The organism is Pseudoalteromonas sp. SR45-1, assembly GCF_014163655.1.
Taxonomy (GTDB): domain Bacteria; phylum Pseudomonadota; class Gammaproteobacteria; order Enterobacterales; family Alteromonadaceae; genus Pseudoalteromonas; species Pseudoalteromonas distincta.
This window is the reverse complement of the sequence record NZ_JACJDR010000001.1, coordinates 57,672-288,357: the sequence shown is the minus strand read 5'-3', so window position 1 is coordinate 288,357 and position 230,686 is coordinate 57,672. Positions and strand designations below refer to the sequence as shown.

Below are 230,686 nucleotides of genomic sequence, written 5' to 3'. Positions count from 1 at the left end.
CCCCATATGCGCCGGATTTACGATTCGGTAAACGCCAATATTGGCTAACAAGGCAAAATAGGAAATATAATGACTGTTGTTCATAAAGATAATGTAACGGGCGATCACTTTGTAGTATGTGCGCTGTATAAGTTTGTAGGTTTACCTGAATTTGAAGCTATCCGTAAGCCATTACTAGAAGTGATGGAAGCAAATGAAGTACGCGGTACTTTATTGCTCGCTGCCGAAGGTATAAACGGCACTGTTTCTGCAAAACGTGAAGGGATAGACAACTTATTAGCATGGCTAGATGAGCAACCAAATTTAAAAAACATCGTTACAAAAGAATCTTACGACGATGAATGTCCGTTTTACCGTACTAAAGTAAAACTAAAAAAAGAAATTGTAACAATGGGCGTTGAAGGCGTAGATCCGCTTAAAGTTGTGGGTAGCTATGTTAAGCCAAATGAGTGGAACGCACTTATATCTGACCCTGAAGTAATTTTAATAGATACACGTAATGATTACGAAATTGAAATTGGTACATTTCAAAATGCGGTCGATCCAAATACCAAAACGTTCCGCGAATTTCCACAGTGGGCAAAAGAAAACTTAGACCCTGAAAAACACAAAAAAGTGGCGATGTTTTGTACAGGTGGTATCCGCTGCGAAAAATCGACAGCCTACATGAAAGAGCAAGGTTTTGATGAAGTTTATCACCTTGAAGGCGGTATCTTAAAATACCTAGAAGAAGTGCCAAAAGAAGAAACCATGTGGGAAGGCGAGTGTTTTGTATTTGATAATCGCGTTGCGGTTGATCATGACCTACAAAAAGGCTCTTATGATCAATGCCACGCGTGTCGTATGCCAATTACAGAAGACGAAAAGTTAAAGCCTGAATACATGGAAGGCGTCTCTTGTCATCATTGTATTGAAGAAGTTACGGACGAACAACGCGCACGTTTTGCAGAGCGCCAAAAGCAAATAGAATTAGCGCAAGCGCGTGGTGAGGGCCATATTGGTAATGAAGCACAAGCTGTTTTACAGCAACGTAAAGAAGCTAAAAAAGCCCAAAAAGACGCTCAGCGCGGTAAATAAATTTTTACAATAAGTATTACATTTAAAGAGTCTATTTAGGCTCTTTTTTTGTGCCCAAAATTGTGCAGTAATTGTTTTCACACCCCGATGATAGTGTTAATCTGCAAAATAGATTTAGTCATTTTAATGCGCATACAGGAAGGGATTTATGCAAGCCGAACAAGTTGAAATCGCACAATTTTTAGCACAACATCCTCCTTTTGATGACTTACCTCAAAAAGCGCTTAATGAGCTAGCTCAACAAGTAGAAGTGGCTTATTTTAGAGCAAAAACAGATATATTGAGTTTTGGACAAGACATTTCTGACTTGTATGTAATTAGAAGTGGCTCTGTAGAAATGTACCGCCGAAATGGCGAGCTGTATAATCGTTTGGCTACCGCAGGTATATTTGGTCAAATGGGTTTATTGATGAACCGTAAGGTACGTTTTCCTGCAACTGCTCTTGAAGATACGTTAGTATATTGCATAAATGTCGAGCTATTTAATCGTTACTGTGATCAGTTTGATGCGTTTGCTGATTACTTCGAAACAGACGGTAACGTGCGTTTGCATCAAGCTATTGTCGAGCAAGCCGATGGCAATGACCTGACAACCGCGAAGGTAAAATCATTAATTCACAGAGATGTAGTCACCGTAGATGCAACCTCTACGATACAAGATATCGCTAAATTAATGACCGAAGAGGCGGTATCGTCAGTGTTGGTAACCGATGTAAATAAACCCATAAATGATGACCCAGAAGAAGATGATGGACAAGTAGTTGGTATAATAACCGATAGGGATTTACGCACTAAAGTAGTGGCTAAAGGGCTTGCCTTTAACACGCAAGCAAAAGACATTATGTCCACTAACTTAGTACTATTAGATGCTAATGACTATATTTTCGAAGCTGTATTGGCCATGCTTAGAGATAACTTACATCATTTGCCAGTAGTACAAAAAAGACGCCCAATAGGAGTTATCTCCCTCTCTGATATTTTGCGTTATGAATCCCAAAGCAGCTTATTACTTGTACGTGGCATACTGGCTCAACAAACAATAGAGGATTTGGCGCATTATGCACGCCAATTGCCCAATGTGTTTGTTCGTATGGTGAATGAAGATGCAAACTCACACATGGTTGGTACAGCCATGGCTGTTATAGGGCGTACATTTAAACAAAGACTACTTGTATTAGCAGAAGAAAAGTTTGGGCCACCTCCTGTTCCTTACTGTTTTATTGCTCTTGGCTCAATGGCTCGAGACGAGCAACTTATTGTAACCGATCAAGACAACGCGCTTATTTTAGATGACAGTTATGACGATGAAAAACATAACGCGTATTTTCAAAATATTGCCGATTTTGTGTGTGATGGTTTAGCGCAGTGTGGTTACACTTACTGTGATGGAGAAATAATGGCGTCGTTTAAAAAATGGCGTAAAACTCGCTCACAGTGGTTCGATCAATTTGCAGATTGGATCGCGCAGCCAAAACCACAAGCATTGCTTAATAGTTCTATATTTTTTGACTTAGACGGTGTGTGGGGTAAAACCAAGTGGGCCGACGAGCTTAGAATATTTATAGCAAAACAGAGTAAAGTAAATCGCGTATTTTTAGCTAATATGGCAGCAAATGCTAGAAATAGAACACCTCCACTAGGTTTCTTTAAAGGCTTTGTTATGGAGCATAATGGCCAACATAAGCGTTCAATGAACTTAAAGCGAAGAGGGACTGCACCTCTTTCTGATGTTATTCGCGTGCATGCATTGGCAATTGGTTCACGTAAACAAAATTCGTTTGAGCGACTAGAAGACATTATTGAAGCGAAACTTTTACCACAGGGTAAAGCGCAAGATTTACGTGATGCACTTGAGTATATTGCCATGATGCGAATTCGCCATCAAGCGTGGCAAATAGAGAAGGGCGAAGAGCCCGATAACGACTTAGATCCACATTTACTTTCTCCGTTCGAGCAACGAAACTTAAAAGAGGCATTCGCCATTTTAGAAAAAGCACAAAGCTATTTAAAATTTAGCTACACAGCAAACTCTGGTGTGAAGTAGCCTATGAATCCGCGTAATCATAAAGCAATTGATTGGCAAGCTAGGTATAACGAGCTTGCCAATAGCACCAAAAATAAACTCTTAAAACACTTTTATGCGGGTGCTTATAATCAAGACAAAGCTGCAATAAAAGACGTACCTTTTGTAGCAATGGATTTTGAAACAACAGGCTTAAATAGCCAAAACGACGATATAGTGAGTGTTGGTTTAGTGCCGTTCAATTTAGAGCGCATTTATTGTAAGCACAGTCGGCATTGGGTTGTGCAGCCTAGGCGCAACCTTCATGAAGAGTCTATTTTAATACATGGAATAACGCACTCTGAGGTGGACGACGCCCCCGACTTTAATCAAATTATAGAGCCTTTACTTGAAGCGCTCAGTGGTAAAGTTGTCGTGGTGCATTATGCCGCAATAGAACGTCACTTTTTAAATAATGCGTTATTGTTAAGGCTTAAAGAAGGTATTGAGTTTGCACTTGTTGATACAATGGAAATAGAAAAAAGAGCACTAAAAGCAAGGCAGGGTTTATTAGGGCGATTGTTTAACACAAAATTAGGTTCTCTTAGGCTAACAGATTGCCGTGCGCGTTATTCCCTACCAGCATATCAAAATCACAATGCGTTAACGGATGCACTTGCTACAGCAGAACTTTTACAAGCGCAACTGAGTTATCATTATCGTGTAGATACTCCAATCTCAGAGCTGTGGTTCTAGCTTTTAATGACCAAACAAAAAAACGCCGCAAAAATTGCGGCGTTTTCGTTACTAATTAAAAGTGTTACTTACTAAAAGTATTATTTAACTGGGCGAGGCTCAGTTCGTAAACCTAAAACTAAACTTAAACACATAAATAATAATACAATAGTAAATGGCAAGCCTGTGGAGACAGCGCCTGCTTGTAGTGCTTCAATTGCTTGTGTGCCACCAATCCAAAGTAAAGCAGCTGCAATTGCGCCCTCAACCGATGCCCAAAATATACGTTGTGGTACCGGTGCATCAATTTTACCGCCAGCTGTAATTGAATCAATTACTAATGAACCAGAGTCAGATGACGTAATGAAAAATACCAACACTAATAAAATTGCAATAAACGATAAAATATTAGATAAAGGTAATTCATCAAGCATTTGGAACATAGCTAAAGGTACATCAGTTAAACCATTAGTGCCTAACGCACCAACACCATTAACTACTTGATCAATCGCAATACCACCGTAAATAGACATCCATAAAACAGTAACTAGAGTAGGAATAAGTAAAACCGCAATTAAGAATTCACGAATTGTACGACCACGTGATACACGCGCGATAAACATACCTACAAACGGTGACCAGGAAATCCACCAAGCCCAGTAAAACACAGTCCAACCATGCATCCATGTTTCGTCTTCACGACCGTGAGGATTACTCAATGGAATAATATTTTCTACATAGCCCATCACGGTAGTGGGTACATTACCCATTGCTACAGCAAAGCCTACTAAACATACAAACAATAATAATGAAAACGCAATTAGCATATTTACATTACTTAGTAGTTTCACACCACCGTCAATACCACGAACCACAGAGACAATGGCTAAAAGTGTTACACCCGCAATAACTAGAATTTGAGAGCCAATGCCACCTTCTGTACCAAATACATGGTTAATGCCTGCAGAAGCTTGCTGCGCACCTAAACCTAAAGATGTTGCAAGGCCAAATAACGTAGCAAGTACAGCTAAGATATCAATGATATGACCAGGCCAACCCCAAGCTCTATCACCTAATATAGGGTAAAAAATAGAACGAATTGAAAGTGGTAAACCTTTGTTATAGGTAAAAAATGCAAGAGATAAACCAACAACAGCGTAAATAGCCCAAGGGTGAAGACCCCAATGAAACATAGTTGCGCCCATTGCTAATTTTGCAGCTTCTGGTGTATTAGCGGCTACATTAAGCGGTGTTTCGTACCAACCAGTAAAGTAAGCAACTGGTTCAGCAACGCCCCAAAACATAAGGCCAATACCCATACCGGCAGCAAATAACATAGCAAGCCATGAAACGCGAGAGTGAGAAGGTTTAGCGTCATCACCACCAAGGCGAATATTACCGTAAGGAGAAACAATAAGTGCTAAACAAAAGAGTACAAAGAAGTTAGCAGCCCACATAAATAGGGCATCAAAATTATTAATAATATCGGTCTTGATACTATCAAGCGCTGTTTTTGCAGTTTGTGGGTCGGTAACAAGTATGGCGATTAAAAAGATGACAATCAGGCCCGCACTAGTTCCAAAAACAGGGTTGTGAATATCAAACCCCCACTTTTGTACGTTGTCCTGACCTACGGTGTAATCCGTGTTGTCAATACTATATTTGTCATGATTTTCCTTCATGCAATACCTCTTTAGTTGTCCTAACAAGCCAAAATAAATTCGGCGTCATATCGAATTACATTAGTCTTTAAATATTAAGTAAAAAGTAATACCGTAATTATTTGAAGACTAACTAATTTGAAGCGTGATCATACAGCTAGTAGTGTATGAGTTAAATATTAAATGTAAATGAATTTGTATTTAAAACGCTGTTTATATGGCCAAATTCATGATTTTTTCATTTAAAAGCCCTAAATTTAAAAATTCAGTGAACGTTAAAATTTAGTTTGCTATTAAAAGTATTAATTTACTTGGTTAAGTAAAAAAAGATCATTTTTAAGTAGCTTAATTAATGCTTAAATATTAGGGCTTGTTAGTCTTTTAGGATTGAAATTTGTTAAGTCTAGTCGCGATTTAATCGCTCCTAGATTTATAGCTTAGCGGTTCGGTAACAGCTTATGCGTTATTTTTCATGCTTGCATGCACGTAAGAATAATTAAAAACCGGCTAGCGAAGAGCAAATTTCTCTTCAAGGCTATTATAAATTTATAAGCCGATAAGCACCTTTAATCAAGTTGTAATATGAATATGATTTAACACAACATTAGGGCATGTTGAATTTTGGCGATTGAATTTACAGTAGTATGTTTGGTTTTTAGGCAAGGCAGAGCCTATGTAGTGTGGTTATTCCCCATAAATAGGCGATAACGCAGCATAAATACCAAACATACACTGCCCTTTGGGTTCTTTCTAGGGACGATTAACTCTTTGTTACTCGGTTTTTACTTAGCCCACTAGGTTACAAACCTCGTGCCGCGATTTAATCGCCTCTAGATTGAACAAATTTCAATCCAAAAAGCTCAGCATGCCCTAAGCTATATTTTATAAATAGATAGGCAAAGGATTAATACTATTATGCGTGAAAGCGTTACAAACGATACCAATCAAAATGTACTTGTTAAACGCTTTTGCAGCGTTAGAGACGAAAGCCTAGCTATTATTGAGCCACTCACTATAGAAGATTGCCAATTACAAGCTATGGCTGATGCCAGTCCTACTAAATGGCATTTAGCGCATACCACGTGGTTTTTTGAAACATTTTTACTTAGTGTTCATTGTAAACAGTACGCAGTGTTTAACCCTCACTATAAAATGCTTTTTAATTCTTACTACAATGGGATTGGAGAGCAATTTAAACGGGCAAACAGAGGAAGCTTATCTAGGCCAGGTTTAGATGAAGTGCTAGCTTACAGAGAACATGTAGATAGCCGCGTGATTGAATTACTTAAGACTGACGTTAACCCGCACATTAAAGATATTATTGAACTTGGGTTACACCACGAGCAACAGCATCAAGAACTAATGCTTATGGACATCAAATATAACTTTTCAGTAAATCCATTATTTCCTCAATATAAAACATCGCTTTTAAATAGCCAAAAAAAATCAGCTGATATTAAACCCCTTAATTTTATCAATTTTGAACAAGCCATTATTAATATTGGCACAAATGCCGACGATGAATTTGCATATGATAACGAGTGCCCCAAACACCAAGTACTAATTCATCCATTCAGTTTTGCTAATAGATTGGTCACTAATGGTGAATATTTAGACTTTATAAATGCCGGTGGATATAGCAATCCACAATATTGGTTAAGCGACGGTTGGGCGCATATTCAAAACACTCGTTTAACGCATCCATTATATTGGCATTACATAAATAACGAATGGTTTGAGTTTACACACTATGGATTGCAGCCTTTAAATTTAAGTGCTCCCATCAGCCATGTTAGTTATTTTGAGGCCAGCGCCTACGCTAATTTTGTAAAGGCTCGCTTGCCTACAGAGTTCGAGTGGGAATATGCAGCTAAAAATACACCTTCAACAGACACTAATAATAACTATCTAACACCACAACAAACAAAAGATGATACTGAAATACACCAGTTAACGGATTCATGTTGGCAATGGACAAACAGTGCATATTTGCCATACCCCGGTTTTAAGCCTATTGAAGGAGTAGCAGGGGAATACAATGGTAAATTTATGAATAACCAAATGGTGTTACGGGGCGGGTGTGTGTTTACCCCTCAAGACCATTTACGACAAACATACCGAAATTTTTATTACCCACATCAAGCGTGGATGTGCAGCGGGATAAGACTAGCTAAGGATATAGTATGAGCCAAGTAACAGCGATTAAACAAAGTAACATAACCGACACTGAATTTTTAAACGACGTGATAAGCGGATTAACTCAACAACAAAAAACGCTTCCGTGTAAGTATTTTTACGATGATAAAGGTGCTGCATTATTCGAGCAAATAACATCCTTACAAGAGTATTATGTTACACGTACGGAGTTGTCTATTTTAGAGCAATACTCGCAGTCGATTGCTCAAATGCTACCTGAAAATCTCTCTATTATTGAGCCTGGGTGTGGTTCGGGTAAAAAGGTCGCGTATTTATTAGCGCACATGGCAAACGTAAAAACCTTCGTACCGTTTGAAATTTCTGAGGAGATGCTCAGTTATTCACTTGCACATTTGTCGCCATTATTTCCAGATTTGGCCATTTCGCCATTACTAGGAGACTTTACACATAGCCAAATGGTTAAACAGCTAACCAAAGACACCGCTTTAGATAGTCAAACCAATTTGGTGTATTTTCCAGGCTCTACTCTTGGTAATTTTGCCCCAGTTAAAGCTATAGAAATTATGAATAATTTCCATCGTTTATGTGGTGTAAACGGTTATGTATTAATTGGGGTTGATTTAGTAAAAGAGCGCCAAGTGTTACTCAATGCATATAACGATAAAGCGGGAGTCACCGCCGCATTTAATAAAAATTTACTACAACGTATTAATAACGAGCTAAACGGCACATTTAATATAGATAACTTTAGCCACGAGTCTCGCTTTAACGAGCAACATAGCCGTATTGAAATGCATTTAGTAAGTAACTGTAATCAAAGCGTGATTATAAATGATCAGCAAATAGACTTTATTGAAGGCGAAAGTATCCATACAGAAAACTCCCATAAGTACACGCTCGAATCGTTTAAGCAGCTTGCCGCGCAAGCTAATTTAAAGTTAGAGCAAACATGGCAAGACGATAGTAACTATTTTGCATTGTGCTTATTACGACCGCTATAAACGTTTACTTAATATGTTTAGGGCGTGTTGATCTTTGATAGTTGAATTTGCAGCAATATGTTTGGTTTTTAGGCAAGGTAGAGCCTATGAAGTGTGGTTATTCCACATAAATAGGCGATAACGCAGCATAAATACCAAACATGTGCTGCGCTTCGGGTTCTGCCTAGGGGCGATAAACTCTTTGTTGCTCGATTTTTACTTAGCCCACTAGGTTACAAACCTCGCGCCGCGATTTAATCGCCCCTAGATTGAACAAATTTCAATTCGCAAAGATCAACACGCCCTAGTAAATGACAACTTTAGCATTGCTAAACTCATAGCTTAGCAATGCGCCATTATTTGATTGCTGTATAAGTTTAGCTTTATTTAAACCATGCAGTCTAAATAGAAGGGGGGCAATAATAGACACCGCAGAGCCCGTTGCACTGTCCTCATTTACTCCAAACTGGGGTGCAAAGTATCTAAAATGCGCTATAGCATTTTTTTTGTCTATATTTTTTATACTAAGCGCTATAACAGCATTTTTATGGAGTTTACTCAACGCTTTAAAATCAACGTGTAAGCTTTTTAAATCGTCTTTTTCAGCGTCTTTACTAAACTCTTTACTAAATTCTTTATTAAATTCTTCATTAAATAATACAACCGTATAACCGTTTTTATCACCGGTACTGTAGGCTGCTTTTATTGCGGATGAAAACACACTTTTTAACTCACCTTTAGCTAATTCGCTTTTTTTAGGCTCTATACTTTTTAGTAACAACTGTGCGCGTTGTTTTTTTACTCTTATAGTAAAGCGCTCATTACTCATTGATGTAAATACTTCAGGGCAATAACCAAAATACTTTATTAAAAAATTAGCGGCCGCTAAAGTACCATGCCCACAGCGTTTAATTTCACTTGTTTGGTTGAACCAGCGAATATTACAATGGCGTTTAGTTATCTCATTTTGATTTAAAAATACGGTAGCAGGGTGGTTTGATTGTGATGCAATATATTGCATTGTTTTTGATGTTAACCCAATTTTATAAATAACAATTAAAGCACTTGAGCCTTTTAAGTTATTTGCAGGGCTATAAAAAACAGATTCGGTGGAAGTGAGTTTTATACAGCGAAGCGTAAGCCATTTGGGCTTACGCTTCGTTAAACAAAGAGTGTTATCCTTTGCTTGCATACGCGTCGTTATGAACGCCCGCAGCACGACCTGATGGATCTGCATTGTTTTGGAACGATGCGTCCCATGCAAGTGCTTCAGGAGTCGAACACGCTACCGATTTACCATGTGGTACACATTTAGCTGATGCATCACCAGGAAAGTGCGATTCAAAAATAGTACGGTAGTAGTAAGCTTCTTTTGAATCTGGCGTATTAATAGGGTATTTAAATTTAGCATTTGCAAGCTCTTGATCGCTCACTTGCTCATTTACAAACTCTTTTAACGTATCAATCCAACTGTAACCAACACCGTCTGAAAATTGCTCTTTTTGGCGCCATAAAACTTCATCAGGCAAGTAGCCATCAAAACCTTCACGTAAAATGTGTTTTTCAATTTTGCCATCTTTACACATTTTGGCTTCAGGGTTGATACGCATAGCAACATCAACAAATTCTTTATCAAGGAACGGTACACGTGCTTCAACGCCCCATGCTGCCATTGATTTATTAGCACGTAAACAGTCAAACATATGCAGTTTTGATACTTTACGGTTTAGCTCTTCATGAAACTCTTGTGCGTTAGGGGCTTTATGGAAGTATAAGTAACCACCAAATAGCTCATCAGCACCTTCGCCAGATAACACCATTTTAATGCCCATCGCTTTAATTTGGCGAGCCATTAAGTACATAGGTGTAGAGGCACGAATCGTTGTTACATCATACGTTTCAATGTGGTAAATCACTTCACGCAGAGCATCAATACCTTCTTGAATGGTAAAAATGATAGGGTGGTGAATAGTACCAATCATGTCAGCTACTTTTTGAGCAGCGGCTAAATCAGGTGAACCCTCAAGGCCTACTGAAAAAGAATGCAACTTAGGCCACCATGCATCGCTTTCATCGTTATCTTCAATACGTTTGGCAGCAAAACGCTGGGTAATAGCAGAGATAACCGATGAGTCTAAACCACCAGAAAGTAATACACCGTATGGTACATCACACATTAGCTGGCGTTTAACGGCCGCTTCTAATGCATCTTTAACGTCTTGCGCTTGTGCGCTGTTATCTTTAACTGCATCAAATGTTTCCCAATCACGCTTGTAATAAGGCGTGATTTTGCCATCTTTGCTGTACAGGTAATGCCCTGGTGGAAATTCTTCAATATGCTTACAAATTGGAGAGAGTGCTTTTAGCTCTGAAGCAACGTAAAAGTTACCGTGCTCGTCGTGACCAGTGTAAAGCGGGATAATACCAATATGGTCACGGCCAATTAAGTAAGCGTCATTTTCTTCATCATATAAACAAAATGCAAAAATGCCATTTAGATCATCTAAAAAGTCAGATCCTTTTTGTTTATAAAGCGCTAAAATAACTTCACAGTCTGATTGAGTTTGAAAAGTAAAATCAACATCTAGCTCTGCTGCAAGTTCTTTATGATTATAAATCTCGCCATTAACCGCTAAAATATTTGTTTTTTCAGGATTGTATAAAGGCTGTGCACCGCTTGATACACCAACAATAGCTAAACGCTCATGTACTAAAATAGCTTTTTCAGATGCATATACACCAGACCAATCTGGGCCACGGTGTCTAAGCAGCTTTGACATTTCAATTGCTTGGGTACGCAATTGAGCGGGATCAGATTTAATATCTAATACCCCAAAAATTGAACACATAGTAACTCCTCATTCCTATTATGTGTGCAGCAAAGCCAATTTGCTGTGCTGCGAAACCTTGTTTTATCAGAAAAAATTACTCAAGTCACATAGCTTTTACAATTAATTAAGAATAATTTATGCACCAAGTTATATGTAACCGCACCAAAGTGGTCAAGGCGTGGTGCCCGCTGCTATTTTTACGTCGTTATTATTGTTCAAAGCTTGTGCAATCATCACTTTTAGCGCGTTAATAACAGTGTCTTCACACATGCTTGGTGCGCCATTGTGGTGCACAGCTTGGCTTGGTAAATAAGGAATATGCACAAAGCCACCCTTCATTACAGCGCAGTGATCATTTATGTAATGCATAAGACCATACATAACGTGATTACACACATACGTACCTGCCGTATTGGAAATGGCAGCAGGTATATTGCTGTTGTGCAGTGCTTGTAACATACGCTTTATTGGCAAGTTAGTGAAATAGGCATCAGGGCCATTTTTTTCTATTGGTGAATCGACAGGTTGCTTACCTGCATTGCCTTTAATGCGTGCATCGTCAACGTTTATTGCAATACGCTCAATTGATATTTCGCTGCGCCCACCAGCTTGACCTATACATAAAACAACCGCCGGATTGTGCGACTCAATGGCGTTTATAAGCTGACTAATAGACGTATTAAACTCATAGGCAAGTTCTAGTGTACATATTTTATGTTTCATGATGATAGTTTCATCAAGTTTTTGCACTGCTTGCCAAGAAGGATTGATAGTTTCGCCACCAAAAGGCGCAAAGCCGGTAATTAATACACACGCCATAGAAGAAGTTGATTTAGTCATTACACACCAAGCTATACATTAAAATAATATTAACGGCGAGTAAGGTAACTGCCGTCTGAATTTGAACCTTTATTACATGGTACTTATCTTTTAAGTCTAAAAGAGCTGTAGGAATAATATTTAATTTGCTGTCATAGGCGTCATTAACGTACCGCAATTGCCGCTATACATGCAGAGCGCAACTAATGGAGCAGGGCTTGCGCAATGACCTTCAATTAAAAATATACCTACACAATACAAAACAACCAGTATTAAACGATTATCAGGGCCAATAATTTAAGTCGAACATAGTTTTCCTATTTATTTTTAGAATATTTTTATAGGTTATTTTTAAGTGCAAGGCTCAATTGATGTAGGTGTCCGTCAAGTTTCTGCTTCGCCTTCGCTGCTTCTTCAAACGTTACATATTTAAACTCAACAGTATCTAAAGGTCTAAACTGTGCAAATTGACGTAAGTCGGCTTCAATAACAGTCCCTAGCAGAGGGTAGCCCCCTGTAGTTTGGCCATCATTTAGTAACACAATTGGCTCTCCACTTGGTGGGAGTTGAATACTCCCAGGGCTCACCCCTAATGATGGCAAAGAGTGCGAATGCCCCAAATTATTTTTATGCTCAAGCCTTACACCCATTCGGTTACTATTATTGCTGACTTTAAAAGCGGTAGACACAAAGTTGCTTAGTAAAGGCTCGCCTAATAAGTCGGCATGAGGGCTTGGATGCAGGCGTATAAGTTTGCGCTGGGCGGGAGCAATTGCGCCTACCTTTATAAACTCTCCATAATAAGGAGTAATAGGTATTTCATCACCAGTGGTGAGAGATCTACCTTCAAAACCACCAAAACATGCGTTTAAATCTGTAGATTTAGAACCCATAACCTCAGCATTTTGTATACCGCCTTTCACTGCTAAATAAGCTCTTAAGCCTGCTCTACCAGTAGCAAAACTTAGGACTTGTTTGTTTTTTACTGCGTATGTCCAACCAGGATAAATTGAATATCCATCAAGGGTTGCTTGCAAATCTGCACCATGAAGCGCAATTACTGTGTCGCAGGTAAATTCCAGTTCGCACAAACCCACAGTTATTTCTAAAACGGCATCATTGTCGTTATTGTTAAGTAATCTATTAGCAATGATTTGTGCAATGGGGTCTAAGCTACCCGCTTTGCTTACACCTAAATGGCGGTAGCCCTCACGGCCAAAATCTTGAATTGTAAGTAATACACCACTTTTAAGTACTTTAATCATGATTTGCTCCTTTATTAACGTGCGGAACAAATTCAAGCGTATCGCCTGGTTGAATTAAACAAGGTTGCTCAGAGGTCGAATCAAACAAAGCAGTATCTGTATGACCTATTATATGCCAACCACCTGGGGTATCTGCGGGGTAAATGCCGGTTTGTGCAGCACCTATCGCAACAGAGCCTTTAGGAACTTTAATGCGTGGCTCATCACGTCTTGGTGTATGTAATTGCTCATTTAAGCCATGTAGGTAAGCAAAACCGGGCTGAAAGCCTAAAAATAAAACGTGGTACTTGGTTTTACTATGAATATTAATAACTTCATCGGCACTTAAATTATGATAGCGAGCCACGTAATTAATGTCCTCACCCTTGTATGAGGTTTTGATTAAGTGATGCTGCCCCTTAAAAGTACTCGTTTTAATATCATTCCACAGCGAAGGTAGCACTTGTAACCACTTATTTAAGTGTTTATCTGATTTTAAATAGAGAGTGAGCGAGTTCATGGCCGGCACCAAATCGCTAAATTCATCAGTGCTTTTACAGTGGCTAGCTAAAGCCCAAATTTTTTTTTGAATAGAGAGTATATCTGTAGCGTCTAAATGCGATGCATCAAACAGTAAACTACTGTTTGTTAATGCATAAATATGAGGAGCTGGCTTCATTAAATAAACCTATTTGTACAACATAATTTAAACGTAACACAGTTTTATTAATTTATTTACACCATTGCGACTAAGTGGTTATGTTTATTGCCCAACTTACTTTATGAGTAGTTTTATATTCAATTAATCGTATTTAACTTATTGAAGACCAAAACTTAATACGCTTCGTACTAAATAAGTAATTAGGTTGAAATGAAAATTAGGATAAGGAGGTCTTAGTTAGCACGCACTTGTTTAAGAGGTACTTTATGAAACACCAGCATTTATTATATTTATCAGGCGCTGCTATTATATTTAGCGCAGGCAGCTTTGCTTTATCTATGGAAAAGGTTGAGCACAGTAATGTAGAAGCCACCATGCATGTAGAAACCATTGTACTTGGATCGGGTTGTTTTTGGGGAGCGGAAAAACGCTACGAAGCGCTTAATGGCGTTATTGATGCTGAATCGGGGTACGCTGACGGCAATGGCTTTAAAGCTACCTACAGAAATATTACTGATCAGTCTCGTCGTTTTGACGAGAACAATTATGCTGAAGTTGTACAAGTTATGTATAACAGCAATATAATTTCAGCTGAAGATCTCTTAAAAAACTATTTTGAAAGTCACAACCCTACGCAAAAAAATCGCCAAGGTAACGACATTGGTACGCAATATCGCTCAATTGTATTAACGACTACTGATGCGCAAGCTAAAGTAGCTGAGCAAGTTAAATCGCAATATCAGCAGCTTTTAACTGATGCAAGCTATGGCAAAATTGAAACAGTTATTAAACCGCTTCAAGGTTTTGTATCGGCAGAAGAGTATCATCAAAATTATTTAGAAAAAAACCCTAATGGCTATTGCCCAGATCACTCTACCGGTGTTGTTTTTAATAAAACACCTGTAGAAAAAGTAGATAACACTGCTTTACTAGCAGGAAAGCAAATAGTGGTACTTGATTCACGTGAATACTGCCCATATTGTGAAAAGTTTAAAAAAGCAGTCGCAAATGATTACAAAGGAACAATACCAATGTCGTTTCGCCATGCTGACCAACTTGATGATTTAACTATTAAGTCAGCCACGTGGGCAACACCAACCATTTTGTTTTTAGAAAATGGCGTTGAGGTATATGGCCGTCAAGGTTACGCAACGCCTGAAGAGTTTTATAAAGCATTAGGCGCTTTTAAATTAGGTAACAGTGATGCTTATAAAGTTGCATTTGATGCACGAACAGATAGACCTTACTGTAAAGAGTACAAAGAGTTTAAAAACACACCTGACGGTACTTTTGTTGATAAATTAAGTGGCGAGCCACTATTTGATACAAGCGATAGGTTTAACTCAGGTACTGGTTGGTTGTCCTTTACTCATCCTGTAAAAAACAACGTAACACAGCACGACGATAGCAGCTGGGGCATGACACGCATTGAGCTTCGCTCTAAAAGTACAGGCATACACTTAGGGCATTTATTTCCAGGTGAAGGTCCAAGAGGTCGCGATCGTTACTGTATTAATGCAACAGTCCTTGATTTTGTACCGAGAGATAAAAGCTAAACCCTTTCTTTGCTAAGCCTGATTTTAATCAGGCTTTTTTTGCATAAAACAAAATAGGCTTATCATAATCTTTGCAAATTTGTTAAAATTAAAGCGTGCAGCTAATTGTCAACAATATTACTTAGGTTATTAATGAATCAATTTATAAAAATAGCAACGCAGTTAATATATTTGCCATTCGCTTTACTGCTTTTAATAAACAACGCTAAATCAGCGACTCATTACGTAGTAGGCGTAGAGAATATAGAATACCTTCCATACTACGATGGTAGTGGGGCTGATAACCGCGACTATTATGGTTTTAGTCAAAAGTTACTTACCTTGTTTGCCCAGCAGCATGACTTTAAGTTTGAGTTTTACACACTACCTATTAATCGACTTTACAAAGAATTTGTGGAACATCGCCATGTCGACTTTAAGTATCCAGATAACCCTAGCTGGAAACCAAGCTACAAAGCTTCATTTATTGATGTAAATAAAATTATTTATTCGCAGCCAACCGTTGTGACTAAAACGGGCATTGCGAGTTTAAATAAAAATATCACTATTGATGAATGCATTAGTTTTGCAACGGTAAGAGGGTTTACGCCTCAAAGCTTTAAACCGTTAATGAATAATGAAAACGTTGAGTTAATAGAAACAGCTAACGTAATTGAATTAATAGAGTTGCTTTTAAAAGAGCGAGTGGAGTGTATTTACATATCTAACGATGTATTAAATTATAACCTCCAAAAATACTTTAAATTAACCCGACCTGTTTATTTTCAAAACGAATTGCCGACAGATTTACAAGCCTTTTTATTATCGTCGATTGACTACCCTGACATAATCAAGAAATTTAATACCTTCTTGATTTCACATAAAGTGCAAATAAGTAAATTAAAAAAAGAATATCAAATTAAAAATTAACTAAAAAAGCCCCGTAAGTTATAACTTACGGGGCTTTTAAAAGTATTAAACTTATATTGCATATCATGTGGTTTGTGCCAAAAATAAAAACAGTTCAAGCCAAGTCACCACCTAACTTGAACCGCTTCTTCACACTGACAACATCTTCACACACAATATAAAGATTCTGTTTACTACGCGTTGGTAGCTTTGTATTACATATCATGTGGTTTGTGCCAAAAATAAAAACAGTTCAAGCCAGGTCACCACCTAACTTGAACCGCTTTTTCACACTGACAACATCTTCACACACAATATAAAGATTCTGTTTTCGGATTCGAAGTTTTGTATTGCATATCATGTGGTTTGTGCCAAAGATAAAAACAGTTCAAGCCAGGTCACCACCTAACTTGAACCGCTTTTTCACACTGACAACATCTTACACACACAATATAAGATTCTTTTCACTGCTACGTTTGAGTTACTAGAACTCTAAAGGTTGCATTTATTGCTCTTAAGAAACAATTTAACTAAGTTGTTTTGAGCTGATAAAGCAACTTTAATATTTAACTTTATTTTCGACAAACGATAAAAACGAAACCAATGAGTGAAAAAAATTAAACTATAGACTTTAGTCTAATGCGTGGTTTTAAGTTTATGTATTTAAATAAAAATATTATTCAAAAATTTAAATTAGATTTAAGCGAACCATTAATACAACCCGTAATTAGGTGTATTAATAAACCCGCCTAACAAAGGATTATTCTTGGATTTTTCTAAATGTGCTTACAACCCACTTTGCAAATAAATCAAGCGGGTGATTAGGGGTACTTGATTCGTGCTGCACTAAATAGTATTTATCTTTAGTTGTTAAAGGCTGTTCAAATAATTTATACAACCATTGCTCATCTAACCAACTTTGGCTAATTGGCAATGGAATAAGGGCAATCCCCATACCTTGCTGCGCTGCACGGGCTACACCAAACATGCTATCTATTTGAATAATCTGCGAGGGAGAAAAGTCATCAATACCCGCTTTTTCAGCCCATTGGTGCCATGCCCAAGGACGAGCTTTGTGGAGGATCAGCGGGACTTGGTTAAGCGCTTGACGATGATCGTCCCTCCATTGATCGAGCAATTTTTTATTACATGCAGGAATATATTCAAGGTTAAACAACTCAGTCGCTAACCCTTCAGTAGGTTTACCAGAGGACAATACAATAGATAAATCGCTATGACGCGTTAATTCTTTGCGTGTTTTAAGCGTGTCCATTTGCAGGTTTATATTAGGGTGCTCTGACGTCCACTCACTTAATTTAGGCATGAGTAGTTCGCTAGCAAAAAATTCAGGCAAGGTAATCGTCAAATTTGTATTTTGCTGCATCTGACTAAATTCATTAATGGTGCTCTCTAACATTGTGATGATAGGAGAAACAGCATCAAAAAAGTTTTTACCCGCTGTGGTTAAGCTAATTGAACGCGTTTTACGTTGAAAAAGCTCAATACCAAGTTGTTCTTCAAGTTGTTTTATTTGATGGCTTACCGCAGACGGCGTTAAGTACAGCTCATTAGCTGCATGCTTAAAACTTAGGCTTCTTGCGGCAAAGCAAAAAGAGCGAAGGCCACGAATAGGAGTTTGCATGTTTTCCAGAATTATTTAATTTATTGAGACGCCTTACTTAGGCAAAATTTGAACCAACTATTTAATGTTTAAATATCAATAGGTTAAAAATAAAATTAACGCTAGTTCACAAAAAGGGTGCAGGCTATCCACAAAATAGTGCAAAGAATCTAAGCGCTTACATTTAGTTTATATTTGTATTATAGATAAAATTTACTACAGATGTATGAATGACGGTAAAAATAATGACAAAAGATAAAAAAAATCCCTCTTGCGAGGGATTTTGGGTAACTCAGCGCCATTGGCACTGGGAATGAGGTCGGTACAGGGTAAAGCGTTATTTTAAGCTAAAGCCTAAAAAACCATTTCTGGAACTTCACCGTCAATAAGTAATTTACCTGCTGTTTTACTAATGATTTCATCAACAGATACGCCCGGAGCACGTTCTAATAGATGAAATGCGCCGTCTTTAACTTCTAATACGGCTAAATCTGTCACTATTTTTTTAACGCAATTAACGCCAGTAAGCGGTAAAGAGCAGGCTTCTAATAGTTTAGAGTCACCATGCTTACTTGCATGGGTCATAGTAACAATAATGTTTTTCGCGCCAGCGACTAAATCCATCGCGCCACCCATGCCTTTAATCAGCTTTTTAGGGATCATCCACGATGCGATGTTGCCATTCTGGTCAACTTCAAATGCACCCAGAACGGTTAAGTCTACATGACCACCCCGTATCATGGCAAAACTATCTGCACTATTAAATATGGCTGCACCAGTGGCTGCTGTCACGGTTTCTTTACCCGCGTTAATCATATCGGCGTCTAGCTCTGCTTTAGTCGGGTACGGGCCCATGCCTAAAAGGCCATTTTCGGACTGTAACATAACTTCAATATCATCTGGTACATAGTTTGCGACGAGTGTCGGAATTCCTATGCCCAAATTTACGTAGTAACCATCTTGAAGTTCTTGTGCAACGCGCATTGCAACTTGTTCACGTGATAATGCCATAATTTTGCTCCTGCTTAATCTCGTGTTGTTACACGTTCAATGCGTTTTTCAAAGCTGCCTTTAATAACGCGATTTACAAAAATACCCGGGGTATGAATTTGGCTTGGTTCAAGCTCGCCCGGCTCTACAATTTCTTCTACTTCGGCAACGGTAATTTTACCAGCTGTTGCCGCCATTGGATTAAAGTTCATGGCGGTGTGTCTAAACACTAAATTACCAAAGCGGTCGGCTTTCCACGCTTTAACAATAGCAAATTCACCCGTTATAGATTCTTCTAAAATATACGGGCGACCATTAAACTCTTTTACATCTTTACCCTCAGCCACAGGAGTACCGTAACCGGTAGCGGTGTAAAACGCAGGTATACCCGCGCCACCAGCACGCATTTTTTCAGCTAATGTACCTTGAGGCGTAAGCTCTACATCAATTTCGCCACTTAATAACTGCTGCTCGAATAGGGCGTTTTCGCCAACGTATGAGGCAACTACTTTTTTAATTTGTTTGTCTTGTAATAAAATACCTAAACCAAAGTCATCAACACCACAGTTATTAGATACTACGGTTAAGTTTTTTGTTTGCATGTGCTTAATTTGTTTAATTAAGCCCTCAGGAATACCACATAAACCAAAACCACCGGCGATAATGGTATCGCCGTCTTTTAATCCTTCCATTGCAGCTTCGTAACTAGAAACTACCTTATCAAAACCGGCCATGAGTCTCTCCTCATTGTGTGCTATTTGTTGTTAACTATCTTTAATCATCATTTCATAAGATAGCTATTTAACCTGAACTCTGGTTAATAGATTTACTAACATATGAATCAGGGTGATATTTAAATTTATTTTCTCTAGCCAGAGATTTTCAGTGAAAACAAGGCGAATTTACGCGTCAATAGCTGGCCTATTGCAAGTAAATTCAACGCAGTTAGTGCTGAAAATAGCTGCTCGAGATAGATTTATTATCCAGAGCTCAGGTTATTTTGTGTGCAGTGCCACAGATACTTTGCTCACAGGTTGCTTACCAAGTGCTTTGGTTATCTCCCAGCCAGCGTCACTTAACCTTTGTAAATCAATTGAGTGTTCAATGCCAAGCCCTTGCAGTAAGTAAACTACATCTTCGGTGGCAACATTTCCTGACGCCCCCTTAGCATAAGGACAGCCACCAAGGCCCGCAACTGCCGCGTCAACCGTTGCAATACCTAGGCTTAAAGCTGCGTAAATATTTGTGAGCGCTTGGCCGTATGTATCATGAAAATGCACGGCCAACTTGGCTTTATCAATGTGCGTTAAAAGTAACTCGATTAATTGCGTTACTTTTTTTGCGGTGCCAACACCTATGGTATCGCCAAGGCTTACTTCGTAACAGCCTAAATCTAATAGCTTTTGCGATACACTTAGTACTGCTTGCGGGTCAATATCACCCTCATAGGGGCAACCGAGTACACAGCTTACATAACCACGTACGCGAATATTATTAGCTTTAGCAAACGCCATTACTTCGCTAAAACGTTCAATACTTTGCTCAATTGAGCAGTTGATATTTTTTTGACAAAACGACTCACTTGCAGCGGTAAATATAGCAAACTCTTTAATGCCAACAGCGTGCGCTGCTTGTGCACCTTTTAAGTTAGGGGTAAGGGCGCTTAAATTTACATTGGGTAAATCAAGGGCTGATATTACATCCGCTGAGTCTGCCATTTGTGGCACCCACTTAGGGGAGACAAACGCGCCCGCTTCAATATCTTTTAAACCTGCAGCACTTAGGGCGTTAATAAGCGCTACTTTATCGGCTGTGCTTACTGTTTTTTCGTTTTGTAGGCCGTCTCGCGCGCCAACTTCAACAATACGTACTTTACTTGGAAAGGCACTCATTATGCACCTTCCTCAGTTGTATCTTCGACAATAGCAAGTAAGGCTCCATGCGTTACTAATTCGCCTTCACCAAAACAGTAGCTTTTTAAAATGCCGTCATGCGGTGCGTTTAGCGTGTATTCCATTTTCATGGCTTCGATAATAACAACCGCATCGCCTTTGGTAATTGTGCTACCAATGTCGATTAAGTGCTTAACTACTGTGCCATTAAGCGGCGCCGCAAGTGGCAGTGCTTCACTTTCGTGCGAACTAATATAATGTTTATCAACTAGCTCAAGCTTAGTTTGCAGTGCTTTATTCATCACTGTCACACTATTGCCTACCGTAGTTACGTGCGCGCTATGTTTTTCACCGTTGATAAATACACTGCACAGATTATTATTTAATGTGCCTTGTAGTTTAAATACATGCTCGTTATGCGTAATACTATAACCCGCTGCTGTTTTTATAGCGCTTAGCTGTAAATCGGCAAAAGGGACTTTAATTACTTGTGGTGCATTGAGTGTAAAACCACTCAGCTGTTGCCACGGGCTTGCACTGCTTTGCGTATTTTGGGTATTAGTTAACGATTCTAAATACGCAAAAGCAGCAATAAGCTGACTTGCTTGTAATAACGATTCGTTAACCGCAACTAACGAATCACCTTGCTCTGCAATAAAGTGTGTACTTGGCGCACCTTGTTTAAACGTAGGGTGGCTTGCTAAATTATGTAAAAAGCCAATGTTAGTGCTAAAACCTGCTAAATGAAATTGCTCAAGAGCGTGATGTAAACGGCTCAGTGCTTGTTCGCGATTGTCGTCGTGCACAATAAGTTTTGCAATCATCGGGTCGTAAAACGGGCTGATTTCGTCGCCTTGTGCAATGCCTGTATCAATGCGTACAAATTCACTGTTAAGCGGTGTGTGTAGTGCTTCAATAGTGCCCGAACATGGGATAAAGTCGTTGGCTGGATCTTCTGCGTATATACGCGCTTCAAAGCTATGACCCTGCAATTGAATATTACTTTGTGTCATTGGCAATGTTTGCCCACCCGCAATATTAATTTGCCAATTGACTAAATCTACACCCGTTACCATTTCGGTCACTGGGTGTTCTACTTGAAGGCGCGTATTCATTTCCATAAAGAAAAATTCATCGCCACACAGTAAAAACTCAACCGTACCTGCGCCTCTATAATTTATAGCCAGTGCACAACGTACAGCCGCTTCGCCCATTTCTTTGCGTAGTTTGTCAGATAAACCCGGAGCAGGGGCTTCTTCAATTACTTTTTGATGACGACGTTGCAAAGAACAATCACGATCGCCTAAATAAACACAGTTGCCATGGTTATCTGCAAATACTTGCACTTCTACATGGCGAGGTTGGTTTACATAGCGCTCTAATAACACTAAGTCGTTACCAAAACCGGCAATCGCTTCACGTTGCGCACCTTGTAGTGCGCTCATAAAGTCTTGTGCTTTTTCAACCACACGCATGCCTTTACCACCGCCACCAAAGGCCGCTTTAATGAGTACAGGGTAGCCAATTTTTTCAGCTTCACTTTGTAAAAAAGCAGGGTCTTGCTTATCACCGTAATAACCAGGCACTAACGGTACATTAGCAGCTGCCATTATTTCTTTAGCGCGGGTTTTAGACCCCATTGCTTCAATGCTACTTGCTGGTGGCCCTATAAAAGCAATGTTATTAGCTTCGCAGGCTTTAGCAAATTCGCTGTTCTCAGATAAAAAACCATAGCCTGGGTGAATACAGTCAGCGCCGCAGTCTTTGGCAACTTGTAAAATTTTGTCTGCTACTAAATACGAATCTTTACTTGGCGCGGCACCAATATGGTAAGCCTCGTCAGCCATTTTTACGTGCTGGGCATGTTTGTCTGCATCAGAGTAAACCGCGACCGTGGTTAAGCCCATTTGTTTTGCGCTGCGCATTACACGGCACGCAATTTCTCCACGATTGGCAATTAGTATTTTTTGTAATCGTTGTGTCTTCATAATCAATCCTACAGTTGCCAAGCGGGTGGGCGTTTATCAAAAAAAGCACTTAGCCCTTCTTGACCTTCTTCAGATACGCGAATTTTTGCAATACGCTCTGCGGTAAGCTCAATGAGTTCATCGGTTATTGGTTTATTTGCTACATCGTTAATTAATGCTTTTGCGGCTTTTACTGCAACAGGTCCGTTATCAATCAGTGTTTGCAGCATATTACCGAGCGCGCAGTCTAAATTACCGGTTACTTGATGAATTAAGCCAAGTTGCTTAGCAGTATGGGCATCAAACACTTCAGCCGTTAAAAAGTACCTGCGAGCAGCGCGCTCACCAATGGCTTTAATGACGTATGGACTAATAACCGCCGGAATAAGACCCAGCTTTACTTCACTTAAACAAAATTGCGCATCGTCTTTACTAAGGGCTATGTCGCAACAGGCAATTAAGCCCAGTGCACCACCAAAAGCAGCACCTTGCACAGCACAAATTGTAGGGTGGGGCGAGCTTGCCAATACCTGCATCAACTTAGCTAATTGCATTGAATCAGCTAGGTTATCGGTGTAGTTGTTATCAGCCATTGATTTCATCCAGGCTAAATCGGCACCGGCTGAAAAGTGTTTACCTTCTGTTTTTAAAACCAAAGCACGAATATCAAGCGTATTTGCATGTTCAATACACTGAATAAGTTCGTGTATTACTTCACTGTTAAATGCGTTTCTTTTTTCTGGGCGACTTAACACAAGTACAGCCACATTAGATTTTGTTATTTGTAGTGTTACTGACATTTTGCGCTCCGGTTACATTCTAAATACGCCAAATTTCGAATCACGTTTTGGTGCGTTATTAGCAGCCGTTAGCGCAAGCCCTAATACATTACGCGTATCGGCAGGGTCTATAATGCCGTCATCCCACAAGCGTGCACTTGCGTAATACGGATGACCTTGCTCTTCGTATTGATCAATAATTGGCTTTTTAAAATCACTGATTTCTTGCTCGCTCATGCTTTGGCCTTTGCGTGCTAAACCATCTTGTTTAACTTGCGCCATTACACCGGCTGCTTGCTCGCCGCCCATTACCGAAATACGGGCATTAGGCCACATCCACATCATGGTTGGTTCAAATGCACGGCCACACATACCGTAGTTACCTGCGCCGTATGAGCCGCCAATAAGTACTGTGAATTTAGGCACATCAGCACACGAAACCGCCATCACCATTTTAGCGCCGTGCTTAGCAATACCTTCGGCTTCGTATTTTTTACCCACCATAAAGCCGGTAATATTTTGTAAAAATACTAAAGGAATATTGCGCTGAGCACACAGTTGAATAAAGTGCGCGCCTTTTTGCGCCGACTCACTAAATAAAATACCGTTATTAGCCACTATGCCAACAGGATTGCCGTAAATACTGGCAAAACCGGTGACCAGCGTTTCACCAAAGTAACGTTTAAATTCATCAAATGATGAGTCGTCCACTGTGCGCGCTATTACTTCGCGTACATCAAATGGCTTTTTAAGGTCGGTGCCCACAATGCCGTAAAGCTCGTTTATATCGTAACGGGGTGGTTTTACATCATCTAGAAGAGGGGCCGTAGGGCGTGTATAATTAATACGCTCAATACATTGGCGCGCAATAGACAGCGCATGGGCGTCGTTTTCAGCGTAGTGATCGGCAACACCCGAAATTTTACAGTGCACATCGGCGCCGCCTAACTCTTCGGCTGTTACTTCTTCGCCGGTTGCTGCTTTTACAAGGGGCGGACCTGCTAAAAATATAGTGCCTTGATCTTTTACAATAATACTTTCATCTGCCATTGCAGGTACGTACGCACCACCTGCGGTACATAAGCCCATTACTACAGCAATTTGTGGAATGCCTTTACCCGACATACGGGCTTGATTGTAAAAAATACGACCAAAATGCAGCTTATCTGGAAATACATCATCTTGCTCTGGCAGATTTGCACCGCCCGAATCCACCAAATAAATACATGGTAAGTGGCAACGCTCGGCGATATCTTGTGCGCGTAAATGCTTTTTAACGGTAAGCGGAAAATATGTACCGCCTTTAACCGTGGCATCGTTTGCAATAATCATGCATTCAACGCCTTTAACACGGCCAATACCGGCTACAACGCCTGCACAAGGTATTGCTTGTTCGTACACACCAAAGGCAGCAAATTGCGAAATTTCTAAAAACGGTGAGCCTTCGTCAATTAATGTATTTATGCGGTCGCGTACAAATAATTTACCACGGCCTTCGTGGCGCTCTTTTAATGCAGCGCCTCCGCCTTGGCTAATTGTTGCTACTTTACTGCGTAAATCATCCACCAGCGCTGACATATTTTTATGGTTTTGCACAAACGTTGGGTCGTGAGGATTAACGCTCGATTTTAAAATAGTCATGGTTTAATCCTTAACGGCTTTCTGTGAAAAGTTCGCGGCCAATAAGCATGCGACGAATTTCGGATGTACCTGCACCAATTTCGTATAATTTAGCGTCACGAAGAAGACGACCCGTTGCGTATTCGTTTATGTAGCCATTGCCACCTAAAATTTGAATTGCATCTAGCGCCATTTTAGTTGCTAGCTCTGCGGCGTATAAAATGGCACCGGCGGCATCTTTACGGGTTGTTTCACCACGGTCACAAGAGCGAGCTACCGTATACACATATGAGCGCGCAGCATTCATTTGTGTATACATGTCGGCTACTTTGCCCTGAATTAACTGAAATTGACCAATAGGGGTGTCAAACTGTTTACGCTCGTGAATATACGGTACTACTATATCCATACACGCTTGCATTATGCCAAGCGGGCCAGCTGCAAGTACTACGCGCTCGTAATCAAGGCCACTCATAAGTACTTTAACGCCTTCGTTTAAGTTACCTAAAATGTTTTCCTCTGGCACTTCGCAGTTTTCAAATACCAGCTCACAGGTGTTTGAGCCGCGCATGCCTAGTTTGTCGAGCTTTTGCGCCGTTGAAAAACCAGGAAAGTCACTTTCAACAATAAACGCGGTAATGCCTTTAGCGCCGGCATCTAAATCTGTTTTAGCGTAAATAACTAACGTGTGTGCGTCTGGGCCGTTGGTGATCCACATTTTGTTGCCGTTTAAAATGTACTTATCGCCTTTTTTTTCGGCTTTGAGTTTCATCGATACAACGTCAGAGCCCGCATTAGGCTCGCTCATTGCAAGGGCACCAATGTGCTCGCCGCTAATAAGCTTAGGTAAGTATTTTTCTTTTTGAGCTTGTGACCCGTTACGGTTAATTTGATTAACACACAGGTTTGAATGTGCTCCATAGCTTAAGCCAATAGATGCACTAGCACGGCTTATTTCTTCCATAGCAATAACATGTTCTAAGTAACCTAAGCCTGCACCGCCAAAGTCTTCAGATACGGTCATGCCTAGTACGCCCATTTCGCCCATTTGAGTCCAAAGTTGATTTGGAAAAGCGTTATCTAAGTCCGTTTTTTCAGCAAGCGGGGCAATCTCCTGTCTCGCAAAACTGTTTACGTGGTCGCGGATCATATCGGCGGTTTCGCCAAGGCCAAAGTTCATTTCTTTATATAGTGAAATAGTGCTCATGATTCATTCCTGTGTGACGTGTGTGTTGTCAGTGTGTTGTTATTTTAAAAATAAACTTACTCGTCTATTTTATTAAGCGTGTCTCTGCAGCGGCGCTCGGCCGTCACCAACTCCATAAGAACAACTTTAATGTCGTCCATTTGTTGAGATAGGTCTGCTTTTTTTTCTGAAATAAGGTCAAGCATAGTAACCAACTGCTTAGCGCTTGATTTATCTGCGTCGTACAGTTCAAACAAACGACCGGTTTCGGCCAATGTAAAGCCAAGGCGCTTACCACGTAATATTAGTTTTAAACGCACTTTATCGCGTTTTGAATAAATACGGGTTTGACCATTACGTTCTGGCGTTATTAACCCTTGGTCTTCGTAAAAGCGAATAGAGCGGGTTGTAATGTCAAATTCTTTAGCGAGTTCGCTAATGCTAAATGTTTGTTCATTACTGGCCGGCATTTTGGCTGAGCTTGCAAAGTTTGTTTGATTATCTGGTTTCATAATTGTATTTACCTCATTCGAATAACTCCAATATAAGTGAAGTTTACGTAAAGGTAAAGCTTGGTGTGGTTTGAAACTATTTATAAAGGGATGTTTAAGCGAGGTATTGATTTATATTATTAATATTCAATGGGTTATTTTTATTTTATCAGTGTAGTCTAACCGATGGAAAATAATCCTTACACTTATAAAACTAAAAATTAAGCTGTTTTTAGTTGACGTTGGCGTAAACGTTAGTATTGTGTAAGGGTATTAAATAATAAATGAATACTAAATTAATAGAGCAAATATACTAACAACTATTTGCATATAAATACAATGGAGTTAGTTATGACTTTAGAATCAGTGGTAATTGTAGCAGCAAAACGCACCCCAATGGGTGGTTTTATGGGAGCGTTAAGTGATGCGCAGTCTACCGAGCTTGGCGCTACCGCCATTGCAAGTGTACTCACACAAACTGGTTTAGCTAATGATGCAATAGACGAAGTAATTATGGGCTGTGTATTACCAGCAGGCCTTGGGCAAGCACCTGCACGCCAAGCAATGTTAAAAGCAGGCCTTGCACTTAGCACTGGCGCTACAACAATTAACAAAGTATGTGGCTCTGGTTTAAAAGCAGCCATGCTTGCAAACGATTTAATTAAAGCGGGCTCAATTCAATCTGCTATTGCTGGTGGCATGGAGAGCATGACAAATGCACCGTACTTTATACCAAAAGCGCGTGGCGGTATGCGCATGGGACATGGCGAAATAAAAGATCACATGATGAGCGATGGCCTTGAAGATGCTTACGACAACAAAGCAATGGGTTGTTTTGCACAAGACACCGCCGACGAATACGGCATTGGCCGCGAGCAAATGGATGCGTTTGCATTAGGCTCATTAAGTAAAGCAAAAGCAGCAATACAAAATGGTAGCTTTGATAACGAAGTTGCACCCCATACAATGCAAACACGCAAAGGCGATGTAACAGTATCGATTGATGAGCAACCAGGTAACGCCCGCCCAGAAAAAATCCCTACCTTACGTGCAGCTTTTAAAAAAGACGGCACTATTACAGCGGCTAATTCATCGTCAATTTCAGACGGTGGCGCAGCGCTTATATTAATGAGCGAATCAAAAGCAAAAGAGCAGGGCTTAACACCGCTTTGTAAAATTGTGGCGCACAGCACGCATTCTCAAAAACCAAGTGAATTTACAGTAGCGCCAGTAGGGGCTATGAACAGCGTGCTTGAAAAAGCAGGTTGGGCTGTAAACGATGTTGATCTTTGGGAAATTAACGAAGCATTTGCCATGGTAACCATGCTGGCTATTAACGAGTTAAAACTTGATGAAAGCAAAGTAAACGTTAATGGCGGTGCATGTGCATTGGGTCATCCAATTGGTGCAAGCGGCGCGCGTATTTTAGTAACGCTTATTCATGCCCTTAAAAACCGAGGCCTTAAAAAAGGCATTGCGTCTTTATGTATTGGTGGCGGTGAAGCGGTTGCTATGGCCGTAGAAGCGTATTAACTAGGTATTTAATAGTTATAAGAAAGCTGTACGAATAACTATAAAAGCGCTGCACTAATAATACTAACAAAGCGGCGCTACCAATTTTAAAAGAGAACACACAACTCACACACTAGGATTTAATCATGCACCAAGTTCCACTACTTATTAATGGCAAATTTATTCAATCAGCGTCAAAAGAGCTTATCGATGTTATAAACCCAGCAACTCAAGAAGTACTTGCACAAGTGCCATGTACCACAGAATCAGAAATGGACGCGGCAATTGCCTCAGCTTCTGAGACGTTTAAAACATGGAAAGACGTACCTATTACTGAACGTGCTCGCATTATGATGAAGTACGCGGCGCTATTAAAGGAACATCATGATGAGCTTGCTACCATTATTTGCCATGAATTGGGTAAAACATTTGAAGATGCAAAAGGCGATGTTTGGCGCGGTATTGAAGTAGTAGAACAAGCAGCAAACGCACCATCATTAATGATGGGTGAAACAATGGAAAACGTAGCGCGTAAAATCGATACGTATTCTTACATGCAGCCACTTGGCGTATGCGCGGGCGTAACCCCGTTTAACTTCCCAGCAATGATCCCTCTTTGGATGTTCCCGCTCGCTATTGTGTGTGGTAACACCTTTATTTTAAAACCGTCAGAGCAAGATCCACTTACACCAATGCGCTTAGCTGAGCTATTTATTGAAGCCGGCGCACCAAAAGGCGTATTACAGGTTGTTCATGGTACAAAACCACAAGTAGACCGCTTACTAGAAGATAAAGCAGTGCGTGCTATTTCGTTTGTAGGCTCGTGTGGTGTAGGTGCTTATATTTATTCTAAAGGCACACAAAATCTTAAACGCGTGCAAGCGTGTGTTGGCGCTAAAAACCACATGGTTATTATGCCTGATGCAAGTAAATCGCACGTTGTAAACAACCTAGTAGGCGCATCTGTCGGTGCTGCTGGCCAGCGTTGTATGGGTATTTCGGTTGCTGTGTTTGTAGGTCAAGCAAGTCAGTGGGTAGATGAAATAAAAGCAGGCTTTGAAAATGTACGCCCAGGCGTGTGGGATGATGCAAACGCGGCATACGGTCCACAAACATCAAAAGCAGCAAAGGCACGTATTTTATCACTCATTGCTGGTGGTAAAGAGCAAGGCGCTACCTGTTTAATTGATGGCTCTGACTTTACGGTTGAAGGGTATGAGCAAGGTAACTGGGTTGGTCCGACGTTATTTACCGATGTAACCAAAGAGATGGATTTATACAAAGAAGAAATATTTGGTCCAGTACTAGCGTGTATGTTTGTAGACACGCTTGAAGAGGCAATCGCCCTTATTAACGACAGCCCTTACGGTAACGGTACCTCGTTATTCACGTCAAGCGGCGCAGTGGCTCGTAAATTCCAACACGAAATTGAAGTAGGCCAAGTAGGTATTAATGTGCCAATTCCGGTGCCACTTCCGTTCTTTTCATTCACTGGTTGGAAAGGCTCGTTTTACGGCGATACTCACACGTACGGTAAGCAAGGTATTCGCTTTTACACAGAAACTAAAACAATTACATCACGTTGGTTTGAAGACGACATTGCGTCGGGCCCAAACATGAGTATTAACTTAAAATAATCGTAATTAAAAAATGAGTAAATAAAAGAATAATTAATAAAAAAGATGGGCGCGAAGGCTACTTCACACACAACACACACATAAGCCTTCGCCGCTCATCACAAACTATCCCTGTAACGGGAAACACTAACAACACAACTAACAAAATTAAAGAGGTCTACCATGGACTTTAACTTATCTGAAGATCAACAAGCCTTTGCACAAACTGCACGTCAATTTGCCGAGTCAGAACTTGCGCCCCATGCCGCAAAATGGGATCGCGAACATATCTTTCCTAAAGACACGATTAAAGCTGCGGGCGAGCTTGGTTTTTGTGGTTTATACACGCCAGAGGAAGCAGGCGGCCTTGGTTTATCTCGTTTAGATTCGAGCATTATTTTTGAACAACTTGCTATGGGTTGTACCGCAACAACGGCCATGTTGACCATTCATAATATGGCCACCTGGATGGTAGCAAGTTTTGGTACCGATGCCGTAAAAGACAAATACGTTGAGCAATTAGTAATGGGCGAGTTACTTGCCTCTTATTGTTTAACTGAGCCAGGCTCTGGCTCAGACGCCGCATCACTTAAAACCAAAGCCGTGCTTGAGGGCGATGAGTACGTTATTAACGGCTCAAAAATGTTTATATCGGGCGCTGGCGAAACTGAAGTGCTAGTTGTAATGGCACGTACAGGCGGCGAAGGCGCTGCGGGTATTTCGGCATTTGTAGTGCCTGCCGACGCAAAAGGCGTTGAATACGGCAAAGCTGAGGAAAAAATGGGTTGGAACGCACAACCAACACGCCTAATTAGCTTTGAAGATGTACGCATTCCTGCGCATAACTTGTTAGGCGCAGAAGGCGAAGGCTTTAAATTTGCGATGCAAGGTCTTGATGGCGGCCGAATTAACATTGCCACATGTTCAATTGGTACAGCGCAAGCGGCGCTTAATACAGCCCGTGAATATTTAAAAGAACGTACACAATTTGGTAAACCATTGGCTGCGTTTCAAGCATTGCAATTTAAAATTGCCGATATGAACACCGAACTTGTAGCTGCGCGCCAAATGGTAAGGCTTGCTGCATTTAAACTTGATAATAACGACGTTGAAAAAACCACTTACTGCGCCATGGCTAAACGTTTTGCTACCGATGTTGGCTTTACTGTGTGTAACGACGCACTGCAAATTCATGGTGGTTACGGTTATATAAAAGAATACCCGCTTGAGCGCCATGTACGTGATGTACGCGTTCATCAAATTTTAGAGGGCACTAACGAAATTATGCGTGTGATTATAGCGCGCCGTATTTTGGCTGAGTCTGCAAGCGACGTTTTATAAGGAGCAATGTATGTCAGAATCTAAATCTAATCCGAGTATTGAACTTACAACTGAAGGTCATGTTGCTATTTTAACTATGTCTAACCCGCCAGCAAATACCTGGACAAAAGACACCCTAGTTGATTTAAAAAATACCGTTAATGAGCTTAATAATAATAAAAATATTTATGCATTAGTACTGACTGGTGAAGGCGAGAAGTTTTTTAGCGCAGGTGCCGACCTAAACGTATTTGCTGGTGGCGATAAAGGCGTAGCCGCCGATATGTCGTGTGTATTTGGTGAAGCATTCGAAGCGCTTACTAATTTTAGAGGCGTGTCGGTTGCAGCCATTAATGGCTATGCAATGGGCGGCGGGCTAGAAGTGGCGCTTGCGTGCGATATACGTATAGCTGAAGAGCAAGCACAAATGGCGCTCCCTGAAGCTAAAGTTGGCTTATTACCCTGTGCGGGTGGTACACAAAATTTAGCATGGCTAGTAGGCGAAGGCTGGGCAAAACGCATGATTTTATGCGGCGAGCGCTTAAAAGCTGATAAAGCCCTACAAATTGGCTTAGTAGAAGAAGTAGTACCACAAGGTGAAAGCTTTGCGGCAGCATTAAAACTTGCCAACCAAGTGGCCGATCAAAGCCCTACCTCAGTTGCTGCGTGTAAAACATTGATTCAAAAGGGGCGTCATCAACCAATGGCAAGTGTATTGCCTCTTGAGCGCGAGTTATTTGTTGGTTTATTTGATACCGAGGATCAACAAGAAGGCGTAAATGCCTTTTTAGAAAAACGCCGCGCTAACTGGGTAAATGGCTAATGAGTGCTTTAACATTATTAAATAGCGCCGATGAGCCCGTGGTTTTTGAAACCGCAACCGCAGAAAACGGCAGTTTAATTGGGCTTATTACACTCAATGCGCCAAAAGCCTTAAATGCACTTAATTTTGAGATGATCAAATTACTTGAGCCGCAATTGCGAGCTTGGCAAGACGATGATGCTATTGCAATGGTGTTGTTAAAAGGCGCAGGCGATAAAGCATTTTGTGCTGGTGGCGATGTTGTGAGCCTTCATCGTGCGATGGCGCAAGGTAAACCAACAAGCTTAGTTGAAGAGTTTTTTACGCTTGAGTACAAGCTTGATTATCTTATTCATACCTTTGATAAACCTATCCTCGTTTGGGGTAACGGCATAGTAATGGGTGGCGGTTTAGGGCTAATGGCCGGTGCTAGCCATCGCGTCGTAACCGAAACATCACGCATTGCCATGCCAGAGCAAACCATAGGTTTATACCCTGATGTAGGCGGTAGTTACTTTTTACATAAAGTGCCACAAAGCGTCGGGTTATTTTTAGGGCTAACGTCGGCATCAATTAACTGCGAAGACGCACGTTTTGTATCACTTGCCGATCACTTCATCGACAGCACTAAATATGATTCCATGCTTGCGCAAATTTTAGCAGCTAAATGGGGCAAAACCGCAAGCTTAAATCATGAGCGTTTAACTAAGTTATTAACCGATTTAGACAACCAATCTGCGCGTATGCCAAAAGGCAATATAAAAGCTAATTTAAAAACAATTCAAAAGCTGGGTGAATTTACAACCTTGCAGGAGCAAGTTGATTATATTTTAGGGCTAACCACTGATGATAAGTGGCTACAGCGCGCTCAAAAATCACTTAAACACGGATGCCCACTAAGTTGTGCACTCGTTAGTGAGCAATTAAAAACAAGTAAAGGCAAAAGCTTATTAGCGTGTTTTAAAATGGAGCTGGGTATGTCGGTTCGCGCTGGCGAAGTAGGTGAATTTCAAGAAGGTGTAAGAGCGCTATTAATAGATAAAGACGGCGCGCCTAATTGGCAGTACAAAACACTTAGTGATGTCCCACAAACAATAATCGACAGCTTTTTTGCTAATCGCTTTGGCGAAAACCACCCACTCGATGGCTTAGACACGCCAATACACAAATAAAGGAAAGACGATGACTAAACTCAATATCGGTTTTATCGGCTTAGGCAATATGGGCGGCCCAATGGCGGCTAACTTAATTAAAGCTGGACATACTGTGAGCGTGTTCGATTTAAACCAGTCGGTCGTAAATGAACTTGCAAGCAAAGGCGCAAAAGCTGCGATTGATGCAAAGCAGTGTGCAACCAATGCTGACGTACTTATTAGTATGTTACCTGCGGGCAAACATGTTAAATCGCTGTATTTGGGTAATAACGACGACAGCGGTTTAATTAACGTGCTGAGCAAAAATACATTAGTAATTGATTGCTCAACAATAGATGCAGAATCAGCACGTATTGTAGGCAGCGCACTTGGCGAGCAGAGTATTAGCTTTGTAGATGCACCAGTATCGGGCGGCGTTGCAGGCGCAACCGCAGGCACACTTACTTTTATTGTTGGCGGCGAAAAAGCAGCGTTTGATAAAGCAAATACAGTGCTGAGTGATATGGGTAAAAACATATTTCATGCAGGCGATATTGGCGCAGGGCAAGTAGCAAAAATATGTAATAACATGCTACTCAGTATTTTAATGGCAGGCACCAGCGAAGCACTGCAAATGGGTATAAATAACGGCCTCGATCCTAAAGTACTTAGCGACATTATGACTGCAAGCTCTGGCCGTAACTGGACGCTTGAGCTTTACAATCCTTGCCCAGGTGTAATGGATACCGCACCGGCTAGTAACGATTACAAACCAGGCTTTATGGTTGATTTAATGGCTAAAGACCTAGGACTTGCCATGGAAGCCGCGCAGCAAAGTAATTCATCAACCCCAATGGGTTCAATGGCTAAAAATTTATACACTATGCTACAGCACCAAGGTGCGGGTAGTGATGACTTTAGTGCCATTTTTAAACTGTTTTCTAAGTAGGAGCAACGCGTGGAAATTAAAAATAACACGGTAGTAATAACCGGTGGCGCACAAGGTTTAGGCTTTGCAATGGCGCAAAAGTTTGCACTTATGGGTGCCAACATTGCTTTAATAGATATGGCGCAAGACTTATTAAACAACGCATGCGAGCAATTAACGCAGCTTGAAGGTGTAACTAGCAATATTAAAGGTTATGCCGCAAACGTAACAAATGAGAGCGAAGTAGAAAACGTATTTAATACCATTAATAGCGATTTTGGCCACATTGGTGTGCTTATAAACAACGCCGGTATTTTACGCGACGGCATGTTTATAAAAGCAAAAGACGGCAAAGTGGTTAAAAAAATGTCCCTTGAGCAATTTCAATCAGTGATTGATGTAAACCTCACCGGCGTATTTTTAGCAGGGCGCGAAGCTGCGAGCCACATGATTGAATCAGGTAAAGGCGGCGTAATAGTTAATATGTCGAGCGTAGCGCGCGCGGGTAACATAGGCCAAACAAACTACGCGGCATCAAAAGCAGGCGTAGTGGCACTTACCACCACATGGGCTAAAGAACTAGGTCGTTTTGGTATACGTGTAGGCGCTATTGCACCAGGTGTAATAAGTACCGCCATGACCGACGCCATGAAGCCAGAAGCCAAACAACGCATGCTTGCGGTAACGCCAGTAGGGCGCTTAGGCGAAAGCGAGGAAATTGCCCATACTGCACAATACATAATCGAAAACGACTTTTTTACCGGTCGCGTGGTGGAAATAGACGGCGGAATTCGTTTGTAAAACGAACTGGATTAAGGTTGATTTAAAAAGCATGGCGCTTGTGGGCTGTGCTTTTTTGTTTTAAATAGGGGAGATTTATAATCTTGAAAAAGGGCTGATAACGGCGTTGGCAATTTGTTGTAAAACATGAGTAGGATACCCGTTGAATTAAAACGTAGAACATTCTAGCGTTATGAATAACTCATTAACTGCGTTAAAAACTTCTCATATAGACAAACAATATAACTAAATTTTTGCCTTGTTACTGAGATATTTATAATCTTGAAAAAGGGCTAATAACACCGTTGGCACCTTGTTGTAGTACATGGGTATATATTTGTGTAGTACGCACATCACTATGACCTAGCTGTGTTTGTACTGTGCGTATATCAGCGCCGCTTTGCAGCAAATGCGTAGCGAATGAGTGGCGCAAAGTATGTGGGGTAACGTGTTTGTTAATATTTGCATCAAAAGCGGCTTTTTTAACAGCGCGTTGTAATTGCTTTTCATCAATATGATGGCGCCTTAATTGTTTACTCTCGGGATCAAGACTTAATTTATGTGATGAAAATAAATGTTGCCAGCCCAGCTGCTTATTATGATTTGGATATTTTTTACGTAACAAATGCGGCATGTACGCACCGCAATACAAAGGGTTTTTAAGATCTAATTGTAGATAACTATCAACTAATTGTATTTGGGAACGTAATTGCGGTGTGAGCTCTACGGCAAGGGTTACAACACGATTTTTGCCTCCTTTGCCATCCCAAATTCGAATGCAGTTATAGTCAAAGTCAATATCGTGTACCCGTAAACGCAGTACCTCCATTAAGCGCATACCGCTAACATAAAGTAATCCACAGGGTAAATAATGCTTTGCAGAGCACACTTTAAAAAAATTATTTATTTCTTGCTGTGTTAAAACTACCGGTAGTTTAGTTGCTCGTTTGCTCTTAATAAAACCTAATGATAATGAGAGTGGTTTTTTAATAACTTCTTTAAATAAAAAGCTCAATGCATTTAAGGCTTGCGCTTGAGTGTTAGGAGCAACATTTTGTTGGTTGACAAGGTGGTTTAAAAAAAGTTCGACCTCATTGTCTCCCATCGTTGTTGGGTGCCTCATAGAGTTAAAGCGAATAAACGAAGATATCCAGTATAAATACGCTTTAACGGTACTTTTAGCATAACGCTTTAGATACATTTGTTCGACTATCATAGTTAAAAAAGGTGATTTCATGATATGAATCTCTAGCAAAAGTTAACTGTATATATAGACAGCACTTATTGTTTTGTCCAATATTACTGATCTCCACCATTTCGCTGCATTTTCGCACTGATTAAAAATAATTTTCAGTTAACTAATTGTTTACAGGTGTTTATTTGATGGTTAAGATAAATGCATTGTAATATATGGACATTTGTCGGTTTATAAAACGACAAATGTCGTAGACAAAGTTGTTAGCAATATATGGAGTTAGTAATCAAATGGATAATTATGCGTCAAGGTTTAGCTGGCATGAAGCGGTAAATAAAACAACAAGCTCTTATGTTATCCGCGTAATTGGAAGGATGAAGACCACCTAACAAGAACACTTCTGACAGCATTGCGAGATGAACACTCAAATGTACAGATTGAAAGTGAAAAGCTTATTGGGAAAAATACGAAGTGTCATTGGGATGTATATAAAAATACTAAAGAACAAGGGATTGAGCAAAAACATGGTGATATTGGAATCCTTGTTCAATTGCATTTTGATGATGATAAAGTGCTAGAAGGGGTGGCTTTTTTAGAAGCAAAACGTATCTACCGTAACACTAAAGATGATTCAAAATCTAAATTTGCGGCATTAGACAGTGAACAGCTAGAAAGATATTGCAGCAAATCTCATTTTCACAGAACTGTGTTTTATGATGTTACTGAAAATAAAGATGGTTTAGAAGCTTTTTCTCTGACAATCCCCACACAACACCTATTAACAATTAATAAAAATAATCGTGAAGTATATCCGTATTGTGAATATTTTTCTTATTGTTTAACCAATCGTTATTTTCAAGGCTATGAACTAGATTTTACAAAATCTTCTATAGATGATGTAAAAGGCTTTTTAGATGAAAATGGTGGGGTTGATTACCTAATTGTTGCGCAAGTTACTTTAAAGCCAGAGCTAGAATTGAAACCTGAAATGATAGAAATAAATAGAAAAATTTATAGTCGACTTGAAAGCCCAAAACCAGATAATACACCGAGAATGACATTTGGAAGACGTTAATTGCTAACAAGCCATTCAAGCAGGACTAAAACAGTTGGCTACTGCTCGTGCCTCGCTGAATTTAGCCAACAATTTTTAGCCTCTTAATGGGGCGTTATAACTATATGGTGATTTATGTACCAACAACAAGATAAAAAAATTGCCAGGGAAGCTGTTTTAGGAGCTGCTATAAACTCACTGTGTAGTGAAAGGAAAACTAGTACTCTGGCACATCGAGACCACATGAGAAACGTTCGTGATGAACTTATTTCTCGTGGTGGTCGAGATCTAAAGGCTGCGCAATGTTTGAGTGATGAAACGATAGTTCGCTGGGAAAAGTTTTATGACTCAATGATTCAATCAAAAAGCCCAGAGAATCTAAAAATAGCGTATTTGTCAGGGCCAAACCCAGAAAATGACCTCAGAGAGATGACTAAATTAGGTGTTTTACCAGAAAATATTTGGGCATTTGAAAGTCACGCTAAGACTTATAATGAGGCTGTTGTATCCGCTTTATCTTCAGAGTTTCCGTTTATTAAGCTGATAAAAGCAGGGGTGGGTGATTTCTTTCAAGCATCTCCTCAAAAATTTGATATTATTTATCTTGATTTTTGTGGGCCTCTACCAAGTAAAAATAAAAAACATAAAACGTTAAAGACCATTTCAAATATTTTGTCTCACCATACTTTAAATTCACCAGGTTCATTGATTACAAATGTATGTTTACCTACCGAGGAACAGGACTCGGAGTCTAGGGCACTTATAATTAAACTAGTCGGTTTATATCTATATCCTAAATCATTTCTCGAATGTAAAGAGCACGACAATAATATTACAGAGGGAGCTTTAACTCATGGGCATGATTTAGATGATTGGCTCAAGATAGTTGAAGGTGACCTTGATAACTATTACGGTGAGTATATTACAAGGCTATTAATTGATTTGGTTTTAGAAATCACACCGTACGATAGATTGTCGAGTAGTCATGTTTTATTTAATCATCTTTTTGATATATCCGATAAAGCAAAGTTAAAAGAAAGTATCGATTCACTATTTAAATATGAAATATCTGAAGAGGAAAGAAATCGACTTCAGGAAGAAATGGAACAGTTTACTGTAAGTGGTGAGGACTTCGTAGACTTCCTAAAAGACCCTAGCCTAGAATTCTATAACATTATTCAAGACGAGTCTGTCTTAGAAGAAGAAAATGAAGATGTTGAAGATGATGGGATTTATGCAGGGGACGTGTTGTGTGAACCTAATAACCACTCTTTATTATGGACTTTAGGTTCATTAAGTCAGATCTTAAACAAAAAAGACAGTTTCTTCCCTGATGAAATACATAAAGATTCCGACTTCAAGAAGTATGCTCAACAGTTCATCCTTCAATTAAGTTCAAAAAATGATGAGAAAACCTTTATTGATAATATGTGTAAAGCAAACTTTCTCCTTTCTGAGGGTAATGGTGAGGAAAAGTTTCATAGCCTTTCAATGAAAAGGTTGAAAGGTGTAGATTGGATGAATAATTATTATCAATTCTGTGACTTCTTCTTGTTTCACCAAGTTAAAGAAGTGCTATTTAGGCAGTTAGCCGTACCCTACCATGTTAACGTTCAAGCAACCAAACGGTGGAAATATACAGCGAAAGACACACCAATGTATATGGATATGCTTATTCTTGATGAATGTCGCTATCTGTATGATTGGATGCCAACAATTGACATGATGAGTAATAGCCTTACTGACATTGAACGCCAGCTTAGTTTTAGGTTTATCTTGGATGCAATTAGTAAACATAGAAGGTATCTGTCGACAGAGGTCTTTTATGGTACTGCTTGTGTAGGAAGTAACAACAAAGGTTTTAGAACCAAAATTTTGGAGCCTAGGCTGATAATATAGTTATAACAAGTCATTTAAACGGAAAATTAACAGTTGGCCATCGTCTTCGCGATTTTAGCCAACCATTAATTTCCGCTTAATGAGGCGTTATATGCCAAACAGAGTATGGAGTACTATTGGTGACACGAGAAAAGTTTCGAACAATAAATCAAAAGCTCGGTGTAAATAAAGCCGCTATATCAGAAATAAAGACGCAACTAAAACCTAAAAAACCTAGAGACTCGGTGAAGATAAAGGGTAAGGATATTGTTGTTCGTAGACCCAAAATAGTTGCTAATTTACCCAGTAAAGTAGTTTTAACAGACTCTACATGGTAGTTTGTAGAAATATACCTTCGATCTGAAAAGCAAGACGATGCTTTGTTTTACTGGGAACAAGAAAAAATAACAGTGACACCCATCCTTAATTTTGCTCTTTTTAAAAAAATAACAGTAAAAAATAACAGTGAAAAAAATAACAGTGACACCCATCCTTAATTTTGCTCTTTTTAAAATTAAGGACTACGTTTTGTTTAGTCTAAAAAATAAGCAGGGTGTCTTATGGCTATCGCAAGAAAGCGTCAAGTAAGTTTGGTTGATACAAAATACTATCACTGTATTTCACGCTGTGTTCGTCGTGCATTTTTATGTGGGGAAGATCGTTTTACTGGTCAATCTTATGAGCATCGACGAGGGTGGGTTGAAGATAAGCTGCTTGAATTAGCTAAAGTATTTTGTATTGATGTATGTGCTTATGCCGTAATGAGTAATCACACCCATTTAGTACTGTATGTAGATGATAAGAAAGCAAACAGGCTGAATGATAAAGCGATTGTTATTCACTGGCACAAGCTGTGCAAAGGCACATTGTTAACGCAAAAGTACATACAGGGTGAAAGGCTAAGTAAAGTTGAGCTTATCTTTTTTAATCAAACAGTAAAGGAATATCGAGAGCGCCTATCAAGTATTAGCTGGTTTATGCGGGTGTTAAATGAAGACATTGCCCGCAGAGCAAATAAAGAAGATAACAGCACAGGGAGGTTCTGGGAGGGTAGATTCAAATCGCAAGCATTACTAGATGAAGCAGCACTTGCAGCCTGTATGGCCTATGTTGATTTAAATCCCATTAGAGCTAAAATGGCTAACACACCAGAAGAGTCAGACCATACCAGTGTACAAAATCGCTTAACATGCGCGGCAGAAGGTAAACAACCTAAGCAGTTACTACGTTTTGCAGGCATGCCACGTCAGATTATGCCTAAAGGGCTGCCGTTTGAGCTTAAATCGTACCTTGAACTCGTTGAGCTAACAGGGCGAATAATACGAGAGGATAAGTGCGGGCATATTGATAATATGAACCTTCCTTTACTAGAAAGGCTTAATATATCCCCAGATAACTGGCTAAAACTCACTACGCAATTTACGCGCGTATTTCACGGCGCAGTAGGCAGGCCGACCTCACAAGCAAGTTACTGTGAAAACTTAAAGCGAAAGCGGCGAGCGAATATCAGTAACTGCGAAAAGCTATTAGCATAAATTAAAAACCATTCAGTAAAAGTTAAAACAGATACTTTTATTAGTGAATAATTAGGCTGACACTCATTCTAATTATTACGAAAAAAGCCAACTAAAACAGTATGAAGTTTTCATTGTTATATAATGAATCACGAAAAAAAGCTGAGCCATGTAGGCATAATGAAAGCAAAAATAGATAGCCGAATCGGAAGACAATAGCTGTTTATTAAATAATGGCAAACGACTCGGCTGTATAGAACCGGCTTTCCTTTAAGTAAAAAGCGAAATATTATCGTGAATAAAGGGATGAACAAACTGACCTTACGAGGTCAGATGAAAATGAATGCCTTTACTTTATTGTGTGGAAACTGTATTGCCTTGTTCATAAAATACAGTTGCAAAAGACGATGCATTGAGAAAGGGAGGCCCTTTTACCCTAAATTAAAGCTACTCAACCAGCCGCAACCCTTTCCAAAACGCCAATTAAAACAACACCAAATTCCCACTTTATATTCTGCATAAAATACAGTAATCGATTGAACCAAAATAGGAACTCAGCTATGGTTTGTTTATCAATAAAAATAAATAAAAAACGAGTTAATCTACAGATTCGTTATGTTGCTCATGAAGAATGTGGGCTATTCTACTCAAAATAAGGATTTTTTATGAGTTTATTTAAATTAGTTAGTTTATTGATCAAGTTTAGTTGTTTGTTGTTGCTTTTAAGCGCCCCAAAATATCTTCATGCTGAGGATAAAGCCTACCCTCAATTTAGCGGTTATTCACCTAAATCTAAGTTAACAATAAACTTTGAACCTGTGAACATATTATTAGAATCGAATGTTCTTGATATGGGGCCATCCAGAAGAATAAATGCTAAACTTGACAAACCTCCGATAGGTACTAGGTTAAGAAATGTTTTCCCCAGTGCTACCCATAATGAAAGTAACAGATTCACATATGAGTTGATAAAATCTCCTAAACAAAAAAGTTTAGTCAATGATGTTAAAAAATATTTAGAATCATTGCCCGAGAAAAACAACCTTAATTTATATTCAAAACAAGAGCAATTGGCCTATTGGCTTAATCTTTATAACATTACTTTAATTAACGAAATTGTTAAGCGGTATCCAATAGTTAGTTTAGAAAAAATATTAACTGGTCCTGACTCACTATTGGATAAAAAGCTAGTGAATATTGGTAGTCTTCAGTTGAGTCTCAGTGACATACAGTATGGGATTTTAGATAAAAACTATAGTAAAGAACCTTTAATTATTTATGGATTATATCAAGGGTATATCGGCAGCCCAAATATCAATAAAAAAGCCTTTTCAGGTAAAAATGTATATAAGCTATTAAAAAATAATGCAACAGATTTTGTCAATTCGAATAGAGGTACAAAAATTGATTCTCTAAATAGTTTAGAGGTCTCAAGTTATTATGCGAGAAATGCTGATTATTTTCCTAATTTTAGCAATGACCTCAAACTTCATCTGTTGCAATTTGCTGATAAAACAACCCAAGAAATAATAAATAAGTCGGATAAAATTGAACCCATTATAAACAATTGGGCAATTGCTGATCTATTTGGAAGTAAAAGAGTCTTTGGTGGGGGCATGTCTACTAACTCAGCAGCATCAATAGGAATGTCAAGAAATTATGCGTTGACCGATAAAGTCACTAAAGACGCGAACACAGGTGGAAAGTTCAGACTTTCAGCTAGAGAAATAACCAGGTTAAAGGAGTTAATGAGAGTAAGAGCTAAGAATTACGGTGAGACATCCGTAACGATAACAGACCTAGAATTACAAGATGAAAACTAAAATTTACAATATATGAACAGTAGCTCAGTATGGTGAGAAAAAAAACAAATAAAAAACGAGTTAATCTATAGGCTTGTTAGGTATACAAGGAAGTATTGAGTCTGGTGTTGATCCTTAAAGAAAAATTCAAAACTATTTTTGAGTCTACTTTCTTAATCGTTGTATTCTTACTTTGTGGGTTGGCAATTAGTGATATCCTAATTCAGCCGTTTGCAAAACTCGTATTCATATCTATATTCTTTTTAGCATGGTTTATATTGCTAATTTATGGCTTAATTTACAAAGAGTCTTATATGTTTAAGTGTTCTGTAAAAAGTAGATTATTGATATACTTAGCTGAGCAGTTTATATATTGTTCTTTGATCATAATTACAGGTATTGTTCTCTTTCGAGCAGTGTATACCTAACAACACCTCTGAGGTGGACAGCAAGCTCTAAAGCTCACTTCCCACCGCAAGCTTTAACAGTGGTGATCTCTTACTTTTCAATGCCGTTAGGTAAGTTGATTCATCTTAGGGCGTATGTAGATTTAAACCCTATTTTACTTATTTAGTTCTTTTCTTATAATTTCAGCCCCAGCGCTCAAGGCATTTAGTTTACCTCTGGCTATATGGTGAGGTAGTGGAGCCATGCCGCAGTTTGTACACGGGTAGAGTTTGTCGGCATCTACAAATTGCAGTGCTTTACGTAGCGTATTAGCTACTTCTTCTGGCGTTTCGATAGTATGATTTGCTACATCAATTGCGCCTACCATTACTTTTTTACCGCGAATGAGTTCTAGTAAATCCATTGGTACATGCGAGTTATGGCACTCTAGTGAAATAATATCGATTTTAGATTGCTGAAGTTTAGGGAATGCTTCTTCGTACTGTCGCCATTCACTTCCTAGTGTTTTTTTCCAATCTGTATTGGCTTTAATGCCGTAGCCATAGCAAATATGCACTGCGGTTTCGCATTTAAGCCCTTCAATTGCGCGCTCTAAACAGGCGATTCCCCAGTCGTTCACTTCATCAAAAAATACGTTAAACGCGGGCTCATCAAATTGGATGATATCAACGCCTGCGGCTTCTAATTCTTTTGCTTCTTGATTGAGAATTATGGCAAATTCCCACGCTAGTTTTTCGCGGCTTTTATAATGATCGTCGTATAATGTGTCTATCATGGTCATAGGGCCTGGTAGTGCCCATTTGATTGGTTGCTTGGTTTGCTTGCGTAAAAATTTAGCGTCTTCAACAAACACAGACTTTTGGCGGCTCACAGGGCCAACAACTGTAGGTACGCTTGCGTCGTATCGGTCACGAATTTTTACTGTTTTACGTTTTTCAAAGTCAACACCGTTTAGGTGCTCTATAAATGTAGTTACAAAATGCTGCCTTGTTTGCTCACCATCGCTAACAATATCAATACCTGCTTGTTGTTGGTCGAATAATGACAAGCGTAGGGCGTCGTGTTTTCCTTGGGTTAATTCATCACCTTGTAATTTCCAAGGTGACCAAAGTGTTTCTGGCTCTGCAAGCCATAAAGGCTTTGGTAAACTGCCAGCGGTAGATGTAGGTAGTAATTTTTTCATAATAAATAATGCCGTATATTTTAGTTAATTATTAAACGGAGCGTTAAGCGCGTTATTACTGGTTGTTACTATTAGTTGTTATGACAGATAGCGAGTAGAGAATTGCTCAAGAACCGTTTGGTACGGCTTGATAAAATGCTCTTGTGCAAACTTGCCTTGTTCATTTGCTAACTTGCCGCGCTCTTCTCGGTCATACACAATTTGCGTTAGTGAGTGATCCAAGTTTTTTAAGTTTGGTTTATATGATTTACCCGCTGTTGCATTGGCATTATAAATCTCTGGTCTGTAGATTTTTTGAAACGTTTCCATCGTACTAATGGTGCTTATAAGCTCAAGATTGCTGTAATCATTAAGTAAATCACCAAAGAAAAACAATGCTAAAGGCGCAGCACTATTTGGCGGCATAAAGTAACGTACCTGCAAGCCCATTTTTTTGAAGTATTGCTCAGTTAAAGACGATTCATTTGGTTCGTATTCAACGCCAAGTACCGGGTGTTGGTTTTCGGTGCGGTTGTAGGTTTTGTTATCTGACACACTTAGGCATATAACCGGTGGTTTTTTAAAGTTTTGTTTGTATGTATCCGAATTTACGAATGACTGAAATAGCTTGCCATGTAAAACCCCAAAGTCATCAGGAATACTAAATTGAGGCTTTCCTTTATTGTGCTCTTGTAGGAGTACGCTAAAGTCGTAGTCGCGCACATACGATGAAAAGTTGTTTCCTACAATGCCTTCAATTCGCTTATTAGTTTTATGGTCAACAATATTTGTTTTTAATATTTCGATTGATGGGAAGCTTTCGCCGCCGTCTTCAATACCTATCTCAACAGAGACAATTTCAAGCTCTACAGCATAACGCTCACCTTTGGTGTTATCCCAGTGGGCTAGGGCATTAAAACGGTTGTTAATCATGTTTAAGGCGTTACGCAAGTTTGCTTTGCGGTATTCACCTCTGGCTAAATTAGCAAAGTTGGTTGTGATACGCGTATTAGTTGATGGATGATAATTTTCGTCGAGTGAAACGCTCTTAATATTAAATGTAAAATCTTTTTTCATCGTGTTTATATCCAATTTTATAATTTAAACCTGATTGATGCTCTGCGCTTTATTAACCTTGCAACTTACTTAGCTGGCTTAGCTGGTTTAGGTATTCAGCGGCTTTAAGTTGTTAGTAATAGTGTTTAGCGCTAAGGGATGAGTAATTTATACGTGGATTGGCATATGAAGAAAAACGGTTTAATTTCACATAAAACATGAGTCATATTCATTAATCATTATTGTTAAATTCGATTACGTAGTAATTGACGAAAAAAAGGCACAAATCGATAAAAATAAGGCATGGATGTTTAGCCGTTTAGACTTCTTTGGTGCTGGCGTGTACTTTATTCATGTTAAACATGAGGAATATTCAAAGGGGTTTTTTATTGCTATAACAGTACATTAGCCAAATTTTTAGTAGGTTAAGTCGTTGCTTGTACTAAGAGTCATCACTGGGAAAGTTTTAATTCACTATAAAAGCAGATACTTCAGCTCATCTAGCCTAAATGATAAACCGACTTTTTTGAGTACGTATATAAATGCTTGTAAATTAATAAAAGCGTTATTAGTCATATTAGTAGCAATGGTAGTACGTTAACTAAGTTATACTCGTTTTTCATCACTTCACCTATTGAGTATTCGTGGATATCAAAGGCACTTGTATTGCATCAACTATTGATGAGCATGGCCCTGTTTATGTATATCAAACAAAAAAGAATCTAATTCTCAGCTTTGACGGAAAAATTTATCAAAGCTGTATTAAGTTAAATAATATTAACGGGTTAAGCTTAGCTTATACGCAAGCTATGATGGCTGCGCTTTTTTTTATACCAAATTTAAAAACCGCGATGATAATGGGACTTGGGGCGGGCTCTATCGCAAAAAGTCTTTATCATGCGTTTCCCGCGCTGACTATACATACCGTTGAATATCGTAAAGCCGTTGCTGATATGGCTATAAAATATTTTGAAGTTCCCGTGTCAGAACGTTTGTTTATTCATATTGATGATGCGGCAAACTACATGAAAAACACGCAGATAAAAACGGATGTTATTTTTTCTGATTTATATAGCTCAGATGGGATGGAGTCAGATCAGGTGCAATCATCCTACTTACGCGATTGTAAAAATGCGCTCACTTTTGATGGTGTTTTAGTACTTAATATTTGCCATACCAAAATTGGGCAGAGGGAAGCGTTTGATCAACTACTTGAGAAAGAATTTGCAGGAAAGATTCTTAGTTTTATTATTGAAGGCGGTAATAAAATTGTGCTCGCTTTTAACAATAGAATGCCTGCACTTAGTGAGGATGAATTACTTGCTAAGGCTCACGCGTTACAAAAATTAATAAACGTACCAATGACGCGCTATGCAGGGCTTTTATTTAATTAAAATGGTTAGTTTGATGTACTGTTAAATGGGGCGTTTAAATCCATTCATCTATCTGTTGTTCATTTAAACTTGGTTAAACTAATCATACTCTGAATAAAAATAATAAAGTACGTACTCGTACGGAAACACTCATACATGGATTACTGTAAAAATATAATCGCTAAATTTATAAGCGCGATGCAAAAGCGGCCTGGATTATTGGCTGTGTTGGCGTTTTTGTCGGGCGTTGCTAGCTTTGTACTTGTAGATAGAAAAGAGTCTTTTTCGCAATTTATTGCAATATTTTTACTTATTAGTTGGTTGTGGCTAATTATTGATAATTGGCTGCGTGATAAAGTAGAAGAAAAGTTTGGTGTGGCTGTATCTCCTAATGTAATGCGTTTTGCGCTACAAATGGTGCAACAAGAAAGCCTATTTTTTGCGTTGCCATTTTTTTTAGCTGTTACGCAGTGGGATCATCCTCAAGCAATTTTTACTTCCCTTATTGCTTTGTGTGCAGTTATATCGGTTATCGATCCCTTTTATTATAAAAAACTTGCTAGAAACCGCACGCTATTTAGCGTGTTTCATAACTTTGCTTTATTTGTTGTTTTGCTTGTTACGTTACCTATTTTGTTAAACCTTACAACGAGCCAAAGTTTAGCTGCCGCACTTGTAACTGCTGTAGTGGTTACTCTTCCGAGTTTAAACAATTTAATGCCTAATGCTCGCTGGTGGCGTTTTCCTATTCTTGTATTGATTTTATGTGCTTTAAGCACAGCAGTGTGGCAATTAAGAAGCTATGTGCCTCCTGCAGCACTGCGATTAACCGATATTACGTTAGCTCATGAAGTTGATTTACAGCATAAAAAGCCAGTAGGGAGTATTAAACACTTAGATTCTTATACGCTGCACCATCAAGGTTTATATAGTTGGACTGCTGTTAAAGCACCAAGAGGCTTAAACGAAAAAATATTTCATGTGTGGCTTCATAATAAAAAAGAAGTTGATCGGATCACGTTAAATATAAACGGTGGGAGAGAACTAGGTTATAGAGCGTGGACACACAAAGTAAACTTTCCTAAAGACTCTGTTGGTAAGTGGCAAGTAAAAGTAGTCACCGAATCAGGTCAGTTAATAGGTTTAACGAAATTTACTGTTACACCTTAATGATGGTAATAGGTTTGTAATCTAATAAATATTTGATAGGCTATTTTTACAGTGTTTATTGGATGAACGTTATGAGTTTTGCATTTGATCTGTTTATTTGGTTAATGGTAGAGACTATTTTAGGTTTTTTTATTTACTCAACAGGTTGTACTATTTTAAAAATAGTTACCTTTGGTAAGTTTAAAAGCGATATTACCGATTACGTATCGTTTAAGGCGAATAAAGCTAAAAATGTTTATTTAATTTGTGTGCTCGGGTTTAGCTTTTACGTGCTATTAATTGGCTTTGTTGCCTACATGAGTCATTAAATTATAATTACATGAATAATAATACATTATTTACAGCAGGCATTTTAAGCTTTATAGCATCACTTTTACATGTAGCCTGTGTTTTTGGAGGGCCTGACTGGTATCGCCTTTTGGGTGCTGGTGAGCAAATGGCTCAAATGGCAGAGCAGGGTAGTATGTATCCTACTTATGTAACTTTAGCTATTTCAGTTATTATTGCTATTTGGGGCTTTTATGCGCTCTCTGGTGCGGGCGTCATTTTAAAACTGCCACTTTTAAAAACTGCGCTCGTATTAATAACCGCAATGTATTTAATACGAGGTATTGCGGGTTTAATCATTCCTTTTTTAACTTCAAGCCAAATCGTTCATCAGAATTCTATTCAATTTTGGATTATAAGCTCGATAATCTGCTGCATTTATGGGTCATTTTACTTATTTGGTACCCTTAAATTGTGGCGAATAAAAAATGTATGAATGCTAGATTTCCTGATCTTTTAAATTCAAATTATTAAATACTGATAGCTTATTTTTATATTGCGAAATACTATGTGCGACTATTTTTTACGCGCATATATTTTGGCTTTAGGTATCTATAAATGAATAAAACGTTATTGAGTACTTTGCTTGCAGCTCTTATTTGTGCATCTCTTTTAGCTAAAGTGCAGGCCCAAGACGTTCATGCACTTGAGCCTGAATTAGGTGTTGGCGGAAATATTAAGCTAGATGAGGCAAGTACAGCTTATGTTGATGACGGTTTTGATTTTCATGTGCATCCACTTTGGGAAAGCCGATATGTAAGTGAGGGCCGTGACAATTTAGCGAGTAAAGGTATTGCCTCAATCGCAACTGAATTCAATTATAATGAAATAACTATTATTCCGTGGGTTGCGACGGGTGTTGATAGCGATTATACCGAGTTTAACTTAAATGCTATTTACGCAACTCAGTTATTTAATACCGTTGATATGTTTATTGGTTACAACCATTTAAGATCCCGTGAAAATACCTCTAATGCTCACGACAATGAGGTTAGCTTAGATTTTTCGTATTTTTACGATGATAAATTTCAGCTCACTAGCAGCGCATATTATTCGTTTGATTCTCAAGGCACATTTATAGAGCTTGCGATAAACAAAGGCTACGAGATAAATGAAGCTGTTAATATCGATTTTCAAACGGGGCTAGGGTTTAATGCAGGTTATGTAAGTGATGGCCATAATGGTATTAACAACCTTAAGCTTACAGCTAACGTATCGTATAAAGTTATTAAGCAGCTTGAAGTATACGCATATACTAGCTACACCATGGCAATTAATAAAAATGCTGAGCGCTTTGTGGGTGATCAAACCTTAAAAAACGTGTTTTGGAGTGGTATTGGTCTGAGCTATCTATATCGTTAAAAGTTAGCAGCACAATAAAATGGTTGTGCTGCTTATTAAGAGTTTATCAATAAAAATTAGCCCTAAATTTACATAGCTTTATTAACGTTGGTTTTTAAATCACTCTTTTTTTTTTCGTGAGTGTGGCTTTTTATAGGGGCGGAAATTCCATTATCAATTTTTTGAATCGGCTGGCTTCGTACGCACATTAAATCATCAGCCATATACTGGCAGCTGCCAATATATAAATCGTTATGGCCGCCTTCGTATTTACATGATTGAGATTTTACTTTATCTGCGCAAGCTTTAACTGCAACACCATTTAACGGCCCTGCATGAGCATTTAAAAATGTGGGTGCTGCAAGTAAAGCCATACCAAACACGCTTAAACAACTACTTTTTATAAACATAACAACTCCTTTTTAATGCTTTTCAGGATCATGGCCTGGCGGTGGACCGTTGTGATCACCCGGTGGTCCACCTGCAGGCCTAACTGATTCTCCATGTAGGCACCCTATAAACATATTTTCGCTAGGACTGGCTGCGTGGTAGTGATAACCCCTTACTTTATCTGTATTACCTCGGCATTCATCAAGTGACTCTTCTTTACCGCTTGTATCACGCATTGCATAAATACCATAACCGTCTATTGCATAACCTATAAGAGGTGCATGTCCATCTTCTGTAGCAGCTGAGTCAGTACAACCAGTGGTAGAGTGATAGTGATAACCTTGGTGTAAATTTATATGGCCACCACAATCATCAAATGCCGCAATGGTATAGCTCTCTAAAATTGCATTAATTGGAGCAGGCCCTGATAGCTCAGTACCGTCTAGTGCTATACCTACTGTTCTTAATCGGCCAGTATCAGATGCTGGAATAGGTGTAACAGGAATTAAATACGTTAATGAAAAATTATCTTCTAAATACGAAAGTTCACACTCAATACAATTTTGTTTATATTGCTCTTCAACATCAGGGCGAGCTGCACCAGCGCAAGACTCTTTTGTAGCTGTATATCTAATTTCATTTGTTTTAGTGTCGTAAAGTACCCACTTTTCATCGCCGTAGTATTCATCAAGCTTGAGAATAAATTGGCCTGTTAAATCAACTAAATCACCAGTACCTTCTTTACTAAACCAACTGCCAGTTACATCAGCGCCATCGGTCGATGTGCGCGGGCAAAATGGACCTGGCTCTCTACCTGCGGGTGCGCCTGATGTAATTAACTCATAACACTTAGTTTTAGTTCCTTGCGCCGTTTCGCAATCAACAATGTTAGGCTCAGATAAAAAGGCCCCTTTTTTAAACATAGATAAATTTATTGTTTGATTCGTTTTTTGTACTTCACTAAGAGAGCTACTGACTTGCTTAGTATTTTTATTAGTTGGTGAGTCGTCGCAGCCACTTAGAGTTAAAACTGTTGCGGTAACAATGATTGCAAACGCGCTGTAATTATTTGAGCCCATTACTTGTATCCTTTTCAGTATAGGTTTTGGTGTACTTATACTGTGGCATATTACTGGCTAAATGTGCAAAAAGTATGGAGAACGACAAAATAAGCACATGATACAAAACCTTTAACAGTGTGTGGTTGCTAAAGCGCAGTTTTAAATTTAATTATTAGTGTTTTAAATTAATAAAAAACGGATATGTGTAATACACAATAGCTAAAAGTGTTAGTGTTTAGCTGTTATTCAATACATATGAGGGTTACATATGAAGTTTTTAGTGTTTTTAGGGACAGTGCGTAACAGCACGCCACCAAAACCAGCTCGCTTAGGAGAGAGAATATCTAAAGCCTGCATGGAGTGCTTAAACGAGCAATTCTCCGAACATGAGTTTGAGCTTATAGATGCACTTGATTACCCAAGTGAACAAGTTTTTAAACCGCATTTTGCCTATGCTCAAGGTAAGGCGCCTTCAATGCTAAATACTTTAGCTGATAAAATTAAAGCGGCTGATGGATATGTAATGGTTAGCCCTGAATATAATCACAGTATGAGCCCAGCTCTCGCTGACTTACTTAATCACTTTGGTAGCTCACTCTTTTCGTACAAACCCAGTGCTATTGTTACTTATTCTGCTGGGCAATGGGGTGGACTCAGAGCGGCAATAAGTATGCGCTCGTTTTTATCAGAGCTTGGCTGCTTACCTGTATCAGCAATGATCCACGTACCAAAAGCACAAGAAGTATTTAATGATAATGGATCTGTGCAAGTTGGTGAAGAGCAGTCATCGTGGTTTAATTATTTTCACCGTACTTTTGGGCAATTGGTTTGGTGGGCGCAAGCGGCTAAAAATCAGAGTGGCGTTGAAGATCCTGAGCAGATGCTAAAAAGCTTTAAATCAAATCCATCGCAGCGAAATGCCCCATAACGAATACTTTTAAAATATAACAAATTTAGCCCTTGACTGGGCTAAATTTGTTTCTTTTATAGAAACTTAAAATATATAAATGTTACTATTAACATCTACTTATAAAAAAGGATGTTATATCTTGAAATACCTTACTCTTTTAAGTGTATTAACACTTAGTGCTTGCAGCTCTGTACAAAACTTACCGGCGCTTGGTGAAGGCACTACTGTTAACTCAATAAATCAACTTCGCATTGTTGAGTAACATCAGCCAGCTTGTTGAGGCATCGGATTAATTACTAAGATACTTATTGGCTAAGGGTATGTTTTACAGTGGTACTGTTTTTATATACAGTGCCACTGTAAATCTCAATGAATACTAAAATAACAAGCTTAATGTTAGTCGCGCTGTTCTTGGCTCTATTGGATGAAAGTGGTTATCTTCAACGCCTTGTGCTGATTCGCCAGGTAAACGCGATGCATAATAGTAATCTATATCGTGGTCGGTGCTATTAAATAAGTTAAGTAATTCAAAGTTTACTTTCCAGTGAGTCTGCTCATAGCTAATTGCGCTATTTACTACTGTTAAAGGCTCCGAACGCTCGTCACCATCGCTAGTTAATGTACGTTTGCCAATATGGCGAACTCTAACTGATGACTGCCATTGCTCACTTAAGTGCCAATTTAAACCTGTACTTGCAACAACCGGAACAGCACCTTCTATATAATCATTATTGTCATTAATATCTAAACGTGAATGCGTGAACGAGGTTTCTGCGTCGATACTAAAGCTGTCGTTAATCCAATAATAAGCGCTTATTTCTAATCCGTAACGCTTAGATGCATCACTTGGTTCTGTGTTACCCGCATCGCCAACAAATAAAAGCTCTGAGTCGAGTGTTAGCCACCAAAGTGCAGCTGATAGATTAAACTTTTGCTCATCAGCAAATCGGACGCCTATTTCAGCGCCTTCACTTTTAACTAATAAGTCAACTTGCTCTGCTTGCTCACCGGTAACAGGGTCAATATTAATAGTAGATCCGCGCGCATCATTTGAATGAAAAGATTGTCCCCAATTAGCATATGCAGCTACTAAATTTGTAAAACGGTAATTTAAACTCCCTTTAAAACTTACTAAATCATCCTTTGCTTTTCCTGAATTTACGGCGGTAATACTAGTTACGTTTGTATCAAAATAGTCGTACCTAACGCCAACGGTTGCTTCAAGTTTTGGAGTAAGTAAAAGTTTAGACTCCCAAAAGCTTGAGTAGCTCGTTTGCTTTAGTTCATCTTGCCTAACCGTACTAAGTCGCTCTCTTGCTTGTGTGTTATAAAGCCCTACGTTATCTATGTCGTCGTGGCGAAGCTCAATACCTACGGTATGTTGTATGTTTATATCTGATGTTTTGGTTTCAAACTGGTAGCTTATATCTGTTCCATAAATATTTCGGCTATCTTGCTGATTAAACTGATCGCCATTAATTGGATCATTTAAAAAATAACTAAAATTTGAATACAGGTTTAAATCGTAATTAATTACATAAGCGCTGGCTTTTATATGCTCGCCCTGCCAGTTACTCGATAAGCTATAACGGCTAGAGCTACCGCCAAGTGTGGTGTCAAGAGAGCCTAATTGAGTAATTAAATTTTGTGATATAGCGCGCTGTGGAATTTGATCTGCTGAATTCCATGTATTGTCGTATGCCATGGCACTTATTGATAAGTCACCATTAAAAGCTTTACCAACATAGCGCAGTAGGGCATTCTTTTTATTTACATCTTCGTTTATATCATCCCATGGGCCGTCATAGCCTTGCCATTCTGCCGCTGCAATGAGCTTACCTGTTGCAATGTTAGTAGATCCCAGTACAACAGCGCGTCTATAATTATCTTCTCCTATACTGAGTTCAACTTGGTGATGTTTTAGGTTATCAGCAAGTTGAAATTGAGCACTACCAGCGGTTGAAAAGTCACCTTGGCTTGCGCTATATGAGCCTTTTTGATAGTTAATAGTTGAAATAGACTCAGGGATTATAAAGTTTAGGTCGGTGTAACCTTGTCCGTGGCCATGGCTGCGCATATTAATTGGCATGCCATCTATGCTGGTGGCAAAGTCGGTGCCGTGATCTAAATTAAACCCCCTAATAAAGTACTGATTAGCTTTACCAGAGCCGCTATGTTGAGTGACCGCCATACCTGGGATTAACTCTAACATTTCGGCGCTTCTTAACATTGGGCGCTGCTGAATTTCACCTTGACCAATAATACCGCTAGATGCGCTGATTGACTCACCAATTAGCCCATCTCTGTGACCATAAACGGTTAATTTTTCTATGTTTGCATAGCTATAACCACTATACAAAGTGCCTAGCGCTAAAATTGCTAATGTTCTCATGACTAAAATCCCTATCTAATGTATTTGTTATTAATGCAGCTATGTTAAATACGGCTTAGATAATTTATTGGATGCAACATTTGTTGGTTATTTGTAATTATTTAGGGGTGAGTAAAGATGGGTAACTTAAAAACTACGCCGCACGCTATTGTAATCTTATTACATAAAACTAATAATCGAGTGCTTTAAATAACTGTATAACACTAACAGACAGAGAGCCCGTATTGAAAGCCAAAGAAATCCGCAATTTTTATATCAACGAAGAGCAATCTGTTTATTTGCTTTCGCACCGCGATGCTAAAAAGCACCGTCAGTGGCTTAACATTTGTATTAAGCAGTTAACACTGCTGGGGTACAAAAATGTAGAAATGATTGGCTCGGGTGCTTTTGGTTTTGTGTTTGCAGGAGATGACGATAACGGCTTACCTTGGGTATTTAAGTTTTCGCGTATTACCCTTGCCCAAAGTGTGCGTGACCGCTTAGAAGATGAAGCGTATATGCTTTCGCAAATTGATAATCCGTTAGTGCCTACCTTTTATGCTTTTGAACGTATTAAAAAACAAGGGATTTTAATGATGGCACGCGCCATTGGAGAGGACCTTGAAAAAGTATCGCTTAAAACAGGGCGCTTTAGTGCCGCGCAAATAATGGCGCTCGCGGTTAGGCTTCGTAATGTACTGGTTGATTTACGCAGTCATAAAAATGGCATTAGCCCACAACCTATAGTGCATGGCGATATAAAGCCTTCAAACCTTGTATGGGATGCAAGCACTGATGCGCTGTCGTTAGTCGATTGGGGTAGCTCTGTGTATGCACAGTTAGATAGTGATGGTAATCCTATTGCGAGTAACTTTATGGATTTAATGTCGGGCGATTTAAGCACAACGAATGCGCGTATGGGCGATGTGTACTTTATTGGTGAAGCGCAAATGTCGGGGGAGCAATCATCCCCACGATTTGACGAACAAGGTGTAGCCGCTACTTTATATGCGCTAGCGTCGGCGCAGTCGTGTCGCTTTGGTGCGCAAGCCATCCCTGCAAGCAGCTTAGGGCTCCCAAAAGAGCTGGCTAAGGTGATTGATGGCATGCTGTCAAAAAGTAAGGCCATACGTGATGGTGCTGGTGATTACTTTATGCGTAACATTACAACTATGGCCAAAATGTATTTACCTGAGCTTGATAAAAAACAAAGAAAAGCAGATATTCCTTTTTGGTATGGCAACGACGAGCAGCCCGACACGGTGGTATATAGTTCACGAAAACAGTTTTTACGCCAAGCCGATCATAACCAGCAATTACTAGATATAAACGACGCGCAACTTGACCGTTATTACAAAGAGTTTTTGTTTGATACAGGCGATACCGAAAAAGCATTTTTAGCATCTATAAGCCGATTAGCTAAGTACCCTGTAGTAGGTGGGCTTAGTTTTCATTGGAGAGATGAGTCGTTATTTGTTGAATCGTCTTTAATTATGCATGACGAATCATTGGGTGATGCCTTTAGTGATGCGATTAATAATACAGTTATGCTTGCGCAAGCGATTAATCAAAAAGGGCTATTTAAGTGCTGTTTGTTTGATGCCCGTAAAACTATTCAACTAGAGCGAGATGGCACGGGGGCATTTAAGTTTGATAGCCTACCAGAGCTTGAATACGAAGTAGTAAGTATGAAAGCAAATGACATAACCCGCCCGCATTCATACTTTGAAGACGGTAAAGACCCTGACGAGCAACTACAGCTACCTAAAAAAGTTATTAAGTGTGTATTTGAGCTTAACCAAATTCATCATACCGGTTGTATTATTTTTGAAGCACTGCCGGACAGAATGAAGATTCACCATTACTACCGCTTACTCGATTCGAGCAAAGAGGTTGAGTTTAAACGCCTTCTTAATAAACTTATGCAATACGCAGTAAATATTACGGACGTGGGTGTTGCGGGCTTTATGAAGTTGCCATATAAAAACACCCGTGAGTTTAGTTTATGTGAGCAGCAACAAGAGCATTACTTTCCTAAAAACCCCAAGCTTGTATCTTTATAGAAAGAACCCTTCACTAAAGAGTGTTAAATAAGAAGACAAAGATAAAAAAGAGCACAAGTTTGTTCAAATTGTACTCTTTGCTACTTAATTATTTGGTAAGTATTACTAATTATTAAAACACCTTACTAAAGGGCGACGTTGGTGATAGCTCAAATTGATGAGTAAGTTTTTGCGTTATATTAGTCGCTGTTATTTGATAATGCTGCTTGTGCTCATTGTTACTAAATAGCTTAACGTTAAAGTTAACTTTGGTTAATTTACTGGGCATAGAGTAGCGCCCAGTAATGGTTACTTGGTCTATATTGTCGCTTTTATGTGTATGCGACGCTTCTGGGTTTAGCAAAAGTCCGTCAATAGTAAATTTATACTGATGATCCGCTAAATAAACGTTCTTTTTAACTCGCTTAGTTATTAGTTTTTTATGAGCGTTAAACTCAATTATTGACACTTTGCCATCCTTGTTTTCATCAACCCCTTTAAAAGCCGACATAGGGATTGAAAGCACAATAAACACGTTATTATCAACAAAATTCAGCGTACCGTGCTCTGCAACCATTAAATGCGCGTTTGCTAATGTTGATGTACTCAATAAGCCCAATGTGGTCACACTTAACAGATAATTTTTCATATAAGGCATAACTTACTCCTAATTAAACTTCGCCTTTAACGCAGCGTTGAAAAAACGGGTAAGTGTCTGTTGCGTAGTAGTGGTATATCCCATCAGGAAACTCAGGTGTTACGCCAACGCGGCCATTACATTCATCTAAATCACCAGAGCCTGCTACGTATTCCCAATCTTGTGCAAATGTACCTAATGGGTATATATCGGTAGAAGGGCGGTTTGCGCTTACAGATGTTATGTGTTGGTAGCTACCGGTCATTACGGTTAGCGCTGAAGTTGCATCATTTGAGTCTGCATAGCCGTAACGTGCATATATAGGAAAGCCATCTGCTGCCCAGCCTATTAGAGTCATAGTGGAGCTATTGCCACCTCGCAGTGTTACAAAGCCTTCAGGCATACCATGATAATGATATGTGCCATCGGGTTGTACGTGTGCATTGTTGTCGTCTGTTCCAAAATTAAACGTGTCTTGGCTTAAAGCTTCTATATTCCAATTACCGCTGTTGTCGCTTAAATCACAATCGGTGCCTGAATCATCGCAACTTCCGCCTGTGCCGGCGTCTATTTTAATGCCGTTAAGTACAACACCTATCGTTCCACGAGGGCCACCAAGCATGGTTGCTTGTGTTGTTTCTACAGGCTCAAGTGTGTAGCTTTCATTTACTGATTGTTCAGAAATAGTATTTGGGTTATCGGCATTAGGGAATGTACCTACTTCGTGATCAGGTATGCCATTAGCGACTATGTCGCGTGTAGTTCCTGTGCATGACCAATCTGCAGCGCTGGTGGCCTGTACTGATACTGACTCGTTATATTCACTGTAGCTATATTCACAAAGCACGCCTTGGGTTGAGCTACTCGTACCTGTACCGTTATCTAAGGTGGTTGGTGATGAATCTGTAGTTGTTGAGGTATCAACTATGCCTTCGCCATCTCCGCAAGCAACTAACGATGAAACAACTAGAGCCAAGGTGCTTAGTTTTATAGCATTTACCCTATTTCGATTATTATTAAGTGCGTGTAGTTTCATTGCTGCTTACCTGATCAATTAAGTTACTCAAACAATAATCAGCAATTGTGCAAATAATGTGTAAACAATGATGACAAATTAGCAATGATGTAAATAGACGAAGTATTAAAGCTAAGTTGAGATTTAACTTTATTGGATTGTGTTTTATTTTAAAAATTCAAAAAGTTAAACTAATGCAAAAATAGCTAATATAAAAGGTTACCTTAATGGCTAAAACAAAACCTGTAGTGACGTTACAAAGTCACGGTATTTACTCTAAGTGGGATAGCGAAAGCAAAGCATTGCCACAAATAGAGCAATTTACAACACATGTAATAGCTGAGGTAGATGTTGAGTTTGGCTTAATCGTAAATATTAAAAAGGGTAAAGGCGAAAAGCTTCACTATTGTATATATCATCCAGATATTCCAGACAGTCACGGTGATGTAATGGACCCCTTTGAAGGCGATGTATACGTTAAAAACAGTGATTGGAACTTTTATTTAGGCGACACGCTTTGGTTGCCAATAGAGAATAAATTGGGTGATTGGCGTATGACGATTGAGCTAAATGGGAAAATTATTGCTGATAAAACTTTTAAGGTGGCATTAGAGCTAGAGCGTACTGAAACAGATTTTTGGAAAAACCGAGGCTATTGATTTCTATTTTTAGCTATATGGTGTGGATGTAATAAAAATTAATAAAAGAGAGTTGTAGAGCCATTTAAAATAGCTCTACAAAATTAAATTAGCGTGTTTAGTTACCCCAAGGGTTACTAGAATTAGAGCGTTGTTTGCGATCACGAGCACGTTGCTTTGATGCTTTTTTTTCCATAATACGTTTTGCGTCACTAAAACTTAACTCACATGGCTCACCAGGTTTATGATCAGCTGGGATCACGCGATCACGTGGCGGTAATTCGTATTGCACATCATCAGGTCTAGGTAAGTTTTTTAGGCGATAAAGGTAAAAGTTATCTACTTTTTCTTGTGCCCATTGTGTTTTACGTAAAAATTTAACCGCTGACTTTATATCAGGATTGTTTTTAAAGCAGTTAAGTTGTAAATAAGCGTGTAGGAGCTCCCACCCGTATTGTTCAACCAGCTCTTCAACCACTTGTTCTAATTTAACGCCTTGCAGTGGATTATTACTGAAAAGTTCTTGGTTGCTCATAGGTGTTGCCTCGTTATTAAAATACAAATTGCATTATAAATTTAATAACGAGGCTTTAACAGAGTAAATAGCTTAACTTTGACAATTAACTACAACACGACCGCGAATTTTGCCTAGCATAAGTAGCTCTGCGTTATCAATTACGTGTTCTAGTGATATTTCTGTCGAAATTTTATCTAAATAATCAGCGTTTACTAATTTTGCTAAACGATCCCACGCTTCAATTCTGTCGGCTTTAGGGCGCATTACGCTATCAATGCCTATTAGTGACACACCACGTAATATAAATGGGGCAACTGAGGCAGGTAAATCCATGCCTTGGGCAAGTCCGCAGGCGGTTACTACACCCCCATACTTTAATGATGCACAAATATTAGCAAGTGTATGGCTACCTACTGAATCTATTGCCGCTGCAAAGCGCTCTTTTTGCAAAGGCTTACCAGGATTTGAAAGCTCGTTTCTGTCAATTACCTGTTTAGCACCTAACTCTTTTAAATATTCACTTTGATCTAATCGACCCGTAGCTGCTGTTACGTTGTAGCCAAGCTGGTTTAATAAATAAATAGCAAAGCTGCCTACGCCACCATTGGCACCTGTTACAAGTATTTCGCCAGATTCAGGGTTTATTCCTTGTTTTTCAAGAGCTATAACACTTAGCATAGCGGTATAACCGGCTGTACCTATTTGCATCGCTTGTTTTGGAGAAATACCTGCAGGCAAGGGGATTAGCCAATCGCTATTAAGTGCCGCTTTTTGAGCAAGCCCGCCCCAATGTTTTTCGCCTACACCAAAGCCATTTAATATTACGTTATCGCCGTTTTTAAATTCATCGCTGGTGGAATTTGTAACCGTACCCACTAAATCAATACCTGGCACCATAGGAAAACTGCGTACAACGGGGCCTTTACCAGTAATTGCTAAACCATCTTTATAGTTAAGTGTGCTGTATAGCACGTCGATAGAAACGTTTTCGTTTGGTAAATCACTGCTTTCGATAGTCTTTAATGAGGCGCTGTAGTTATTATCTTCTTTATTAATAACAATGGCTTTAATTGGGTTACTCATGGGATATCCTTTTAGACCGATCGTCTTTTAAGTGGTAAATAAAAACGCATTAGGTTAATAATGCGCGTAAAAACATTTCTGTATACAAAGTAAGTGGAGTATTTGATTTTGTGAGCTTGGCGCGCATAACCGCACCTTCCCAGCCAATCCAAAAGTACTCACTCATCAATTTTGTATTTACATGGCTTGCAATAGTGCCTTGTTGCTTAGCTTGGTTTAAGCAAACCTCTACATGGTTTTGCCAAGCGGTGTAGCTTTGCATTAATCTGGTTTTAAACTCATCACTTAAATGATTAAGCTCTTGATTTAAGTTACCTACTAAACAGCCACGTTTGTAATCGTATTTTTTCATTCCTTTAATTGCGCTTTGGGTAAAATTAACGATTCGCTCAAGTGGGGGAACATCTTCTTGCTGTAGGTAATGGGTAAGCTTTGCAATAAAGTAACTGTCGTATGCATCAACTAGGGCAATGCCGTAGGCCTCTTTACTTTTAAAGTAATGATAAAAGGAGCCTTTAGGTACAGCCGCTTTTTTTAAAATAGTATCGAGCCCCGTGGCGCTAAAGCCAAATTCAGTTAAGGTTTCTAGGCCCGTACGAATAAGTAACGCTTTGGTATCGGCGTTCTCTCTGGCTATTTTAGGTGGGCGACCACGGCGTATTGGTGTTGATGTATTTTTGTTCATGTACATATATTAGACCGATCGACTTTAAATAATCAAGCATAAATTTAAATTGTTTAAAAATACTTCAAGTTAGGGGCGGGCTACTAATTTAAGATTAATGAAATAAAAGTGTCACGATTACATTTTTGTTTGGAACTTAGTCAATATTAGTCGGTCACAAATAAAGCACATAAGTGCTTTTTAGCGATTATTGAGTCGCATTTTATTTAGCATAAAACCGGTCAAATTAAATGTTGTATGACCACTTACTTTTTTAAATGTTAATTCATTTTTGCATCAGCAGCTTAGTTAAAGTCAAACAATTTAATTGCTTTTACGATTTGAATTTTACATTTTTATTAACTATTCATTAAATGTAGATTTCACTAATGCTACACAATATACAAATAAAAAGGTGAGGATATTACCGATGAAGAGACAGAAAAGAGATCGTTTAGAAAGAGCTCATTCTCAAGGTTTTAAAGCAGGTTTAGCAGGTCGCTCAAAAGAGCTATGCCCTTATCAACAAGTAGATCCCAAATCAGAGTGGTTAGGAGGTTGGCGTGAAGCGATTGAAAACCGCAACATGTACAAAACCTAAAATCAATAATCGAATTTAAGCAAAAAGGCCTCCACGTTGGAGGCCTTTTTGTACGCATTTAAAAATTAAAACGCGCTAGTGTCTTGGAACAAGCCCACTTTTAAATCTTTTGCTTCGTAAATTACTCGGCCATCTACTTCTACAGTGCCATCTGCAACACCCATGAACAATTTACGTTTAATTACGCGTTTCATTACAAGGCGGTAAGTTACTTTTTTATTAGTTGGTAAAATTTGGCCAGTAAATTTAACTTCACCCACACCTAGCGCACGGCCAAGACCAGGGCCACCAGACCAACCTAAGTAAAAACCAACTAGTTGCCACATAGCATCTAAGCCTAAACAACCTGGCATTACTGGGTCGCCTTTAAAATGACAATCGAAAAACCAAAGGCTAGGGTCAATATCAAGCTCAGCAACAATTTCGCCTTTCCCATGAATACCGCCATCAGCAGTAATAGAGGTAATGCGATCCATCATTAACATGTTGTCACTTGGTAAACGGCAGTTACCTTCACCAAACATTTCACCTTGACCACACAGGATCAACTCTTCTTTTGTATAGCTATTTTTAGGTTCCATAACACTTATCTTCGCTTAGAAATTGCCAAGTACTTTAGCGTACACTTGTACGCTAAACAACTCGGAGCAGTTAAAAAATCAAAATATTGCATATTAAATCATCAATCAATCAACGCGATTGGTTTTTGCACTATAAAACCGCGCAATTACAATCAGAAATCATTATAATTAACGCTGTCTTATAACCAGTCTAAAGGAAGTTTATGATCCTTTTTGTTAACTCACTAACTGTGATTGATTTTTCTTACTTATGTAACAAACGCGGCGCCGTTGGCGAGAGCTGGATTGTTGATTTAACTTTGCACGGTAAACTTAACGAAGAGTCTATGGTTTTAGACTTTGGTTTAGTTAAAAAGCAAATTAAAGGCATTATAGATGAGTGTATTGATCACCGTTTAGCAATTCCTACAGGGCTTAATGGTACTGTATCTGAATTTGACGAGCATAAAACACTCGACTGTACATTTGGTGAAAATAATCACTTAGCTATGAGCGCTCCTCATCAAGCTTATTGCATGATTAACGCAGATGAAGTAACTGTTGAATCGGTTACCAAATTTTTAATTGCGACTATTTTACCGAAGCTACCAGATAACATCGAAAAAATTGAGCTGTCTCTTAAGCCTGAACACAGCCAAAGTTTTTACTATCATTACAGCCATGGCCTTAAAAAGCATGACGGTAATTGCCAGCGTATTATTCATGGGCATCGTTCTCAAATTGGTATTAGCCTAGATGGTATTTCTATGCCGCGCTTGCAAAAAGAATGGTCTCAAAAGTGGGAAGATATTTACTTAGCCACCAGTGAAGATCAAATTAACGCTGCTGATTTAAAACACATAACAGCCAAAGCGGGTGATGTATGTTTTGCTTATATATCGGCACAAGGCTATTTTGAAATGGCTATAAGCGAGTCTCGTTGCGACATTTTGCCAGTAGATACCACTGTAGAATGTATTGCTGAACATGTAGCTGGCCAAATTAAAGCCCAATACCCAGAAAAAGCAGTGAAAGTAACGGCTTATGAAGGTGTTGGAAAAGGATCGATTAGTTATGTTTAAAACACTTTTAGCAACAGCGCTTGTTGCCTCTGCTAGCTTTAGTGCTATGGCGCTTGAGTTAAAAGGACATTTAACACAAGGCGGTTTAGTTACTGGAAAGCTAGAAAACGCTAAATCAGTAAGCTTAGATGGCAAAAGCTTAAAACTTTCACCAAAGGGTGACTTTGTATTTGGTTTTGGTCGTGACGCTGAAACTACTCATACTTTAAAATGGGTAGATAACAATGGTAAATCGCATTCACAGCCAATAGCTATCACAAAGCGCGAATATAAAATTGATAAAATTACCGGCGTAGCTAAAAAATATGTATCTCCACCAAAAGAAGTTAGTGCGCGTATAAGCCGCGAAGCAGTTGCTGTGCGAAAAGCCAGAGAAGTAGACTCTGATTTATTGTACTTTTTAGACCCGGTTTTAAAGCCTGCAGAAGGGCGCATATCGGGTGTTTATGGTAGTCAGCGCTATTTTAATGGCGAGCCTCGTCGTCCGCACTTTGGCTTAGATATCGCGAATAAAACGGGCTCTCCTGTTTACGCGCCTATTAGTGGTACCGTGGTATTTGCTGAACCTGATTTATACTACTCTGGCGGAACATTAATTATTGATCATGGCCATGGTATTACCTCAACTTACATTCACTTAAGTAAGCTTGATGTTAAAGTGGGTGATAAAATTGAGCAAGGTAACAAAGTGGCTGAAATTGGTGCAACTGGACGTGTAACGGGTCCTCACCTAGATTGGCGTTTTAACTGGAAAGGCGAACGCCTTGATCCTGCATTACTAATGCAAGATACATTAGCAAACAAAAAGTAGAGATTATGACTGACGTAAATCGCGATGCAATAATTGCTCAGCGTATTGAAGACTCAACCACATCGGTAACTAAAACCGTGTTTCCAGGGCGTACTAATCATCACAATACTTTATTTGGTGGTGATGCACTGGCGTGGATGGATGAAGTGGCATTTATAGCCGCGACTCGTTTTTGCCGTAAGCCTTTGGTAACTATATCTTCTGATAGAGTCGACTTTAAAGAAGCCATACCTGCAGGTACTTTTGCAGAGTTAATAGCTAAAGTAGTGCATGTAGGTAACACCAGCTTAAAAGTTGACGTAGATATATTATTAGAAACTATGCACAAAGACGATAAGCATTCAGCCATTAGTGGCAGCTTTACCTTTGTTGCAGTTGATGATAACCACAGACCGACTCCGGTAGTATGCGATAAAATGATTTATGGTTTTGATTAACTTAAAGCTTTGAATATGCGCTAAAGTAAATTTATATAAGCACCTTAATTGGTGCTTATATAACCCCATTAAAAGAACACATCATACTAAGCATTCATAAAGTATAACCTCAAGAACAGAGTGAGTATTAACTAAAAAAGTAATCAAACTGAAGGGAATTGATAGGGGTGAGAGTTGTTGGATTTGGATACTAAAAAGGTATGCTTTTAACATACCTTTTTGGTTATATTTAGCTTTTAATTACATTTATTAATACTTACATAAATACTTTTTAAAGTACCATTGCTGCAATCCAGCCAAATATCAGCAGCGGTATGTTAAAGTGAATAAACGTTGGAATAACAGAGTCTCTAATGTGGTCGTGCTGGCCATCGGCATTTAAACCCGATGTTGGGCCAAGCGTTGAGTCTGAAGCAGGAGAGCCTGCATCACCTAAAGCGCCCGCAGTACCAACAAGCGCAGCGGTAGCCATAACAGAAAAGCCAAGGTCTAAACATAAAGGAACAAACAAAGTTGCAATAATAGGCACTGTTGAAAACGAACTGCCAATTCCCATTGTAATTAATAACCCGACTAACAAAATAACACCGGCGGCCAAAGGTTTATTACCATCAAAAAGGGCGGCTGCGCTGTGTACTAAGCTTGCTACATCGCCAGTGGCTTGCATAACCGATGCAAAACCTTGTGCCGATATCATAATAAAGCCAATCATGGCCATCATCGCAACGCCTTTACTAAATACGTCGCCGTTTTCTTCCCACTTAACTACACCAAAAACACTAAATATCATTACACCTACTAAGCCACCTAAAATCATTGAGCCACTTAGGTTTTGTGCAACAAGTGAGGCAAGTACTGCAAAAAGCCCCACAATCATTACTTTTTTAGGGTTTTCTACCTCAGCAGATTTACTCACAGTTGTTAATGGGAGCTCGGTGTATTCGCGGCGTTTTTTGTAGGTAATAAATACCGCAATAAGTAACCCAATAAACATACCTAATGCAGGAATTATCATCGCCACAGGGACTTGTGTATTTACAATGTCTAGGCCGTTATCAACTAGGTTTTTGTGCAAAATAGAATATAAGTAAATACCGCCAAAACCATAAGGAAGCACCATGTAAGACGTTGCTAATCCAAATGTTAAAATACACGCTATAGCACGCCTGTCTAATCTTAGCTGATTAAAAACAACGAGTAACGGTGGGATCAAAATAGGAATAAACGCTATGTGTACAGGTACTAAGTTTTGCGAAGAAATTGCACAACCTAAAATAATTAATAAAATGAAGTAACTTAAAAATGTTTCATTACCGCTGCCTTTTGCATTTACTTTAGCAAGTAGCTTATCAGCGAGAATACGTGTTAAACCCGACTTAGAAATAGCAACGGCAAACGCGCCGAGCATAGCATAGCTTAGTGCAATTTCAGCCCCAGCTGAAAGGCCAGAATTAAACGCATCTACACTTTCTTTTATACCCAAGCCTGCAGTAAGACCTGCAACTAACGCGCTTATGATCATGGCAACAATGACGTTAACGCGAGCCAGAGATAGCCCGAGCATTAAAATAACGCCTATAACAACAGCATTCATAGTATTCTCTATTTGGAAATTTTAATTAATTTTATCAGATCTTTAGCCTGAGTTTTACGCTCTTTCGTAAAAGGTTTTTTACCATAGCGTACTTGGTTAAATAACTGCCTAAAAGTGTTTATAGATTGTGCAGAACGAGGAAGTTGATCAGCAAAAAAGTCTAACTGCTGACTCGGTGTTAAATTATCGGGTGTATTTATTTTTTGTTTTTTAGCCCATGCTTTTACTTCATAAAACTCTTTAACCATAGGCGCTAATTTAGACGGGCGTTTTGGCAAGTTTAAATAAATAAAATAACCTATAAAACAAAAACCAGCTGTTAGTAAAACTATTAATGGTACAAGCCAAATGTTTTTACTACCAAAAATCGATTTTAAAAAATCATTTTGTTTTTCTTCGTCAAAACCAAGTACCCAGCTAGACCATTGATAATCGAGGTTTTCAAGTTCCAACCTTAACCAATTAATAGCGGGGAAATTACTTAAACTCACTAAACCAAAATCAAGGTTACTTTTAAATTCGTCATTCAGCTCTTCGTTCTGCGAAAGTGAGCCATTTAAACGCTCTGGTGCAACAACGGCGGTTGCATCAAAAATAACCCAACCTTCGTTTTGTAAAAATACTTCTACCCAAGCGTGTGCGTCGTATTGGCGAACAGTGAGCGTATTATTATCTTGATTTAATTCGCCACCTAAATAGCCACTTACTAGTCGAGCGGGTATACCTGCGGTTCTAAAAATGTACGCAGCGGCACTGGCATAGTGGCCACAAAAGCCACGTTGATTATCAAATAAAAATTGATCTATGGTGTTATCGCCGCTCATAGGAGTGGGTGTTAATGTGTAAGTAAATCCCGTACCTGCAAAGTACTGTAATAAGCGATTATAAAAATCGCGGTCAGAGTGTGTATTTTGCTTTAAGTTTTTAGCAAGTGATGATGTTTTTACATTCTTTTTATTGGAGAGGTATTTGTAGCGTTTTTCTTCAAATTCGCCAAGCGGTAAAGTTGTGAAGTTAAAGCTATTTACATTGTATTGTAAGTTTTTAGCTTGGCGACTTTTTTTACGCAATAAACCTAGCGAATTACCTTCAACATTTGGTGAGTTACTACTTGAATACGCTAAACCATAGAGCCATTTTTGTGTAGCAGGCTCTGTAATAACTGAGTAGCTTGCAATAAGTTGCTCATCATTTTCGCTCTGCGTATTTGTTTTTACATTATTATATTTTAAAAAGTCAGACGTAAGCCACGCATTGCCATTAAACTCATCATGGACTATTGCTCGCCAATAATAAGGCGCTACAGGTTTTTCTTCGTTAAATATAGCTCTAAATACAAGCTCGTCAGAATTTGAAAGCTTAGCAATATCGAATGGATCGACTTGTTCAGAAAGCCCTGTTTTAGCAAGCTTAGGTCCAGGAAGCTGCCAAAAGGCGGGCATTTTTGGTAAAAAAAGCAGTAAAAATATAGCTAACGGAAGCGCTAAAAGTAGCAATTTACCACTTTGCTTAGAGGCGATTTTTAAATTATGTTTGGACTCGAGTAGGCCAAGTACTGCAAAGTTTAATATGTATAAACTACTAACAGTTAAAGTCGTTAAAATGCTTTGGTTAAATAAATACACAGATGAGAGTGAAAAAAACGTAAGCGTTGTAATTACATGATAGTGTTTTTTGGTTTTAGCCTGTAGCAGCTTAAATAAACTAGCAAGTAGCAGCATGGCCACAAATAAAATAACCGTATCCGACATGCCTACTGTGTAGAGCATTAAACCGAGTGACACACCTGCGAGTATATTTGCCAGCCAAGCATTTGGCTTTGGTTTATTACTCAGCGTTATGTAAAAGTTCCATGCACAAATAAGTGAAAGTACACCAACAAAAACAAGCGGTAAATGTGATACAAAAAATACAATCAAACATGCATATATAAAAGACAGCGAATAATTTATTACTTTTTCGTTTTTAAGTATGTCCATTACACATCACCATTAAATGAGCATAAGAATTCTAAGCATTGCTGCTTATGTTGCTGTCCGGTATTTGTATTTATTGTTTTATTCGGTAGCTTTAACATAAAAGGGGTGTTTTTCTCGGTTGCTTCACACACTAAAAAGCATAACTGGCTTAACCGTTGTTCTGTATCTCCATTCATTAACGTAAAATCGAAGAGCGCATTCGCTGTTTTAAAGTCTACAAACTCTTTAACTAACAACTGCTGTGTTTTTGCGTAATGCTTCCACGACACTCTTTGCAAGCCCATCTCAGGTAAATGTGGGATAAGAGACTCAAACTCTTCGCTACCAAATTGTGTAGAAATACCTTTATCGGCTTGCTCATCAAGCATAGAAACATGCGCATCACAGTGAACCTGTTCAAGTGACGGGTACACAAATACTTCTTCTTGTAATTGAATGTAGCTCCAAACAGTTATCAAACCAAAGGGATAGTTACTCGCTATTTTAATACGTTGCACTGAGTACTTACCGCGTGAGCTGTAGGGTAAGTTGAGTGTAAGTACCTGAGGTTTACTATCAACTTGGCCGGTATGTTTGTGAGTTTGCTCACTACCTTGATATGTTAAATTAATAGATTGGGTTACTGAAGGGCTTTGTAATTCAAATACAATACTCGGTTTTTGAGGAGCGTAGCTGTTAAATGCATCTTTAAATTTAACTGTTAAGCCTTTAGCGTTACTGTAGCCCATTAATACAGCAATAATCATTACCACAAACATAAGATAAGACATTATTAAAATTAAATTATTTTGATAATTAATGCCCATCACAAAGTTTAAAATAGCTACAACTATAAAATACCAACCAAGGGATGATGGCAATACATAAATTGTTCTGTGTTCAAGTGTAATTGAGTTTTTTAAATGTTTATTTTTTAATAACTTATTAAATACACTTTGCTTAAATGATTTAAATAAAGAAGGGCGCTTAGCTGTTTTTTTTGGCATAAAAGTTTATACCGGAACTAATACGTTTTTTAAAATATCGTTTACTTGCGCTTCACCTGACTCATTATGCAAACCTAATCGATGCTGACACACACTTGCAAATACGGCTTGAACATCTTCTGGCATTACAAAATCACGACCATCAATAAAGGCCCACGACCTAGCCGCTTTAGCCAGAGCCATACTAGCACGAGGTGATAACGATGATGCAAAAGCGTTGCTTGTGCGTGTGTAATTAACAAGCTCTATAATGTAGTCAATAACCGGGCTACTTAAAGTAATTTGGCTTATCTGGGATTGAATTGCCGCTAACTCTTGTTGGTTAATACGCTTAGGTAATTGGCTGTAATCTCGTTTTTGCATTTTCAAAATTAAGCGTTTTTCGGCTTCTTTAGGTGGAAAACCTAAGCTAATGCGCATTAAAAATCGGTCTAATTGCGACTCAGGTAACGGGTAGGTACCTGATTGATAAAGCGGGTTTTGTGTTGCTATCACAAAAAATGGATTTGGCAGCGTATATTTTTTTCCATCAACTGTCACTTGCTGCTCTTCCATTGCTTCAAGCAACGCACTTTGTGTTTTGGGCCCTGCGCGGTTTATTTCATCAGCTAAAACAACTTGGCTAAAAATAGGGCCTTTATGAAATGTAAAACTGTGCTCAGTAGAATTAAACACGTTAGTACCCAAAATATCAGCAGGGAGAAGATCACTGGTAAATTGTATACGCTGATACGATAAGCCTAACACAGCTGACAATGCATGAGAAAGAGTGGTTTTTCCCATGCCAGGCAAATCTTCAATGAGTAAATGCCCTTCGCTAAATAAGCATGTAAGTGCCAGTTTTATTTGTTGTTGTTTACCAAATATAACACTCGAAAGATCGTCTATAATCGCAGTAACAGTACTATGCATGCTAACCTTATTATTATTCTATTATTTCAAGACGCTTCATTACAGTGTCTACTTTTTTTGTATTAAAAGGTTTTGCAATAAAACCTTTAGCGCCCATTTCCCACGTGTTTTGTACGTTTTCGAGACTATTGTGGCCCGAACACATAACAACATGAGTGTGCGGGTAAGCACTATTAATGTATTCCAATATCTCTGCACCGTTAGAGTCTGGTAAATCTACATCTACAAATATAACGCCTGGCGGTTTATTGTCCATAATAGGTTTGGCAGAGCTAAAATCAGCACTTTCTAATATATCTTCAAACCCTAAGTCAGTTAAAATTTGGTTTAGATAATCACGAATTTCCTTAACGTCATCAATAATGAGGATGGGCTCTAGCGGGCGAACAAATTCCATATGTAGGTTACTTCTATTTTGAATACATCTAAGTGCTTTAATACTAAGCTAACCCCATCATAAGCTCAAGAACGTTACTTAAAAAACACCAATAAATAAACTGTTTATAGGTTTGCCCAACAACGTATTTTTAAAGGATTATCTGCTCTCATATCTTCTACTAACTTATATTTTCATTAATTGTAATGAACAATAATGACGTATTCATAAGAAATTCCTTAATCCAATACAACATTCCATCAAAATTTGATGTAACAAATTTGCTACTTAACTTATTGATTCAAAAATATTTACATATGAATTCGATTTTTTGTAAACGTTTTGTAATAAAAAATCGTTGACCTTCTAAATTCATTCTGTGATTATGCTCAGCAGATGGGCTTATGCTCACAAGTGCAGTTTCATTAACCACTTAATGTTTTGCTCAGTCAGCCTCATCTATACACACTGAATTAATACCAATTTCATTAAATGAAAATGCAATTTAATAAAGTTGGCATCACACACCACACTAAATAAAGAGCTTATTATGTTGAATAATAAAAAGACTAAATTTGCAATTTCTCTCATAGCGGCAGCTATGGCTACATCGGCTCCAGCACAGGCTGATATTTCTGAATATTTAGATCGCGTTGACGTAGACTTTTTACTAATGCAAAACTTTCAGTCAATTCAGGCTAAAGATGGTGCATTTCGTCCAGAAGATGAAGAACAAGAATCAGGATTTGGCCGTATTAGAGCTAATCTAATGCTTAAATTTCATATTAACGAGTTCATCACTGCCGATATAGATATTGCAGAAGAGCCTAATGACTTTGGTGGCGAAGATCGTGACTTTTCATTTCACAACGATTTTGCAGGTGTTGAATTTGACTTACTAGGTCTATATGGCACACCAAAAGAAAACGCAAATTTAACACTGCGTTTGGGTAATATTGGTGGCTCACCATTTCAATTTAAAGGCTTTCAAGACGGCGCAGATAACCAAAGTAATGCACTTATTGGTAATGGTATTACCGATTACGCAACCGCAGAAAACGGCGCACAGCTAAGTTACAGCGAAACTTTCGATAGTGGTGTAGTACGTGCTTATAATGTTACAGGTCACATTACGACTTCAAGTTTCGGTGAAGCATTTCAAGAAGACAGAGGTTATAACTACCGACTTCAAGGTACTCTAGAATTTGAAGGTGGCTTTAAAGCAGGCTTAAACTTATTAAAAGCGAATCAGGGCGACCAGTTACGTTTTGAAAATGGCGTAGCAAGTCTTGATGGTGTAACCACAACAAACTATCGCTTTGGCGATGGTGAAAACTATAATTTCTCAGCGTCACCTTCAAACGAGCGTGACACTCACGTTGGCGCAATGCCAGGGCTTGAGCAATCAATCATCCAGCTTAACTTAGCTTATCAACCATCTGACGAAACTAGCTTAATTTTTATGGTTGGTAAATCGTCTGATGATTACACATTTGCAGATGCCGCTGGTAATGCAGTTGCCGGTATTACCTACTTTGGTACAAACGGCATAGCTGATGAAAATGGCACTACTTTTGATTCAAACAGTGTAATAGAAGGCGACTCATCGGTTGAGTACTTCGTGTTTGAAGCACAACAATATCTAATCCCTAAAAAGCTATATGTAGCGGCTCGTTATGCAGAAGCCGATAACACTTCCGACTTAATTGAACAAACAGACAACACAGTAGAGCGTATTCAAGTAGCCGCAGGTTACTGGTTTAACGATAAAACGCTTTTAAAAGTTGAGTATGTTAACCAAGAAGAAGGTGTTAATTCGGGCGGCCAAATCGGTAAAGGATTTGACGGCTTCACTTCTGAAATATCTGTTAAATTTTAAATCATTATCCAACTAGTCTAACTATTTAAACAAAGGACCTAAAAAGGCACTTTGCGGGCAGTTTTATGCGTTAAAACTGCCATAAATAGAATTGGTAATAGATTGAAATTTAATAGCACTTGTTAAAACATAACGTGTATGGGGAATACCCGATGAAAAATAAATTAATTATGCTCGCGTGTGGCTTTATAAGCATGGGCGCTGCGGCAAAAGAAACAATCACAATAGCGACTGTTAACAATGGTGACATGATCACCATGAAAGAATTAAGCAGTGACTTTACCAGCCAAAACCCGGATATAGATCTAAAATGGGTTACTCTAGAGGAAAACATTCTTCGCCAACGTGTCACAACCGATGTTGCAACAAAGGGCGGCCAATACGATGTTATGACCATAGGTACTTATGAAGTACCAATTTGGGGCAAGCAAAATTGGCTAAAAGAGCTGGATAATTTAGGTGAAAACTACGATTTAGACGATTTAATTCCGGCAATTCGAAGCGGTTTAACGATTAACGACAAGCTTTATGCTGCGCCATTTTATGGCGAAAGCTCAATGGTTATGTACCGCACTGACTTAATGGAAAAAGCAGGGCTGACAATGCCTAAAGCCCCAACATGGGACTTTATACGCAAAGCTGCTAAAGCGATGACAGATAAAAAAGAAGGTGTTTATGGCCTTTGTCTACGTGGTAAAGCAGGTTGGGGCGAAAACGTTGCGCTTATTACATCCATGGCAAATTCGTTTGGTGCGCGTTGGTTTGATGAAAATTGGAAACCTCAGTTTAATACCCCAGAGTGGGAAAATACCCTTCAGTATTATGTCGATGTGATGAAAGAATCTGGTCCTGCTGGTTCATCTGCAAACGGTTTTAATGAAAACCTTGCACTTTTTCAAACCGGAAAATGTGGTATTTGGATTGATGCAACCGTTGCAGGCGCATTTGTTACTAACAAAAAAGATTCAGAAGTTGCCGATAAAGTAGGGTTTGCACTTGCGCCAGATAACGGTCTAGGTAAACGCGGTAACTGGTTATGGTCTTGGACTTTAGCCGTACCGGCAAGCAGCAAAAAACCAGATGCCGCAATGAAATTTATTAGCTGGGCAACATCTAAAGAATACACACAACTTGTAGCCGATAAAAAAGGTTGGGCAAAAGTACCGCCAGGTACACGTAAATCACTTTACAGTAATCAAAAGTACATGGACGCAGCACCGTTTGCGCAAATTACTTTAGATTCTATTCAATCTGCAGATCCTAAAAATCCGACAGTTAAACCAGTGCCTTATGTAGGTATTCAGTTTGTTGCTATTCCTGAGTTTCAAGGAATTGGTACAGCTGTTGGGCAACAATTCTCAGCAGCATTAACTGGCCAAATGACCGTTAAGCAAGCGCTTAGTACGTCTCAGCACCTCGTTGAGCGAACAATGCGTAAAGCTCGCTATCCTAAATAGCATGTAATGGGCGGGTAAGTACTCAAACTTACCCAATATTTTATGTCAATTCTATTTACTTGTTAGTTATAAACACTATCAAGGGTTTCTGATTTTCACTTGATAGTTAACAAGTAAATAGAATTGGCTTTTTTAAGGTCACCTTTATGGCAACAACTAACTCGCGCACGCTTGCTCGGTTTATGCTTCTTCCTAGTGTAATTTTATTACTTGCTTGGATGATAGTTCCGCTGTGTATGACATTGTATTTTTCATTTATTGATTACAACTTACTCGTTCCAGGGGATAAAGAGTTTGTAGGCTTTTTAAACTATGAATTTTTCCTAACTGATCCGGCTTTTTTTGAATCATTTTTTAACACGCTTTACCTAGTAACTGGGGTTTTACTTATCACTATTTGTGGTGGTATTGGCTTAGCCATTTTACTAGACCAAGCAATATGGGGACGAAATTACGTTCGCATTATGGTACTAGCCCCATTTTTTGTAATGCCAACTGTGTCGGCATTGGTATGGAAAAACATGCTAATGAACCCAGTTAATGGCTTATTTGCACATTTCGCGATTTGGCTTGGCTTTGAACCTATCGACTTTTTTGCTCAAATGCCGTTATTTTCAATCATCATAATTGTGTCTTGGCAGTGGTTACCATTTGCAGCATTAATACTGCTAACAGCAATACAATCATTAGACCGTGAACAATTAGAAGCGGCTGATTTAGACGGAGCTGGGCCATTTAGTAAGTTTTTTTACATCGTTTTGCCGCACTTATCGCGCGCTGTAACCGCTGTTATTTTAATCGAAACTATATTTTTACTGTCAATTTTTGCCGAAATATTAGTTACAACAAGTGGTGGTCCTGGTTATTCGTCTACCAATATAACGTACTTAATTTACACGCAATCACTACTTCAATTTGATGTAGGTGGCGGTTCGGCAGGGGGCATAGTTGCAGTAATAATTGCAAATATTGTCGCTATATTTTTAATGCGCTTAATTGGCAAAAACTTGGAGGGTTAATTATGACTATAAAAGATAGCCGTCGTTCCAAACTAATTTATACCATTGCTGCATGGACAATAAGCGGCATGATTTTCTTTCCAATTTTATGGACGTTAATCACCAGCTTTAAAACGGAAGCTGAAGCAATTTCAGCAAGTCCAAGCTTATATGCATTCGATTGGACGCTCGAAAATTACCGCGATGTACTGTCGCGCTCGCCATACTTTACCCATTTTTGGAACTCTGTAGTTATATCACTAGGTTCAAGTTTACTGGGGTTATTAATTGCGGTACCTGCTGCGTGGTCTATGGCGTTTGTGCAAACTAAAAAAACAAAGCACTTATTAATGTGGATGCTTTCAACCAAAATGTTACCACCAGTTGGCGTACTTATTCCTATCTATTTATTGTTTCGCGACTTTGCATTACTCGATACAAAATTAGGTTTGGTTATTGTAATGACACTCATTAACTTACCAATAATGGTATGGATGCTTTACACCTACTTTAGAGAAATACCAAACGAAATACTTGAAGCTTCTCGTATGGATGGCGCAACAATTGGTGAAGAAATATTCCATGTTTTATTGCCAATAGCCTTACCGGGTATAGCCTCAACGCTATTACTCAATGTTATTTTGTCGTGGAACGAAGCGTTTTGGACACTTATTTTAACCGCTGCAAATGCTGCACCTTTAACGGCATTTATTGCCAGTTACTCAAGCCCTGAGGGGTTATTTTACGCTAAGTTATCGGCAGCATCTGCCATGGCCATTGTGCCAATTTTAATACTTGGTTGGTTTAGTCAAAAACAATTAGTGCGTGGATTAAGTTTCGGCGCAGTAAAATAGGAGAATACACATGGGCAGCATCACACTAAAACAAGTCACTAAAAACTTTGATGAAGTTAACGTAATTAAACCGCTCGACTTAGAAATTAAAGACGGTGAGTTTATCGTATTTGTTGGGCCATCAGGCTGTGGTAAATCTACATTACTTCGTATGATCGCAGGTCTTGAAGATACCACCAGTGGTAATATAGAAATTGACGGCATTGACGCTACAAAAACACCGCCTGCAAAAAGAGGCTTAGCAATGGTGTTTCAATCCTATGCGTTATATCCGCATATGACAGTGCGTAACAATATTGCTTTTCCTTTAAAAAGAGCCAAAGTTAGCCCTACAGAAATCGAAAGTAAAATTGCTAACGCCGCTAAAATTCTTAATTTGACCGATTATTTAGACCGAAAGCCAGGGCAATTGTCGGGCGGTCAGCGCCAGCGCGTAGCAATAGGGCGCGCAATTGTACGCCAACCTTCGGCATTTTTATTTGATGAACCGCTTTCGAATCTTGATGCGTCATTACGTGTAAATATGCGTTTAGAAATATCTGAATTACATAAAAGCTTAGCTACAACAATGGTTTATGTTACGCACGATCAGGTTGAAGCCATGACAATGGCAGATAGAATCGCGGTATTTAATGCCGGTATTATTGAACAGGTAGGCACACCTTTAGAGCTTTATAAAAACCCAGTAAACAAATTTGTAGCTGGTTTTATTGGCTCTCCAAAAATGAATTTTATAGATGCTCCACAAAATGAAAATGCGAATGTTAGTTGTATTGGTATACGACCAGAGCATATAACACTCTCTACTGAGCAAGGCACGTGGGCTGGTACTGTCGGTGTAATTGAACATTTAGGGTCTGAGAGCTTTTTACATATAAATATTGAAGGCAAAGGGACCGTAACAGTAAAAGCAGATGGTGATTGTCCGTTAAAATATGGCGACAGTATTTACCTAAGCGCACCGGATGATAAAGTATTAAAGTTTGATAATAACGGTTTAACAATTCGCTAAAGCCAATCTTTAATTACCTTAAATAGCACCTTTATAAGGGTGCTATTAACTAAATTCTAATTACATAATCCTATGAAACCTAGGTATTTTTTATTAAGGAATGGTATATTTAAAACTATAAATAACAAAAACGTTATTGATAAATAGATAATCCAAAATTAATAAAATAATTTATATAGCAGCACATATAATTAAAATTATGTAATGAAAATAAGGACTTAGTTTTCCTTCTATTTTAAGAGGTTTACGTGGTAAAGCTATCAAATACAGAAATTAGAAAGCTAGATGATGCAGCCAGAGCAGGGTGGTTATATTATGTTGGCGGTAACACACAAGATGAAATTGCCAAAAAGCTAAATATATCTCGTCAATCTGCACAAAGAATGGTCGCATTATCTGTGAGCCAAGGATTAATTAAAGTTAGACTTGACCACCCGATTGCTAAATGTATGGATTTGGCCGAAAAATTAAAAAGCCGTTTTGGGTTAGATTCGTGTGAAGTTGTACCGAGCGATCCATCTGAACCTTCATCTACATTAGGTTTGGCTCAAGCTGGCGCGGCAGAAATAGAACGTCATTTAAAATCAGAACAACCCAAAGTACTTGCTATGGGAACCGGTCGAGTTTTACGTTCATGTGTGGATGAGCTAAGAACCGTTGATTGTCCGCAACATAAAATTGTAGCCATGCTAGGTAATATGGCTTTGGATGGATCGGCTTCACCTTATGATGTTGTAGTAAGAATGGCCGAACACACCAATGCAAAACATTATCCAATGCCATTGCCAGTTTTACCAAGAAGCATTGAAGAAAAAGAACAGTTGCACGCACAACAAAATATTACCGGTAATTTAAAACTCGCTAAAGATGCCGATGTAACATTTGTGGGTATTGGTAGCTTAGGTGAAAAGTCGCCATTACATATAGATGGTTTTATTGATGCGCAAGAACTTAAAGAGTTACAAGATCTGGGTGCTGTTGGTGAAATGATTAGTTGGGTGTTTGATAAAAACGGTAAGCTTTTAGATTGCACAGTTAATCAGCGTGTAGCAAGTACGCCATTAAAAACAAATGCTAACAAACAGATTTATGCGATAGCTGCTGGTGAAGAAAAAGTGTTAGCCATTTTGGGCGCAGTAAGGTCAAACATGATCAGTGGATTAATTACTAACGAATATACAGCTGAGCGATTACTTAGTATTGATTAAACAAATTGATAAATAAAGTATCTGTATTAGTAATACTAGTTATTGTAATAAAAACACTTAATGTCCGATACCGTCTAGTATTGGACATAGTAAGGGCGCATTTAGGCGCTCTTTCTATATATACATTAACTACCTATAATTTATATTATGTTAAATGGAATAAATAAATACATAACCAAGTTACTCACCTTCATTAATTAACGTATAAACGCGATATTTTGACTATTTAATAAGCATTAACCTACTTATCTTAATAGTTAATGTTTTTCCCATTTACGCTATTAGCTTCTTGAACATATAAAAATACCGCTTGGTTATTAATATATCCAAGCGGTATTAACAATAACTTCCTAGTAGATATTTCATCCAGTAAAATTCAAGATGTTGAATTTAATGGCTTTTTAACTATCCTACTGATGTACTTGCTGAGACTTTAGAATTTTTTATCATTCATAAATTCACTAATAAGCTCAGATACTTTATCTGGATATTCATCAACAACCCAGTGAGCGGCTTTATCTAACCAAATTAATGATGAATTTGGAATGGCTTCTTCTAACATTGGTGCATATTTTGGCTTTTGAAACTTGTCTTCTTCACCCCATAATATGAGTGTTTCATGAGGTAAGCTTTTAAGATCGCCCGCAATAGCTTGTGTATATTCTTTATTGAGCCTGCGCATGTTACTAAATAAAGCGGCTTTTCCTTGCTCGTTGCTCCATGGTTTCAAGTATATTTCCATTAACTCTTCAGTCATTACGCTAGAATCGTATACACCTTTAGGCATGAAATCTCTTAATGTATCAACAAATTCAGCTACACTTGTCTTTTCTTCTACACCAGGTTCTAGCAAAGGTTCAAATTCTGGTATTGGCCAAGAATCAAAACATACACTATCTATTAAAACTAATCCGTTTACTTTATCAGGATGATTTACCGCCATTAATTGAGCAACACCACCACCAATATCATGTGCAGCAATATTAACTTTAGAAATACCGAGTTCTTCCATAAACTTACACATTATTCTACATTGCGCATTTATAGATACATCGGTGTTAATTGGCATATCTGATTCACCAAAGTTTAGTAAATCTGGTGCTATTACCCGATATTTTGATGCAAGTTTTGGCATCACATTTCGCCATAAAAATTTATTAGTCGGAATACCGTGTATCAATAATAAAGGTGTTCCTTGTCCCATTTCTTGATAAGCAATTTGATGACCTGCTACTGTAACGTACTGTGTTTTGCTCATAATTTTGCCTCGTTAACTTTAAAAATTATAATATTTCGTGAACTATAAAATTGGAATATAACCTTATAAAGCAAATACCATCCCAAGATGAGTATTTTTTAGTTATTCAAAAATTATAATAATTTAAAGTCAAACCCAAACCCAAACCCTTGTAATACTTGGGCTCTAGGCTAAGTAAGTTTATTTGTTTTTTATTATTATAGAGTTTGATAATTGTGATTGTTAAACCACTTTATGAAGTGTGAAGCGTTTGCTCTTAAATATGCAACAATTACAAAAGCGAAGTTGCTACTAATTTGAAGAAATTATTCTTATTAAATAGTTTTTAGTAAGTAATAAGTAATAAGTAATAAACAGCGAACCGCCCTACTATTGCTATTAATCACTTTAAGAAAGATCTAATATTTTCAATTAATACACCTTGCTTAACTGGCTTTAATAACAAACCATTAAACCCAAGCTTTATATATTTATTATTACTATTTTCGTTTTCACTAAATGTATGCGCAATAATTTTCGTTGATGATGCATCAGCGTGCTTTCTTATTTTTAGCATTGCGTCGGTGCCCGTAAACTGTGGCATGACTATGTCCATTAAAATAATATCGTAAATATTTTGAGAAACCATTAATAGCGCCTCTATTGCACTGGATGCAAAATCTATTAATATGTTTTCTTCTTTAAGCATTTTTCTTATTACTATTTCTATTAGTAAGTCATCATCTACTAAAAGTAGTCGTTTAGTTTTATTTATTGGCGTTACTTTAAACTCGATAACTTCTGCCATATTTTCATTAATGTTTTTCATTTATTACCCCAGCGGCTTATCTTTTTAAAATACGTGTTATTTGGTTTATTAAAACACCTTGTTTCACTGGCTTTAATAACATGTCATCAAAGCCCTGATTTACATATTTAGATTCTGTATCGGGTGTCGATGTATGCGCAATTATTTTAGTTTTAGAATTATCACTGTGTTTTTTAATTTTTAACATAGCGTCAGTTCCCGACAATTCTGGCATTACTATATCCATTAGAATAATGTCGTAACTATTTTGCGAAACCATCAACATAGCCTCTATCGCACTGCATGCGTAATCTATTATGATATTCTGATCTTTTAGCATTGCCCTAATCACAATTTCTACAAGTGGATCGTCATCAACAAGTAGTAGCGTGTTTTGGTGATTTTTAGTCACTAAACTCGCTTTTACTAAATCAGTATTTAATGAGCTACTTGGTACTTTTTGCACATTGTCTTTATCTTGCTTCGTTACTTTGTTTACCAGCATAGAAAGCGTTATCGTTGATTTATTCGCGTTACTACTTACAGTTATCGCTTTACCACCTAACATTTTAAATATTGAGATAAAAAACTTTAACTCTAATGAAACGTCTTTATCATCTATGAGACGTGCTATATCATCACCCGATATACTTTTAAGCTCAGTTATAAAGTAACTACTGTCGATTAAATTGCTTAATGAAAAGTCTAGGTGTAAGTAATTACGGTTACTTTCATTTTTAATCTGAGCGTTAATAGATAGCGTTGTATTATTTGACGAATCCAAAACCTCTGTCACTAACTGAATAACCAATTGAGAAATTAACTTTTCATCGCTTACCACGGTTAACCCAGGCGTAATATTATTTTTAAGAACTATTTTTTTGTTTTCAGCTTCTTTAGTTAAAATCGAAATATTATTATTGATCATATGATTCAGGTTAACGTTTTTGGCCTGCAGTTTTAACTTACCTATTTCCGATTTATTTATATTTACGAGTTGTTGAATTACACTTTCGAGCTGGTCGCATGCATCAGAAATATTCCCCACATTGTTTTTAAATTCGTTAAAGCTTATTGGATCTTTAGATATTTCAACTAATGACTTTAAAGATGATAAAGGCGTTTTTAATTGACGGCTAAGCCTTGTAACAAATTTTTCTTTTAATTGATTTGTCTGTTTTGATTTTTCAAGAACATCAGCGAGTAAACATTCTTTTTGATGTGCCTCTGTATCATCTCTAAAGTAGCAAACGAAACCATTAAAATCTGTATGTCTTTGTAATACAGTTATCCACTTCCCGTCTGTAAAACCTATATCTATTAATTGGTTACGATCATCATCAAGCTTATGATGTTCATGGTAGTGATTTATAATATTATTCTGCTGCGCAATACTTACCAGCTGGCTATACGATAGCTGACTATTTTGTTTATTCACTTGTGCAAATAAAAGGTTAAATGCATTGTTGGTGATCACAGGAAATTCGTGGCTATTAAAAATAGCAAACCCATGCGGCAGTGCATCAAGAGAACTTGAAAAAAGCTCTTCTCTATTGAGTATTAACTGATTTTTTTGTTTTATTTCGTTGTGTAAACGTCTTGGCAAACGTAAAAAATAATACACAAAGGCAAATACACAAAAAGAGATTAACCCTAATCTAATTAAACTATATTTAGTTATTTGTGGGCGTACTATTTTATTCATAGGTTGCACATGTAAGCGCCATGTAGGTGGAAAACGACTACTTAAAGCGCTAATACTATTTTTAATTATACTCGGGCTAACTTCTCCTTGTTCTCCTAAAGTAAACTGTGGTGTTACTATAAAAACGTTATAATTTTCAGTGTTTAATTTGCCAATAACGGCTTTTAAAAACTTACTTAAATCAAATGCTGTAAGTGTATAAATAGATCCTTGTTTAATTTTTATTTCAGAAATTAAGAAGGCCGTATCTGCAACAGTAAATACTTCTACTGCTTGTTTATTCGCTCTATTATTGAGTTTTTCTAACCAGTTTTTAAATCCATACGCGGCTAAATCAAAATTATTTTTTGACCAAAGTGCAAGTTGGTTATACTCAGAATCAAACACAATATACCCTTTATAAGTTAAGCTTTGTGAAACCTGACTCTGTACTAAATCATTAAGCTGCTCTTTTGTATAGCTATTTTGGCTTTGTAAAAAGCCTGCGATAACTAAATCTTTTTGCGATATATATAATCCTTGATTATCAAATCGCTCTAAAGCATTAAATAACGTTTTACGTAATTGCTGAGTTTGTTCATTGTAATTACTTTGCAGCTCCTTTTTTTCTATAGTATAAAGCAGTAATGCAGTGAATGAGCATAATACTAATGCAATTAAGAATGCCACGGGCGCTAAACTAAATACATGAATATACTTTTCCCCATAATTTTTTTTCACAGGATTAGTAATTTGATTACTTACTGAATCTGAATTTTTATTTAACTGTGTCTGCAATAATTGAGCAAATGAAATAAACTGATTTTTTTGTGAACCTATTAATGTTTTAGGTGCTAAATCAGCCATCAGCACTACGCCAATTAATTTATTAGTGACACTATAAATTGGATATTGTGCATAAAAGCGAATTAATTTGTGCGTGTTGTTTGATACATCATCAAAAAAAGTATCTTCAAATAAATATAGTTTTTCTTGTGTGCAGCGTAGTTGATAGCTTAATAACTCATTTTCGACACTTTCTTTATCGTTGCAGGTTATTAACTGCTCTGAATAAACCTCTCTAAAATCGATAAATTTAACAATTGGAACATCATAAAACTGTTTTAGTAGCGTTAGCGTTTCTTTAATTTCTGTTGATATTTCATCAGTTGGTGTATCTGCTAAATTAGCATGTGAGGTAAATATATTTGAGGCGTTCATTGACGTTCTCCTTCCCCTTTTGGGGGAGTATGTATCCACGTTGTCCTGTTTTGGCCGCTATGTACTGGCAGTAAAACTTTAAATGGTGGCGTTAAACTACTAAGAGCAGGTTCGCCTGTGGTGATATTAATTACTTGTTCTGCATTAACTAAATTAAGTGATGTTTTGCAATATGTAATACCTGGCTCAATCCCTATTAAGCTCAGTGTTTCACTAATGATAAGGTTATTTACTAAATCGATACCGACCACCTCAAATGTGGTTTGTAAAATAGTGAAAACAAGTGTTTCTACAATGTTTTCATCATCTTCTAAGCGTGTACCTTCTGGGCAGCATATTGTGCCAAGCTCTATATCAACGTTTGTGCCTATACCTACTAATGAAAGCGCATTAAGGGCTGTATTTAAAAGCGGTTCTACCTGAGGTAAATATAAATCAAGTATGTCACCTTGCGATTCGTACCCTGTTTGGCATGTATCACACGATTGTGATAAACCTTGATCGCTTGTACCTAAAAGTGGATTTCCTAAAGCTGTTACTCCAACTAAACAACTGCTGTCGGCTGGTTGCTTATCTATTTCAAAGCTTTCACAAGGTGAGCCTGTTACTACTTTTTGGGATACATAACGAGATAGAATTTGTTCACTATTAGCAGGGCATTGTTGTGGCGTGCTTCTTAATAACTGACCAATAACGCTGTTACCTAACTGCCCTATTGCGTAATTTGGACCTTGCTGCAGCGCATTTATATAACTTACATTACCGGTATTATTTAACTTGCTGACACCTTTGCTGTCTGTTGCTTCGTCGCTTAAGCCCTTTAAACACGGGTTACCTTGGCAATTTGGAGCATCGTAATAAACAGCTTCTCGCGAGGTAAACCTATCATCTCTTATGCCTATTAATGCCCTGTACGTGTTGTTTGCTCCACGATCTGTATAAAAAATAAGTGGTGCTTGATGCTCATCAAAACTTACTGCAATACCGAGTGGTCTATTGTTAGCATCAACTACAGTAATTTGATTATCTACCTTAGTTTGATGGCGCTTAATAAGGGCATCCCTTACTAAAATCACCCCACCAATTGAGCCAATAATTAAAATAGTTATAATTAATATAAGCTCAATAGTAAGTATGTACCCTTGTTGATAATGCTTTTTCATATCAGGCTCCTATAACACTTCTACAAGCATTTTAAGTACGTTCATTACTTGTAATGCTGCGGGAAAAAACACCAATACTAAAAACATCGGAAAACAAATTAAGATAATGGGAAAGGTTGTGTGCATCGCTTTTTTGTTTACCTTTTTAGCGAGTAAAATGTTCTTTTTTAAAGCTAGGCCTTCAAGTTGAGCCTCTACTGCTTGGATAAGTGGCGTACCAAGTTTTGACCCTATTAACATTAAGTTTGCGAGTTTTTTAATTCCTAATACGCCGGTTCTTTCAAAAAGTGAATTAAATGCAAATTCACGATCTTTACCTGCACTTAGTTCGAATAAAAATAACTTTAGCTCTTTGTATAATGGGTGTTTTTGACTCAATCCATGATCAACCGCCAGTGCAAATGAACGTTCTAACGAAAACCCGGCGCGCATGTAAACCAGTAACACCCGTAAAAAAAACTCTAAGCTGTTATTTATAGTGGTTTGACGTTGATTTTTACGTAATAAAAACCAGCATTCGGGTGCAAAAAAACACATAAAACACAGTAATAATTTAATCGATTGGCTCAGCTCATACCCTGTTAGCTCTATAACCGTAAATGCACTAAAAGTAGCAGCCACTTTAAAGCAGTACAGGCTTATTAATATTTTATTAATTTGAATCCCTGCTTGTCTTAGTTGACGTTTAGAGATGATAATTAGCGGATACCAGTTAATGTTTTTAGTATCGGGTTTATCTAATTCGACTTTAAGCGATTGCCTATGAATATGGATAAATGAGCCCATACTTACTAAAAGCCCGATAAGTAAAAGTATATCAATCATAATGTTACCCTTAAGCTAAGGCGTAGCCATAAAAAGCCAAATAGCTGACAAAGAAGCGCAACCGTTATAAATGCAATCCCATTAGGATCGTTTAATAATGGTTCAAACCAGGTTGGATCGGTATAGCTAAATAAAGGAATTAGTGCGTAAGGTAAAAAACCACTAAACACAGCAGCGTATTTAGTACCGGAAAGCTTAGCTTTCAGCTGTTGGCGGTCGAGAGTTATTAGCGACATCATGTTGCATACGCTTTTTAGCATGTCGGTCAAATCGCACTGGCTTTGTGTATGTGTAATGATGCTATGAGCAAACAATCTTACGGTTTCGCAGTTGTATCTTTCAATTAATGGGGCAAACGACGTTTCGGCATCACTACCCATGCTCATGCGTTGTATTAGTAAGGTGCTTTGTTTTTTTATATATGGGTCTGCATGTTCATCAGCAAAGTGCATTGATTGCTGTAGCGATAGCCCTGTGCTTAAACACGATTGTACGGTTTCAATAAATTCTAAAAAGTGATGCTCAAATTTTGCTAATTTATAATGAGCCAAGTCAATCACAGTTATAAAACAGGTTACAAAAACCACGATTGAAATAATAAACGCGCTGGTTGATGCCTCTGGGTAATATAATTTAGCTAAAAACCAGGAGCTACTAGAGAGCGAGCACGCCATGCTTATAAACCAGGCGTTACTAATATTTAAACCAAGCACTCGTAGTGACAGAGTAAGGACATCTTTTTCTTCTAAAATATCTGCTTTTTTAGTGCTTTGGTTGCTTTTATTATTCACATACAAAGAAGCCAATACACTCGCAGCCAGTACAAAAGTTATAACCGCCGCAATAGCTAATAAATAATCAAGTTTAGTCATTGTTAGCCTCCGGGTTATTGTGCAGTAATGCTTTCAATTCTTGTGCATTTGCGCCTTGACCTTTCATAAACTCAATAACACTTGAGTTATCTATTAAATCACTTTGTACTGGTTCTGCTTCGTTAATACTATAAAGCGGGCTAAATTGTGCCCCGCCATTAACACGCTTAATTTCACCAATACTTTTTAGAGTGCGGATGCCATTAGTTGAGCGAGAAACATGAACTATGAGCTGAATACTCGACGCGATTAGCGAACTTGTATGGGTATCGCTCAGTTGTGCATTGTGTAACTGCACTAAGGTAGATAAACGAATAACGGCATCATTTGCACTGTTAGCATGTATGGTCGTCATCGAACCTTGGTGGCCACAGTTCATTGCTTGGAGCATATCGATTACTTCGCCTGAGCGTACCTCACCTACAAGTATTCTATCTGCGCGCATTCTAAGGGCTGCTTTTACTAAATCTCTTAGGCTTACTGCACCTTTACCATCGCTGTTAGTGTCGTGGGCTTCCAATTGCACAACATGGTTGTGATGCAAATTAAGCTCAGCGCTTTCTTCAATGGTTACAACACGTTCGTTTGGATTAATTGAGTTGGCAAGTACGTTCAATAATGACGTTTTACCAGCCCCCGCATTGCCACAGACTAAAATATTAACGCCTGTTTTAACTGCACTTTTTAAAAATAATAAGATGTTTTTATCTAAAAAATGGTTATTAACTAAAAAGTCATCGTTTATTTTTTTATGATTAAACTTACGAATAGACACAATAGCGGCGCCGGTACACGCAGGCGGTACAATAATATGAACACGGCTACCATCTTTTAATTTGCCATCAACAATTGGCATAAGCGCATTTACCTGGCGACCACAGCCATCAAGTAAGCGATCAACAAATCGGCGTAAATGGCGTTCGTCATCAAACTTACTGGCTGTGCAAAGTAGTTTGCCTTGCTTATCAATCCATATATCTTGCGTGTCGTTTATTAAAATATCACTAACCTGATCGTCCAGCATAAACTGTGCAATAGGTCCCAAGCCTTGAATTTCATCAAAAACAGCCTGCACAACCTGCTCTTGTTGATGTTGGTTAAATGAAGATTGATTAAATTGTGGAATTTCACTGCACAATGCAGAGATTTTTTCGAGAACATTACTTGATAAAAGCGCGGTTTGTTCTTGTTCGTACTCTTCGATAACGGCATCGTGCAATAGCTTTTTAAGCTCTTCAAAGGTACTTAAACTGGTTTGAACTTCTTCATGTTTGCTTGATAAATTAAACATAAAAACTCACTTAGCTACATATACAGCTTCATTTTTAACGCCTTTAACCACTTCGATTGTGCGACTGGTTTGTAAGCGTGAAAAGTTTTGCAAACGACCTTGTTCAATGTCATAAGCGCTATGCACAATAATTGAAACTTTGTCGGCGTTATCTATACCCGCCAACGAATAAACATCTTTTGGAAGTACCGCAAGGACTAACGAAACACCGCCTGTAGCAGAATTAGACTCTTTAGCTAAGTTATCCATTACGCCATTTTTTTCGGCTTGCGATTTAGGGCCTTTTGAAACACCAATGAGCTGTACATCACGGGCAACTGTTCTTACTAGACGATTAGTTTTAGCGACTATGTCGAGTCGGTCACCTTTGTGTATACGCGAAAGCGGGATATCTAAGGTGTTTAGTTTTAAAGTATATAAAACACGCCCTGCTGGTATGGCTTCTGATAAATTTTGGCTTTTCGCTCTGATAAAATCGGTGTCAAACAAGGGTTGTTCAACCATTTTATTAGTTGCTAATTTTTGACCAATTAATGCACGTGGGTTTTGAACGCTCAGTGCAATATTTGAATAGTTACTTGGATCTATACTCTTTTGCTCAACATCGTGAACGGTTACTGTTTGACCGGCCGACATATTTTTGTTTACTACCCAAGCTGTTACGCTATTTTCATCGTTTACCTGTCTAATACCCAAAGCCGAAGCTAACATGCCAGAGGTGATGAGTAATGTGAGAGCCGCTGTGGTTGCGCCTTTGTTACTTTTACTTTTCATAATATTCCTCCGGAGTAACTTTCACTGCCACAATTTTGTGGCAGTGAGCCTTAAGCTTGGTATTCAAACCTGGTTACCTTGCGTTAGTTACCTTGTGAACCGCCTGCTGCTGTACGTGTTGCAGCATCGCCGCTTGGTGTTGCATTAACAAGTGCGGCACTTTCACTAAAGTCTGATGCAACAAAAGTGAATGAACTACCATCGCCTGCGTACACGTCAACTGAATCTACAAACCCAGAGCCAGACACTTCAGCTGTGCCTTCGGCGTTAATCATGCCGTCAAATACATAGCTTTGGTCAAGTGAGCCAATTGCTTCAGCTACATCTTCAAGCTCGCTGGTTACAGAGTCACGTAATGTAGATAAACCAATTACAAGTGCTGCTACCATTGATGTAGAAAGAATGATTAGCTCTGACGTTAGTACAAAACCTTTTTGCTTTTTGCCATTTAAGTTATGTTTAATAGTTTTCATAATCGTAGCCTTTAAATTAAAAGAGCTTATGCTCACTTTATATATAGCGAGGACCATGCCAATTTAAAATGGCTATTAAATACAGGTGGTTATAGTTTTTATGTGTGTGTTTTTTAGCTTTTTTTATTTTTGATTTGCAAAATGCAAATCAATATTAAAAAATAATTTTTAGATACTTAATGTTAGAAACGCTCTGTTAAATTATTAAAACTAATAGGTATTCAAAAAGGGTTAAATATTAGAAGCAGTCTTGTGGGGTAACTTATAAAACGTATGATTAGCGTAAGCTCTACTACTATTTTTGATAAATAATAAAGTGGTTTTGGCTCCTTAATAATGCCAAATTTTAGGTATAAAAAAAGGCCCGAAGGCCTTAAGAATAACAATTACCTAAAACAGAGAGTTTACCGCGCCTAGCAAGTGCTTTTTGATGCGTGGGTTCGACACGTAAAACTTGCTCATAGTAGCCACAGGCCAATAAATTATTAGCATTCGCTTCTTCAATTAACCCTTTATGGTAAAAATAGGCGGTGCTATTTAAACCAAACTTAACCGAAAGCTCTAAGTAATTTAAAGCTATAACGTAACTGCCCTGAGCATAATGTATAGAGGCCATTTGTAGGTATGGTGAAGCATGTGTACCAAAAACATCAACGCCGTATTGGGCAATGCTTTTTGCTTTAGCTAAATTACCTTGCTCTATTGCTAACGTAACCCCTAAAGTAATTGCGTTTAACGGCGGGTTAGCTTTATTAAGCAAAGTGTTTATAACCTGTTGAGACTGATTAGCACGGCCACTTTTATAAAGTACATATGCCGATATTGAAAGTATTGCCGTGTTATCGGGGTGTTCAAGCATTAACTGATTCACCTCATGCACAAGGTTCAAACAGTCACTTGCATTAATACCTTCGCACATTAACGGTAGGGCATTTAATTGGTATTTTTTTACTATGTCACCCAATGCGTTGTAAGGATTTACTGTTGGCTTGTAATCAATATGAGCGCAACCCGATAAAGTAAGCAGTAAAATAATATAAAATATTTTCATAGCCCTTGCTCCTGTATGTAGCTAAGTACCTGGGTGTCTATATTTGCGTGTTCCCACGAACGTAATGTGTTAATTGGTTCACGCACCAGATTTGGAGTTACAACAATTATCAGCTCACGGTTGTTTTCACTTTTGCTGGTTGTTTCACTTAACTTTCCAAGCATACTATTGCCGTTGCCATCAGGTACAAAGTCGTGGCTTGCATTGTTATCAGTGCTAATTAAGCCACCAATGATAAGAGGCTGCCCATCTTTTAAACGCGTTGACGTTTGCATGCTGCGTGTATTAAATGCACTACTGTTTAAACTGCTGCCTGTGCTTTGTGCAATTTCGGCTGTTAACGTGGTATCGGGTAGTGAAATTACTGGGTTTAGATCAAGTGTTATTCTGTCTTTGTCGTCAACCATAGCGCGCACATTTAATTCAACTCCGAATGATTTAAATTCCGTACCGCTAAACACCGACCCACTACTACCTTGCTGACCGGTTGTAATGCCAGATGGGCTATAACTTGTAGGTACAGGTACTTCACCACCGACTTTAAACACGGCACTTTCACCGGCTAAAACCGTGATTGTAGGGCGAGAAAGCGTTCGCGAAATACCTTCTTGTTCAAGTAATGAAAACAACATATCAATGGCAAACTGTGAGGTAGAAAGCTGTAAGTTATTAGTTAATTGACCGCCAATTAATTGCAGCGCATTTTCTATTGTTGCAGAGCCAGATTCGCGATTAGTCATACCGTCACGGCCAAACAAGCCCGCTTCTTTTTCATACCCATTAGAGAGCACGCTAATATCTGGGCGCCATTGCTTTAACCTACGTTGATTTACTTCGTATAATTGTACCGACACACGAACTTGCGGTAAATCTTCAACTTCAATGCTCGACAAAACTTTACCGCCAGCCACTGAAAGAAGCGTTGCTCTTGCAATATTAGAACTCACATTACTTAAGTTTAATCCTGATGTAGCATCGTTTATTAACCCACCCGACTCGTTGGCAAGCACTTCAATACCTGCGCTTTTATCCTGCGTTGCGCCGCCCATTAAATTATTAGGATCAAGAGGAGATCTCTGAGTTTGTAATGCTTGCTCTGGTTCGAATAATTTATTAATTGTATTTAATAAGCGCACTAGCTTTATTTGATTTTTTACAGAGCCTGACAGTAAAAATACATCGCTATCATCATTTGATAGCTCATCAACCGAGATGCGTTTAATGGTCACTTTATCTGCGCCCATTGATTTAATTACTTCGCTAATACGTTCTTCTTTTGGCTTGGGTGCTTGAGTTACTTTTATTAAATTAATAATAGCGACTTTGCTCGAGTTTTGAGAGGTACCACCGTTTGCGTTACCCAATCCTTGCAAGCGTTGAGCGAGAGAATTAAACATTCCTTGATTAGGGTTTGAGGTAATAACGGGTTGTGATGCTTGTGAGCTACTGGCGTATAGATAGTTTTTTGCAGCTTCATAAGCGGCATGACGATAATTTATAGTAGGTACTTCACCGCGTAATACAACAGCATGGCGATCAGGTGCTATGGTTAGTTGCACGTCAGGGTGAATATCGTTTAAGGCATTTTCCAGTACGCTATAGTCTTCGGTAACACCAAGTAAAAATGTTTCCGAGCTTTTATCGTCGTACCACACCATCATAGATGTACGGCCTAACTTTTTAGCTAAAATTAGTAGCTCGCGACCATTAACCACGTTCACATCAAGCGTTGTTTCGTGGCCAAGTGCTATACGCGAAATATCACGGGTAAACACAAAGCGAGTATGTGTCCATTTAACTAAGTGTGATACTTTTTGTACCCGCTCACCATTTGCATTTTCTATATAATCTAAATGACTTTCACTGCCTACGGCGCTAAAAGATATTAGTAATAGTATAAAAGTAAATTTTAACATAAGCCTTTCCCTCAATTTGCTTAATGTATAGGTAGCAAGTATGAGACCAAACGCTTTTGTATTTATTATCAATGCATTAAGATGTGTAAAAGTGTGTTTTATTATTTTGATTCGCAAATTGCAAATCAATAATTCATGAAGGGTTTAACCAAGAAATGAGAGTAGAGGCAGGTGGCGCAAAGCGAATAAAATAGGCTCTGCGCTAATTTTAGTTAATGCAAAGCAGCTGTAAATGGGATGCTTTCACAGATTTTAGCTTCTGCTGTAAGTAACTCTTCTAGGCGAGTATCAACTTCTTCTTTATCAAAGTATTCGTAAGCAAGCTCTACAAAAAGGTTTTTATGTTTTTCTTCTGACTTGGCAATCGCAACATAAAAGTCTTTTTCTTTACCCTCAGGAAGTGCTTGTGCAACTAAAGAAAAACGCTCGTGACCACGTGCTTCAATTACACCGCCAACCAGTAATCGGTCCATTAAAAAACCATCACGACCATGTCTAAACAGTGCACGTATTTGTTTTATGTACGGGTCTTTTTTGTCGTCACCTAAGTTTACATCGCGCTCTAAAAGTAACTTAAGCACTTGTTTAAAGTGTATTAATTCTTCTAATGCTAAGTCGGTCATGGCTTTTACTAATTTACGTTTGTCTGGGTAATGCGAAAGCATAGACATAGCCATACCCGATGCTTTTTTTTCTGCAGCGGCATGATCTTGTAAAAAAGTATTAAAGTCAGCAAGGACAACTTCGGTCCATTCAAATGGGGTGTGGTATTTTAATTCAAACATGTTCTGTACAACTTAAATAATAATGCGGGGATTTTAACGTATTTGATTTAAAAAATCTTGTAAGGCAGTAATTTATCTATGCGCCCTTTAGCCGTAGACTCAACTTTTAACGGGTGCTTAATATCGTTCCATGCGGTGACTTTTCCGCCCACATTCATTTTTTCAAAATCAGTTTTATCACTTTCTAACCCTAAAAAATTACACAACTTTTTGTAACTATTAGGCTTTGCTATATCAATGGATAAAAAATCGTCGTCACGGTTATTAAAGTACGTTTGAGCATCATTAAAATGTGTATCATAACAGTCTGCTAAGTAACTATCGTCGCTAATATTATCAAGCGAAAGCTCACTAAACGTATTTAAATAACAGCGTTTTATATGAATATTAAAGCCCCCGTCGCCGCGCGTTAAATTAGTGTGCATACGCGTTAAAAGCTGCTTTATTGAAGGTAGCCATGCACTCAATTCGCGCTCTAAATAAATAAACTTAGAGTCTGGGTAATGAATATCAAGTGCTTTAAAGTCGTTAAATATGGGAGTGTCGGCAATCGCGTTAGCATTTTCAAAACAAGCATTAGTATACGCGGTATGCGCCGTTGTAATGCCGAGCTCTAAAAATGCGTGGCACACACTGGTTGTGCCGGTACGCGGTAAACCTATTATAAATATTTTGCTCATTAGCTTTTCTTTAATTAGCCACGTGTTACTAGTAATACAAAGGCGCTGATAATCATGACTAAAAATGTAGTAATAGTACCAATTTGGCGATATTTAAGGCTTTTTTCTACTATGCCTAAATTTTGAAACACACGCCCTACTAATAACGCACCACCTAATATATGGCAGTAATGGCTAGCAAGCCCTTGGTACTCTGCTAAAAAAAGCAAAATTAAAGCAAATGGCACGTATTCCATAAAATTTGCGTGGGCACGCACAGCACGTTGTAGCGTTGCATTACCGTTATCACCAAGCGATATTTGCTCCGCACGGCGCACTTTTATTACGTTAAAGCTTAAATAAATGTAAAAGAATGCGAGTAATGCAGCATAAGTTGAAATGATCACGGCGTTTTCCTGTTATTTTTATCGCATAAATATGCGCTCTATTATTGTGGGCGTGATAATAACACATAAATTTGAGCAGCATTATCAGAAGTTTAATAATTGCCTATGCTAAGCTAGAGGTATCAAGTTAGTAGAAAATACATAAGGATTTTATGTTTGTACCTCGTAAAGTAGCCGACAGTTACCGTGAAATGATTAACAGTATTGGCTTTTACCCTTCGATGCTTTCAGTGGGCTTTTTGGTATTTGCCATTATTACAATGTCGGTTGAATATTTAGCCCCTGTTGAGCAGCTAAAATCGTTTATATCGTTTGTACTTGTAGATAGCGCCGAAAACGCGCGGACTATTTTAAGCACTTTAGCGGGGAGTATTATTTCGCTTACCGTGTTTAGTTTTTCAATGGTAATGGTGGTTTTAAATTCAGCCAGCGCGAGTTTATCGCCCCGCGTAGTGCCAGGGCTTATTACGCGCAAATCACACCAAATGGTTTTGGGGTTTTATTTAGGCAGCATAATTTACTCTATTATTATGCTTATAAATATTAATAAGCTTGATGGTGGCAGTACGGCAATTCCTTCAATAGGTGTGTTGTTTGCACTTGTTTTTGGATTGATTTCATTAGGTTTGTTTGTATTTTTTATACACTCAATCTCACGTGCTATTCAAGTTGATAACGTGTTAAATGGCTTGTTTAGCCAAACTAAAAACGAAATTAAAACAATAATACAAAGACAACAAGAAAACCCAGTTGAGGACTTTCCAGACTTTAGCAAATGGCATTCGGTTAGCAGTAAAACAGAAGGATATTATAAAGGCGTACATACCGATAAGCTGTGTGCCATTTTGGCTGAGCAAGATATAAAGGTGTATATATCTGTAAACCAAGGCTATTTTACAGTTAAAGGTTACCCGTTTTTAAAATGTAATAAAGAGATAGCAAACGATGAAGAGCTGATTAATAAAATTCTCGACTGCTTTATTTTTTATATAGAAGAGTACATTAGCGATCATTACCGTTATGGATTAACGCAAATATCAGAAATTGCAGTTAAGGCAATGAGTCCAGGTATCAACGATCCCGGTACTGCGGTTAAATCAATTGATATGCTGAGTATTTTACTTATTCAACGACTTTCAATTAACGATATTAACTACTCGTTTAAGCACAGTGATAATGCCCCATTGTTGTACCTTCATGAAACAAGCTTTGATGAGTTATTACATGACAACTTTACACCGCTGCGTAATTACGCCAAAGGCGATGCATACGTAATGACAAACGTGCTTGAGGCATTCAAAAATATTTTGTTTATTGCCCATAAAGATACCGATGCACGAAACAGTCTATTTAATTACTTAAATGCGATTGTTGATGACATAAATGAACATGTAACTAATGAATACGACAGACGCGAAGTGACTAATATGCTCAACTCTATAGCGCGTATCAGCCAAGAGCAAGGTGAGAAGTTGGTGGCACGTTTTGAGCACCACCAAAAATAAAAACTTAAAACATAGTTTAATCTATGTAGTACACAGCGTAGCTTGACGCTGTTACTTTAATCTCTCCAGCATGGTAGGCATCAGGTACATAGTTACTTGGTGCGCTATCAGCCATCATTACTTTTTCTGCGCGCATATAAGGCTGCGACTGCACATTGAGTGGACTTAGTGACGCGCTGTATAATCCTTTTAAATCAACGTCATAATCTTCACTAAACTCTTTTGCAGCATCCCGTGCGTCTTTAATTGCTAACTTTTGCGCTTTTTTATGCAGCTCGTTGTAGTTGCTTGCTAAAAATTGCGTTTGATTAATTTCGTTAATACCGTTGTTAACTAAGCTTTGTAGTAACTCAGGGTATTTATTTATATCGCTGAGTTTTACTGTTAACGTACGAGAAACCTTAAAGCCTTTAAATTCTTGATTACCGGTAGTGCGGTTGTATTGGCTATCACGGTTTATTGAAATTTGCCCTGCGTTTATATCTCCCTCTTTTACACCAATCTCTTTTACGAGCTTAATTGCCTTGGCGATAGTTAAGTCGGTTTTATTTTTAGCAGCAATTAAGTCTTTATCAACTTCGGTAATACCTACACTAAGCTGTACGTAATCTGGCATTGTAGTAAGAGTCGCTTCGCCCTTAACATAAATATGAGGAGCATCGGGAGTCGCTGCCGCAAGTGCATCAAAGCTAAGTACGTTTAAAGCCAGTGCACTACCTATAACAAGAGTCAGTGTTTTCATTAAGTCGATCCTTTAATTATGTAAAAGCAAGTAAACACCGTACGTGGTTAATAAAATATGAACAAGCACAAAAAAACAGGCAATTGCCTGTTTTTTGTTAAGCGTTGTAACTAATGCTATTACGCCATTTACTTTTAATTACTTTTAATTACTTATAAACCTAATTAAACACTACAACGTTTATAGTTACGGTATTTTGGTAACCAGTAATTTTTGTCGATTGCTGCCCATAATGCGTCATCCGTAATCTCAAGAGCAACGCCCTCTTCGATTGCCTTTTTAGCGATGGCAAATGCAATACGTTTACTTAGCGTTTCAATTTCAGTCAAGGCTGGTAATAAACTACCTTTACCTGTGTTTGCACGCGGCGACGACTCTGCAAGCATTTCGCTAGATACACTTAACATTGCATCTGTAATGCGTGTCGCTTTAGCGGCAATAACCCCTAAACCAATACCCGGGAAAATATAACTGTTGTTACATTGTGGGATTGGGAACGTCTCGCCATTGTACTCAACAGGATCAAATGGGCTACCTGTGGCAACAAGTGCTTTACCGTCAGTCCACTTAATCACATCAGCAGGATGCGCTTCTACTTGCTTAGATGGATTACTTAATGGGAAAATAATTGGCTGTTCACAACCGGCATGCATAGCGCGTATTACTTGTTCTGTAAATAAGCCAGGTTGACCAGAAACACCAATCAAAATGTCAGGCTCAGCACAGTGCATAACATCAAGCAGTGATGCGTACTCGCCGCTGTACGTCCAATCACTTAACGAGCCTGTAGGTTGTGCAAGTGCTTGTTGGAAATCGCGTAAGCCTTCCATACCCTCACTAAGCAAACCAAAACGGTCAACCATAAATACTTGGCTACGCGCTTTTGCTTCTGAAATACCTTCAAAAACCATTTGGCTAATAATTTGCTCAGCAATACCACAACCAGCAGAGCCTGCACCCACAAATACTACTTTTTGCTGGCTTAGGGTTGAATTTTTAACACGACACGCAGCAAGTAAAGAACCGACCGTTACAGCCGCAGTACCTTGAATGTCATCGTTAAAGCTACAAATTTCATTGCGGTAGCGCTTAAGTAATGGCATTGCATTTGGCTGTGCAAAATCTTCAAACTGAAGTAATACATTTGGCCAGCGACGTTTAACCGCTTTAATGAATAAATCTAAAAACTCATCGTATTCGTCTTGAGCAATTCGCTTATGGCGTGCGCCCATGTACATAGGATCGTTTAAAAGCTTTTCGTTATTAGTACCCACATCAAGCATTACAGGCAATGTGTATGCTGGGCTTATACCACCACACGCTGTGTAAAGTGACAATTTACCAATTGGAATACCCATGCCACCAATACCCTGATCGCCAAGGCCTAAAATACGCTCGCCATCGGTTACAACAATAACTTTTACTTTACCTTTGGTAGCGTTGCGTAAAATGTCGTCAATTTGGTAGCGATCTTCATACGAAATAAATAAACCACGTGCGCTGCGATAAATGTCAGAGAATTTTTCACAAGCATCGCCCACTGTCGGTGTGTAAATGATTGGCATCATTTCTTCAAGGTGGTCACGCACTAAACGGTAGTAAAGTGTTTCGTTGTTATCTTGAATCGCACGTAAGTAAATATGCTTATTAAGGTTGTCGGTAAAGCTAGAATACTGCTGATAACAACGCTCAACTTGCTCTTCTATTGTTTCAAAGCGAGGAGGAAGTAAACCAGCAAGATTGAAATTTTCGCGTTCTTTTTTACTAAAGGCGCTGCCTTTATTTAATAGCGGTGTTTCAATTAGGCCAGGGCCAGAATGATGAATATATAAGTAGTTAGGATCAGTATTAGTTGTCATATTTCCAGGCTTTAACGGAGTCTTAAGTTATGATCTGTCATTATCAGTGTTAGAGGTTTAATTGCAACGACAATTAAGCTAGTCAGACCATTGAGAGAAAATACATGCGGGCTTCACTGCCCGCATGCATATTATACATAATTTAAAATTTGATAGTGGCGTTATTATCAGTTAAATCAGATAACGCAACACCTTCACGGCGTGGATCAGCTCCGCCGTAAAGTTTGTCATTTTTAACTTCAACTGCGTGTAAGCCCGAGTTTAAGTCAATAATACGTACATTGTGGCCGCGTTTAGTAAGCGCAGGCGCAATGGCTTCAATAGCTGTGCCTTTTTCAAGGCTGGTATAATCGTTACGATTTGTTGTACGCGGTAAGTTAATAGCGTCTTGCGCTGATAAATTCCAGTCAATAACACCCACAACAACTTGTGCAACGTAATCTATGATACGACTACCGCCAGGTGAGCCTACAATTAAACGTAAGCTGCCATCTTTATTAAATACCATTACCGGTGACATAGAGCTACGCGGGCGTTTACCAGCCTCTACACGGTTTGCTACAAGCTTGCCGTTTTTACGTGGCGATAACGAAAAGTCAGTTAGTTGGTTATTTAAAATAAAGCCATTAACCATAACCGTAGAGCCAAACGCCATTTCAATTGAACTAGTCATCGAAACGGCATTACCTTTACTATCTACAATAGAGACATGAGAAGTAGAAGGTAACTCGTATGAATCATCCATTGCATAACTTAGGTACTCTACTGGATTACCGGCTACGGCTTTTTGGTCTGTTTCGGTAATTAATTTAGCGCGTGAGGCAATGTAATCTTTGTTTAATAGCTGTTTTGTAGGTACTTGCGTGAAATCGGGATCGCCCATGTACATATCGCGATCGGCAAATGCAATACGCGAAGCTTGGCTAAAGTAATGAATCGCCTTTTCGCCATTTGGTTTAAGTGCGCTCATATCTTTATGCTCAAGTAGGCCAAGCATTTGTAGCACAGCTACACCGCCACTACTTGGTGGCGCCATAGAACACACGTTATAAGCACGGTATTGTATACATACCGCATCGCGTTCTTTACTTTTGTAATCTGCTAAATCTTGCACACTTAATTTACCAGGGGCTATTTTAGAGTGCTGTACAGCATTAACCATTTGTTTAGCGTTTTCGCCTTTGTAAAATGCATCAATGCCCTGCTTTGCAATGTCTTTGTATAAATCAGCAAGCGGTTGATTCTTTTTAACACTACCTACTTCAATTAACTTACCATTTGGGTAAAAGTATTCGTTAATAATCGGCATACTCAATACACCAGGGTTTAATTGGCGTGCTAATAAGCCATGTAAACGCGGCGAAATTACAAAGCCTTGCTCTGCAAGTTCAATAGCCGGTTTAAAAAGCGCTTCCCATGGCAATGTACCGTATTGTTTATGCGCGCTTGCAAAGGCGTGTAAAATACCAGGCACACCAACAGAGCGTCCGCCTACTACAGCTTCAATCCATTTAACGGCTTTACCGTGCTTATCTAAAAACAGCGTTTCGTCTGCATTTGCAGGTGCTGTTTCGCGGCCATCAAAACTAGTCAATTTATTGTTTGCTTTGTTGTAGTACATCATAAATGTACCACCGCCAATACCTGAGGATTGCGGTTCAACTAAAGTAAGCACTAGTTGAGTAGCAATCGCAGCATCTACGGCACTGCCGCCTTGGGCTAAAATTTGTTGACCGGCTTTTGAGGCATATGGATTTGCCGCAGCTACCATGTATTTATCACCTTGCACTACTTTTTTATGGATTAATCCGGTAGCAGCTTCAGGTTCGCGAGTTTCAATTTGAGTTGCTTGCTGTGCAAATGAAGGCAGTGATACTGCGCACAGTCCAATGGCAAATAATGAGTTAAGTTTAAAATGCATAAAAATACTAAAAACACTTAATTACGTAGTTGTATTTGGCATCTTAAAGTTAAACGGGCACAATATGCAAAAATTTTGACTAAAAAAATATAATAAAATGCTTAATTTACCTATTCAACCTCGTTATATATTACCGCCTATTATTTTGCTGCTTTTTAGTACCATTTTTGCTGCATTTGATTTAAATAGTTTACTTGAATTTAACCGAAGCCTAATTGATGATGGCGAACTGTGGCGAATCTTTTCTAGCCAATTTGTTCATGCTAATTGGGCTCATTTGGGACTAAATGCCAGTGGTGTTTTACTAATATGGTTACTACATGGCGAATACACATCACCTACTCGTTACGCCGTTAATATAAGTGCGCTGGCACTGTGGTGTGGACTTGGCGTGTATTGGTTTTGCCCAAGCATACATATTTATACCGGATTAAGTGCTCTGCTGCATGGCGTAATTATTTGGGGGGCAGTTAAAGATATAACTGTAGGGCTTAAGTCGGGGTATTTATTATTTATAGGCGTATGGATTAAAATAGCTTTTGAGCAATTTAGCGGCCCTAATGCTGATATAGGAAAGCTTATTAACTCCACTGTGGCTATTGATGCACATTTAATTGGTGTAATTGGCGGGACTCTGCTTGCCATACCACTGGTTATAGAGCTCTTTAAAAAGAAAAAATAAAGTTAGATTTTGTTCAACCCAATAAAAACGCCGCATTAGTTAACTAAACCAATGCGGCGTTTTTGTTTTTATAATTAAAGCTTAAAGCGTTTCTTTAAATAATTTATGAATACGGCGGTATTCGTCTAACCAGCTTGAAGGCTGTACAAAGCCATGCGGTTCAACAGGGAATATAGCTGTTTCAAAGTTTTGTTTTTCAAGCTCTATTAAGCGCTGTACTAAACGCACTGAGTCTTGAAAAAACACGTTATCGTCAACCATTGGGGCATTAATTAATAAACGTTTGTTTAAGCCCTCAGCGTAATAAATTGGCGAGCTGCGCTCATACGCAATCGGGTCAACATCAGGATGGTTTAATATATTAGCTGTATAACCTGTATTGTAATGTGCCCAATCGGTAACAGGTCTAAGTGCCGCACCCGATTGAAACAACTCAGGCGCGGTAAACAATGCCATAAAGGTCATAAAGCCGCCGTAAGAGCCACCATAAGTGCCGACTGCTTTGGTATCAACGTTGGCATTTTGCGCCATCCATTTAACGCCATCGGCTAAATCTTGTGTTTCAGGCGTTCCCATTTGACGATAAATTGCGGTGCGCCAATCACGCCCGTAACCTTTAGATGCGCGGTAATCCATATCCATTACTATGTAACCTTCATCAGCGAGCAATGAATGAAACATAAATTCACGAAAATAAACCGAAAATCCCATATGTGAGTTTTGTAAGTAACCCGCGCCGTGGTTAAAAATAACTGCTTTGCGATTTTTACCTACTTCACCTTCAACGTAATCAGCTGGGTAGTACACTTTTGCGTATATTGGTTGTTCGGTATGGCTCGATGGCACAGCAACAATTTTAGGTGCAGTTAGCTTTTTAGCTAAAAACTCATCCGACACTGTATGAGTTAATCGCGTTGCTTTTGTATTGGCTTGTGCGTCAGCTACATAAAGCTCATTAGGCATCGTAATTGTAGAGTGCTTAAGGAGTAACTTAGTTTCATCTGGGCTCAACGTGTAATCGGTCATGCCGTTTAAGTCAGTAACTTGCTCACTCTTACCAGTTTGCGGGTTAACGCGGTAAATTTCGTACAGACCTGGGTGTTCAACATTCGCTTTATAATAAATTGCGCTGTCGTCACTTGTAAGCGTTAAGTTAGAAACCTCAAATTGGCCTTGTGTTAGCGCGGTTGCACTACCATTAACTGGTTTTTTATAAAGCTGGCTGTAACCCGACTCTTCCGATAGGTAATAAAGCGTGTTCGAGTTATGTAACCACCCAAAGTCGTTAAACGCATAAGCAATCCATGCGTCGTCATGCAGGCGATGTTGCGACACAAGTTTGTTGTTTTTAAAATCTACAGTAGCAAGCCAACGGTCTTTGTTGTCCCATGCTTCGAGCATGATAGCCACTTGCGAGCCGTCATCGTTCCATACTATTGGGCTTTGCTCAAAACCCCAGTCCATAATAAGGTTAATACCACGAGGTGCCTTTTTAGACTTATATGTTTTACCATCACGTGCATAATTTTCTTTTTTAACTGCGGCTAAAACATCTTCGTCAAAGCCCGGTAAGGTATTAAAGCTAAGTGATGTTTGCTCTTTGTTAGTTAAATTGATGTAGACAAGCTTTGAGGTTTCTTCTTTAGCGTCGGCTACACGGCGGCGTGCTTTTTTAGGTTCTATAGTGGCGTCATTTGTAATGTAGTTAGGCATAATATCGCCATCACCACGCCAGTCTGTTTGCTTTTGTACAACGACTAACAGCGCATCACCATTTGGCGAAAGCTGCGCTTCTGCAACGGTATTTCCTTCGCCTAAGTAATAAGCTGTGTTAGCAATTGAATCGTTTTTTTCATTAATTTGCTCACTGCGTGCTTGCTTATCTTTTTTATTTTTTTGTTGAAGCGCCACAAATTTAATCAATTTATGCTGCTCTTTAGCAATATACGTGCTTGGCTCTTCAATACCTTTTGGCTCATCAGCAAGTTTTAAGTTAGCAAGCTCGCTCGTTAAGCCTGTTTTTAAATCAACTTTAAAAAATACATTGCCTTGGCGGTAAACTAAATCGCCATTATTTAAAAATTGTGGCTTTGACTCGCCCGCTGATGTAGCTGTAATTTGTTTAAGTTGGCCGGTTTTTAGGTTTTTAACAAATACATTGCCTTTAAATGTGTAGGCCGCCATTGTTTTATTTTTAGAATAAACGGCTTTATTTGAACCCACAGTATGAAGTTTATTAAGAGCTACTTGCTCTGCTGTTTGGCTAGTAACCGATTGGCTAAATAAATCGCGTAGTGTATTACCCTGCTCTTTTTGAGCATAAATAATAGTAGACGAATCGCTCGCCCAGTAAGCACCCTCTGGCTGATTACCCATCCAATCCGGATCGGCCATTGCTTGTTCTAGCGTTATTTTTTGTGAGCCGATATCTGCTGGCGTGTTTACAACCGCAGCAATTTTAGTTGCTGGTAAAGCACTTTGCTGTGTTGAAGAGGTATTAGCGGTAGCGCTACAACCTGCAAGCATAACACTTGAGGCAACAGCTAAGGCCACTAACGTTTTAGATGAAGAAAAATTAAAAATCATAGTGCTTCTATACGGTTATTATAATTAAACCGTATTTAAGCAGAAGCACTTAAGTTATTGCAATTTTTTAAGATAAATAGCCATTAAACAGGGTAAAGCTCAGTTTACTAGCGCTTCTCTTGTTAACAGGCGTTATTCAATTACCAAATCAAGCCAAACCATGCGGTGATCGCTCGATGCGTTTCTATCTTTAATTAAGCGATACTCACTACTCATTTTAGTAGGCCAAAACACACCACCGTCCTTAATTTTTAAACCATAGTTTGATGGTAAAACGTAATCAACACGGGCTTGCCAATTAGCACTGTAATTTTGTGCATATGGCACATCATACTGCTCTTTAGCACCTTCGCTTTTTGGAACAAAGCTTGCGTTGATAAGTGGGTTTTTAAGTAATTGGTCGGTGGTATTTGTACGGGCTTTGTCTCCCTCAGGGGCTGCATTTAAATCGCCTAAAATAACAAAACGAGAGTGAACTTTTAAACCGCCCTTTTCGCCTTTATCGTCATAAATATACTTAGCATTTGAAACGTAATCGGCAATTAATCTTACTTCATCGTGGTTACGCTTGCCGTTTCTATCCTCTTCACCGTCAAATACAGGCGGTGTTGGGTGAGATGCAATAACATGAATTGTTTTATCATTTATGCTGATAGGTAAATCCCAAAACGATTTAGAACTGAGTCTAAGTGCTTGCCATTCTTGTGCGTTATACCAGTGTTCACCTGTTTTAGGCATCACAGGCATTTGTGCATTTGGCATGTCTTTATATTTAAAGGTTTGAAGGGTTCTTACTTTATCAAAATTAATTGGGTATTTTGACAAAATAGCCATACCATAATGCCCTTCAAAAAAGCCAAAGCCTTGTGCATCGCCCATCACGCCATTTTTATTGCCATCGTTATCTAAATCAAACTCGGTAGCTAGGCCTGTATTTACTGGTGCAATATAAGAGTAAGGGTAGTTAATAGCGGCTTGTTTTTGCTGACCTACATTTAAATAATGCTGATTAAAGTATTCAATGCCTTGCTCTTTTGGGATGTAATCAAATTCGTTAAGTAAAATAATATCAGGGCGAACACGCTGAATAATTTCCGCTATGTTCTTAATTTGCTGGTGGTTAGCTTTAAGTGCATTAACTAAAGCATCACTTTTAACTTGCTCACCTTTAGGCGTGTGATTAGTTGCATCCATACTTACATTAAAAGTTGCAACACGAAGAGATTCCGATGCAAATGTATTTAAGCTAAATAATGCAGTAATGGCTAGCACGCCAGATATTGTTTTTAGTTTCATTGTTTTACTTCACAAATTTAAAATTAGACTTTAACAGTATTACATATTCAAAGCCCATTTTTATGACAAAAAAATACCGGCTTAAGCCGGTATTTATATAAAGGTATGATAACTATTCACTGAGCACTAAATTGGCAGCTGCTTTTAAAATACCAGGATAATCTTGCTCTGGTAGGTACTCTGTAAGTTCACCAAGTTTGTCCGCAAGCTCACTCATATTAACAGCTGATACATTAATATGGCCCATTTTACGACCTGGCTTAGCTGTTTTACCGTACCAATGGCTCGTTACATCAACCGTTTTTAATACTTCACTTGGAATACTTGGTTGGCCTAATACGTTTATCATCGCGGTAATGTGTTTAAGCTCTGTATTACCAAGCGGTAAGCCTGCAACAGCACGCATGTGGTTTTCAAACTGCGAGCAATGGCAACCTTGTTGCGTCCAGTGGCCAGAGTTATGTACGCGCGGTGCAATTTCGTTAACGAGTAACGTGCCTCTTACATCAAAAAACTCAATTGCTAATACGCCAACGTAGTTAAGCTCGTTTGCTATTTTTGTAAATGCATCGTTTGCTTGAGCTTCAACACTTTGATTATTTTTACCGGCAATAGAAAGCGTTAATACACCATTTGTGTGCTCGTTTTCTGTTAGCGGATAAATAGCAACATTACCGTGTTTGTCGCGCGCACCAATAATAGATACTTCACGATCAAACGGAATCATTTTTTCAGCAATAATCGTATGTGGCGCAAGCTCGGTGCCCGATGCAATAAAATCAGCCATTTGTGACCAAATCTCGTCTATTTGATCATCCGATTTTAAACGCCATTGGCCTTTTCCGTCGTAACCCGCTTGGCATGTTTTAATTACAAGTGGTTTACCTAGAGTTTTAACGGCAAGTTCTAAATGCGCTTTTTCAGTAATTAATTGGTACGGCGCACAAGTTACGTTTGTTTTATCAAGCAATGCCTTTTCAAGCGAGCGATCGCCACCGGTTTTAATAGCGGCTTTACCTGGGTAAAACTTATTACTGTTACAGCAAAGGGTTAAAACATCATCAGGAATGTGCTCAAACTCGGCAGTAATGGCATCAGCGTTTGATATTGCTTGCTCAAGCGACGTGTTATAAACCTCACCGGTTAGCGGGTGCATAATTTGTTTACTGCCTACATCGTACGCAACAACGTTTAAATTAAGCGGCGCTCCTGCAAGGCTCATCATACGTGCAAGTTGCCCTGCACCTAATATTAAAATATTCATTATTACTCTGCAGGGTTTGGATTAGCTAATATAGTGTCGGTTTGAGCTTTACGAAACGCTTCAATTTTTGCAAAAATTTCTGGATTTTGACATCCTAAAATTTGTGCAGCTAATAAACCCGCGTTTGCTGCGCCCGGCTCACCAATTGCAAGCGTACCTACTGCAACGCCTTTAGGCATTTGGCAAATAGATAAAAGTGAATCAACACCATTTAATGCTTTTGATTTTACAGGTACACCAAGTACAGGAAGCGACGTAAAAGCAGCCGCCATACCAGGTAAATGCGCTGCGCCGCCAGCACCAGCAATAATAACTTTAATACCACGTTCTGCGGCTGAACTTGCGTAATCAGCAAGTAATTGAGGAGTGCGGTGTGCAGACACGACTTTGGTTTCGTACTTAATGCCAAAATGCTCTAGCATAAGTGCTGCATGTTCCATGGTTGGCCAATCTGATTTTGAACCCATAATAATGCCAACAGTCATAAATACTCCTCAGTAATGTATTTTAAAAATAGCGGACTTATGTCCGGTTTTAGGCGGGTATTATACCCAAACCAAGTTTAATTGCGACTCACAAAAACAAAAAAAGCCATGTTTAAACATGGCTTTTTAGAGTTAACGGGTAAATAGCTAATTAAGCTTCTTTACTCGCTAAGTATTCGGCGTAGTTGCCTCTAAAGTCGATAACTTTACCGTCTTTAATTTCCCAAATACGGGTTGCAACCGATGATACAAACTGACGGTCGTGGGAAACAAACATCAATGTACCCTCGTAAGCTTCAAGGGCTAAGTTAAGCGCTTCAATTGATTCCATATCCATGTGGTTAGTTGGCTCATCCATTAACAATATGTTTGGCTTATGCATCATAATTTTACCAAACAACATGCGGCCTTGCTCACCACCTGAAATTACTTTAACTGATTTTTTAATATCGTTTTGAGAGAATAACATACGGCCTAAGAAGCTACGAACCACTTGCTCGTCGTCGCCTTCTTGTTGCCATTGCTCCATCCACTGAAACAAGTTCATGTCGGTGGCAAACTCATCAGCGTGATCTTGCGCGTAGTAACCAATATTCGCGTTTTCTGAGAACTTAAACTCACCAGCTTTAGGTGCTAGGCGCCCTGCTAATGTATTAAGTAATGTTGTTTTACCAACACCATTTTCACCAATAATAGCAATACGTTCGCCAACTTCTACTAAACCTTCAAGTCCAGAAAACAACGTATTGTCGTCAAAACCTTGTGTTAAGTTTGTCATTTCAAGTGCGTTTCTGAATAACTGCTTTTCTTGATCAAAACGGATAAACGGCGTTTGGCGTGAAGATGCTTTAACTTCGTCTAATTGGATTTTGTCGATACGTTTAGCACGCGATGTTGCTTGCTTAGCTTTAGATGCATTAGCAGAGAAACGAGATACAAACTGTTGAAGTTCAGCAATTTGGTTTTTCTTTTTCGCGTTTTCGTTAAGTAATTGCTCACGTGCTTGCGTTGCTGCAAACATGTATTCGTCATAATTACCTGGGTAAATACGAAGCTCGCCGTAGTCAATGTCGGCCATGTGTGTACACACAGAGTTTAAAAAGTGACGGTCATGCGAGATGATTATCATGGTACAGTCGCGCTGATTTAACACGTCTTCTAACCACTTGATGGTGTAAATATCCAAGTTATTAGTAGGCTCATCAAGTAGCATAATGTCTGGGTCTGAAAATAATACCTGTGCAAGTAGCACGCGCAGCTTAAAACCCGGTGCAATTTCTGACATTGGGCCAAAGTGTTGGTCAGTGCCAATACCTACACCTAATAAAAGCTCACCTGCTTTAGATTCTGCAGAGTAACCATCCATTTCAGCAAATTCAGTTTCAAGATCGGCTACTTTCATACCGTCTTCTTCACTCATTTCAGGTAAAGAGTAAATACGGTCTCGTTCTTGTTTAATTTCCCACAACTCTTTGTGGCCCATAATCACGGTATCGATTACTGAGTATTCTTCGTAGGCAAACTGATCTTGGTTAAGTTTAGCAACGCGTTCGTTAGGATCAGTACTTACATTACCTGCAGACGCTTCGAGCTCACCACTTAAAATTTTCATAAATGTTGATTTACCACAACCATTTGCACCGATTAAACCGTAACGGTTACCATCGCCAAATTTTGCTGAGATATTTTCAAATAATGGTTTAGCACCAAATTGCATGGTGACATTAGCTGTACTAATAATAGCGCTACCCTCCAAAGGAGTAATGATGTATTTAAATTGCGCGCAGTTTAAACCAAAATGGCCTGTTTTTCTATGAAAGTTTAAAAGCAAACCACTGCGTTTTAGCCATTTATTATGGCTATGTAGTTAGTAGTAAAAATAACGGATTAGATTTAATGGTTTCGTTAATTTTTATTCAGCTTATTCTTATTAAAATCCATAAAGTATGTTTTATAAACGGGCATAAGAGATTAGAAATTACGATACAAATTAGAGTAAAAACACTTTTAACGTATTTGTGTGTCTACTTAACTCATTTTTGTTCACCCTATAATAATAAAAAGTTATATTTATGAAAATAAAGTACTTTTAGAGCTTTTACACTAGTTACTACTTTTTAACCAAGATGAAATTAATTCAAATTACAATTTTTATACATCGTTAATTTCTCATCCTATTTACCTATCAAATCATTAAAAACATAAACTTTTGCAACACCTGAAAAACAAAATTAACCTTTAGTGAATATCCGTTAAGTTTAACGATTAATTTTATTGAGTATTTTTCACTTTTGAGCCGTTTATTGCTTTGTTAGTCTTCGAATCTGAATTTTTACCTACGTAAAAAATTGACCAATTTACACAGGGCAACACACAAGATGAGCAAAAAATTAGCGACGCTTATTAGCGCAAGTATTGTATTCGCACCCGCTGTTTCGGCAGTTGAATTATACAAAGATGACAAAAATACTGTTGAAGTTGGTGGATATCTTGATGTGCGTGTAATTAATACACAAAACGAAACCGAAGTTGTTAACGGTACCTCGCGCATTAACTTTGGATTTACCCGAAAGCTTAAGAAAGACTGGACCGCACTCGCACTCGTAGAATGGGGTGTAAACCCTGTTGGCAGCAGCGATATTATTTATAACAATCGTTTTGAGTCTATCCAGGATGAGTTTTTATACAACCGTTTAGGTTACGCAGGGCTTTCGCACGAAAAATATGGCCAACTTACCATTGGTAAACAATGGGGTGCATGGTACGACGTAGTTTACGGCACAAATAATAGCTTTGTATGGGATGGCAATGCGGCTGGTGTTTACACCTATAACAAAGACGATGGCGCTGTTAATGGCACTGGCCGTGGAGATAAATTAGTGCAGTACCGCAATAGCTATAACGATTTTAGTTTTGCAGTACAAGCGCAGCTTAAAAACAGCGAATTTTATACCTGTGACGTCACCGACATTTCAGAAGAAGAATGTGAAGCACTTTGGAACTCTGGCGATAGTGCAGCCCAAGAAGTTGAATTTAATTACACATTTGGTGCGTCTGTAACTTATACCCCAACTGACATGCTAACACTTACAGCAGGTGTTAACCGTGGTGAGTTTGATTTAACGTTTGGCGATGGTTCTACTCGCAATGTTGAAGATTTAATTTATGGTGCAGGTATTATGTGGGGCAACATTGATGAGCCCGGCCTATACGTTGCAGCCAACGTAAATAAAAACAAAAACCACGACACAGATAACATCGGTCGCTTAATTAAAGACGCAATCGGTGTAGAAACATTTGCATCTTACCGCTTTGATAACGATTTTCGCCCTTTTATTGCCTACAACGTGTTTGATGCCGGTGATGATTACGTAATTCAGCCAAACTTTAACGCCGATCCTAACGATGTATTTAAGCGTCAGTTTGCTGTTATTGGCCTTCATTACCTAATTGACGAAGCTACTATTGCCTACATAGAAGCGCGTAAGGACTTTAGTGACTTCGAAAGTGATAACGACGATCAACAAGCACAAATGGAGCAGTCGGAAGACGACGGTATAGCATTTGGTTTTAGATATAAGTTCTAAATATAAGCTCTAAATATAAGTTTAAAAACGACTACAACTTCCCTAAGCACAACCCTTTTAGCCCTTTTGACTTTTTTAATTGGGCTTTTTTATTCCGCCATACTTTTTTTAATACTTGGTTTTACATTTAAGGCTATTTCAACAAATGCATTAACAGCCGCATTGGTATCTGCTTTTTTAAATTGTAATAGCACCGGAATTTGCGTAAATACATCGCTCAATTTTATAAAATGGCACCCTTTACTATACAATTTACGTACGCAATAAGGCGCAATTGCCACACCAAGGCCTGCAGCCACTTCGGTAACTAATGTTTGCATATGTCGAGGTTGGCTAATAATGTTCGGTGAAAAACGAGCTTGTTTGCATTGCAAAATGGTTTCATCAAAAAGACCAAGTGCTTCCTCTCTATTAAAAATGATAAATGGCTCATTTTTTAGTTTAACTAAATCAATGTTTTTATAATTTGCCAGCGCATGGTTTTGATTAACTATGGCCACTAATGAATCTACATAAATAGTATGACTTACAAATTCATCATTAATCGAATCAGGTAAAGGCCGTGAAAAACCCACATCAATTAAATCATTTTTAAACGCATGTATCTGCTCAGTTGCGGTCATTTCAAACAATGTAACGTGCACGCTTGGGTATTGCTGTTTGTATTCTCGAACCAGTGCTGCCATAAAGGCTAAACATGCCGAGCTTAAGTGCGCAATATTAAGTGTACCTACCTGCCCGTTGTGGGCACGTTTAACCTGAGTTTTAGCTTTGTCAGCTAGAGCCAAAATAGCGCGTGCATCTTTTAATAGCTGCTCACCCGCTTGAGTTATTGCAACATCGCGTGAATTTCTTATAAACAGCACAACATCAAGCTCGCTTTCGAGCTGTGCAATATGCCTACTTATTGCAGGTTGCACGGTGTGTAGCTCTTTGGCCGCTTCTGAAAAACTCTGATGCTTAGCCACGCTGACAAAACTTTTTAATGTTTTAATATCCATTACGCACCTTAAATACATTTTTTGTATAGATTCTATAAAATAATATCATTTTTGTTATAGGTGAAGAACTCATACCATAGCGGCATGAGTTAACAACACTAGACAGCTATGACCAAACCCAAACAAAATCAGTCATTAAGTCGATTTATTTTATTACTAATGACCACTGCAATTGCCGCAACAGCAGCAAACTTATACTACAACCAGCCTATTTTACCGCTTATAGCGAACGAATTTAATTTAACTGATTCACAGCTTGGGAGTATTCCCGCGCTTACACAAATTGGTTACGCGTTTGCGTTATCATTTATTTCTCCTTTGGGTGACTCGATTGCTCGCAGGCGTTTAATTACTATTTTGTCGAGCTTATTAGTAGTGGCTTGTAGTGCAGCAATGCTTGCACCTAACTTACCTTTATTACTTATATCGGTATTTTTAATTGGTGTAAGCGCCAATATAACCCAGCAATTAATACCCTTTGCAGCATCGCTTGTATCGAGCGAGCAAAAAGGTGCCACGTTAGGCACATTAATGATGGGCTTAACTATCGGTATTTTACTTTCAAGAACGTTAAGTGGATTTGTAGGTGAGCAATTTGGTTGGCGAAGTGTATTTTTAATGTCGGCAGTACTCGCAGCATTATTTGGTATATTACTGCGCGTGTTTTTACCTAGCAATAAGCCACACACTAATTTGCGTTATTGGCCTCTCATTAAAAGTACGTTGGCGTTGTTTATTAAACATAAATCACTGCAGCATTTTACACTTTCGGGCGCATTTTGGTTTGCATCATTTAATGTGCTTTGGGCAACACTTGCAATTTATGTTAGTGATGAGCCATTTAACTACAACGCTCAACAAGCTGGTTTATTTGGTGTAATAGCATTGGCTGGCGTAATAGGCGCTAAGTCATCGGGTAAATGGGTCAGCAAACTAGGGTCTAAAGCTCTAATTATGATTGCACTTACGCTTGCGGCAATCGGCTTTGCTATTACAGGTTTGTTTAATGGCAGTTTAGCGTCGTTGGTTATTGGTATTATTTTAATCGACTTTGCCATATTTAGTGCGCAAGTGGCTAACCAAGTGCGTGTTTTTAGTATTGAACCCACTGCGCAAAGTCGCATAAATGGAATTTACATGCTGGGTTATTACATTGGAGGCGCTGTTGGCTCAATGGTTGGTGTTAAGGCATTTGCACTTTATCAATGGCCTGGCGTTGTTGCTGTAAGCATTATATTTATTTTGCTAAGTGGCATTTTTAATTCATTTGCTAAAAAGTAATCGCTTAAAACTTAAGGAGTAAAAATGAATACATTGAAAACAGCGGGTAGCTTTACATTACTGTGTATTGCCAGCTTAACTATTATGGTGGGAACCCTACTTGCGCCAGGTTTAGTAAGTATTTCACAAGGATTAGGTATAACCGATAACACCGTACTTTTAATTACGTTGCCATCGTTAGGAGCTGTGGTGTTTGCGCCCTTCGCAGGAAAATTAATTGATAAATACGGCGCTTATAAACTTTTAGTAATTGGGTTATTTTTATATGGGGTTGAAGGTGCCAGTGCTTACTTTTTAAAAGGCCCAACGCTTGTATTTGCTAATCGATTTTTACTCGGCGGTATAACGGCAGTGGTTATGGCAAGTTGTACGGTTTTAATTTCTGATTGGTACACAGGCGAAGCACGCCTTGGCATGATTGCAAAACAAGGTATGGCGATAGAGTTAGGCGGTGTTATATTTTTATTTTTAGGTGGATTATTAGCCTCGCAATTTTGGGCGCTGCCATTTTCACTTTATTTAATAGCGTGGGTATTTTTGGCTATGCTTTTATTGTTTGTGCCAAATAAAAACTCAGTGGCTAGTAATAACGATGAAGTGTCAGAACATCTACACCACAAAGCTAATAATGGCCTCACGTTAAAAAGCGTTTATGTAATTTCAACACTCGCGATGACCATATTTTTTACGTCTACTGTGTTACTGCCCATCGTAATGAACGAGGAAAACTTTGACGAATCACAAATAGGCCAACTACTCGCATTTATATCTTTAGTGGCTGTAGTTACTGCAGGCTTTATGCCTAAAATAACAAAGAAGCTTGGTGAGCCCAAGGTTTTGGCATTTGCCTTTTTAGCGTTTAGTTTATCGTATATTTGTTTTACACAAGTAAGCACCCGACCTTTAATTTTAGGCGCAATATTAATAGGTATAGGATTTGGTTTTAGTATTCCGCTTTTAAACCATATGACGGTAGAGCTCAGCGATGTGAAAGTACGCGGCCGTAACTTATCGTACTTTACGATGGCTGTATTCTCGGGTCAGTTTTTTACCTCATTTATGGAATATATACCTGGTGGTGAGAAAAACGTATTTATAATTTGTAGCGTTTCAGCATTTATAATTGCACTGGTATTATTTTTTAAACCGACCAAAGCAAAGCAGTCGTAACTTACAAAAGAGCATTTTTATAAATGCTCTTTTTTTATCTAAACTTCCCACTTTACTATTTGCACTACTTCCCTGATTACTATTTCTAATTTGACTCTATTGCTAAGTTTAGCATTATAATAACATTTAGTATGATGTGTTCTTTCTGTAAAGCCACCAGCTAACTTATATTAATTGCATTAAGAGTATATAAAGATGGTGAAACTATATTGAAATTGCAAAGTGCTTGCACTGATTATTGCTGATCACAAAGGCGTAAGGCTAATTAAAAGCAGTAACAAATAGGTGTGATATATGCTCATAGGTACTGCCTGTATTCTAACTCAACACCTACGCACTGTGTAAAAATAAATTAAAACAACTCCCTTTGTAAGTCGTTAATAACATTAAACTAAGTAAAGTGCTATGAAGCTGATTCGTTATCATAAATAGTTAAAACACCGGTAGCTGTATATGCATACAGCTACCGATTAAACCTATCTAACCTACTTTTTAATAAACTTACTAAAACCAGCTAATGCCTTTGATACACTCAGTGTTGGATTATCTGAATGCTCAGCACCTTTGTTTATAGCACTTTGCCATAGAAGGTTATTGTTAGGGTTTGCTGTTAAAGCGGCCTCTAAATTACTAAACGCTTTTAACATTAGCGGATGCTCTGCCCCACCCACCGAAAGATATAAATAAGTAGACGACTTAACTTTGTTATCTTGAGCACTTAAAAACGCTTCTAAATTATTAACTACGGTCATATCGTCATACCAAGCCGCAGGGCTAAAAGCAAAATAGCCATTAAACAATTCAGGCTTTGTATGCAGTGTATAAAGCACAAAGCTACCTCCTGCCGAAAAACCACTTAATACACGGTTATTACTAAGCTTATATTTTGCTGATAAATAAGGGAGTAACTCAGTTTCAATAAACGCTAAAAACTTGTCGGCTTCACCATTTGGTTCAATAAGTGTTTCATGCTCTGGACGCGCTTGTATATTTACATCTTGGCGGGCATAAGGAGGTACTAAATCGCGATTACGTGTATCTGTAAAAAACAAATTAGGAATAGACACCAATATAGCCTTATCCCCTTTTTCGCTCTTAGCTTGTTTTGTAAGTGCTTTATCCCATGTATCTAAATTAAAGTTACCATCGGTTTTAATAATTAACGGATACGCTTTTTTAGGATTGTAATTAGCGGGCAATCTTATAAACACTTTGCGCGACTCATTAAGCACGCTTGAGTTAATTGTTACATCTGTATAGGCCGATACATAATGGTTATAATAACGTATAGCTAAAATACCAATAGCAAAAATGACTACGGCTAAACTTAAATTAATAATATAGTGTTTTGTTATTTTTATTGCCATACGGCATTCCTTTCAATGTTTAGGAGTTATTTAATCGAGCTTAACCCATTGCTTTATTTCCAGCGCGGTCATAATAAGCTCAACCGAAAACGCGGCTAAAATCATCCCCATCACACGCGTTAAAATAGACGCGCCGCCAGTACCAATTAGCTTAATAATTTTACCCGAAAGCAGCAACAGTATTAAGGTAATACCCAACACACCAAGTGTAACAAGCGCTGTGCCTATTTGAGTAGTAATTGGGTGTATGTGGTTATCGGTAAGTAGTATTACCGCCAAAATAGCGCCAGGAGTCGCCGTTGCAGGTATAGCAAGCGGAAACACGGCTATATCGTGATCGGGGTCTTGTTTGGCTTTGTTAGAATCGTTTCCAAAAATCATTTGCAGGCCAAACAAAAACAATATAATTCCGCCCCCTAACTGAAACGACACCAACCTAATTCCCATCGCATTAAGTATTAGTTGCCCTATTAAAATAGAACCCAATAATACGCCCCCGGCATAAAGTACCGTTTTAAATGCAGTTTTACGACGTTGTTGATCAGTTAAATGAGAAGTAAGCGCAGCAAACAGCGCCATAGTGCCTATTGGGTCAATGGTCGCCCAAATTACAAGCGCATCTTGAGAGAGTTTTTCTAGCATATAAAATCCTTGTTAAGCGTAAATGTTTAATAAAACACGGGTAACAAATTCATTTGCTTACGCTTAACTATAATAGAAAGCCGCTATTTTTTGTATTTTATTTACTCAGCTTTAAGGATTGAGGATTGAGGATTTAAAAAAGGTAAGCACTTATAATTGCCGTCTTGAGTTAAAGTGATTTATGCCAAATAGAATTTTCTCTTAAACTAAAGCCCAGTTTCATAAGTAAATTATGGGAACGTGCATTATGTGCACTCACCTCAGCAGACAAATGTTTAAGCGGAATATGCTTAACTAGAGTTTCAATAAAACCGGTCACCACTTCAAACATTACGCCCTTATCCCAAAAGTCAGGATGCAGCTCAAATCCTATAAACGCACTACTTTTACACGGGGTTAAATTATAAAGCCCACAAGTACCCATTAACTTTCCAGATATATTATGTTCAATTGCAACTCGAATTACTTCACCTTCGTAATATGCACTAATATCATCTTGTATTAATTGTTTGATTTGCGTTTTGCTAAGTGGTGTTTCGTAGTCGTTAAATTCTGACACGTGCGGGTGATTTAAAATATTAAATAAACACGCTGCGTGTTTGTGGGTAACTAAACGCAGCGTAACGCGCTCAAGCTTTGTGGTGTTAAACATTTTATTTAAGTGGTTAGTTAAATTAGCTCTTTATGGGCACGCATTATTAACTTACCATACCCTATTAACAAGCATTATCTTTAAAGCAAAAAGAGTAAGAGAACGTAATGAGTGACGATTTTAAAGTAATACAACCCACTACCACAGTATATTGCCCAAAGCGCGGCGAAGGCTGGACCTTAACAGGCATTACTAATATTAACGAGTTTACCTCAGTAATGTTTGACGGCACACGCTATACGCTTCCAGCACGCGAAATAGTAGAAGAACTTCTACCTAACCAATTAGCGCGTGAGCAAAATAGCTAACCAAACACATACACAGTAAAAAGGCTGCAATTTTGCAGCCTACTATCTAATTAACGAGTTAAAATGCATCGTCTTCGCTGTAAACATTAACGTTTAGCTCGTCATCATTTTCAAATACCACAAACGAAATAGGCTTACAGCACACTTGGCAGTCTTCTATGTATTGCTCATCAATATCTGCTGCATCAAGTAATACTTCTATACTTTCTCCACAATAAGGGCAACTTATTGATGTTTCTGTTAACTGGTTCATTTATCACCTGCTAATTTATATCACGGATGTTGTCACTTTAATGAACACGTAAGCATAATTCAACACCCCATTAAATAACGCATACTTGGCTAACCCAATTAAACCGTGCTACTAACTTAAATAGTGATCTTGTTACTAGCCTTATCCCTATAAAACTTGTCAAAGTGCAATATTTTTCACCATATATAAGTTGGCCAGCCCTCTACAATGAAATTGTATTAGCACTTAGCGGGTCTAACTTTATAAGTATTTATAAACTCACAGTACAGATGGATAATTTTATGAAAAAATCACTTACGCTTGCATTAACATCTGCCGTTATTTTGTTTAGTACATTTTCCCATGCAGCTAAAACCGAAAAAGCCGTTCTAGCTGGAGGTTGTTTTTGGTGTATGGAAAGTGACTTTGAAAAACTAGAAGGCGTAACCGATGTAATATCGGGCTTTACTGGCGGTAAACTTAAAAACCCGACATACAATGGTAATCATAAAGGCCATTACGAGGCCGTAGAAATCACATACGATCCGGCCATAGTTAGCTATCAGGGCATACTTGATCATTACTGGGTAAATATTGATCCCTTTGATGCCAAAGGCCAATTTTGTGATAAAGGCCCTAGTTACTTAAGCGCTATATTTGTACAAAACGACGAACAACGTAAATTAGCTGAAAAAACAAAAGCTGCAGTAGTTGCCGAGTTCCCAAATCTAACTGTGGTTACACCTATACTAAACGCAAGCACCTTTTACCCTATAAAAGGGAGGGAAAGCTTTCACCAAGATTATTACAAAAACAATCCAATCCGATACAACACTTATCGTTGGCGTTGTGGTCGTGACAGCCGCCTAGAAGAAATTTGGGGCGACAGAGCAACCCATTAATCGCGTTTAATCAGGTAATCCACTGTAAAATATTAAAAGGCTGATTTAATTATCAGCTTCTTAATATTTTAGTTATTGCGAGATTCTTTAATAAATCGATATCTAAATTCAGATAAGTAACCAACAATGCTAACAAGCAAAGCAGAATTAAAATCACCATTCACAAGCTGTGTCCAAACATTTCCCTCTCCATTAAAGCTAATGTAAATAACCATAATAAAAGCAACAAACGCTGAAACTTGATACATCCAAGAATATTCACCAAAAAATTTCTGTGTCACACTTTTTTCTTTTAATTTATCTTCCACAATTAATCTCCATTTTATATTGCTATTAAATCCTAGCTATAACATAGGCAAAATAAGGAATTTATAATAAAGGTTTATTTATACACCGTCTATTTCATAAAGCCTTTGTTATTAAGCTAAATGCTTGAATAGCAAATAGGATACGTGGTACTTCGCTTTAAGTGGACAGCACTGCTTGACTTAAGATACTCAGTTTTAGGATTCATTATCAATAAATAGCATATTCTGTTTCCTAAAGCAGGCTGTTTATCTACTAAATCAAATACAATAAATTGCACTCCTAGATTGATATAAACAAAATTTAACAGCTGGAGTTACACAAAATGTTTGCCAACCAATTACAACTAGCGCGTGCTCTAGAGTTACCAACACGACAAGCCATGCTTTACCGTGAACCAGCAGTACAAAACTTTTGGATAAACAACACTGACCTAATTGCAAACGCGTGGAGCGAATGGGAAGCAACATCAATAGATAGCTCAACGTTTACGCTAGACGACACACTACTTGATAAAAACATACGTGAAGCAGTAAAACAAGCATGGGAAGATCCATCAAAAGAGCTAGCCGTAAAAGCGTTATTACACGAAGTAGCGCCTGATGTGTTTCAATTTCAATTTTTTGATCCTGAGCGCCTAGCAGTATTACGCGGATATTTAGAACAAGTATGGAATTCGCAAATCCCTATGCGCCCGCCATACGGCATAGTGTTAAATCGCCGTGGTGCCATGCTTGATAGCCGATCAGAAGGTTATTTAGCCGCGCCAAACTTTCAGGCATTTTATAACGAAATACTAAACACTTATATGCGCCCTATTTCGCGCTTATTGTTTCCTGAAATAATTGGCTACGATACGCAAACATTTGGCTTTTCAATTTATTATGAGCCAAATACAGATTCGTCAATTCGCCCACATACCGACGCATCAACTGTAACGCTTAACATTAACTTAAACTTACCAGGCGAAGAGTTTACAGGGTCACAAGTAGACTTTTATCACCCGTACACAGGTGACATTAAATCACTTACCTTTAAGCCTGGTACTGCCATGTTACATCGAGGCAATATTGCACACGCAGCCAAGCCTATTACCAGTGGCGAGCGAACTAACTTTGTATTGTGGTTGTATGGGGAGCGCGGTCGATTACCAGCACAAGGCGCACCACGCATTCCTGTTGATGCTAAACAGCGCTGGACTAACCCAAACAAACCAAATGATGGCTATGCACCATTTTAAATAATCGCTTTTAAAGTTTTAAATACAAATGGCTGCCTAATTTAAGCAGCCTTATAAAAATAAAGCTTATCCAGTAACCAACACGTTTTAAGTTTAGTAATATCAAAAAACCGCCCTATTCATAATCTATATTGTCGCCACTTATAACAATAGATAACACAAATTTTCCGCCTTGCTTTTCTTATGTCCCAGTACTTCGCTTAACAAAGTACAAAATTTAAGAGGATGCCATGTTTTTTTGTATTTAATTGATAAGCCACTGTAATGCTTAAGTTGGTAATTTAATAAATTGTGCTATCTTTTTACTATCTACATTATAAAAATACGAGCTAACATGTTGTTCCGAGGTACAATTGCCATAGCAATATTGGCAATTTCTGCTGCTAATAAAACCTATGCAAACGACATAGATGTACAATTTAGTGGTTTTGCATCCTTAACACTCAGCTACACGGACGATTCAGATATTGGCTTTGCATCGAGTTATTCAAATGTCAACGAATCTGGTTTTTCAGCAACGCGAGATTCAATTTTAGGTGGGCAGGCTAATATATCACTCTCAAAAAATTGGGACTCTGTGTTTCAAGTAGTTATTCAAGATCATGCCTTTAAAAGCTTTGATAATTTTTTAGAGCTCGCCTTTGTGCGCTATCGCCCTACCCGTCATTGGGCCATCCGCGCAGGCAGGTTAAATAGCGACCTTTACTTACTATCGGAATACCCTTACGTAGGATATGCCTATTTATGGGTGCGCCCGCCTCATTCGTATTACTCATTTGCAAACATTGCAGGTAATTTTGATGGAATAGACGTTGAATACAGTAAAGCCATTAACGATGGCTTCTTACGCTTAAAACTCGCTTATGGTAGCTCCACAGCAAAGATACAAGCCTATAATGACGACTTTTTTATTGATTTTGATAACTTAACAACCCTTAGTGCAACATACTCTTTAGATGCATGGACAATGCGTTTTTCGTTATCAAGGTCAAACTTTGGCGATTATAAACTAACCGCGTTGGACGAATTTATAACCGCACTCGATTTAGTACCACAAAGTGTATGGCCGCAAGCACAAAGTATATCTAACAAATTTAACACCAAAGGCAACAGCATAGAATACGCAGCCTTTGGCGTTACTTACGATAATAATAATTGGCTTATTCAATCTGAGTTAGGTATTTCAGAATCCGATTGGATAATAGCTCCATCTGTATTTAGCACTTATATTAGTGCGGGTTACAGAGTAGATGATGCAATATTTTACACAGGCTTTACGGCAGCTAAAAATCGCCATGATGTAGTTGAAGTAAACAGCCCTATTTTCCCACCAGGTACTCCTGAGCAGTTTTCAGTACCCATACAACAACTCGCGGTTGCCACTCAATCTTCAGTTCAAATTACAAATGTTCACCAGCACTCTATTAACGTAGGCGTAAAATGGCATTTTTCGGATCGTTTAGTATTTAAAGCGCAGTTAGACCGCTTTGATATAAAGCCTCAAGGTGCGGGGCTATGGAGCCTTAGTAATCCTGCTGATGCAAATAAAAGCAACAAAGTACATATACTCAGTTTAAATGCTAGTATGGTGTTTTAGTTATGATAAGCGCTCGTAATCTAGGTCTTAATGTAATGCTCCCCTTATGCCTGCTTTTTGTGAGCTTTTATGCTAAATCTACAGAGTTTGTTGTAGTGGTAAATAAAAGCAACGCAATTAACGCATTATCAAAACGGGAAATAATTGATATTTACATGGGTAGGTATTTAACTTTTCCTGATGGTGAAACGTCAAAGCCACTCGATTTGCCCGCCCAATCAGCATTAAAAAACGATTTTTACTTAAAACTGGTCAATAAAGACGAGCAAAAAATAAATGCGTATTGGGCAAGGCTTTTATTTTCAGGGCGCGCAAAGCCACCCACGCCTTCAACATCGGTAGAAGACGCAATAAACAAAATAGCAGCATCACAATTTGCTATTGGCTACATTCCGCTATCGCAAGTTACAGATGCAGTAAAAGTGGTATACACATTTGATTAAAATTATTAGCCAAAAACTCTACATACGCGTCGCTATATCAATTGCGTTAGTTGCTATTGTTGTGTCTTTAGTCTCATCTATGCTCTCTTATTACTCAGGCTTTAAAGAGAAAAAAAATACAAATTACCTACTTGTTCAACAGTTAGCGCAAACAATGGAAAAAACAGCCGCTATTGCCGCTTACTTAAATGACAAAGAATTAAGCCAAGAAATTATTAACGGCCTACTCAGTAACGACTTAGTGCAAGGTGCAAGCCTAGAAGGAGAAGTAAACCCTAAAGGAGAGATAGATTTATTTATAGCAAAAGGCTCTACTAACAAAAAAAATGAAGCTGTTTTAATTAAATTAGTTCACCCCTTTATAGAAGACACTTTTATAGGTGTACTTGCCATATACCCTGACGATAACTTTATTGAACAACAAGCACAGTCAGCGCTTATAAAAGAATTTATCTTAATGCTGATTCAATCCATTGTTATCGCATTTTTTGTATCGCTGGTAGTTCAGCGCTGGCTTACACAACCAATTCAAAACCTAACCGACAGCTTTGCTAAAATAAATCCAAGCGAGCCAGAAACCCTTAAAATGCTAACCTTCAAGCAAGGCAAGCGGGACGAAATAAGCCGTTTAACCCAAGGTATAAATGCCTTAATGCACGAGCTACATTTAACTATTAGTAATGAGCAAACACTGCGTAAAAAAACTCAAGAGCTAGAAGCTAAATTTAGACTTATTTTTGAACAAGCCAGCGCAGGTATTTGTTTACTAGATGACAAAAACATTATCACCACCTTTAACCCTGCATTTAAGCATTACTTTACCGTACCTGGTGAAGAAGAATTACCAACCTTGCATTTTCCTGAGTTACTTAGCAATGTAGACGAATTACAAAGCCTACTGGCAGATATTCGCTCTGCTAAAAACCCACCACAAACCACCTTAGATGTAGAGTGTAAAGTTTGCTATAAAACGGTATGGTTTCATTGTTTGTTTGTAAGGTTAACAGACCAAAGAGATACCAAACGAAACCCCAAACAAGAGCAGCTAGTAGAAGTAATTTTGCACGATGTAACCGAGCGCGCAGAACGCGAACAGCAAACCCGCTTTGAAGCCGATCACGACCCACTCACTGGCTTATTAAACCGACGCGCCGGTGAAAAACGCCTTAAAAAAGCACTACGTGAATGTATTAAACATAATGAACATTTAGTGCTTATGATGATTGATTTAGATAAGTTTAAACCCATTAACGACACCTACGGACACGAAGCCGGCGACAAAGTTCTAATTGAAATAGCGCACAGATTTAAAACACTTTTTCACGAAAAAAACGATATGTGTATCCGCCTAGGCGGTGACGAATTTATTGTTGCAAGGCAGGTTAATACCTACAACAAAGCAGCAACGCGTGAGCAATCAATCGCATTGCTAAACGAGTTACAACAAGACATTTATATTTCACAAAATAAAACATGCACCGTGGGTGCAAGCATTGGTATTGCAGTCGGCCCGAATGATGGTGAAGAGCTACTCGAATTAATGATCAATGGTGACAAAATGCTTTACCACGTAAAAGAAACAGGCCGAGGAAAAGTCGCCTTTTACGACGATATAAAAAATTAGATATAATGAATTAGTAATTAGATAGCGAAAGCTATAGCATTTTTATGGCTTTCAAATAGTCTTTATTATAAAAATACGTCGCTAAACCAAATTTACATCCAAACCTTTAAAGTAAATTGAACAATTAAGTTTTTGATTGCTAGAATGCCAACCTATTTTTCTATCAAGAGATACAATGGCAAATTTCAATACTCATCTTAATACTGCAGTCATCATCACAGGTTTAGGCTCGGCCACTTTATTAACTGCAGGCCATATTGATTTAAACGGCGCACTTTGGTTATGGTTTTTAGGTTCAATTGGCGGCTTATTACCCGACATAGACTCAGATAACTCAACCTCGCTCAATACTATTTTTAACTTATTTGCACTGAGCGCTGTATTACTGGTGCTGCATTACATAACCACCGAGCTAATAATCGAAATTAGTTTTATAGAGCTAATCGTAGTGCCGTTATTGGTGTACGGGTTTATGAAATACATTATTAGGCCTATTTTTGAATGGATAACCGTGCACAGAGGCAGCTGCCACTCATTATTATTTTTAGTGCTATGCGCGCTGTTAACAACGCAAATAACGTGGCAACTAAACGAGCAAACAACCACACAAGCAGCCACCTTTGCTTGGTTAACAGGAGGGTTTATTTTAATCGGTGGGTTAATTCATTTATTACTAGATGAAATTTACAGTGTAGACTTAAGCAATGTCACCATTAAACGCTCCTTTGGCACCGCGTTAAAAATAGCTGACTTCGATAATAAATTAATTACATTGGCATCGGTTATTGCAATTACAGGTTTAATCTATGTAGCCCCGCCTACAGAACAAACTATTACCGCATTAAGTGATTGGTCGCATTTTAGGCTTTTATCTTAATAAATAACATTTATAGGCTTAGTCACACAAAATACCCATAAATATTGTTTGTGGGTATAAATGCTTATTTAAGTGATTGTTTTAATTTACTTTCTAATAAACAGCCAGCTTAGTTAGTCGAAATCACCCCAATATTTAATTTAAAGGTTAATTCACAAAAAGGATAAGAGTCACTGAATTTTTAAAGGCTTAATAGCTTAACTCAATGCGGCTTTGCCAATTTAAGTTCATTAAAAGCGCAAGTTTTACTCTATTTGATATTAATTATTATTTTTATTAGTTTTAGTGAAATAATTACCCTGCTTTACCTGTCTTATAGCAGCAATACTTTCATCTGTTTGATGTATGCAAAGCAACTGCGACTTTTAAAGCGTCAAATATAAAATTATAAGAGGTCCATAATGGAATTTACACATAAACGCACCACCCTAATTACAGCATCGTTATTGTTAGCGTTGGCGATAACTCAGGCTATTTTTACTGCCCTTTACAGTGCTGAAATTAGCTTTTCAAGACAGTATGCATGGGGACTAGAAGCCGTGCTGTTTACTGTACTTGTGGCCTTTGCAAGTACCACTATGGTGCAAGCTAAAAACGCTCAACTAGGTTGGTCGGCTATCACATTTAGCGCAATATTAAACATAGTACAGGTAAGCATTGGCCTAACGTTGTTTTCAACATTTGGAAAAGTTGCAGGCACAGTAGAGGGTGCACAACCTTTAATTGGTGGCGTGGTTTCTTTGTCATTCATGATTTACTATGCAGCTAAGTTATTATTAGGATTAGCAGCACTTGTTTTTGGCCTGTCTTTTATAGCTAAAGGCGGCAAAACAATTGGCGGACTTACAGCCTTAGCTGGCGGAATTGCAATGCTTGCCAATGGTATTTTAATTACCTTTGGCCGTGATGGATTCCTTCCATCAGCTGTTGCTGGCGCTTCAGGCATGATTGCAACGTTACTTTTAGCAATATGTTTAATAAGCCTTTACCGTAAAGCAGACTAAGGTTTAATACCTTACAAGTAATGTGCTTATTTAAATAAGTTATAAACATCGGCGTTTATTAGAGATGCTAATTCGCCGATGTTTACGTTTAAAGTATACGCTCAGCGCATTCCTAGTTTGTTCCCTCTTAGTAATCTAAAGACTAATTCACAAAGAGGCTATGAGGCGCTTCGCTTTTAAAGAGGATAATGGCTTATATCAAAGCGATTTAACTCAGTTAAGCTTTGGTGTGTAAAGTCAAGATTTGACTTCATTTATTCTCGTAAATTCTTGTTACTTACGCTTTTTAATAAATCGAATTTCGTAATGATATAAACAGGTTCTTTTTTACATTCGACTTTATAAAGATATTGATTTTTAAGAAAATTAGTTTTTTCTTTTATTAAACTAATTTGCTCCCACGGTATTAAAAAACTCCTGGGAAATAGTAGAATCAACATCCGTTTTTGGCTTATAAATATACCTTGCTGAAATGATTTGATATTTAGCCAAGTCCGATATTCACTGCTTTTCTCACGAGAAATATCTGCCACATTCGTCAAGTACATACTGCTTGATTTTAAAAGTGAGGAATCAGAAATAATTAAATCCGTTTTATATTCTCTAGCTAGTTTAGGGTAAAACCCAATAATGCTTTGGATATAATTGACTAAAATATAGAACAATAAAAATAAAATTAAGCATATAACAAAGTCCATTTTTTAATACTCCGAAAACTTGCTCTGCACTGCTGACTAAGCTGAAATTTAAGATGGGTGTCTTGTTTATTTAAAACGGTCTTCTCCACATAAAAATGCACGACGAACACAGCGTGAAATACAGTGATAGTATTTTGTATCAACCAAACTTACTTGACGCTTTCTTGCAATTGCCATAAGAAACCCTGCTCGTTTTTTGCACTAACTAAAACGTAGTCCTAAATTTTGAAAAGAGCAAAATTTAAGGTGGGTGTCACTGTTAATCCCTTTCACTGTTAATCCCTTCTTTTTGAACTAACTAAAACGTAGTCCTTAATTTTAAAAGAGCAAAATTAAGAAAGGGTGTCTTATTAATTTCAGAATGGGTGTCTTATTAATTTCTTTTTCTTATTAATTTCTTTTACGTTGGCCATTAAGCGCTACTTACCGTCATCCCATGAATTTAAAAAATCAGCTAATACATCGCCATGACAACTTTGAGGTTTGCAAAAACATCCCAATCGCTTTCCTTCTAACTTATAAACCTCGGATTTGTCTTTATTAAGAAATTTTTCATAATCAAAATCGTATTTATATTTTCTTATAACTTCTTCTCGACTATCGCCTTCTTCATACATCGAATATGGATTACCCCAGTAAGATCCACGACCAATATACTCATATTCTGAAGTGGATTTTTGAGAAGAAAACTGGCTATCTTTTTTGATATTAATCACACGAGTTATTTTAATTTGAATTTTACGCAATGGAATTTTATTATTTTCCAGTAGTAGAGTCTCATCCACAAATTCTTCACCATCATCAAATATAATGGCATGAGTAATGTTGTCCAGAGCAATTTCAGATATTTGTGATAAAGCTACACTGGTGTTTTCTTGTGAAAATAACCGATTAATCAAGTTATTATGATCATCCAAATACAAAACTGAGAATAAGTTTATATTCTCAGTTATCCTTAGGACTTTTCTTTTAAATTTCTCAAAGCAATTAAATTGCTTTGGATAAAGAATTAAAATATTTTTCATTTAATATAAGTGCTTAACTTTCAAGTCTAACTCTGAGTTTTCGTTCAAGTAATCCACAACTAAGCGCCTATGGCATAGGTGGGGCTCATGCTCACTGCATAGTAAACAACCGTGGTCTAATAAAGTAGGTTTTACCGTCTTTTCTATCTGTCGCTGAGACATCAAATTTAGAAACTTGTCCTCATATTTTTCCCATGGCATTTCACCTTTTTTATAAAGGCTTAACATATCTTTTGTTGGTGCAAGTTCTGGAGTATGAATATATTCTGTACCACACAACTCTTTTAAAAAGAATTTTAAATCGTCTCTTTTCGCAAAGCCCGCAAGTTGCGAAACATTGTTCAAACGCACATCAAGTAATGTTGAAACATTGGATGCTTTAATAAAATTAAAAAAAGTTTCTGCATTTTTTTTAGTAAATCCGATAGTAAAAATATCCATTTTACCCCCTTAAAAGATAGTGGCGACTAGTTTATAACAATTGCCTTGAAATTCCTCTCCGAGACTTACACATATTACCCCACAAATTTTCGAGAAATCGCCGAAAAGATTGTCAAAATTTGGATCTGTTGCAGGTAATTCATAATCAAACTCGTTATATTTGAAAGATATTTTTCTTTTATCATCTTTCATATACAACTGAATATTATCAACTTTTACTAAGTAAAGTGACTGTTCAATTTTAATTGTTCCAAGTTGAATTTGAATATATGGAACACGATTTCCTTCCCCCCAAAGACTATCAGGATGGTCTAGGTGATTATTTAACTCGTTTAAATCAATAGAGTAATTTTGACGCCAAACAGTATCGTCAATTAGGTAGTTTTCTGGCTGATGGGTTAAAGGAACATGGCGAGAAAAATTCATGAATATTTTCTGTAATGGCTTTACAGTAAAAGTTCCATATGGATTTTGATATTTCGCCTGATTATGGTTAAGTTCTGCACCAGCTTCATTTGAAACTGGTCGAACCCACTGGCCACTCGCAAGGTATTTCCCTGCAATACAGTGTTGATGGTGTTTTATTGAATTAGCTAAAACAAGAATTTCTACTTGGTTCATAATGCCTCCATGCTGATGATACTCGACTTGCGTTTAACGCTTACATAAGCGGAAATTTGTAGTTGGCTAAAATTTTTGAGGAGCGAAAACAGCCAACCGTAAATTTTCCGTTTAATGTTCTTGTTAGCTTTGGTTGTTATGAACGATAAATCTTGCACGCTCATATAGTTCGTCAAATGTTATAATCTCGGGGTTTGATGTATTTTTACGTAATAATTCAAACGACCTCAGTTTGTCTTTATTCACACCATTATCAGATACAAACTCATCCATACTTCCGATTACCAAGTATGATTTTGGTTGATAATTAAAGATTTCTTCACCAGTAGGATCCCCTACTTTATCATTAGGGGTAATTTTACTCGATAAATTTTCCACGGCCGAAGCAACAGTACCCTGTACTTGTGCAATAGCTCCCGCCAGTTCTTTTGATGGTGCCCAACATCCAGACCTATAAGGTTTTGTCTCAAGTAAATCTGTTGCATGAGTTTTAATTTCTATAAAGCAAAGGTTAGATATAATACCTTTTGTTTTCATTAACGCATCAACACGTTTACCGTGTGATACTACGCTAAACCCTTGGACTACTTGTTCTAATTTCCTGTCATCTAAACCAGACAAGAATATGTAACCTAACCCATAACCAAATATCCATGGGTTTTTTTCAAAGTATTTTTGCCAGAGACCTTCATTAGTACAGCCTTTTCTTTTTTTAATATCATCAAAATAATTTTGGTCAATTAGAAGCTGACTATATACACTCAACTGCTTCTTTCTGAAACCTACAGCAATTAAGTCCTCCGTTGTCACTTCTGATTTCAAGGCTTCAGCAAATAGCTCTTGGTTTTCAGTAACAAAGGTTTTTGCTTGGTGAGTTGTTAAAGCTATTTTTCTAAGTTCTTCATCCGTAATATTGACTTTAGATCTAGTTTTAAAATCTACAGCCTGAATATTTGCTAAGAATTCACAAAAGCGACCAATCTCTTCATCGACAAAAGAGAAACCAGAGCCATAAGGTTGACCTGTTTCTGTCATAAATTTTTGAACTGTGAGTACAAAAGTTTGTCTTGTATCCTCAAGAAACTTAGCTGTTATGTATGTTTTAGCATCTTGTTTCTTCCGTAGAACAACTTCATCTCGCTCTTTTACATATTCGTAACCATCTTCTGATGGAAGTATTTTTGAAGCTATCCGAACTCTACGCTCCTTATTTCCGAATGATTGGAGAGAAGGACTTATATATGTTTTTCCCGGAAGGGGATTTTGATAATCATCCATGTTCGATTCTACTCCGAAAAGCTAACAGCTTATTGAACTCCAATTTATTAGGTTATAACCCCTCTAAACTGCGTACATTACATTGTTAAATAATTACACTAAATAACTCTACTGGTAACAACGAACTACAAGGGTTGTTTAATGACCATTGTTATTTAGCCCCAAAACGACTTTCAATAATGTTATGGGACAAAACTTACATGGCTATATTTATACACAGCCATTAATTAAATCTATTTTTATTTAAAGCTGAAAGCTTTATAACCCGACCCTTTAAAATCGTGTATCACTCTCGCAAGGTTTTCCATCCCCATCACCATCCATTTTTGTATTTGGGCAGTTATTTATAAAAAACACAGCCTCTTCGCGTGAGCGCATTTCAGTACAATATTGCCTGCCATCACACGTAAAATTTTGCGTGCTTTTAGGAATAACGATTTTTGGATATTGCTCATCAAAGGTGGCTAAATCGGCGTTGGTGATAACAGGTGTTTGGCTATTAAATTGCTCGTTACTTTGATAATGGTTGTATTTATTTACTGCGACAAAGCCAAGCACAGCGATAATGCTAATTGAGGCAACTTTGCCCAAAAAGCTACTGGTAAAATTAGATTTGGCAATGCGATGCGGCTGTTGATTGTGTTTTTGGTAAGGTGCTTTAAGCTCTGCAACGCCTTCTATACGGCAGTTAATTGCTTTGGTTTTACCGTCGGGCTGCGTAGCAACTTCAAAATAAATGGTGTCGCCAACTTTTGGCTTGCGGCTCATGTGTTTGAGCGCTGATATGTGTATAAATGTGTCGTGTTCTAGGGTGTCTGATTTAATAAAACCAAAACCTTTGTCGGTTTTCCACGACTTTAACAATCCTTTGTGCATGTATCCGCCTGTTATGCTTAAGCTGCGTTTTACGAAAATTCCATTTAGTTAACACTTGTTATTATACGTTCCTAAATTAAAACCATGCAACTAAATATTCATATTGCGTTAATTTTACGCTTTACCTACTAAACCAAATTATTAAACTTAACTATTAAACTAAGTTATTAAATTTAGCTGAAAAATAACCGTGCTAAAAACAACTAAACCTCAACTTATTTTATTTATAATTTACGGCCAAATGTCCTTTAATTCACATCAACCATTACGCACTCACCTACCAACTTAACAGCTTGTTTACACTAGGTTTTGTCATTAGCTATTTCTATCTGAATTAACCGTTTTTAGTACGATTTTTCATTCGTTATTTACTTAATTTATCTATACAATCCACACCTTATTTTTACGCACGTATTTTAAGTGATTATCTCATGCTATTAACGATTGTTTATATTATTGGTATTACCGCAGAAGCCATGACTGGCGCACTTAGCGCAGGACGAATGAAAATGGATTGGTTTGGCGTAGTGCTAGTAGCCAGCGCTACAGCAATTGGTGGTGGTAGCGTTCGAGATATATTACTAGGCAATTACCCGCTTACGTGGGTACAACACCCAGAGTATTTATTAATTACCTGTATTGCCGGCATTGTAACTACATGGCTGGCTAAATGGGTGGTTAAATTTAAAGGTATATTTATGCGCTTGGATGCCCTTGGTTTAGCTGCCTTTAGTATTATTGGTTGCCAAGTGGGACTAAATATGGGGCTGCATTACGGTATTTGTGTAGTGGCTGCGGTTGTTACGGGTGTTTTTGGTGGGTTACTGCGTGATTTAATATGTCGCCAAGCGCCACTTGTATTACATAACGAGCTATACGCGAGTGTATCGTTACTTGTTGCCTGCTTATTCTTGGCACTACACCATTACAATATTGATGACAACATCAGCATTATTGCAAGCCTTGTTGCAGGCTACTTAATACGAATGGCGTCAATACACTTTAAATGGCGCCTACCTACCTTTAGTTTGTTAGAGCAGCACGCTAAATAAATTAGGCTTTAATACAAATTAAGGCAGGTAAAAAGCCTGCCTTAATTAATATAAGTTCTACCGCCTAACTTTATTGCTCGCTTACATCACTTAACGCGGTTTTTAAGCCGCTGTTATTTTGCTTAAGTACGCTAAAACTGCCATCGGTTTCTAGCACTACAGCGGCTACATCTTCTATGGCTAGTATACCAGCGCCACGAATAGCGGCGCGAATTTCTGATTTTGTTACCCGCTGTGATTTAAGTGCAGCCGTGCAGTATTCACCATCACTCATTAAAAGCGTGGGTTCTGCTTTTATAAGCGCTGCAAATTTTGACGAGCGCACACTAAGCCACGTAATAATATATTGCAGCCCTATTAATACTACAAAGGCAAGTATGCCGTCAGCTAACGGAACACTTTTTGAAATAATCACCGAGGCTAAAATAGAGCCCAGCGCAATGGTGACTATAAAGTCGAACACGTTCCATTTTGAAAGCGTACGTTTACCCGATACACGAAGCCAAAACACCAGCGCGATATAACCCAGTACACCTATTGTAAGTACACGTAATAACCCCTGCATATTATCATAAAACATAGTGGTTCCTTGCTATTAAAGGTGGCAATTAGCTTTTACTTATAACCCTACATGGCGCTAAGTTAAATAACGATGAATAAAGTGCCTGCATCTACTTTGTTAGTTGTTTTACAAACTTAATTTTACTTAGCTCTGTGCTTTGATTATCAACGTAGCCACAAACATGATAATCATTGGTGATTAGCATAGTCAGCATTTGAGGAAACCGGTTCATCGATTTTACGTGTATATCGGTAAAGCCTTGTTCATAAGCCCACTTTTCTTGTTGGACAAGTAATTTTTTAGCAATACCTAATCTACGATAGTTAAAATGCACTCCACCAAGCCAACTATAAAATTGTGTATTAGATAGCTCATAGCCAATTTTAAAACCAACTAATGTATCTTCTTTATGTGCTACTAATATCAATGTTTTTTTGTTTTCTAAACGGTTACGTAAAGTGTCACTATCAATGGCTGTTAGTAGTTCAGGGATATATTCACTCACTGCGGTTATATCATCAATGGTGCCTGTGGTTATAGTTATAGCCATAAAATTCCTTGTTTTTATTATATGATTTGACCTAGACAGTTTAAATTTAAACTACGGTTGATTATGATGGTTTAAGCATTATATCTCTATTTTCGCTTTTTAATTATTAGAAAGGATCACCATGTCTAACTATAACGAATCTCCAGAACAAGTTGAACAGGCCACTCAGGGCTTTGTTATGCAACAAACTATGTTACGTATTAAAGATCCAAAGCCGTCGCTCGAATTTTACCAAAATGTATTAGGTATGAAGCTGTTAGGTAAGTATGATTTTCCTGGTATGAAGTTTACGCTTTACTTTTTAGGCTACGAACAAGAATTACCGCAAGGTGATGATAGAACTAAAGCAGAATGGGTGTTTCGTCGCCCTGCGCTAATTGAGTTAACCCATAACTGGGGCACTGAAAGCGACGACAGCTTTGAGGGCTACCACAGCGGTAACCAAGAGCCCAAAGGCTTTGGCCATATTGGTATTAGCGTACCGGATGTTTACGAAGCCTGTGAGCGCTTTGCAAAATACGATGTTGAGTTTGTTAAAAAACCAGATGATGGCTCAATGAAAGGCTTAGCATTTATTAAAGACCCTGACGGCTACTGGATTGAAATACTATCTGCCGAAGGTATTGCTGATATTATTCTTTCTCAGTAATAATAAGCTGCTGTAAAAAGATCTTAGTTGTTCTCCACCAGCAACTAATTACCAATTTAGAACCACTGGTTTTGTTACCTTGCTTTTAAGTGAGGTAACCCATTTAAAACGTTTTAGGTAATTAGTTACCCGCCCCGCTGTATTTTAAGCATAAAAGGAGATTTAAATGCTCATTGGCATCATAGAAGATCATCAATTAGTAAGAGACAGCTTTAAAAAGCTTTTAGAGTTACAACCAGATTGGAAAGTAATTATTGAAGCCTGCAGCGTAACAGAAGCCAAGCTGGCTGTAGAGCTTGAACAACCTGATATATTTATTGTTGATATATCGCTTAACGGCACTGAAACTGGCCTTTCTTTTTTATCGTACCTTGAAGAGTCTTTCCCGCATATTAAAAGTATTGTTGCCTCCATGCACGACCACGAACCTTATGTAAGCAATGCTTTGCGATTAGGCGCTTTGGGTTATGTGTCTAAGCGCTCTGCCTCTGATGAACTAATAGATGCAGTTAAAGCGGTCGCTTTAGGTAAAAGATACATTAGTGAAGACGTAAATTTTTCGATGAGTAGCGAAAATTTAGCATTAACTGTGCTTACTAACAGAGAGCTTGAAGCCCTTCCGTTATTTTCTAAGGGGTTAAACGCTAAACAAGTGGCGCAAATACTCGAAATAATGCCTAAAACAGCACATGTACACAAAGCAAACATATACAGCAAACTTAATGTTACTACCTCGTTTGAACTGCTCAAAATTGCAATTGATGCGGGAGTAATACAGTTAGATGAACTTACCTAACGTTTCTTCTTTATCTAATGTTAGTTTTACTACCGCATACAAAGAGGTAGCTAAACAGTTATTGGTGGGGCTAATTTACTTTATTGCTTCACTTGCCGCTTTTTGGGTTAGCCAAAACCTTGAAACAGTACCAGAGAGCAGCGCGATATTTATTCCCGCAGGCGTAAAAATTGCGTTTTACTTACTCACTCCAACACGCTATTGGCTCACCTTATGGGTTGTGTCGCGCGCCTTAGCTGCACAGCTTGGTTTAACATACAGTGGGGTTTGGGAGTTTGATTTATTTCATGGCTTTTGGCAGGAGCTTTGTTTTATAGCGCTTGTTTATGTGTTTAAAAATAGCCGTTGGCCGCCAAGCATTAACTACAGCCTAGGTATACTTTCGTTAATACTGCTTTGTGTTGCGAGTACATCTATAAAGTGGTTTTTGTTTGCCAGTGCGTTTGAATTTACAAATGTATTGGTTGCAAAAGAGCTACTACAGTATCAGTTAAACATGTGCTTAGGCGATATTACTGGCTCGTTGTTAATTGCCCCTTTTATTATGTTAATTTACGATTCTAAATACAGTTTTAACACAGTCAGGCTCACTAAGTTATTTGGCCTAGTAGCCACTTTAGTGTGTTTTATATTAATTATATTTTTTGTCTATGCGGTTCGCCCAGACACCTACCCGCTATTAAGGCTTGCATCGTTATTACCGATAATTTGGTTTTCGTATAAGTATGGCTCGTTAGGGGCTGTAAGCAGTGCAGCGCTTATTAACGCGTTAATAATTGTTGAAGCAAGCATTACGCACGAGCCTAGCAATACCTACATTAGCCAGTTATTTATTTTAGCAAACGCAATTACCAGTATGGTTTTAGGCGCTGCAATTACTGAGCTTAAACGTAAAAACAACGAGTTAAAGCAAACCAATAAAGAGCTTAAAGAGCAGCTAACTCAAAACACGGCGCTGGCTGCCAAAATGGTGTCGGTGCAAGAAAACGAGCGAAAGCACCTTTCGCAAGAGTTGCATGACGAATTAGGGCAAAACCTAACGGCATTAAAAACAGATTTAGCTATTTTGTCGCACCTTAGTAACGAAGATACCCAATCGTTTGTGACTACATTAAAAAACAATGCTAATTCGATGTATGACTCTGTTTATCAATTAATGCATTATCTTCGCCCGCGTGAGCTAGATGAACTCGGTTTAGAAAAGGCAATAACACAAGGGCGACTAAAAAACTTACTGCACAAGGCAAATATTAGGTATCAGCCACAATTTAAGTTAGATAATAGCCTTTCAAAAGATCACGAAATAGCTATTTACCGAATTTGCCAAGAAGCAGTAACCAATTGTATGAAGCACAGCAATGCCAGCAAACTGATTATAAATATAATAAACAGCGACGAATTTATTGAGTTAACAATTAGCGATAACGGGACTTTAGTAACCCCAACAGATAACTCAGGTCACTACGGTTTAGCGTTTATAGAGGAGCGCACTACGGCATTAGGCGGCACTTTTAAGGTGTTTAAACAAAATGGCTTTACCATTAAAGTAAAGCTGCCTTTGAGTTTTGATGGCGCAATTAACTAGCAAACATGAACTTGTTTGGTATAAAACTTTTGCCTTAATTGGCCTTCGTCAAGGTGGTCGGGATTAACTTGGATCTCGGCTTGATTACCTAATAGCTGTAATAGCATGCCTTTTGATATTAGATAGTTGCCTAAACTTGATTTTACAATCACTTCTTTGCCTATGGCTTCTTGTAAGCGTGGCGTAGGTAGGCTCGGATGGCTAATTGGTTTTAAGCCCTCAGCTGAGGTAAATAAGTTTATGCAATGCTCTTTAGCAGCAACAATACTTTCGTTTTTACTTTTAATTACATCTACATTATTTAAAAAATGAATTAGTGCTTGGTTAGCCCGATCAAACTCTGCTGATACGTCATCTATATTGCGGGCGGTTGCCCATTTTCGCACAACTATATATTCGTTTTTTTTAACACGAATTAAGCTTATTGAGGCTCCGGTCATTCTGCTATTCCACTCAATGCGGTAGCAATCAGTTCCTAAGCTGTGAAGCAACACGCTCATGCTTCCAAAATCCTTTGTACTTTCATCAATCAAGCTCATTTTCGATCCCTCACTTGCAAGTTACAAGGAGTGTATAAACGATTACTTAAGTAATAAATCATCCATATTCTTAATCGCTCTAGGAAAATGGCTTATATAAATTTTGGATTTAGTGGCTTGCAAGTCAATAACTAATATTACATATAAAAAAGCGAGTGGTTTAGCTAACTGCTAATAATAAATTTGTAAGTGATTTATAGCTTATTTATAAGCCCAGGCATCGGTTATTGTTACTTGGCACTTGTTATAACTAGCCGCTTGTTTTTGCGCAATACCTCTTACTCTAAAGTTTGTTGAATCATTAGGAAGTATTATTAGGTCTTCGTCGGTTATTGATAGCGTATCGACTAGCGTGTTTTGATCTGTTAAAAAATCGACCTTAAACTTTATATTTTTAAAGGCGAAGTTTGATTCGTTTTTTACCTGCCCTATACATGCAACATACAATGCATCGTTTTCATTTTTAGTATTAATTTGGCTTACATTAGCGATTAAGTTTTTTTGTGCTTGGTCTTCAAGCCCTGCTACATAAATATTTTGATAAAAAATAAACCCAAAAATACCAACAATACTGAGCGCTAATGCACCAATAATAATGGGATTGTTTTCTAAGTTAGAATATTTAGCTTGAAGTGAGGTGCATTGCGGGCATTTTTTAGCCCGTGAATCTATAGTGCTAAAGCACATAATGCATTTTTTAGTGTGTTGCACCTTTTCCACTACAATAACCGTCCTTGTTAAGTATTAAATGTTAAGTATTAAAACCAGCAGCATTGCTGACTTTAAGGTATTTTAGTTTACTCATGCTAAAGAACCCCGTAAACACATATAGCTTAAAAAAGTAACGATTTTATAAACCAACATAAGATACTGTATATAAATACAGTTCATTGTATTTTAGCATTTTAACGTAAACATAAAAAAGCCAGCGGTTAAGCTGGCTTAGAATATTTACTAACTTACATAGTTACTTGCGTAGTGCGTCTATTCGCGCATCAAGCGGCGGGTGCGATGAAAACAGCTCAGCAACACCTTTGCCACTTGCAATACCAAAAGCCATCATTGAGCCTTCTAATTGCGAAGGATGGTTTTGCTTTAATCGCTCAAGGGCGGAACGCATTTTGTCAGCACCAACTAGTTTTGCTGCGCCGCTGTCGGCTGCAAACTCACGTTTACGGCTGTAACTTGCAACCACTATGCTTGCTAGTACACCAAATAATACTTGGAATAACATATCGAATAAAAAGTATGTCCAGCTACTGCCGCCCTCTTCTTCATCGCTATTAATAAAGTTATCTACAATGCCTGCCAGTACTTTTGCGGCAAATATTACAAAGGTATTTACCACGCCTTGTATTAGCGTAAGCGTTACCATGTCGCCGTTAGCCACGTGCGATACTTCGTGGGCAAGTACGGCTTCGGCCTGATCTTTGGTCATGTTGTGCATTAAGCCTGTGCTTACTGCCACTAACGAGTTGTTTTTACTTGGGCCCGTTGCAAACGCGTTCATTTCTGGGCTGTCGTAAATAGCCACTTCTGGCATTTTGATACCTGCTTTTTGTGCTTGCGCAGATACCGTTTGTACAAGCCAATGTTCGGTTTCGTTTCGAGGCTGCGTAATTACGTGCGCGCCTGTTGATTTTTTAGCGATCCATTTCGACATAAATAACGAAATAAACGATCCACCAAAACCAAATACTGTGGCTATAAGTAAAATTCCGCCAAGGCTACGATGGCTTAAGCCCAGCGCACTCATTATTATTGAAAGCACTACACCTAATACCAACATAACCGCTAGGTTAGTTAATAAAAACAAAAATATACGTTTCATATTGTCCTCACAAAAATAGGTTTGATCACCGAACATAAAATTAAATTAGGTTAAAGCAACCACTGCGTTATGACACACTATGTCATAACGTTAGCGCTATTCTGTGACAAACTATGTCATAACACAAGTGTTATTTATGTGTTTATTGATAATTTTTTTAAGAAGGGTTTTACAGCAAATTTAAGACTAAAGTTTCTTTATAAGTCAGCTTATTACAAGCTGTTATTAAGCTCTGCCATATCAATTGGAAAACCACGCTCGTGTGCCAATATGCGTGCAACTTCGTCAATTTTGTCGCCGCTATTATGTTTAAGGTACGACCATTGGTGGGTACTTCGGTGATGATTTACAGCAGGATCGCTACTTATTATTCCTAATTTTATAAACTCACCCACTATTTGATCTGCCGCTATTAACGTTGACGATGCTTTTACATTTTCGGCCCGTGCGTAACTAATATGCGAATATAAACTTACATCGGCTACGCGCAAAGTGTCGTCATCCCCTGGGATTTGCTGCCCGCCATACAAGGCATTATTTTGTTTATTAGCAGTTTTAAACGCAGGGACAAACTCGGCTACATAATCAATTGCTGTTTGGGTACGTGTTTGCAATGCTGCTTTGTCCCAGCCATCTTTAATATAATGCAGGTATTTATTGGGAAGTTTAGGTTGTGCGCTCATTGGCGTGGCATCAGCTAACCCATCACTAAACAATGTAATGTTGTTTGTCATGCCATGTATTTGAAAGTATCCGTTAGGGTAAGGGGTTAGCTGCGCCATACCTTCTGGCGTACCACGGTTACCATAAATAATTATTTCGGGTATTTGCCCACCAGCACCTTGCCAATGAGTAATGTAAGAGGCTTTAAATTCAACCATGCGTTTTACATCTACCCCAACGAGGTCGTCAATAATACCGGTTTGAAAACCACACGCATTAATAAGGTAATCTACCTCAATGGTTTGTGTATCGGCTTGTGTATTGGTTGAAGTATCAGGTTGTTCATCAAGGCTTGGCTCTGATTGATATTCAATGCGCCACTTAAGTGTTTGCTTATCATTATTGGTATTTATAACTGGCGATACATTTTTAACACTGGTGCTTGTTAAAACGTGAGCGTGTTTGTACTGTGCAAGGGCGAGTTGTGCACTGGCCGATAAACGAAAAATATTCCAGCCATATTCTTGTGCAACGATAAGCGGAAACTTTAGCTTGTCTAAATCTAAATGCTTAGCAACGGGTATCATCCACTCATCTAACGACGTGGGCTTGGCTACTTGTTTTTGCTTAGCAAGCTTTAGCATTTGCTCATAACTATATAACTGATAATAATGCTCAGGCTCGCCTAATACTTTATTAGCGCTGTCTTGCTCTACAAGCTCGCTGTAGGCTTTTACTAATTTATTTAAACGCGGAAATAAGTCCTCCGGTGAATCGTCATCGCGCTTGGGCACTGCAAATACTGTGGGGCGAACATCGATGGTGTAAGGATAAAGGCGCGCAATATCTATACATTGCTTGAGTAAATCTATGCAGTCTTCGTCGGGTATTTCACGATATAAGTTGCCACCCGCATGCAAATGGCACATTGGAGGGCCATCAATTAACGACTTTTTCTTTTCAAGCACATAAGTTTCTAGCCCTAACGCAGCAAGTCTAATGGCTATTGTGGCGCCAGCTGTGCCTCCACCTATTATACCTACGCGTTTTTTAGGTAAGCCATAGTTTAGTGCCTTTGGCTCAGCGCTTACGTGCGCATCTGGGGCGTAGTTTTCAATAAATGGGTGCGTCATATAGTCGTTATGTCCTTAGTAACATTGTCTTTAAGCAAGCTATGTATTTATAAACGTTTATATGTGTACTAAGGCTGACTATTTCAAGATTTACCTAAAAAAGTAACTTTTTTTTAAAAACCACTTAAGTGTTTATAGATAACGCACTAAGCAAGCTTTTGTATATTTGTAACTTAGGAGTTTGCTCGCTGTAGGGGCTTATAGCAAGTATTGGAAACGGTAAACGTGCTTTAAGTGAATCAAGGTTTGCTTGGTACTCGTCCATGTTTTTATCTACTTGGTTTGCAATCCAGCCAACGCAGTTTATTCCCATACTTTGCATATGCGCAGCGGTTAGTAATGCATGATTTAAGCAACCTAGCTTCATGCCAACAACGAGTATTACCGGCATTTTTTCTGCTTTAACCCAGTCGTATAAATAATCGTTTTTATTAATAGGTAATGCCCAACCACCAGCGCCTTCGGTAAGTATAATGTCGGCGCCCTGTTGTTTTACGTTTTTATAAGCATCACTTAGTTTATCTACAGTAATACTCACTCCAACTTGCTCAGCGGCTATGTGAGGTGCAATAGGCGGTGCAAACGCAAACGGATTTACTACGTCGTATTTAGCGCTCACTGTTGCGCTTTCCATTAGTATAAGGGCATCGGCGTTTACTAGTTGATCGAACGCCATTTCGCAGCCAGCAGCAAGGGGTTTAAAGCCAATGGCTTGTTTTTTATGTTGGGCAAGTAACTTTAGTAGCAAACTGGTAACGTGGGTTTTTCCGGCATCGGTGTCGGTGCCTGTTATAAAAAATTCTTTCATGCGTTGCCTTATGATCTGAATCTAAGTTTGGTTTAATTTTAAGTTTTAACTTAAGCAATTAATCGCTTTTTTGTAATGGCTTTTTTCTAATGATAACAGCACCACATGATAAGACACACATGCTTTATTATTTATAAGCGGATACGCACTGCATACTTTTTGTAGCGCCGATTTGGTAAGTAACCCTTGGCGCGTATTGGTATGATTTTGCGTGGTAGCGCCAATAGCCTTAATTGAAGCAATAGCTTTTAAAGGTGTTGTGTATTCATCGGTGTAAATACGTTTTTTAGCACTATTAATAGTAAAGCCTGCCTTTTGGACTGATTGGTTTATATACAGTTCACTATTAAAGGTATTTATGTGGCTGTTAGAATCAAGCGCGGCAAAGGCCGTTTTTATTTCGTTTAGTGAGCCCTCTACCACAGTGCTTATGTACGCCTGCCCGCCTGGTTTTAATATGCTGTAAAGTGATTGCATTAAAGCCGAAAAATTAGCAGACCACTGCACTGCAAAATTACTGTAAATAACATCAACACTGTTTGCTTGTAGCGGTAAGTTATCCATATCGGCGCATATTTTGGGTGTGGTTAAATCACTACTTTGCAACATGTTTAAGCTCAAATCCATTGCCACAACGCTTGCAAATACGCTTTGTAATGTGTGTGTATTAACAAGCGGGCCTGCGCCTAAATCAACACAAAGCTTATTTTTATTAATGCCTGGTTTTATTAGCGCAAATAGATCGCTCGCAGCATGTTTTTGTACATTTGCATGGGTGTTATAACTCGCCGCCGCCTTTGAAAACTTACTTTGTGTAGACTTTTTAAGCTCCTTGTTTAGCTCTCGATTTGGCTCCTTATTTAATTCTTTATTTGAATCGCTACTCACTAGGCACGGTTTTACAAGTTGTGTTTGTACTAGATCTGTTTTTAATACTGGCTGAGCAGTCATGCTATTGCACCTACTAAATGCTTAACTAAGTGCGTTATGTCTTGCTCGGTATGTGCGGCGGTTAAAGTAATGCGTAAACGTGAGGTGTTATGTGCAACCGTCGGCGGTCTAATTGCAGTGAGCCAAATACCCTGTTGTTTAAGTTTATCTGCCGCTTGTAACGTTTGCTCAGCACAACCTAATACAATGGGCTGTATGGCTGTATTTGATTCCATTACTGCAATATTATGGGTTTTAGTGAGTTGCTTAAATAATGCAATATTGGCATTTAGCTTATCGCGTTTATCATTGGCTGTTTTTATGTTTTTAATACGCGCAAGAGTGTGACTTGCCATAAGCGGCGACATAGCGGTTGAATACGTGTAATCGCGATTAAATTGCAGCATGTAATCAATAAACTGTTTACTGCCTAATACACACGCGCCACTACTAGCCACTGCTTTACCAAAGGTAATGACTAATATATCTGGCAGCGTTTGAGTAATAAACGCTTCGCAACTGCCCAAACCAGTTTTACCTAATGCACCAAAACCGTGTGCGTCATCAATCATTAGCCATGCGTTATGCTGTTTTGTAAGTGCGAGTAATTCTTTAAGAGGCGCGGTATCGCCATCCATCGAAAATACGCCTTCGCTTATAATTAGCTTGTTTTGCGCTTTTGATTTTTCGAGCCGTGAACGTAAATGATTCATGTCGTTGTGATTAAAACGCACTAATGCCGCGTTTGAGTGCATAGCACCGTCAATCAAGCTTGCATGATTTAACTTATCTTGAAAAATAGCGCTGTTTTGCGCAGCGGCTTTATCTTGAAACAACGCTTTAATTACGCTGCTATTAGCGCTAAACCCTGAGTTAAATAGCATTGCTGCGCCATAACCAAATTGCTCACATAAGTATTGTTCAAGCGCTTTTTGCTGGGCCTGATAACCCGTAACCAATGCTGAGCTGTGACTCCCTAATGCGTGGGAGTCATTAAGATTAACAGCCACATCACCAAAGCCTAAGTAGTCGTTACTGGCAAAGTTAAGGTAGGTTTTATTATTAACCGTTATGGTGCGCGCTGTAGTGTGATGTACTACGTGGCGTTTACGAAGTAACGCACCTTGCTGGCGAGCCTGCAGATGCGTATTTATAAAATCAAAAGGCATTGATATAAGCCTACGCTTCGTAAAACAATTCAGAGGTTGCTTTGTCGGCTACTTGCGATGAAAGCGAGGCTTCGACTGCTTCGTCTGAATAGTCGTGACGTTTTTCTGGGTTCATACCTAATTTTTTAATTAGGTTCATATCGGCATCAGCGTCTGGGTTTTCGGTGGTAAGGAGTTTATCACCATAAAATATTGAGTTAGCGCCTGCAAAAAAGCACATCGATTGCATTTGCTCGTTCATGGCGTTACGCCCTGCCGATAAACGTACATAACTGTGTGGCATCATAATGCGCGCTGTTGCTATGGTACGTATAAATTCAAAGTGATCTAAATCGTCTACGTTTTCAAGCGGAGTGCCTTTAACTTTAACGAGCATATTAATAGGCACACTTTCTGGCTGTTGTGGCAAATTAGCTAGTTGCATAAGTAGTCCAAAGCGGTCGCTTGCTTGCTCGCCCATGCCGACTATTCCGCCCGAGCATACTTTCATACCGGCATCGCGTACGTGGTCAATGGTATTTAATCTATCTTGAAAAGTACGGGTTGATATAATTTGCTCGTAATACTCAGGTGACGTGTCAAGGTTGTGATTGTAGTAATCAAGCCCTGCGTCTCTAAGTTCATGGGCTTTTTCGTTAGTGAGTTTGCCTAGCGTCATACAGGTTTCTAACCCTAGCTCTTTTACTTCTTTAACCATTTGCGAAATGTATGGCATGTCTCTGTCTTTTGGATCTGACCATGCAGCGCCCATACAAAAACGGGTCGCGCCTTTTTGTTTTGCAAGGCGTGCTTGCTCTACTACTTTTTCTACTTCTATTAAGCGTTCGCGTTCTAAATCAGTTCGGTAATGCCCCGACTGCGGGCAATACTTACAATCTTCTGGGCAAGCGCCTGTTTTAATTGATAACAACGTAGAAATTTGCACTTCATTTGGGTTGAAGTTAGCACGGTGAACCGATGCGGCTTTAAAAAGTAAATCGTTAAATGGCATTTCAAATAATGCTTTAACTTCAGCGTGGGTCCAATCGTGACGAACAGGTGCAAGTTCCATAATACTCTCTTATTTTTTTCTCAGCGGTGATATTGGCTTAGTCTACGAGTTGAAGTACCATTGTCAACGAAGCCCATCAAGTTAAAGTTTACATATGATTAAAAAGAATACGATTGACCTTGATTTTGATCGTGAGCACATTTGGCACCCATACACATCTATGACCAAGCCAATTCCGGTATACCCCGTTACACATGCAAATCACAATATTATTCACCTCGAAACTGGCGAGCTATTAATCGATGGCATGGCCTCGTGGTGGAGCGCAATACATGGCTATAACCACCCTGTTATAAATAACGCCATGATTGAGCAAATTAATAATATGAGCCATATTATGTTTGGCGGTATTACACATAACAGCGCGGTAGAGCTGTGCAAAAAAATAGTAAATATAACGCCGCCTAGTTTAACTAAAGTATTTTTAGCCGACAGCGGCTCGGTAAGTGTTGAAGTGGCAATAAAAATGGCCCTGCAATATTGGTTAAGCCAAGGCATTGCAACAAAACAAAAACTAATGACGCCTTACAAGGGCTACCATGGCGACACATTTGCAGCCATGAGTGTATGTGACCCCGTTAACTCAATGCATAGTTTGTATAGCGGCTTTTTACCTGAGCACATTTTTGTACCTGCACCGGTGAGTAATTTTGGTAGCGAGTTTAATCAGGCAGAAGCCCTAGAGCTTGAAGAATATTTTAAAGCAAACCACAGCCAAGTAGCCGCCTTAATCATTGAGCCTATTGTACAAAACGCAGGTGGCATGAACTTTTATCATCCTGATTATTTAGCCTGCGTGCGTAAATTATGCACCCAATATAACGTACTGCTAATTTGCGACGAAATTGCCACAGGCTTTGGCCGTACAGGTAAATTATTTGCTGTAGAGCACGCCAATATAGAGCCCGATATAATGTGTATTGGTAAAGCATTAACTGGCGGCTCAATGACGTTATCGGCCACTATAACTAGCGATAAAATAGCGATTGGCATAAGCGAAGGTGAAGCAGGTGTTTTAATGCACGGCCCTACGTTTATGGGTAACCCACTTGCCTGTGCAGCGGCCTGCGCAAGTATTGATTTATTACTTAAGCAAAACTGGCAACAACGAATAAAGCAAATTAACACCCAACTACAACAACTTCATAAATGCAGCGAACTTAATGCAGTTGCCAATGTGCGTACCTTAGGTGCAATAGGTGTTGTTGAACTAAACGAGGCTGCTGGCAATGTTGATGTTGCTAAAATTCAGGCCTATTTTGTAGAGCAAGGTGTATGGATACGCCCATTCGGTAAACTAATTTACCTTATGCCACCGTATATAAGTGACGACACCAGTATAAAAACACTGTGTGATGCCATTTATAATGCCATTAAAGGCAAGCATTACGCTTAATAGTCGGTCTCAATAACTAATCCTAATAAAGGTTATAGCGCTATTTGCTGTAACCTACCGCTACATTTAGTGTTTTTATCTATTAAGCGAGTTTGTAGTTATTGATCTCGTTAACCATTAGCTATATGATAATGTCTATCATTTACAATTACCTTTTTGGACTTCTTTGCTATGAAATTACTATTTAAACCAGCCAAAACTTTAGGTGCAAGCCTTTTACTAGCCTCGGCGTTTATGGCTCAACCAGTATTAGCTAACGGCCCTATTGGCGAGCATGTTAATCATCTTCAAGCTAACCTTAAAAGTTACGCAGAAGAAGTAGAATGGATGGTAGGCAAAGTTGATACCATGGTAAGCGACTACGATACTAAAGGCGCAAAATCTGTAAAAACTGATGATTTAATTGAATATTGGGAATCAGTTAAGTTTCACAGCGCAATAGAAACTAACTTTGTACCAGTATACGCTTCTATTTGGCAGGGTCTTTATGGCGTAAAAATGGCCATTGATAATAAAGAGCCTGCTGAGGAAGTTCGTAAACAGCAAAAAGCGATGAACATAGCCTTGTGGCAAGGCCTTGGGGCTGTTAAGCTTGCTGCAAAATTCCAGCAAAAAGGCTTGTTAGACACTGTAAAAGCAACCGCTACAACTCAAATGACACAAAGTGCCACAATTGATGAAATTAAGCACAAATTAGACCGTGTAGTAGCAAAATTTGCTGAGCGTTTACGAGACGAAGCAACTGAAATTGTTCATGATACTTATCTGCACCTGTTTGAAGGCGTTGAAGGTACTCTTATTGAACAAGATGCAAAACTAGTTGAAGTGCTGGAAAAAGACTTTAACGTAACACTGCCACAAGCCATTACAAACAGCAAAAGCGTAGACGAAGTACGCGATGTGATCAGTGATATGCAAACAAAATTAGACCGCGCTAAGGTTTTAATAGAAAAAGCCGAAAAAGCTCGTAAGGATGTATTTTAAGTGAAGCGTAGGACCTTTATTCAAGGCCTAGCTGCGTTAGGGGTGGTTGGCTCATTGCCACTGCCTCTTTCTCGTGCGCTAGCCGCTGATATAGCAAACCCTGTTTCTGTTGACGATTTACCAAAGCTTAAAGGCGAGTTAACGCTTTATTTAGGTCGAGGCGAAGGTGGTTTGTATGAAAACGTATTACAAGCAATCCAGAAAAAAAATCCAGACTTTAAACTCGGTATACGCCGAGGTCCTACTGCTGCTTTAGCAAATACCATTGTTGCAGAAGCTAAAGCTGGCGTTCGCCGCGCTGATTTATTTTGGGCAGTTGATTCAGGCGCAATTGGTTTAGTAACCGATGCAGGCCTTGCACAACCCATCCCTGGTGATTTATCTGCTCAGTTACAACCACAATTTAGATATAAAGAGTGGGCCCCAGTAACTGGCCGTATTCGTACATTGCCATATAACACGTCGCGTTTGACTAAAGATCAAATTCCAACAAGTATAATGGAAATTGCCGACAGCGATTTAAGTATTGGCTGGGCACCCGCCTACGCTTCTTTTCAATCGTTTGTAACCGCAATGCGAATTTTAGAAGGCGATGACAAAACCGCTAAGTGGCTTAAAAAGATTCAAAAACGTGCTAAAACATACGCCGGCGAGCTAGGTGTTGTTATGGGCGTTGAGCGCGGTGAAGTTGATATTGGTTTTGCAAATCACTATTACACTTTGCGTTTAAAATCAGGTAAGCCTGATGCCAAGCTAGATTTAGCATTTACACAAAATGATGCGGGCTGTTTAGTTAATGCATCGGGTGTATTAGCGCTTAACGACGATCCGCTTGCAACTAACTTTATGCGTTACTTACTTAGTAAAGAAGTACAAGGTTACTTAGCCAGTGAAGCGTACGAAATTCCGTTAGTAAATGGTATTACCCAACCTGAGGGTTTGCCGTCACTTGCTAATATTTCTCCACCTAAAGTAGATTTAACACAGCTAGCTGATTTACGCCCTACTATAGATTTGATGCGAAGCAGCGGCGTATTGTAATGAAAATACCTGCCTCTTATCCAATGGCGCTGCTTGCAGCGCTTGTTGCGCTTACCCCTGTTTATGTATTAATAGTGCTTGCAAGCGATGCAAGCTCAGTGTTTGACACCCACAATCTGCAAATTTTAGGCAACACGTTATCGTTAATGGGTTTAACGGTACTTGGGTCTATTTTAATTGGTGTGCCACTGGCGTTTATTAGCGCGTATGTGCATTTACCATTTAAAAAGCTCTGGCTGGTTGTATTTGCAGCCCCACTGGCAATTCCCAGTTATATTGGCGCATTTACACTTTATGCTGCTTTTGGCCCCGGTGGCGAAATAAACAGCTTAACAGGAATAGAAACACCATCAATGTATGGCCTAACAGGTGCCGCCATTGTAATGACACTTTATACCTTCCCGTTTGTAATGATGACAACTCGCTCATCCCTACTGAGCCTTGACGCAAGCATGGTTAATGCCGCACGAACGCTGGGCATGTCGATGACGCAAAGTATATTTAAAGTTATATTACCGCGCGTAGTTAACGGTATTGCAGCAGGCTCATTGTTAGTCGCGCTTTATACGTTATCAGACTTTGGCACGCCGGCAATGATGCGCTTAGATACCTTTACCCGCGTAATTTACGTTGAATACAATGCCTTTGCGTTAGGACGCGCTGCAATGCTTTCACTTCAGCTGATGGTTATTGTCGGTTTTTTACTTTTAGTTGAATCACAAATAAAAACAGCACCTGAGCGCCATGGTCGCCCGTTAATTTTATTTCCAAGTAAAGTACAATTAAGTGCCATGTTTGTTACGTTTGCACCTGTTTTACTGCTTGCTATTGGCTTGCCTTTGGCTATATTTTCGCTTTGGTTAGCTCGCGATGGTTTTAGCTCATTTGATTTTAATATTGCATGGAACTCTACGTATGCATCGGGTATTGCGGCAATTGTAGCCGTTATCGTAGCGATCCCCGTTGCACATGCTGCACTGAGTGGAAAAGCGGGTCGTATAATGGAGCGTGTTACTTACTTTGGTTTTGGTATTCCGGGTATAGTAATGGGCACAGCGCTTGTTTACGGTGGTTTGCAGTTGCCGTTTTTATATCAAACACTGGGATTGCTTATTATTGCTTACATGCTGCGATTTTTACCACTTGCTGTAGGCTCTGTTAGAACAAGCACCGAACACTTAGATCCAAGCTTAGTAAAGTCTGCGCGCGTATTAGGTGCAAGCCCACGTGAAGTATTTACTCGCATAACACTGCCTTTAACTATGCGCGGTATTATTGCCGGTGCAGCACTGGTGTTTTTAGAGTCAATGCGTGAACTCGAAGCCACGCTATTACTTGGTCCTACAGGGTTTGAAACCCTCTCTACTTATTTATGGCGTGTATACGAAGCGGGCTATTTTGGTCGCGCCGCGATTCCAGGGTTATTGTTAGTAGTGATATCTGCCTGCGGGTTAGCTATTATGATGTCTGGCGAAAAACGCAACCAGTTTGAACATTAAGGATTTAAGAAACAATGCTATCTGTAAGTCAGTTGTCTATAGATTATGGCAGTAACCGCGTAGTAAGCGATTTAAACTTTTCGCTGGGTGAAAACGAAATCCTTATGCTTGTAGGGCCAACAGGTTGTGGTAAAAGTACAATTTTACAAGCCCTTGCTGGCCTTATACCTATTAGCGAAGGCGAAATAAACACAGGTAAATGGCGCGCTACACCCAAATTAACAATACCTCCTGAAAAACGCAGTGTAGGCATGGTATTTCAAGATTTTGCGTTATTTCCGCACTTAACCGTACAGCAAAACATTTGCTTTAGATTAAAAGATACAGCCCCTGCTGAGTATTGGATAAACCTACTTGGGTTGAGCGATTTTAGAGACAAAAAACCAGCAACGCTTTCTGGCGGACAAAAGCAGCGCGTTGCACTTGCGCGTACCCTTGCCCACCAACCTGACTTTGTATTACTTGATGAGCCGCTTTCAAACTTAGATGCCGCCCTTAAAGACATGCTTCGTTGGGATATTAGAAACGCACTTAAAGCCGCTGGCGTACCGGCGATTTGGGTAACACACGACCAAGAAGAAGCACTCTCCGTTGGCGACCGCGTTGGTGTGCTTAAAGGCGGCGAAATTCAGCAAATCGATACACCCGAGCGCTGTTTTAGTACCCCAAACAATCGCTTTGTGGCACGCTTTTTAGGTGAAGCCAGCTTTATTAGCGGCCAATTTAGCCAAGGACAAGCCACTACCTCAATTGGTAATGCGCCCGCTCATGGCGTTGACTGTGAAAGTGGCGACGTTGATGTACTACTTCGACCAGACGATGTGTTACTTGTACAAAGCAGTGTTGGCAATAACGGCGAAGTAATTTGGGTACGCTTTGAAGGTGGCAGCCGCTTGTGCGCTGTAAAACTTGCGTGCTCTACGGTTGTAACTAGCAGAGTAAGCCATGAAGTTGTGGTAAACCCAGGCGACGAAGTGCATGTATCACTAAGTACATCGCACCCATTAGCGGTTTATAAATCTATAGATTAATATCTATACCTAACTCAAAATTAAGAGGAAACCCGATGAACGGACCAAACCCCAATAATCCTTCACCAATGGAAGGTTTTCCTCAAGTAGGTTTTTTAAAAAACTATATTACTTCTATCAATATTGAAGTAGGCGATTATACATATTATGACGATCCTGATGGCCCTGAGAATTTTGAAAAAAATGTACTTTACCATTTCGATTTTATTGGGGATCGTCTGATCATAGGTAAGTTTTGTGCGATAGCTAAAGACGTTACCTTTATAATGAATGGCGCTAACCATCAAACTTCTGGATTTTCTACTTATCCATTTTTTATATTTGGTAATGGCTGGGAAAAATTTGTACCAAAATCAAATGATTTACCCTTTAAAGGCAATACAGAAATTGGTCATGATGTTTGGATTGGTTATAACGCTACAATTATGCCCGGGGTAAGAATTGGCAGCGGCGCTATTATTGCCAGTAAATCAGTTGTTACCTGCGATGTACCTGCTTATAGCGTTGTAGGTGGAAATCCCGCTAAAGTGATAAAAACCAGATTTGACGATAAAACAATTAATACGCTGCTAGATATAGCTTGGTGGGATTGGAGCAATGAAAAAATCACTGCTCATTTAGATGCCATTACACAATGCGATATAAAAGCCTTATCTAATCTCTAAGTGATTACCACTCAAACATGTAGGCCATTTTACTTATAGTTTTTAGCGGCACATTATGTGAGTTTCGTTTAGCGTATAGGTGCTGCATAGCTTTGTCTTTTACTTCACCCACTATCACTTCTTTTACTTGATAACCTAAAGCAACGGCAGCTTGAGAGTAAGCTATAAATTCCCACTTTTTAATATTGGTGTTATCTACAATCACCAATGGAATGCCTTGAGCAAGTGCATTTATAAAGCGCGCCAAATTTAAATTATGAAATTGTGGTAACTTAAATTTATCAAAATGATATTCGCCCTGCTCATTATTAAAGTAATCATCAGTTGAGCAAATTAGATACTGACTTTCGTCGGCTCCACCTAATTCGTCAGCAAGGCTTTGCGCGTAGTAAGACTTACCACTTCCTGGTAGTCCTCGTAAAATAAAAACTTGTTTCATAGCATCGATTTTTTAAGGGTGAATAAATATTAATTTAGTTTGGACTTTAATAATGCCACAAAATCATTAAATTTCAGAGCAACAAATCATAATAGTGGCAATTAAACTCTAAAAACTGTTTAAAAATAAACCGCATGCATAAAAACTTTTAAAGAGTTGCCCACAATAGTTTTTTTATTTAACTTTACTAGGTAAGATACAGGGTTCAAGTGCAGCGCCGTTTATGTGCAATTTATGCCCGCGTGTTGCGCACAGTTAAAATAAAATAGTTAGGCAACTTATATCATTGGAGTGAAGATGAGCCATTTAGCGATTTCAGAGCTATTAAAAGGCAATGTTGCGGTAGACAGCCAAGTAACAATTAAAGGCTGGATCCGTACTCGCCGCGATTCAAAAGCAGGAATTTCATTTTTAGCCGTTCATGACGGTTCGTGTTTTGATCCTATTCAAGCGGTAGTTCCTAATTCACTGAATAATTATGATGAAGTTACTAGCTTAACAGCCGGTTGTTCTGTGTCGGTTACTGGTGTTTTAGTTCAATCTGCTGGCCAAGGTCAATCTTACGAAATTCAAGCTAACTCAGTGACTGTATTAGGTTGGGTAGAGAACCCAGATTCATACCCAATGTCGGCAAAACGCCACAGCATTGAGTACTTACGTGAGCACGCTCACCTTCGCCCTCGTACAAATATGATTGGCGCGGTAACTCGTGTACGTAACTGTTTAGCACAAGCTATTCACCGTTTTTACCACGAGCAAGGCTTTTACTGGATCAGCACGCCAATCATTACGGCAAGTGACTGTGAAGGCGCGGGTGAGATGTTCCGTGTATCAACGCTAGATATGCAAAACTTACCACTTACAGATAAAGGCGATGTTGATTACAGCGAAGATTTCTTCGGTAAAGAAGCATTCCTTACTGTATCTGGTCAGTTAAATGGCGAAACTTACGCGTCTGCAATGTCAAAAATTTATACATTTGGCCCTACATTCCGCGCAGAGAATTCAAATACATCTCGCCACCTTGCAGAATTTTGGATGGTAGAACCTGAAGTAGCGTTTGCTGATTTAGAAGACATAGCAAAACTTGCTGAAAACATGCTTAAGTATGTGTTTAAAGCCGTACTTGAAGAGCGCCGTGATGATATGGAATTTTTTGCACAACGTGTAGAAAAAACCGCAATTACGCGTTTAGAAGAGTTTGTAGATAAAGACTTTGCACAAGTTGACTACACAGACGCTGTAGAAATCCTTAAAAACTGTGGCAAAAAGTTTGAGTACGCTGTTGAATGGGGTGTAGATTTACAGTCTGAGCACGAGCGTTACTTAGCTGAAGAGCACTTTAAAGCACCGGTAGTTATTAAAAACTACCCTCGTGACATTAAAGCATTTTACATGCGCCAAAACGAAGACGGTAAAACTGTTGCCGCAATGGATGTTGTAGCACCAGGTATTGGTGAGATCATTGGTGGTTCACAACGTGAGGAACGCCTTGATGTACTTGATGCACGCTTAGAAGAAATGGGCTTAAACAAAGAAGATTACAGCTGGTACCGCGATTTACGTAAATACGGTAGCGTGCCGCACTCAGGCTTTGGTTTAGGCTTTGAACGCTTAGTTGCTTATGTAACAGGTATGGGCAACGTACGTGACGTTATTGCCTTCCCTCGTACTAAAGGCAGCGCAACTTACTAATTAGTAAGTAAACTGTTTTAAAATATTGAAAAACCAGCCTAGTAGCTGGTTTTTTTTGTTCAATATATTTTTATTTAAGATTTTTTACAAAAAATAAGTAAAAACTTATATGTGATGTTAATAAGGTTAAAAACAGACTTCCCTTTGAAAAGCTATAAAACCAGAGTGAAAAAAGTAAAAATACATGAACTAAGAACATCCCATACCAAGAGATTTTTGCAGCCATATGGATTTTTGTACTTTGCTGTTGCTTAACTTCATGAACGCTAAAACCCCAAGCGAGAGCGGTCCAAACACATGAAAATAAAAACATAAAGGTTGAAACAATAGTTAATCCTATATCACCACTATTCATAAATATCCTTATCCAAGTAAAGCATTACCTTAAAACAACAAAAAAAGCCGTAATACCCAAAGAGTATCACAGCTTTCAACCAGAATAAGTTTGTTTAGTTAAAGACTATAAAGCACTCTCTAACTGTGGCAGTACTTCAAATAAATCTGCCACTAAACCGTAATCTGCAACTTGAAAAATAGGTGCGTCAGGGTCTTTATTAATCGCGACGATTACTTTTGAGTCTTTCATACCCGCTAAATGCTGAATAGCACCGCTAATACCTACTGCAATGTATAAATTAGGCGCTACAATTTTACCTGTTTGCCCTACTTGCATGTCGTTAGGTACAAAGCCTGCATCAACTGCTGCACGCGATGCACCAATAGCTGCACCTAGTTTATCGGCAATACCATTAAGTAATGCAAAGTTTTCGCCGTTTTGCATACCGCGACCACCCGATATGACCACACTAGCAGCTGTAAGCTCAGGGCGTTCTGATTCTGTTTGCTCAACACTTACAAAGCTGCTTAATTGCGAATCTGATACTGTATCAATGCTTGTTATAGCAACAGCTGATTGCTCACCTTGTAAATCAAAGCTACTGGCACGTACGGTAATTACTTTTTTACTGTCGAGTGATTTAACCGTGGCGATTGCATTACCTGCATAAATAGGTCGTTTAAATGTATCGGCGTCCACTACTGCGATAATTTCAGAAATTTGCGCAACATCTAATAGAGCGGCAACACGTGGCATAAAGTTTTTGCCCGTTGTAGTAGCACTTGCAACAATGTGGCTGTAGGTGTCGCTAAGTGATAAAACTAAATCGCTCATGCTCTCAGCTAACTGATGTTCATAAACGCTATTATCGGCAACTAAAACATTAGCTATGCCATCAATGCTTGCAACTTGTGAGCTCATTGCGCTTAAGTTGTTACCTGCTATTAGTACATCAATAGGAAAGCCCATTTTTACTGCAGCGTTAATAGTTTTTGAGGTTTCTGGTTTTAAGGCACCGTTGTCGTGCTCTGCAATTACGAGTGTTTTCATTTAAATCACCTTTGCCTCTGTTTTTAATTTTTCTACAAGCTGTGCAACGTCTTCTACAATAATTCCTGCGGTGCGTTTAGCTGGCTCTTCAACACTTATTAATTGCATACGCGGTGTTAAATCAACACCAAGCGAATCTGCTGCTATTACTTCAAGCGGCTTACGTTTGGCTTTCATAATATTTGGCAGTGATGCATAGCGAGGCTCATTTAAGCGTAAATCAGTTGTAACAACCGCCGGTAAATTAAGTGCTACCGTTTGCAGCCCGCCATCAACTTCGCGAGTTACGTTTACTTTGCCATTTTCAATAGCAACTTTTGATGCAAATGTACCCTGCCCGCGATTAGTTAATGCAGCAAGCATTTGACCTGTTTGATTATTATCTGAGTCAATTGACTGCTTACCTAAAATGACAAGCTCAGGCGTTTCTTGCTCTACAATTTTAGCGAGTAGTTTTGCAATATGAAGTGACTCGAGCTTTTCATCGGTTTCGATGTGAATGGCTTTGTCAGCGCCCAATGCTAATGCTGTGCGTAATTGTTCTTGTGATGCTTTTGGACCAATAGTTACGGCAACCACTTCAGTGGCGGTACCGGCTTCTTTAAGGCGAATTGCTTCTTCTATAGCAATCTCACAAAACGGGTTCATTGCCATTTTAACGTTGGTTAAATCAACGTCGCTGTTATCACTTTTAACGCGTGCTTTTACGTTGTAATCAATCACTCTTTTTATTGGTACGAGAACTTTCATAGGAACTCCATAATTATTTAAACCTACAAGGTAACGTGCACGTCAACCTATTTATTTTATGAAATTAGACTACTTCCTGTTGACGTAAACGTCAACCTAAAATAACCTTTAACTATTCACAGTCTGTAACGTTTAATTTGCAAAGTTATAAATAGGCTGTACACCTTATTTAAATGCGTAGTAAACATTCAAATAAGTCCGTCATAGATAAAGAGGTTATTATGGTCGAACGTGAAACCATGGAATTTGATGTAGTAATTGTTGGTGCAGGCCCTGCTGGGCTTTCAAGTGCAATTAAACTCGCGCAATTAGCACAAGAAAAACAACAAGAGTGCATGATTTGCGTAGTCGAAAAAGGTTCTGAAGTAGGTGCACATGTACTCTCTGGTGCTGTTTTTGAAACCAGAGCTTTGGATGAACTACTACCTAATTGGCAAGATCTTGGCGCACCGGTTACAACCAAAGTAACTAATGATGAAATTTATTGGTTTAATAACGAGCAAAAAGCGACATCAATTCCCCACTTTGCTACACCAAAAACATTTCATAATGATGGTAACTACATTGTATCTATGGGCAATGTATGTCGATGGCTTGCAGAGCAAGCTGAAAGCTTAGGCGTAGAGATATTTCCAGGATTTAGCGCACACTCTTTAATAATTGAAGATGAAGCAGTAAAAGGCATTATTACTGGTGATATGGGTGTAGACAAAGATGGTAATGAAAAAGACGGTTACATGCCAGGCATGGAGCTTCGTGCAAAATACACTATTTTTGCTGAAGGTTGCCGTGGTCATTTAGGTAAAGAACTAATCAATGAGTTTGCACTTGATGCAGATTCATCACCGCAGCATTATGGTTTAGGCTTTAAAGAAATCTGGCAAATAGATGAAAGTAAACATGAGCTTGGCAAGGTAGTTCATGGTACAGGTTGGCCACTTAGCGGCGATACTAATGGTGGTGCATTTATGTATCACAGTGAAAACAATCAAGTTGTTGTTGGTTTAATTGTTGATTTAAATTACTCAAACCCACATTTGAGCCCGTTTGATGAGTTTCAGCGAATGAAGCACCATCCTGTATTTAAAAACGTACTTGAAGGCGCTGAACGTATTGCTTACGGTGCGCGTGCTATTGCTAAAGGTGGCTTGCACTCATTACCAAAAATGCATTTTGCTGGTGGTTTACTTGTTGGGTGTGATGCAGGCACTCTTAATTTTGCAAAAATTAAAGGTAACCACACCGCAATGAAATCAGGAATGATTGCCGCTGAGGTTATTTTTGAAGCATTGCAAAATGAGTTAGCAAATACCGATTTAACTCATTATCAAACTGCGTTTGAGCAATCGTGGGCATATAAAGAGTTATATCAATCTCGTAACTTTGGCCCTGCTATGCACAAACTCGGTAAATTTTTAGGTGGTGCGTACAATACGCTTGATCAAAACATCTTTAATGGCGGTTTACCCTTTACGTTTAAAGATAATACGCCCGATCACTCTACCCTTGTTGATGCTAACGCCGCTGACAAAATTGCATATCCAAAACCAGATGGACACCTTAGCTTTGATAAACTCTCAAGTGTGTTTTTATCAAATACTAACCACGAAGAATCACAGCCGTGTCATTTAAAGCTTAAAGATGCGTCAATTCCTATTAATGTAAATTTAGTCAAATTTGATGAACCCGCACAACGTTATTGCCCAGCAGGCGTTTACGAAGTACAAGAAATTGCAGGCAATAAAGAGTTTGTTATTAATGCCCAAAACTGTGTGCACTGTAAAACCTGCGATATTAAAGACCCAAGCCAAAACATTACATGGGTAACACCTGAAGGTGCAGGTGGGCCAAACTATCCTAATATGTAACTAAATTATGCGCTGTATAGCTATATAACTACGTTTTTTACATATAAATTATAAACATATCCTAAATTGCAGGGGCTTCGGCCCCTTTTTTACGTTATGCTAATAGTAGTTTTAATAATAAGAGTGTTATTTATGCCGTCGTCAAAAGTTATTTTTCGTTTTTTAGCCGAGCCTACTGATGTTAATTTTGGTGGTAAAGTTCATGGTGGGGCCGTCATGAAGTGGATTGACCAAGCAGGTTATGCGTGCGCTGCAGGTTGGAGTGGTCATTACTGCGTAACTGTTTCGGTTGCGGGTGTTAAATTTAGACGCCCTATTTTAGTGGGTCAAATAGTCGAAGTAGAAGCTAAAATTGCCCATACGGGTAGAAGTAGCATGCAAATATTTATTCAAGTTAGGTGTGGCGATCCAAAAACGCAAAATATGGTTGAAACAAACCATTGTGTTATCAGCTTTATTGCAATGGATGAAACGGGCTACCCAATAGAAGTGCCTTCGTTTAAAGCAGTGACCGATGAAGACATTAAATTAGAAAATTACGCTATAAAAATGAAAGAAATAGCAATTGAAACAGAAAACTTGCTTCATAAAGTCTAATTAGTAATTTAAATAGAGTAAGGCTATGTAAAAAACTCATTATACTTTGTAAAACATACAACTTATTTTAGAGTACACGATTACGCAAAAGTTCACTTTGATTATAAAACACGCTAAACAATGTAAAAACCAATACAAAAGAACCAATTATGGCGTGTTTTTAATCCATTTTAATATTGGCACGCTCGCTGCAAGTAGATAATTGAAGTTTGATTAATGAAATCAAGCATTTGATTATTTTTTGTAAAGGAGCTATTCAATGATTAAAACACTTTCTCTTTCAGCTATTGCACTAGCAACACTGGGTTTTAACTCTGCAGCACACGCTGACATTTCTGATTTCGATTCTCCACGTATTTATACTGGTATCGGTTACGGTCAATATTCTTTTGAATTTGAAGACAGTGACAACGACACTGACTTTGACGACGATGCACAAATGCTTAAAGGCTATATTGGTACTCAGTTTAACGAATACCTAAGCTTAGAACTTGCTTATCAAAACTTTGATGAAGTAAGTGATATAGACAGTAAAGCTGAAATTGATGGCGTATCGCTTGCCGCACGTTTGGGCTACCCAATAACAGAGAGCTTTTCTGTATATGCAAAAGGCGGTTGGCTTGAGTGGGATGCAGATTACACACAAGATTTACCAGTAGGTGGCGTAACAGCGTCTACAGATGGTGGTGATGCATTTTACGGTGCGGGTATTGAATACGCACTTACAACAAATGTACAGTTTCGTTTAGAGTACGAACGCTACAAACTTGATGACGATATTGATCCAGACATGGATGTAGCGTCTGTATCAGTTCAATACATGTTTTAATTAATCTTTAACATGTATCAGAGGGGTAAGCTTATTAGCTTGCCCTTTTTTGTTTTAGGTCCTTTTTAAATATATTAATACAAAATATAAACCACTCAGTCTAATAAATGACTTTAAACCGCTTGGTCTATAAGCAATAAACTTACTTACACTAATGCCATAAATACTAAATGCAGGTAGAATAGCGCTCTATTTTATTTGTACCCGAGTACTATGAGCGATTATACCATTTCGGCTATTGGCCACATTGAATCTCCTTATAAACAAAAGTTTGCTATACCTAGGCAGCCTCGTTTAGTGCCACAAGCCAAGGCAAAACTTATTTTTGCACCTGATTTTAATCGCGAAGAGTTTGTACGTGGTTTAGATGAATTTACTCATATTTGGTTGTTATTTCGTTTTCATGAAACGGCCGATAAAGGTTATTCTGCTATGGTTCGCCCACCTCGTTTAGGTGGGAATGAGCGAAAAGGTGTATTTGCTACCCGCGCTACATTTAGACCAAACGCGATTGGTATGAGCGCAGTAAAACTTGAAGGTATTGAATATAAAAACGGACAACTTAGTTTATTACTCGCTGGCATTGATTTACTTGATGGCACCCCCATTATCGATATTAAACCGTACTTACCCTATTCAGATGCAATGCTTGACGCCAGTGCTGGCTTTGCAGATACACGCCCAGAAACACAAATGACGGTTGAATTTAGCCCTCAGGCAATTGAGTTTGTTAATGCGCAAACACAATACCCAGATTTACATGATTTTATAGCTAATGTTTTAAAACAAGATCCCCGCCCTGCCTATAAAAAACAAAAAGACGGCGAGCAAAGCTATGGTATGACTTTGTACAATTATAATATTCGCTGGCAAGTCAATGGCGAGCATAACGTAGTAACAATCATAGAAAAAAACTAAATAACTCACTTAGCGCTTTAGTGTAAAAGCATCCGCTGTTAAACTTAAGCTCTATTAAAAGAACATAATTACTCTATTTCGGAAAAAACATGCGTACAAGCCAATATATACTCGCAACACTTAAAGAAACGCCATCAGATGCTGAAATCGTATCGCATCAGTTAATGCTTAGAGCCGGTATGATCCGTCGCGTCGCTTCGGGTTTATACACTTGGTTACCCTCTGGTTTACGTGTGCTACGTAAAGTAGAAAACATTGTACGTGAAGAGATGGATAAAGCAGGTGCTATTGAAATGCTAATGCCTGTAATTCAACCCGCTGATTTGTGGGAAGAGTCTGGCCGTTGGAATGAATTTGGTCCTGAGCTTATGCGCTTCACAGACCGTCATAACCGTACGTTTGCACTTGGTCCAACACACGAAGAAGTAATAACTGATTTCGTACGTAAAGAAATAAGCAGCTACAAGCAGTTACCTGTTACTTTATATCAAGTACAAACTAAAGTACGCGACGAACGTCGCCCTCGCTTTGGTGTTATGCGAGCTCGTGAATTTACAATGAAAGATGCCTACTCTTTTCACTTAAGTGAAGAGTGTTTAGATGCGACTTATCAAGCGATGCACAAAGCATACTGTAACATTTTTGAGCGTTTAGGCCTTGATTACCGCCCTGTACTTGCTGATACTGGGTCTATTGGTGGTAGCTTATCGCACGAGTTTCATGTACTTGCTGAGTCGGGCGAAGATGCCATTGCATTTAGTGATGGCAGTGATTACGCAGCTAATATTGAAAAAGCAGAAGCACTAGCGCCAAACGATCCACGCCCAGAAGCAAGTAAAGAGTTAAAAGCATTCCCTACTCCTGACGCTAAAACAATTAATGAGCTTAAAAAGCACTACGGTGTAAAACCTCATCGCGGTGTTAAAACCTTAATTGTTTACGGTGCACCTGATGAAAACGATGTACGTGGTTTAGTGGCGCTTGTACTTCGTGGCGATCATGATTTAAATGAATTGAAAGCTGAAAAGCACCCATTAGTAGACTCTCCGCTTGAAATGGCAACAGAGGCAGATATTGTTGCTGCTATTGGTGCAAAACCTGGTTCATTAGGCCCTGTGGGCTTATCTATGCCTATTATTGTTGATAGAGCCGCTAATATCCTTGCTGATTTTGTTGCCGGTGCTAATAAAGACGACGAGCATTACAGTGGTATTAACTGGGATCGTGACGTAACTGATTACGAAGTTGCTGATATTCGTAATATTGTTGAAGGCGATATGAGCCCATGTGGCCAAGGCGTTTTACAAATTAAACGCGGTATTGAAGTAGGTCATATATTCCAACTTGGTACCAAGTACTCAGAAGCGATGAAAGCGGGAGTATTAAACGAAGGCGGTAAAAACCAAACCATGACCATGGGTTGTTACGGTATTGGTGTTTCACGTATTGTTGCTGCTGCTATTGAACAAAACAACGATCAATACGGGATCATTTGGCCAAAATCAATCGCGCCATTCGATTTAGCAATTGTTCCAATGAACATGCACAAATCGCATCGTATTCCTGATATTGCAAATAACCTTTACCAAGGTTTAAAAGATGCAGGTCTTGATGTGTTATTTGATGACCGTAAAGAACGCCCTGGTGTTATGTTTAATGACATGGAGCTAATTGGTGTACCATTTACGCTGGTGATTGGTGAGCGTAACCTTGACGAGAATAAAGTTGAGCTTAAAAACCGCCGCACCGGTGAAAAGCTAATGATTGATATTGACACTGCAATTGATGCAATTAAAGCGGCTGTTAAAGGTTAATAACACGCACGCTCAAAATAGACTAAAAGGCCGCATTTAAAATGCGGCCTTTTTTATGCGCGATTAATAGCAATACGTAATAATAGCTGCTCAATGACTCACCTTTCCTAGCTTTATAAAAATCTTTTAATTACGTGCCTTGGTATAAATTGTCATGGAGGCTTCGCTAAAGTGTCTCATAAGTGTCATTAGATTTATCTACAGTGTTTAATTATTACACTATGGATGACGGGCATGACAAACAATCAACTGCGTAAAAAACAACATTATCCAGCCATTTGGATATCTGATGTTCATTTAGGTTACAAAGATTGTAAAGCTGATTACTTACTTGATTTTTTAAACTCGGTAGAATCCGACACACTTTATTTAGTGGGTGATATTATTGACTTATGGTCGATGAAGCGACAGTTTTATTGGCACCCTTCTCATTATGAAGTATTAAACTGCATACAAACAAAAGCAGCTAGCGGTACACGTGTTATTTATATTCCCGGTAATCATGATGAAGCGTTTAGAAACTATATAAATCAAACATTATTTGGTGTTGAAATCCACCAGCAGTTTATTCACACCACTAAAGCTAATAAACGGTTTTTACTTATACACGGCGACGACTTTGATTCAGCAACTCGTTATAACAAGCTTGTTAGTATTGCGGGGGATGCAGGATACGACTTTTTATTATTTTTAAATCGCTGGACTAATCGTATACGTAAAATATTTGGCGGTAACTATTACTCGCTTGCATCATGGATAAAAGCTCGGGTACACAAAGCACGAGAAGCGATTAGTGCCTTTGAAGATGCTGCAATTCATGAAGCTAAAAAACAAAACGTAGATGGTATTATTTGTGGACACATTCACCATCCCAAAATAAAAGTAGATGACGGTATCATGTACTGTAACGATGGTGACTGGATTGAGAGCTGTACTGCGCTTGTAGAGCAGCAAGATGGAAAGATAGAATTACTACATTGGTCAGATACACAGTTTATACTCGATAGCGCAGACATAGCTATTCTTAACACGCCTTTAAATACGGCAACAAGTACCAAACCAAAAAAATCAGCTGCTTAGCAGCTGATTTTCAAAACGATTAACTTAACCAAGTAATTAGCTTGTCTTTTAAAGTTTGTGGTTTAATTGGTTTAGTAATGTAGTCGTTCATTCCAGCAGCTAAACAACGCTCTCTATCACCTTCCATCGCACTCGCTGTCATAGCGATAATAGGTATGTGAGTATAATCTACCCCGGCCTTACTATTTCTAATTTCACTTGTTGTATCGTAGCCATTTAAATTAGGCATTTGGCAATCCATTAATATAACATCAAAAGCTTGCTCTTCGTTTAGTCTAAGTGCCTCCAAGGCTTCAATACCGTCTGACGCACAAGTGATTTTTACTTTGGTACGCTTTAATATCGCCTTAGCTACTTCAATGTTTATCATATTATCGTCAACTAATAATATATGATAAGCAGATAGGTCAGGCTCTACTTGTTTCTCTTCCAAGCCTTTTGGTGGCGCTATAATACAGTCACTACTAGCACCAAATAAGCTGGCCAATTTATAGCTGAATTGATCTTGAGTGAGTGGTTTATTTAAAATATGGCTGCCTTCAGGTAATACCGTTTTGATTGGCTTATCTGTAACCATATCTCGTAAAATTAAAACATACTTTTTATTAAACTGTTTACAGTAATCAATTAACGCATCAATTTGAGGATGCTCATCATCAATTAATAATAAATCAGCTTCAAACTCTTTGTGCTCACTAAAATAGTCAAGTCGTACAATGTTTTCTGCTTTTACTTTGCAGGTTAATAACAATAAGTCGCACACGTTTTTGTAAACGTTATCGCGCGCTATTAATGCCGCTACGTTAATACTTGTAGCAAGCTCAATACCTGTGTTTAGTTTTTTCTCTTGTGCTACATGTAGCTCAACCGTTGCGGTAAAGGTACTACCCGCGCCCTTTTTACTTATAACCGTAATATTACCACCCATTAACTGAGCAAGTTTTTTACATATAGATAAACCTAAGCCTGTACCACCAAAATGGCGGGTCGTGCTTGAATCTTCTTGCGTAAATACTTCAAATAGTTTGTCTATGTTTTCAGGCGCTATACCAATTCCGGTATCTTTTATTGTAAAGCTCATTAATAACTTTGAGTCAGTTATGTACTTAGAACCGACAGTTAAACTTACTTCACCTCGGTGGGTAAATTTAAATGCATTATTAACTAAGTTAATTAAAATTTGTTTAAGTCGATGGCTGTCGCCAATAACCATTCTGTCTACTACATCTTTAGTATCTAAAAATACTTCAAGACCTTTGCGTTGGCCCTGTAAAGCTAAAGAGCTAATCATATCGCTACATACTGTAACAACATCAAATGTATGGTTATCAATATCAAGCTTACCTGCTTCAATTTTAGAAAAATCAAGAATATCGTTAATCAGATTCATCAATGAATTAGCACTGCTATTTGCTAGTTTTAAATAATGGTATTGTTGATCGGTTAAGCCATCTTCTTTGAGCATTTCAAGCATCCCTAGTACGCCATTCATTGGTGTGCGTATTTCGTGAGAGATATTTGCTACAAAGTCACTTTTTGCTTGGCTTGCTGCTAATGCTTGGTCAATTGCACGTTCTAGTTCAATGGTCCTTTGTGAAACCTTTAGCTCCAGAGTACTGTTTAACGCTTCGAGCTCTGATTGCGTATTTTTTAATGAGCTAATATTTCTTAAAATAGCCGCTACCTGATAACGGTTATTATATACGTCAAAAATACTACTAAGCGTGATAGAAAAGTATTGTTTGTTGCCATAACCATCTGTGTAGATAGCTTCAAACGGCATTTTTGAACCGTTTGTAATAGTCTCTTGTATACAATTAGTGTCTGCGTCGTTTAAATTAAACAGCGAGACAAAATCAGGATTAGTGCCTGAAATTGAACTACCAAAAACCTCTTTAGCGGTATTATTAAAGTGAACAATTTCGCCGTTTTGCTCAATTGTAAAAATAGCATCCAAAGAATTTTCTATTACTTTATTGTTTTGCTCTTTTAGAGAATTAATTAACAGCTTACGGTTTATAAAGCGTTGGTATAAAAAAGCAATAACTAAAAATATGCTAAAAAATACCACTAACATTGCAATAAAGTTTTGACGTCTCTCATTCACCTTTGCAAACAATGTTTTTGTATCAACACTTACACCAAGCTCTAAAGGTAGCATGGCTATATCACCCTCAAACGAAATTCGTTTTTTTAAAGTGTAAGCCACTGGATAATTACTTATTGGTAAAGTGCCTTGCTCTGTCATGGTGGTTGCAGTAGAGAATTCTTCAGACCATGTTTTAGTTTTATTAAATTCAAAACGGAATCGAAGTTGAGGGTTTGGATGATATAAAAATTCACCTTCATTATTCATAAGGTAAATCTGCGTCCCTTGTGGAGATTCAACTGTTAAATCTTCAAGTAATTTATCCGCAAAGTAATTAGTAACTAATATTGCAAATATTTTATTATTTTCATCAAAAACAGGCTTAGCAACACGAAAAGTGCTTATATAAGGTTCTTGTATCTGTCCATTTTCACGGTTGTAGTTAATTGGAGAAATATAGACACTTTTCTTATCAAGCATGCTTGCTTTGATTATGTAATCGCGTTGACCTTTTTTTTGTAATTGCAGACCTTGCAGTCGATTAATCTCTCCAAGTTGATTTCGGTCAACTCTAACAATCTCTTGCCCACCATCTTCGAGCATAATATAGCGAGCTTGCAAAATACTGTCATCGGTCTGCATAAAACCAGTAAAAATACTTGCTAAGCGCTCTTGCCAAACATCTATTGGCGTACCAAGAACAGGATCAATTAGTTTATTTTCTTTAGCGCGGGTAATGCCTTGTATTGGTGGTGTAGCATCTAAAAAACGAATGGCGGTAACACTGTCTTTAAGATGTTTTTTTAATGAATAGCTCTTTGTTTCAAGTTCACGCTTTAATTCTATTTGAGCTGAATTATAAACATCACTTCTTACTTTTTGATCGAACAAATACAGAGATGGTAAAGCTATAAGAACAAATATTATTGTTGCAACAAGCATTAATTTATTATTTTTTGTCACGTTCAAAAAAATATTCTTTTTTAACATTTACCTTCACCATAAGTTTTTATTGTTATTAGTATAGAGTATTAAAGAGAGAATTGGACCCTCTAACTAATCAGTTATCGTTATAATTTTTATAATAAAAAGACTAAATCATTAGTTTTATTTAGAGCACAACCCTTATGTGAATTTTAAATGAATGGGTTAAAAAATATTGGCTTACAAAATTAATAAATGAGCTATTTTAACTATTAATCGCTTCAAAGTATAAAAGGTAGCAATTGCTACCTTTTATATATTCTTAAAACCCTTTATGTACATTATCTAAATAGCACATCTTCTCTGTTAAACCACTTAACACAAAATGCCAATAGTCCAGCAGCAATGATTGCAGTGGCTAAAAATATTAAGCCTACAAATGTGTAATCAACAGTCCCTTTTACTATTTCTTTAATTGCTAATGCTACGTTTGTAACAGGAATGAATGCTGTTTTAGCAGTGAGTTCCATATTTGGCATGATTGAAATAATAATCGGGAAAAATACGCCCATACTAAGTGGTGCCATATAATTTTGCGCTTCTTTAAACGTGCGAGCATAGATAGATATAGCCAGAGCTAAGGCCGAAAATATAGCTGCAACAGGTAGTAATAGTACAAATATCATTAGTAAATCGGTAACTGCTAATGTACTAAATGCGGCTTTAATAAAATCAAGATCGGCAAATGCGAGCGCCAGTGCTATCCAGCAGCCCATACTTAAGACGGTTATTGTTGTGGAGGCAATGGATGTAGTTAACAAGGTTATAAATTTACCAAGCACCAACTCTGTACGCGTAATAGGTGTAAGTAGGAGTGTTTCTAGCGTGCCGCGTTCTTTTTCGCCAGCGCCTAAATCAATAGCGGGATAAGTTGCCCCCATCAATACTAATGGAATAAGTAAATAAGGTAAAAACCCGCCAATTTTTTCGCCAAGGTTTTCACGTTTATCGGCGGTATCTACTTTTATGACTTCAATTGGATTAAGAATAGATTTTTGAACAGACTCTTTAATACCAAAACTGATTAGCTTTTGAGTTTGCAGCACGTCACTGTATTCTTTTGCGAGCTCTTTAACGCGTTCGAATAAAAAGTTGATAGATTTTGAATCGTTAAAAACAACCTGCCACTGGCTTTGTTTTCCATCGTCCAATGTTTGCACAGCATGACTTGGTAAATAAATACCCATATCAATATCGCCAGCGATTACACCTGCTTTAAGCTCATCAATATTGTTAAAGGTTTTATCCCCTTTATAAAGCTCAAAACTTTTGTGATAAAACACTTTATCTGTAAACTCTTGTGCGTAGTCACCGTTGATAATCGCGTAAGTGTTTACTTTTTGCTCAGCGTCCATTGCAGCTTGCGAGCTTATAAATGCCATTACGGCAAACAATAACGGAAATATAGCAACAGGGAGCGCGACTACAAATAATAGCGTTTTTTTATCGCGTAATAACTCTCTTAACTCCTTTTTAAATACCTCAAACATCATGTTTCTCCGTTAATATATTCATAAACGCTTGGTTAAGCTCATCACTATTACCTGCTTGTTTAAACTCTTCTACTGTCCCGTCAAAACAGCTAATACCTTCGTTAATTACAGCGACACGGTCACATAAAAGGGCTACTTCATCTAGATGATGGGTTGAGAAAATAACAGGCGTCCCTTGCGCCTTTAAACCTTTGATAAATTTAATAACGGTTTGTGTTGTCATTATATCAAGGCCCGTTGTTGGCTCATCAAGCACAACAACTGCTGGGCGATGAACAACTGCACGCGCTATATTTGCTTTTTGCTTCATACCTGTTGAAAGGTTTTCTGCCCGTTTATCTACAAATTTATGCATATCTAGCAATGTAAATAGCTCATCACAACGCGATGCTATATCGCTTTTGTTCATGCCATGAAGCTTTGCAAAATACTCTATGTTTTCTTTTACAGTTAAGCGGCCATACAACCCCGTAGAGCCTGATAAAAATCCAATAGACTTACGGCCCAGTAGCGGTTTTTTTACAATATCGTTTCCGGCAATCGTTATTGAGCCTTCATCGGGCTTTAACGCGGTTGAAATCATTCTCAGTGTCGTCGTTTTACCCGCACCATTTGGGCCGAGCAATCCAAGTACCTCACCTTTAGCGCAACTAAAACTAACGTCTCGTACTGAGTGAAAGTAGTCTTTATCTTCACGAGGATCGATGTCGTCTATTTTATTTTTTTTGTGATCTTTAGTTAGCTTAAATTTCTTTTTAAGCCCAGCAACTTCTATCATGTTCGCATCCTTCGTTTCGCTCTAAAATAATCTGTATTGTTGTAAAAAGAGTCGTCTTTGTTTTCGTCATGCCAACCAGGCACGCCTAATAATGGCAGTGGTGAAAGCTTTTTGTTATCGGCTAAGCAGTTATCTGTATTAATCATCTCATAAAGGGCTTGGTCAAGGTACTGGTATTGAGTTACTAAATCTTTACAAAATATTTCATTAGGTACACAAACGAATAACGCTTTACCCGTTAAACCTATATAAGGCTTCGTTAGCATTTCATAATTAGCATGACCAAACATAAAAGGTTTTATTGTTTTACCCCACTCATGTTTGTGTTCAACAAATGCAGTTTTCCATTGGTGATCGCAAAGCCACTGCTGCCATTTACTCTCACTTATAGCTAATACAACACCACACTCATCAAAAAGCGTTAGTGCATTACGATGCTTAGTACGCTGTTGCAGTCCATGCTCAGCTATATCTTGCACATGTCTATGGTTTATTAACGCTTTGGTTTTTGGAAATAAACACCATATAAACCCACCAAATAAGTCATGCCAATTTTCACTACGTGTAGGTACAACACCCGTTTCAAAAATTACTTGCTCGTAATACCGCTCGCCAAAGTCTACCTTTGCATCATCTTCAAAAGTAATAGGAATATTATTCTCATTAATAGCAGTTAAAAATGGAGAAAACCACTGCGGCGCCGGCCAATCTGTTAGTTCGTTAACTTTAAATAGCTCACGTAAATGCGCAAATGCACCTGTTTCTAAACTACTGATTTGCCACTGCTCGGGGGGAGTAAAACGCTTCATTTAAACCTTTAACAATTTATGCCTATAATTTACGAGAAGTTTACCGCAAAAACTGGTTCTGCTTAATAGAAGTTAATATACTAATCACAACTTAAAACAAAAAAAGAGCTGACATGAAACATTATTTCTCTCTCACACTCCTCGCTACTGCTGTTTTAGCAGGTTGCGCAACAACAAGTATTACCCCTACTGATGTAACAAATGGTTATAACAGTATTCAAGCTGATGAATTGGCTAAACATGTAAAAGTACTCGCATCGGATGAGTTTGGTGGCCGTGCTCCTTCATCACCTGGCGAAAAGCTAACGCTTGATTATTTAACTGCGCAGTTTAAAGCTTTAGGTTTAAAACCAGGTAATGGCGACAGTTACTTACAAGAAGTGCCATTGGTTTCTTTAGAAGCTGATTCGAATATGGTGCTTAGTATTGGTGGTAAAGACTATCAATATAAAAAAGATATGGTTATGGGTAGCAGCCGCATTAGCGCACAAGAAGGCATAGAAAATTCTGAACTTGTTTTTGTGGGCTACGGCGTTAATGCACCTGAATACAATTGGAATGACTACGAAGGGTTAGACGTTAAGGGCAAAACGGTTGTAATGCTGGTTAACGATCCGGGCTTTGCAACAAAAGACCCTGCTTTATTTACTGGCGACGCAATGACTTATTACGGTCGTTGGACATACAAATATGAAGAAGCAAGTCGACAAGGTGCAGCTGGCGCAATTATTATTCATGAAACAGCACCTGCGTCATACCCATGGTCAGTAGTTGAAAACTCTTGGAGCGGTGAGCAGTTTGGTTTTCAAAAAGAAAACAACAATATGGATCGTGTAGCTGTTGAAGGCTGGGTTACAACTGACGTAGCAAAAGAGCTTTTCACTAAAGCAGGATTAGATTTCGATACTGCGAAAGAAAACGCAGCTAAAGGTGCTTACCATGTTGATATGGGCGATTTAACTGCTTCTGTTAATGTTAAAAATACGATTAAAAAATCAGTGTCGTATAACTTTATCGCTACGTTACCAGGAAGCGAGCAACCAGATGAGCATGTTATTTACTCGGCGCATTGGGATCACTTAGGTACAGATAAAACACGTAAAGGCGATCAAATTTACAACGGTGCTCACGACAACGCAACGGGTACCGCTGGGCTTATTGAAGTAGCTGAAGCCTTTACTAAATTACCTAAGCACCCTAGCCGCTCAATGACATTTTTAGCAGTTACTGCTGAAGAACAAGGCTTACTAGGTTCTAAATACTATGCAGCTAACCCAGTGATTGCAGCTAATAAAACAGTCGCTAACATAAACATGGATAGCTTAAATTTATTAGGCAAAGTAAAAGACATGAATGTGGTTGGTATTGGTAAGTCACAAATGGATGAGTTTTTAGCAACTGCAGCTAAAGAGCAAGGCAGAACAATATCAGGCGATCCTAAACCATCATCTGGTGGCTATTACCGCTCTGATCACTTTGCATTTGCTAATATGGGCATTCCAGCCATGTACGCAGGTGGCGGCACAGTCGCAGCTGACGAAGAAACAGCTAATTACCGTAAACGCATGAGTTTAGTACTTCGCGGTTGTTATCATCAACCGTGTGATCGTTACCGTGACGAATGGGATTTATCGGGTGCTGTTCAAGACTTACAATTGTTTTATAAAGTAGGTTTTGATATTTCTGAGCAAGAGCAATGGCCAACGTGGAATGCAAGCTCAGAATTTCAACGTAAGTAGCATTGGTTTAACATCGAAAAACTCAAAGAGAGTAATCGATTTAAATAGATGTAAATGATATTGATTATCATTTAATTAAAATATACAGTGTTACTAAGTTTATTTAATTGGTAACACTGTATGATTTTACTCTCTCAAATAGGATTTATTACGCCCGCTTCTAAACGCTTTGTTAGCCAAAATAAACGTTTATTATTACCACTTTTTTTGCTGGTATGCTTAGCTGTGCCATCACTTCGTGAAATTACAATAACAGCACTAAGCGATGCTTTTTTTCAAGTTAGCGTATTTGTTGCTGCTACATTATTAATTTATTACTACGCCATAGAGCATTTACCTCAATTAGAACTTAGTTATTTAAGTGCTAAATCGCCGGTATTAGAAATATTTTTTGCTGCCGTTTTAGGTGCCCTTCCTGGATGTGGTGGTGCAATAATAGTGGTTACCCAGTTTACAAAAGGCCAAGCAAGTTTTGGGGCTATTGTTGCTGTTTTAACAGCTACAATGGGAGATGCCGCATTTTTACTCCTTGCCACTCGCCCTACTGAAGGTTTAACCATAATGGCCATTGGCTTAGTCGTAGGCACGCTTTGTGGTGTTATAGTAAACGCCCTTCATACAAAAGACTTTTTACGCCCAACAAAGCAAGAACAAAAACACCAAGTTAAAGTATTGCCAACTAGTATAATTAAAATAAGCAAACCCGTTTGGATGTTCGCTATTATTCCAAGCCTCATTATTGCTTTTTTAATTGCATTTAATGTCAACTTTGATCAATTTGGAAAATACACAGGCACAAGTATTAGTATTTTTGGTGCTGCAATGGCGTTATTTATTGTAACTATATGGGCGTATTCTTCTAAAGGTGAAAGCTATAAAGAAGTAACCTCAGAAGACGATGAATGTAATCCACCTTCTAAAATTATTAAAGTACTTCAAGACACACACTTTGTGACCGCATGGGTAGTGGCATCGTTTATGTTGTTTGAGATTTTAGTAAATATTGCAGGGCTTGATTTAAAAAACTGGTTTGCACATTATGCTTATTTAGCGCCACTTATTGCTATAGTGATTGGTTTTTTACCCGGTTGTGGTCCGCAAATAATTGTTACTACGTTATATATTCAGGGGATCATTCCATTTAGCGCATTAACTGCTAATGCAATATCTAACGATGGTGATGCGTTATTTCCTGCAATTGCAATGGCGCCCAAAGCGGCTGTAATTGCGACTGTGTATACATCTATTCCTGCTTTGGCCGTTGGCTATGGCCTTTACTTTTTAAATTAAAATTACCATAAACAAAAAAGCTCAGCAATTGCTGAGCTTTTTGAATTAAGTTATTTTTCTTATACAGAAGCAGGCTCTGCAGCTAGTTCTTTTGGATTTGGGCCATAATCGTTCTCACCTTCATGTGAGTTTTGTGCAAGAAAAACAATTAAAACAATCCAACCAATTACTGGCACTAACCAAAGTAACTGCCACCAGCCAGAGCGACCAGTATCATGAAGGCGACGTGCGCCAGCACTCAATTGAGGGATCAATAATGCCAAGCTATATATTGTTCCAATCACAGCTACACCCATCAGCTCATCAACCACTCCCAGTGCTAAAGCGATTAAAAAGTTGATTAAGTAAAACATCCAAAATGCTTTGCGGCGATTACGGCCTGAAAAATCGGCGTAGCTGCGAAGCGCGTTCATATAATGTTCCATGAAATTTCCTTAGTGTTATTTTTTATATTCCCTAACGGGGTTAACTTTATTACTTTTTAGTAACATTTGTATCTTAAATAAAAACAGACTCATTTAAAACAAAAAACCAGCAAATTGCTGGTTTTTTTATTAGGGCGTGTTGACCTTTGCGGATTGTAATTTGTTCAATCTAGGGGCGATTTAATCGCGGCGCGAGGTTTGTAACCTAGTGGGCTAAGTAAAAACCGAGCAACAAAGAGTTTATCGCCCCTAAGCAGAACCCGAAGGGCAGCGCATGTTTGGCTTTTATGCTGCGTTATCGCCTATTTATGGGGAGTAACCACACTTCATAGGCTCTGCCTTGCCTAAAAACCAAACATACTGCTGCAAATTCAATCATCAAAGAACAACACGCCCTAGTTAAACAATTATATTATTAACTCATTGCCATCATCATTGCCGATGGGTTTTCTAAGTACGATTTCCATAGGTTATTAAAGCGTGCAATAGTGCCGCCATCAATAACGCGATGATCGCCAGACCAACTCACTTGCATAATAGCTTTACTCACAACCTGCCCACTTTCGTCAAAACGTGGTAGATGCTGTAGTTTACCAAGCGCAACAATAGCTACTTCTGGTTTATTAATTATAGGGGTTGCGATAGTGCCGCCAATCGCACCAATGTTAGAGATACTAATTGTCCCACCTTTTAAATCATCAGGTGCAACACGCCCTTCTCGCGCTGAGTGAGTTAAGCGGGTTAAATCATTAGCCACATCAACAATACTCTTACTCTGGCATGATTTAATATTAGGCACTAACAAGCCAATTTTTGAATCAACCGCTATACCAATATTATGATCGTTATAATAGGTAAGCTCTGAGCAATCATCATTCACTTTTGAATTAAGTACAGGGTACTCTTTCATTGCTAGCGAGAGTGCTTTTACAAAAAATGGCATCATGGTGAGCTTTACGCCTTGTGCTTTGTACTGCTCTTTTAAGGAGCTGCGCAAAGCTATAAGCTGTGTTAAGTCTATTTCATCACTAAACGTAAAGTGCGGAATAGTTGAAACCGATGCCACCATTTGCTTGGCCATGGCCGCTTTAATGCCTTTAATTTGCTCTACTCGTACGCCACCGCTTTGATTCTGTGTTTGGTTTTGTACTGCACTTTGAGAAGCATCGCTATTAAGCGGTGAAGTATCAATAGTATTTGGCACTTCGCCTTTTACAAACTCTTCAATATCTTGCTTGTAAATACGTCCATTTTTACCACTACCTGGTACGCACGTTAAATCAACATCTAGCTCACGTGCTTTACGACGAACCGCGGGGGATGCAACCGCTTTTTGATTGATAACTTTAGCAGCTTGTTGCGTTTCAACTGGTGCTGTTTTTTCAACTACAGCATTAGTTTGAGCCTTTACGACCGCTTGGTTTATATCAACATTTGGCTTTACTGCACTGCCTGCAATTGTCATTTGAAACAACGGGCTATGTACTTTTGCTATTTCACCTTTTTGGTAATATATTTTTTTTACTGTACCTGTATATTTTGCCGGAATTTGTACTAATGCTTTGTCGGTCATTACGTCACAAACCGCTTGGTCTTCTTCTATTTCGTCGCCTTCAGCGACTAACCAATCAACAATCTCACACTCAACAATACCTTCACCAATATCTGGTAGTATAAAGTCCTCAACTACATCAGATGCATTGTTATTAGTTTGATTTTCAGCTTGAACTGACTCTTCTACTACTTCATTACTCGTACTATCACCAGTTACATCCATAGCAAATAAAGGAGCATGTACTTTAGCAATTTCACCTTTTTGATAATATAGCTTTGTAATAATGCCATCATGCACTGCCGGAATTTGTACTAATGCTTTGTCTGTCATCACATCACAAATTGGCTGATCCTCAGATACGGTATCACCCTCTTGAACTAGCCACTCAACAACTTCGCATTCAACAATGCCTTCACCAATATCGGGTAATATAAAATCTTTCGCCATGGTAACCCCTAAAAATCCATTGATTGTTTAATTGCAGCCAACACTTTTAGTGCGTCCGGTACGTATTCTTTTTCAAGTGCCAACGGGTATGGTGTATCTAGACCACATACACGTAAAATTGGTGACTCTAAATGCAAGAAACACTCTTGTTGTATTGTTGCTGCTATCTCGGCACCAAAGCCATTAGTTATAGGCGCTTCATGGCTCACGATTAAACGGCCGGTTTTAATAACCGATTTAGCAATCGTTTCAACATCCCATGGTAAAATACTACGAAGATCTATTACTTCACAGCTTATACCTTGCTCGCTTGCTTGCTGTGCTGCCTCTTCAATAATCTCCATTTGAGCACCCCACGCTAAAAGCGTAATATCGGTACCCTCTTGTACTACTTCAGCCGTGCCTAATTCAATACTATAATCTTCTTCTGGCACTTCGCCTGTTGATGCACGATATAAACGCTTAGGCTCAAAAAATATGACAGGGTTATCATCTTTAATAGAGGCACGTAATAAACCCTTAGCTTGATAAGGGTTACGCGGTACAACCACTTTTAAGCCCGGTGTATGTGCAAAATAAGCTTCGGGTGATTGCGAGTGATATAAGCCACCAGCAATACCACCGCCATAAGGCGTACGAATAGTTAAGTTACCAACATTAAATTCATTACCACTGCGATAACGAAATTTAGCGGCTTCATTTACTATTTGATCAAACGCTGGGAATATATAATCAGCAAATTGAATTTCAGCCAATGCAGGCGCACCAAAAGCCGCTAAGCCATTAGCGAAACCTAAAATACCTTGTTCGGTTAAAGGCGTATTAAAAACGCGATGCTTACCGTACTTTTCTTGCAAGCCTGATGTTGCTCTAAATACACCACCGAAGTAACCAACATCTTCGCCAAAAATACAGGCTTGAGGGTGTTCGTTCATCGTAATATCGAGGGCAGAGTTAATTGCGTGGAGCATGTTCATTTTAGCCATTACTTAATTCTCCCTGCAGTTACTGGGTAAGCATCTGGATGCTGTTTTATATGTTCTTTTAATTGCTCGTACTGACGTTGCAATAATGGAATTGGTGTATCGTAAACGTCAGATACCAATTCTTCTAAAGCCGGCTTGGCAACAACTTCAGCACGCTTAAGCGCTGCTAAAATTTCTTCACGAATCAACTCTTTTGCTTTTATGTCGTCTTCTTCGTTTAACCAATCTTGCTTGACCAACCATTTTCTAAATTTATCAATAGGACAGATTTGATTATTTGCCTCTTCATCTTTAGAGCGGTAACCACTGGGATCGTCTGAGGTAGAATGCGCGCCTAATCGATAAGCAATCGATTCAATAAGTACAGGCTCACCTTGTGTTGAGGCTATTTCGCGTGCTTTTTTGGTCGCTGCATACACAGCAAGTGCATCTGTGCCATCAACACGAATTGTTTTAATACCATAACCTACACCACGCGACGCAATACCATCGCCTTTAAACTGTTCATCAGCAGGGGTAGATATGGCATAGCCGTTATTACGTGCAAAAAATATAACCGGCGCTTTGTGAACAGCCGCCATATTTAAGCCCGCATGAAAGTCACCTTCTGATGCAGCACCTTCACCAAAGTAACAAATAGTCACGTTATCAATTGTGCTTGCAAGCTCACCTGTTTTAGCGTCGATATGCTTTATTTTTTGACCATATGCATAACCTGTGGCCTGTGGTATTTGCGTACCCAGTGGCGATGAAATCGTCATGTAGTTTAGCGCTTTAGAGCCATAATGGATTGGCATTTGGCGACCTTTACCTAAATCCAATTCATTTGAGAACATTTGGTTCATAAATTGATCAAGCGTAAAACCACGATAATGTAGTGCAGCTTGTTCACGATATTGAGCCATGATCATATCGTTTTGATCAAGTGCAGCAGCAGAGGCTGTAACTGCGGCTTCTTCGCCTAGGCATTGCATATAAAAACTAACACGACCTTGGCGCTGCGCGCCTTGCATACGTTCATCTAACAAACGTATAAAACGCATTGTTTCATATAACTTAATAGCGGTATGTTTTGAAATATCAGGTGCGGTTGCACTAGGATGAATGTCGCCGTCCTCAGTTAAAATACTAAGGGTTGGAATATTAAGTGCTTGGCCATCAATAAATTCAAGCTCGTGGTTAATATTCAGCGATACGTTATTTGGATTACTCATAACCTACCTTCTTTTGTTGTCGGTAAAACAGTGCCCCTTTAAATTATTATTGTGGGTGATTGTTGCTGGTTAAACTTTGCAACATCTGCACTATCTTTAATTAAAGCTGCCAACACTTTACGTTAACGTAAAGTGTTATTCAACACATCTGGGACGAAACAAAAGCAAATACAAGTTAAATAAGTGGCAAGTTAACGATACGGTTACTTTAATTAATAGTAATCATATAGTTAACTTGAAGCTACCAGTGGTCTGATGAGTTTAATTAGACGAAATTGCTATCAATATCCATTGGTATAACAGTAAGCAGTGCTCTTTGACCTAATGCTACGCTCGCATTTGGAAATATAATAGCCTCACCTTCAACGTCAGCGTAAATCGCTGTATCACCGTCGGTTGCAAGTAGTTCACCTTTCGCAAAGCCAGTAAAGTTCTCAGCATCATCAGAAAAAGGGAAACTAAAATCATCTTGCGTTCTATTAATTGTGCGGTGCACTGCAAATAACTCAAACTTACTTGCATTAAAATCAGGGTATTTAACTTCATTTTGGCTAATTAATGCAGTTAATGTTTGCTTTGTTTTTTCAAAGCGGGTCATATCATTTTGGCCAAATGGCTTAACTTGACCTAGCTCTACGGTAAATGAATCAGCTCCATGTATAAATGACGAATAATAGCTAAATGTTGTTGCAGGAGATTTCATCATAAGTACGGTATTTACACCACAACTCAATAAAAATTGTAACTGCGACTTTTTCCAAGGCTTACCATGTAAAAATGGATACACAGCAAATTTTTCGTTTTTAGAGCCTCTAATGGCAGTGTGTAAGTCGTAGTGACACCGGCTACTGCCTTGCTCGCCACGCGTATAAAAATCGCTTACGTATTGCTCAAGCTTTGCAGCACGGGTACGCTCATTATTCATTGGTACACCTTCAACTGTATGGTGACCATTAAATAATCTATTTAAGTTTTCTTCTACAAAACGCAGGCCAATATTAATTGATTGTGGATTACCGTAAATAAACAAAACACGCTGCTTAAGTATCAGCTCGCCTTTTATAATTTGTTTAATAAGTGCATCACAAATTTCAATTGGCGCAGTTTCGTTACCGTGTACAGCGCTTGAATAAACTACATCTTTTGACGTTATAACAGCAGGTTGAAACTCAATGACTCCGGTATCGTGTATATTTACACGAGTCCCATTATCTAAAACAAACTCACCTGCATCTAAATGCCATTCGTTGTCACGACTAAGCGTTAAAAAATCGCCTGTTTGTTTTAATTCATTTAAGTAAGATGGATTGGCTGACATATAATAAGCCCTTTAAAAATAATGTGAGAGTAGACTCTTATGCATATATTTTTATAAATACACAAGGTATAGAAACGAAAACGGCTGAATAAATCAGCCGTTTTAAAATTATTAGATTAAGTTAGCTTATAACTGAATCTACAAGCTTTTTAGCTTCTTTTTCAAGTAACGCTAAATGCTCTTCACCTTTAAATGATTCAAGGTATATTTTATAAATATCTTCAGTACCTGATGGACGCGCTGCAAACCAGCCATTTTCAGTGACCACTTTTAAACCACCAATTGCCGCATCATTACCTGGTGCATGAGTCAGTTTTTGCAAAATAGGTTCGCCAGCAAGTGTATCTGCTTTAACATCAGAAGCACTCAATGCTTTTAAACGTGACTTTTGGCCGCTTGAGGCCGGTGCATCAAGGCGTTTATAAATTGGAGAACCAAACTCTTGTTCTAGTTCTTTATAAAGCGCTGATGGAGTTTTACCTGTTACTGCAAGTATTTCTGCAGCGAGTAGTCCCATAATAAAGCCGTCTTTATCTGTACACCATACAGAGCCATCAAAACGTAAGAATGCAGCACCTGCGCTTTCTTCGCCACCAAAGGCAAGCTTGCCTTTGCTTAAGCCTTCAACAAACCATTTAAAGCCTACGGGTACTTCTTTTACTTTACGATTATTGCGCGCTGCTACTTTATCGATCATAGAGCTAGAAACCAGTGTTTTACCAATCTCTACTGTTTCATTCCAATCACGGTGTTTAAGTAAGTAATCAATTGCCACTGCTAAAAAGTGGTTTGGATTCATTAAACCATCTGGCGTTACAATACCGTGACGATCGTAGTCAGGGTCGTTACCAATAGACACATCAAAATCATCTTTTAATGCAATAAGGTTCGCCATTGAATAAGGTGATGAACAATCCATACGAATTTTGCCATCTTTATCAAGTGGCATAAAAGCAAAACGTGGATCAACAACATCATTAACGACGGTTAAATCTAAATTATATTTTTTAGCAATAACAGGCCAAAAATTAATACCTGAACCACCTAGTGGATCAATACCAATTTTGATACCTGCATCGCTAATGGCTTTTAAATTAACGATATTTGCTAAATCATCAATATAAGGAGTCATTAAATCTTCGTAGCGAATAAAGCCTGAACGTGAAGCTTTAGCGAATGGGAATAACTCAACTTCAACCAAGTCTTCTAATAAAAGTTGATTTGCTCTGTCTTCAATCCATTTAGTAACGTCGGTATCAGCAGGTCCGCCATTAGGTGGGTTGTATTTAAAGCCACCATCTTCAGGAGGGTTATGCGAAGGCGTAACAACAATACCGTCTGCAAGCTCATTTGGGTGTAGCTTGTTATGGCTAACTATGGCGTGGCTGATAACTGGCGTTGGTGTAAAGTCACCGTTTTCTTGCGTTATCACTTGCACTTCGTTAGCAACTAAAACTTCAATAGCTGAATTAAATGCAGCCTCACTCAGTGCGTGTGTGTCTTTACCTAAAAATAACGGACCAAAAATATCATTTTGTTTTCTATAATCACAAATAGCCTGAGTAATTGCTAAAATGTGTGACTCATTAAATTTAACATCGTAAGAACAACCACGGTGGCCTGATGTACCAAAAGCAACACAATGCTCTGGATTTTGTTCAAGATCAGGTTCGTTTAAGTAATACGCAGATACTAATTTAGGTACGTTAACCAGTGCTGATTGTGGAGCAGTTTTGCCTGCGCCTGAGTGAATAGCCATTATATTTCCTTACAGGTAATCGCGAATTTTTTCAGCTTGCTCTGCACTATATCCAAGGCAAAGAGCAACTTCATGAAGCATCATTTTTTTACGCGTTGTATTAGAATTTGTCATAACCCAATATTCACTATCAGTTATGTTTTTAGGGTTCATACTACTACCGCTATTTACTAAGGCTTCTTTACTAGTAGCAAAGTAAACACGGTCACGCCCTTTAATATCTAGTACAGCCGAAAAATCAGTTTTATGTGTGCGGTAAAATGCACTTAAAATAAACAAAAAGCGCCCAACAACACCCTTCTGCATTGCCAGCTCTTCTTTATTTAATACATTAAAAACATTATCGCTTTTTTGCTTCACGGGTGCGTGAGCTACAGGCGTTTGTTTTTTTGCAGTCTCAGCAGCAGGTAGCTCTGAACTTTTTAATGTGGCGGTAGACGTAGTCGCAGTTTGATTATTTTGAGTTAGTTCTACGTTTGCGGTTTGAATTTTTTCGCCGCTCAGATTTAATAAACGACGTAAAATAGTGGATGCACTTTCACCAATACTTTGCGTATTGCTTGCAATATACTGATATAACTCGTCGTCTATGTCGATTTGTTTCATGTTCTTCCTGTCATTACGGGTCACATTTTTTTCTCCCGTGTGATTATACCCAAACCAATCAGAAATGCGAGTTACAACAAGCACTCCCGTAAACATATTAATATTTACTTGATTGTTGTTGATTTAACAAACAAAAGCCCAATTTAATAAATAGTCGCTGTATTTTTTGCTTTTTAGAGCAATGCTCGGCAAACTATGGCGAAATTTTCAGGAGGCGTGTATGCAGTTAAATTACAAGCAACAAGGGCAAGGCCCTAATGTTATTTTGATCCACGGACTCTTTGGATCATTAGAAAACCTAAATGTAATAGCAAAACCATTAAGTGAACACTTTAATGTTATTAACGTTGATTTACGCAACCACGGGCTTTCTCCTCATAGTGATGAAATGAACTACCCTGCAATGGCTCAAGATATTGTCGAGTTATTAGCACATTTAAACATAGATAAAGCTCATTTAGTTGGGCATTCTATGGGTGGGAAAGTCGCAATGGAATTAGCACTATCACACCCTGAGCTGGTAAATAAATTGGTTGTACTTGATATCGCACCTGTTAGTTACCCTGCTCGCCACAAAAAAATATTACAAGCATTAAAAGCAGTTTCAACGCAGTCAATAGATGATAGAAAGCAAGCTGATGCAATTATGCAGCCTTATATTGAAGAGCTAGGGGTTCGACAGTTTTTACTTAAAAGCCTCGCTAAAAATGAAGAAGGTCATTTTGCATGGCGATTTAACCTAAATGTGCTTGATGAAAAATATTCGACAATCACGTCCAATGTTAATGAAAACAATTCTTGTTTATGCGATACTCTTTTCATTAAAGGTAATGATTCTGACTATATATTGCCCGAGCATCGTACTGCAATTACAGCACGCTTTAAAAACACCAAGGCTAAAATAATTCATGGCGCAGGTCATTGGCTTCATGCTCAAAAGCCTCTTGCTGTTAATAAAGCAATAAATGACTTTTTAACTGCGGTTTAAAGCAATTTTAATCGCGTGTTTTTGATTCAGCGCACTAAATATATGAATATTTATATGCTATAGTACGCGCCGTTTAATTTAAAGGTTATACGTTGATGGTCAGTCAGTTAATTAACGAATTTGATACCCTAGGGTTGTATTTTGGCTTAGCCGGTATTTTCATATTCATCGGCATGGCAATTAAAGACGTACTAAAAAGTGGCAATGTGCCAAAGTTCGGACAATACATTGTTTGGGGCGTGCTCTTTTTAGGTTGTTCAGGCTTTATTGCTAAAGGGCTTATTCAAGTATTTTGGCAAGGCGCAGGTGTAGGTTAAGCATGGCGAAGTCAGAAACAGATAGAACTACACTCGATTTATTTGAATACGAAAAACGCCCAGGCAGACCTAAAACCAATCCCCTTTCTCGGGATATGCAGTTAAAGGTAAATAAACGTAATCAAATAAAAAGAGATAAAGCACGTGGTTTAAAGCGTGTTGAATTTAAAGTTTCATCGCAGTTATATCAAGCATTGAGTGATATGGCAGATGCACAAAATATTAGCCGTAGTGCGCTGATTGAAACGATTTTACAAGAAAGATTGGCTATTGATACATAAAAGGTTTTAAATCCATGGCAAGTGTAGGCATTTTTTTCGGAAGTGACACAGGTAACACAGAACACGTAGCAAAAATGATCCAAAAAGAATTGGGTAAAAAGCTAGTGGCTGTTCATGATATTGCAAAAAGCTCTAAAGAAGAGATTGCTGAATTTGATTTAATCTTATTCGGTATCCCTACTTGGTACTACGGTGAAGCTCAATGTGACTGGGATGACTTTTTCCCTGAACTTGAGGAAGTAGACTTTGAAGGTAAACTTGTTGCTATTTTTGGTTGTGGTGACCAAGAAGATTACGCTGAGTACTTTTTAGATGCGATGGGCATGATCAACGATATTGTTACTGAACGTGGCGCTATTGTTGTGGGCCATTGGCCAAGTGAAAGCTATGACTTTGAAGCATCTAAAGGAATGGCTGATGATAAGCACTTTGTAGGTTTGGGTATCGACGAAGACCGTCAACCAGAGCTTACAGAACAACGTGTTAAAGCATGGTCTGCTCAAGTATATGAAGAAATGTGTTTAAGTGAATTAGCTGACTAGTTTACTGCATATATCGCTAGCTGTTTAAATAATTATCAAACAGTTAGCGTTTTAAGCTTTAGTGGCAATATATATCAATTGTTCTTTGCACTTAACGCTTAGGCACGTTATCCTGTTTGTTGCTAATGTGTCGTGTACATCTTTGCAAGATGTCTAGTATAACCAAATAAAATTGAGACAGATTTAATGACTGATCATAACTTGGAACTTAAAAAAGCCGGTTTAAAAGTAACTTTACCGCGTATTAAAATATTAGAGATTTTACAATCTCCAGATAACCAACACATCAGTGCTGAAGATGTTTACAAAATTCTTTTGGATCTAGGTGAAGAAATTGGTCTTGCAACTGTATACCGCGTACTTAACCAATTTGATGATGCGGGTATTGTAAGCCGTCATCACTTTGAAGGCGGAAAATCTGTATTTGAACTTTCAGGAAGCACTCACCACGATCATTTAGTATGTTTGAAATGTGGCAAAGTGGTAGAGTTTGAAGATGACATGATTGAGCGTCGTCAACTAGAAATTGCTGAAGAAAATGGTATTACTCTTACAAACCATTCTTTGTATTTATACGGTGAGTGTAATGATAAAGCAGCGTGTAAAGAATTTAGCGACGCTAACAGCTAATATCGCTTTTAAACGCAATAAAAAACCTGCTAAGTGCAGGTTTTTTTGTGCCTAAAAGACGATAATATTGAATATACCCAGTAAATCCTGGGTATATTTTAAGTATTATACCAATCCGCAATAATACTTAATCATTTTGCAGGGCTAAACGTGTCGCTACCTGCGTTAAAAAATGCTCATTTAGAACAACTAAATAGCGAATTTTTTGCCTAGCTATCAACACGTTTATCCAGCCTCAAAATAGATCACTTAATTAAGCGAATTGGTATTACTTATTGAGTTTTAGACCATGAATCGCGAAGACCCACGGTTTGATTAAATACAACGTTCTCTGATTTAGAATCACGAGAGAAATAACCTGTACGCTCAAACTGAAAGCCCTGCTCTGCTTGTGAATTAGCAAGCGATGGTTCTAATTTAGCATTAGGTAAAACAACCAGTGACTCCGGGTTTAGCGTAGTTTCAAATTCCTCTGCAGCTGCTGGATTTGGTACGCTAAACAAGCGGTCGTATAAACGAACCTCTGCAGTAATAGACTCTGGTGCTGAAACCCAATGAATAACACCTTTTACTTTACGACCATCACTTGGGTTTTTACCAAGTGTTTCGCTGTCGTAAGTACAGAAGATAGTTGTGATTTCGCCATTTTCGTCTTTTTCAACACGCTGCGCTTTAATAACATAAGCACCACGTAAGCGTACTTCTTTATCAAGTACTAAACGTTTGAATTTGTTATTCGCTTCTTCTTTAAAGTCTTCTCGTTCAATATAGATTTCACGAGTAAATGGAACATCACGACGCCCCATTTCTTCTTTATTTGGGTGATTAGCCACTGATAAAGTTTCAACTTTATCTGCATCGTAGTTTTCAATAACGATTTTAACAGGATCGAGTACAGCCATTGCACGTGGTGCATTTTCGTTTAAGTCTTCACGGATACAGGCTTCAAGCATGCCCATTTCAACCATATTCTCTTGTTTTGTTACACCAATACGCAAACAAAATTCACGGATTGAACCTGGTGTATAACCACGACGACGTAAACCTGCAATAGTAGGCATACGAGGGTCATCCCACCCTTCTACATAGTTATTTACTACTAAATCATTTAGCTTACGCTTTGACATAATAGTGTATTCAAGATTTAAGCGGGAAAACTCAATTTGCTGTGGGTGACACTCTAAACTAATGTTATCAAGTACCCAGTCGTATAAACGACGGTTATCTTGAAACTCTAATGTACATAATGAATGTGTAATACCTTCAAGCGCATCAGAAATACAGTGAGTGAAGTCATACATTGGGTAAATGCACCACTTGTCAGCTGTTTGATGATGATGAGCAAAACGTACACGGTAAATAATTGGATCGCGAAGCACCATAAATGAGCTTGCCATATCAATTTTAGCACGCAGTACACATTCACCTTCTTTGAATTCGCCAGCGCGCATTTTTTCAAATAACGCTAGGTTTTCTTCAACTGAAGTATCTCTATAAGGACTGTTTTTACCTGGCTCTTTTAATGTACCGCGGTACTGTCGTGCTTCGTCTGCAGTTAAAAAACAAACGTACGCTAAGCCTTTTTCAATAAGCTCTACTGCGTAACCATATAAAGTATCAAAATAGTTAGAAGAATACTTTATGTCGCCATCCCAATTAAAGCCTAACCACTGTACATCCTCTTTAATAGAGTTAACGTAGTTAATGTCTTCTTTTTCAGGGTTTGTATCGTCAAAACGTAGGTTACATAAACCGTTGTAGTCTTTTGCGATACCAAAATTCAAACAAATTGATTTGGCATGGCCAATATGTAAAAAACCATTTGGTTCAGGTGGAAAACGTGTATGCGTTGTCGCATGTTTGCCACTTGCTAAGTCTTCATCAATTCGGGTTCTAATAAAGTTACTTGGGCGATTCTCAATTTCCGCCATAGGAGTGTGATCCTCTAAATATTACGTAATAACAAAACTAATGCATTATTACAAAAACATACACTAACATACAGCAATAGATTAAGGTTTATTTTAGATATTGATTAACTTTAATCCACTTGTTCAATTGTTTATGAATAAAATTTGTTTTAACGCAACATTTAGGTCATCAAAGCCAATTATAGTAGCTAAATAACCTACTTTATAAGGATTCTAAGATGGCGACACTTAATCAACACCGTGTATATATTCCAACTAATGCACGCGCTAACCACTATTTATTGGCTGAAATAATACCTAATGAAGCATTTTATAATAGCTTTAGCACTATAAACTGTTGCTACGAGCGTATTGCGCGTCAATTATTTGCATGTTGTGATGAGTATGAACTGCATAATGTACATTTATTAGCAAACGATAAACTACCGGTTGTACGCTTTCATGATGAGTCATATCAACTAGAAACCGACAAGCAGATGTTGTTTTTTTATAATCCTCGTTATCACGAAGCACATAAAATTTATTACTCATCAGATATAAAAAGTAAGAAAATACGTTTCTTGTTTTTAGCCACGGGTGAAGACTTACGTGCAAACTCAGCTTTGTTTCACAATAGAGTACAAAAAGTATTGACCCTTTTACAAGAACGGTTATTTATAAATCAGCCCCAATTTAAACTTCGCGATCACCAGCATCTAACTTACGATTTATTTGCTAAAGATAAGGGAAATAAAGAGAGTTATGGATATAAACTCAGAAGCCTCTACCCTCGCTATCAATCAAGGCAATGTAATATTCCTAGTGACTATGCTGAAATGACTTACGCAACATTTACCATTGCGGTTTCTCGGGCCATCAAAACACAGTTTCAAACAATGGTGAACAATAACGATGTGGAAAAGTTTTATGATTACTTTGCAGATAGTTTTAAACGCGCATGTGAACAAAACAAACTAACACACGGGGCAATGGTAGCTAATGGCGCAATACCCATTGTCCGAAACAGTAAAATAGATAAAAATGAAGGTAATGCAGAGTTACAAAAGTTGAGCTTTGATGTTGAATCAAATGAAAATCAAATTAAGTATTTTTATGAAGCAACAAAATTAGTAGAAACACTACATTTTGTTATTGTCGCAACGCAGCAGGATAAACATGAAATTGGTTATGGGCGCTTTATGAACCAAGTAGAGAAAACAATTCATGCATTATGTAACGAGCTGGCTATAAATAAACAACGACAGGATTTGTCTGTACGCTTTTTTCAGCATATTAGTTATCCGTTCTAAATTTACCTTAATAACAAAAAGGCCCGCATAAGCGGGCCTTTTCAGAGGAAACAAGCAATTACCAGCCTGTTTTCTCTTTAAGTGCTTTACCGATTTCAGCAAGTGAACGTACAGTTTTTACGCCCGCAGCTTCTAATGCAGCAAATTTCTCATCAGCAGTACCTTTACCGCCTGCGATGATTGCGCCAGCGTGACCCATACGCTTACCTTCTGGTGCAGTAACACCAGCAATGTAAGATACTACAGGTTTAGTTACGTTAGCTTTGATGTACTCTGCAGCTTCTTCTTCTGCAGTACCACCAATTTCACCAATCATTACGATTGCTTCAGTTTGTGGATCTTTTTCGAACATTTCTAAAACGTCGATAAAATTAGTACCTGGGATTGGATCACCACCAATACCAACACACGTAGACTGACCAAAACCAGCATCAGTAGTTTGCTTAACCGCTTCGTACGTTAAAGTACCAGAGCGAGAAACAATACCTACTTTACCAGGTTTGTGGATGTGACCAGGCATGATACCAATCTTAGTCTCACCAGGAGTAATAACACCTGGACAGTTAGGACCGATCATACGAGTACCTGTTTGATCTAGTTTAACTTTAACGTCAACCATATCAAGCGTAGGGATACCTTCAGTGATACAAACAATCAGCTCGATGCCAGCATCGATAGCTTCTAAGATTGCATCTTTACAGAAAGGAGCTGGTACGTAGATAACTGAAGCAGTTGCGCCAGTTTCTTGAACAGCATCACGAACTGTGTTGAATACAGGAAGACCAAGGTGCGTTTGACCGCCTTTACCTGGGCTTACACCACCAACCATTTGTGTGCCGTACTCAAGCGCTTGCTCTGAGTGGAAAGTACCTTGGCCACCAGTGAAACCTTGACAGATAACTTTTGTATCTTTATTGATTAATACAGACATTATTTGCCCTCCGCAGCAGCAACAACTTTCTCAGCAGCGTCTGTTAGTGATTCAGCAGCAATGATATCTAGACCTGAGTTCTTAAGAACTTCACGACCTAATTCAGCATTAGTACCTTCTAAACGTACAACTACAGGTACATTTACGCCAACTTCTTTAACTGCGCCAATGATACCTTCAGCAATCATGTCACAACGTACGATACCGCCAAAGATGTTTACTAAAACAGCTTTAACATTATCGTCAGAAAGGATGATTTTGAATGCTTCAGAAACACGTTCTTTAGTCGCGCCGCCGCCAACATCTAGGAAGTTAGCCGGTTTGCCGCCGTGTAGGTTTACGATGTCCATAGTACCCATTGCTAGGCCTGCACCGTTAACCATACAACCAACATTGCCATCTAGCGCAACGTAGTTAAGCTCAAAGCTTGCTGCGTGTGCTTCACGTGCATCTTCTTGAGATGGATCGTGGAACTCACGGATTTTAGGCTGACGGTAAAGTGCATTACCATCAATACCGATTTTTCCGTCAAGACAGTGAAGGTTACCTTCGTCTGTAATTACTAACGGGTTGATTTCAAGTAGTGCGAAATCAAAATCAGTAAACATGTTACCAAGACCCATAAAGATCTTAACAAACTGCTTCATTTGTACTGGGTTAAGACCCAATTTGAAGCCTAGTTCACGTGCTTGGTAAGCTTGAGGACCCACTAATGGATCAATTTCAGCTTTGTGGATAAGCTCTGGTGTTTCTTCTGCAACAGTTTCAATTTCAACGCCGCCTTCAGTAGACGCCATGAAAACTACTTTGCGAGATGCACGGTCAACTACTGCACCTAGGTACAATTCGTTAGCAATGTCAGTACAGCTTTCAACTAAAATTTTAGCTACTGGCTGACCTTTCTCGTCTGTTTGGTAAGTAACTAGGTTTTTACCCAACCAGTTAGCTGCAAACGCTTTTACTTCGTCGATAGTTTTTACTAGCTTTACACCGCCAGCTTTACCACGTCCACCTGCGTGAACCTGAGTTTTAACAACCCACATATCACCGCCGATTTTTTCAGCAGCTGCTGCAGCTTCTTCAGGTGTATCGCAAGCGAAACCCTGAGAAACTGGTAAACCATATTCGGCAAAAAGTTGTTTTGCCTGATACTCATGCAAATTCATGATGCTTTATCCAATTTTTTATACTAAAAGAGCTGAATATTTTTTCAAATAAACAACTATCCCAAATTGCGCACCTAGTATAGATCCCAAGGCTTAACATGAAAACCCCAGTAAGACCAAAGGCGCAAAAAAAAAGCTGTGAATGTTCATTCACAGCTTACATTTCATACAACTAGATTAAACATCTAGCAATAAGCGAGTTGGATCTTCAAGTAACTCTTTAATAGTCACTAAGAAACCAACTGATTCTTTACCATCAATGATACGGTGGTCATAAGAAAGAGCTAAATACATCATAGGAAGTATTTCTACTTTACCATTTACAGCCATCGGACGGTCTTGGATTTTATGCATACCCAAAATTGAAGACTGTGGCAAGTTAATGATAGGTGTAGATAGTAATGAACCAAATACGCCGCCATTAGTAATAGTAAAATTACCACCGGTCATATCTGCAAGCGTTAGCTTACCATCACGACCTTTAAGTGCTAATTCACGAATACCCTTTTCGATTTCAGCAACAGATAGTTTGTCACAATCTTTAAGTACTGGAGTAACTAGACCACGTGGAGTAGATACTGCAATGCTGATATCAAAATAGTTATGGTAAACAATATCGTCACCATCAATTGATGCATTAACATCTGGGAAGCGTTTAAGTGCTTCAGTTACCGCTTTCACGTAGAAAGACATGAAACCTAAACGAATACCATGACGCTTTTCAAATACTTCTTGGTACTGCTTACGAAGGCTCATGATTGGTTCCATGTTCACTTCGTTGAATGTTGTTAACATTGCAGTTGAATTTTTAGCTTCAAGAAGACGTGTAGCAATCGTTTTACGTAGGCGAGTCATAGGAACACGTTTTTGAGTACGATCGCCCATCGGTGCTGCAGGAGCAGAAGCTTCTGCTTTTTTAGCCGCTGGCGCTGGTGCTTTTAAGAACGTATCAACGTCTTCTTTAGTTACACGGCCATTTTTACCCGTGCCGTTAATTTTAGAAGCGTCTAAGCCTTTCTCAGCAATTAAACGGCGAACTGATGGTGTTAACACATCTGAACTTTCGCTAGAATCTGCTGCTGGCGTTTCGTCTGCTTTTGCAGCTGGAGCCGCTGGTGCACCGCCTGCTTTAACCGAACCAATTACTTGCTCGCCTAGTACAGTATCGCCTTCGTTGTGAATGATATCACCCATGATGCCATCTTCTTGAGCTACTACTTCAAGAACAACTTTATCTGTTTCAATATCTACCAAGTTTTGGTCGCGTGTTACTGCGTCACCTGGTTGTACATGCCATGTAGCAATTGTTGCGTCTGCAACTGATTCTGGAAGTACAGGTACTTTAATGTCCACTTCTTTACCTTCTGATGCTGGTGCTGATTGCGCCGCTGGCGCGTCTTCTGATTTAGCTGGTGCTGATTCTTCTTTAGATGAACCTTCACTTGCTGGCGCTGCATCAGCATCACCAAGTAAACCCATAACTTGATCGCCAAGTACGGTTGCACCTTCTTCTTGTGATATTTCTGTAATTACACCGTCATGCTGTGCAACAACTTCTAAAACCACTTTATCTGTTTCAATGTCTACTAAGTTTTGATCGCGAGTTACTTTGTCGCCAACACTTACATGCCATGTAGCAACGGTAGCATCTGCAACCGACTCAGGAAGAACAGGAACTTTAATTTCTGTGCTCATTGCTTATCCTTTATTTTCTATAGTAAGCGCGTCGGCAACGAGCGCTTGTTGTTCTTTAGTATGTACTGACATGTAACCACACGCTGGTGATGCAGACGCTTTACGTCCTGCATATTTTAATTTAGCACCTTGTGGGATTGCATCAATAAAGTGATGTTGTGAACAGTACCATGCACCTTGGTTTTGTGGCTCTTCTTGACACCATACAAAATCAGTTACGTGTTGGTAACGCTCCATAATTGTTTGCATTTCGTCATGTGGGAACGGATATAACTGCTCAACACGAACAATAGCAATATTATCTTGCTCTAGCTTACGACGCTCTTGTAATAGTTCGTAATAAACTTTACCACTACAAAATACAACGCGTTCAACTTTCTCAGGGTTAATATCATCAACTTCGTCGATCATATTATGGAAAACACCATGCGATAGCTCTTCAAGCGATGAAGTTGCAAGAGGATGACGAAGCAACGACTTAGGCGTCATAACAATCAACGGACGACGTAGTGGTCGAACTGATTGACGACGAAGCATAGCGTAAACTTGTGCAGGAGTAGATGGAACACATACTTGCATGTTGTGATCAGCACATAGTTGTAGGAAACGCTCTAAGCGAGCTGAACTATGCTCTGGACCTTGTCCTTCATAGCCATGTGGTAACAAAATTGTAAGACCACATAAACGGCCCCATTTTTGCTCACCAGAACTTAGGAACTGGTCAAATACAACCTGTGCACCGTTGGCGAAATCACCAAACTGTGCTTCCCAAAGCACTAATGAAGTAGGCTCTGCAGTTGCATAACCGTATTCAAAAGCAACAACAGCTTCTTCAGATAAAACAGAGTCAAATACTTCAAAAGTACCTTGATCTTCGCTTAAGTGCTGTAGAGGTGTATAAGTAGCGCCGTCTGATTGACTGTGAACAACAGCATGACGATGAAAGAATGTTCCACGCCCTGAATCCTGACCAGTTAAACGAATGTCAGTGCCTTCAGTTGCAATTGTTGCATAAGCAAGTGTTTCTGCCATACCCCAATCTAGAGGTTTCTCACCAGAAGCCATTAATTTACGATCATCGTAAATCTTTTTAACGCGTGACTGTGCTTTATATTGCTCTGGGTAAGAAGCGATTTTCTCACCGAGTGCTTTGAGCTCTTCAACAGGTACGCTAGCATCGTAATCAACATCCCACTCATGGCCAACATACTTTGCCCAATCTGAAGAATGCGATGTCTCTGGTTGTATTTCTGAAACAACACAGTTGCCTTCGTCTAATGCATTACGGTACTCATCAGCAAGTGCTTTTATTTCTTGTTCAGAAAAAGAGCCTTCAGCTATAAGTTGATCTGCGTATATTAAACGTGGAACTGGGTGCTTTTTAATTTTTTGGTACATAACAGGCTGAGTGGCATTAGGCTCATCAGCTTCATTGTGACCATGGCGACGGTAACATACTAAATCGATTACTACGTCACGTTTAAACTGGTTTCTGAAATCAAGTGCAATTTGAGTAACAAATGCAACTGCTTCAGGGTCATCAGAGTTAACATGGAAGATAGGTGACTGAACCATTTTAGCAATGTCAGTACAGTAATCTGTAGAGCGTACATCGTCTTGTTTAGATGTAGTAAAACCAACTTGGTTATTTACAACAATACGAATACTACCACCACAACTAAACGCGTTAGTTTGTGATAAGTTAAACGTTTCTTGTACAACACCTTGGCCTGTAACCGCAGAATCACCATGAATTGTAATTGGTAAAGCTTTAATACCAGAACTGTCACCTAAGCGGTCAAGACGAGCACGTACTGAGCCCATAACAACTGGGTTTACAATTTCAAGATGAGACGGGTTAAACGCAAGCGCCATATGAACATTGCCACCTTTAGTAGCAAAGTCAGATGAATAACCCATGTGGTATTTAACATCGCCAGAACTTAATGTTTCTTTATGTTTACCAGCAAACTCATCAAATAACTCTGATGGATTTTTACCAAGTACATTTACAAGAACATTTAAACGACCACGGTGAGCCATACCAATAACAGCTTCTTGTTGGCCGCTTTCACCAGCGCGGTGAATAAGCTCTTTTAACATTGGAACTAACGCATCGCCACCTTCAAGTGAGAAACGCTTAGCACCTGGGAACTTAGCCCCTAAATATTTTTCAAGTCCGTCAGCAGCAGTTAATCCTTTTAGGATACGCAGCTTTTCATCTTTTTCGAATTTTGGCCTAGACTGGACAGATTCTAAACGCTGTTGTAACCAACGCTTTTCCTCTGTTGATGTGATGTGCATATACTCAGCGCCAATTGAACCACAATATGTAGTTTTTAGTGCTTGGTATAGTTCACCTAAAGGCATAGTATCGCGGCCTACGGCAAACGATCCTACGTTAAACTCGCGGTCAAAATCACTTGAAGATAAGTCGTGGTACTCTAGCTCTAAATCTCGTACACGCTCTCGTTGCCAAATACCTAATGGATCTAGGTTTGCATTTTGGTGTCCACGAAAACGGAAAGCATTAATAAGTTGTAGAACTTTAACCTGTTTAAGGTCACCGCCACTACCCTCTGCTACCACTACTTCTCTATGCTTGTTTTTTGCAAGCTGTGCAAACTGCGTTCGAACTTCTGAATGTTTTACTTCAACATCCACACCATCAACTTTAGGTAATTGTTCGAACACTTCTCGCCATTCATCTGGCACAGAAGTCGCATCGTCTAAATACGCTTCATAAAGCTCTTCTACATAAGCAACGTTGCCGCCGTTTAAATGTGAAGATTCTAGCCATGCCTTCATCACACCTTCGTGCATTTATAAGCCCTTTTCTTTAGCGCAGAAATTAATAGTTATCATAACAAGATGGCTAATAATCTGTATTAGCCATCTTACGTTTACTAAGTAATCAAACCGCTCGGTTTAATAACATAGATTTGATTTGCCCAATTGCTTTAGTCGGGTTAAGACCCTTAGGACAAACGCTAACACAGTTCATGATACTGTGGCAACGGAACACACTGAACGCATCGTCTAAATCCGCTAAACGTTCTTCAGTTGCTGTATCTCGGCTATCAGCTAAGAAACGGTAAGCGTGAAGAAGGCCTGCTGGACCAATGAACTTGTCTGGATTCCACCAGAACGAAGGACACGATGTCGAACAACATGCACACAAAATACACTCATATAGCCCATCTAATTTATCACGTTCTTCAATAGATTGAAGACGCTCACCTGCTGCAGGCTGATCATTAATTAAATAAGGTTTAACTTTTTCGTACTGAGTGTAGAACTGACTCATGTCAATAACAAGGTCACGAACCACTGGTAAGCCTGGTAACGGACGTACTACAATTTTACCTTTGCCATTTTTTTGTAGCGTAGATAAAGGAGTAATACATGCTAAACCATTTTTACCATTCATGTTAACACCATCAGATCCACACACACCTTCACGGCATGAACGACGAAAAGATAGTGTAGGATCTTGTTCTTTTAAAAGAATAAGTGCATCTAACACCATCATGTCGTGACCTTCCTCTGTTTGCAAGGTGTATTCTTGCATACGAGGAGCGTTGTCAACATCTGGATTATAACGATAAACTGAAAATTGTACTTGTGCCATCGTCTATCTCCTAGTAAACACGTGCTTTAGGTGGGAAAGCTTCACGCGTTTTAGGCGCATAGTTTACATCACGCTTACTCATTTCATCCGTTACAGGATTGAATACTGAGTGACATAACCAGTTTTCGTCATCACGATCTGGGTAGTCAAAGCGAGAATGTGCACCACGGCTTTCTGTACGGAAGTTTGCAGCTACTGCAGTTGAGTAAGCTGTTTCCATTAAGTTATCTAGTTCAAGACATTCGATACGCTGCGTATTGAAGTCTGATGATTTATCATCAAGACGAGCATGTTGAAGACGTTCACGAATTTCTTTAAGTTCTTGAAGACCTGAAGCCATTGAATCGCCTTCACGGAATACCGAGAAGTTAAGCTGCATACATTGTTGTAGGTCTTTTTTGATTTGAACTGGATCTTCACCTTGTCCAGCCGTTGAATTTTCCCAACGGTTGTAACGTGCAAGAGAAGCTTCTAAATCTGACTCTGAAGCCGCTTTTGATACTTCAACATCTTTAAGGTATTTACCTAAGAAGTTACCAGCAGCACGGCCAAATACAACTAAATCTAGTAATGAGTTACCACCTAGGCGGTTTGCACCGTGTACAGATACACATGCAATCTCACCAACAGCAAATAAACCTTCAACTACTTTTTCGTTGCCTTGAGCATCGATTTGTAGTGCTTGTCCATTTACGTTAGTAGGAACACCACCCATCATATAATGACAAGTAGGAATTACTGGAATTGGCTCTTTAGCTGGATCAACGTGAGCGAAGGTTTTAGCTAGGTCACATACGCCAGGAAGACGTAGGTTAAGCGTTTCTTCACCTAAATGGTCAAGTTTCAGCTTGATATGAGGACCCCAAGGACCATCACAACCACGACCTTCACGGATTTCAGTCATCATTGAACGCGCAACAACATCGCGAGACGCTAAGTCTTTTGCATTTGGTGCGTAACGTTCCATGAAGCGCTCGCCATCTTTATTTAAAAGATAACCGCCTTCACCACGACAACCTTCAGTTACTAGCGTACCAGCACCTGCAATACCCGTTGGGTGGAACTGCCACATTTCCATGTCTTGCATAGAAATACCAGCGCGTGTTGCCATACCAACACCGTCACCGGTGTTAATGTGAGCATTTGTTGTTGATGCGAATATACGACCTGCACCACCAGTGGCTAATACAACTGCTTTAGATTTGAAGAAAGTGATTTCACCTGTTTCAATCTCAATTGCTGTACACCCTACTACATCGCCATTGTCGTTTTTAACTAAGTCAAGTGCATACCACTCAGAGAATACATTTGTTTTGTTTTTAACGTTTTGTTGATATAGAAGATGAAGTAAAGCATGACCAGTACGGTCAGCTGCAGCAGCAGTACGTGCGGCTTGTTCACCACCAAAGTTTTTCGATTGACCACCGAAAGGACGTTGGTAAACACGGCCATTTTCAAAACGAGAAAATGGTAGTCCCATGTTTTCTAATTCAGTAATAGCTTCTGGGCCAGTTTGACACATGTATTCAATAGCGTCTTGGTCACCGATAAAATCGGAACCCTTAACGGTATCGTACATATGCCATTCCCAGTTGTCTTCGTGTGAATTACCAAGCGCTACTGTAATACCACCTTGAGCAGATACAGTGTGTGAGCGCGTTGGAAATACTTTAGATATTAATGCACACGTTTTGCCAGATTCTGTAATTGCTAAAGCAGCGCGCATACCAGCACCACCTGCACCAATTACTACGGCGTCAAATTCACGAACAGAATATTTCACTTAAACACCCCATAATACGATTAGACCAATAGCTACGTAAGCAACGGCCATTAGGTTTAAAACAAAACCTAAAACAGCACGCAACTTCGAACACTTAACATAGTCTGTAAGAACTTGCCAAAGGCCAATGCGGGTATGAACCATAATGCAAATAAGGGTAATTAAAGTAAACCCTTTCATTGCTAGGTTAGAGAAGAGGCCTGTCCAGGCTTCGAAAGTGACTTCTGGCGTCGCTAAAAAATAGCCGATAATAAAAATCGCGTACGCGCTGATTATTAATGCCGTGGTACGTAAAGATACGAAATCTTGTACACCATCACGTTTTAGAGTTGCTTGATTTAAAACCATATCCACACCCCTGCCAATACGGCAAACACAACACCAAGAGCCATTGATACTTTAGCGCTGAGGTTACCTGATTCAAGTTCTTCCCAATGTCCCATATCCATAATCATATGACGGATGCCACCAATAAGGTGATAACCTAATACAGAAACAGTGCCCCAAGCTATAAATTTGGCAATGAATCCGTTAAACAGACCCTTGACGAATTCAAAACCTTCAGCTGAAGAGAGAGACTCAGACCAAGCCCAAATGACAAACGTTAAAGCAAAAAACAATGCAACACCGGTGACGCGGTGAAAAATTGAAGCTTTAGCCGTTGCCGGCATAGATATAGTTGTTAGATCTAGATTTACAGGTCTTTGCTTTTTCACAGTTACTTGCCCATCTTTGCTCACAGTGGAGCTCATCTACTTGTTTTTCTAAAAACCCACCAAATATTACTGATGGAACTATCAGAATAAACGTATCAAAATAGTTAAAGTTCACAAAACAGTAAATTTTAAGCTGTTAAGAATATGTTTACCCAAATACAATACGGTTTAAAACCACCGTTAGTATATATACCCATAGGACTTTTTACAATTCTTGTTTATTTAGAGATGTTTGCGAATTAGCCAATAGTATTATATTTAATTAATACCGAATATTTATTATACATATATGCATAATGTTTATAAAAATTGACTTTAACCCCCTCTTTCACGTTAAAATGCGAAGATGTGCTTAAAACAGATTTCAGAACTTTAAAATCTAAAAATCAGAATAGATATCTTAATAGGAGATACATAGCGATGGCAGATAAAAAAGCCACAGTCCATATTGATGGACTAGATCCAATCGAACTTCCAATTTATCAAGGCACTGCTGGCCAAGATGTAATCGACGTACGTACGTTAGGTTCACATGGTCACTTTACTTATGACCCAGGTTTCATGTCGACTGGTTCTTGTGAATCTGCAATCACCTATATTGATGGTGGTAAAGGTGTACTACTTCACCGTGGTTACCCAATTGAGCAATTAGCTGAAGATTCTAACTATATTGAGCTTTGCTACTTACTTTTAAATGGTGAGTTACCTTCTAAAGAACAATATGAAGTTTTTAAGAATGAAATCACTACAAGCACTATGCTTGACGAGAAGATTGCTAACTTTTTCCAAGGTTTCCGCTTTGACGCTCACCCAATGGCAATGCTTTGTGGCGTAGTGGGTGCATTATCATCTTTTTATCATGAAGACCTTGATATTACTGATGCAGAACAACGTAAAACAAGTGCAGTTAAGCTAGTTGCTAAGTTACCAACTATTGCTGCAATGGCCTATAAAACAAACATCGGCCAACCGTTTGTATACCCACGTAACGATTTAAGCTACGCAGAAAACTTCTTACACATGATGTTCTCTGTACCTGCTGAAGAATATAAAGTTAACCCTGTAACTGCTAAAGCTATGGATAAAATCTTTATGCTTCATGCAGATCATGAGCAAAATGCATCGACTTCAACAGTTCGTCTTGCTGGTTCATCAGGTGCTAACCCGTATGCATGTATTGCAGCTGGTATTGCTTCTTTATGGGGACCTGCTCACGGCGGCGCTAACGAAGCATGTTTAAACATGTTAGAAGAGATTGGCTCTGTGGACCGTATTGATGAATACGTTGCTAAAGCTAAAGACAAAGCTGACCCATTCCGCCTTATGGGCTTTGGTCACCGCGTTTACAAAAACTTCGACCCACGTGCTACAGTAATGCGTCAAACGTGTCATGAAGTTTTAGCTGAGCTAAATATCCAAGATCCACTTCTTGATATTGCTATGAAGCTTGAGCAAATTGCCCTTGAAGACCCGTACTTTGTAGAGAAGAAACTATACCCTAACGTAGATTTCTACTCTGGTATTATCTTAAAAGCGATTGGTATTCCAACAAGCATGTTCACTGTAATTTTTGCAATGGCACGTACTGTTGGTTGGATCACTCACTGGGATGAGATGCTATCTCAACCTGGTCATAAGATCAGCCGTCCTCGCCAAATGTATACTGGTTACACTCAACGTGACTACGTATCAACTGACAAGCGTTAATTAGCGCTGGTTAGTTTAAAAGGCCGCATTTTGCGGCCTTTTTTATTAACAGCACTTGAGAATTATCATAAACCGATTACAATCCCTGCCTTAAAAACACTATGTAGATGAGCTATGCCTACTTTAAAGTTTGATATAAATAAAATTAGAAAAGACTTCCCGACATTAAATCAAACAATAAACGGCTGCCCGCTTGTTTATTTAGACTCAGCAGCAACCTCACAAAAGCCTCAATCAGTTATAGATACAATTACTGAGTTTTATACGTCTCAAAATGCAAATGTACACCGTGGACGCCATACACTTAGCGAACAGGCCACTTATTCTTATGAACAAGTCCGGGATAAAACTGCAAGGTTTTTTAATGTCTTAAGTAAAGAGATTGTATGGACTAAAGGTGCTACAGAAGCCATAAATTTGGTCGCTAACGGCTTAAAAAAGCGTTTAGATGAAAGTCATACCATAATAATATCTCCGCTTGAGCATCACGCAAACATAGTGCCTTGGCAACTAGTAAGCCAACAGACGGGAGCTAAATTAGTCTCTCTGCCGCTTAATAATAACGGCACGCTAAACATACAACAATGCTGTGAATTTATAAAAGAAACAAAACCTGCCTTATTAGCTATTACACAAGCATCGAACACACTGGGTAATATCACTGATTTAAAGCCACTAATTGTAGCTGCAAAAGAGGTGAATTCGCTTGTTTTAGTGGACGGAGCCCAAGGTGCACTGCATTTAAAACCCGATTTACGTGAATTAAACTGTGACTTTTATGTTTGCTCAAGCCATAAAATGCTCGGTCCAACAGGCTTAGGTGTACTTTATGGCCAATATGAAGAGCTAAATACGCTAGATATTTACCAATCCGGCGGTGAAATGATCGATAAAGTTTACTTATCTCATAGCACTTATCGCCCTGCGCCTGCAAAATTTGAAACTGGCACACCAAATATTTCTGGAGTTTTAGGCTTTGGTGCCGCATTAGACTATTTAAATGAATTAGATCACGTGCAAATACAGCAATATGAACAAGAATTGTTTAGTTACGCGGCACAAAAATTGGTAAAGGTGGATGGCATTACCATATTCAGCAACCTATCTGACAATATTGGTACACTCTGTTTTAATTTTAAAGATGAACATCCTTATGATTTGGCAACTTTACTTGACGGATATGGGGTTGCAGTCAGAAGTGGACACCATTGTACGCAACCATTAATGACACATTTAGGGCTTAATGGAACGTTAAGAGCGAGTTTTTCTTTTTATAATACCTACAAAGATGTAGATATATTCATTGATTCACTTAAAAAATGTATCGCTTTATTAGATTGAACGCCAGTTTAATAGAATTAATTAGGATAACTCATGACAAATACGTTTAAAAAAGTCACAGAATCTATAAAAAATGCGACCGCTTGGCAGCAAAAATATCGTGAGATAATGCTTTTAGGAAAAACGTTACCGGCTTTAGCTGATGTTTTGAAAACTGATGATGCACTTGTACCAGGCTGTGAAAGCAAAGTATGGATGTTCGTTGAATTTGACTTAACCGAAAATACACTTGTTGTAATAGGTGACTCTGATACTCGTATAGTAAAAGGATTATTAGCCATTATTTTAGCGCTTTACAACGGGCTTACACCAGAACAGGTAGTGAATAAAAATGCGTATGAAGAATTTGAAAAGCTCGGCCTTATAAGCCACTTAAGCGCATCACGTGGTAATGGTATTAAAGCCATGGTTGATAAGATACAAACCATGGCACAACACAAGCTTAGTTAACGAAAACTAAGCTTGTGAGCGTTGTTTTTTATCTAGATATTTACGCACCGCTTTTGCAGCAACAAAAAAACCAAAGCTTCCTGTGATCATAGTCACAGAGCCAAAACCATTATTACAGTCCATATTCATTGTGCCATCAGCACTTTGCTTAGCATGACATACGCTGCCATCGCTTCCTGGGTAAACCAATTGCTCTGTTGAGTAAACACAATCAATATTAAACTTACGTTTAGGATTATTACTAAAATTATATTGCTTGCGCAAAATATAGCGCACCTTTGCAAGTAATGGGTCTTGCGTAGTTTTAGCTACATCACCAAAAGTTATTTGGCTAGGATCTGTTTGCCCGCCAGCACCACCAGTTGTAATTATAGGTAGTTTATTACGTTTACAGTGAGCAATTAATGCTGCTTTTTCTTTAACTGCATCAATACAATCAATTACATAATCAAAACCTTGAATATGCTCTTGAATATTATCAAGCGTAATAAAGTCATCTATTACACTAATTTGGCATTCTGGGTTAATAAGCTCGCAGCGCGCTTTCATTGCATCGACTTTAGCTTGACCAATAGTGCCCGTTAACGCATGAATTTGCCTATTTACGTTAGTGGCGCAAATATCATCCAAATCTATAAGTGTTATTTTACCAACACCAGTACGCGCAAGTGCTTCTGCTGTCCAGCTTCCTACACCACCAATACCTACTACACAAAAATGTGCTTCTTGAAGCCAATCAAACTGTTGATGACCATATAAACGTTTAATACCACCAAAACGTATATCTGTAACTTTTTCGCTCATTTACCAATCCAGTTGCCATGGCGATTGCCATGCTTGAAAATCTTGATGTTTAATTAACGCCAAATACTCATCACCACTATCGGGTAATAAAGTTAGCTGTATTTGTTCACCTTGCCATAAAAAGCTTAACGCATATGCATGTAAATAGGTACGATTAGAAGGCGCGCCTGTATACATTGCATCGCCTAAAATAGCTGCGCCCACACTTTTTAGTGCCACTCTTAGTTGATGTGTTTTGCCAGAGTAAGGTTTTAAAATATACCCTCTAAATCCTGGCTTATAACTCAGAGAATAGAATCGGGTGATTGCAGGGTTAAGTGTACTCGTTAGTAACTTAAACGAGCCACGGCGAGACTTAGCCATATCGCCTTTTATCCACCCCTGCTTCTTTTTTGGTTTAGTATCACTAATCGCTAAATAAAATTTAGCAATCGCATGCTCAGTAAACATAACAGTAAAGGCGGCTGCAGCGGCTTTGTTTCTTGCTAAAATAATAAGCCCTGATGTCACTTTATCTAAACGATGAACGGCATAAAGCTTTTGCGATAATTGTTGTTCGGCTAAAACAACAAAGCCGGGTCCCTCTTCAGAATGAAAATTAAGACCCGCTGGCTTTTCTAAAATATAAAAGTCGTTATGTGTATAAACAACTTTTATTATCTTACTTAATTGCTCACTCACACGTTTTTACTTTTAATATGCGCTATCACTTTAGCTAAGTCATCAGGCGTATCTACACCTGCATGAGGGGCTATTTGAGCTTGTTCTATTTTAATTTTATAACCGTGATACAAAACACGTAACTGCTCAAGTGATTCAAGTAATTCTAATGGTGATACACTCAGCTCTATGTATTGTTTAATAAAACCCGCTCTGTACGCATAAATACCTACATGGCGTTGAAACGGGGCTAAATTAAGGGCAGTGCTATCACCCATCATCGTATTTCTATCAAACGGTATACTTGCACGAGAGAAATACAGGGCATTTTTATTTATATCGCTAACCACTTTAACGGCATTAGGATTAAATACTTCATCACGTTCTTCAATAGCAACACTTAACGTTGCCATTGGTGCTGTTGAATCACTTAATAGTGCAGCAACTTGAGATACGTTTTCTGGTGCAAGTAATGGCTCATCGCCTTGTATATTAACCACAATTGTATTGCTATCAAGTTTAAGCAAATCAACCACTTCAGCTAATCGTTCAGTACCCGACTGGTGATCTTCACGCGTCATTACCACATCATTAGTAAACATACTTACTGCATCAAATACTTTTTGATGATCGGTTGCTATAACTACTTTACTAGCACCTGATAAACATGCTTTTTCGTAAACGTGTTGAACCATTGGCTTGCCACAAATATCAGCAAGCGGTTTACCTGGTAGTCGGGTCGATGCAAAACGAGCAGGAATTACAACTACGAATTCCACTTTTCAACCTCTTCTAAAGATAACTCACGTGCTTCATTTTCAAGTAATACTGGAATATCGTCTTGAACAGGATAAGCAAGCTTAGCTGCTGTGCTAATTAGTTCGTTGTTTTCTCTGTCAAAGCGTAATTTTCCCTTACAAACAGGGCACGCAATTATCTCGAGTAATTTTGTATCAAAGGCCATTGAGTATTCCTTTTTCTTTTAATATTGAATTTAATGTGTTTATTACGCTATCGGTAGGTTGTGCATCTACTGGTAAATAATACCAATTAGGCTTTGCAAAGGACTTACATTTAACGGCATCTTTTTCGGTCATTATAATGCAATCATCACCAAATTGGGCAAAATCATCTACTTTATAAGCATAATGATCTCTAAAATGATGAGTCGATAATAACGTAATATCTTGTGCTTCTAATGAGTTTTCAAACCGTTTAGGGTTCCCAATTGCACTTATTGCATGTGCTTCACTTACGTTACTTTTTGCATAATCGCTTGAGTTAACTAAGCGAAGATTACTTACTTGTAATGTGTAGCTATTATTAGCCTCACCACCATTTTCAATTACTATATCGACACTTTGCAAACGTTTAGTTGTTTCACGAAGTGGCCCTGCTGGCATAACAAAGCCATTACCAAAACGACGCTCATTATCAACAATACAACACTCAATGCTACGAGGCATTTTATAATGCTGCATTCCATCATCAGAAATAATAACATCGAGTGTATAATTATTTTCTAATAAATCGATATTGTGTTGTCTATTAGGCCCAACCGCTATTGGGCACTTTAAACGATGGTATAAAAGTACGGGCTCATCTCCAGCCTGCTGAGCATCTACAAGCTCAGTAACTAACAGTGGGTAATTTTTTGATTGCCCACCATATCCTCTACTAATAATTCCCACTGATAAACCTTGCTGTGTTAAATGACCATACAGCCACAAAACAAAAGGCGTTTTACCATTACCGCCAACACTTATATTGCCAACTACAATTACAGGCGTTTTGCACTCATAAGGTTTAAGTATTTTAGCGCTGTATAAGTATTTTCGAAATGACGATACAACCCAAAACAAAGCACTTAATGGTAATAACAGTAAAGTAATTAGACCAAATGGTTTATACCAGCTTTGTTCTATTTTACTCACGCCTGATCACCAAACTGCATTTTGCAAAGGGCTGAATAAGTACCGTCATTTGCTAATAAGCTATTGTGATCGCCACTTTCAATTACACGACCGTTATCAATAACATAGATTCGGTCACTGTTTTCGATAGTAGATAAGCGATGCGCAATAACAATTGAGGTTTTATCTTTCATTAGCGTTTCTAATGCTTGCTGAATAAGCTTTTCTGATTCGGTATCAAGTGCTGATGTAGCCTCGTCTAAAATCAAAATAGGTGCGTCTTTTAATATTGCACGTGCTATCGCTATACGCTGGCGTTGACCGCCGGAGAGCATTACGCCATTTTCACCTACCATGGTGTTTAATTGCTCTGGCAAGTCTTTAACAAACTCCCAAACATGCGCTTGTTTAGCAACTTGCTCTAATTCTTCCTCAGACACATCATGCTTTATGCCATAACAAATATTATTAGCAATCGTATCGTTAAATAACACGACTTGTTGAGACACTAAAGCAAATTGGCGACGCAAATCTGTTAATTTATAATCCTGCAGGGCTATACCATCAAGTAATATTTCACTCGGTAACTCTAAGTCATAGTAGCGTGGTAATAAATTAGAAATTGTTGATTTACCCGAGCCTGAGCGCCCTACTAAGGCAATACTTTCACCCGCTTTAATCGTTAGCGACAAATCATTTAATACGGCTTCATCTTTTGTTGGGTACTTAAAGGTTACATTTTTAACTTCAATTAACCCTTTAACTTTATCGACTGAAACGGTGCCAGTATCTTTTTCCATTTCTTCATCTAAAACTAAAAAAATACTTTGCGCGGCAGATATACCACGCTGCATATCACTATTAACATTGGCGAGTTGTTTTAGTGGGCGCAATAGCATCATCATTGAGGCAATTAATGCCATGAAGTCACCTGAGGTAATCGTATCAATCATTGATGGAAGAGATACAGCCCATAAAATAACAGCCATAGCACTTGCTGCTAATATTTGAATAATTGATACACTTAAAGCTTTTGTCGCATCCATTTTAATGCGCTGCTGGCGGTTATGATTATTAATCTTTGAGAAATGGTTTATTTCTTGGTCTTGTCCGCCAAATCCATGAATAACTTTATGTCCGCTAAGCATCTGTTCAGAGCTACGTGTAACCTGCCCCATAGCTGATTGGATACTTTTAGAAATATGGCGAAAACGTTTCGATACAACCGCTACAATAATGGCAACGAGAGGGATGATGACTAAAAATATAAGTGAGAGCTTCCAACTGGTATAAAACATTACACCAAGTAAAAAGACAACAAAGGCTCCTTCACGTACAACAATAAGTAACGCTTTAGTAATTGCTTGTTGAACTTGCTCTGTGTCAAAAGTGATTTTTGAAATTAAATCGCCTGTTGAGTTTTTGTCATGAAAAGAAACGGGTAAATGCAATATGTGCTCAAATAACTCTTGGCGTAAAGAGCGTACAACTTGAGAGCCCACATAACTTAAACAGTACGAAGACATAAAGTTAAAAACACCACGCCCTAGTACTAACGCGATAACTACAAAAGGAGCGTACTTTAAAACTTCTGTATTTCGCTGGTTTAAACCTTGATCAATAAACGGCTTCATTAATTGAATGAATAAAGCATCCATTGCTGAATAGCCTATCATCCCAACAATTGCGATAAAAGCGACGCTTTTGTATGCGCCAACATACGAGACAAGACGTTTATAAATTTGTGCAGTACTTTGATCCATAACACTCTCTAAATACAGTAACTCCCTGTATTGTATCCTTCGATGAGATAAAACTAAACGTCAATCTTTGATAAACCAATAACTTTCCTGCCCTCGTGCTGTTTCTGTGGCCAAATTGTTTGAGTAGAATTTAATACTAATTTGTCCTTCAACGCCTGTTGTAAATTGCTCGGCGCTTATTGCTTTGTAACGCTCGACAACAACGGGCTTGGGAAATTCCCACTGTCCTTTATAAGCACTTGAATGAATCACAACTTTAGGAGCTACATCACTAATAAAATTAACACTTGAGGATGTATCACTGCCATGATGCGGGCTTAACATGACTGTACTTTTCAACGGTGTATTATTCGCTAATAAGGAGGCTTCACGAGATTTTGATATATCACCTGTAAATAACACACTATAAGTATTACTCGATACTCTAACAACGCATGAATCGTCGTTTTCATTCCCATACCCTCTAGTGCTAAAGCTTTCTACTCTTAAACCGACAAAATCAACACTTTGGACTTCACACACACTAAGTGTATTTTCAGGGTGAAATTGCTTTAATGTTTCCCCAAATCCAGCTTCAATAAAATGCTGTATTCCTCCAGCGTGATCGCTGTCTTCATGACTTAGAATCGCTGTTTTTACTGTGAAATTATTTGCTTTTATATAAGGCAATAAGATACTTCGCGTACGACTAAAACGATTAAAATAACTTGGACCAAAATCATAGATAAGCACTTGGTTATCTTTTTCAATTAATGCCATGAGACCATGCCCAACATCAAACACATGAAGTTGCCAGTTAGGCTTTTCTTTTAGAAGATTATTCAATAAAAGTACTGTTAAAGGAATGAAAGAGAGCAATTTATAGGGGAGGAAGTAAATCATCAACATAGTAATATAGGTAAAAATGACGAATATTAACTCGATTCTTCCTGTTGTCAGCCATCTTAACGACTCGGGTATTTCATAAAGTAATTTAAATAACGCATATAACCCTGTATCAAACAAATGTATTAAATTACCTATATCTATAAAAGTACTCAGTAATGTAAAAACAATCAAAAATGGTAAAATAATGATGGAAAGAAACGGTATCGCAATTAAGTTAATCACTAGGCCCGCAATACTTACGCCATTAAAAAAATAAAGTGAAAGTGGTAATAAACCGATAAACAATGCTACTTGAATAACAAATAACGCAATAATTTTGTTTTTTATTCGTGTATTTAATATTGGTAATTTATTAATAACAGTAAAAATTATAGCGACCGCTAAAAATGAAAAATACAGACCTGGATTAAGTAAATTAAATGGGTTAACAGTAAGCACTATAACCAAGGCAAATAAAATACTACGCCAACGCAGCGGCTGTTTAGCAAGAAAATAAAGTAACAAATAACAACCCAGCATAATTAGCGCTCGCGTTGCTGATACTAAAAAGTCACTTAAATATACGTAAACTAATGCAGCTATAAAACCGAACGAACTGTAGTAAAGTGTAAGGTTAAATGATTGACCAATTGAAAAGTTTATTTTCGTACAGATAAATCGAATGAATAAATAACCAAAGCTAAAAATCAAACCAATATGTAAACCCGATATAGCCAGTAAATGACTTAACCCAAGTGATTGCATTAATTGTTTATCTGTATAGCTCATTAACGATTTATCACCACTGAGTAATGCATAATAGAGCCACTGCAATCTTGTATTTGTATAGGTATTTTTAATGAAGTTTTGATAATCTAGTACGATGCTTTGTTTATCGCTGTGTATTATATTAAGCTCTTTATTGAGAACTTTGCCTTTAAATAATATTCTATTTATAAATGCATAACGTTCAGTATCAAACACATTAAAATTTTTATTACTGCGAAAATATTTTAAATGGATTAATGCAGAGAATTCATCCCCGACTGTAAAAGGCTGTGCAGAATTAACACTGAGCATTGCTTTGGGTGCTCTAAAATTCGAAAAGCTACTCCCATCTAATGCCACTATTTTGGCTTTGATATACTGAGGTTTTTTATCAGAAATAATCTCTTCAACAACTAATGTAGAATCAAGTGCATACTTTTCGTTCGGTTTTGGTATTTCAAAACTATAAAAAAGGTAAAAATGCATACCAACAAAGCAAATTGCACAAATAAAGCCTAACAATACGTTTAAAAACGGCTTAAAATAAGCGCTCACTATTACAATGAAAATTGTGAAGACTGTAAATTCGAGAGTTTGATAATAAAACACGGTTGCTACACAGCCAATTACAAACCCAAGACTTATCCACACTGATGTAAATGGTTGCTTTAAATGGCTAAAAAAACGATCCAAAGATTTTTACCTGATCCAAATAAAATTAGACATCATAAATCACTAAAAATATTTGGACGACTTTTGCAAGACGCAAATCTTTGGCATTTAAATAGACGTTCAGCTCGAGGGGCCTTCGCGGTCGGGTTATTTTTTGCTTTCATCCCTGTTCCTTTTCAAATGGTTTTAGCCGCAGCAGGTGCTATATTATTTAGGGTTAATTTACCCATATCAGTTGCTTTAGTATGGCTTACGAATCCATTAACCATGCCACCTATCTTTTATGGCTCATACTTAGTGGGTACGTTAATACTTAATCAGCCAGAACAACACTTTGTATTTGAAGCAAGTTGGTCTTGGTTTTTAGAAAGTATAGAAACAATTGGTCCTGCATTTTTATTAGGTTCATTAGTATGTGCTTCTATTGCATCAATTATAGGATACTTTGGTATCGATATTATTTGGCGCCGCTCTGTGAAAAAAGCATGGTTATCACGAAATAATTAGTGGCGTTAAAGCTAAATAATCGCTGCAATCCTAATCTAATAAAATATTATAGACGAAAAAAAACCAACTTTATCAAGTTGGTTTTTTTATAATCAATAAACTTTAAAAGCGAAATACACGCCTTAAGCCAACCAGTGGTAATAACAATAATGTATACCAAGGGAAGCTAGCAGAGTTACGCTCATAAACTTCAGCTTCTACTGGAGCACAGCTTTCTACTTCACCATTTGCAATTGGCGTTAGTTTAACTGCTATTGCAATACTCTCATATTCAATTTCACCATTAATATCAGTTACTACACCGCCTAATGAATCTAGCTTTTCAACTGTTTTAGTCGCAGTACCAAATATTTCATTATTTTCGTTGATAGCAGTCGCTTCAACCATAGTATAAGCGTAATCAGTTTCACCGTCGGTGTCATAACAAGGCAGTAAATCGTTTAGATTAGTGATTTTGTCTTCACCAATTTTGTAAATAAAGGCCTCTTTGAGTCGCGAGCTATCAGAAACACCCACTTCCCCTTCACCTACAATATAACCTTGGTTGTTTATATCGTTACCGTAAGAACTTGAGCTTGAAAAGTAATCAGTAGGGAAAACAGTACTACCCGTTGCTATATCATGGTAAAAGAATTTATTACGAAGAGTACCTTCAATACGTTTAGTTGCATAACCTGTAATTACATCGTTATCATTAATAGCAATTGATTTACCAGACTGCCAGTCATCTTCTTGATTAATAAAATCAACAACCGCACCGTCTTTAAAATAAACTGGCATTGTAAGAATTGTATCGTCATTTTTGTAATAACGTGTATTCGATGAACCTACAATTGTCCCGTTGCTGTTCACTGCTAAAGCAGTACTTGTAAATGCATCATCTTCCGCTTCACCTTCATCAGGTGTCAGTGCCATACCAAGCTCTTCAACAGACGTGATATTAAGTGATTCATCAAGTTCCCATTTAACAGCGCGCTTATTAAATAAGCCTCGTGTAATATTTGAATTTAACAAGTTGATACATACTGACGTAGGTTCGTCTTCATTATCACAGTTATCATCAATATTATCTTGTCTGTCATCTGGAATGCTTGTAGACATATTACCTACAACGGTATAACCACTGTTAGTTTTAACAATATCGTTAGCGCGGCTTGTGCCACCGTATTCATTAAACTCAGGCTCTAACTCAACACTTACACTGCCATCAGCGCTTATCACAATTCCACGTTCTATAAATTCATGAGTAAACCACGTTTCTGCATCATCTTCGCCATCAGGTGTAAAAGATACTTTATCGTATGGGGCACTACCCCAACCAACTGTAACGCCATCTTCACTTACTGCATTTAAAAGATTGACAGTAGAACGAGTTAATCCATCATAATCAACAGAAGCTATATCAAAAATCGGTTGTTCAGTAATCTCTGATTCGTTAAATTTAATCCCAACTAAAGAACTCATTTTTTGATATTCAAAGTTAGACGGAATTCCTAAATTCGAATTTGCCAAAAAACTAACCATAAAAGCATGAGCATCAGGATTAGTGCTTACGGCATCATTATTTTCAATGTCATCAAGTGTGAAAGTAATTTCTTTATCACTTAATTCATATGCTGCTTCTGTGCTGTCGTAAGCACTTTCAATAACATTTTCAGTAAAATCTATATAGCTGGTATCAATAGGTAAATTGTATAAACCATTTGCGAAACCAATAATATGCCCGCTTTCGCTTACATCTGTTACATAAGAATATTTAGCGTCTTCAAGAGTCCCTAATTCACTTAACTGGTACGTCGCACTTGTTGCTGAAGTGCTTAATGTCGCTAAAATACTGGCAGCGAGTAATTTATATTTCATTTTAATCCTTACTACTGATTCTGTAATTCTTCAAGTTCTTCCCAGCGCTCAAGGGCAGCTTCAAGGTCAGACTCAAGTTGTGCTAAATGGTTCAATGCTTTAGTTGTTACATCACTCTCTTGTTTAAAAAAGTTTGCGTCACTCACTACAGCTTGTTGAGCTTCAATTTCAGCTTCTAGTTTTTCCATTTTATTCGGTAGTTGCTCTAATTCAAGTTTTAATTTGTAAGAGAGTTTATTTGTCTTAGCTGCTGGTTTTGCAGCTGGAGCGGCTACTTTTTCAACTTTTTTTACTGGTTGTTGCTGAATTTTTTTTTCTTGTTCAGCTAAGTAACCTACATAAGCTTCATAGTCGCTATAACCACCGACGATATCTGTTACTTTACCATTGCCTTCAAATGCCCATACACTAGAACATGTATTATCAATAAATTCTCGGTCATGGCTTACAATCAGCACTGTACCTTGATATTGATTAATAATGTCCTCTAGTAACTCTAACGTTTCAATGTCCAAGTCATTCGTTGGCTCATCGAGAACAAGTATATTAGATGGTTTTAAAAACAGTTTAGCTAATAGCAGTCTATTTTTTTCACCACCAGAGAGTGCTTTAACCGGGGTTCGAGCGCGGGCTGGAGGGAATAGAAAGTCTTGCAGGTAACCTAAAACATGACGTGAACGACCGCCCATCATCACTTCTTGTTTACCTTCGGCAACGTTATCTTGAACAGTTGCTTCTTCGTCAAGTTTTTCACGGTATTGGTCAAAGTAAGCAAACTCTAAATTAACACCTTGCTTAGTAATACCACTATCTGGTTCTAAATCACCAAACATTAGTTTTAATAGTGTTGTTTTACCAATACCATTTGGGCCTACTAAGCCAATTCTGTCGCCACGCATTACAAGTGTCGAAAAATCATCAGCAATAACTTTGTCTTTAAATGCATGGCAAAGGTTCTTAGCTTCAAATACCAACTTACCTGAGCGATCAGCTGTTTCAATATTAAAGTCAGTTTTTCCAACTTGATCAACACGTTGCTTGCGCTCATTACGTAGCTGTTTTAGCTCTCGAACACGCCCTTCGTTACGCGTTCTTCGCGCTTTAACACCCTGGCGAATCCACGTTTCTTCTTCAGCTAAACGCTTATCAAACAATGCATTTTGCGCTTCTTCTACTTTTAAATCATGCGCTTTTTGCTCTAGATAAGTCGCGTAATCACCTGGGTAGGAAATAAGTTTACCGCGATCTAAATCTAAAATACGCGTAGCGACAGCGCGAATAAACGCACGGTCATGCGATATAAATACAATGCCGCCTTTAAATTCTTTTAAAAACTGTTCAAGCCACATTACACTTGCCATATCTAAATGGTTTGTTGGCTCATCTAGTAATAATAAGTCAGGCTCACTTACAAGTGCACGCGCAAGTGCTACTTTACGTAACCAGCCACCAGAAAGAGACTCAAGCTTAGCCTCTGGTGTTAATTCTAATTGTGTCAAAACTAATTGTATTCGGCTATCAAAACGCCAACCATCAGCGGCTTCAAGTTGGTTTGATAAACGTTCAAGTTTATTTAATAACTTATCAGTACATTGTGTTTGCAGTTCGTTGCTAACATGATGAAAATCAATGAGTAGGTTAGCGATTTCTGGCATACCCTGTGCAACGTAATCAAATACAGTTCCGCTTGCACCTTTTGGTGGATCTTGCTCTAAACGAGAAATTCGAATACCACCAAGCTGATTTATTTCACCATCATCTAAAACAACTTGTCCATCGAGTACTTTTAATAACGTTGACTTACCCGCGCCATTTCGACCAACTACACACACTCTTTCGCCACTTTCTATAACAGCGTCTGCTTTGTTAAGCAAAGCATGTGTACCAAAAGCAAGTTGTGCTTTTAAAATTCTTATTAAATCCATAGTTCTTATTTGCTCTTATTCTGCTTGTGCTAAAAATTCGCGCACAGAGTGTAAAGTAAAAGGCCAATATAATTTCTCGCCTTTTTCACTTTTTAATACAGGAATAGTAATTTGATACTCAGCAATAAGCTGCTCATCAGTCATAATATCGATTAGTAATAACTCACTGTTGTCATTTAGTACATCAGTGATAAGTTGCTCAGCCTGTTCGCACAAGTGGCAGCCATCAGTATGATATAAAATCCATTTAGCCATGCGTAATTAGCCAGCTATTATGGATTTTTTTATTACGTTTGAAGTCTGGTGATAGCGTTTTATCTGAGATATTAACGGCTTTTAAACCTAAACCAATCAGGCCAACTTCATCCATTACAAAACCACGTTTGTTATTAGAGAAAATCAAAGTACCTGATGGACTTAAGATCTTTTTAACCCACGTTAATAATTTAATGTGATCACTTTGCACATCAAACGCGTCTTTCATACGTTTTGAGTTTGAGAACGTTGGAGGGTCTAAAAATATCAAATCATATTGTGCTGTCGCATGCTCTAACCATTTTAAACAATCTGCTTGTTCAAAACGGTAACGTGTATTACTGATATTGTTTAAATCGAAGTTATCTTGGCCCCATTTTAAATAGGTTTTAGATAAATCAACTGTTGTAATTGCTTTAGCGCCACCAAGTGCAGCATGCACAGAGGCAGTACCTGTGTATGCAAACAAGTTTAAAAAGCGCTTATCTTTCGCATTTTCTTGAATATAACGACGCATTAAACGGTGATCTAAAAACAAACCTGTGTCTAAGTAGTCAAATAAATTAACTTTAAACTTAGCACCAAACTCTTCAACTACCATAGTGCGGTTTTGTTTAGACATGGCCGTATACTGCTCTTCGCCCTTTTGCTTTTTACGCACTTTTACAGCAATATTTTCAGGTGAGATATCAAGTTGTTGCGAAGTCAATGTTATTACGTCTTGCAGGCGTTTTTCTGATGTTTTTTCATCAATTTCTTTAGGCGCTGCATATTCAAAAATAACCGCAGAATCACCGTAAATATCTACAGCAACATTGTACTCAGGGATATCCGCTTCATAAACACGATAAGCGTCTACTTTATTTTGTTTAAGCCAGTTTTTTAAGCCTTGCTTATTCTTTTTCAATCTATTTGCGAATGACGTAGAGCCCTCAAAATTAAGCGCTTTTTTATCATCGGTAGTCAAACTTACTTGCTTATCATCTAATTGATATAAGTTAAGTTCAACATCAAGTGGGCCATTTTTAAACTTATAACGCTTAAGGCGCACAAGTTTTAAAAGTTTAAATAAGCTCTCGTCCATACCTAGTAAGGCAAGTTTCCAATGATTAAAGTGCTTTTTAAAGCCAACACCTAAATTACGGTGTAAATCAACAAGCTCAGCCATAGAACCAATACGTTCACCATAAGGTAAGTTTGAAATTACAACACCCGGTAATTTTGCAACAGCAGTAAGTTTAGTTGCATCGCTTTGCTTAAACTTAATAACATCATCAAGCTCAGCACGTTTGGCATTATCAATCGCTTTATTTAAAACTTGTTCATCGTAATCGTGGCCAATTAACCACAATTTAGGATCGGTAATGTTAGCAAGTAACTCTTCTTTAAGTTCTTTAAACTTAGCGGCTCTAAAACTGGGTAAACGCTCAAAAGCAAAGCCTTCACGAAATAATCCCGGTGCTTCGTTTCGTGCCATCCCAGCCGCTTCGATTAAAATAGTACCCGCACCACAACATGGATCGAATAAAGGTTGTTTTACATTATCAAGCCAACCACTTCGTTTAATTAATGCAGCAGCTAAATGTTCTTTAATTGGTGCTTTACCTTGACCTTGACGGTAACCACGTTCAGACAAACGAGGGCCCGAATAATCAATATACATAGAAACGCCGTAACGATTTAATCGTGCAACAACACGCACATTTGCATCTTGCTTATCAACGTTAGGACGCTGCTCGTATAAATCATTAAAGTAGTCAACAATCGCATCTTTTATTACAAGACCCGAAAATTGTGTGTTTTTTAATGAGTCATTGGTACCGTTGAAGTCGACAGCGAATGTTTGAGTTGGTCCAAACCACTCTTGCCAAGGTTGCGAGCGAGCAAAATTATACAGGCTATTCTTGTCATCTACGCCTTCTTTTTCTTCAATAAGCATAAGCACACGCGTTGCAAAACGACTTGATAAACAAACCTTTTGCGCCAGTAATGAGTCAGCCTCAAAACGAACAGAACCAACAGTTTGCTTAGACACAGTTGCGCCAAGTTCTGTTAGTTCATCAACCAATAAATTTTCGATTCCGATAGAAGTAAGTGCGATAAATTGCAAAGTAATAACCCTTAATAGCTAATTGCGCAGGATTATAACATAGGTTGGGCGACAAACACGCCATAAAGACACGCTTAAGACTTAAATTTGGTTAGGCGGTTTGACTTTGATATTGCTGATTTAGGATGGGGTGTACTCGATTATTCAAAATACGGATTACTTCAAATTGCGCTAAAGATAAATTTTCGTCTAATTTAAAGGTTTCGCTTAAATTTAAGCAAATAGATGCATCAGGGCAATGCTCTACAATTAAAAAATCGCCAGTCTGCGCTTTAGATATTAATTTAACTATTGCTTCTACACTTGGCTCTGTTCCAGTGTATTCTTCAAAAAACCAGCTTTTTGATAAAACGGGTTTTAAGTGATACTTAACAGCGGTTGCATTTAGCGATATTTGACAAATTTGAGCAGCAGACCACAATTCAAACCCATCTAAATAGTTATAAACTTGTTCATAAAATGCAGCATCTTCTAAACTAAAACGTGGATTTTTAAAAACAGAATCGGTGAGTTGTCTTAACTTATAGGGCGTACATAATTGCATGTCGTCATTTAAATCAAGTAATAAACGATTTTTATTAGGACAAGTAATCCACTGCCATTGCTTTGATGCTTGTAACATTTACTCCTCCTTGGGTATGTTGAATAATTATTGCTCACAGTATAACCGCTTTTGACCACTTTTAAAATGCTTGCTTAGAACATTTATCGAACGATCAAAAGCTTAGATAACTGATCCTTATAAGCCGTTAACGATCGACTTTACCAATTGTGGACCTTTGTAGATGAACCCAGTATAAACCTGGACTAAATTTGCGCCTGCATCGAACTTTTCTTTTGCAGATTGCGCATCATCTATTCCGCCAACTCCGATGATTGGTAATTTACCTTGTGTTAAGCGTTTCAATTCACTCACTACCTCTGTAGAACGCATTCTAACAGGGTGACCTGATAAACCGCCGGCTTCTTCTGCATATTGCTGGCCCATAACTGCAGCTCGCTCAAGCGTGGTGTTGGTGGCAATTACACCATCGATTTTATTATTTAAAAGTGATTCACTTACTTGCTGAATTTGAATTTGATCTAGATCCGGTGCAATTTTTACAAGCATAGGCACTTGTTTATTGTGCTTTGCAACTAAATCTAACTGTTCGTTTTTAAGACTTTGCAGTAAATCATCAAGCGCAGCGCCATATTGCAAATCACGCAAGCCAGGTGTATTTGGTGATGAAATATTTACCGTAATATATGAGGCATGTTCAAACACTTTACGCATACAATGAATATAGTCATCTTTACCTTGTTCATTTGGCGTATCTTTATTTTTACCAATATTAATACCGAGTATGCCGCTGTATTTTGCTGCTTTTACATTTGCAACTAAGTTATCAACGCCTTTATTATTAAAACCCATACGGTTAATAATAGCGTTTGATTCTGGCAACCTAAAAATACGAGGTTTATCATTACCAGCTTGAGCACGCGGCGTAATAGTGCCAACTTCAATAAAACCAAAGCCCATTTGGCTGAATGCATCAATACATTCCGCATTTTTATCAAGGCCAGCTGCTAGCCCTACAGGGTTTTTAAATTTCAGACCCAAAAAATCGACTGGCTTATCAGAAATATTTTGCGACCAAGCTAAATTTAAAGGTGTATTGGTAAAACGACGAAGATTATTAAGTGCAAACTCATGCGCCCACTCCGCATCACGGGTAAACATAAAACGGCGAGCTAAATCATAAAACATCAATATAATCCTCTTTTTAAATTTTAGACAAAAAAATACCTCAGACAAGGCTGAGGTATTGTATAACAATTTTAACAATCAGTTATTTATTTACTAAACAATTAACTGATTAAAGCTAAATTATTTTCCTGATGTATCACAATTGTGGCTTAACAACATAAGTTCACGAAGTGCGACCGAGAACTTAGCAAAGTCGTGGCTTTGTGATGTTTTAAACTCAGCCAGCATTTGTTTCCAGCGTTGAAGTAATAAATCTTGGCTATCCATCCACTCGTCTATTTGACTATCAACATCGCTCTCATCACCTTCAAAGCTATTTAATACAACTTCAGATAACGTACGTTGCTGCCAATCAAGCTCTTCTCGATAAGACGAGCGAGCAAGTGCTTGCCAATGATTTGCTACTGGTTGCTTAGTTATTTGCTCTAAGAACCAATGCAGACCCATTCTTGCACCTAGTTTAAAGTAAGTATTGGACACCATCGAAATACTCTTACCTGAACTATTCGCAACTTCTGCTAAATCCATCACAGAGAATAAGCTTGATAAAGAAACAATACGATTAGCTATATCTGTTGGAACGCCCGCGTCAATTAACTTATTGGCCTCAATTACAATACGATCATTTTCTTTTTCAATCATATACGTATTTAAGTTATCGCTTAAATCTTTAAAGGTTGGCGCAAAGAATTCAATTCCTTGTTCAATCGTTTGTGACTTATTACGGTGACGTAAGAACCAACGCGTTGCACGGCGCACAGTACGACGAAGTTGGTAAAGCATTTCAGTTTGAACTGCTGCTGGTATTTTATTATCAAGTGCACTAATAGAAGACCATGTTTCACGCATTTCAAATATTTCGCTAGCAATTGAGTAACACATTGCTATCTCAGCTTCATTAGCACCAGTTTCTTCATGCATACGTACCATGAAGTTTAAACCCATATCGTTAACGATACTGTTAGCAAGTTTAGTTGCAATAATTTCTTTACGAAGTGGGTGGTTGTTCATCGCATCGTTAAACTTCTCACGCAATGGACGTGGGAATGACTTAACAAGCAATTGGCGATAGTAAGGGTTTTCAGTAATTTCATCACTTACTAAAGACTCTTTTAATACCATTTTTGCGTAAGACACTAGCACTGAAAGCTCAGGACGAGTTAAGTCTTTACCTGCAGCGGCGCGTTCTGCCAATTCTTCATCACTTGGAATAAATTCGATAGCACGGTTTAACTTGCCTTCTTTTTCAAGCGCATGAATAAAGCGAATCTTTTCTTTGAGCGTTGAAGTTCCTTTAGACTGCGTAATTGAAATAGTATGTGTTTGACGGTAACAGTCTTTTAATACTAATTCAGAAACTTCATCTGTCATTGAGTAAAGTAGCTCATCACGTTGTTTACGTGTTAGGTCACCTTCAGCGACTAAGCCATTAAGTAAAATCTTAATGTTAACTTCGTTATCTGAACAGGCAACCCCCCCTACGTTATCAATGAAGTCAGTATTAACACGACCACCTTTAGCTGCAAATTCAACACGACCTAATTGCGTTGCACCTAAGTTACCGCCCTCACCTATTATTTTAGCGCCTAAATCTCTACCATTGATACGTAGTGCATCGTTTGCACGATCCCCTACATCGGCATCAGTTTCTTTAGAGTGTTTAATGTATGTACCAATACCGCCATTCCACAGTAAATCAAACTCCATCATTAATGAGGCTTTCATTAACTCATTTGGTGTCATACTAGCTTTTTTAGTGCCCAACATTTTTTTCATTTCTGGGCTAAGCGTAATTGATTTAGCTGCACGAGAGAACACACCGCCACCGGCAGAAATTAGCTCTTTATTGTAATCTTCCCAAGAAGAACGCGGCATATTAAATAAACGTTCGCGCTCAGGGTAAGATGTAGCAGCATCTGGATTAGGGTCAACAAAAATGTGCATATGGTTAAAGGCAACTTGTAGACGAATATGCTTAGATAACAGCATACCATTACCAAATACATCGCCTGCCATATCGCCAATTGCTACTACTGTAAAGTCGGTAGTTTGACAATCAATATCCATTTCACGGAAATGTCGTTTAACTGACTCCCATGCGCCTTTTGCTGTGATACCCATTTTCTTATGGTCATAACCAACCGAGCCACCAGATGCAAATGCATCACCTAGCCAGAAATTGTATTCGTTAGCAATGCCATTTGCGATATCAGAGAAAGTAGCAGTTCCTTTATCCGCTGCAACTACTAGGTAAGCATCATCTTCATCGTGACGAACAACATCGCGCGCTGGTACTATTTCACCACGCTCAATATTATCAGTAATATCTAAAAGACCACGGATAAAGATTTTATAACACTCTTGGCCTTCTTTAATAAACGCTTCACGCTCAGTCGGTAGTTGTTTACATACAAAGCCACCTTTAGAACCTACAGGTACGATTACAGTATTTTTAACTTGTTGTGCTTTAACTAAGCCAAGTACTTCAGTACGGAAGTCTTCACGACGATCTGACCAACGCAGACCACCACGTGCTACTTTGCCGTAACGTAAATGCACACCTTCTACGCGCGGAGAATAAACAAAAATTTCAAACGCAGGTAAAGGAAGTGGTACATCAGGAATTAAGCTAGGTTGTATTTTAAACGACACATAAGACTTAAACTGTCCGGCATCGTCTTTTTGGAAATAGTTAGTACGCAGCGTCGCAACAATCATATCTACGTATAAACGTATAATACGGTCATCATCAAGGTTTGCTACATTTTCAAGCTCTAAATAAATTTGCGTGCTTAGCTTTTCAAGTGTTTTAGCACTTGCAGGGCTTTTAACTGAGAACTTTTTAGCAAACAAGTTAACAATTTGCGCTGCGATATTAGGATAATTTGCAAATGTACTTTCTATGTAGCTTTGTGAGAAAGTTACACCAATTTGACGCATGTACTTAGCGTACGCACGTAAGATAGATGCTTCGCGGCCTGTTAGGCCACCCATTAACACTAAACGGTTAAAACCATCGTTTTCAAGGCGGTTGCCCCAAACATTTGTTAATGCAGCACGAAAACGTGCTGAAATTTTATCAAAATCTGCCATCCCTTTGCTGTCAATAAGCATCGAGAAGTCCATGATCCAGTTGATACGACCATCGCTAGTTTTAACTGAATATGGTGTTTCACCTACAACACGAAGGCCAAAGTTTTCAAGCATTGGCATGACATCAGATAAGTGAATCGGCTCATCTTTATGGAATAAGCTTAATCGTACAATATTGCTGTTTGCTTCTTCTTGAGGACGATAAAACAGCATTTCTAGTTTGTTTTCATCGCTAAGTAGTTCTAACTTTTCAATATCAACAACCGCAGCACTTGGAAGCACTTCATCTTTGTATGAGCGTGCAAACGCGTTACAGTATTTACGATTTAAATCGTTACCACGAGCTTCACCCGCAGACTCTAAAAGAGCAGATTGAAGTTTATCTTCCCACGTACGTGCAGCTTCTACTAAATTGTTTTCGATGTCTTTCACGTTATATTCGATCTTGTTGTCGGTCACACGAACGGTGTAATGAGTACGCGCCAGTGTTGACTCAGAGAAATAAGTAGTAAATTCGACTTTATCGTCAGAATTAAATGCATTAGCTAATATATCTTGCGTTTCACGACGAAGAGCCGTGTTATAACGCTCGCGAGGTACATAAACCATACAAGATAAAAAACGACCATACGCATCTTTACGTACAAACAAGCGACACATATCGCGCTCTTGTACTTGTAACACACCCATAGCAACTTCAAGTAGCTCACCTTCGCGCGCTTGAACTAGCTCATCACGTGGGTAGGTTTCTAAAATATTTAAAACAGCTTTGTAAGCGTGAGTACCTTTAGCAAAATCACACATTTCCATAATGCGATTAATTTTACTTTTTAACACAGGTACATCAGTAGCACTGTTATTGTAAAAGCTTGATGAAAATAAACCGATAAAGCGGTCTTCACCAATTACATTGCCTTCATCGTCAAAACGCTTAATGCCTACATAATCGATGTAAGCTGGACGATGAACACGAGAAACAGAGTTAGTTTTTGTTAAAATCAGTAGGTTGCTGCTACGAGCTTCTTGACGTGCAACTTCAGGTAATTCTGATAATAAGCGAGTGTGTTCTTCAGTCGAGTTTTTCATCAAGCCTAGGCTTGTATCCATTTTACCTTTTAGTTGGTAATCACCTTGAACTGGGCTTAACTCATATTCACGGTAACCCATTAGGGTAAAATTATCTTTAGCTAACCAATCTAAAAACTCAGTTGTTTCTGAAACTTCATCTTTACTTTTATTATGATGACGTTTAGGTAACTCTTTAGTCACTGCAATCAATTTTTTACGGATTGGTTGCCAATCATCAACAGCAACTGACACATCAACAAGCACAGACTCTAATTCTTTTTTGAAAGACTCAATCACAGAAGAATCTGTTTGACGGTCAATTTCAATAAAAAATACTGTTTTAGTAGATGAAGATTCTTGCTCTGCTTTTAAATTTGATAATCCAGAGATTTTAGCGTTTTCATCACGCTTAATTTTTAATGGGCAGTGAAGTAATAAGTGAGAGGCGATATTTTCACGAGTCATGGCCATACGAACAGAATCAACTAAGAACGGCATATCTTTAGTGATAATTTCAACGATTGTATGTGATGACTGCCAGCCATCTTTTGCCACTTCTGGATTGAAAACGCGGATAACTGCGTCGTCAGTAGTATTTTTTTCTAGCGAGTTCCAAAGGCTTAATGCTGCGCCATATAGGTCACTATCGTTGCGGTTTGCCAAATCCTCTTTAGACATATTGCTGTACAAGGCTTTGGCGAATTTCTCAACGAGTAACACATTATCAGCGCGAACTTTTTTCTGGATCAGTTTACAGACATTATCTAGGATAACCGAGGCTTGGCCTTCATTTCGTGTCATTGTATATTCCTTAATCTATTACTGCTAAAAGCAGAATATTTGTACAGCGTATTATTAGCGTGGAGTCAGTTAAATTCTAACCCTTTTACAGCTAATAAACAGCCTTTTCGATGAAAACATTTTAAGCATTTCAGCTATTTGGTCATCTATTCACAAAATATAGATATAAATGGCCATTACTGGCCATTTAGGAGCAAAAGTATTCACATTATTTTTTCTGGTCAGTCCAGAGAAGGCTACCAATTGCGGGTAATAACAACACTGCACCTAACATATTCACTAAAAACATGAAGGTTAATAGTATACCCATATCAACTTGGAATTTAAGATCTGAGAATATCCAAGTGCTCACACCAATAGCTAATGTAATACCAGTAAATAGAACCGCGCTGCCACGCTCAACAAGCGCATTTCGATAAGCAACACTAAGCGGTACGTTTTGCTTAAGCTGCCCCATCATCGACGACAGTATATAAATACCGTAATCAACACCAATACCTACACCTAATGCAATTACAGGTAAAGTAGAAACTGTTAAGCCTATTTCCAGCTGTACCATAAGTGCTTGGGCAAGGGTTGATACAATATAAAGCGGTAATACCACGGCTACTGTTGCTTTTACGCTTCTAAAGCTCATTAAACATAAAATAATAACGGCACCATAAACGTAAAGCATCATGGGTATTTGTGCTTCTGATACAGACTCATTAGTAGCTGCCATTACGCCCACAGGTCCTGACGCTAATTTAAATGCTAGTTTTTCAGTGCCCTCTTCTTGTGCAAATTGCTTAACACTCTTAATTACGGTATCGATAGTTTGTGCTTTATGATCATCTAAGAATATAATCACTGGCATAACTGAACAATCACCGTTAAGTAAGCCTGTACTAGTTTCAACTCGAGACGTTGACTGTACTAAGCTTGCTGAATTTCGTGGCAAACTCTGCCATTTTAAATTGCCTTCGTTGTAGCCCGCGTTAACCGATTGAGCTACAGAGCTCAAACTTACAGCAGACTGCACACCGGCCACATTCTCAACTTTGTATTGAAAACGGCTTATACGCTCCATCACATCATGCTCAGTACATGCTGCAGGATACGCCTCTACAATTACTTTTAAAATATCAGACGAGATAGTGTACTTATCCGAAATTAAAAACGTGTCTTGGTTATAACGGGCATCTTGATGCAGAGATGGCGCGCCTGCGTGTAAGTCACCTATACGCATTTTATCTGCTTGCCAGTAGCCTAGAGCAAATAAAACAAGGGTAAAACCGATAATCATTTTAGCGATTTTAGGATCGGTTGCTTTTACTAAAATGTCTCTAATCTTATCAAGTATATTAGGCTTCTCAGCATCACCAGATTGAATATGTACACTGTTTTCAAAGTTCATGTACGACGCCCAAACTGGCAGCAAAATTAAATTTGTAAATATAATTACTGCCACACCTAAACTCGCTGTAATAGCAAGTTCGCGGATAATACCAATATCAATAGTAAGTAATGTTAAAAAGCCTACGGTATCTGAAAGCAGTGCAATACCACCAGGTATTAATAAAGCCCTGAAACTTGACTGACAACAAATTCGCGTACTTTTTCCTTCACCTACTTTTTTGCCAATCGCATTGATCATCTGCACACCATGGCTTACACCAATAGCAAACACTAAAAACGGCACCAAAATGGACATAGGGTCTAGTCCAAACCCTAAACTTGAAAGCAGGCCTAATTGCCAAATAACGGCAATAATAGAACACGCGATAGGCAAAATAGTTAGCTTTAAACTGCCACAAAATAGCCAAACCATAATAAAGGTAAAGGCGATAGCAATGGCAAAAAATACGACTACCCCTTTTGCGCCTTCAGCTATATCACCAGCCATTTTTGCAAAGCCAATAATATGAATACTTACTTTGTCTGTACTTAAAGGCTCTCTTAAATCACTTTCTAGTTTTTGTGCAAAAGCTAATGTGTCTAATTTTTGTTGTGTTTGGGGATCTGTTTCTAAAAGTTGAGCCGTTACCATTGCACACGAGTAATCGCTGGCAATCATACGCCCTACAACTTTTGCTTTTTCAATGTTTTCCTTTACTACACCTAATCCACGCGTATCAGCTTTAAAGTTTGCAGGAATAATTGGACCACCGGCAAAGCCATCTTCTACTACTTCTACAAAGCGAGCACTAGGTGAAAATATAGAATTCACTAAAGGACGATTTACACCAGGAATAAAATAAAGCTGATCGTGAACCGCTTTTAATTGAGTAAAAAATTCTGGATTAAATATATCTCCGCTGTCGTCACATACTGAAATTAAAATACTGTTTGCACCACCAAACTGTTTTTCATGTTTAGTGTATACCTTCATGTAATCGTGATTTAACGGGATATTTTTATTAAACGATGCATCAAGTTGAATTTGAGTCGCTTTAAATACAAGTAAACAGGTTATAAGTGCAAAACTTATAAGCATAATTAAGCGATGTCTAAAAATCGCCTTTTCAATAAAATCGAGTAACTTATGCATTAAGGGGTTAACTCCTTCACTTTAATGCCATCTTCTGTAGCCATGATCAATCTGTTATCTAAAATTACACCATCAAGAATCGCTTTACCGTCAGCAAGCTGCTCATGGGTGAGTAACCCATCTTGAAGATGAAAAATAACGCCACTATTAGCGAGCATGAGCCATTGTTTGTTATTATAATTAATGATGTTGTTAATCGTCGCTGTTTTAACATTTTCAAAATGCTGCCACTGCTTTTCGCCACTTTGCTTTGCAAAAACATTACCTCGTAGCCCCGCCACAATTTCTTGAGTGCTATCAGAGGCAACTGCAAAGAATGAACCGGGATAAACTTCTTCTATTCTTTGCCAAGTTTGACCATCGTCAATACTTCTGGCCATTAAACCCATTTCACCAACGAGCATTAATCCATTGTCTGTTTTTTCTATGCGATTAAAGTGCGGTAAAATAGAAGCAGTTTCCGCTTCGTATCCTTGTGGGTCATTTTCTTTTAAATCGTTTAAGTAATCACGATCATCACTAAAAAGTAGCGAATCTAAAAAGCGTTTTTGCCAATGTTGACCACCGTCTGTAGTTTGATAAAACATGCCATATGCGCCCACTGCAAAACCTTTTAAGTCATCTTCAAATAAAATATCTAAACATGGTTTGTCTAATTCAGGTAATGCTTGTTGTAGCTGCCAATTAACGCCACCGTCAGTAGTATTTATGATTGTTGCATCGTGGCCACACGCCCATCCATTATTTTCGTTACTAAAATCAACGGCAGTTAAGAGCACTTGAGTTGGAACTAGCTCAGCTTGTTGCCATGAATCACCCGATGTACTTTTAATAACAGTACCGTGTTTACCAACAGCAATTAAGCCATTACCCGTGTTAGTTATATCGGTGAGTAAGGTTTTAGCTGCATTTGTTGCACTGATTGCATAGTTAGGGGCTTCTTGTGCAACACTCGCACCGCTTATTATCAGGCTGGCATATACCAAATACTTCATAAATTTTAATCGCCTTGTACGAGAGAGTTGTTTGTCTTTTTACTAGGGAGTGCGTTGCGCGCTGTAAGACAAACGCGATGAGAAAGGAAAAGGCACTTAACATATTGTTAAGTGCCTAGTTTAATACTATCTACCAGCGCGACGTAAAGCGCTTGAAGTAAATTCGTTATCGTTAAACGACTGTGAAAAATCGTACATTTTTTCTTGGTTATCTAAACCAATTGCTAAATAACGACGAGAATTCAAATCATGATAAACCTCAAGCGTACTCCACTGTGTAGGAACTTCGTAATAGTTAAGGCCATAAGCCATGGCTACACGGTAAAGTTGGTCGCGGTTATCATAAATATCAGTTACCTGTACTTGCCAGCTATCTTCATCAATGTAAAACACACGTTTTTTATAGATATGGCGTGTATCATCTTTTAAGTTAGCTTCAACAACCCAAACACGATGTTTTTCGTAACGTGTATGTTCTGGGTTAATATGGCCAGGCATTAAAATATCATCGTACTCTAGCTTGTCGCTATGAAGTTTATAGCTGTTGTAAGGTATGTATAACTCTTGCTTACCCTTTAGCGTCCAGTTGTAACGATTTGGTGAGCCATTAAACATATCAAAATCATCGGTAGTGCGCAGGCTATCTGCAGCTGTGCCTGGTGCATCATATGCAACATTAGGTGCACGACGAACACGACGTTGCCCCGAGTTATAAGTCCATGCTTGGCGCGGCGTTAATATTTGGTCCATTGTTTCATGAACTAATAATGCAGTACCCGCTAAACGTGCAGGCTCTGTAACGCTTTGTTTAAACTTAAACAAAATGTTTGAGTCTTGTAGCTCTGCTGGTGTAGCGCTTGGGTCTGAGTATTTAACTAATAGCTGCTCATCAAAACCAACATAGTTGTAAGAGCCAGATGCAGTCGGTGCAGCTTGACCACCAAAGCGCTCAATAGACTGGCCACGGTAACGTAATAAGTGATTCCAAATTGCCTCTAAACCTGTTTTAGGAATAGGGAAAGGAATACCTATCGCGGTATTTTTAATACCGTTACCGCCTTCGATTAATTCAGCAGTCGGTGCAAACTTTTTAGTCGCGTCATAAACAAACTGAGGGTACGAAGCTGAGCGGCGTGTTTCATACACTGGCATTTTAAATGTGTCTGGGTATGCTTCAAATAAAGCAATTTGACCCGGACTTAAATTGGCTTTGTACTTTTCAATATTACTTTTATCGATAGTGAAAAGCACTTTATCAGCTGTAAATGGGTCAAGATGATGCATACCAGCTTTATAACCTGCAGGCGCTGTTGTAATTCCATTATTCCACGCTGGAATAGAACCATCAGCATTCGCAGCTTTTTCTGCACCCATTGGCGTTAAGTTTTGGCCTAATTGAGCAACTTCATCAGCGCTTAATTTAGCCAAGGCTGCGCTGCTTGCAAACAAACTACAAAATGCTGTAGCAATGAGGGTAGGTTTTTTAATCATAGTAATGTTACCCCTAAATAGAATATTTTAAGTTAAAAGAAACGTAATCGCGGTCTGAGAATGTATTAACACCGCCACCGCCCCAAAACGAGTTATAGCTCACATCAAGTGACCACGCATTTTGGTAGTTAAAGTTCATCGTAGCACCTAAAGATTTACGATCTTCGATAAATAAGAACATAGGATCTGGTGTATTACCGTTTACGTCATGAGAAAATACAAAACGTGGTGAAAAGTTAATACCTTTGTAAAAGTTGAAGTAATCGCCTTTCGCAATTAGGCGGTAACCCCAAGACGATGCTGTAGCGAATGATTTCTCTTCAGCGCCATTTGATAGACCAAGTTGCAATGTTGAATAATCAGTAGTACCAGGGCCTGTTATTGTGCCACTACGGCCAGTGCCTGATACATTTAAACGCATTTCGTCATAGTCAGGCATATCGTGAATTTTAACTACACCGACTTCACCAACTACAGCCCAACTATCAGCACCTAATGAAGGGCCAAATAAATGCGTTGCTGTAAATTGAATTTGTGATGTGTCGCGTTCAATGTAGCCTTTGGCAACTTCACCTGCACCAACTGAGCTTACCGCATCGCCTATACTCATTTGCGAAATACCCGCAAAATCAGGACGAATACCAGCGACCGCCAATTGCTCAGGCATAGCTGTGTAAAGTAACTCTACGTCATCAATTTGTAGCGGTTCATCTTGGCGAAAAGCAAATTCACCAGCGAAGGCTGTTTCGCCGATAGTCGTATTAAAACTTAAACCATATAACTTAATATCTTCAGGGTACTCGTTTTCAGCTTTAGAAAAAGCAGTTAAATCAGCAACATTATCTGACGTGATTTCTGTTGTCATGATCATCGCTAAATCTTGGGCAATTGCAGCTTGTGAAAAGTTTGATACGCGACCAGATATAAGCGGACGACGGCTATGATAATTCACGTGATAGAGTGCAATTTCAGTATCATTAAATTCAGGTAAAAATACACCTAAACGTAAACCATACTGACCGCCATCTTCAGGCTCTGTTTTACCATTATCCCCTTTACCTTTTAAAGCAACTTTAGTTGGGTATGCAAGATACATTTGAGCTAATAAAGCACTTCCTTCTGCACTTGAAGGATCAATACCTTGCGCTGCTGCGGCTAATGCAAAATCAGATGTTAAGTTATTCAAGCTATCTGTTAAAAAAGCGACATCAATATCAGGATTAGACGTAAAACCTAATTGAACATTCTGCTGATAACCATTTTCTGCTGCAAAGTCATTAGTCGAAAAATACGTACCAGCTGCTGGTAAACGCGTTTCTTGCCATTGGTATTGGTAGAAACCTTCAAGGGTAATGTTGTCAGTAATGCCAAGCGATGCCCAAAGCATGCCTACAGGTATGAATGCTTCTTTAAGCTCAGCACCTGGCGCTTTCAATCGGTCAATATCAACTGGGTTTACGTTAATACCATGAGATATAAGTGTACTCTCACCCCAGTTAACTACTTGTTGACCTAAACGGACAGATAAAGGGTTATTACCATCATTTAAATCAAAATCAGCCCACACAAACGCATCTAATAAACGAATATCTGCACAGCTTTGCGCTTTAGTGTCTTTATCATCACACGGATCAACCCCCTGCCCTGATGTAGGATTTGAATATGCATGATAGCCATCCATCAACGCAAAGTCATAAAAATACATGAAGCGAGTGAACAAACCGTAGTTATCTTTATTTATTGAAAGGTCGTGTGTTCCCTTCAAAAGTTTTGAAAATGAGTCACCACTGTCAAAATTTAAATTACCAGCATCACCATTATTTGAATAAGAGCCAGGTTGAGCCCATACATCTTGAGATGAGTAAATAGTGTTGTTTAGCGCAGGGTTGTAACCTGTCCAATCAAATGCCGGATTGTTACTTTTACCAATTAGGCTAAAGTCTCTGTCTTCTACGCGAACACTTTGCCCATATGAAAAGGTTGAATCGAAGGTAATGTCAAAACCTCCAGCTTCAAATGTTACAGCTTGTGTACTTGCTGCAGATAAACCTAAGCTAGCGGCTGCTATACCTATAGCGATTCTATTTTTAACAAAAAGCGATCTTCTTATCATTTTGGTTCCCCCCTGTCGCGGGTCATTTTGTGTGATCAAGTTATTGTTTTTAGTGTAATCATAACGATAGAAGCGAATCAGTGAAATTACAAATACTCGCTCTAATCTTCCGTATACTTTATATTTTGGTTGACGCTTACGTATTGGTAAGACGTCGTACCAGATAATTTATACACGTAATTTAACAATAGGACAAATTGAAATTAACAAAAATACAATATTTTTATGTATATATAACATAAAAACCGAGTGTCAGGCCACTCGCTCTAGGCGGATAAACTTGTTTTCGGGGGTTAATAAGAGTCTAAAACGGCCACGTACACCTAAACTTGAAATGAAGGGCCTCAAATGTGTAGCAGCAAAACGAATCGTTTTACCGCCATCTTCTACAACTTGTAAAGAGCTAAAACGGCCATGGTAGTAATCCATGCACTCGTTATAGCTCAATCTTAAGGTAAAATAATACTCAATCATTTATGCGAGCGCTTTTTCAACCTTTTCATACAAATCAGCACTTAGTCCATCTAGATTAGCTAAGCGTTGTAATTGCAGTTTCATTGCTTGAGAGCGAACATCATCGTAACGCTTCCATGACATGAACGGTGTTAGCATACGAGACGCATTTTGTGGATTAATTGCATTAAGTTTTATTAACAAGTCACCTAATAACGTATAGCCTTGGGCATCTGAGCGATGAAATTGTGCTGTATTAAAGTGACTAAAGCTTCCTACAAGTGCACGGACACGGTTCGGGTTTGAAAAATCAAAACACGGATGTTCGTAAAGTGCCTTAATATTATCTATAGCTTTATTGCCTGACTGCATAGCTTGCAGTGCAAACCACTTATCCATCACTAAAACATCATGGCGCCATTGACTATCAAAATGACTCAAAAGCTCATCTTGTATAGGGTGGGATGCTTTTACCACTGCGCTTAGTGCACCAAGTACATTGGTCATATTAGTCGAACTTGCGGCTTCTTTAATAAAGCTTACAGCCTCTGGCTTTTGAGTTTTAGCCAAATAATGCAAGCATGTTTGTTTTAAAGCGCGCTTAGCAACGGAGCTTGCACTTATACTGCCATCATCTTCAAGAGATTCGTAACAAGCAAGCAGTTCATCAGCAAGTTCGTCAGCAATTTGTTGCTCATACTTTTCTGTTATTTCAATAATCTCATCTACAGGTATTACTTCAAATTCAGCGGCGAATGTATCAAAACTTGGCAGTTTAAACAGCTCTGCAATTAAAGCTAAATCGCCCTCTTTGGTGTTTATAAGTACACGTAGCGCATTTATAGTTTCACTGCTTAACACGCTATTAGTTGTGTCGGTAATCTGAGATTTAATCGCTTTAATAAATAGCTGCTGTTGTGCATCCCAACGTGAAAAATCACTGCGTGCAAAACGCATAATATGTAATAGTTCGGGCTCTGTTGTTTGCTGATTTAAAATACAAGGTGCAGAAAAATCTTCGAGTAAAACCGCAACGGGCTTTTCTAAGATATTATCAAAGCTAAATGTTTGAGTCGTACTTGTTACATCAAGCACATGATCTAGTTTTTTACCTTTGTATTGCAGAGCAATACTTTCCCCATTCGCATCAAGTAGTTCAATAGCAAAAGGTATATGAAGTGGTTTATTGTCTGGCTGATTGTCCGGTGCTGCTTGTTCTATTGTTAATGTATACGTATTTGAACTGCTATCAAAATGTTGTATTGCATTTAAGCGCGGGGTACCCGATTGGCTATACCACAGCTTAAACTGCTCTAAATTAACACCTGATGCATCGCTCATTGCACTGACAAAGTCATCACATGTTACTGCTTGCCCATCGTGGCGCTCAAAGTAAAGTGTCATCCCTTTTTGAAAATTAGTTTCACCCAGTAACGTGTGCATCATACGGATAACTTCAGCACCTTTATCGTATACTGTTACAGTATAAAAGTTATTCATTTCAATAACTTTTTCAGGACGAATTGGATGCGCCATAGGGCCTGCATCTTCGCTAAACTGATGCGTACGCATTACTTTAACTGCATCAATTCGGTTAAGTGCACGAGAACCTAAATCACTACTAAACTCTTGGTCTCTAAATACAGTTAATCCTTCTTTTAGCGATAATTGAAACCAATCTCTACAAGTAACTCGGTTACCTGTCCAGTTATGAAAATATTCGTGCCCTACAATGGATTCAATCGTATGGTAGTCTTTGTCTGTCGCTGTTTCTTGATTGGCTAATACACATTTACTATTAAAAACGTTTAGCCCTTTATTTTCCATCGCGCCCATGTTGAAAAAATCGACGGCTACAATCATATAAATATCAAGGTCATACTCTAAATTAAAGCGTTCTTCATCCCATTGCATTGCTTTTTTAAGTGAAGCAATAGCATGAGGTGTTTTAGATAAATTACCCTTATCAACAAATAATGCTAACTCTACGTCTTTACCGCTTTTAGTCGTGTAGGTATCTTTCAAAACATCAAAATCGCCCGCTACAAGTGCAAATAAATAGCTCGGCTTTTTAAATGGGTCTTGCCATTTCACAAAATGACGACCATCTGATGTTTCACCGCTATCTACTTGATTACCATTAGAAAGAAGTTGTAGATACTTTTTATCCGCAATAATAGTTACATCAAACGTGGCAAGTACGTCAGGGCGATCCATGTAATAGGTGATTTTTCTAAACCCCTGCGCTTCGCACTGTGTGCAATACGCACCGCCCGATAAATATAAACCTTCTAAAGAAGTATTCGTCTCAGGTGATATCTCGGTCACAATACTTAATTGGCAACTATCCGGTAGGTTATTAATTATTAGCTGCTCACCAACAATTTCATAATCCGTTATATCAACTGTATCAACAGATAAAGACAGTAAACGCAAATCAATACCATCAAGCACTAAAGGTGCTTTTTTATCACCAACTCGGGTAAGTGTTAGTAAAGAGCTTACTTTGGTTGATAAAGGCTGTAAGTCAAATGTTAGCTCTGTGTGGTCAATTAGAAAGTCAGGAGCTTTATAGTCTTTAAGATATTGTGCTTGGGGTTTACTTGATTCAGTCATAGATACTCCAAAGCAGCTCCTTTTAAGTTAAAAGGAGCTGCTTAAAATTAGGCAAATTGTTTTGGCTTAATACGTAAAATTTTAATGCCTAAGTAGGCATAAACAACCGCTAAAACAGGGTTAATTAAGTTAAAGAAAGCGTAGAGTGCATAATCAAAAGGGTTTATAAGTAAAACGCTTTGCATGTATGCGCCACACGTATTCCATGGAATTAGTGGGCTAGTAATTGTACCGCCATCTTCCAATGTACGAGATAAGTTAACAGGCTTCAAACCACGTTTTTCGTATTCATCTTTAAACATACGTCCCGGTACAACAATCGCTATATATTGATCGGCCGCTATTACGTTAGTTCCTATACACGTAGCTATTGTCGCCGCAATTAACGACCCCGTGCTTTTAGCTATTTTAAGTATGCTTTTTACAAAAATATCCAAAAGACCTGTTTTTTCCATAATGGCACCAAACATCAGTGCAGTCATAATCAGCCATGTAGTTGTAAGCATACCGGCCATACCGCCACCGCTGAGTAAGGAATCCATCTTATCATCGCCGGTACTTATGCTAAAACCATCAAAGAAAGTAGTCCAAACAAGTTTAAAGTAGCCAACTAGCTGTCCTTGAGAAACATCAATTTGGCTAGCAATTAGATCAGACTGAAACAACATAGCCCAAACAGCGCCCACAACAGCACCAATTGAGATAGCAGGAAATGCTGGCATTTTTTTAATAGCTAAAACTAAAAGTACGATTAACGGGATCAGCATTTCAAAACCAATATTAAAGTTTTGCTGTAAAATAGCCGTTATTTCATCAATGCGCCCTGCTTCGCTTGAAGCTGTTGCATTAAACCCCATGAATATAAATATAATCAGTGCAATTACAAAACTTGGTACTGTCGTCCACAGCATATGTTGAATATGCTCAAACAAATCAGCGCCAACAACTGCTGGTGCCAGATTGGTTGTTTCTGACAGCGGGCTTAGCTTATCACCAAAGTATGCACCAGATATAACTGCACCTGCGGTTACTGTTTGCTCAAGTCCAAGACCCGTAGCAACACCCAATAAAGCAACACCTATCGTAGCAGCCGTGGTCCAAGAACTACCAATACTCATTGCTACAATGCCACAAATTAAACAACTCGCTGCATAAAACCAACTTGGATTTATAACTTGTAAGCCATAATAAATTAAAGTTGGTACAGTCCCAGAAAGTAGCCAAGTACCAATTAATGCACCTACCATAAGTAAAATTAAAATAGCACCAAGTGAAAGCGTTATGCCTTCGATCATAGCTTGTTCTAATTTTTTCCATGTGTAACCGTTTTTAAGACCAATTAAAGCCGCTGCAAAAGTGGCAAATAAAAGTGCTATTTGGTTAGGACCGGATGAAGAGTTGTCACCGAATAAGTATACAGCCGCGCCAAGTAAACAGATTAATACAGAGATAGGAATTAATGCATCAAAAAACGAGGCAGGTTTGATTGGTTTATCTTCCAATGGCTTCAAAATAGAGACTCCTACACACACTTGCTGTGTGTTTAATTATTATTTTTAGCACGTAAAGCGCATTAATTGAGCGTCATTAATCCAGCTCAACTTTATGTAATCGAAGATTATAACAATTTAGTAAATTTTAGGTAGTAAAAAAGGCGCCAATGCGCCTTTTTTACAGAGGTAAAACCAGTTATTACTTTTTAGCTATACGACCATAATTTATATAATCTTGAGTAATTAATGCAGCCTCTTCCAAAAATGGGTCAAGCTCTTCGATTACTTCTGGTATATCGTCTAAGTTTTCTACCGGATCTTTACCTAAACGCTTAAGACGTTCGTTAGTACGTACAAGTGCACGTGCTTCACCTTCATCTTTTTCTTTAATACGGTCTGCTTCAACTAAAGAGATAGTTTTACGGTCTTTCTCTTCGTTGTATAAGGTAATGTCATTAAATACATAACCAAATTCTGGCTCTGATTTAATTCGTACTTCGTGTTGTTTTTCAAGGTACGTAATAATAGGGGTTAAATTACCTAGTTTTTTATATTTCGCTTTAACAATGCTGTCCCAAGGAAGTGCATTATCTTGCTTACTTTCGCCCCACTGTGCAGGATCAATTGCTGATGGAAACGAAATATCTGGGATAACACCTTTATGTTGCGTGCTACCACCGTTAATACGATAAAACTTAGCAATAGTATACTGTACACTGCCTAGCGCATTATCGTATAGGTCATAAGCACGGCCTAAGCCTTTGTGCTGCTGTACAGTACCCTTACCAAATGTTTGCTCACCAATAATTACAGCGCGACCGTAATCTTGCATTGCTGCTGCGAATATTTCAGAAGCAGATGCACTGTAACGATCAACTAACACAGTTAAAGGGCCGTCATAGTAAGTTATACCATCACGATCTTTTTGCTCTTCTATACGGTTATTTAAGGTATGAATTTGAACAACTGGGCCCTGGTCAAAAAATAAACCTGACAATTGTGTTGCTTCATATAATGAACCACCACCATTTTGGCGCAAGTCGATAATAATACCATCAACCTTTTCTTCTTTAAGCTTAGCAAGTTCTACTTTTACATCTTTCGAAAGATTATTGTAAAAGCCAGGAATTTCAATCACCCCAATTTTACTTGTTAAATCAGAATATTTTGCTTCAAATACTTCTGATTTAGCCGCTCTATCTTCAAGTCGAATTTTATCGCGAGTAATTTCTACAACTTTCGGAGCGCCGTGAGCATCAACACCTTTTAAATACTGTAGACGTACTTTAGTCCCTTTAGGACCTTTAATTAAATCAACTACGTCATCTAAACGCCAGCCAATTACATCTACAAACTCTTCGCCATCTTGAGCAACACCAATAATGCGATCATCAGCTTTAATTTGATCTGTTTTATCTGCAGGGCCTCCCGGCACTAAGCTGCGAATAACAGTGTAATCTTCATCAGGGCTTAATACGGCACCAATGCCCTCAAGCTCTAAGTCCATATCCATTTTGAATTGCTCTGCACGACGTGGCGATAAATAAGACGTATGCGCCTCAATACTGCGTGCTAGCGAATTCATAACAATTTGAAAAGCATCTTCTGAATTTGATTGTACTAAACGTTTTTCTGCATTTTTGTAGCGTTTGGTCAGCACCTCTTTAATGCCTTCCCAATCTTTACCCGTCATTTTTA

At 38.5% G+C, this 230,686-nt stretch carries 201 protein-coding genes and 2 pseudogenes (1 of these 203 running past the window's edge); 79 read left to right on the top strand and 124 right to left on the bottom strand.

Going from position 1 to position 230,686, the window contains the following annotated elements; translation table 11 throughout:
* Nucleotides 1-69: 69 nt before the first annotated feature.
* The 3 genes from H5089_RS01305 (at nucleotide 70) to H5089_RS01295 (ending at nucleotide 3,835) form a co-directional block, all read left to right on the top strand.
* Entirely contained in the window at nucleotides 70-1,077 is a 1,008-nt protein-coding gene (locus H5089_RS01305; protein WP_002961191.1) for a rhodanese-related sulfurtransferase, read from the top strand.
* Between the two features lie 148 nt (nucleotides 1,078-1,225).
* Nucleotides 1,226-3,121, top strand: a complete 1,896-nt coding sequence (locus H5089_RS01300) for a DUF294 nucleotidyltransferase-like domain-containing protein (protein WP_182711297.1) — start codon at nucleotides 1,226-1,228, stop codon at nucleotides 3,119-3,121.
* A 3-nt stretch (nucleotides 3,122-3,124) separates the two neighbouring features.
* A complete protein-coding gene (locus H5089_RS01295; protein WP_033039579.1) occupies nucleotides 3,125-3,835 on the top strand; it encodes a 3'-5' exonuclease in 711 nt (236 codons plus the stop codon).
* 80 nt (nucleotides 3,836-3,915) lie between these two features.
* Here the strand turns inward: H5089_RS01295 and H5089_RS01290 are convergent, their stop codons facing one another.
* The gene (locus tag H5089_RS01290; protein WP_002961195.1) at nucleotides 3,916-5,496 is read right to left on the bottom strand and encodes a BCCT family transporter; all 1,581 of its coding nucleotides are present in this window, start codon (nucleotides 5,494-5,496) and stop codon (nucleotides 3,916-3,918) included.
* Nucleotides 5,497-6,390: 894 nt separating this feature from the next.
* Here H5089_RS01290 and egtB point away from each other — a divergent pair.
* Together egtB and egtD are read left to right on the top strand one after the other, a co-directional pair.
* Nucleotides 6,391-7,662, top strand: coding sequence for an ergothioneine biosynthesis protein EgtB (gene egtB / locus H5089_RS01285; RefSeq protein ID WP_182711296.1), 1,272 nt, complete (start codon nucleotides 6,391-6,393; stop codon nucleotides 7,660-7,662).
* A complete protein-coding gene (gene egtD / locus H5089_RS01280) occupies nucleotides 7,659-8,633 on the top strand; it encodes an L-histidine N(alpha)-methyltransferase (RefSeq protein ID WP_182711295.1) in 975 nt (324 codons plus the stop codon). Before egtB ends, egtD begins: the two co-directional genes overlap by 4 nt.
* A gap of 283 nt (nucleotides 8,634-8,916) precedes the next feature.
* On the opposite strand, the gene H5089_RS01275 is transcribed toward egtD, so the two are convergent.
* The 6 genes and pseudogenes from H5089_RS01275 to pxpB form a co-directional block, all read right to left on the bottom strand.
* The gene (locus H5089_RS01275) at nucleotides 8,917-9,804 is read right to left on the bottom strand and encodes a PhzF family phenazine biosynthesis protein (protein WP_182711294.1); all 888 of its coding nucleotides are present in this window, start codon (nucleotides 9,802-9,804) and stop codon (nucleotides 8,917-8,919) included.
* Complete coding sequence (gene asnB, locus H5089_RS01270) at nucleotides 9,788-11,461, bottom strand: asparagine synthase B (RefSeq protein ID WP_182711293.1); 1,674 nt, start codon at nucleotides 11,459-11,461, stop codon at nucleotides 9,788-9,790. The genes H5089_RS01275 and asnB overlap by 17 nt, the downstream gene beginning before the upstream one ends.
* 153 nt (nucleotides 11,462-11,614) lie before the next feature.
* Nucleotides 11,615-12,283 carry a pyroglutamyl-peptidase I gene (gene pcp, locus H5089_RS01265; protein WP_182711292.1) on the bottom strand — a complete coding sequence of 223 codons (669 nt, stop codon included), beginning with the start codon at nucleotides 12,281-12,283 and terminating at the stop codon, nucleotides 11,615-11,617.
* Nucleotides 12,276-12,556, bottom strand: a pseudogene (locus tag H5089_RS01260) (5-oxoproline transporter, DUF979 family subunit); the annotation flags it as partial. The gene pcp and the pseudogene H5089_RS01260, both read right to left, overlap by 8 nt.
* Nucleotides 12,557-12,600: 44 nt before the next feature.
* Complete coding sequence (locus H5089_RS01255; protein ID WP_182711291.1) at nucleotides 12,601-13,527, bottom strand: biotin-dependent carboxyltransferase family protein; 927 nt, start codon at nucleotides 13,525-13,527, stop codon at nucleotides 12,601-12,603.
* Nucleotides 13,520-14,185 (bottom strand): 5-oxoprolinase subunit PxpB, encoded by a 666-nt coding sequence (gene pxpB, locus H5089_RS01250; RefSeq protein WP_182711290.1) that lies wholly within the window; start codon nucleotides 14,183-14,185, stop codon nucleotides 13,520-13,522. Before pxpB ends, H5089_RS01255 begins: the two co-directional genes overlap by 8 nt.
* 248 nt (nucleotides 14,186-14,433) lie before the next feature.
* Between pxpB and msrA (H5089_RS01245) the strand changes: the two genes are divergently transcribed.
* Nucleotides 14,434-15,723, top strand: a complete 1,290-nt coding sequence (gene msrA, locus H5089_RS01245) for a peptide-methionine (S)-S-oxide reductase MsrA (RefSeq protein WP_182711289.1) — start codon at nucleotides 14,434-14,436, stop codon at nucleotides 15,721-15,723.
* Between the two features lie 132 nt (nucleotides 15,724-15,855).
* A complete protein-coding gene (locus H5089_RS01240) occupies nucleotides 15,856-16,632 on the top strand; it encodes an amino acid ABC transporter substrate-binding protein (protein WP_182695013.1) in 777 nt (258 codons plus the stop codon).
* Nucleotides 16,633-17,371: 739 nt separating this feature from the next.
* Here H5089_RS01240 and H5089_RS01235 read toward each other — a convergent pair.
* The 9 genes from H5089_RS01235 to H5089_RS01195 all read right to left on the bottom strand — a co-directional run bounded on the left by H5089_RS01235 (nucleotide 17,372) and on the right by H5089_RS01195 (nucleotide 27,178).
* Complete coding sequence (locus H5089_RS01235; protein ID WP_076923991.1) at nucleotides 17,372-18,253, bottom strand: LysR family transcriptional regulator; 882 nt, start codon at nucleotides 18,251-18,253, stop codon at nucleotides 17,372-17,374.
* 333 nt (nucleotides 18,254-18,586) lie between these two features.
* Nucleotides 18,587-19,243: a CoA transferase subunit B gene (locus H5089_RS01230; protein WP_182711288.1), complete on the bottom strand. Its 657-nt coding sequence runs from the start codon at nucleotides 19,241-19,243 to the stop codon at nucleotides 18,587-18,589.
* Nucleotides 19,244-19,257: 14 nt separating this feature from the next.
* A complete protein-coding gene (locus H5089_RS01225; RefSeq protein WP_008135270.1) occupies nucleotides 19,258-19,956 on the bottom strand; it encodes a CoA transferase subunit A in 699 nt (232 codons plus the stop codon).
* A gap of 261 nt (nucleotides 19,957-20,217) precedes the next feature.
* Nucleotides 20,218-21,114 carry a hydroxymethylglutaryl-CoA lyase gene (locus H5089_RS01220; RefSeq protein ID WP_182711287.1) on the bottom strand — a complete coding sequence of 299 codons (897 nt, stop codon included), beginning with the start codon at nucleotides 21,112-21,114 and terminating at the stop codon, nucleotides 20,218-20,220.
* Nucleotides 21,114-23,102, bottom strand: coding sequence for an acetyl/propionyl/methylcrotonyl-CoA carboxylase subunit alpha (locus tag H5089_RS01215; RefSeq protein WP_182711286.1), 1,989 nt, complete (start codon nucleotides 23,100-23,102; stop codon nucleotides 21,114-21,116). Before H5089_RS01215 ends, H5089_RS01220 begins: the two co-directional genes overlap by 1 nt.
* Before the next feature lie 8 nt (nucleotides 23,103-23,110).
* Nucleotides 23,111-23,881 (bottom strand): enoyl-CoA hydratase/isomerase family protein, encoded by a 771-nt coding sequence (locus H5089_RS01210; protein ID WP_182711285.1) that lies wholly within the window; start codon nucleotides 23,879-23,881, stop codon nucleotides 23,111-23,113.
* Nucleotides 23,882-23,893: 12 nt separating this feature from the next.
* The gene (locus H5089_RS01205) at nucleotides 23,894-25,501 is read right to left on the bottom strand and encodes a carboxyl transferase domain-containing protein (RefSeq protein ID WP_182711284.1); all 1,608 of its coding nucleotides are present in this window, start codon (nucleotides 25,499-25,501) and stop codon (nucleotides 23,894-23,896) included.
* Nucleotides 25,502-25,511: 10 nt separating this feature from the next.
* Complete coding sequence (locus tag H5089_RS01200; protein WP_182711283.1) at nucleotides 25,512-26,687, bottom strand: isovaleryl-CoA dehydrogenase; 1,176 nt, start codon at nucleotides 26,685-26,687, stop codon at nucleotides 25,512-25,514.
* Nucleotides 26,688-26,743: 56 nt separating this feature from the next.
* Nucleotides 26,744-27,178, bottom strand: coding sequence for a MerR family DNA-binding transcriptional regulator (locus H5089_RS01195; RefSeq protein WP_008135264.1), 435 nt, complete (start codon nucleotides 27,176-27,178; stop codon nucleotides 26,744-26,746).
* A gap of 330 nt (nucleotides 27,179-27,508) precedes the next feature.
* Between H5089_RS01195 and H5089_RS01190 the strand changes: the two genes are divergently transcribed.
* From H5089_RS01190 to H5089_RS01160, 7 genes are all read left to right on the top strand, one after another.
* A complete protein-coding gene (locus H5089_RS01190; protein ID WP_024595699.1) occupies nucleotides 27,509-28,690 on the top strand; it encodes an acetyl-CoA C-acyltransferase in 1,182 nt (393 codons plus the stop codon).
* Nucleotides 28,691-28,815: 125 nt separating this feature from the next.
* The gene (locus H5089_RS01185) at nucleotides 28,816-30,306 is read left to right on the top strand and encodes a CoA-acylating methylmalonate-semialdehyde dehydrogenase (protein WP_182711282.1); all 1,491 of its coding nucleotides are present in this window, start codon (nucleotides 28,816-28,818) and stop codon (nucleotides 30,304-30,306) included.
* 162 nt (nucleotides 30,307-30,468) lie between these two features.
* Complete coding sequence (locus tag H5089_RS01180) at nucleotides 30,469-31,626, top strand: acyl-CoA dehydrogenase family protein (protein ID WP_002961869.1); 1,158 nt, start codon at nucleotides 30,469-30,471, stop codon at nucleotides 31,624-31,626.
* Between the two features lie 10 nt (nucleotides 31,627-31,636).
* On the top strand, nucleotides 31,637-32,428 hold the full coding sequence (locus H5089_RS01175) for an enoyl-CoA hydratase (RefSeq protein WP_182711281.1): 792 nt from the start codon (nucleotides 31,637-31,639) through the stop codon (nucleotides 32,426-32,428).
* On the top strand, nucleotides 32,428-33,579 hold the full coding sequence (locus H5089_RS01170) for an enoyl-CoA hydratase/isomerase family protein (protein ID WP_182711280.1): 1,152 nt from the start codon (nucleotides 32,428-32,430) through the stop codon (nucleotides 33,577-33,579). Before H5089_RS01175 ends, H5089_RS01170 begins: the two co-directional genes overlap by 1 nt.
* A gap of 10 nt (nucleotides 33,580-33,589) precedes the next feature.
* Nucleotides 33,590-34,489, top strand: a complete 900-nt coding sequence (gene mmsB / locus H5089_RS01165) for a 3-hydroxyisobutyrate dehydrogenase (protein ID WP_182711279.1) — start codon at nucleotides 33,590-33,592, stop codon at nucleotides 34,487-34,489.
* Between the two features lie 9 nt (nucleotides 34,490-34,498).
* Nucleotides 34,499-35,269, top strand: coding sequence for an SDR family oxidoreductase (locus H5089_RS01160; RefSeq protein ID WP_182711278.1), 771 nt, complete (start codon nucleotides 34,499-34,501; stop codon nucleotides 35,267-35,269).
* Between the two features lie 253 nt (nucleotides 35,270-35,522).
* Here the strand turns inward: H5089_RS01160 and H5089_RS01155 are convergent, their stop codons facing one another.
* On the bottom strand, nucleotides 35,523-36,485 hold the full coding sequence (locus H5089_RS01155) for an integron integrase (protein WP_182711277.1): 963 nt from the start codon (nucleotides 36,483-36,485) through the stop codon (nucleotides 35,523-35,525).
* Between the two features lie 367 nt (nucleotides 36,486-36,852).
* Between H5089_RS01155 and H5089_RS01150 the strand changes: the two genes are divergently transcribed.
* The 4 genes from H5089_RS01150 (at nucleotide 36,853) to H5089_RS01135 (ending at nucleotide 42,712) form a co-directional block, all read left to right on the top strand.
* Nucleotides 36,853-37,518, top strand: a complete 666-nt coding sequence (locus tag H5089_RS01150) for a hypothetical protein (protein WP_182711276.1) — start codon at nucleotides 36,853-36,855, stop codon at nucleotides 37,516-37,518.
* A 114-nt stretch (nucleotides 37,519-37,632) separates the two neighbouring features.
* Entirely contained in the window at nucleotides 37,633-39,396 is a 1,764-nt protein-coding gene (locus H5089_RS20170; RefSeq protein ID WP_220486881.1) for a hypothetical protein, read from the top strand.
* A 539-nt stretch (nucleotides 39,397-39,935) separates the two neighbouring features.
* Entirely contained in the window at nucleotides 39,936-40,910 is a 975-nt protein-coding gene (locus tag H5089_RS01140; protein ID WP_182711275.1) for a transposase, read from the top strand.
* A gap of 644 nt (nucleotides 40,911-41,554) precedes the next feature.
* Complete coding sequence (locus H5089_RS01135) at nucleotides 41,555-42,712, top strand: DUF547 domain-containing protein (RefSeq protein WP_182672632.1); 1,158 nt, start codon at nucleotides 41,555-41,557, stop codon at nucleotides 42,710-42,712.
* A 541-nt stretch (nucleotides 42,713-43,253) separates the two neighbouring features.
* Here H5089_RS01135 and H5089_RS01130 read toward each other — a convergent pair.
* Complete coding sequence (locus tag H5089_RS01130; RefSeq protein ID WP_182711274.1) at nucleotides 43,254-44,282, bottom strand: methionine synthase; 1,029 nt, start codon at nucleotides 44,280-44,282, stop codon at nucleotides 43,254-43,256.
* A gap of 78 nt (nucleotides 44,283-44,360) precedes the next feature.
* The gene (locus H5089_RS01125; protein ID WP_007582790.1) at nucleotides 44,361-45,338 is read right to left on the bottom strand and encodes a DUF1852 domain-containing protein; all 978 of its coding nucleotides are present in this window, start codon (nucleotides 45,336-45,338) and stop codon (nucleotides 44,361-44,363) included.
* Between the two features lie 623 nt (nucleotides 45,339-45,961).
* Between H5089_RS01125 and H5089_RS01120 the strand changes: the two genes are divergently transcribed.
* From H5089_RS01120 to H5089_RS01100, 5 genes are all read left to right on the top strand, one after another.
* Nucleotides 45,962-46,711, top strand: a complete 750-nt coding sequence (locus tag H5089_RS01120; RefSeq protein WP_182711273.1) for a spermidine synthase — start codon at nucleotides 45,962-45,964, stop codon at nucleotides 46,709-46,711.
* A 135-nt stretch (nucleotides 46,712-46,846) separates the two neighbouring features.
* Nucleotides 46,847-47,860: a DUF5924 family protein gene (locus H5089_RS01115; RefSeq protein ID WP_170070933.1), complete on the top strand. Its 1,014-nt coding sequence runs from the start codon at nucleotides 46,847-46,849 to the stop codon at nucleotides 47,858-47,860.
* Between the two features lie 71 nt (nucleotides 47,861-47,931).
* A complete protein-coding gene (locus H5089_RS01110; RefSeq protein ID WP_182711272.1) occupies nucleotides 47,932-48,168 on the top strand; it encodes a hypothetical protein in 237 nt (78 codons plus the stop codon).
* 11 nt (nucleotides 48,169-48,179) lie between these two features.
* The gene (locus H5089_RS01105; RefSeq protein WP_076926014.1) at nucleotides 48,180-48,623 is read left to right on the top strand and encodes a hypothetical protein; all 444 of its coding nucleotides are present in this window, start codon (nucleotides 48,180-48,182) and stop codon (nucleotides 48,621-48,623) included.
* A gap of 122 nt (nucleotides 48,624-48,745) precedes the next feature.
* The gene (locus tag H5089_RS01100) at nucleotides 48,746-49,549 is read left to right on the top strand and encodes a hypothetical protein (protein ID WP_182711271.1); all 804 of its coding nucleotides are present in this window, start codon (nucleotides 48,746-48,748) and stop codon (nucleotides 49,547-49,549) included.
* Nucleotides 49,550-49,617: 68 nt separating this feature from the next.
* On the opposite strand, the gene H5089_RS01095 is transcribed toward H5089_RS01100, so the two are convergent.
* Together H5089_RS01095 and H5089_RS01090 are read right to left on the bottom strand one after the other, a co-directional pair.
* A complete protein-coding gene (locus H5089_RS01095; protein WP_182711270.1) occupies nucleotides 49,618-49,938 on the bottom strand; it encodes a hypothetical protein in 321 nt (106 codons plus the stop codon).
* Between the two features lie 12 nt (nucleotides 49,939-49,950).
* On the bottom strand, nucleotides 49,951-50,997 hold the full coding sequence (locus tag H5089_RS01090; protein ID WP_182711269.1) for a YHYH protein: 1,047 nt from the start codon (nucleotides 50,995-50,997) through the stop codon (nucleotides 49,951-49,953).
* Nucleotides 50,998-51,247: 250 nt separating this feature from the next.
* Between H5089_RS01090 and H5089_RS01085 the strand changes: the two genes are divergently transcribed.
* Entirely contained in the window at nucleotides 51,248-51,907 is a 660-nt protein-coding gene (locus tag H5089_RS01085) for an NADPH-dependent FMN reductase (protein ID WP_182711268.1), read from the top strand.
* A 121-nt stretch (nucleotides 51,908-52,028) separates the two neighbouring features.
* Entirely contained in the window at nucleotides 52,029-52,151 is a 123-nt protein-coding gene (locus H5089_RS20195; protein WP_259396022.1) for a hypothetical protein, read from the top strand.
* A gap of 114 nt (nucleotides 52,152-52,265) precedes the next feature.
* Here H5089_RS20195 and H5089_RS01080 read toward each other — a convergent pair whose 3' ends face one another.
* Nucleotides 52,266-54,281: a TonB-dependent receptor gene (locus H5089_RS01080; RefSeq protein WP_182711267.1), complete on the bottom strand. Its 2,016-nt coding sequence runs from the start codon at nucleotides 54,279-54,281 to the stop codon at nucleotides 52,266-52,268.
* Between the two features lie 224 nt (nucleotides 54,282-54,505).
* Here H5089_RS01080 and H5089_RS01075 point away from each other — a divergent pair, with 224 nt between their 5' ends.
* The gene (locus tag H5089_RS01075; protein ID WP_182711266.1) at nucleotides 54,506-56,323 is read left to right on the top strand and encodes a protein kinase domain-containing protein; all 1,818 of its coding nucleotides are present in this window, start codon (nucleotides 54,506-54,508) and stop codon (nucleotides 56,321-56,323) included.
* 112 nt (nucleotides 56,324-56,435) lie between these two features.
* On the opposite strand, the gene H5089_RS01070 is transcribed toward H5089_RS01075, so the two are convergent.
* Nucleotides 56,436-56,960, bottom strand: a complete 525-nt coding sequence (locus tag H5089_RS01070; RefSeq protein WP_182711265.1) for a hypothetical protein — start codon at nucleotides 56,958-56,960, stop codon at nucleotides 56,436-56,438.
* 13 nt (nucleotides 56,961-56,973) lie between these two features.
* Nucleotides 56,974-57,975: a YHYH protein gene (locus H5089_RS01065; protein WP_182711264.1), complete on the bottom strand. Its 1,002-nt coding sequence runs from the start codon at nucleotides 57,973-57,975 to the stop codon at nucleotides 56,974-56,976.
* 206 nt (nucleotides 57,976-58,181) lie between these two features.
* Here H5089_RS01065 and H5089_RS01060 point away from each other — a divergent pair, with 206 nt between their 5' ends.
* Complete coding sequence (locus H5089_RS01060; RefSeq protein WP_182711263.1) at nucleotides 58,182-58,613, top strand: DUF3859 domain-containing protein; 432 nt, start codon at nucleotides 58,182-58,184, stop codon at nucleotides 58,611-58,613.
* A gap of 97 nt (nucleotides 58,614-58,710) precedes the next feature.
* Here H5089_RS01060 and H5089_RS01055 read toward each other — a convergent pair whose 3' ends face one another.
* The 3 genes from H5089_RS01055 to H5089_RS01045 all read right to left on the bottom strand — a co-directional run bounded on the left by H5089_RS01055 (nucleotide 58,711) and on the right by H5089_RS01045 (nucleotide 60,877).
* Nucleotides 58,711-59,127, bottom strand: a complete 417-nt coding sequence (locus H5089_RS01055) for a VF530 family DNA-binding protein (protein WP_002960902.1) — start codon at nucleotides 59,125-59,127, stop codon at nucleotides 58,711-58,713.
* A gap of 72 nt (nucleotides 59,128-59,199) precedes the next feature.
* Nucleotides 59,200-60,192 carry an MDR family oxidoreductase gene (locus H5089_RS01050; RefSeq protein WP_182711262.1) on the bottom strand — a complete coding sequence of 331 codons (993 nt, stop codon included), beginning with the start codon at nucleotides 60,190-60,192 and terminating at the stop codon, nucleotides 59,200-59,202.
* Nucleotides 60,193-60,241: 49 nt separating this feature from the next.
* Nucleotides 60,242-60,877, bottom strand: coding sequence for a TetR/AcrR family transcriptional regulator (locus H5089_RS01045; RefSeq protein WP_007582758.1), 636 nt, complete (start codon nucleotides 60,875-60,877; stop codon nucleotides 60,242-60,244).
* Nucleotides 60,878-61,286: 409 nt separating this feature from the next.
* Between H5089_RS01045 and rmf the strand changes: the two genes are divergently transcribed.
* Entirely contained in the window at nucleotides 61,287-61,457 is a 171-nt protein-coding gene (gene rmf, locus H5089_RS01040) for a ribosome modulation factor (RefSeq protein WP_002960897.1), read from the top strand.
* Nucleotides 61,458-61,522: 65 nt separating this feature from the next.
* On the opposite strand, the gene fabA is transcribed toward rmf, so the two are convergent.
* Nucleotides 61,523-62,038 (bottom strand): bifunctional 3-hydroxydecanoyl-ACP dehydratase/trans-2-decenoyl-ACP isomerase, encoded by a 516-nt coding sequence (gene fabA / locus H5089_RS01035; RefSeq protein WP_002960896.1) that lies wholly within the window; start codon nucleotides 62,036-62,038, stop codon nucleotides 61,523-61,525.
* 203 nt (nucleotides 62,039-62,241) lie between these two features.
* Between fabA and H5089_RS01030 the strand changes: the two genes are divergently transcribed.
* From H5089_RS01030 to H5089_RS01020, 3 genes are read left to right on the top strand one after another with little or no spacing between them, the layout of a single operon-like run.
* Nucleotides 62,242-63,099 (top strand): 6-carboxytetrahydropterin synthase, encoded by an 858-nt coding sequence (locus H5089_RS01030; RefSeq protein WP_182695963.1) that lies wholly within the window; start codon nucleotides 62,242-62,244, stop codon nucleotides 63,097-63,099.
* Nucleotides 63,092-63,910, top strand: a complete 819-nt coding sequence (locus tag H5089_RS01025; RefSeq protein WP_182693902.1) for a M23 family metallopeptidase — start codon at nucleotides 63,092-63,094, stop codon at nucleotides 63,908-63,910. Before H5089_RS01030 ends, H5089_RS01025 begins: the two co-directional genes overlap by 8 nt.
* Nucleotides 63,911-63,915: 5 nt before the next feature.
* Complete coding sequence (locus H5089_RS01020; protein ID WP_002960891.1) at nucleotides 63,916-64,347, top strand: acyl-CoA thioesterase; 432 nt, start codon at nucleotides 63,916-63,918, stop codon at nucleotides 64,345-64,347.
* A gap of 271 nt (nucleotides 64,348-64,618) precedes the next feature.
* Here the strand turns inward: H5089_RS01020 and H5089_RS01015 are convergent, their stop codons facing one another.
* Genes H5089_RS01015 through H5089_RS00995 form a run of 5 tightly spaced genes read right to left on the bottom strand, consistent with a single transcriptional unit; the run spans nucleotide 64,619 to nucleotide 70,215 of the window.
* Nucleotides 64,619-65,941, bottom strand: coding sequence for a Na+/H+ antiporter family protein (locus H5089_RS01015; protein WP_182694104.1), 1,323 nt, complete (start codon nucleotides 65,939-65,941; stop codon nucleotides 64,619-64,621).
* Between the two features lie 8 nt (nucleotides 65,942-65,949).
* A complete protein-coding gene (locus H5089_RS01010; protein ID WP_182711261.1) occupies nucleotides 65,950-67,920 on the bottom strand; it encodes a DUF3488 and transglutaminase-like domain-containing protein in 1,971 nt (656 codons plus the stop codon).
* Entirely contained in the window at nucleotides 67,920-68,906 is a 987-nt protein-coding gene (locus H5089_RS01005; protein WP_182695960.1) for a DUF58 domain-containing protein, read from the bottom strand. The genes H5089_RS01010 and H5089_RS01005 overlap by 1 nt, the downstream gene beginning before the upstream one ends.
* Before the next feature lie 6 nt (nucleotides 68,907-68,912).
* Nucleotides 68,913-69,818 (bottom strand): MoxR family ATPase, encoded by a 906-nt coding sequence (locus tag H5089_RS01000; protein ID WP_182711260.1) that lies wholly within the window; start codon nucleotides 69,816-69,818, stop codon nucleotides 68,913-68,915.
* A gap of 13 nt (nucleotides 69,819-69,831) precedes the next feature.
* Nucleotides 69,832-70,215 carry a response regulator gene (locus H5089_RS00995; protein ID WP_002960883.1) on the bottom strand — a complete coding sequence of 128 codons (384 nt, stop codon included), beginning with the start codon at nucleotides 70,213-70,215 and terminating at the stop codon, nucleotides 69,832-69,834.
* A 529-nt stretch (nucleotides 70,216-70,744) separates the two neighbouring features.
* Here H5089_RS00995 and H5089_RS00990 point away from each other — a divergent pair.
* The 6 genes from H5089_RS00990 to H5089_RS00965 all read left to right on the top strand — a co-directional run bounded on the left by H5089_RS00990 (nucleotide 70,745) and on the right by H5089_RS00965 (nucleotide 77,602).
* On the top strand, nucleotides 70,745-72,073 hold the full coding sequence (locus H5089_RS00990) for a hypothetical protein (protein WP_165723449.1): 1,329 nt from the start codon (nucleotides 70,745-70,747) through the stop codon (nucleotides 72,071-72,073).
* Nucleotides 72,074-72,225: 152 nt separating this feature from the next.
* Nucleotides 72,226-73,530, top strand: coding sequence for a sugar ABC transporter substrate-binding protein (locus H5089_RS00985; protein WP_007377152.1), 1,305 nt, complete (start codon nucleotides 72,226-72,228; stop codon nucleotides 73,528-73,530).
* 146 nt (nucleotides 73,531-73,676) lie between these two features.
* Nucleotides 73,677-74,549, top strand: a complete 873-nt coding sequence (locus H5089_RS00980) for a carbohydrate ABC transporter permease (protein WP_002960879.1) — start codon at nucleotides 73,677-73,679, stop codon at nucleotides 74,547-74,549.
* Between the two features lie 2 nt (nucleotides 74,550-74,551).
* The gene (locus H5089_RS00975) at nucleotides 74,552-75,382 is read left to right on the top strand and encodes a carbohydrate ABC transporter permease (protein WP_024589367.1); all 831 of its coding nucleotides are present in this window, start codon (nucleotides 74,552-74,554) and stop codon (nucleotides 75,380-75,382) included.
* Between the two features lie 10 nt (nucleotides 75,383-75,392).
* Complete coding sequence (locus H5089_RS00970; protein WP_182711259.1) at nucleotides 75,393-76,394, top strand: ABC transporter ATP-binding protein; 1,002 nt, start codon at nucleotides 75,393-75,395, stop codon at nucleotides 76,392-76,394.
* Nucleotides 76,395-76,642: 248 nt separating this feature from the next.
* On the top strand, nucleotides 76,643-77,602 hold the full coding sequence (locus H5089_RS00965; protein WP_002960874.1) for a sugar-binding transcriptional regulator: 960 nt from the start codon (nucleotides 76,643-76,645) through the stop codon (nucleotides 77,600-77,602).
* A gap of 433 nt (nucleotides 77,603-78,035) precedes the next feature.
* Here H5089_RS00965 and H5089_RS00960 read toward each other — a convergent pair whose 3' ends face one another.
* From H5089_RS00960 to H5089_RS00895, 14 genes are all read right to left on the bottom strand, one after another.
* A complete protein-coding gene (locus H5089_RS00960) occupies nucleotides 78,036-78,860 on the bottom strand; it encodes an alpha/beta fold hydrolase (RefSeq protein WP_182711258.1) in 825 nt (274 codons plus the stop codon).
* 382 nt (nucleotides 78,861-79,242) lie between these two features.
* Nucleotides 79,243-79,668 carry a response regulator gene (locus H5089_RS00955; protein WP_182711257.1) on the bottom strand — a complete coding sequence of 142 codons (426 nt, stop codon included), beginning with the start codon at nucleotides 79,666-79,668 and terminating at the stop codon, nucleotides 79,243-79,245.
* A 16-nt stretch (nucleotides 79,669-79,684) separates the two neighbouring features.
* On the bottom strand, nucleotides 79,685-82,552 hold the full coding sequence (locus H5089_RS00950; RefSeq protein ID WP_182711256.1) for a hybrid sensor histidine kinase/response regulator: 2,868 nt from the start codon (nucleotides 82,550-82,552) through the stop codon (nucleotides 79,685-79,687).
* A complete protein-coding gene (locus tag H5089_RS00945; RefSeq protein ID WP_182711255.1) occupies nucleotides 82,549-83,715 on the bottom strand; it encodes a hypothetical protein in 1,167 nt (388 codons plus the stop codon). The genes H5089_RS00950 and H5089_RS00945 overlap by 4 nt, the downstream gene beginning before the upstream one ends.
* A 9-nt stretch (nucleotides 83,716-83,724) precedes the next feature.
* On the bottom strand, nucleotides 83,725-84,540 hold the full coding sequence (locus H5089_RS00940) for a type II secretion system F family protein (RefSeq protein WP_169043649.1): 816 nt from the start codon (nucleotides 84,538-84,540) through the stop codon (nucleotides 83,725-83,727).
* Nucleotides 84,537-85,412 carry a type II secretion system F family protein gene (locus tag H5089_RS00935; protein ID WP_182711254.1) on the bottom strand — a complete coding sequence of 292 codons (876 nt, stop codon included), beginning with the start codon at nucleotides 85,410-85,412 and terminating at the stop codon, nucleotides 84,537-84,539. The genes H5089_RS00940 and H5089_RS00935 overlap by 4 nt, the downstream gene beginning before the upstream one ends.
* Nucleotides 85,405-86,703, bottom strand: a complete 1,299-nt coding sequence (locus tag H5089_RS00930) for a CpaF family protein (protein WP_182711253.1) — start codon at nucleotides 86,701-86,703, stop codon at nucleotides 85,405-85,407. The genes H5089_RS00935 and H5089_RS00930 overlap by 8 nt, the downstream gene beginning before the upstream one ends.
* A gap of 6 nt (nucleotides 86,704-86,709) precedes the next feature.
* The gene (locus tag H5089_RS00925; RefSeq protein WP_002960857.1) at nucleotides 86,710-87,477 is read right to left on the bottom strand and encodes a hypothetical protein; all 768 of its coding nucleotides are present in this window, start codon (nucleotides 87,475-87,477) and stop codon (nucleotides 86,710-86,712) included.
* 83 nt (nucleotides 87,478-87,560) lie between these two features.
* Nucleotides 87,561-87,950, bottom strand: coding sequence for a hypothetical protein (locus tag H5089_RS00920; protein WP_076925982.1), 390 nt, complete (start codon nucleotides 87,948-87,950; stop codon nucleotides 87,561-87,563).
* Between the two features lie 373 nt (nucleotides 87,951-88,323).
* Complete coding sequence (locus H5089_RS00915) at nucleotides 88,324-89,001, bottom strand: lipopolysaccharide assembly protein LapB (RefSeq protein ID WP_182711252.1); 678 nt, start codon at nucleotides 88,999-89,001, stop codon at nucleotides 88,324-88,326.
* Complete coding sequence (locus H5089_RS00910) at nucleotides 88,998-90,917, bottom strand: pilus assembly protein N-terminal domain-containing protein (RefSeq protein WP_182711251.1); 1,920 nt, start codon at nucleotides 90,915-90,917, stop codon at nucleotides 88,998-89,000. Before H5089_RS00910 ends, H5089_RS00915 begins: the two co-directional genes overlap by 4 nt.
* A 212-nt stretch (nucleotides 90,918-91,129) precedes the next feature.
* Nucleotides 91,130-91,702, bottom strand: coding sequence for a tRNA-(ms[2]io[6]A)-hydroxylase (locus H5089_RS00905; protein ID WP_165743839.1), 573 nt, complete (start codon nucleotides 91,700-91,702; stop codon nucleotides 91,130-91,132).
* A gap of 47 nt (nucleotides 91,703-91,749) precedes the next feature.
* Nucleotides 91,750-92,382, bottom strand: a complete 633-nt coding sequence (locus tag H5089_RS00900; RefSeq protein WP_182711250.1) for a sulfotransferase — start codon at nucleotides 92,380-92,382, stop codon at nucleotides 91,750-91,752.
* Nucleotides 92,383-92,396: 14 nt separating this feature from the next.
* Entirely contained in the window at nucleotides 92,397-92,768 is a 372-nt protein-coding gene (locus H5089_RS00895; RefSeq protein ID WP_002962524.1) for an MAPEG family protein, read from the bottom strand.
* A gap of 152 nt (nucleotides 92,769-92,920) precedes the next feature.
* Here H5089_RS00895 and H5089_RS00890 point away from each other — a divergent pair, with 152 nt between their 5' ends.
* Complete coding sequence (locus H5089_RS00890; RefSeq protein WP_182711249.1) at nucleotides 92,921-94,273, top strand: DUF2254 domain-containing protein; 1,353 nt, start codon at nucleotides 92,921-92,923, stop codon at nucleotides 94,271-94,273.
* Nucleotides 94,274-94,289: 16 nt separating this feature from the next.
* Here the strand turns inward: H5089_RS00890 and H5089_RS00885 are convergent, their stop codons facing one another.
* From H5089_RS00885 to ggt, 3 genes are all read right to left on the bottom strand, one after another.
* A complete protein-coding gene (locus tag H5089_RS00885; RefSeq protein ID WP_182711248.1) occupies nucleotides 94,290-95,015 on the bottom strand; it encodes an SIMPL domain-containing protein in 726 nt (241 codons plus the stop codon).
* A 164-nt stretch (nucleotides 95,016-95,179) separates the two neighbouring features.
* Nucleotides 95,180-96,874, bottom strand: coding sequence for an NAD-dependent malic enzyme (locus H5089_RS00880; protein WP_182693361.1), 1,695 nt, complete (start codon nucleotides 96,872-96,874; stop codon nucleotides 95,180-95,182).
* Between the two features lie 142 nt (nucleotides 96,875-97,016).
* The gene (gene ggt, locus H5089_RS00875; RefSeq protein ID WP_182711247.1) at nucleotides 97,017-98,795 is read right to left on the bottom strand and encodes a gamma-glutamyltransferase; all 1,779 of its coding nucleotides are present in this window, start codon (nucleotides 98,793-98,795) and stop codon (nucleotides 97,017-97,019) included.
* A gap of 97 nt (nucleotides 98,796-98,892) precedes the next feature.
* Here ggt and rrtA point away from each other — a divergent pair, with 97 nt between their 5' ends.
* Nucleotides 98,893-99,477, top strand: coding sequence for a rhombosortase (rrtA, locus tag H5089_RS00870; RefSeq protein WP_182194594.1), 585 nt, complete (start codon nucleotides 98,893-98,895; stop codon nucleotides 99,475-99,477).
* Nucleotides 99,478-99,558: 81 nt separating this feature from the next.
* Here the strand turns inward: rrtA and H5089_RS00865 are convergent, their stop codons facing one another.
* The 5 genes from H5089_RS00865 to H5089_RS00845 all read right to left on the bottom strand — a co-directional run bounded on the left by H5089_RS00865 (nucleotide 99,559) and on the right by H5089_RS00845 (nucleotide 106,849).
* Entirely contained in the window at nucleotides 99,559-102,063 is a 2,505-nt protein-coding gene (locus tag H5089_RS00865) for a prolyl oligopeptidase family serine peptidase (protein ID WP_182711246.1), read from the bottom strand.
* A 132-nt stretch (nucleotides 102,064-102,195) separates the two neighbouring features.
* The gene (locus H5089_RS00860) at nucleotides 102,196-103,359 is read right to left on the bottom strand and encodes an endonuclease/exonuclease/phosphatase family protein (RefSeq protein ID WP_182711245.1); all 1,164 of its coding nucleotides are present in this window, start codon (nucleotides 103,357-103,359) and stop codon (nucleotides 102,196-102,198) included.
* Nucleotides 103,360-103,471: 112 nt separating this feature from the next.
* The gene (locus tag H5089_RS00855) at nucleotides 103,472-104,623 is read right to left on the bottom strand and encodes a 5-(carboxyamino)imidazole ribonucleotide synthase (RefSeq protein ID WP_182711244.1); all 1,152 of its coding nucleotides are present in this window, start codon (nucleotides 104,621-104,623) and stop codon (nucleotides 103,472-103,474) included.
* Between the two features lie 2 nt (nucleotides 104,624-104,625).
* Nucleotides 104,626-105,108 carry a 5-(carboxyamino)imidazole ribonucleotide mutase gene (purE, locus tag H5089_RS00850; RefSeq protein WP_002962540.1) on the bottom strand — a complete coding sequence of 161 codons (483 nt, stop codon included), beginning with the start codon at nucleotides 105,106-105,108 and terminating at the stop codon, nucleotides 104,626-104,628.
* A gap of 151 nt (nucleotides 105,109-105,259) precedes the next feature.
* Entirely contained in the window at nucleotides 105,260-106,849 is a 1,590-nt protein-coding gene (locus H5089_RS00845; protein ID WP_138490010.1) for an ABC-F family ATPase, read from the bottom strand.
* Between the two features lie 637 nt (nucleotides 106,850-107,486).
* On the opposite strand from H5089_RS00845, the gene H5089_RS00840 reads away from it, so the two are divergent.
* A complete protein-coding gene (locus H5089_RS00840) occupies nucleotides 107,487-108,695 on the top strand; it encodes a porin (RefSeq protein ID WP_182694135.1) in 1,209 nt (402 codons plus the stop codon).
* An 89-nt stretch (nucleotides 108,696-108,784) separates the two neighbouring features.
* On the opposite strand, the gene H5089_RS00835 is transcribed toward H5089_RS00840, so the two are convergent.
* On the bottom strand, nucleotides 108,785-109,696 hold the full coding sequence (locus tag H5089_RS00835; RefSeq protein ID WP_182711243.1) for a LysR family transcriptional regulator: 912 nt from the start codon (nucleotides 109,694-109,696) through the stop codon (nucleotides 108,785-108,787).
* Between the two features lie 108 nt (nucleotides 109,697-109,804).
* Between H5089_RS00835 and H5089_RS00830 the strand changes: the two genes are divergently transcribed.
* Both H5089_RS00830 and H5089_RS00825 read left to right on the top strand, forming a co-directional pair.
* Nucleotides 109,805-110,977 (top strand): MFS transporter, encoded by a 1,173-nt coding sequence (locus tag H5089_RS00830; protein WP_182695935.1) that lies wholly within the window; start codon nucleotides 109,805-109,807, stop codon nucleotides 110,975-110,977.
* 24 nt (nucleotides 110,978-111,001) lie between these two features.
* Nucleotides 111,002-112,147, top strand: a complete 1,146-nt coding sequence (locus H5089_RS00825) for an MFS transporter (RefSeq protein WP_182711242.1) — start codon at nucleotides 111,002-111,004, stop codon at nucleotides 112,145-112,147.
* Between the two features lie 485 nt (nucleotides 112,148-112,632).
* On the opposite strand, the gene H5089_RS00820 is transcribed toward H5089_RS00825, so the two are convergent.
* The 3 genes from H5089_RS00820 to H5089_RS00810 form a co-directional block, all read right to left on the bottom strand.
* Nucleotides 112,633-113,514 carry an alpha/beta hydrolase gene (locus H5089_RS00820; RefSeq protein ID WP_182711241.1) on the bottom strand — a complete coding sequence of 294 codons (882 nt, stop codon included), beginning with the start codon at nucleotides 113,512-113,514 and terminating at the stop codon, nucleotides 112,633-112,635.
* A 30-nt stretch (nucleotides 113,515-113,544) separates the two neighbouring features.
* On the bottom strand, nucleotides 113,545-114,156 hold the full coding sequence (locus H5089_RS00815) for a MarC family protein (protein WP_033029579.1): 612 nt from the start codon (nucleotides 114,154-114,156) through the stop codon (nucleotides 113,545-113,547).
* 169 nt (nucleotides 114,157-114,325) lie between these two features.
* A complete protein-coding gene (locus tag H5089_RS00810) occupies nucleotides 114,326-114,808 on the bottom strand; it encodes a GNAT family N-acetyltransferase (RefSeq protein ID WP_002962624.1) in 483 nt (160 codons plus the stop codon).
* 107 nt (nucleotides 114,809-114,915) lie between these two features.
* Here H5089_RS00810 and H5089_RS00805 point away from each other — a divergent pair, with 107 nt between their 5' ends.
* A complete protein-coding gene (locus tag H5089_RS00805; RefSeq protein WP_002962626.1) occupies nucleotides 114,916-115,116 on the top strand; it encodes a hypothetical protein in 201 nt (66 codons plus the stop codon).
* 58 nt (nucleotides 115,117-115,174) lie between these two features.
* On the opposite strand, the gene H5089_RS00800 is transcribed toward H5089_RS00805, so the two are convergent.
* Nucleotides 115,175-115,369: a CPXCG motif-containing cysteine-rich protein gene (locus H5089_RS00800; RefSeq protein ID WP_002962627.1), complete on the bottom strand. Its 195-nt coding sequence runs from the start codon at nucleotides 115,367-115,369 to the stop codon at nucleotides 115,175-115,177.
* Nucleotides 115,370-115,650: 281 nt separating this feature from the next.
* Between H5089_RS00800 and msrA (H5089_RS00795) the strand changes: the two genes are divergently transcribed.
* Entirely contained in the window at nucleotides 115,651-116,250 is a 600-nt protein-coding gene (gene msrA / locus H5089_RS00795; RefSeq protein ID WP_182711240.1) for a peptide-methionine (S)-S-oxide reductase MsrA, read from the top strand.
* Between the two features lie 68 nt (nucleotides 116,251-116,318).
* On the opposite strand, the gene H5089_RS00790 is transcribed toward msrA (H5089_RS00795), so the two are convergent.
* Nucleotides 116,319-116,558 (bottom strand): hypothetical protein, encoded by a 240-nt coding sequence (locus H5089_RS00790; protein WP_182693899.1) that lies wholly within the window; start codon nucleotides 116,556-116,558, stop codon nucleotides 116,319-116,321.
* Between the two features lie 323 nt (nucleotides 116,559-116,881).
* Here H5089_RS00790 and H5089_RS00785 point away from each other — a divergent pair, with 323 nt between their 5' ends.
* From H5089_RS00785 to H5089_RS00760, 6 genes are all read left to right on the top strand, one after another.
* Nucleotides 116,882-117,796, top strand: a complete 915-nt coding sequence (locus H5089_RS00785) for a 2OG-Fe(II) oxygenase family protein (protein WP_182711239.1) — start codon at nucleotides 116,882-116,884, stop codon at nucleotides 117,794-117,796.
* A 334-nt stretch (nucleotides 117,797-118,130) separates the two neighbouring features.
* Complete coding sequence (locus H5089_RS00780; RefSeq protein WP_182711238.1) at nucleotides 118,131-119,393, top strand: hypothetical protein; 1,263 nt, start codon at nucleotides 118,131-118,133, stop codon at nucleotides 119,391-119,393.
* A 2-nt stretch (nucleotides 119,394-119,395) separates the two neighbouring features.
* On the top strand, nucleotides 119,396-119,836 hold the full coding sequence (locus H5089_RS00775) for a hypothetical protein (RefSeq protein ID WP_182693798.1): 441 nt from the start codon (nucleotides 119,396-119,398) through the stop codon (nucleotides 119,834-119,836).
* On the top strand, nucleotides 119,829-121,460 hold the full coding sequence (locus H5089_RS00770; RefSeq protein ID WP_182711237.1) for a diguanylate cyclase domain-containing protein: 1,632 nt from the start codon (nucleotides 119,829-119,831) through the stop codon (nucleotides 121,458-121,460). Before H5089_RS00775 ends, H5089_RS00770 begins: the two co-directional genes overlap by 8 nt.
* 175 nt (nucleotides 121,461-121,635) lie before the next feature.
* Nucleotides 121,636-122,337 carry a metal-dependent hydrolase gene (locus H5089_RS00765; RefSeq protein ID WP_182711236.1) on the top strand — a complete coding sequence of 234 codons (702 nt, stop codon included), beginning with the start codon at nucleotides 121,636-121,638 and terminating at the stop codon, nucleotides 122,335-122,337.
* 401 nt (nucleotides 122,338-122,738) lie between these two features.
* Nucleotides 122,739-123,341, top strand: coding sequence for a thiamine biosynthesis protein ThiC (locus tag H5089_RS00760; RefSeq protein ID WP_182711235.1), 603 nt, complete (start codon nucleotides 122,739-122,741; stop codon nucleotides 123,339-123,341).
* Nucleotides 123,342-123,595: 254 nt separating this feature from the next.
* Here H5089_RS00760 and H5089_RS00755 read toward each other — a convergent pair whose 3' ends face one another.
* From H5089_RS00755 to H5089_RS00725, 7 genes and pseudogenes are all read right to left on the bottom strand, one after another.
* The gene (locus tag H5089_RS00755; RefSeq protein WP_182711234.1) at nucleotides 123,596-124,039 is read right to left on the bottom strand and encodes a hypothetical protein; all 444 of its coding nucleotides are present in this window, start codon (nucleotides 124,037-124,039) and stop codon (nucleotides 123,596-123,598) included.
* 72 nt (nucleotides 124,040-124,111) lie between these two features.
* A pseudogene (locus tag H5089_RS00750) lies at nucleotides 124,112-124,216 on the bottom strand (transposase); the annotation flags it as partial.
* A 242-nt stretch (nucleotides 124,217-124,458) separates the two neighbouring features.
* Nucleotides 124,459-125,064: a DUF4326 domain-containing protein gene (locus tag H5089_RS00745; RefSeq protein ID WP_101163984.1), complete on the bottom strand. Its 606-nt coding sequence runs from the start codon at nucleotides 125,062-125,064 to the stop codon at nucleotides 124,459-124,461.
* A complete protein-coding gene (locus H5089_RS00740) occupies nucleotides 125,065-125,505 on the bottom strand; it encodes a DUF488 family protein (protein ID WP_182711233.1) in 441 nt (146 codons plus the stop codon).
* Nucleotides 125,506-125,514: 9 nt separating this feature from the next.
* Nucleotides 125,515-126,126 carry a dual OB domain-containing protein gene (locus H5089_RS00735; RefSeq protein WP_101163983.1) on the bottom strand — a complete coding sequence of 204 codons (612 nt, stop codon included), beginning with the start codon at nucleotides 126,124-126,126 and terminating at the stop codon, nucleotides 125,515-125,517.
* A gap of 123 nt (nucleotides 126,127-126,249) precedes the next feature.
* Complete coding sequence (locus H5089_RS00730; RefSeq protein WP_182711232.1) at nucleotides 126,250-127,404, bottom strand: Shedu immune nuclease family protein; 1,155 nt, start codon at nucleotides 127,402-127,404, stop codon at nucleotides 126,250-126,252.
* Between the two features lie 273 nt (nucleotides 127,405-127,677).
* Entirely contained in the window at nucleotides 127,678-128,280 is a 603-nt protein-coding gene (locus tag H5089_RS00725; RefSeq protein WP_182711231.1) for an excalibur calcium-binding domain-containing protein, read from the bottom strand.
* A 431-nt stretch (nucleotides 128,281-128,711) separates the two neighbouring features.
* On the opposite strand from H5089_RS00725, the gene H5089_RS00720 reads away from it, so the two are divergent.
* Nucleotides 128,712-129,332 (top strand): trimeric intracellular cation channel family protein, encoded by a 621-nt coding sequence (locus tag H5089_RS00720; RefSeq protein ID WP_182711230.1) that lies wholly within the window; start codon nucleotides 128,712-128,714, stop codon nucleotides 129,330-129,332.
* A 70-nt stretch (nucleotides 129,333-129,402) separates the two neighbouring features.
* On the opposite strand, the gene H5089_RS00715 is transcribed toward H5089_RS00720, so the two are convergent.
* Together H5089_RS00715 and H5089_RS00710 are read right to left on the bottom strand one after the other, a co-directional pair.
* Entirely contained in the window at nucleotides 129,403-129,912 is a 510-nt protein-coding gene (locus tag H5089_RS00715; RefSeq protein WP_182711229.1) for a DUF421 domain-containing protein, read from the bottom strand.
* Nucleotides 129,913-130,003: 91 nt separating this feature from the next.
* Nucleotides 130,004-130,444 carry a GNAT family N-acetyltransferase gene (locus H5089_RS00710; protein WP_182711228.1) on the bottom strand — a complete coding sequence of 147 codons (441 nt, stop codon included), beginning with the start codon at nucleotides 130,442-130,444 and terminating at the stop codon, nucleotides 130,004-130,006.
* Nucleotides 130,445-130,565: 121 nt separating this feature from the next.
* On the opposite strand from H5089_RS00710, the gene gloA reads away from it, so the two are divergent.
* The 3 genes from gloA (at nucleotide 130,566) to H5089_RS00695 (ending at nucleotide 133,474) form a co-directional block, all read left to right on the top strand.
* Nucleotides 130,566-131,093, top strand: coding sequence for a lactoylglutathione lyase (gene gloA / locus H5089_RS00705; RefSeq protein ID WP_182711227.1), 528 nt, complete (start codon nucleotides 130,566-130,568; stop codon nucleotides 131,091-131,093).
* 166 nt (nucleotides 131,094-131,259) lie between these two features.
* On the top strand, nucleotides 131,260-131,889 hold the full coding sequence (locus H5089_RS00700) for a response regulator transcription factor (RefSeq protein WP_007586773.1): 630 nt from the start codon (nucleotides 131,260-131,262) through the stop codon (nucleotides 131,887-131,889).
* Nucleotides 131,876-133,474 (top strand): MASE1 domain-containing protein, encoded by a 1,599-nt coding sequence (locus H5089_RS00695; RefSeq protein ID WP_182711226.1) that lies wholly within the window; start codon nucleotides 131,876-131,878, stop codon nucleotides 133,472-133,474. Before H5089_RS00700 ends, H5089_RS00695 begins: the two co-directional genes overlap by 14 nt.
* On the opposite strand, the gene H5089_RS00690 is transcribed toward H5089_RS00695, so the two are convergent.
* From H5089_RS00690 to bioB, 8 genes are all read right to left on the bottom strand, one after another.
* Complete coding sequence (locus H5089_RS00690; protein WP_024593597.1) at nucleotides 133,471-134,013, bottom strand: hypothetical protein; 543 nt, start codon at nucleotides 134,011-134,013, stop codon at nucleotides 133,471-133,473. The genes H5089_RS00695 and H5089_RS00690 overlap by 4 nt on opposite strands.
* 201 nt (nucleotides 134,014-134,214) lie before the next feature.
* Complete coding sequence (locus tag H5089_RS00685) at nucleotides 134,215-134,733, bottom strand: hypothetical protein (RefSeq protein ID WP_310735797.1); 519 nt, start codon at nucleotides 134,731-134,733, stop codon at nucleotides 134,215-134,217.
* Nucleotides 134,734-134,980: 247 nt separating this feature from the next.
* Nucleotides 134,981-135,844 (bottom strand): protease HtpX, encoded by an 864-nt coding sequence (htpX, locus tag H5089_RS00680; protein ID WP_002961248.1) that lies wholly within the window; start codon nucleotides 135,842-135,844, stop codon nucleotides 134,981-134,983.
* A 212-nt stretch (nucleotides 135,845-136,056) separates the two neighbouring features.
* Nucleotides 136,057-137,640 carry an FAD-dependent oxidoreductase gene (locus tag H5089_RS00675; protein WP_182711225.1) on the bottom strand — a complete coding sequence of 528 codons (1,584 nt, stop codon included), beginning with the start codon at nucleotides 137,638-137,640 and terminating at the stop codon, nucleotides 136,057-136,059.
* A 124-nt stretch (nucleotides 137,641-137,764) separates the two neighbouring features.
* A complete protein-coding gene (bioD, locus tag H5089_RS00670) occupies nucleotides 137,765-138,448 on the bottom strand; it encodes a dethiobiotin synthase (RefSeq protein ID WP_182711224.1) in 684 nt (227 codons plus the stop codon).
* 45 nt (nucleotides 138,449-138,493) lie between these two features.
* Nucleotides 138,494-139,399: a methyltransferase domain-containing protein gene (locus H5089_RS00665; protein ID WP_182711223.1), complete on the bottom strand. Its 906-nt coding sequence runs from the start codon at nucleotides 139,397-139,399 to the stop codon at nucleotides 138,494-138,496.
* Entirely contained in the window at nucleotides 139,396-140,547 is a 1,152-nt protein-coding gene (locus tag H5089_RS00660) for an 8-amino-7-oxononanoate synthase (RefSeq protein WP_182711222.1), read from the bottom strand. Before H5089_RS00660 ends, H5089_RS00665 begins: the two co-directional genes overlap by 4 nt.
* A gap of 10 nt (nucleotides 140,548-140,557) precedes the next feature.
* The gene (bioB, locus tag H5089_RS00655) at nucleotides 140,558-141,598 is read right to left on the bottom strand and encodes a biotin synthase BioB (RefSeq protein WP_002961242.1); all 1,041 of its coding nucleotides are present in this window, start codon (nucleotides 141,596-141,598) and stop codon (nucleotides 140,558-140,560) included.
* A gap of 94 nt (nucleotides 141,599-141,692) precedes the next feature.
* On the opposite strand from bioB, the gene bioA reads away from it, so the two are divergent.
* The 6 genes from bioA (at nucleotide 141,693) to H5089_RS00625 (ending at nucleotide 148,214) form a co-directional block, all read left to right on the top strand.
* A complete protein-coding gene (bioA, locus tag H5089_RS00650; RefSeq protein ID WP_182711221.1) occupies nucleotides 141,693-142,994 on the top strand; it encodes an adenosylmethionine--8-amino-7-oxononanoate transaminase in 1,302 nt (433 codons plus the stop codon).
* A gap of 171 nt (nucleotides 142,995-143,165) precedes the next feature.
* The gene (locus tag H5089_RS00645; protein ID WP_154903076.1) at nucleotides 143,166-143,978 is read left to right on the top strand and encodes a hypothetical protein; all 813 of its coding nucleotides are present in this window, start codon (nucleotides 143,166-143,168) and stop codon (nucleotides 143,976-143,978) included.
* Complete coding sequence (locus H5089_RS00640) at nucleotides 143,979-145,019, top strand: extracellular solute-binding protein (RefSeq protein WP_096793161.1); 1,041 nt, start codon at nucleotides 143,979-143,981, stop codon at nucleotides 145,017-145,019.
* A complete protein-coding gene (locus H5089_RS00635) occupies nucleotides 145,019-146,518 on the top strand; it encodes an iron ABC transporter permease (RefSeq protein WP_182711220.1) in 1,500 nt (499 codons plus the stop codon). Before H5089_RS00640 ends, H5089_RS00635 begins: the two co-directional genes overlap by 1 nt.
* Before the next feature lie 14 nt (nucleotides 146,519-146,532).
* Nucleotides 146,533-147,549, top strand: a complete 1,017-nt coding sequence (locus H5089_RS00630; protein ID WP_182711219.1) for an ABC transporter ATP-binding protein — start codon at nucleotides 146,533-146,535, stop codon at nucleotides 147,547-147,549.
* A gap of 35 nt (nucleotides 147,550-147,584) precedes the next feature.
* Nucleotides 147,585-148,214, top strand: a complete 630-nt coding sequence (locus tag H5089_RS00625; RefSeq protein ID WP_182711218.1) for a Vat family streptogramin A O-acetyltransferase — start codon at nucleotides 147,585-147,587, stop codon at nucleotides 148,212-148,214.
* A 4-nt stretch (nucleotides 148,215-148,218) separates the two neighbouring features.
* Here the strand turns inward: H5089_RS00625 and H5089_RS00620 are convergent, their stop codons facing one another.
* On the bottom strand, nucleotides 148,219-148,653 hold the full coding sequence (locus H5089_RS00620; protein ID WP_002961231.1) for an ATP-binding protein: 435 nt from the start codon (nucleotides 148,651-148,653) through the stop codon (nucleotides 148,219-148,221).
* 297 nt (nucleotides 148,654-148,950) lie between these two features.
* On the opposite strand from H5089_RS00620, the gene asnS reads away from it, so the two are divergent.
* Nucleotides 148,951-150,348, top strand: a complete 1,398-nt coding sequence (gene asnS / locus H5089_RS00615) for an asparagine--tRNA ligase (RefSeq protein ID WP_002961230.1) — start codon at nucleotides 148,951-148,953, stop codon at nucleotides 150,346-150,348.
* Nucleotides 150,349-150,418: 70 nt separating this feature from the next.
* On the opposite strand, the gene H5089_RS00610 is transcribed toward asnS, so the two are convergent.
* The 3 genes from H5089_RS00610 to H5089_RS00600 all read right to left on the bottom strand — a co-directional run bounded on the left by H5089_RS00610 (nucleotide 150,419) and on the right by H5089_RS00600 (nucleotide 152,485).
* Nucleotides 150,419-150,703, bottom strand: coding sequence for a hypothetical protein (locus tag H5089_RS00610; RefSeq protein WP_182711217.1), 285 nt, complete (start codon nucleotides 150,701-150,703; stop codon nucleotides 150,419-150,421).
* 105 nt (nucleotides 150,704-150,808) lie between these two features.
* Entirely contained in the window at nucleotides 150,809-151,735 is a 927-nt protein-coding gene (locus H5089_RS00605) for an electron transfer flavoprotein subunit alpha/FixB family protein (protein ID WP_182711216.1), read from the bottom strand.
* Nucleotides 151,736-152,485, bottom strand: coding sequence for an electron transfer flavoprotein subunit beta/FixA family protein (locus H5089_RS00600; protein WP_182711215.1), 750 nt, complete (start codon nucleotides 152,483-152,485; stop codon nucleotides 151,736-151,738).
* A 221-nt stretch (nucleotides 152,486-152,706) separates the two neighbouring features.
* On the opposite strand from H5089_RS00600, the gene H5089_RS00595 reads away from it, so the two are divergent.
* The 6 genes from H5089_RS00595 to H5089_RS00570 all read left to right on the top strand — a co-directional run bounded on the left by H5089_RS00595 (nucleotide 152,707) and on the right by H5089_RS00570 (nucleotide 159,591).
* Nucleotides 152,707-154,353 (top strand): electron transfer flavoprotein-ubiquinone oxidoreductase, encoded by a 1,647-nt coding sequence (locus tag H5089_RS00595; protein ID WP_182711214.1) that lies wholly within the window; start codon nucleotides 152,707-152,709, stop codon nucleotides 154,351-154,353.
* Between the two features lie 132 nt (nucleotides 154,354-154,485).
* Nucleotides 154,486-154,950 carry an acyl-CoA thioesterase gene (locus H5089_RS00590; protein WP_024596822.1) on the top strand — a complete coding sequence of 155 codons (465 nt, stop codon included), beginning with the start codon at nucleotides 154,486-154,488 and terminating at the stop codon, nucleotides 154,948-154,950.
* A 259-nt stretch (nucleotides 154,951-155,209) separates the two neighbouring features.
* On the top strand, nucleotides 155,210-155,779 hold the full coding sequence (locus H5089_RS00585; RefSeq protein ID WP_002961225.1) for an outer membrane beta-barrel protein: 570 nt from the start codon (nucleotides 155,210-155,212) through the stop codon (nucleotides 155,777-155,779).
* A gap of 213 nt (nucleotides 155,780-155,992) precedes the next feature.
* Entirely contained in the window at nucleotides 155,993-156,697 is a 705-nt protein-coding gene (gene tsaA, locus H5089_RS00580; protein ID WP_024596821.1) for a tRNA (N6-threonylcarbamoyladenosine(37)-N6)-methyltransferase TrmO, read from the top strand.
* Between the two features lie 89 nt (nucleotides 156,698-156,786).
* The gene (locus tag H5089_RS00575; RefSeq protein WP_149602592.1) at nucleotides 156,787-158,511 is read left to right on the top strand and encodes a proline--tRNA ligase; all 1,725 of its coding nucleotides are present in this window, start codon (nucleotides 156,787-156,789) and stop codon (nucleotides 158,509-158,511) included.
* 234 nt (nucleotides 158,512-158,745) lie between these two features.
* Nucleotides 158,746-159,591, top strand: coding sequence for a UDP-2,3-diacylglucosamine diphosphatase (locus tag H5089_RS00570; protein ID WP_182711213.1), 846 nt, complete (start codon nucleotides 158,746-158,748; stop codon nucleotides 159,589-159,591).
* Nucleotides 159,592-159,610: 19 nt separating this feature from the next.
* On the opposite strand, the gene H5089_RS00565 is transcribed toward H5089_RS00570, so the two are convergent.
* From H5089_RS00565 to H5089_RS00550, 4 genes are all read right to left on the bottom strand, one after another.
* Nucleotides 159,611-162,622, bottom strand: coding sequence for an ATP-binding protein (locus H5089_RS00565; RefSeq protein ID WP_404936375.1), 3,012 nt, complete (start codon nucleotides 162,620-162,622; stop codon nucleotides 159,611-159,613).
* Between the two features lie 323 nt (nucleotides 162,623-162,945).
* Nucleotides 162,946-164,154, bottom strand: coding sequence for an ABC transporter permease (locus H5089_RS00560; protein ID WP_182711390.1), 1,209 nt, complete (start codon nucleotides 164,152-164,154; stop codon nucleotides 162,946-162,948).
* Nucleotides 164,147-164,935: an ABC transporter ATP-binding protein gene (locus tag H5089_RS00555; protein WP_024596859.1), complete on the bottom strand. Its 789-nt coding sequence runs from the start codon at nucleotides 164,933-164,935 to the stop codon at nucleotides 164,147-164,149. The genes H5089_RS00560 and H5089_RS00555 overlap by 8 nt, the downstream gene beginning before the upstream one ends.
* Entirely contained in the window at nucleotides 164,932-165,744 is an 813-nt protein-coding gene (locus H5089_RS00550) for a DUF3025 domain-containing protein (protein WP_096793172.1), read from the bottom strand. Before H5089_RS00550 ends, H5089_RS00555 begins: the two co-directional genes overlap by 4 nt.
* 113 nt (nucleotides 165,745-165,857) lie before the next feature.
* Here H5089_RS00550 and H5089_RS00545 point away from each other — a divergent pair, with 113 nt between their 5' ends.
* The gene (locus tag H5089_RS00545; RefSeq protein WP_182674321.1) at nucleotides 165,858-167,483 is read left to right on the top strand and encodes a M28 family metallopeptidase; all 1,626 of its coding nucleotides are present in this window, start codon (nucleotides 165,858-165,860) and stop codon (nucleotides 167,481-167,483) included.
* 120 nt (nucleotides 167,484-167,603) lie between these two features.
* A complete protein-coding gene (locus H5089_RS00540; protein ID WP_182711211.1) occupies nucleotides 167,604-168,773 on the top strand; it encodes a putative manganese transporter in 1,170 nt (389 codons plus the stop codon).
* Between the two features lie 59 nt (nucleotides 168,774-168,832).
* Here H5089_RS00540 and H5089_RS00535 read toward each other — a convergent pair whose 3' ends face one another.
* The 7 genes from H5089_RS00535 to seqA all read right to left on the bottom strand — a co-directional run bounded on the left by H5089_RS00535 (nucleotide 168,833) and on the right by seqA (nucleotide 177,083).
* Entirely contained in the window at nucleotides 168,833-169,198 is a 366-nt protein-coding gene (locus tag H5089_RS00535) for a DUF805 domain-containing protein (RefSeq protein WP_182711210.1), read from the bottom strand.
* A gap of 415 nt (nucleotides 169,199-169,613) precedes the next feature.
* Nucleotides 169,614-171,200 carry a dihydrolipoyllysine-residue acetyltransferase gene (locus tag H5089_RS00530; protein WP_182711209.1) on the bottom strand — a complete coding sequence of 529 codons (1,587 nt, stop codon included), beginning with the start codon at nucleotides 171,198-171,200 and terminating at the stop codon, nucleotides 169,614-169,616.
* Nucleotides 171,201-171,208: 8 nt separating this feature from the next.
* A complete protein-coding gene (locus tag H5089_RS00525; protein ID WP_165723475.1) occupies nucleotides 171,209-172,186 on the bottom strand; it encodes an alpha-ketoacid dehydrogenase subunit beta in 978 nt (325 codons plus the stop codon).
* Nucleotides 172,186-173,400 carry a thiamine pyrophosphate-dependent dehydrogenase E1 component subunit alpha gene (locus H5089_RS00520; RefSeq protein WP_182711208.1) on the bottom strand — a complete coding sequence of 405 codons (1,215 nt, stop codon included), beginning with the start codon at nucleotides 173,398-173,400 and terminating at the stop codon, nucleotides 172,186-172,188. The genes H5089_RS00525 and H5089_RS00520 overlap by 1 nt, the downstream gene beginning before the upstream one ends.
* Nucleotides 173,401-173,665: 265 nt before the next feature.
* A complete protein-coding gene (gene astE / locus H5089_RS00515) occupies nucleotides 173,666-174,718 on the bottom strand; it encodes a succinylglutamate desuccinylase (RefSeq protein ID WP_182711207.1) in 1,053 nt (350 codons plus the stop codon).
* A 121-nt stretch (nucleotides 174,719-174,839) separates the two neighbouring features.
* On the bottom strand, nucleotides 174,840-176,477 hold the full coding sequence (gene pgm / locus H5089_RS00510; RefSeq protein ID WP_002962933.1) for a phosphoglucomutase (alpha-D-glucose-1,6-bisphosphate-dependent): 1,638 nt from the start codon (nucleotides 176,475-176,477) through the stop codon (nucleotides 174,840-174,842).
* Nucleotides 176,478-176,486: 9 nt separating this feature from the next.
* Nucleotides 176,487-177,083, bottom strand: a complete 597-nt coding sequence (gene seqA, locus H5089_RS00505) for a replication initiation negative regulator SeqA (RefSeq protein ID WP_182711206.1) — start codon at nucleotides 177,081-177,083, stop codon at nucleotides 176,487-176,489.
* Between the two features lie 220 nt (nucleotides 177,084-177,303).
* Between seqA and H5089_RS00500 the strand changes: the two genes are divergently transcribed.
* From H5089_RS00500 to fur, 5 genes are all read left to right on the top strand, one after another.
* On the top strand, nucleotides 177,304-178,071 hold the full coding sequence (locus H5089_RS00500) for an alpha/beta fold hydrolase (protein WP_182711205.1): 768 nt from the start codon (nucleotides 177,304-177,306) through the stop codon (nucleotides 178,069-178,071).
* A gap of 95 nt (nucleotides 178,072-178,166) precedes the next feature.
* Nucleotides 178,167-178,388 (top strand): DUF2788 domain-containing protein, encoded by a 222-nt coding sequence (locus H5089_RS00495; RefSeq protein ID WP_002962930.1) that lies wholly within the window; start codon nucleotides 178,167-178,169, stop codon nucleotides 178,386-178,388.
* Between the two features lie 2 nt (nucleotides 178,389-178,390).
* Nucleotides 178,391-178,669, top strand: coding sequence for a LexA regulated protein (ybfE, locus tag H5089_RS00490; RefSeq protein WP_002962928.1), 279 nt, complete (start codon nucleotides 178,391-178,393; stop codon nucleotides 178,667-178,669).
* 14 nt (nucleotides 178,670-178,683) lie between these two features.
* Entirely contained in the window at nucleotides 178,684-179,211 is a 528-nt protein-coding gene (fldA, locus tag H5089_RS00485; RefSeq protein ID WP_007586856.1) for a flavodoxin FldA, read from the top strand.
* Nucleotides 179,212-179,397: 186 nt separating this feature from the next.
* On the top strand, nucleotides 179,398-179,841 hold the full coding sequence (gene fur / locus H5089_RS00480; protein ID WP_002962922.1) for a ferric iron uptake transcriptional regulator: 444 nt from the start codon (nucleotides 179,398-179,400) through the stop codon (nucleotides 179,839-179,841).
* 272 nt (nucleotides 179,842-180,113) lie between these two features.
* On the opposite strand, the gene glnS is transcribed toward fur, so the two are convergent.
* A complete protein-coding gene (gene glnS, locus H5089_RS00475; protein WP_182711204.1) occupies nucleotides 180,114-181,772 on the bottom strand; it encodes a glutamine--tRNA ligase in 1,659 nt (552 codons plus the stop codon).
* A gap of 218 nt (nucleotides 181,773-181,990) precedes the next feature.
* Between glnS and H5089_RS00470 the strand changes: the two genes are divergently transcribed.
* Nucleotides 181,991-183,061: a DUF3083 family protein gene (locus H5089_RS00470; RefSeq protein ID WP_182711203.1), complete on the top strand. Its 1,071-nt coding sequence runs from the start codon at nucleotides 181,991-181,993 to the stop codon at nucleotides 183,059-183,061.
* Nucleotides 183,062-183,119: 58 nt separating this feature from the next.
* Here H5089_RS00470 and sucD read toward each other — a convergent pair whose 3' ends face one another.
* From sucD to sdhC, 8 genes are all read right to left on the bottom strand, one after another.
* Complete coding sequence (sucD, locus tag H5089_RS00465; protein ID WP_002961811.1) at nucleotides 183,120-183,992, bottom strand: succinate--CoA ligase subunit alpha; 873 nt, start codon at nucleotides 183,990-183,992, stop codon at nucleotides 183,120-183,122.
* Complete coding sequence (gene sucC / locus H5089_RS00460) at nucleotides 183,992-185,158, bottom strand: ADP-forming succinate--CoA ligase subunit beta (protein ID WP_002961809.1); 1,167 nt, start codon at nucleotides 185,156-185,158, stop codon at nucleotides 183,992-183,994. The genes sucD and sucC overlap by 1 nt, the downstream gene beginning before the upstream one ends.
* A 177-nt stretch (nucleotides 185,159-185,335) precedes the next feature.
* Entirely contained in the window at nucleotides 185,336-186,853 is a 1,518-nt protein-coding gene (gene odhB, locus H5089_RS00455; protein ID WP_039487977.1) for a 2-oxoglutarate dehydrogenase complex dihydrolipoyllysine-residue succinyltransferase, read from the bottom strand.
* Between the two features lie 3 nt (nucleotides 186,854-186,856).
* Nucleotides 186,857-189,676, bottom strand: a complete 2,820-nt coding sequence (gene sucA / locus H5089_RS00450; RefSeq protein ID WP_033021680.1) for a 2-oxoglutarate dehydrogenase E1 component — start codon at nucleotides 189,674-189,676, stop codon at nucleotides 186,857-186,859.
* A 91-nt stretch (nucleotides 189,677-189,767) separates the two neighbouring features.
* Nucleotides 189,768-190,484, bottom strand: a complete 717-nt coding sequence (locus tag H5089_RS00445; protein ID WP_002961804.1) for a succinate dehydrogenase iron-sulfur subunit — start codon at nucleotides 190,482-190,484, stop codon at nucleotides 189,768-189,770.
* A gap of 10 nt (nucleotides 190,485-190,494) precedes the next feature.
* Nucleotides 190,495-192,267 (bottom strand): succinate dehydrogenase flavoprotein subunit, encoded by a 1,773-nt coding sequence (gene sdhA / locus H5089_RS00440; RefSeq protein ID WP_002961801.1) that lies wholly within the window; start codon nucleotides 192,265-192,267, stop codon nucleotides 190,495-190,497.
* The gene (gene sdhD, locus H5089_RS00435; RefSeq protein WP_002961798.1) at nucleotides 192,268-192,615 is read right to left on the bottom strand and encodes a succinate dehydrogenase, hydrophobic membrane anchor protein; all 348 of its coding nucleotides are present in this window, start codon (nucleotides 192,613-192,615) and stop codon (nucleotides 192,268-192,270) included.
* Nucleotides 192,606-192,983 carry a succinate dehydrogenase, cytochrome b556 subunit gene (gene sdhC / locus H5089_RS00430; protein ID WP_122975019.1) on the bottom strand — a complete coding sequence of 126 codons (378 nt, stop codon included), beginning with the start codon at nucleotides 192,981-192,983 and terminating at the stop codon, nucleotides 192,606-192,608. The genes sdhD and sdhC overlap by 10 nt, the downstream gene beginning before the upstream one ends.
* Before the next feature lie 420 nt (nucleotides 192,984-193,403).
* Between sdhC and H5089_RS00425 the strand changes: the two genes are divergently transcribed.
* From H5089_RS00425 to H5089_RS00415, 3 genes are all read left to right on the top strand, one after another.
* The gene (locus H5089_RS00425; RefSeq protein ID WP_002961796.1) at nucleotides 193,404-194,690 is read left to right on the top strand and encodes a citrate synthase; all 1,287 of its coding nucleotides are present in this window, start codon (nucleotides 193,404-193,406) and stop codon (nucleotides 194,688-194,690) included.
* Between the two features lie 114 nt (nucleotides 194,691-194,804).
* Nucleotides 194,805-196,031: a SufS family cysteine desulfurase gene (locus H5089_RS00420; RefSeq protein ID WP_182711202.1), complete on the top strand. Its 1,227-nt coding sequence runs from the start codon at nucleotides 194,805-194,807 to the stop codon at nucleotides 196,029-196,031.
* A gap of 33 nt (nucleotides 196,032-196,064) precedes the next feature.
* Nucleotides 196,065-196,481: a SufE family protein gene (locus tag H5089_RS00415; protein ID WP_165723481.1), complete on the top strand. Its 417-nt coding sequence runs from the start codon at nucleotides 196,065-196,067 to the stop codon at nucleotides 196,479-196,481.
* A gap of 6 nt (nucleotides 196,482-196,487) precedes the next feature.
* On the opposite strand, the gene tcdA is transcribed toward H5089_RS00415, so the two are convergent.
* From tcdA to H5089_RS00380, 7 genes are read right to left on the bottom strand one after another with little or no spacing between them, the layout of a single operon-like run.
* Nucleotides 196,488-197,285: a tRNA cyclic N6-threonylcarbamoyladenosine(37) synthase TcdA gene (tcdA, locus tag H5089_RS00410; RefSeq protein ID WP_002961793.1), complete on the bottom strand. Its 798-nt coding sequence runs from the start codon at nucleotides 197,283-197,285 to the stop codon at nucleotides 196,488-196,490.
* Nucleotides 197,286-197,966: a TIGR01621 family pseudouridine synthase gene (locus H5089_RS00405; protein WP_182711201.1), complete on the bottom strand. Its 681-nt coding sequence runs from the start codon at nucleotides 197,964-197,966 to the stop codon at nucleotides 197,286-197,288.
* The gene (gene kdsB, locus H5089_RS00400; RefSeq protein ID WP_182711200.1) at nucleotides 197,963-198,724 is read right to left on the bottom strand and encodes a 3-deoxy-manno-octulosonate cytidylyltransferase; all 762 of its coding nucleotides are present in this window, start codon (nucleotides 198,722-198,724) and stop codon (nucleotides 197,963-197,965) included. Before kdsB ends, H5089_RS00405 begins: the two co-directional genes overlap by 4 nt.
* A complete protein-coding gene (locus tag H5089_RS00395) occupies nucleotides 198,712-198,909 on the bottom strand; it encodes a Trm112 family protein (protein ID WP_002961789.1) in 198 nt (65 codons plus the stop codon). Before H5089_RS00395 ends, kdsB begins: the two co-directional genes overlap by 13 nt.
* On the bottom strand, nucleotides 198,899-199,879 hold the full coding sequence (lpxK, locus tag H5089_RS00390) for a tetraacyldisaccharide 4'-kinase (RefSeq protein WP_182711199.1): 981 nt from the start codon (nucleotides 199,877-199,879) through the stop codon (nucleotides 198,899-198,901). Before lpxK ends, H5089_RS00395 begins: the two co-directional genes overlap by 11 nt.
* Nucleotides 199,876-201,621 (bottom strand): lipid A export permease/ATP-binding protein MsbA, encoded by a 1,746-nt coding sequence (msbA, locus tag H5089_RS00385; RefSeq protein WP_149602576.1) that lies wholly within the window; start codon nucleotides 201,619-201,621, stop codon nucleotides 199,876-199,878. Before msbA ends, lpxK begins: the two co-directional genes overlap by 4 nt.
* Before the next feature lie 60 nt (nucleotides 201,622-201,681).
* On the bottom strand, nucleotides 201,682-203,949 hold the full coding sequence (locus H5089_RS00380) for a DNA internalization-related competence protein ComEC/Rec2 (RefSeq protein ID WP_182711198.1): 2,268 nt from the start codon (nucleotides 203,947-203,949) through the stop codon (nucleotides 201,682-201,684).
* Here H5089_RS00380 and H5089_RS00375 point away from each other — a divergent pair.
* Nucleotides 203,929-204,435, top strand: coding sequence for a DUF2062 domain-containing protein (locus H5089_RS00375; RefSeq protein WP_024595571.1), 507 nt, complete (start codon nucleotides 203,929-203,931; stop codon nucleotides 204,433-204,435). The genes H5089_RS00380 and H5089_RS00375 overlap by 21 nt on opposite strands.
* A gap of 102 nt (nucleotides 204,436-204,537) precedes the next feature.
* On the opposite strand, the gene H5089_RS00370 is transcribed toward H5089_RS00375, so the two are convergent.
* The 15 genes from H5089_RS00370 to prc all read right to left on the bottom strand — a co-directional run.
* Nucleotides 204,538-206,295 (bottom strand): DUF3466 family protein, encoded by a 1,758-nt coding sequence (locus H5089_RS00370; RefSeq protein ID WP_182695654.1) that lies wholly within the window; start codon nucleotides 206,293-206,295, stop codon nucleotides 204,538-204,540.
* Nucleotides 206,296-206,306: 11 nt separating this feature from the next.
* Nucleotides 206,307-208,220: an ABC transporter ATP-binding protein gene (locus H5089_RS00365; RefSeq protein WP_002961781.1), complete on the bottom strand. Its 1,914-nt coding sequence runs from the start codon at nucleotides 208,218-208,220 to the stop codon at nucleotides 206,307-206,309.
* A gap of 15 nt (nucleotides 208,221-208,235) precedes the next feature.
* Nucleotides 208,236-208,475, bottom strand: a complete 240-nt coding sequence (locus H5089_RS00360) for a glutaredoxin family protein (RefSeq protein ID WP_002961779.1) — start codon at nucleotides 208,473-208,475, stop codon at nucleotides 208,236-208,238.
* A complete protein-coding gene (gene rlmKL, locus H5089_RS00355; RefSeq protein WP_138489126.1) occupies nucleotides 208,468-210,585 on the bottom strand; it encodes a bifunctional 23S rRNA (guanine(2069)-N(7))-methyltransferase RlmK/23S rRNA (guanine(2445)-N(2))-methyltransferase RlmL in 2,118 nt (705 codons plus the stop codon). The genes H5089_RS00360 and rlmKL overlap by 8 nt, the downstream gene beginning before the upstream one ends.
* 91 nt (nucleotides 210,586-210,676) lie before the next feature.
* Nucleotides 210,677-211,207 carry a cell division protein ZapC gene (locus tag H5089_RS00350; RefSeq protein ID WP_002961896.1) on the bottom strand — a complete coding sequence of 177 codons (531 nt, stop codon included), beginning with the start codon at nucleotides 211,205-211,207 and terminating at the stop codon, nucleotides 210,677-210,679.
* 117 nt (nucleotides 211,208-211,324) lie between these two features.
* A complete protein-coding gene (pyrD, locus tag H5089_RS00345) occupies nucleotides 211,325-212,335 on the bottom strand; it encodes a quinone-dependent dihydroorotate dehydrogenase (protein WP_039488000.1) in 1,011 nt (336 codons plus the stop codon).
* 120 nt (nucleotides 212,336-212,455) lie between these two features.
* Entirely contained in the window at nucleotides 212,456-217,297 is a 4,842-nt protein-coding gene (locus H5089_RS00340) for an NAD-glutamate dehydrogenase (protein WP_002961899.1), read from the bottom strand.
* A 208-nt stretch (nucleotides 217,298-217,505) separates the two neighbouring features.
* Nucleotides 217,506-219,827 carry an RND family transporter gene (locus tag H5089_RS00335; protein WP_182711197.1) on the bottom strand — a complete coding sequence of 774 codons (2,322 nt, stop codon included), beginning with the start codon at nucleotides 219,825-219,827 and terminating at the stop codon, nucleotides 217,506-217,508.
* Nucleotides 219,827-220,822 carry a YCF48-related protein gene (locus tag H5089_RS00330; RefSeq protein WP_182674347.1) on the bottom strand — a complete coding sequence of 332 codons (996 nt, stop codon included), beginning with the start codon at nucleotides 220,820-220,822 and terminating at the stop codon, nucleotides 219,827-219,829. Before H5089_RS00330 ends, H5089_RS00335 begins: the two co-directional genes overlap by 1 nt.
* 126 nt (nucleotides 220,823-220,948) lie before the next feature.
* Nucleotides 220,949-222,313 carry a DUF1329 domain-containing protein gene (locus H5089_RS00325; protein ID WP_182681437.1) on the bottom strand — a complete coding sequence of 455 codons (1,365 nt, stop codon included), beginning with the start codon at nucleotides 222,311-222,313 and terminating at the stop codon, nucleotides 220,949-220,951.
* Nucleotides 222,314-222,326: 13 nt separating this feature from the next.
* Nucleotides 222,327-224,426 carry a DUF1302 domain-containing protein gene (locus tag H5089_RS00320; RefSeq protein ID WP_182674349.1) on the bottom strand — a complete coding sequence of 700 codons (2,100 nt, stop codon included), beginning with the start codon at nucleotides 224,424-224,426 and terminating at the stop codon, nucleotides 222,327-222,329.
* A 252-nt stretch (nucleotides 224,427-224,678) separates the two neighbouring features.
* Nucleotides 224,679-224,900 (bottom strand): DUF2835 family protein, encoded by a 222-nt coding sequence (locus H5089_RS00315; protein ID WP_010552655.1) that lies wholly within the window; start codon nucleotides 224,898-224,900, stop codon nucleotides 224,679-224,681.
* Nucleotides 224,901-227,495, bottom strand: a complete 2,595-nt coding sequence (gene pepN, locus H5089_RS00310) for an aminopeptidase N (RefSeq protein WP_182711196.1) — start codon at nucleotides 227,493-227,495, stop codon at nucleotides 224,901-224,903.
* A 47-nt stretch (nucleotides 227,496-227,542) separates the two neighbouring features.
* Nucleotides 227,543-229,006 (bottom strand): Na+/H+ antiporter NhaC, encoded by a 1,464-nt coding sequence (nhaC, locus tag H5089_RS00305; RefSeq protein WP_182711195.1) that lies wholly within the window; start codon nucleotides 229,004-229,006, stop codon nucleotides 227,543-227,545.
* 181 nt (nucleotides 229,007-229,187) lie between these two features.
* Nucleotides 229,188-230,686: the 3' portion of a carboxy terminal-processing peptidase gene (gene prc, locus H5089_RS00300; protein WP_165723491.1), read on the bottom strand. Its footprint extends 526 nt past the window's final position; 1,499 of the gene's 2,025 nt are visible here — the last part of the coding sequence; the start codon falls outside the window, past its right edge; it ends in the stop codon at nucleotides 229,188-229,190.

Coding starts and splice junctions, on each gene's coding strand:
- H5089_RS00905 (WP_165743839.1), bottom strand. CDS start 91,702: ATGTTTGAATTAAAATACCACACCCCATTTGAATGGACCGAAGTTGTC.
- H5089_RS00340 (WP_002961899.1), bottom strand. CDS start 217,297: ATGACACGAAATGAAGGCCAAGCCTCGGTTATCCTAGATAATGTCTGT.
- egtD (WP_182711295.1), top strand. CDS start 7,659: ATGAGCCAAGTAACAGCGATTAAACAAAGTAACATAACCGACACTGAA.
- H5089_RS01130 (WP_182711274.1), bottom strand. CDS start 44,282: ATGAAAAAATTACTACCTACATCTACCGCTGGCAGTTTACCAAAGCCT.
- H5089_RS00590 (WP_024596822.1), top strand. CDS start 154,486: ATGCCGTCGTCAAAAGTTATTTTTCGTTTTTTAGCCGAGCCTACTGAT.
- H5089_RS01180 (WP_002961869.1), top strand. CDS start 30,469: ATGGACTTTAACTTATCTGAAGATCAACAAGCCTTTGCACAAACTGCA.
- htpX (WP_002961248.1), bottom strand. CDS start 135,844: ATGAAACGTATATTTTTGTTTTTATTAACTAACCTAGCGGTTATGTTG.
- H5089_RS00395 (WP_002961789.1), bottom strand. CDS start 198,909: ATGGCCTTTGATACAAAATTACTCGAGATAATTGCGTGCCCTGTTTGT.
- H5089_RS01295 (WP_033039579.1), top strand. CDS start 3,125: ATGAATCCGCGTAATCATAAAGCAATTGATTGGCAAGCTAGGTATAAC.
- H5089_RS00330 (WP_182674347.1), bottom strand. CDS start 220,822: ATGAAGTATTTGGTATATGCCAGCCTGATAATAAGCGGTGCGAGTGTT.
- pgm (WP_002962933.1), bottom strand. CDS start 176,477: ATGGCTATTCACTCAGGCGCAGGCAAAACTGCTCCACAATCAGCACTG.
- gloA (WP_182711227.1), top strand. CDS start 130,566: ATGTCTAACTATAACGAATCTCCAGAACAAGTTGAACAGGCCACTCAG.
- H5089_RS00495 (WP_002962930.1), top strand. CDS start 178,167: ATGGTCAGTCAGTTAATTAACGAATTTGATACCCTAGGGTTGTATTTT.
- sdhD (WP_002961798.1), bottom strand. CDS start 192,615: ATGGTTTTAAATCAAGCAACTCTAAAACGTGATGGTGTACAAGATTTC.
- H5089_RS01050 (WP_182711262.1), bottom strand. CDS start 60,192: ATGAGTAACCCAATTAAAGCCATTGTTATTAATAAAGAAGATAATAAC.
- H5089_RS00625 (WP_182711218.1), top strand. CDS start 147,585: ATGAACGGACCAAACCCCAATAATCCTTCACCAATGGAAGGTTTTCCT.
- H5089_RS00560 (WP_182711390.1), bottom strand. CDS start 164,154: ATGTTTGAGGTATTTAAAAAGGAGTTAAGAGAGTTATTACGCGATAAA.
- H5089_RS01115 (WP_170070933.1), top strand. CDS start 46,847: ATGGATTACTGTAAAAATATAATCGCTAAATTTATAAGCGCGATGCAA.
- H5089_RS01275 (WP_182711294.1), bottom strand. CDS start 9,804: ATGCAAGCAAAGGATAACACTCTTTGTTTAACGAAGCGTAAGCCCAAA.
- H5089_RS00445 (WP_002961804.1), bottom strand. CDS start 190,484: ATGGCACAAGTACAATTTTCAGTTTATCGTTATAATCCAGATGTTGAC.
- rrtA (WP_182194594.1), top strand. CDS start 98,893: ATGCTTAATTTACCTATTCAACCTCGTTATATATTACCGCCTATTATT.
- H5089_RS20170 (WP_220486881.1), top strand. CDS start 37,633: ATGTACCAACAACAAGATAAAAAAATTGCCAGGGAAGCTGTTTTAGGA.
- H5089_RS00995 (WP_002960883.1), bottom strand. CDS start 70,215: ATGGAATTTGTTCGCCCGCTAGAGCCCATCCTCATTATTGATGACGTT.
- H5089_RS01070 (WP_182711265.1), bottom strand. CDS start 56,960: ATGCCTTATATGAAAAATTATCTGTTAAGTGTGACCACATTGGGCTTA.
- H5089_RS00350 (WP_002961896.1), bottom strand. CDS start 211,207: ATGTTACAAGCATCAAAGCAATGGCAGTGGATTACTTGTCCTAATAAA.
- H5089_RS01185 (WP_182711282.1), top strand. CDS start 28,816: ATGCACCAAGTTCCACTACTTATTAATGGCAAATTTATTCAATCAGCG.
- H5089_RS01140 (WP_182711275.1), top strand. CDS start 39,936: ATGGCTATCGCAAGAAAGCGTCAAGTAAGTTTGGTTGATACAAAATAC.
- H5089_RS00800 (WP_002962627.1), bottom strand. CDS start 115,369: ATGAACCAGTTAACAGAAACATCAATAAGTTGCCCTTATTGTGGAGAA.
- H5089_RS01195 (WP_008135264.1), bottom strand. CDS start 27,178: ATGAAACCAGATAATCAAACAAACTTTGCAAGCTCAGCCAAAATGCCG.
- sucD (WP_002961811.1), bottom strand. CDS start 183,992: ATGTCTGTATTAATCAATAAAGATACAAAAGTTATCTGTCAAGGTTTC.
- H5089_RS01095 (WP_182711270.1), bottom strand. CDS start 49,938: ATGTTTATAAAAAGTAGTTGTTTAAGCGTGTTTGGTATGGCTTTACTT.
- H5089_RS00720 (WP_182711230.1), top strand. CDS start 128,712: ATGCTATTAACGATTGTTTATATTATTGGTATTACCGCAGAAGCCATG.
- H5089_RS00715 (WP_182711229.1), bottom strand. CDS start 129,912: ATGTTTTATGATAATATGCAGGGGTTATTACGTGTACTTACAATAGGT.
- H5089_RS00765 (WP_182711236.1), top strand. CDS start 121,636: ATGGCAAATTTCAATACTCATCTTAATACTGCAGTCATCATCACAGGT.
- H5089_RS00660 (WP_182711222.1), bottom strand. CDS start 140,547: ATGCCTTTTGATTTTATAAATACGCATCTGCAGGCTCGCCAGCAAGGT.
- H5089_RS00325 (WP_182681437.1), bottom strand. CDS start 222,313: ATGATTAAAAAACCTACCCTCATTGCTACAGCATTTTGTAGTTTGTTT.
- pyrD (WP_039488000.1), bottom strand. CDS start 212,335: ATGTTTTATGATTTAGCTCGCCGTTTTATGTTTACCCGTGATGCGGAG.
- H5089_RS00880 (WP_182693361.1), bottom strand. CDS start 96,874: ATGACAACTAATACTGATCCTAACTACTTATATATTCATCATTCTGGC.
- H5089_RS00740 (WP_182711233.1), bottom strand. CDS start 125,505: ATGGATATTTTTACTATCGGATTTACTAAAAAAAATGCAGAAACTTTT.
- H5089_RS00375 (WP_024595571.1), top strand. CDS start 203,929: ATGGCTAAAAAAACGATCCAAAGATTTTTACCTGATCCAAATAAAATT.
- bioD (WP_182711224.1), bottom strand. CDS start 138,448: ATGAAAGAATTTTTTATAACAGGCACCGACACCGATGCCGGAAAAACC.
- H5089_RS00860 (WP_182711245.1), bottom strand. CDS start 103,359: ATGAAACTAAAAACAATATCTGGCGTGCTAGCCATTACTGCATTATTT.
- H5089_RS01235 (WP_076923991.1), bottom strand. CDS start 18,253: ATGCAAACTCCTATTCGTGGCCTTCGCTCTTTTTGCTTTGCCGCAAGA.
- H5089_RS01010 (WP_182711261.1), bottom strand. CDS start 67,920: ATGGACATACTTAAAAACGAAAAAGTAATAAATTATTCGCTGTCTTTT.
- H5089_RS00530 (WP_182711209.1), bottom strand. CDS start 171,200: ATGGCGAAAGATTTTATATTACCCGATATTGGTGAAGGCATTGTTGAA.
- H5089_RS00610 (WP_182711217.1), bottom strand. CDS start 150,703: ATGAATAGTGGTGATATAGGATTAACTATTGTTTCAACCTTTATGTTT.
- H5089_RS00710 (WP_182711228.1), bottom strand. CDS start 130,444: ATGGCTATAACTATAACCACAGGCACCATTGATGATATAACCGCAGTG.
- H5089_RS00900 (WP_182711250.1), bottom strand. CDS start 92,382: ATGAGCAAAATATTTATAATAGGTTTACCGCGTACCGGCACAACCAGT.
- H5089_RS00620 (WP_002961231.1), bottom strand. CDS start 148,653: ATGAAACAAGTTTTTATTTTACGAGGACTACCAGGAAGTGGTAAGTCT.
- H5089_RS01005 (WP_182695960.1), bottom strand. CDS start 68,906: ATGCCAAAAAAAACAGCTAAGCGCCCTTCTTTATTTAAATCATTTAAG.
- rmf (WP_002960897.1), top strand. CDS start 61,287: ATGAAGAGACAGAAAAGAGATCGTTTAGAAAGAGCTCATTCTCAAGGT.
- H5089_RS01000 (WP_182711260.1), bottom strand. CDS start 69,818: ATGCATAGTACTGTTACTGCGATTATAGACGATCTTTCGAGTGTTATA.
- H5089_RS00320 (WP_182674349.1), bottom strand. CDS start 224,426: ATGATAAGAAGATCGCTTTTTGTTAAAAATAGAATCGCTATAGGTATA.
- astE (WP_182711207.1), bottom strand. CDS start 174,718: ATGTCAGCCAATCCATCTTACTTAAATGAATTAAAACAAACAGGCGAT.
- H5089_RS00630 (WP_182711219.1), top strand. CDS start 146,533: ATGCTATCTGTAAGTCAGTTGTCTATAGATTATGGCAGTAACCGCGTA.
- H5089_RS00950 (WP_182711256.1), bottom strand. CDS start 82,552: ATGAACGCCTCAAATATATTTACCTCACATGCTAATTTAGCAGATACA.
- H5089_RS00725 (WP_182711231.1), bottom strand. CDS start 128,280: ATGCACAAAGGATTGTTAAAGTCGTGGAAAACCGACAAAGGTTTTGGT.
- H5089_RS01240 (WP_182695013.1), top strand. CDS start 15,856: ATGAATCAATTTATAAAAATAGCAACGCAGTTAATATATTTGCCATTC.
- egtB (WP_182711296.1), top strand. CDS start 6,391: ATGCGTGAAAGCGTTACAAACGATACCAATCAAAATGTACTTGTTAAA.
- H5089_RS00920 (WP_076925982.1), bottom strand. CDS start 87,950: ATGAAAACTATTAAACATAACTTAAATGGCAAAAAGCAAAAAGGTTTT.
- H5089_RS00985 (WP_007377152.1), top strand. CDS start 72,226: ATGAAAAATAAATTAATTATGCTCGCGTGTGGCTTTATAAGCATGGGC.
- H5089_RS01230 (WP_182711288.1), bottom strand. CDS start 19,243: ATGGCATTATCACGTGAACAAGTTGCAATGCGCGTTGCACAAGAACTT.
- fabA (WP_002960896.1), bottom strand. CDS start 62,038: ATGGAACCTAAAAATAGCTATACAAAAGAAGAGTTGATCCTGTGTGGT.
- H5089_RS00700 (WP_007586773.1), top strand. CDS start 131,260: ATGCTCATTGGCATCATAGAAGATCATCAATTAGTAAGAGACAGCTTT.
- H5089_RS01210 (WP_182711285.1), bottom strand. CDS start 23,881: ATGTCAGTAACACTACAAATAACAAAATCTAATGTGGCTGTACTTGTG.
- mmsB (WP_182711279.1), top strand. CDS start 33,590: ATGACTAAACTCAATATCGGTTTTATCGGCTTAGGCAATATGGGCGGC.
- H5089_RS00365 (WP_002961781.1), bottom strand. CDS start 208,220: ATGGATTTAATAAGAATTTTAAAAGCACAACTTGCTTTTGGTACACAT.
- H5089_RS01015 (WP_182694104.1), bottom strand. CDS start 65,941: ATGAATGCTGTTGTTATAGGCGTTATTTTAATGCTCGGGCTATCTCTG.
- H5089_RS01060 (WP_182711263.1), top strand. CDS start 58,182: ATGGCTAAAACAAAACCTGTAGTGACGTTACAAAGTCACGGTATTTAC.
- H5089_RS00370 (WP_182695654.1), bottom strand. CDS start 206,295: ATGAAATATAAATTACTCGCTGCCAGTATTTTAGCGACATTAAGCACT.
- H5089_RS00835 (WP_182711243.1), bottom strand. CDS start 109,696: ATGGATATTAAAACATTAAAAAGTTTTGTCAGCGTGGCTAAGCATCAG.
- H5089_RS00810 (WP_002962624.1), bottom strand. CDS start 114,808: ATGTTTAACACCACAAAGCTTGAGCGCGTTACGCTGCGTTTAGTTACC.
- H5089_RS01190 (WP_024595699.1), top strand. CDS start 27,509: ATGACTTTAGAATCAGTGGTAATTGTAGCAGCAAAACGCACCCCAATG.
- H5089_RS00970 (WP_182711259.1), top strand. CDS start 75,393: ATGGGCAGCATCACACTAAAACAAGTCACTAAAAACTTTGATGAAGTT.
- H5089_RS00675 (WP_182711225.1), bottom strand. CDS start 137,640: ATGACGCACCCATTTATTGAAAACTACGCCCCAGATGCGCACGTAAGC.
- H5089_RS00600 (WP_182711215.1), bottom strand. CDS start 152,485: ATGAAAGTTCTCGTACCAATAAAAAGAGTGATTGATTACAACGTAAAA.
- H5089_RS00925 (WP_002960857.1), bottom strand. CDS start 87,477: ATGAAAAGTAAAAGTAACAAAGGCGCAACCACAGCGGCTCTCACATTA.
- odhB (WP_039487977.1), bottom strand. CDS start 186,853: ATGAGCACAGAAATTAAAGTTCCTGTTCTTCCTGAGTCGGTTGCAGAT.
- H5089_RS00635 (WP_182711220.1), top strand. CDS start 145,019: ATGAAAATACCTGCCTCTTATCCAATGGCGCTGCTTGCAGCGCTTGTT.
- tcdA (WP_002961793.1), bottom strand. CDS start 197,285: ATGAGCGAAAAAGTTACAGATATACGTTTTGGTGGTATTAAACGTTTA.
- H5089_RS00690 (WP_024593597.1), bottom strand. CDS start 134,013: ATGAGCTTGATTGATGAAAGTACAAAGGATTTTGGAAGCATGAGCGTG.
- msrA (WP_182711240.1), top strand. CDS start 115,651: ATGAAAAAATCACTTACGCTTGCATTAACATCTGCCGTTATTTTGTTT.
- pcp (WP_182711292.1), bottom strand. CDS start 12,283: ATGACTAAATCAACTTCTTCTATGGCGTGTGTATTAATTACCGGCTTT.
- H5089_RS00570 (WP_182711213.1), top strand. CDS start 158,746: ATGACAAACAATCAACTGCGTAAAAAACAACATTATCCAGCCATTTGG.
- H5089_RS01110 (WP_182711272.1), top strand. CDS start 47,932: ATGAGTTTTGCATTTGATCTGTTTATTTGGTTAATGGTAGAGACTATT.
- H5089_RS00815 (WP_033029579.1), bottom strand. CDS start 114,156: ATGCTAGAAAAACTCTCTCAAGATGCGCTTGTAATTTGGGCGACCATT.
- H5089_RS00785 (WP_182711239.1), top strand. CDS start 116,882: ATGTTTGCCAACCAATTACAACTAGCGCGTGCTCTAGAGTTACCAACA.
- H5089_RS01065 (WP_182711264.1), bottom strand. CDS start 57,975: ATGAAACTACACGCACTTAATAATAATCGAAATAGGGTAAATGCTATA.
- H5089_RS01045 (WP_007582758.1), bottom strand. CDS start 60,877: ATGAACAAAAATACATCAACACCAATACGCCGTGGTCGCCCACCTAAA.
- H5089_RS01205 (WP_182711284.1), bottom strand. CDS start 25,501: ATGACTATTTTAAAATCGAGCGTTAATCCTCACGACCCAACGTTTGTG.
- H5089_RS01215 (WP_182711286.1), bottom strand. CDS start 23,102: ATGAAGACACAACGATTACAAAAAATACTAATTGCCAATCGTGGAGAA.
- H5089_RS01200 (WP_182711283.1), bottom strand. CDS start 26,687: ATGAGCACTATTTCACTATATAAAGAAATGAACTTTGGCCTTGGCGAA.
- msbA (WP_149602576.1), bottom strand. CDS start 201,621: ATGGATCAAAGTACTGCACAAATTTATAAACGTCTTGTCTCGTATGTT.
- H5089_RS01175 (WP_182711281.1), top strand. CDS start 31,637: ATGTCAGAATCTAAATCTAATCCGAGTATTGAACTTACAACTGAAGGT.
- H5089_RS00990 (WP_165723449.1), top strand. CDS start 70,745: ATGTTGAATAATAAAAAGACTAAATTTGCAATTTCTCTCATAGCGGCA.
- H5089_RS01090 (WP_182711269.1), bottom strand. CDS start 50,997: ATGGGCTCAAATAATTACAGCGCGTTTGCAATCATTGTTACCGCAACA.
- H5089_RS00745 (WP_101163984.1), bottom strand. CDS start 125,064: ATGAAAAATATTTTAATTCTTTATCCAAAGCAATTTAATTGCTTTGAG.
- H5089_RS00885 (WP_182711248.1), bottom strand. CDS start 95,015: ATGAAAACACTGACTCTTGTTATAGGTAGTGCACTGGCTTTAAACGTA.
- H5089_RS00805 (WP_002962626.1), top strand. CDS start 114,916: ATGAGTGACGATTTTAAAGTAATACAACCCACTACCACAGTATATTGC.
- H5089_RS00540 (WP_182711211.1), top strand. CDS start 167,604: ATGATTTTACTCTCTCAAATAGGATTTATTACGCCCGCTTCTAAACGC.
- tsaA (WP_024596821.1), top strand. CDS start 155,993: ATGAGCGATTATACCATTTCGGCTATTGGCCACATTGAATCTCCTTAT.
- H5089_RS00865 (WP_182711246.1), bottom strand. CDS start 102,063: ATGATTTTTAATTTTTCTTCATCTAAAACGTTAGTGGCCTTAGCTGTT.
- H5089_RS00550 (WP_096793172.1), bottom strand. CDS start 165,744: ATGAAGCGTTTTACTCCCCCCGAGCAGTGGCAAATCAGTAGTTTAGAA.
- sucA (WP_033021680.1), bottom strand. CDS start 189,676: ATGCACGAAGGTGTGATGAAGGCATGGCTAGAATCTTCACATTTAAAC.
- H5089_RS00975 (WP_024589367.1), top strand. CDS start 74,552: ATGACTATAAAAGATAGCCGTCGTTCCAAACTAATTTATACCATTGCT.
- asnB (WP_182711293.1), bottom strand. CDS start 11,461: ATGTGTTCAATTTTTGGGGTATTAGATATTAAATCTGATCCCGCTCAA.
- H5089_RS00855 (WP_182711244.1), bottom strand. CDS start 104,623: ATGAATATTTTAATATTAGGTGCAGGGCAACTTGCACGTATGATGAGC.
- H5089_RS00930 (WP_182711253.1), bottom strand. CDS start 86,703: ATGTTTAATTTATCAAGCAAACATGAAGAAGTTCAAACCAGTTTAAGT.
- H5089_RS01225 (WP_008135270.1), bottom strand. CDS start 19,956: ATGGCCGGTTTTGATAAGGTAGTTTCTAGTTACGAAGCTGCAATGGAA.
- H5089_RS01300 (WP_182711297.1), top strand. CDS start 1,226: ATGCAAGCCGAACAAGTTGAAATCGCACAATTTTTAGCACAACATCCT.
- H5089_RS01290 (WP_002961195.1), bottom strand. CDS start 5,496: ATGAAGGAAAATCATGACAAATATAGTATTGACAACACGGATTACACC.
- H5089_RS00945 (WP_182711255.1), bottom strand. CDS start 83,715: ATGAAAAAGCATTATCAACAAGGGTACATACTTACTATTGAGCTTATA.
- H5089_RS00935 (WP_182711254.1), bottom strand. CDS start 85,412: ATGACTAAACTTGATTATTTATTAGCTATTGCGGCGGTTATAACTTTT.
- H5089_RS00695 (WP_182711226.1), top strand. CDS start 131,876: ATGAACTTACCTAACGTTTCTTCTTTATCTAATGTTAGTTTTACTACC.
- fldA (WP_007586856.1), top strand. CDS start 178,684: ATGGCAAGTGTAGGCATTTTTTTCGGAAGTGACACAGGTAACACAGAA.
- asnS (WP_002961230.1), top strand. CDS start 148,951: ATGAGCCATTTAGCGATTTCAGAGCTATTAAAAGGCAATGTTGCGGTA.
- H5089_RS00830 (WP_182695935.1), top strand. CDS start 109,805: ATGACCAAACCCAAACAAAATCAGTCATTAAGTCGATTTATTTTATTA.
- H5089_RS00470 (WP_182711203.1), top strand. CDS start 181,991: ATGGCGACACTTAATCAACACCGTGTATATATTCCAACTAATGCACGC.
- fur (WP_002962922.1), top strand. CDS start 179,398: ATGACTGATCATAACTTGGAACTTAAAAAAGCCGGTTTAAAAGTAACT.
- H5089_RS00775 (WP_182693798.1), top strand. CDS start 119,396: ATGATAAGCGCTCGTAATCTAGGTCTTAATGTAATGCTCCCCTTATGC.
- H5089_RS00520 (WP_182711208.1), bottom strand. CDS start 173,400: ATGAGTAATCCAAATAACGTATCGCTGAATATTAACCACGAGCTTGAA.
- H5089_RS01025 (WP_182693902.1), top strand. CDS start 63,092: ATGTTTAAAACACTTTTAGCAACAGCGCTTGTTGCCTCTGCTAGCTTT.
- pxpB (WP_182711290.1), bottom strand. CDS start 14,185: ATGAAGCCAGCTCCTCATATTTATGCATTAACAAACAGTAGTTTACTG.
- H5089_RS00315 (WP_010552655.1), bottom strand. CDS start 224,900: ATGATTGAGTATTATTTTACCTTAAGATTGAGCTATAACGAGTGCATG.
- H5089_RS00585 (WP_002961225.1), top strand. CDS start 155,210: ATGATTAAAACACTTTCTCTTTCAGCTATTGCACTAGCAACACTGGGT.
- H5089_RS01080 (WP_182711267.1), bottom strand. CDS start 54,281: ATGAGAACATTAGCAATTTTAGCGCTAGGCACTTTGTATAGTGGTTAT.
- H5089_RS00820 (WP_182711241.1), bottom strand. CDS start 113,514: ATGGCAATAAAAATAACAAAACACTATATTATTAATTTAAGTTTAGCC.
- H5089_RS00415 (WP_165723481.1), top strand. CDS start 196,065: ATGACAAATACGTTTAAAAAAGTCACAGAATCTATAAAAAATGCGACC.
- H5089_RS00840 (WP_182694135.1), top strand. CDS start 107,487: ATGAGCAAAAAATTAGCGACGCTTATTAGCGCAAGTATTGTATTCGCA.
- bioB (WP_002961242.1), bottom strand. CDS start 141,598: ATGGAACTTGCACCTGTTCGTCACGATTGGACCCACGCTGAAGTTAAA.
- H5089_RS00645 (WP_154903076.1), top strand. CDS start 143,166: ATGAAATTACTATTTAAACCAGCCAAAACTTTAGGTGCAAGCCTTTTA.
- H5089_RS01105 (WP_076926014.1), top strand. CDS start 48,180: ATGAATAATAATACATTATTTACAGCAGGCATTTTAAGCTTTATAGCA.
- H5089_RS01100 (WP_182711271.1), top strand. CDS start 48,746: ATGAATAAAACGTTATTGAGTACTTTGCTTGCAGCTCTTATTTGTGCA.
- H5089_RS00525 (WP_165723475.1), bottom strand. CDS start 172,186: ATGGCTAAAATGAACATGCTCCACGCAATTAACTCTGCCCTCGATATT.
- H5089_RS01170 (WP_182711280.1), top strand. CDS start 32,428: ATGAGTGCTTTAACATTATTAAATAGCGCCGATGAGCCCGTGGTTTTT.
- H5089_RS01125 (WP_007582790.1), bottom strand. CDS start 45,338: ATGAAAAAAGATTTTACATTTAATATTAAGAGCGTTTCACTCGACGAA.
- H5089_RS01055 (WP_002960902.1), bottom strand. CDS start 59,127: ATGAGCAACCAAGAACTTTTCAGTAATAATCCACTGCAAGGCGTTAAA.
- H5089_RS01305 (WP_002961191.1), top strand. CDS start 70: ATGACTGTTGTTCATAAAGATAATGTAACGGGCGATCACTTTGTAGTA.
- H5089_RS00595 (WP_182711214.1), top strand. CDS start 152,707: ATGGTCGAACGTGAAACCATGGAATTTGATGTAGTAATTGTTGGTGCA.
- H5089_RS00360 (WP_002961779.1), bottom strand. CDS start 208,475: ATGGCTAAATGGATTTTATATCATACTGATGGCTGCCACTTGTGCGAA.
- purE (WP_002962540.1), bottom strand. CDS start 105,108: ATGACTGTTGGCATTATTATGGGTTCAAAATCAGATTGGCCAACCATG.
- H5089_RS01155 (WP_182711277.1), bottom strand. CDS start 36,485: ATGAAATCACCTTTTTTAACTATGATAGTCGAACAAATGTATCTAAAG.
- H5089_RS00425 (WP_002961796.1), top strand. CDS start 193,404: ATGGCAGATAAAAAAGCCACAGTCCATATTGATGGACTAGATCCAATC.
- H5089_RS01020 (WP_002960891.1), top strand. CDS start 63,916: ATGACTGACGTAAATCGCGATGCAATAATTGCTCAGCGTATTGAAGAC.
- H5089_RS00500 (WP_182711205.1), top strand. CDS start 177,304: ATGCAGTTAAATTACAAGCAACAAGGGCAAGGCCCTAATGTTATTTTG.
- H5089_RS00955 (WP_182711257.1), bottom strand. CDS start 79,668: ATGAAAAACATTAATGAAAATATGGCAGAAGTTATCGAGTTTAAAGTA.
- ggt (WP_182711247.1), bottom strand. CDS start 98,795: ATGCATTTTAAACTTAACTCATTATTTGCCATTGGACTGTGCGCAGTA.
- H5089_RS00730 (WP_182711232.1), bottom strand. CDS start 127,404: ATGGATGATTATCAAAATCCCCTTCCGGGAAAAACATATATAAGTCCT.
- H5089_RS00535 (WP_182711210.1), bottom strand. CDS start 169,198: ATGGAACATTATATGAACGCGCTTCGCAGCTACGCCGATTTTTCAGGC.
- H5089_RS01255 (WP_182711291.1), bottom strand. CDS start 13,527: ATGATTAAAGTACTTAAAAGTGGTGTATTACTTACAATTCAAGATTTT.
- H5089_RS00575 (WP_149602592.1), top strand. CDS start 156,787: ATGCGTACAAGCCAATATATACTCGCAACACTTAAAGAAACGCCATCA.
- H5089_RS00605 (WP_182711216.1), bottom strand. CDS start 151,735: ATGAAAACACTCGTAATTGCAGAGCACGACAACGGTGCCTTAAAACCA.
- msrA (WP_182711289.1), top strand. CDS start 14,434: ATGAAACACCAGCATTTATTATATTTATCAGGCGCTGCTATTATATTT.
- H5089_RS00960 (WP_182711258.1), bottom strand. CDS start 78,860: ATGAGCAAAACACAGTACGTTACAGTAGCAGGTCATCAAATTGCTTAT.
- H5089_RS00665 (WP_182711223.1), bottom strand. CDS start 139,399: ATGACTGCTCAGCCAGTATTAAAAACAGATCTAGTACAAACACAACTT.
- bioA (WP_182711221.1), top strand. CDS start 141,693: ATGATTAAAAAGAATACGATTGACCTTGATTTTGATCGTGAGCACATT.
- H5089_RS01135 (WP_182672632.1), top strand. CDS start 41,555: ATGAGTTTATTTAAATTAGTTAGTTTATTGATCAAGTTTAGTTGTTTG.
- H5089_RS00335 (WP_182711197.1), bottom strand. CDS start 219,827: ATGCATAAGTTACTCGATTTTATTGAAAAGGCGATTTTTAGACATCGC.
- H5089_RS00735 (WP_101163983.1), bottom strand. CDS start 126,126: ATGAACCAAGTAGAAATTCTTGTTTTAGCTAATTCAATAAAACACCAT.
- H5089_RS00545 (WP_182674321.1), top strand. CDS start 165,858: ATGAAACATTATTTCTCTCTCACACTCCTCGCTACTGCTGTTTTAGCA.
- sucC (WP_002961809.1), bottom strand. CDS start 185,158: ATGAATTTGCATGAGTATCAGGCAAAACAACTTTTTGCCGAATATGGT.
- H5089_RS00890 (WP_182711249.1), top strand. CDS start 92,921: ATGTTTGTACCTCGTAAAGTAGCCGACAGTTACCGTGAAATGATTAAC.
- H5089_RS00555 (WP_024596859.1), bottom strand. CDS start 164,935: ATGATAGAAGTTGCTGGGCTTAAAAAGAAATTTAAGCTAACTAAAGAT.
- H5089_RS00760 (WP_182711235.1), top strand. CDS start 122,739: ATGGAATTTACACATAAACGCACCACCCTAATTACAGCATCGTTATTG.
- H5089_RS00940 (WP_169043649.1), bottom strand. CDS start 84,540: ATGATTGATATACTTTTACTTATCGGGCTTTTAGTAAGTATGGGCTCA.
- H5089_RS00910 (WP_182711251.1), bottom strand. CDS start 90,917: ATGTTAAAATTTACTTTTATACTATTACTAATATCTTTTAGCGCCGTA.
- H5089_RS00915 (WP_182711252.1), bottom strand. CDS start 89,001: ATGAAAATATTTTATATTATTTTACTGCTTACTTTATCGGGTTGCGCT.
- ybfE (WP_002962928.1), top strand. CDS start 178,391: ATGGCGAAGTCAGAAACAGATAGAACTACACTCGATTTATTTGAATAC.
- H5089_RS00980 (WP_002960879.1), top strand. CDS start 73,677: ATGGCAACAACTAACTCGCGCACGCTTGCTCGGTTTATGCTTCTTCCT.
- H5089_RS00780 (WP_182711238.1), top strand. CDS start 118,131: ATGTTGTTCCGAGGTACAATTGCCATAGCAATATTGGCAATTTCTGCT.
- H5089_RS00420 (WP_182711202.1), top strand. CDS start 194,805: ATGCCTACTTTAAAGTTTGATATAAATAAAATTAGAAAAGACTTCCCG.
- seqA (WP_182711206.1), bottom strand. CDS start 177,083: ATGAAACAAATCGACATAGACGACGAGTTATATCAGTATATTGCAAGC.
- pepN (WP_182711196.1), bottom strand. CDS start 227,495: ATGACTGAATCAAGTAAACCCCAAGCACAATATCTTAAAGACTATAAA.
- H5089_RS00565 (WP_404936375.1), bottom strand. CDS start 162,622: ATGCTTGTTGCAACAATAATATTTGTTCTTATAGCTTTACCATCTCTG.
- H5089_RS00755 (WP_182711234.1), bottom strand. CDS start 124,039: ATGGACTTTGTTATATGCTTAATTTTATTTTTATTGTTCTATATTTTA.
- H5089_RS01030 (WP_182695963.1), top strand. CDS start 62,242: ATGATCCTTTTTGTTAACTCACTAACTGTGATTGATTTTTCTTACTTA.
- glnS (WP_182711204.1), bottom strand. CDS start 181,772: ATGGCGGAAATTGAGAATCGCCCAAGTAACTTTATTAGAACCCGAATT.
- H5089_RS01220 (WP_182711287.1), bottom strand. CDS start 21,114: ATGAGTGCCTTTCCAAGTAAAGTACGTATTGTTGAAGTTGGCGCGCGA.
- H5089_RS01085 (WP_182711268.1), top strand. CDS start 51,248: ATGAAGTTTTTAGTGTTTTTAGGGACAGTGCGTAACAGCACGCCACCA.
- H5089_RS00825 (WP_182711242.1), top strand. CDS start 111,002: ATGAATACATTGAAAACAGCGGGTAGCTTTACATTACTGTGTATTGCC.